Source organism: Planococcus lenghuensis, assembly GCF_001999905.1.
GTDB classification, from domain to species: Bacteria; Bacillota; Bacilli; order Bacillales_A; family Planococcaceae; genus Indiicoccus; species Indiicoccus lenghuensis.
In genome coordinates, this window is sequence record NZ_CP019640.1 from 319,741 (window position 1) to 512,500 (window position 192,760).

The 192,760-nt window shown below is 49.0% G+C and carries 193 protein-coding genes, 3 tRNA genes and 2 pseudogenes (2 of these 198 running past the window's edge); 154 read left to right on the forward strand and 44 right to left on the reverse strand.

Going from position 1 to position 192,760, the window contains the following annotated elements; genetic code table 11:
• From B0X71_RS01785 to B0X71_RS01815, 7 genes are all read left to right on the forward strand, one after another.
• Window positions 1–1,225, forward strand: partial view of a long-chain fatty acid--CoA ligase gene (locus tag B0X71_RS01785; protein WP_077587849.1) — the 3' portion only. It extends 449 nt beyond the left edge of the window; the window shows 1,225 of its 1,674 coding nt (coding positions 450–1,674); its start codon lies beyond the left edge, outside the window; it ends in the stop codon at window positions 1,223–1,225.
• Window positions 1,226–2,221: a phosphotriesterase family protein gene (locus tag B0X71_RS01790; protein WP_077587850.1), complete on the forward strand. Its 996-nt coding sequence runs from the start codon at window positions 1,226–1,228 to the stop codon at window positions 2,219–2,221. It begins immediately after the preceding gene.
• Window positions 2,222–2,390: 169 nt separating this feature from the next.
• The gene (locus tag B0X71_RS01795; protein WP_077587851.1) at window positions 2,391–4,124 is read left to right on the forward strand and encodes a carbon starvation CstA family protein; all 1,734 of its coding nucleotides are present in this window, start codon (window positions 2,391–2,393) and stop codon (window positions 4,122–4,124) included.
• A 58-nt stretch (window positions 4,125–4,182) separates the two neighbouring features.
• Window positions 4,183–4,440 (forward strand): cory-CC-star protein, encoded by a 258-nt coding sequence (locus B0X71_RS01800; protein ID WP_198038667.1) that lies wholly within the window; start codon window positions 4,183–4,185, stop codon window positions 4,438–4,440.
• A gap of 13 nt (window positions 4,441–4,453) precedes the next feature.
• Complete coding sequence (locus tag B0X71_RS01805) at window positions 4,454–5,395, forward strand: ArsA family ATPase (protein WP_077587852.1); 942 nt, start codon at window positions 4,454–4,456, stop codon at window positions 5,393–5,395.
• Entirely contained in the window at window positions 5,392–6,369 is a 978-nt protein-coding gene (locus B0X71_RS01810) for a zinc-binding dehydrogenase (RefSeq protein WP_077587853.1), read from the forward strand. The genes B0X71_RS01805 and B0X71_RS01810 overlap by 4 nt, the downstream gene beginning before the upstream one ends.
• A 67-nt stretch (window positions 6,370–6,436) precedes the next feature.
• Window positions 6,437–6,745 (forward strand): DUF4870 domain-containing protein, encoded by a 309-nt coding sequence (locus B0X71_RS01815; protein WP_077587854.1) that lies wholly within the window; start codon window positions 6,437–6,439, stop codon window positions 6,743–6,745.
• Window positions 6,746–6,886: 141 nt separating this feature from the next.
• Here the strand turns inward: B0X71_RS01815 and B0X71_RS21315 are convergent.
• The 3 genes and pseudogenes from B0X71_RS21315 to B0X71_RS01830 all read right to left on the reverse strand — a co-directional run.
• Window positions 6,887–8,551 (reverse strand): annotated as a pseudogene (locus B0X71_RS21315) (IS1182 family transposase); the annotation flags it as partial.
• A gap of 283 nt (window positions 8,552–8,834) precedes the next feature.
• Window positions 8,835–9,275: a YtoQ family protein gene (locus B0X71_RS01825; protein WP_077587856.1), complete on the reverse strand. Its 441-nt coding sequence runs from the start codon at window positions 9,273–9,275 to the stop codon at window positions 8,835–8,837.
• Window positions 9,276–9,332: 57 nt separating this feature from the next.
• Window positions 9,333–9,563, reverse strand: a complete 231-nt coding sequence (locus B0X71_RS01830; RefSeq protein ID WP_077587857.1) for a transcriptional regulator — start codon at window positions 9,561–9,563, stop codon at window positions 9,333–9,335.
• A gap of 150 nt (window positions 9,564–9,713) precedes the next feature.
• Between B0X71_RS01830 and B0X71_RS01835 the strand changes: the two genes are divergently transcribed.
• The 10 genes from B0X71_RS01835 to B0X71_RS01880 all read left to right on the forward strand — a co-directional run bounded on the left by B0X71_RS01835 (window position 9,714) and on the right by B0X71_RS01880 (window position 20,848).
• Window positions 9,714–10,865 carry an exonuclease SbcCD subunit D gene (locus B0X71_RS01835; RefSeq protein ID WP_077587858.1) on the forward strand — a complete coding sequence of 384 codons (1,152 nt, stop codon included), beginning with the start codon at window positions 9,714–9,716 and terminating at the stop codon, window positions 10,863–10,865.
• The gene (locus tag B0X71_RS01840; protein WP_077587859.1) at window positions 10,862–13,954 is read left to right on the forward strand and encodes an AAA family ATPase; all 3,093 of its coding nucleotides are present in this window, start codon (window positions 10,862–10,864) and stop codon (window positions 13,952–13,954) included. The genes B0X71_RS01835 and B0X71_RS01840 overlap by 4 nt, the downstream gene beginning before the upstream one ends.
• A 97-nt stretch (window positions 13,955–14,051) precedes the next feature.
• A complete protein-coding gene (locus tag B0X71_RS01845) occupies window positions 14,052–14,978 on the forward strand; it encodes a ketopantoate reductase family protein (RefSeq protein ID WP_077587860.1) in 927 nt (308 codons plus the stop codon).
• 93 nt (window positions 14,979–15,071) lie between these two features.
• Window positions 15,072–16,340 (forward strand): acetyl-CoA hydrolase/transferase family protein, encoded by a 1,269-nt coding sequence (locus B0X71_RS01850; protein ID WP_077587861.1) that lies wholly within the window; start codon window positions 15,072–15,074, stop codon window positions 16,338–16,340.
• A 137-nt stretch (window positions 16,341–16,477) separates the two neighbouring features.
• Window positions 16,478–16,774, forward strand: coding sequence for a hypothetical protein (locus tag B0X71_RS01855; protein WP_077587862.1), 297 nt, complete (start codon window positions 16,478–16,480; stop codon window positions 16,772–16,774).
• Window positions 16,775–16,907: 133 nt separating this feature from the next.
• Window positions 16,908–17,339: a MarR family winged helix-turn-helix transcriptional regulator gene (locus tag B0X71_RS01860; RefSeq protein ID WP_077587863.1), complete on the forward strand. Its 432-nt coding sequence runs from the start codon at window positions 16,908–16,910 to the stop codon at window positions 17,337–17,339.
• On the forward strand, window positions 17,332–18,504 hold the full coding sequence (locus B0X71_RS01865; RefSeq protein ID WP_077587864.1) for an MFS transporter: 1,173 nt from the start codon (window positions 17,332–17,334) through the stop codon (window positions 18,502–18,504). The genes B0X71_RS01860 and B0X71_RS01865 overlap by 8 nt, the downstream gene beginning before the upstream one ends.
• A gap of 61 nt (window positions 18,505–18,565) precedes the next feature.
• Window positions 18,566–18,874, forward strand: coding sequence for a hypothetical protein (locus B0X71_RS01870; RefSeq protein WP_077587865.1), 309 nt, complete (start codon window positions 18,566–18,568; stop codon window positions 18,872–18,874).
• Between the two features lie 87 nt (window positions 18,875–18,961).
• On the forward strand, window positions 18,962–20,098 hold the full coding sequence (locus B0X71_RS01875) for an RNA-guided endonuclease TnpB family protein (protein ID WP_077587866.1): 1,137 nt from the start codon (window positions 18,962–18,964) through the stop codon (window positions 20,096–20,098).
• Window positions 20,099–20,416: 318 nt separating this feature from the next.
• Window positions 20,417–20,848, forward strand: coding sequence for an STAS domain-containing protein (locus B0X71_RS01880; RefSeq protein ID WP_077587867.1), 432 nt, complete (start codon window positions 20,417–20,419; stop codon window positions 20,846–20,848).
• 44 nt (window positions 20,849–20,892) lie between these two features.
• On the opposite strand, the gene trhA is transcribed toward B0X71_RS01880, so the two are convergent.
• On the reverse strand, window positions 20,893–21,540 hold the full coding sequence (trhA, locus tag B0X71_RS01885; protein WP_332309459.1) for a PAQR family membrane homeostasis protein TrhA: 648 nt from the start codon (window positions 21,538–21,540) through the stop codon (window positions 20,893–20,895).
• 230 nt (window positions 21,541–21,770) lie between these two features.
• Between trhA and B0X71_RS01890 the strand changes: the two genes are divergently transcribed.
• From B0X71_RS01890 to B0X71_RS01900, 3 genes are read left to right on the forward strand one after another with little or no spacing between them, the layout of a single operon-like run.
• The gene (locus B0X71_RS01890; protein WP_077587868.1) at window positions 21,771–22,958 is read left to right on the forward strand and encodes a cytochrome P450 family protein; all 1,188 of its coding nucleotides are present in this window, start codon (window positions 21,771–21,773) and stop codon (window positions 22,956–22,958) included.
• 22 nt (window positions 22,959–22,980) lie between these two features.
• On the forward strand, window positions 22,981–24,060 hold the full coding sequence (locus B0X71_RS01895; protein ID WP_077587869.1) for a mechanosensitive ion channel family protein: 1,080 nt from the start codon (window positions 22,981–22,983) through the stop codon (window positions 24,058–24,060).
• Window positions 24,057–24,491 carry a YaiI/YqxD family protein gene (locus B0X71_RS01900; RefSeq protein ID WP_077587870.1) on the forward strand — a complete coding sequence of 145 codons (435 nt, stop codon included), beginning with the start codon at window positions 24,057–24,059 and terminating at the stop codon, window positions 24,489–24,491. The genes B0X71_RS01895 and B0X71_RS01900 overlap by 4 nt, the downstream gene beginning before the upstream one ends.
• 41 nt (window positions 24,492–24,532) lie before the next feature.
• Here the strand turns inward: B0X71_RS01900 and B0X71_RS01905 are convergent, their stop codons facing one another.
• Complete coding sequence (locus tag B0X71_RS01905) at window positions 24,533–25,633, reverse strand: S-layer homology domain-containing protein (protein ID WP_077587871.1); 1,101 nt, start codon at window positions 25,631–25,633, stop codon at window positions 24,533–24,535.
• A gap of 162 nt (window positions 25,634–25,795) precedes the next feature.
• Here B0X71_RS01905 and B0X71_RS01910 point away from each other — a divergent pair, with 162 nt between their 5' ends.
• The 10 genes from B0X71_RS01910 (at window position 25,796) to B0X71_RS01955 (ending at window position 34,381) form a co-directional block, all read left to right on the forward strand.
• The gene (locus tag B0X71_RS01910; protein WP_077587872.1) at window positions 25,796–26,512 is read left to right on the forward strand and encodes a type 1 glutamine amidotransferase domain-containing protein; all 717 of its coding nucleotides are present in this window, start codon (window positions 25,796–25,798) and stop codon (window positions 26,510–26,512) included.
• A 51-nt stretch (window positions 26,513–26,563) separates the two neighbouring features.
• On the forward strand, window positions 26,564–27,433 hold the full coding sequence (locus tag B0X71_RS01915) for a general stress protein (RefSeq protein ID WP_077587873.1): 870 nt from the start codon (window positions 26,564–26,566) through the stop codon (window positions 27,431–27,433).
• 128 nt (window positions 27,434–27,561) lie between these two features.
• Window positions 27,562–28,632 carry a type III polyketide synthase gene (locus tag B0X71_RS01920; protein ID WP_077587874.1) on the forward strand — a complete coding sequence of 357 codons (1,071 nt, stop codon included), beginning with the start codon at window positions 27,562–27,564 and terminating at the stop codon, window positions 28,630–28,632.
• On the forward strand, window positions 28,629–29,165 hold the full coding sequence (locus tag B0X71_RS01925) for an isoprenylcysteine carboxyl methyltransferase family protein (protein WP_077587875.1): 537 nt from the start codon (window positions 28,629–28,631) through the stop codon (window positions 29,163–29,165). The genes B0X71_RS01920 and B0X71_RS01925 overlap by 4 nt, the downstream gene beginning before the upstream one ends.
• A 101-nt stretch (window positions 29,166–29,266) precedes the next feature.
• A complete protein-coding gene (locus B0X71_RS01930) occupies window positions 29,267–29,665 on the forward strand; it encodes a DUF2512 family protein (RefSeq protein ID WP_232336827.1) in 399 nt (132 codons plus the stop codon).
• A gap of 197 nt (window positions 29,666–29,862) precedes the next feature.
• On the forward strand, window positions 29,863–30,648 hold the full coding sequence (locus tag B0X71_RS01935) for a transporter substrate-binding domain-containing protein (RefSeq protein ID WP_077590859.1): 786 nt from the start codon (window positions 29,863–29,865) through the stop codon (window positions 30,646–30,648).
• A 55-nt stretch (window positions 30,649–30,703) separates the two neighbouring features.
• Window positions 30,704–31,348 (forward strand): amino acid ABC transporter permease, encoded by a 645-nt coding sequence (locus B0X71_RS01940; RefSeq protein ID WP_077587877.1) that lies wholly within the window; start codon window positions 30,704–30,706, stop codon window positions 31,346–31,348.
• Window positions 31,345–32,073 (forward strand): amino acid ABC transporter ATP-binding protein, encoded by a 729-nt coding sequence (locus B0X71_RS01945; RefSeq protein ID WP_077587878.1) that lies wholly within the window; start codon window positions 31,345–31,347, stop codon window positions 32,071–32,073. Before B0X71_RS01940 ends, B0X71_RS01945 begins: the two co-directional genes overlap by 4 nt.
• Window positions 32,074–32,209: 136 nt before the next feature.
• Complete coding sequence (locus tag B0X71_RS01950; RefSeq protein WP_198038668.1) at window positions 32,210–33,199, forward strand: NAD(P)/FAD-dependent oxidoreductase; 990 nt, start codon at window positions 32,210–32,212, stop codon at window positions 33,197–33,199.
• Between the two features lie 396 nt (window positions 33,200–33,595).
• Complete coding sequence (locus tag B0X71_RS01955) at window positions 33,596–34,381, forward strand: LysM peptidoglycan-binding and 3D domain-containing protein (RefSeq protein ID WP_077587879.1); 786 nt, start codon at window positions 33,596–33,598, stop codon at window positions 34,379–34,381.
• Between the two features lie 105 nt (window positions 34,382–34,486).
• Here B0X71_RS01955 and B0X71_RS01960 read toward each other — a convergent pair whose 3' ends face one another.
• From B0X71_RS01960 to B0X71_RS01970, 3 genes are read right to left on the reverse strand one after another with little or no spacing between them, the layout of a single operon-like run.
• Window positions 34,487–36,049: a polyamine aminopropyltransferase gene (locus tag B0X71_RS01960; RefSeq protein WP_077587880.1), complete on the reverse strand. Its 1,563-nt coding sequence runs from the start codon at window positions 36,047–36,049 to the stop codon at window positions 34,487–34,489.
• A gap of 32 nt (window positions 36,050–36,081) precedes the next feature.
• The gene (locus B0X71_RS01965; protein WP_077587881.1) at window positions 36,082–36,513 is read right to left on the reverse strand and encodes a DUF350 domain-containing protein; all 432 of its coding nucleotides are present in this window, start codon (window positions 36,511–36,513) and stop codon (window positions 36,082–36,084) included.
• A 36-nt stretch (window positions 36,514–36,549) separates the two neighbouring features.
• Window positions 36,550–37,092, reverse strand: a complete 543-nt coding sequence (locus B0X71_RS01970; RefSeq protein ID WP_198038669.1) for a DUF4247 domain-containing protein — start codon at window positions 37,090–37,092, stop codon at window positions 36,550–36,552.
• A 298-nt stretch (window positions 37,093–37,390) separates the two neighbouring features.
• On the opposite strand from B0X71_RS01970, the gene B0X71_RS01975 reads away from it, so the two are divergent.
• From B0X71_RS01975 to B0X71_RS01985, 3 genes are all read left to right on the forward strand, one after another.
• The gene (locus B0X71_RS01975) at window positions 37,391–37,969 is read left to right on the forward strand and encodes a biotin transporter BioY (RefSeq protein WP_077587883.1); all 579 of its coding nucleotides are present in this window, start codon (window positions 37,391–37,393) and stop codon (window positions 37,967–37,969) included.
• Between the two features lie 259 nt (window positions 37,970–38,228).
• Window positions 38,229–38,684 (forward strand): GNAT family N-acetyltransferase, encoded by a 456-nt coding sequence (locus B0X71_RS01980; protein WP_332309460.1) that lies wholly within the window; start codon window positions 38,229–38,231, stop codon window positions 38,682–38,684.
• 31 nt (window positions 38,685–38,715) lie between these two features.
• Window positions 38,716–39,237 (forward strand): GrpB family protein, encoded by a 522-nt coding sequence (locus tag B0X71_RS01985; RefSeq protein WP_332309472.1) that lies wholly within the window; start codon window positions 38,716–38,718, stop codon window positions 39,235–39,237.
• On the opposite strand, the gene B0X71_RS01990 is transcribed toward B0X71_RS01985, so the two are convergent.
• The gene (locus B0X71_RS01990) at window positions 39,227–39,559 is read right to left on the reverse strand and encodes a hypothetical protein (RefSeq protein ID WP_077587886.1); all 333 of its coding nucleotides are present in this window, start codon (window positions 39,557–39,559) and stop codon (window positions 39,227–39,229) included. The two genes, B0X71_RS01985 and B0X71_RS01990, sit on opposite strands and share 11 nt — an antisense overlap.
• A gap of 161 nt (window positions 39,560–39,720) precedes the next feature.
• Here B0X71_RS01990 and B0X71_RS20795 point away from each other — a divergent pair, with 161 nt between their 5' ends.
• Together B0X71_RS20795 and abc-f (B0X71_RS01995) are read left to right on the forward strand one after the other, a co-directional pair.
• The gene (locus tag B0X71_RS20795; protein ID WP_156889773.1) at window positions 39,721–39,858 is read left to right on the forward strand and encodes a hypothetical protein; all 138 of its coding nucleotides are present in this window, start codon (window positions 39,721–39,723) and stop codon (window positions 39,856–39,858) included.
• A gap of 101 nt (window positions 39,859–39,959) precedes the next feature.
• The gene (abc-f, locus tag B0X71_RS01995) at window positions 39,960–41,597 is read left to right on the forward strand and encodes a ribosomal protection-like ABC-F family protein (RefSeq protein WP_077587887.1); all 1,638 of its coding nucleotides are present in this window, start codon (window positions 39,960–39,962) and stop codon (window positions 41,595–41,597) included.
• 130 nt (window positions 41,598–41,727) lie between these two features.
• Here abc-f (B0X71_RS01995) and B0X71_RS02000 read toward each other — a convergent pair whose 3' ends face one another.
• Entirely contained in the window at window positions 41,728–41,925 is a 198-nt protein-coding gene (locus tag B0X71_RS02000) for a hypothetical protein (RefSeq protein ID WP_077587888.1), read from the reverse strand.
• 133 nt (window positions 41,926–42,058) lie between these two features.
• Here B0X71_RS02000 and B0X71_RS02005 point away from each other — a divergent pair, with 133 nt between their 5' ends.
• The 9 genes from B0X71_RS02005 to B0X71_RS02045 all read left to right on the forward strand — a co-directional run bounded on the left by B0X71_RS02005 (window position 42,059) and on the right by B0X71_RS02045 (window position 51,920).
• Window positions 42,059–43,135 carry an NAD(P)H-dependent flavin oxidoreductase gene (locus B0X71_RS02005; RefSeq protein WP_077587889.1) on the forward strand — a complete coding sequence of 359 codons (1,077 nt, stop codon included), beginning with the start codon at window positions 42,059–42,061 and terminating at the stop codon, window positions 43,133–43,135.
• Window positions 43,136–43,173: 38 nt separating this feature from the next.
• Window positions 43,174–44,238 (forward strand): CAP domain-containing protein, encoded by a 1,065-nt coding sequence (locus B0X71_RS02010; RefSeq protein ID WP_077587890.1) that lies wholly within the window; start codon window positions 43,174–43,176, stop codon window positions 44,236–44,238.
• A gap of 153 nt (window positions 44,239–44,391) precedes the next feature.
• The gene (locus tag B0X71_RS02015; RefSeq protein ID WP_077587891.1) at window positions 44,392–45,486 is read left to right on the forward strand and encodes an AI-2E family transporter; all 1,095 of its coding nucleotides are present in this window, start codon (window positions 44,392–44,394) and stop codon (window positions 45,484–45,486) included.
• A gap of 123 nt (window positions 45,487–45,609) precedes the next feature.
• Complete coding sequence (locus tag B0X71_RS02020; RefSeq protein ID WP_077587892.1) at window positions 45,610–46,056, forward strand: MarR family winged helix-turn-helix transcriptional regulator; 447 nt, start codon at window positions 45,610–45,612, stop codon at window positions 46,054–46,056.
• Complete coding sequence (locus B0X71_RS02025) at window positions 46,056–48,680, forward strand: MMPL family transporter (RefSeq protein WP_077590861.1); 2,625 nt, start codon at window positions 46,056–46,058, stop codon at window positions 48,678–48,680. Before B0X71_RS02020 ends, B0X71_RS02025 begins: the two co-directional genes overlap by 1 nt.
• Before the next feature lie 51 nt (window positions 48,681–48,731).
• Window positions 48,732–49,184, forward strand: coding sequence for a hypothetical protein (locus B0X71_RS02030; RefSeq protein ID WP_077587893.1), 453 nt, complete (start codon window positions 48,732–48,734; stop codon window positions 49,182–49,184).
• The gene (locus B0X71_RS02035; RefSeq protein ID WP_077587894.1) at window positions 49,181–49,633 is read left to right on the forward strand and encodes a GNAT family N-acetyltransferase; all 453 of its coding nucleotides are present in this window, start codon (window positions 49,181–49,183) and stop codon (window positions 49,631–49,633) included. The genes B0X71_RS02030 and B0X71_RS02035 overlap by 4 nt, the downstream gene beginning before the upstream one ends.
• A gap of 27 nt (window positions 49,634–49,660) precedes the next feature.
• Window positions 49,661–51,358: a serine hydrolase gene (locus B0X71_RS02040; RefSeq protein WP_232336757.1), complete on the forward strand. Its 1,698-nt coding sequence runs from the start codon at window positions 49,661–49,663 to the stop codon at window positions 51,356–51,358.
• Window positions 51,348–51,920, forward strand: a complete 573-nt coding sequence (locus B0X71_RS02045) for an NUDIX hydrolase (protein ID WP_156889774.1) — start codon at window positions 51,348–51,350, stop codon at window positions 51,918–51,920. The genes B0X71_RS02040 and B0X71_RS02045 overlap by 11 nt, the downstream gene beginning before the upstream one ends.
• Before the next feature lie 138 nt (window positions 51,921–52,058).
• Here the strand turns inward: B0X71_RS02045 and B0X71_RS02050 are convergent.
• The 3 genes and pseudogenes from B0X71_RS02050 to B0X71_RS02060 form a co-directional block, all read right to left on the reverse strand.
• Window positions 52,059–52,732 (reverse strand): annotated as a pseudogene (locus B0X71_RS02050) (class D sortase).
• Between the two features lie 49 nt (window positions 52,733–52,781).
• Window positions 52,782–53,516: an LPXTG cell wall anchor domain-containing protein gene (locus B0X71_RS21320; RefSeq protein ID WP_232336758.1), complete on the reverse strand. Its 735-nt coding sequence runs from the start codon at window positions 53,514–53,516 to the stop codon at window positions 52,782–52,784.
• 200 nt (window positions 53,517–53,716) lie between these two features.
• Window positions 53,717–53,917 (reverse strand): cold-shock protein, encoded by a 201-nt coding sequence (locus B0X71_RS02060; protein ID WP_077587896.1) that lies wholly within the window; start codon window positions 53,915–53,917, stop codon window positions 53,717–53,719.
• Between the two features lie 206 nt (window positions 53,918–54,123).
• Between B0X71_RS02060 and B0X71_RS02065 the strand changes: the two genes are divergently transcribed.
• The 10 genes from B0X71_RS02065 (at window position 54,124) to B0X71_RS02110 (ending at window position 64,152) form a co-directional block, all read left to right on the forward strand.
• Window positions 54,124–54,666, forward strand: a complete 543-nt coding sequence (locus B0X71_RS02065) for a P-loop NTPase family protein (RefSeq protein WP_077587897.1) — start codon at window positions 54,124–54,126, stop codon at window positions 54,664–54,666.
• Window positions 54,659–55,393: a hypothetical protein gene (locus tag B0X71_RS02070; RefSeq protein ID WP_198038670.1), complete on the forward strand. Its 735-nt coding sequence runs from the start codon at window positions 54,659–54,661 to the stop codon at window positions 55,391–55,393. The genes B0X71_RS02065 and B0X71_RS02070 overlap by 8 nt, the downstream gene beginning before the upstream one ends.
• A 90-nt stretch (window positions 55,394–55,483) precedes the next feature.
• Window positions 55,484–57,013, forward strand: coding sequence for a UDP-N-acetylmuramoyl-L-alanyl-D-glutamate--2,6-diaminopimelate ligase (locus B0X71_RS02075; RefSeq protein ID WP_232336759.1), 1,530 nt, complete (start codon window positions 55,484–55,486; stop codon window positions 57,011–57,013).
• Window positions 57,014–57,072: 59 nt separating this feature from the next.
• Window positions 57,073–58,458: a class II fumarate hydratase gene (fumC, locus tag B0X71_RS02080; RefSeq protein ID WP_077587899.1), complete on the forward strand. Its 1,386-nt coding sequence runs from the start codon at window positions 57,073–57,075 to the stop codon at window positions 58,456–58,458.
• 162 nt (window positions 58,459–58,620) lie between these two features.
• Complete coding sequence (hxlA, locus tag B0X71_RS02085; RefSeq protein ID WP_077587900.1) at window positions 58,621–59,262, forward strand: 3-hexulose-6-phosphate synthase; 642 nt, start codon at window positions 58,621–58,623, stop codon at window positions 59,260–59,262.
• 1 nt (window position 59,263) lies between these two features.
• Window positions 59,264–59,818, forward strand: coding sequence for a 6-phospho-3-hexuloisomerase (hxlB, locus tag B0X71_RS02090; protein ID WP_077587901.1), 555 nt, complete (start codon window positions 59,264–59,266; stop codon window positions 59,816–59,818).
• 180 nt (window positions 59,819–59,998) lie between these two features.
• Entirely contained in the window at window positions 59,999–60,661 is a 663-nt protein-coding gene (locus B0X71_RS02095) for a Dph6-related ATP pyrophosphatase (RefSeq protein WP_077587902.1), read from the forward strand.
• A gap of 186 nt (window positions 60,662–60,847) precedes the next feature.
• The gene (locus B0X71_RS02100; protein WP_077587903.1) at window positions 60,848–61,546 is read left to right on the forward strand and encodes an ABC transporter ATP-binding protein; all 699 of its coding nucleotides are present in this window, start codon (window positions 60,848–60,850) and stop codon (window positions 61,544–61,546) included.
• Complete coding sequence (locus B0X71_RS02105) at window positions 61,536–62,828, forward strand: ABC transporter permease (RefSeq protein WP_077587904.1); 1,293 nt, start codon at window positions 61,536–61,538, stop codon at window positions 62,826–62,828. Before B0X71_RS02100 ends, B0X71_RS02105 begins: the two co-directional genes overlap by 11 nt.
• Window positions 62,829–63,123: 295 nt before the next feature.
• Window positions 63,124–64,152: a M14 family zinc carboxypeptidase gene (locus B0X71_RS02110; protein ID WP_077587905.1), complete on the forward strand. Its 1,029-nt coding sequence runs from the start codon at window positions 63,124–63,126 to the stop codon at window positions 64,150–64,152.
• A 35-nt stretch (window positions 64,153–64,187) separates the two neighbouring features.
• Here B0X71_RS02110 and B0X71_RS02115 read toward each other — a convergent pair whose 3' ends face one another.
• Window positions 64,188–64,745 (reverse strand): M15 family metallopeptidase, encoded by a 558-nt coding sequence (locus B0X71_RS02115; protein WP_077587906.1) that lies wholly within the window; start codon window positions 64,743–64,745, stop codon window positions 64,188–64,190.
• 92 nt (window positions 64,746–64,837) lie between these two features.
• Here B0X71_RS02115 and nfsA point away from each other — a divergent pair, with 92 nt between their 5' ends.
• From nfsA to B0X71_RS02130, 3 genes are read left to right on the forward strand one after another with little or no spacing between them, the layout of a single operon-like run.
• Window positions 64,838–65,569, forward strand: a complete 732-nt coding sequence (nfsA, locus tag B0X71_RS02120; protein ID WP_077587907.1) for an oxygen-insensitive NADPH nitroreductase — start codon at window positions 64,838–64,840, stop codon at window positions 65,567–65,569.
• A 53-nt stretch (window positions 65,570–65,622) separates the two neighbouring features.
• The gene (locus B0X71_RS02125; protein WP_077587908.1) at window positions 65,623–66,219 is read left to right on the forward strand and encodes a hypothetical protein; all 597 of its coding nucleotides are present in this window, start codon (window positions 65,623–65,625) and stop codon (window positions 66,217–66,219) included.
• The gene (locus tag B0X71_RS02130) at window positions 66,219–66,830 is read left to right on the forward strand and encodes an NAD(P)-dependent oxidoreductase (protein ID WP_077587909.1); all 612 of its coding nucleotides are present in this window, start codon (window positions 66,219–66,221) and stop codon (window positions 66,828–66,830) included. Before B0X71_RS02125 ends, B0X71_RS02130 begins: the two co-directional genes overlap by 1 nt.
• A 53-nt stretch (window positions 66,831–66,883) precedes the next feature.
• Here the strand turns inward: B0X71_RS02130 and B0X71_RS21325 are convergent, their stop codons facing one another.
• Window positions 66,884–67,099 carry a DUF2705 family protein gene (locus B0X71_RS21325; RefSeq protein ID WP_232336760.1) on the reverse strand — a complete coding sequence of 72 codons (216 nt, stop codon included), beginning with the start codon at window positions 67,097–67,099 and terminating at the stop codon, window positions 66,884–66,886.
• 253 nt (window positions 67,100–67,352) lie between these two features.
• On the opposite strand from B0X71_RS21325, the gene B0X71_RS02140 reads away from it, so the two are divergent.
• From B0X71_RS02140 to B0X71_RS02155, 4 genes are all read left to right on the forward strand, one after another.
• Complete coding sequence (locus B0X71_RS02140) at window positions 67,353–67,772, forward strand: hypothetical protein (RefSeq protein ID WP_156889775.1); 420 nt, start codon at window positions 67,353–67,355, stop codon at window positions 67,770–67,772.
• Window positions 67,773–68,164: 392 nt separating this feature from the next.
• On the forward strand, window positions 68,165–69,802 hold the full coding sequence (locus B0X71_RS02145; protein WP_077587911.1) for an AMP-binding protein: 1,638 nt from the start codon (window positions 68,165–68,167) through the stop codon (window positions 69,800–69,802).
• 185 nt (window positions 69,803–69,987) lie between these two features.
• The gene (gene wrbA / locus B0X71_RS02150; RefSeq protein WP_077587912.1) at window positions 69,988–70,611 is read left to right on the forward strand and encodes an NAD(P)H:quinone oxidoreductase; all 624 of its coding nucleotides are present in this window, start codon (window positions 69,988–69,990) and stop codon (window positions 70,609–70,611) included.
• A gap of 78 nt (window positions 70,612–70,689) precedes the next feature.
• Window positions 70,690–71,424 (forward strand): ZIP family transporter, encoded by a 735-nt coding sequence (locus tag B0X71_RS02155; protein WP_077587913.1) that lies wholly within the window; start codon window positions 70,690–70,692, stop codon window positions 71,422–71,424.
• 34 nt (window positions 71,425–71,458) lie between these two features.
• Here B0X71_RS02155 and B0X71_RS02160 read toward each other — a convergent pair whose 3' ends face one another.
• Window positions 71,459–72,397: a magnesium transporter CorA family protein gene (locus tag B0X71_RS02160; RefSeq protein WP_077587914.1), complete on the reverse strand. Its 939-nt coding sequence runs from the start codon at window positions 72,395–72,397 to the stop codon at window positions 71,459–71,461.
• Between the two features lie 234 nt (window positions 72,398–72,631).
• On the opposite strand from B0X71_RS02160, the gene B0X71_RS02165 reads away from it, so the two are divergent.
• Entirely contained in the window at window positions 72,632–73,756 is a 1,125-nt protein-coding gene (locus B0X71_RS02165; RefSeq protein WP_077587915.1) for a mandelate racemase/muconate lactonizing enzyme family protein, read from the forward strand.
• A gap of 5 nt (window positions 73,757–73,761) precedes the next feature.
• Window positions 73,762–74,859, forward strand: a complete 1,098-nt coding sequence (locus B0X71_RS02170) for an amidohydrolase (RefSeq protein ID WP_077590865.1) — start codon at window positions 73,762–73,764, stop codon at window positions 74,857–74,859.
• A 42-nt stretch (window positions 74,860–74,901) separates the two neighbouring features.
• Here the strand turns inward: B0X71_RS02170 and B0X71_RS02175 are convergent, their stop codons facing one another.
• Window positions 74,902–75,141, reverse strand: coding sequence for a hypothetical protein (locus tag B0X71_RS02175; protein ID WP_156889776.1), 240 nt, complete (start codon window positions 75,139–75,141; stop codon window positions 74,902–74,904).
• A 192-nt stretch (window positions 75,142–75,333) separates the two neighbouring features.
• On the opposite strand from B0X71_RS02175, the gene B0X71_RS02180 reads away from it, so the two are divergent.
• The 5 genes from B0X71_RS02180 (at window position 75,334) to yyaC (ending at window position 79,292) form a co-directional block, all read left to right on the forward strand.
• The gene (locus B0X71_RS02180) at window positions 75,334–76,374 is read left to right on the forward strand and encodes a Delta(5) desaturase DesA (RefSeq protein WP_077587916.1); all 1,041 of its coding nucleotides are present in this window, start codon (window positions 75,334–75,336) and stop codon (window positions 76,372–76,374) included.
• 95 nt (window positions 76,375–76,469) lie between these two features.
• Window positions 76,470–77,609, forward strand: a complete 1,140-nt coding sequence (locus tag B0X71_RS02185; protein WP_077587917.1) for a sensor histidine kinase — start codon at window positions 76,470–76,472, stop codon at window positions 77,607–77,609.
• Entirely contained in the window at window positions 77,606–78,211 is a 606-nt protein-coding gene (locus tag B0X71_RS02190; RefSeq protein WP_077587918.1) for a response regulator transcription factor, read from the forward strand. Before B0X71_RS02185 ends, B0X71_RS02190 begins: the two co-directional genes overlap by 4 nt.
• A 187-nt stretch (window positions 78,212–78,398) precedes the next feature.
• Entirely contained in the window at window positions 78,399–78,692 is a 294-nt protein-coding gene (locus tag B0X71_RS02195) for a hypothetical protein (RefSeq protein WP_077587919.1), read from the forward strand.
• A gap of 39 nt (window positions 78,693–78,731) precedes the next feature.
• Entirely contained in the window at window positions 78,732–79,292 is a 561-nt protein-coding gene (gene yyaC / locus B0X71_RS02200; RefSeq protein ID WP_077587920.1) for a spore protease YyaC, read from the forward strand.
• 33 nt (window positions 79,293–79,325) lie between these two features.
• On the opposite strand, the gene B0X71_RS02205 is transcribed toward yyaC, so the two are convergent.
• From B0X71_RS02205 to B0X71_RS02220, 4 genes are all read right to left on the reverse strand, one after another.
• Complete coding sequence (locus B0X71_RS02205; protein WP_077587921.1) at window positions 79,326–80,075, reverse strand: amino acid ABC transporter ATP-binding protein; 750 nt, start codon at window positions 80,073–80,075, stop codon at window positions 79,326–79,328.
• Between the two features lie 35 nt (window positions 80,076–80,110).
• On the reverse strand, window positions 80,111–80,812 hold the full coding sequence (locus tag B0X71_RS02210; RefSeq protein ID WP_077587922.1) for an amino acid ABC transporter permease: 702 nt from the start codon (window positions 80,810–80,812) through the stop codon (window positions 80,111–80,113).
• Window positions 80,799–81,611: an amino acid ABC transporter substrate-binding protein gene (locus B0X71_RS02215; RefSeq protein WP_077587923.1), complete on the reverse strand. Its 813-nt coding sequence runs from the start codon at window positions 81,609–81,611 to the stop codon at window positions 80,799–80,801. The genes B0X71_RS02210 and B0X71_RS02215 overlap by 14 nt, the downstream gene beginning before the upstream one ends.
• A gap of 119 nt (window positions 81,612–81,730) precedes the next feature.
• Window positions 81,731–82,093, reverse strand: coding sequence for a DUF2188 domain-containing protein (locus B0X71_RS02220; RefSeq protein ID WP_077587924.1), 363 nt, complete (start codon window positions 82,091–82,093; stop codon window positions 81,731–81,733).
• A gap of 110 nt (window positions 82,094–82,203) precedes the next feature.
• Here B0X71_RS02220 and putP point away from each other — a divergent pair, with 110 nt between their 5' ends.
• Both putP and B0X71_RS02230 read left to right on the forward strand, forming a co-directional pair.
• Window positions 82,204–83,694 (forward strand): sodium/proline symporter PutP, encoded by a 1,491-nt coding sequence (putP, locus tag B0X71_RS02225; RefSeq protein ID WP_077587925.1) that lies wholly within the window; start codon window positions 82,204–82,206, stop codon window positions 83,692–83,694.
• Window positions 83,695–84,281: 587 nt separating this feature from the next.
• Complete coding sequence (locus B0X71_RS02230; protein WP_077587926.1) at window positions 84,282–84,800, forward strand: hypothetical protein; 519 nt, start codon at window positions 84,282–84,284, stop codon at window positions 84,798–84,800.
• Between the two features lie 387 nt (window positions 84,801–85,187).
• Here the strand turns inward: B0X71_RS02230 and B0X71_RS02235 are convergent, their stop codons facing one another.
• Together B0X71_RS02235 and B0X71_RS02240 are read right to left on the reverse strand one after the other, a co-directional pair.
• Entirely contained in the window at window positions 85,188–86,789 is a 1,602-nt protein-coding gene (locus B0X71_RS02235) for a diguanylate cyclase (RefSeq protein ID WP_198038671.1), read from the reverse strand.
• Between the two features lie 105 nt (window positions 86,790–86,894).
• The gene (locus tag B0X71_RS02240; RefSeq protein WP_077587928.1) at window positions 86,895–88,478 is read right to left on the reverse strand and encodes a BCCT family transporter; all 1,584 of its coding nucleotides are present in this window, start codon (window positions 88,476–88,478) and stop codon (window positions 86,895–86,897) included.
• A 167-nt stretch (window positions 88,479–88,645) separates the two neighbouring features.
• Between B0X71_RS02240 and B0X71_RS02245 the strand changes: the two genes are divergently transcribed.
• Together B0X71_RS02245 and hflX are read left to right on the forward strand one after the other, a co-directional pair.
• Window positions 88,646–89,350, forward strand: a complete 705-nt coding sequence (locus B0X71_RS02245) for a VOC family protein (protein ID WP_232336828.1) — start codon at window positions 88,646–88,648, stop codon at window positions 89,348–89,350.
• A gap of 354 nt (window positions 89,351–89,704) precedes the next feature.
• Entirely contained in the window at window positions 89,705–90,976 is a 1,272-nt protein-coding gene (gene hflX, locus B0X71_RS02255) for a GTPase HflX (RefSeq protein ID WP_077590868.1), read from the forward strand.
• Between the two features lie 410 nt (window positions 90,977–91,386).
• Here hflX and B0X71_RS02265 read toward each other — a convergent pair whose 3' ends face one another.
• Window positions 91,387–93,054 carry an ABC transporter ATP-binding protein gene (locus B0X71_RS02265; protein ID WP_232336829.1) on the reverse strand — a complete coding sequence of 556 codons (1,668 nt, stop codon included), beginning with the start codon at window positions 93,052–93,054 and terminating at the stop codon, window positions 91,387–91,389.
• Window positions 93,055–93,253: 199 nt separating this feature from the next.
• Here B0X71_RS02265 and B0X71_RS02270 point away from each other — a divergent pair, with 199 nt between their 5' ends.
• From B0X71_RS02270 to B0X71_RS02290, 5 genes are all read left to right on the forward strand, one after another.
• Window positions 93,254–94,066 carry a DUF6612 family protein gene (locus B0X71_RS02270; protein ID WP_077587932.1) on the forward strand — a complete coding sequence of 271 codons (813 nt, stop codon included), beginning with the start codon at window positions 93,254–93,256 and terminating at the stop codon, window positions 94,064–94,066.
• A 286-nt stretch (window positions 94,067–94,352) separates the two neighbouring features.
• Window positions 94,353–95,303, forward strand: a complete 951-nt coding sequence (locus B0X71_RS02275) for an ABC transporter permease (RefSeq protein ID WP_077587933.1) — start codon at window positions 94,353–94,355, stop codon at window positions 95,301–95,303.
• Window positions 95,296–96,246 carry an iron chelate uptake ABC transporter family permease subunit gene (locus B0X71_RS02280; RefSeq protein ID WP_077587934.1) on the forward strand — a complete coding sequence of 317 codons (951 nt, stop codon included), beginning with the start codon at window positions 95,296–95,298 and terminating at the stop codon, window positions 96,244–96,246. The genes B0X71_RS02275 and B0X71_RS02280 overlap by 8 nt, the downstream gene beginning before the upstream one ends.
• Entirely contained in the window at window positions 96,243–97,004 is a 762-nt protein-coding gene (locus tag B0X71_RS02285; RefSeq protein WP_077587935.1) for an iron ABC transporter ATP-binding protein, read from the forward strand. The genes B0X71_RS02280 and B0X71_RS02285 overlap by 4 nt, the downstream gene beginning before the upstream one ends.
• A 35-nt stretch (window positions 97,005–97,039) precedes the next feature.
• Entirely contained in the window at window positions 97,040–97,984 is a 945-nt protein-coding gene (locus B0X71_RS02290) for a siderophore ABC transporter substrate-binding protein (RefSeq protein WP_077587936.1), read from the forward strand.
• A 43-nt stretch (window positions 97,985–98,027) separates the two neighbouring features.
• On the opposite strand, the gene B0X71_RS02295 is transcribed toward B0X71_RS02290, so the two are convergent.
• Window positions 98,028–98,369, reverse strand: coding sequence for a YflT domain-containing protein (locus B0X71_RS02295; RefSeq protein WP_077587937.1), 342 nt, complete (start codon window positions 98,367–98,369; stop codon window positions 98,028–98,030).
• A gap of 166 nt (window positions 98,370–98,535) precedes the next feature.
• Here B0X71_RS02295 and B0X71_RS02300 point away from each other — a divergent pair, with 166 nt between their 5' ends.
• The 22 genes from B0X71_RS02300 to B0X71_RS02405 all read left to right on the forward strand — a co-directional run bounded on the left by B0X71_RS02300 (window position 98,536) and on the right by B0X71_RS02405 (window position 123,386).
• On the forward strand, window positions 98,536–99,177 hold the full coding sequence (locus B0X71_RS02300; RefSeq protein ID WP_077587938.1) for a uracil-DNA glycosylase: 642 nt from the start codon (window positions 98,536–98,538) through the stop codon (window positions 99,175–99,177).
• Between the two features lie 96 nt (window positions 99,178–99,273).
• Window positions 99,274–100,083: a zinc transporter ZupT gene (gene zupT / locus B0X71_RS02305; RefSeq protein WP_077587939.1), complete on the forward strand. Its 810-nt coding sequence runs from the start codon at window positions 99,274–99,276 to the stop codon at window positions 100,081–100,083.
• A 114-nt stretch (window positions 100,084–100,197) separates the two neighbouring features.
• The gene (locus B0X71_RS02310) at window positions 100,198–101,433 is read left to right on the forward strand and encodes an MFS transporter (protein ID WP_077587940.1); all 1,236 of its coding nucleotides are present in this window, start codon (window positions 100,198–100,200) and stop codon (window positions 101,431–101,433) included.
• Window positions 101,434–101,540: 107 nt separating this feature from the next.
• Window positions 101,541–102,389, forward strand: a complete 849-nt coding sequence (locus B0X71_RS02315; protein ID WP_077587941.1) for a GNAT family N-acetyltransferase — start codon at window positions 101,541–101,543, stop codon at window positions 102,387–102,389.
• Between the two features lie 223 nt (window positions 102,390–102,612).
• Window positions 102,613–104,253 carry a ribosomal protection-like ABC-F family protein gene (gene abc-f / locus B0X71_RS02320; protein WP_077587942.1) on the forward strand — a complete coding sequence of 547 codons (1,641 nt, stop codon included), beginning with the start codon at window positions 102,613–102,615 and terminating at the stop codon, window positions 104,251–104,253.
• 636 nt (window positions 104,254–104,889) lie between these two features.
• On the forward strand, window positions 104,890–106,491 hold the full coding sequence (locus B0X71_RS02325; RefSeq protein WP_077587943.1) for a glycoside hydrolase family 13 protein: 1,602 nt from the start codon (window positions 104,890–104,892) through the stop codon (window positions 106,489–106,491).
• Between the two features lie 202 nt (window positions 106,492–106,693).
• Complete coding sequence (locus B0X71_RS02330; RefSeq protein WP_077587944.1) at window positions 106,694–107,998, forward strand: ABC transporter substrate-binding protein; 1,305 nt, start codon at window positions 106,694–106,696, stop codon at window positions 107,996–107,998.
• A 70-nt stretch (window positions 107,999–108,068) separates the two neighbouring features.
• Complete coding sequence (locus B0X71_RS02335) at window positions 108,069–108,929, forward strand: carbohydrate ABC transporter permease (protein ID WP_077587945.1); 861 nt, start codon at window positions 108,069–108,071, stop codon at window positions 108,927–108,929.
• Entirely contained in the window at window positions 108,929–109,744 is an 816-nt protein-coding gene (locus B0X71_RS02340; RefSeq protein ID WP_077587946.1) for a carbohydrate ABC transporter permease, read from the forward strand. Before B0X71_RS02335 ends, B0X71_RS02340 begins: the two co-directional genes overlap by 1 nt.
• A 12-nt stretch (window positions 109,745–109,756) precedes the next feature.
• The gene (locus B0X71_RS02345) at window positions 109,757–110,776 is read left to right on the forward strand and encodes a LacI family DNA-binding transcriptional regulator (RefSeq protein ID WP_077587947.1); all 1,020 of its coding nucleotides are present in this window, start codon (window positions 109,757–109,759) and stop codon (window positions 110,774–110,776) included.
• A 12-nt stretch (window positions 110,777–110,788) separates the two neighbouring features.
• Window positions 110,789–112,408 carry a glycoside hydrolase family 13 protein gene (locus B0X71_RS02350; RefSeq protein ID WP_077587948.1) on the forward strand — a complete coding sequence of 540 codons (1,620 nt, stop codon included), beginning with the start codon at window positions 110,789–110,791 and terminating at the stop codon, window positions 112,406–112,408.
• 264 nt (window positions 112,409–112,672) lie between these two features.
• Window positions 112,673–113,329: a flavodoxin family protein gene (locus B0X71_RS02355; protein WP_077587949.1), complete on the forward strand. Its 657-nt coding sequence runs from the start codon at window positions 112,673–112,675 to the stop codon at window positions 113,327–113,329.
• 90 nt (window positions 113,330–113,419) lie between these two features.
• A complete protein-coding gene (locus B0X71_RS02360) occupies window positions 113,420–114,385 on the forward strand; it encodes an ABC transporter ATP-binding protein (RefSeq protein ID WP_077587950.1) in 966 nt (321 codons plus the stop codon).
• A complete protein-coding gene (locus B0X71_RS02365; protein ID WP_232336761.1) occupies window positions 114,382–115,035 on the forward strand; it encodes an ABC transporter permease in 654 nt (217 codons plus the stop codon). The genes B0X71_RS02360 and B0X71_RS02365 overlap by 4 nt, the downstream gene beginning before the upstream one ends.
• Window positions 115,032–115,931 carry a glycine betaine ABC transporter substrate-binding protein gene (locus tag B0X71_RS02370; protein WP_077587951.1) on the forward strand — a complete coding sequence of 300 codons (900 nt, stop codon included), beginning with the start codon at window positions 115,032–115,034 and terminating at the stop codon, window positions 115,929–115,931. The genes B0X71_RS02365 and B0X71_RS02370 overlap by 4 nt, the downstream gene beginning before the upstream one ends.
• 131 nt (window positions 115,932–116,062) lie before the next feature.
• Entirely contained in the window at window positions 116,063–117,226 is a 1,164-nt protein-coding gene (locus tag B0X71_RS02375) for a thiolase family protein (RefSeq protein WP_077587952.1), read from the forward strand.
• On the forward strand, window positions 117,223–117,990 hold the full coding sequence (locus B0X71_RS02380) for a 3-hydroxyacyl-CoA dehydrogenase (RefSeq protein WP_077587953.1): 768 nt from the start codon (window positions 117,223–117,225) through the stop codon (window positions 117,988–117,990). The genes B0X71_RS02375 and B0X71_RS02380 overlap by 4 nt, the downstream gene beginning before the upstream one ends.
• 11 nt (window positions 117,991–118,001) lie before the next feature.
• The gene (locus B0X71_RS02385; protein WP_077587954.1) at window positions 118,002–119,150 is read left to right on the forward strand and encodes an acyl-CoA dehydrogenase family protein; all 1,149 of its coding nucleotides are present in this window, start codon (window positions 118,002–118,004) and stop codon (window positions 119,148–119,150) included.
• On the forward strand, window positions 119,150–120,112 hold the full coding sequence (locus B0X71_RS02390) for a CaiB/BaiF CoA transferase family protein (RefSeq protein WP_077587955.1): 963 nt from the start codon (window positions 119,150–119,152) through the stop codon (window positions 120,110–120,112). Before B0X71_RS02385 ends, B0X71_RS02390 begins: the two co-directional genes overlap by 1 nt.
• Window positions 120,113–120,127: 15 nt before the next feature.
• Window positions 120,128–121,747: a long-chain fatty acid--CoA ligase gene (locus tag B0X71_RS02395; RefSeq protein WP_077587956.1), complete on the forward strand. Its 1,620-nt coding sequence runs from the start codon at window positions 120,128–120,130 to the stop codon at window positions 121,745–121,747.
• A 391-nt stretch (window positions 121,748–122,138) separates the two neighbouring features.
• On the forward strand, window positions 122,139–122,726 hold the full coding sequence (locus B0X71_RS02400) for a DNA-3-methyladenine glycosylase (RefSeq protein WP_077587957.1): 588 nt from the start codon (window positions 122,139–122,141) through the stop codon (window positions 122,724–122,726).
• Window positions 122,727–122,849: 123 nt separating this feature from the next.
• Window positions 122,850–123,386: a type 1 glutamine amidotransferase domain-containing protein gene (locus B0X71_RS02405; RefSeq protein WP_077587958.1), complete on the forward strand. Its 537-nt coding sequence runs from the start codon at window positions 122,850–122,852 to the stop codon at window positions 123,384–123,386.
• A gap of 109 nt (window positions 123,387–123,495) precedes the next feature.
• Here B0X71_RS02405 and B0X71_RS02410 read toward each other — a convergent pair whose 3' ends face one another.
• Window positions 123,496–124,299 (reverse strand): GNAT family N-acetyltransferase, encoded by an 804-nt coding sequence (locus tag B0X71_RS02410; RefSeq protein WP_077587959.1) that lies wholly within the window; start codon window positions 124,297–124,299, stop codon window positions 123,496–123,498.
• A 192-nt stretch (window positions 124,300–124,491) separates the two neighbouring features.
• On the opposite strand from B0X71_RS02410, the gene B0X71_RS02415 reads away from it, so the two are divergent.
• From B0X71_RS02415 to B0X71_RS02430, 4 genes are all read left to right on the forward strand, one after another.
• Window positions 124,492–125,421, forward strand: a complete 930-nt coding sequence (locus B0X71_RS02415; RefSeq protein WP_077587960.1) for a manganese-dependent inorganic pyrophosphatase — start codon at window positions 124,492–124,494, stop codon at window positions 125,419–125,421.
• A 52-nt stretch (window positions 125,422–125,473) separates the two neighbouring features.
• Complete coding sequence (locus B0X71_RS02420; protein WP_077587961.1) at window positions 125,474–126,181, forward strand: DsbA family oxidoreductase; 708 nt, start codon at window positions 125,474–125,476, stop codon at window positions 126,179–126,181.
• 91 nt (window positions 126,182–126,272) lie between these two features.
• Window positions 126,273–126,905 carry an FMN-dependent NADH-azoreductase gene (locus tag B0X71_RS02425; RefSeq protein ID WP_077587962.1) on the forward strand — a complete coding sequence of 211 codons (633 nt, stop codon included), beginning with the start codon at window positions 126,273–126,275 and terminating at the stop codon, window positions 126,903–126,905.
• 112 nt (window positions 126,906–127,017) lie between these two features.
• Window positions 127,018–128,553 carry an FAD-dependent oxidoreductase gene (locus B0X71_RS02430; RefSeq protein ID WP_156889778.1) on the forward strand — a complete coding sequence of 512 codons (1,536 nt, stop codon included), beginning with the start codon at window positions 127,018–127,020 and terminating at the stop codon, window positions 128,551–128,553.
• 532 nt (window positions 128,554–129,085) lie between these two features.
• On the opposite strand, the gene B0X71_RS02435 is transcribed toward B0X71_RS02430, so the two are convergent.
• Complete coding sequence (locus tag B0X71_RS02435) at window positions 129,086–130,810, reverse strand: ABC transporter ATP-binding protein (RefSeq protein WP_077587963.1); 1,725 nt, start codon at window positions 130,808–130,810, stop codon at window positions 129,086–129,088.
• Between the two features lie 109 nt (window positions 130,811–130,919).
• Window positions 130,920–131,447: a YceI family protein gene (locus B0X71_RS02440; RefSeq protein WP_077587964.1), complete on the reverse strand. Its 528-nt coding sequence runs from the start codon at window positions 131,445–131,447 to the stop codon at window positions 130,920–130,922.
• Between the two features lie 207 nt (window positions 131,448–131,654).
• Between B0X71_RS02440 and murB the strand changes: the two genes are divergently transcribed.
• From murB to B0X71_RS02465, 5 genes are all read left to right on the forward strand, one after another.
• On the forward strand, window positions 131,655–132,575 hold the full coding sequence (gene murB / locus B0X71_RS02445) for a UDP-N-acetylmuramate dehydrogenase (RefSeq protein WP_077587965.1): 921 nt from the start codon (window positions 131,655–131,657) through the stop codon (window positions 132,573–132,575).
• A gap of 113 nt (window positions 132,576–132,688) precedes the next feature.
• Window positions 132,689–134,164 (forward strand): potassium/proton antiporter, encoded by a 1,476-nt coding sequence (locus B0X71_RS02450; protein ID WP_077587966.1) that lies wholly within the window; start codon window positions 132,689–132,691, stop codon window positions 134,162–134,164.
• Window positions 134,165–134,256: 92 nt separating this feature from the next.
• Window positions 134,257–136,611, forward strand: coding sequence for a penicillin acylase family protein (locus tag B0X71_RS02455; RefSeq protein WP_077587967.1), 2,355 nt, complete (start codon window positions 134,257–134,259; stop codon window positions 136,609–136,611).
• A 393-nt stretch (window positions 136,612–137,004) separates the two neighbouring features.
• Window positions 137,005–137,361: a fluoride efflux transporter FluC gene (locus tag B0X71_RS02460; RefSeq protein WP_077587968.1), complete on the forward strand. Its 357-nt coding sequence runs from the start codon at window positions 137,005–137,007 to the stop codon at window positions 137,359–137,361.
• Window positions 137,358–137,681 (forward strand): fluoride efflux transporter FluC, encoded by a 324-nt coding sequence (locus B0X71_RS02465; protein WP_077587969.1) that lies wholly within the window; start codon window positions 137,358–137,360, stop codon window positions 137,679–137,681. The genes B0X71_RS02460 and B0X71_RS02465 overlap by 4 nt, the downstream gene beginning before the upstream one ends.
• A gap of 33 nt (window positions 137,682–137,714) precedes the next feature.
• Here B0X71_RS02465 and B0X71_RS02470 read toward each other — a convergent pair whose 3' ends face one another.
• The gene (locus tag B0X71_RS02470; RefSeq protein WP_077587970.1) at window positions 137,715–138,692 is read right to left on the reverse strand and encodes a P1 family peptidase; all 978 of its coding nucleotides are present in this window, start codon (window positions 138,690–138,692) and stop codon (window positions 137,715–137,717) included.
• 111 nt (window positions 138,693–138,803) lie between these two features.
• Between B0X71_RS02470 and B0X71_RS02475 the strand changes: the two genes are divergently transcribed.
• Complete coding sequence (locus tag B0X71_RS02475; RefSeq protein WP_077587971.1) at window positions 138,804–139,925, forward strand: GNAT family N-acetyltransferase; 1,122 nt, start codon at window positions 138,804–138,806, stop codon at window positions 139,923–139,925.
• Window positions 139,926–139,989: 64 nt separating this feature from the next.
• Here the strand turns inward: B0X71_RS02475 and B0X71_RS20800 are convergent, their stop codons facing one another.
• Window positions 139,990–140,145 carry a lmo0937 family membrane protein gene (locus B0X71_RS20800; RefSeq protein ID WP_156889779.1) on the reverse strand — a complete coding sequence of 52 codons (156 nt, stop codon included), beginning with the start codon at window positions 140,143–140,145 and terminating at the stop codon, window positions 139,990–139,992.
• Window positions 140,146–140,306: 161 nt separating this feature from the next.
• Here B0X71_RS20800 and mntR point away from each other — a divergent pair, with 161 nt between their 5' ends.
• The 6 genes from mntR (at window position 140,307) to B0X71_RS02505 (ending at window position 144,889) form a co-directional block, all read left to right on the forward strand.
• Window positions 140,307–140,732: a transcriptional regulator MntR gene (gene mntR, locus B0X71_RS02480; protein ID WP_077587972.1), complete on the forward strand. Its 426-nt coding sequence runs from the start codon at window positions 140,307–140,309 to the stop codon at window positions 140,730–140,732.
• A gap of 17 nt (window positions 140,733–140,749) precedes the next feature.
• Window positions 140,750–141,607 carry a CvfB family protein gene (locus B0X71_RS02485; RefSeq protein WP_077587973.1) on the forward strand — a complete coding sequence of 286 codons (858 nt, stop codon included), beginning with the start codon at window positions 140,750–140,752 and terminating at the stop codon, window positions 141,605–141,607.
• 58 nt (window positions 141,608–141,665) lie between these two features.
• A complete protein-coding gene (locus B0X71_RS02490; protein WP_077587974.1) occupies window positions 141,666–142,562 on the forward strand; it encodes a DUF1002 domain-containing protein in 897 nt (298 codons plus the stop codon).
• 118 nt (window positions 142,563–142,680) lie between these two features.
• Window positions 142,681–143,649 carry a ring-cleaving dioxygenase gene (locus tag B0X71_RS02495; protein WP_077587975.1) on the forward strand — a complete coding sequence of 323 codons (969 nt, stop codon included), beginning with the start codon at window positions 142,681–142,683 and terminating at the stop codon, window positions 143,647–143,649.
• A 17-nt stretch (window positions 143,650–143,666) separates the two neighbouring features.
• Window positions 143,667–143,948 carry a GNAT family N-acetyltransferase gene (locus B0X71_RS02500; protein WP_077587976.1) on the forward strand — a complete coding sequence of 94 codons (282 nt, stop codon included), beginning with the start codon at window positions 143,667–143,669 and terminating at the stop codon, window positions 143,946–143,948.
• A 422-nt stretch (window positions 143,949–144,370) separates the two neighbouring features.
• Window positions 144,371–144,889, forward strand: coding sequence for a DUF4064 domain-containing protein (locus B0X71_RS02505; RefSeq protein ID WP_077587977.1), 519 nt, complete (start codon window positions 144,371–144,373; stop codon window positions 144,887–144,889).
• Window positions 144,890–145,185: 296 nt separating this feature from the next.
• Here B0X71_RS02505 and B0X71_RS02510 read toward each other — a convergent pair whose 3' ends face one another.
• Window positions 145,186–145,686, reverse strand: coding sequence for a GNAT family N-acetyltransferase (locus tag B0X71_RS02510; protein ID WP_077587978.1), 501 nt, complete (start codon window positions 145,684–145,686; stop codon window positions 145,186–145,188).
• A gap of 124 nt (window positions 145,687–145,810) precedes the next feature.
• Here B0X71_RS02510 and B0X71_RS02515 point away from each other — a divergent pair, with 124 nt between their 5' ends.
• Window positions 145,811–146,257 carry a GNAT family N-acetyltransferase gene (locus tag B0X71_RS02515; protein ID WP_077587979.1) on the forward strand — a complete coding sequence of 149 codons (447 nt, stop codon included), beginning with the start codon at window positions 145,811–145,813 and terminating at the stop codon, window positions 146,255–146,257.
• 62 nt (window positions 146,258–146,319) lie between these two features.
• Entirely contained in the window at window positions 146,320–146,673 is a 354-nt protein-coding gene (locus B0X71_RS02520) for a hypothetical protein (RefSeq protein WP_077587980.1), read from the forward strand.
• Window positions 146,674–146,808: 135 nt separating this feature from the next.
• Here the strand turns inward: B0X71_RS02520 and B0X71_RS02525 are convergent, their stop codons facing one another.
• Both B0X71_RS02525 and B0X71_RS02530 read right to left on the reverse strand, forming a co-directional pair.
• On the reverse strand, window positions 146,809–147,120 hold the full coding sequence (locus tag B0X71_RS02525) for a hypothetical protein (RefSeq protein WP_077587981.1): 312 nt from the start codon (window positions 147,118–147,120) through the stop codon (window positions 146,809–146,811).
• A 186-nt stretch (window positions 147,121–147,306) separates the two neighbouring features.
• Complete coding sequence (locus tag B0X71_RS02530) at window positions 147,307–148,452, reverse strand: MFS transporter (RefSeq protein WP_077587982.1); 1,146 nt, start codon at window positions 148,450–148,452, stop codon at window positions 147,307–147,309.
• Window positions 148,453–148,560: 108 nt separating this feature from the next.
• Between B0X71_RS02530 and B0X71_RS02535 the strand changes: the two genes are divergently transcribed.
• From B0X71_RS02535 to B0X71_RS02550, 4 genes are all read left to right on the forward strand, one after another.
• Window positions 148,561–149,457 carry a diacylglycerol/lipid kinase family protein gene (locus B0X71_RS02535; RefSeq protein ID WP_077587983.1) on the forward strand — a complete coding sequence of 299 codons (897 nt, stop codon included), beginning with the start codon at window positions 148,561–148,563 and terminating at the stop codon, window positions 149,455–149,457.
• A 275-nt stretch (window positions 149,458–149,732) separates the two neighbouring features.
• The gene (locus B0X71_RS02540; RefSeq protein WP_077587984.1) at window positions 149,733–150,518 is read left to right on the forward strand and encodes a helix-turn-helix transcriptional regulator; all 786 of its coding nucleotides are present in this window, start codon (window positions 149,733–149,735) and stop codon (window positions 150,516–150,518) included.
• Window positions 150,519–150,637: 119 nt separating this feature from the next.
• Window positions 150,638–151,408, forward strand: coding sequence for a membrane protein insertase YidC (yidC, locus tag B0X71_RS02545; protein ID WP_077587985.1), 771 nt, complete (start codon window positions 150,638–150,640; stop codon window positions 151,406–151,408).
• A gap of 173 nt (window positions 151,409–151,581) precedes the next feature.
• Window positions 151,582–151,827 (forward strand): hypothetical protein, encoded by a 246-nt coding sequence (locus tag B0X71_RS02550; RefSeq protein ID WP_077587986.1) that lies wholly within the window; start codon window positions 151,582–151,584, stop codon window positions 151,825–151,827.
• 96 nt (window positions 151,828–151,923) lie between these two features.
• On the opposite strand, the gene B0X71_RS02555 is transcribed toward B0X71_RS02550, so the two are convergent.
• Window positions 151,924–153,081 carry a 3-phenylpropionate MFS transporter gene (locus tag B0X71_RS02555; RefSeq protein WP_077587987.1) on the reverse strand — a complete coding sequence of 386 codons (1,158 nt, stop codon included), beginning with the start codon at window positions 153,079–153,081 and terminating at the stop codon, window positions 151,924–151,926.
• Window positions 153,082–153,200: 119 nt separating this feature from the next.
• Between B0X71_RS02555 and B0X71_RS02560 the strand changes: the two genes are divergently transcribed.
• Complete coding sequence (locus tag B0X71_RS02560; protein ID WP_077587988.1) at window positions 153,201–154,073, forward strand: M15 family metallopeptidase; 873 nt, start codon at window positions 153,201–153,203, stop codon at window positions 154,071–154,073.
• A 63-nt stretch (window positions 154,074–154,136) separates the two neighbouring features.
• Here the strand turns inward: B0X71_RS02560 and cls are convergent, their stop codons facing one another.
• From cls to B0X71_RS02580, 4 genes are all read right to left on the reverse strand, one after another.
• Entirely contained in the window at window positions 154,137–155,597 is a 1,461-nt protein-coding gene (gene cls / locus B0X71_RS02565) for a cardiolipin synthase (RefSeq protein ID WP_156889780.1), read from the reverse strand.
• Between the two features lie 106 nt (window positions 155,598–155,703).
• Window positions 155,704–156,528 (reverse strand): squalene/phytoene synthase family protein, encoded by an 825-nt coding sequence (locus tag B0X71_RS02570; RefSeq protein ID WP_077587989.1) that lies wholly within the window; start codon window positions 156,526–156,528, stop codon window positions 155,704–155,706.
• Between the two features lie 81 nt (window positions 156,529–156,609).
• On the reverse strand, window positions 156,610–157,326 hold the full coding sequence (locus tag B0X71_RS02575; protein WP_077587990.1) for an HAD-IIB family hydrolase: 717 nt from the start codon (window positions 157,324–157,326) through the stop codon (window positions 156,610–156,612).
• Entirely contained in the window at window positions 157,265–158,533 is a 1,269-nt protein-coding gene (locus tag B0X71_RS02580; protein ID WP_077587991.1) for a glycosyltransferase, read from the reverse strand. Before B0X71_RS02580 ends, B0X71_RS02575 begins: the two co-directional genes overlap by 62 nt.
• A gap of 179 nt (window positions 158,534–158,712) precedes the next feature.
• Between B0X71_RS02580 and B0X71_RS02585 the strand changes: the two genes are divergently transcribed.
• Entirely contained in the window at window positions 158,713–160,167 is a 1,455-nt protein-coding gene (locus tag B0X71_RS02585; RefSeq protein ID WP_077587992.1) for an aldehyde dehydrogenase family protein, read from the forward strand.
• Between the two features lie 622 nt (window positions 160,168–160,789).
• Here the strand turns inward: B0X71_RS02585 and B0X71_RS02595 are convergent.
• The 3 genes from B0X71_RS02595 to B0X71_RS02605 all read right to left on the reverse strand — a co-directional run bounded on the left by B0X71_RS02595 (window position 160,790) and on the right by B0X71_RS02605 (window position 163,699).
• Window positions 160,790–161,635 (reverse strand): MBL fold metallo-hydrolase, encoded by an 846-nt coding sequence (locus B0X71_RS02595; RefSeq protein ID WP_232336762.1) that lies wholly within the window; start codon window positions 161,633–161,635, stop codon window positions 160,790–160,792.
• 132 nt (window positions 161,636–161,767) lie between these two features.
• A complete protein-coding gene (locus B0X71_RS02600; RefSeq protein ID WP_077590872.1) occupies window positions 161,768–162,613 on the reverse strand; it encodes an MBL fold metallo-hydrolase in 846 nt (281 codons plus the stop codon).
• Between the two features lie 240 nt (window positions 162,614–162,853).
• On the reverse strand, window positions 162,854–163,699 hold the full coding sequence (locus B0X71_RS02605) for an MBL fold metallo-hydrolase (RefSeq protein WP_077587995.1): 846 nt from the start codon (window positions 163,697–163,699) through the stop codon (window positions 162,854–162,856).
• Between the two features lie 165 nt (window positions 163,700–163,864).
• Between B0X71_RS02605 and B0X71_RS02610 the strand changes: the two genes are divergently transcribed.
• Window positions 163,865–164,983: an NAD(P)/FAD-dependent oxidoreductase gene (locus B0X71_RS02610; RefSeq protein ID WP_077587996.1), complete on the forward strand. Its 1,119-nt coding sequence runs from the start codon at window positions 163,865–163,867 to the stop codon at window positions 164,981–164,983.
• Window positions 164,984–165,121: 138 nt separating this feature from the next.
• On the opposite strand, the gene B0X71_RS02615 is transcribed toward B0X71_RS02610, so the two are convergent.
• The gene (locus tag B0X71_RS02615) at window positions 165,122–166,354 is read right to left on the reverse strand and encodes a helix-turn-helix domain-containing protein (RefSeq protein ID WP_077587997.1); all 1,233 of its coding nucleotides are present in this window, start codon (window positions 166,352–166,354) and stop codon (window positions 165,122–165,124) included.
• 162 nt (window positions 166,355–166,516) lie between these two features.
• On the opposite strand from B0X71_RS02615, the gene B0X71_RS02620 reads away from it, so the two are divergent.
• The 5 genes from B0X71_RS02620 (at window position 166,517) to B0X71_RS21200 (ending at window position 171,526) form a co-directional block, all read left to right on the forward strand.
• A complete protein-coding gene (locus tag B0X71_RS02620; RefSeq protein WP_232336763.1) occupies window positions 166,517–167,809 on the forward strand; it encodes an MFS transporter in 1,293 nt (430 codons plus the stop codon).
• Window positions 167,810–167,947: 138 nt separating this feature from the next.
• Window positions 167,948–169,270, forward strand: a complete 1,323-nt coding sequence (locus B0X71_RS02625; protein ID WP_077587999.1) for an ABC transporter substrate-binding protein — start codon at window positions 167,948–167,950, stop codon at window positions 169,268–169,270.
• A 66-nt stretch (window positions 169,271–169,336) separates the two neighbouring features.
• Window positions 169,337–170,251 (forward strand): carbohydrate ABC transporter permease, encoded by a 915-nt coding sequence (locus B0X71_RS02630; RefSeq protein WP_077588000.1) that lies wholly within the window; start codon window positions 169,337–169,339, stop codon window positions 170,249–170,251.
• A gap of 44 nt (window positions 170,252–170,295) precedes the next feature.
• On the forward strand, window positions 170,296–171,138 hold the full coding sequence (locus tag B0X71_RS02635) for a carbohydrate ABC transporter permease (RefSeq protein WP_077590873.1): 843 nt from the start codon (window positions 170,296–170,298) through the stop codon (window positions 171,136–171,138).
• A gap of 250 nt (window positions 171,139–171,388) precedes the next feature.
• Window positions 171,389–171,526, forward strand: coding sequence for an Lmo0850 family protein (locus B0X71_RS21200; RefSeq protein WP_198038673.1), 138 nt, complete (start codon window positions 171,389–171,391; stop codon window positions 171,524–171,526).
• 53 nt (window positions 171,527–171,579) lie between these two features.
• Here the strand turns inward: B0X71_RS21200 and B0X71_RS02645 are convergent, their stop codons facing one another.
• Window positions 171,580–172,767 (reverse strand): FtsW/RodA/SpoVE family cell cycle protein, encoded by a 1,188-nt coding sequence (locus tag B0X71_RS02645; RefSeq protein WP_077588002.1) that lies wholly within the window; start codon window positions 172,765–172,767, stop codon window positions 171,580–171,582.
• 151 nt (window positions 172,768–172,918) lie between these two features.
• Here B0X71_RS02645 and B0X71_RS02650 point away from each other — a divergent pair, with 151 nt between their 5' ends.
• The 8 genes from B0X71_RS02650 to B0X71_RS02685 all read left to right on the forward strand — a co-directional run bounded on the left by B0X71_RS02650 (window position 172,919) and on the right by B0X71_RS02685 (window position 181,425).
• Entirely contained in the window at window positions 172,919–173,692 is a 774-nt protein-coding gene (locus B0X71_RS02650; protein ID WP_077588003.1) for a hypothetical protein, read from the forward strand.
• Window positions 173,689–174,057: a DMT family transporter gene (locus B0X71_RS02655; RefSeq protein ID WP_077588004.1), complete on the forward strand. Its 369-nt coding sequence runs from the start codon at window positions 173,689–173,691 to the stop codon at window positions 174,055–174,057. The genes B0X71_RS02650 and B0X71_RS02655 overlap by 4 nt, the downstream gene beginning before the upstream one ends.
• On the forward strand, window positions 174,039–174,356 hold the full coding sequence (locus tag B0X71_RS02660) for a DMT family transporter (RefSeq protein WP_077588005.1): 318 nt from the start codon (window positions 174,039–174,041) through the stop codon (window positions 174,354–174,356). Before B0X71_RS02655 ends, B0X71_RS02660 begins: the two co-directional genes overlap by 19 nt.
• A 68-nt stretch (window positions 174,357–174,424) precedes the next feature.
• On the forward strand, window positions 174,425–175,495 hold the full coding sequence (locus B0X71_RS02665; RefSeq protein WP_077588006.1) for a D-alanine--D-alanine ligase: 1,071 nt from the start codon (window positions 174,425–174,427) through the stop codon (window positions 175,493–175,495).
• A gap of 13 nt (window positions 175,496–175,508) precedes the next feature.
• A complete protein-coding gene (locus tag B0X71_RS02670) occupies window positions 175,509–176,873 on the forward strand; it encodes a UDP-N-acetylmuramoyl-tripeptide--D-alanyl-D-alanine ligase (protein ID WP_077588007.1) in 1,365 nt (454 codons plus the stop codon).
• 345 nt (window positions 176,874–177,218) lie between these two features.
• Window positions 177,219–178,700 (forward strand): degradosome RNA helicase CshA, encoded by a 1,482-nt coding sequence (locus B0X71_RS02675; protein WP_156889781.1) that lies wholly within the window; start codon window positions 177,219–177,221, stop codon window positions 178,698–178,700.
• 763 nt (window positions 178,701–179,463) lie between these two features.
• Window positions 179,464–179,943: a PH domain-containing protein gene (locus tag B0X71_RS02680; protein ID WP_077588008.1), complete on the forward strand. Its 480-nt coding sequence runs from the start codon at window positions 179,464–179,466 to the stop codon at window positions 179,941–179,943.
• A 114-nt stretch (window positions 179,944–180,057) separates the two neighbouring features.
• Window positions 180,058–181,425, forward strand: a complete 1,368-nt coding sequence (locus B0X71_RS02685) for a PH domain-containing protein (RefSeq protein WP_232336764.1) — start codon at window positions 180,058–180,060, stop codon at window positions 181,423–181,425.
• A 36-nt stretch (window positions 181,426–181,461) separates the two neighbouring features.
• Here B0X71_RS02685 and B0X71_RS02690 read toward each other — a convergent pair whose 3' ends face one another.
• The gene (locus tag B0X71_RS02690; RefSeq protein ID WP_077588009.1) at window positions 181,462–182,085 is read right to left on the reverse strand and encodes a rhomboid family intramembrane serine protease; all 624 of its coding nucleotides are present in this window, start codon (window positions 182,083–182,085) and stop codon (window positions 181,462–181,464) included.
• A 70-nt stretch (window positions 182,086–182,155) separates the two neighbouring features.
• Between B0X71_RS02690 and acpS the strand changes: the two genes are divergently transcribed.
• From acpS to B0X71_RS02775, 17 genes are all read left to right on the forward strand, one after another.
• Window positions 182,156–182,521: a holo-ACP synthase gene (gene acpS / locus B0X71_RS02695; protein WP_077588010.1), complete on the forward strand. Its 366-nt coding sequence runs from the start codon at window positions 182,156–182,158 to the stop codon at window positions 182,519–182,521.
• 1 nt (window position 182,522) lies between these two features.
• Window positions 182,523–183,614: an alanine racemase gene (gene alr, locus B0X71_RS02700; RefSeq protein ID WP_077588011.1), complete on the forward strand. Its 1,092-nt coding sequence runs from the start codon at window positions 182,523–182,525 to the stop codon at window positions 183,612–183,614.
• Window positions 183,615–183,701: 87 nt separating this feature from the next.
• The gene (locus tag B0X71_RS02705) at window positions 183,702–184,004 is read left to right on the forward strand and encodes a transcriptional regulator (RefSeq protein ID WP_232336765.1); all 303 of its coding nucleotides are present in this window, start codon (window positions 183,702–183,704) and stop codon (window positions 184,002–184,004) included.
• 4 nt (window positions 184,005–184,008) lie between these two features.
• Window positions 184,009–184,359, forward strand: a complete 351-nt coding sequence (locus tag B0X71_RS02710) for a type II toxin-antitoxin system PemK/MazF family toxin (protein ID WP_077588013.1) — start codon at window positions 184,009–184,011, stop codon at window positions 184,357–184,359.
• 183 nt (window positions 184,360–184,542) lie between these two features.
• The gene (locus tag B0X71_RS02715; RefSeq protein WP_077588014.1) at window positions 184,543–185,370 is read left to right on the forward strand and encodes an STAS domain-containing protein; all 828 of its coding nucleotides are present in this window, start codon (window positions 184,543–184,545) and stop codon (window positions 185,368–185,370) included.
• Entirely contained in the window at window positions 185,367–185,729 is a 363-nt protein-coding gene (locus tag B0X71_RS02720) for an STAS domain-containing protein (RefSeq protein WP_077588015.1), read from the forward strand. The genes B0X71_RS02715 and B0X71_RS02720 overlap by 4 nt, the downstream gene beginning before the upstream one ends.
• Window positions 185,730–185,732: 3 nt before the next feature.
• Window positions 185,733–186,134 (forward strand): anti-sigma regulatory factor, encoded by a 402-nt coding sequence (locus B0X71_RS02725; RefSeq protein ID WP_077588016.1) that lies wholly within the window; start codon window positions 185,733–185,735, stop codon window positions 186,132–186,134.
• Window positions 186,135–186,146: 12 nt separating this feature from the next.
• Entirely contained in the window at window positions 186,147–187,148 is a 1,002-nt protein-coding gene (locus B0X71_RS02730; RefSeq protein WP_077588017.1) for a PP2C family protein-serine/threonine phosphatase, read from the forward strand.
• Between the two features lie 135 nt (window positions 187,149–187,283).
• Entirely contained in the window at window positions 187,284–187,613 is a 330-nt protein-coding gene (locus B0X71_RS02735; protein ID WP_077588018.1) for an STAS domain-containing protein, read from the forward strand.
• Between the two features lie 2 nt (window positions 187,614–187,615).
• Complete coding sequence (rsbW, locus tag B0X71_RS02740) at window positions 187,616–188,086, forward strand: anti-sigma B factor RsbW (protein WP_077588019.1); 471 nt, start codon at window positions 187,616–187,618, stop codon at window positions 188,084–188,086.
• A complete protein-coding gene (sigB, locus tag B0X71_RS02745; protein WP_077588020.1) occupies window positions 188,064–188,846 on the forward strand; it encodes an RNA polymerase sigma factor SigB in 783 nt (260 codons plus the stop codon). Before rsbW ends, sigB begins: the two co-directional genes overlap by 23 nt.
• Entirely contained in the window at window positions 188,847–189,446 is a 600-nt protein-coding gene (locus tag B0X71_RS02750; protein WP_077588021.1) for a PP2C family serine/threonine-protein phosphatase, read from the forward strand. It abuts the gene before it with no gap.
• 132 nt (window positions 189,447–189,578) lie between these two features.
• Window positions 189,579–191,720 (forward strand): Tex family protein, encoded by a 2,142-nt coding sequence (locus tag B0X71_RS02755; protein ID WP_077588022.1) that lies wholly within the window; start codon window positions 189,579–189,581, stop codon window positions 191,718–191,720.
• Between the two features lie 25 nt (window positions 191,721–191,745).
• Window positions 191,746–192,198 (forward strand): SprT family protein, encoded by a 453-nt coding sequence (locus tag B0X71_RS02760; protein ID WP_077588023.1) that lies wholly within the window; start codon window positions 191,746–191,748, stop codon window positions 192,196–192,198.
• An 89-nt stretch (window positions 192,199–192,287) separates the two neighbouring features.
• Window positions 192,288–192,362: transfer RNA gene (locus B0X71_RS02765), tRNA-Asn, on the forward strand.
• 6 nt (window positions 192,363–192,368) lie between these two features.
• Window positions 192,369–192,443, forward strand: a tRNA-Glu gene (locus B0X71_RS02770).
• A 270-nt stretch (window positions 192,444–192,713) separates the two neighbouring features.
• Window positions 192,714–192,760: transfer RNA gene (locus tag B0X71_RS02775), tRNA-Met, on the forward strand; it runs 30 nt beyond the window's last position.

The window sequence follows — 192,760 nt, forward strand, 5'->3', positions numbered from 1 at the left end:
TTATTCTGACTACGCAGGAAACGGGGATGGACTTGGGGAATTACCGGAAGCTGTCAGGGAGCCGGTGCAAGTGGTTGATAAAGTGATTGAGTGGAAAGAGGCAATCGGAGCAGGATGCAAACCGTTCGAATACAGAGGGGATGCAGAAGACACGGCAATTCTGCCGTATACATCCGGTACGACCGGTCAACCGAAGGGTTGTATCCATACGAACCGGACGGTGCAGGCGAATACGGTCGGAGCTTTCCATTGGATGAATATCACCGCAGATGCGGCCGCATTATTGACGCTTCCGCTTTTTCATGTCACCGGTATGGTGCATAGTATGAACACGCCGATTTATGCAGGCGGGACGATGGTCATGATGACCCGCTGGGACCGCGACTATGCGGCAAGTGCAATCGAGCGGTACGGCTGCACGCATTGGATCAACATCAGCACGATGCTCATCGATTTTCTCGCAAATCCGAAATTGGCGCAATACGATATTTCCTCACTGCAGGCAATCGGCGGTGGAGGAGCCCCGCTTCCGGAAGCGGTCGGAGAAAAGCTGACAGCGATCACCGGACTGGAATATATCGAAGGATACGGGTTATCGGAGACGATTTCACATACGCATTTCAATCCGCCGGACCGGCCGAAACTGCAGTGCCTTGGTATTCCGTCATTCGATGTGGACGCGCGTGTCATCGAACCTTCAACCGGAAAAGAACTCGGTCCCGGTCAGGACGGGGAGCTCATCGTGAACGGGCCGCAAGTATTTAAGGGCTATCACAACCGGCCGGATGAGAATCGGAACTCGTTCATCGAGTTTGACGGCAAAGTTTTTTTCCGGACGGGTGATATTGTGCGAACAGACGAAGAAGGTTACTTTTTCATCGTGGATCGCGTAAAGCGGATGATCAACGCCGCGGGTTTTAAAGTATGGCCGACAGAAGTGGAATCGATGCTTTATAAACATCCAGCCATCCAGCAGGCCTGTGTGGTCGGCATTCCCGATCCGAGAAGAGGCGAAACGGTCAAAGCATTTGTCATTTTGAATGAAGAAGCAAAAGGCGATGTGACGGAAGAGGAAATCATCGAATGGGCGAAGGGGCAAATGGCAGCCTATAAGTATCCGCGGTTCATTGAATTCCGGGAAACATTTCCGACGACAAGCAGCGGGAAAATTTTATGGCGGAAACTGCAGGACGAAGAGCGGGGAAAATCCGGGGAGGTTTTGTAAATGGCAAAACAAGTGGAGACAGTCACAGGACCGATTGCGCCAGAAGACATGGGGAAAACACTGATTCATGAACATTTCATTTTCGGGTATCCCGGATTCCAGGGCGACAGCACACTCGGCCCGTTCAACTTCGAAGAAGCGGTGGGTGCGGGAGTCGCGGCAGCTGAAAAGATGATGAGCCACGGGGTGAAGACGGTTGTTGATCCGACACCGAACGAATGCGGTCGGGACCCTGAGGTGCTTAAAGCGATTTCCGAGCGGTCCGGCCTGCAAATCATCTGCGCGACCGGCTACTATTACGAGGGCGAAGGAGCGACGCCTTATTTTAAATTCAGAGCGTCACTCGGAAGTGCGGAGCAGGAAATCAGTGAAATGTTCATGAAAGAAATCACCGATGGGATCGGGACATCCGGTATTAAACCGGGCATCATTAAACTGGCGTCCAGTAAAGGGGCGATCACGGATTATGAGCAGATGTTCTTCCGGGCGGCGGCACAGGCGCAACGGGAAACGGGCATTACGCTTTTGACGCATACGCAGGAAGGGACAATGGGACCCGAGCAGGCACGGCTGCTGATAGATCTCGGGGCGGATCCGGCGAGTATCGTCCTCGGCCATATGTGCGGCAATACGGATCCGTCCTACCATAAGCAAGCGCTTGAAACAGGAGTGAGTATCGCATTCGACCGGTTCGGCCTGCAGGGGATGGTCGGAGCACCTTTCGATCAGGAGCGGATCAAGACATTGCTGGAACTGTTGGCGGACGGATATGAAGATCAAATCATGCTGTCCCATGATTCCATCACTGTCTGGCTTGGCCGTCCGCCGGTCATCCCGCCGCAAGCGGAAGCAGGTGTCGCCAATTGGCATCCGACTTATCTGTTCGAGGAAGTGGTGCCGCAGCTGAAACAAGCGGGCGTAACAGAGGAGCAGCTGGATAAATTGTTTACGGAGAACCCGAAAAAGCTATTCGCAGGAAAGGCGCTGACCGTTTAAAAAAGCCGGGTAACCGGCTTTTTTCGTGGGCTGACAGCAGAAAAGAGACTGACTTCATAATAGATGAAAGTTAAATTTATGTTGTCAGAAATAGCATTTACTTTATTTTTAGAATAGTCTAAACTGAAAGGGTATTACTGTTTGTATAATGTAGAAGGAGGGAAGATTAATGAATGCAATTGCTGTAGCTTCGATAGGACTTTTTCTCTTTTTTTTAGGTTACCGTTTTTATTCGAAGTATGTAGCGGAAAGAGTATTCAAGCTTGATCCGAATTATGTAACGCCCGCGCATAAATTGGAGGACGGAGTCGACTTCGTCCCGACCAATAAATTCGTCCTCTGGGGCCATCACTTTACGTCAGTGGCAGGAGCTGCGCCGATTCTCGGCCCAGCCATCGCCGTCTATTGGGGCTGGCTGCCGGCTTTCATCTGGGTGGTATTCGGCACGATTTTTGCAGCAGGTGTCCACGATTTCGGTACGCTCGCACTGTCTGTCCGTAACAAAGGGCAGTCCGTCGGTACTCTTGCGAACCGGCTGATCGGCCAGCGCGGAAAAATCTTGTTCTTATTTATTATCTTAATACTGGTCCTTATGGTAAATGCCGTGTTCGCCTGGGTAATCGCCAACTTGTTCATCACCTTCCCGGCGAGTGTACTGCCGGTGTTCATCCAAATTCCGCTTGCCGTCTGGATTGGCTACGCTGTGCATAAACGCAGCAAAAACATGCTGGTGCCGTCACTGGTCGCACTTGCTGTTATGTACTTGACGGCTATACTGGCAGCACAAATCCCGATTCTTCAGATCGATGTGGTTTCATACTTTGGAGGAGAAGAAGGAGCAGGACTGTTCGGGCTTGGCGCGGTTTCAACAGCATTCTTCGTCTGGATTGTCATTTTGATGGTGTATGTCTACATTGCTTCGACACTGCCGGTATGGAAACTGCTGCAGCCGCGCGATTTTATTAATTCCCATCAATTGATCGTCGGGCTGGCGATTTTGTATCTCGGATTGCTGTTCACGAATCCGGAAATCACAGCACCGCTGACAAATGCTACAACGGATGTGTCATGGTTCCCGCTGCTGTTCATCACCATTGCGTGCGGAGCTATTTCCGGATTCCATGGCTTGGTGTCGTCAGGAACATCATCCAAGCAAATAAATAAGGAAACGGATGCCCGCTTTGTCGGTTATGCCGGCGCTGTAGGGGAAGGGGTACTGGCGCTGATCTCGATTCTTGCTGTTGTAACACTATTCCCGACGGCAGGCGCATTCCGTGAAACGTACAGCAGTTTTGCTGCTGCAAGCGGCGGCGGACTCGGCAACTTCATTCTCGGGGCAAGCCAGTTAGCGACAGGTCTATTAATTCCAGCCAACATCGCCTCAACGATCGTTGCGGTTATCGTAGTCAGTTTCGCCGCAACGTCGCTTGATACATCCGTTCGGCTGATGCGCTACATCATTTCTGAGCTCGGTCAGGAGTATAACGTTCCTGCACTGACAAAAGCACATGTGGCGACATCTATCGCAGTCGTATCCAGTGCGGCACTTGTACTGCTGCCGAAAGGGCCGAATGGCTTCGGTTCCGGCGGATTCCTGCTGTGGCCGCTGTTCGGGACGGCGAACCAGCTGCTTGCCGGCATCAGTTTACTGCTGATCTCCATTTGGCTGAAGCGATTGAGCCGGAATTACTGGATTACACTTGTTCCGATGATTTTCATCATCTTCATGACGCTCTATGCAATGATTCAGCAGGTATTCCTGCAATGGTCATTCTGGGGAGACAATACAAACTGGCTGCTCTTCATCTTCGGTTCCATCATCCTGGTATTTGCACTGTGGATCATGGTTACCGCGGTATCCGTCCTGCGGGATAAGACACCAAAAGTACTCGATACGGAATGATGCAGAAAGAGGGGGATCTCACGAGATCCCTTTTCTTCATTGAAGGAGGAGAAAACAAGTGCTCGAACATATGAAGAAGTTGCTTGCTTATTATGAGGAAGTCATCAGCTTGCCGCATAAAAGAGAAATCGCACTCGAGCTCCGGAATGAAGATGATTTGTTTTTTTTGATGCTTTATTCGGAAATGCTCGGCATTCCCAATCCCGTTTATTACTACACATTGGAACTGTATCCGTACATGATTGAACAGTTCCATGATTGGCATTTACGGATGGGAATGGACAAATCACCACTGAGCGGAATCCGGTGCTGCTGAAAGGGAGAGTCATATGGACGTATTAACGAAAACGATCATTTTTGTGGGCGGCAAAGGCGGCGTCGGAAAATCGACATCTGCTGCCGCTCTTGCGCTTATGTCAGCGCGCGAAGGGCACGAAACGCTTCTCGTTTCGACCGATCCGGCACATAATACCGGCGATATTTTCCGGCGGAAGATTGGCGGGGACATTACGCGGATTCAGCGGAATCTCTCAGCGCTTGAAATCGATCCGGAGCGGGAAACGACGAAGTACATTAATAGCGTAAAAGAAAATATCAAAGGGACGGTACACTCCGGCATGATGGAAGAAGTGCACCGGCAGCTTGATACAGCAAAAGCTTCCCCGGGAGCTGATGAAGCGGCGCTTTTTGATAAACTGATCCGCATTATTTTAGAAGAACGGGAGAACTTTGATAAAATCATTTTTGATACCGCTCCAACGGGTCATACGATCCGGCTGCTGTCGCTCCCTGAACTCATGGGTGTCTGGATTGAGGGGCTGCTCGCGAAACGGAAAAAAACGAACGACAATTACAGCCGTCTCCTGAACGACGGGGAACCGCGGGAAGACCCGGTTTACGACGTGCTCAGAGAACGCCAGCAGCGCTTTGCACGCGTGCGCCGAATCTTGCTGAATCAGGAAGAGACCGGATTCATTTTCGTGCTGAATCCCGAACGGCTTCCGATTCTGGAGACAGAGAAAGCGATCCAGCTGCTGGCCAAGTACGAGTTGGACGTCAAGACATTGATCATCAATAAAGTTCTGCCGGAAGAAGCGGATGGCACATTTTTCGCGGAGCGGAAAAAGTATGAAAAGCCTCATCTGGAAGACATCCGGAAACGGTTTGAAAAGCAGGAGAAAATCTATATTCCACTGTTTCCCGGCGATGTTTCCGAGCTCGAACAGCTGGAAAGATACAGCACTTATTTCAAGAAAGGGAGTATGTTATGAAAGCCGCAGTACTGGAATACGGAAAACTGAAAGTCAAAGATATGCCGGAACCGGAAGCGCGTGCGGGAGAAGCGGTCGTGGAACTCCGGACCGCCGGGCTTAATCACCGGGATTTGAATATCCCGAATAGATGGGGAAACGATAAGGAAGCGCTCATCCTCGGATCTGACGGGGCAGGCGTTGTGACTGCCGTCGGGGAAGGAGTTACGAACGTCGCGGTCGGGGATGAAGTGATCATCAATCCGGCGCTTCGCTGGTTCGATAACAGCCCGGCGCCACCACAGGGATTCGATATTCTCGGTATGCCCGATCACGGGACATTCGCTGAAAAAATCGCCATTTCCGCTGAACAGCTTGAAAAGAAACCGGCTCATCTCTCCTGGGACGAAGCAGGTGTCATGGGGCTTGCCATGCTGACAGGTTACCGGGCACTTATCACAAAAGGTGAAGTGAAGGAAGGGGATACCGTTTTCATCCCGGGCGCAGGAAGCGGAGTGGCGACTTATCTCATCCAATTCGCCAAACAGGCAGGTGCGCGGGTGATTGTCACGTCCCGAAGCGAAGAAAAGCAGAAGCACGCACTTGAACTTGGAGCCGATCGGGCCATTGATACGAACAGCGACTGGCAGCAGGAACTGGCGGGTGAAACGGTGGATCTCGTCATTGAAAGCATCGGACGCGCCACGTTCAACCGATCGCTCGATGTGCTGAAAAAAGGCGGCCGGATCGTCGTGTTCGGTGCCACAACAGAAGACACGGTCGATTTTGATTTACGCAAATTCTTTTACGGGCAGTATCAGTTATTCGGTTCAACGATGGGCAGCCGGGACGAGTTCCGGGCAGCGCTGAAACTCATTGCGGATCATGAACTCCATTCGGCTGTGGATCGGACGTTTGCACTGGACGAACTGGAAGAGGCATTCGCTTATCTTAAAGAAGGAAAGCAATTCGGGAAACTAGCATTCAAATTATAGAAATCCTGGAACCATCCGTGAAGTCATCCGTATAACTAGATAGGAACATTAGGAGAGGATGAAAAGGATGGAAAACACCGGATTAAAAGTGCTCGTGCATACAAGTGCGTTTTTCGCTCCGTTTCTGGTGCCGTTTATTGTTTATTTGATTGCGACTGATGAAGAAGTGAAAAAACTGTCGGTCCAGGCGATTCTGTTCCAGATTGCCTTGACGGTGCTGATTATCGTTTCATTCGTACTTGCGTTTTTCCTGGTAGGCATTCCACTGTTGATCGTGTTTGCAGCGATGGGCTTTATCGTGCCGATCATCGGAATTGTTAAAGCGGTGAACCACGAGAAATTCAATTACCCGATCGTTGGCGGTTTGTACCGCTAAATCGGAGAACACAAAAAGGGGCTGTCCAAAAAGCCCCCCTAAATTAAAAACAGGGAGAGAATAACCAATCGGTTGTTCTCTCCCTGTTTTTTTAAAGTTCGCTTTTTCGGAAAGTGACCGGAGGAAACCGGCCACTTTCCGAAAATTATGCGCCATGGCGATGAGTCCGAATTCGATGTGCACTTTCTGAAGCCCCCGGAGATGGAACCGGCGGAACGCCAAATTGCCCTTGATATCGCCGAAACCGGTTTCCACCTCGATTTTTCTTCGGGCGTATACCAGTTTTCGGTCCTCACATTCAAGGGCTTCTTTCGCTTTCATTTTCAATTCCTCGTAGACCGGGTTCCAGTGAACCTGACGGTTCCCTTTCGCCTTGGTACACGATTCTTTCAGCGGACATCCGGTACAGTCTTCACATTCGTAGATTCTATAGGACTGAACAAAGCCCGATGCATTTTTCTTCTCCTGATACTTTTTGAAAACGACGCGGCGGCCGTTTGGACAGATGAATCGGTCATCCGCTTCTTCATACGTCCAGTTTTTCGCGTTCCATTCATTGTTTTTAAACTTCTTCGTCTGCTCTTTCAGATAGGTGCCATACGGGATCAGGAAGCCGGCAAGCGGTTCTTTTTCATCCCCGATCAGGTAGAGGTAGTTCTCTTCGCTTCCATAGCCGGCATCCGCGACGATGGTCTTCGGCATAGGCAGGGCAGATGCCTGCAGCTCTTCCAGATGTGGAATCAGGCAGCGAGCATCTCCTGGGCGCTGATGAATGGTATAGAACAGTACAAATTGATTCTCGGTCGCCATCTGGATATTGTATCCGGGTTTCAGCTGGCCATTCTTCATATGATCTTCCTTCATCCGCATGAATGTGGCGTCCGGGTCCGTCTTCGAGAAGCTGTTGCGCTCTCCACAGACGGCGAGCTGTTCCGCATACGTTTCTTGGCGAGGAATGAAGTTTTCACGAATCAGTTTCACTTTCTTTTTCAGGAGACTGTGCCGTTTGCGGAGTCCTTTTCTGTTTTCCACAATCTCTTCCTCAGCAATGAGATCCGTCAGGATGTCCATTTGGTCTTCCAGCTGGTTCGCAATTGAAGCCAATTCCGCAGCCGCCGGCTCCTCGGCCAGCTGGCCCAGTTCCAATCCCTCCGCCTTGGCAATCTCCTGGATTTCCTGAAGCGTTTCCTGAATTCTGATTTTCAGTTTCGCTTCCCGCCCCGTCACCGCCTTACGGAAGACAAAGCTATACTTATTGGCGTCCGCTTCCATCTTCGTCCCGTCCAGGAAGTAGTTCTCAAACTCGACAAACCCTTGCCGGTGAAGTTCCAAAACAGTGAACTCGAATAACTGATCGATGACCGCTCCCATTCGGACGCTCCGGAAATGGTTGATGGTCCGGAAATCCGGTTTCTGCATCGCCGCCAGCCAGATCGCCGGAAGATCCTCGTGCAGCATCGTGGCGATGCCCCGGCAGGAATAAACTTTTTGGGAATAGGCATAGAGAATAACTTTGAGCATCAGTTTCGGGTGGAAGGGTGGTCGCCCCCCGCCAGGGTAGCAGGCGGTCAACACCTCATCGGGGAAAGCCTCAACCAACTGATCCACCACACGAGCCACATGATGGTCGGGAATCAGGGCGCCAATATCAGGAATGGATAAGGCCTGGGTCGGATCATACGGTTTGAATGCGGGCGCCGGCCGGCGCCCTTGGGTGGAAACTGCGGTTTCGTGTTCAAGTAATTCACCTGACGGAAGAGGTGGTTGCATGGTATAATCGGTAGAAGCAATCGTTGGATTGCGCATAAAAATCGTCCTTTCTGAGTGGTTGTGTGGTAACTCCCATTTTACAGAAACGGACGATTTTTGTATGCATTGATGACTTGACTAGCGGGAAGGCCGGCGGCGACTCCTGCGGGACCAGCACGAGCTGAAGACCCTGGACCGAGTATAGCGAGGGAAGCGTCTGAAGCCGTGCCCGCGGAAAGCGTCCGCCGGGCCGAACCCCAGCTACTTCTTTACGAATAGAAAAAAGGGGCTGCCCCTCGAGGTCATTTTTCATGACCTTTCGGGACAGCCCCTTTTTGATTCAATTGAAAATGTAGGCAAGTGCTTTAACCGCCTGGTCCGGTGTTTCAACCGTGGCATGCGCTTTTCGGGATAATTCCTTCAGTGCATGGTGCAGTTTCTCGGGCCGGACAAGAATCAATGGTTTCCCCGCTGTAATCGCAGCGCTTGCGTCCATCGCGGTATTCCACTGTTTATACTGTTCGCCGAATAACGCAATGACGAGATCCGCCTTCTGCAGCAGAACTTCCGTCCGCAAATTATTGAAGCTGGATGCTGCCATGTCCCGGAAAACCGCAGACGGCTGTTCCCCAAGGATTTCCTCACCGATTCCATCCGAGCGTTCATGATCTTCCATCGGCCCGACGAAATCCACGGGAAGATTCAACGCTTCCGTTTTTTTGCGGATTTCTTCCCGCCACGAGCTGTGAATTTCTCCTGCCAAATAAACTGTCAGTCTCATTATACATCCCTCCGCTCTCCGTTTCCTATCAAGTTTACCATACGGAGAAGGGGAGGACTAAACGACAGCCGGCGTTTTCCGCTCGCGAATGTGTACAGGGAGAAGCGACAGGACATTCTCGAATTTAAAAGTCCGTTTCTCCCGCCGGAGGTAGCAGTATGCCTGAAATGAATTGCCGGATACCTTTATGATCTTAATCCGGCGTTTTGTAATGGAACCGTCTGCGGCCATATACATCATATTGATCGGCTCGCCAATTTTAAAATATTTAAGAACCTGCGTCTGCATGTTTTTCACCTCTTGTTATAGAACGTTTGTTCTTATTTTACTTCGAACAGCCCGAAAATGCAACGAAACGCACCTTTACCGATTGCCGGATTTTCCCTATAATTGAACGAACATATATTCTTTATTCATTATAAGGAAGAAGGGGAACTCATGCGTTTTTTTCATACAGCTGACTGGCATTTGGGTAAGCTTGTGCAAGGTGTTTACATGACAGATGACCAGCGGCACGTGCTGGAGCAGTTCGTGAAGGCTATCGAAGAAGAAAAACCGGATGCTGTCATCATTGCGGGGGATCTGTATGACCGGGCAGTTCCGCCAACGGAGGCGGTCAATCTGCTTGATGAAGTGCTGGCCGATATTGTGATTCGGCTGAAGACGCCGGTCATTGCAGTCGCCGGCAACCATGACAGCCCGGGACGGCTCGACTTTGGCAGCCGTCTCATGAAAGCGAACGGCTTTCATATGGCCGGGCGCTTCCGTCCGGAAGTTGAAAAAGTTATATTATCGGATGATGCCGGAGAAGTCCATTTCCATCTGGTCCCGTACGCTGATCCGTCACAGGTGCGCCATGCGTTTGGAGACACCGGCGTTTCTTCCCATAATGGTGCAATGAAAAAAATCTCCGGGGCGATTGCTGCATCAGCTGATCCTGCTGCACGTCATGTGTTCGTCGGCCATGCGTTTGTGACACCGCATGGTGAGCCCGAGGAAAACACGAGTGACTCGGAGCGGACGCTGTCGGTCGGAGGAGCGGAATATGTCAGTTCAGAGCACTTCAGCCAATTCCAATACACAGCACTCGGACATTTGCATCAGGCACACCCCGTCGGTTCGGACATCATCCGGTATGCCGGATCGCCGTTGAAGTATTCGATTTCAGAAGAGCGCCACGAAAAGGGCTATTACGTCGTGATACTCGATGAAAAGGGGACAGTTACGACCGAACGGCGCCGGTTTGTACCGCGCCGCGATATGCGGACAGTCAGCGGCAAGCTGGAAGACATCCTCAAGCATGAACGGAGCGATGATTATATTTTTGTGAAACTGCTTGATGAAACGCCGGTTTTGTATCCGATGGAAAAAGTGCGTTCCATTTATCCGAATGCGATGCACGTGGAACGGGTCATCGCAGCCGGAACGGGTACACGGACAGCCGGCCGTTCACGTGCGCAGATGGATGAATTATCTCTGTTCCGGGCGTTTTACGAAGAGGTTAAAGGCGAAGCGCCGGCCGAGGAGACAGAGGGTGTATTTACGGAAATTCTTCAGGAAGTATTGCAGGGGGAGGATGAAAAAGGATGAGACCGTTAAAACTGAAACTGACGGCATTCGGTCCTTACAAGAAGACAGAAATCATCGATTTTGCCGAACTGGAGCACAATCGTCTGTTTGCGATCTCCGGGAATACCGGCTCGGGAAAGACGACGATTTTCGATGGAATCTGTTATGTGCTATATGGTTCAGCAAGCGGTGCGGACCGTGGTGAATCGAAAGGGCTCCGAAGTGATTTTGCAGAGGATGGTACGCACACAGCGGTGGAAATGGAGTTTGAAATACATAACCGCAGGTATCGGATTCTCCGGCAGATGGGGCATGTGAAAAAAGGCAATAAAACAGTGACCGGTGACCGCTGTGAATTTTTTGAAATCCATGGAGATGGAGAAAAGCCATGTGTAGAGCGCCAAATCGTATCTGAAATCAACCGGCGCGTGGAAGAAATCCTGGGCCTCACGCAAAACCAGTTCAGCCAGATTGTGATGTTGCCGCAAGGAGAATTCCGCAAGCTTCTTGTCTCTGAAACAGACGACAAGGAAGTGATTCTCCGCAAAATTTTCAAGACAGAGCCGTATAAATGGTTTGTTGAGAAGTTGAAAAAGAAGCGGGATAACGCGAAAGCCGCTTTTGAAGTGGAACAGCAAAGGCTGGATCAGGAAATGAGCAGCATCGATTCTGTTCTTGAGAAACGGGAAAGTGAACTTTTTGCTGTACTTGACCAGGATCATTACAATGTCCAGCAAGTATTGAATGGCCTGGAGGCTGAAGAACGCGATTACGGGATTGCTGCACAGGAAGGGCAAACTGTATACGATGAAAAGCGGCGGCTGCATGAGAATCAGGTACATGTCTTCCATGAAGCGAAACGGGTGAATGGCCAGTTTCAGGAACTTCGCGATAAGGAACAGAAACTGGAAGAACTTAAAGATCAGGAACCGGTGATCCGAAAGAAGGAACAGGAGAAAGAGCAGGCAGACCGGGCCCGGGCCATCTCAGGCATTGAGCAGCAGCTGCAGGAACTGGCCGATGAAAGTAAAAGGAAAGAAGCGGCCCGGATCGCTGCAGCGGAAGCGAAGGACGTCGCTGCCCGGACGCTTGAAAAAGCGGAAGCCGATTTCCAAAAGGAACAAGACCGGGCAACTGACCGTGAAACAGCTGCTGCCGAGCTGACAAAACTGGAACAGCTGCTGCCGATTGTAGAAGATCTGTCCCGGAGACAAAAAGAGAAAGCCGACAGCGAAGCAGCTGCACGTAAGGCCGCTGCACAGCTGGCTGTAAAAAAAGAAGCGGCTGAGCAGCTGAAAACCCAGCTTGTCGGCTGCCGACAGGAAATCGGTGAGCTGGAAAATCGGGTGGATACACTCAGTGATAAATCAGAAGAGCTGAATAATGTAAAAGAAGAATACCGGTTATTGAATGATCTTATTAAATTGGAAGAAAGCCTCGAAGTTCTGGAGCGGAGAGCAGAAAATGACCGGGGAGTGTTTGAGAAAGCAGCTACAGCCTACCGGGAACTTGAATCGGAGTGGTTACGGAATCAGGCGCAGCAGCTGGCGGCACAGCTGCAGGATGGGGATGCCTGCCCGGTGTGCGGAAGCACGGAACATCCGGCAAAAGCGGGCGGCCAGCATGAGACTGGACCATCGAAAGAGGAGCTGGACGCCGAGCGAAAGCAGCTGGATGAAAAAGACCAAGCTTGCCGCACCAGTGAGGCGGCACGGCAGACTGCACGTATCCAGTTCGCTGATAAGTGCAAGGAAACAGCAGAGTCCGGACTTGCGGCGGGTCAACGATTCCAAGAACTGAAGAAGAAAGAGACCTTGCGCGCGCAGCTTATGGCTGAAGTCGAATCACTGAAACAAGAACGGGAAGCCCTCCGGCAAAAGAGACAATCAGCAAACGGGCTGGCTGGAAAGTTGGACGAATTGGAGAATGAAACCCGGCTGCTGGAAACAGAAGTAGCAGATAAACGGGAAGCTGCAGCACAAGTGGCAGCTGTCCTGGAGAATGTCATGCAATCTGTGCCGGAACCAATGCGTGATCTGGTCCGACTGAAACGTTCATTGGCAGATACCGAAGAGCTGAAACGGAAACTTGCCGAAGCATGGAAGCAGGCGAAGGAAGACTACCAGTCTGCAAAGGAACGGCACAGCAATACTTTGATAGAAGCAAAGTTCAAAACGGAAGCGGCGGAAGAAGCGGACCGGAAACGGGCGAAAGCAAACTCTCAATTCGAGGAGGCGCTGGAAAAATCAGCATTTTCTTCACTGGAAACGTATCAGTCAGCGAAACGCACAGAGACAGAAATAGAAAAACTGGCAAAGGAGATTCAGGAGTACCGGCAGACACGGCATACTATGATAAACCAAGTGATGGAACTAAGAACCCAGTTGGAGAATTTGGTGGAATCAGACCTCGATGAACTGCAAAGCGGCCTGGATTTCTTAAAAGCAGAGTGCGACAAAGCATATGAGGCTTGGAACCGTTCAAAAGAATTTGGAGAGAAAGCGGCAGGCCTGGCAGAACGGATCCGTACTTCAGAGGAACGCAGCATGGCAAAAGAAGCCCAATTGAATCACATCGCCGATCTCCATGACGTGCTGCGCGGCCAAAACGGATTGAAGATTTCATTTGAACGCTATTTGCAGATTGAATACCTTGAGCGGATTTTGGAATCAGCGAATGAGCAGCTGCGGCGTCTATCCCATGGCCAGTTTGTTCTGGTCCGGAGCGACCGGCAGGAAATACATGGACGACAGAGCGGGCTTGGACTGGATGTATACGACGCGTATACAGGACAGACGCGGGACGTGAAAACCTTGTCCGGTGGTGAAAAATTCAATGCATCATTATGTCTGGCACTTGGAATGGCGGATGTGATTCAAAGCTTCCAAGGCAATGTGGCAATCGACACAATGTTTATTGATGAAGGGTTTGGCTCACTGGATGAGGAAGCACTGCAGAAATCGATCGAGACGCTCATCGACCTGCAGCGGACCGGCCGGATGATCGGTGTTATCTCTCACGTACAGGAATTGAAAACAGCGATTCCGGCGATTCTGGAAGTGACCAAATCCAAGGATGGCCACAGCCGGACGAAATTTATCGTTAAATAATTCCGATTCCCTTAAAGAAAGGGCTCTGACCTGACACAGGCAGGGTGTTTTTCTGTAAGATATGAGTGAGACTTACCATGACAAGGAGGATGGACGAATGAAGATTTTGGTCGTAGGGGCAGGAGCTGTCGGCGGGTATTTCGGTGGCCGGCTATTGGAAAAAGGAGAGGACGTCACGTTCCTCGTCCGGGAAAGCAGAAAACGGAAATTAGAAGAAAACGGATTTAACATTCGCAGCGTACACGGAGATTTCAACGCGAATCCGAAACTGCTCGTCAGCGGAGAACGGGAAGAAAAGTTTGATGTAGCGATTTTATCTGTGAAAGCTTATCAGCTGGTTCGGGCGATCGAAGATTTGCGTCCACATTTAGCAGAAGATGGAATCGTCCTGCCGCTGCTCAATGGCATTTCGCACATTGATGAACTCGCGCGGACATTTGGCAAAGAACGGGTGATCGGCGGTCTGTGTCTGATCGAATCCACACTGGACAATGATGGAACCATTCTGCAGAAAAGTCCGATGCATCAGATTGTCTATGGTGAACTGTCAGGCGAAAAAACGGAACGCATCAAGCGGCTGGAAGCGTCATTCAGCGGAACCAAAGCCTCGTTTGAGCTGAGTGACCACATTGAGCGGGAAATGTGGCACAAGTACTTGTTCATCACAGCAATGTCCGGCATTACTTCCCTTTTTGAGGCGCCGATTGGCCCGATTCGCGACCTGGACAGCGGGCAGCGCGCAATCAAGGCATTATTGAATGAAATCACAGCCATTATGCAGGCGGTCGACGCACCGATTCGTGAAGATATTGCTGACGTGTTGTTTGAGCGAATAAATGGTCTCGGCCACGCCATGAAATCATCCATGCAGCGCGACGTGGAAAAAGGAGCGCCTACAGAGGCGGATCACCTGCAGGGTTATCTTTTGAAGCAGGCACACGCACAGGGAATCGAGGCACCGCTTCTTGAGACCATCCATACGAAACTGACGCTGTATCAGCAAGCACGGATTGCGGAGTGGTAAGGGGAGCAGCCAGTCTTCATTGCTATTCAAATCAAATCTCTCCTGTGAATTATGGTAAAGTAAAAGGATAGAAAAGAAGCAGGAGTGAAGAAGATGACGAAACGGCTGACGCCAGAACAAGTGATTCAACTAATTGAAAGAGAAGCGGATATCATTGTACCGATTGCGAACGGGGAACCGATTCGTTTACTTGATATTTTGGAAGAACGGGCATCCGCGTTATCAGGAGTAAAGGTTCATCAGATGCTGGCCCTGAAACCGCGGGCTTATATCAATGGAGAACTGGAAAATCTGACACATGTCTCATATTTTCTGAGCGGTGCTACTCGCAAGGTGTATCAGCAGGCGAAGATGGAACTCGTGCCGAATAACTTTCATGAAATGCCCCGGTTGCTCCGGAAAGTGACGAAGATGTCGATGATTATGACGGTTGCAGCACCGATGGATGAACATGGCTATTTCTCATTGGGTACCCAAGCTGACTATATCGCCGAATTTGTCGGCAAAGTGCCGTTCGTCCTTGAAGTGAATACGAATATGCCGCGCACGTTCGGCCAGAATCAGATCCACATCAGCCAGATTGCCGGCTTTGTGGAGCATGAGGCTCCGCTGACAGAAGAAAAGACCGTACCGGTCAGTGAAAAAGACCAGCAAATTGCGGAAAAAGTGGTGGCGGATATTCAGGACGGTGATACGCTCCAAATCGGTATCGGCTCTGTGCCAAACGCCGTCATTTCGATGCTGAAAGACCATCGTCACCTTGGAATTCACACAGAAATGCTCCCATCAGCGATTGCGGATCTCGTTGAAGCCGGGGCAGTTGACGGAACGCGGAAATTCACAAATCCGGGCAAAATCATTGCGACGTTTGCATACGGATCGCAAAAATTATATGACTTCATTGACAATAATCCATCGCTCGAGTTTCTGCCGGTCAGTGTAGTGAATGATCCACGGGAAATTGCGAAAGAGAAGAATATCGTATCGGTCAATGCAACAACGGAAGTTGATTTATATGGCCAATGCGCCTCCGAGACCGTCGGCGGCAAATACTTCTCTTCAAGCGGTGGACAGGTCGATTTTGCGCGGGGTGTCCGATTTGCAGAGAACGGGAAAGGATATATCTGTACATACTCGACTGCGAAGGATGACAGCATTTCCCGTATTAAATTGCATCTTACACCCGGGTCTGTCGTAACGACCGGAAAAAATGATGTGGATAATATCGTGACAGAGTATGGCATCGCCCGGCTGCATGGTGTTTCGCTGTCAGAGCGTGCAAAGCGCCTGATTGCTGTTGCCCATCCGAAGTTCCGGGAAGAGCTGACGCATGATGCCAAAAAACAAGGATTACTTATTTGATGACAAGCTCTTTCCCTCGGCCGGGAAGGAGCTTTTTTGTTGAACGTTAAATCAGAAAAGTGAGATAATAATTATAATAACTCTTTCTTCTCAATTCTTCGTACTTCCTGATCTTATCAACCAAAGGAGGCAGTGCCATGAAAGGAACGACAAGAACCATCACGCTTGCGGGAGCAGCTTTGGCGGGTTTTTATTTGTTGAAGAAAAATCGGGGCAAAGTCACGGACGAAATTAAGGAAGCTGTCGAGAACCCGGAACAGTTCATGGAAGAAGTGATTGAACAAGTCGATACGGTCAAGCGTATTCTGACAGCTGTGTATATGGAGATTTGGGGAGCGCCGCAGGATGAGGAAGATGGCCGGATGGTATCGGAAGGTGCGCTGACAAGTGTGCAGTATTATAACAAGAATCAGGAACCGGACCGAATTGCCTGACTCTCCCAAACACCAAGGACTTTCCCGCTGATCGGGACGGTCCTTTTTTTCTGTTGATTTACATACACAGGCAGATGCGGTATGCTGGTACGGTTGTATTATTACTTAGGTAAATAATGAAAGGGGTATGCTGATGCCGCACCAATTATTCCACGAAATTCATCAGAAAGCCCGGCTGTCTGCCAAGGAAGTAAATGAGGCGTTAAAAGAGTACGGATTATTCAGCTCCCAATGGGGGATTCTTACATTGCTTGATCGACGGGGAGCGATGTCACAGACAGCGATATGGCAGTACTTGAATGTTGAAGCACCGACAGTCACCCGAACATTGGCCCGGCTGGAAGAAACAGGATGGGTCGTGCGAAAAAAAGGACGGGATAAACGGGAACGAATGGCTTATCTGACAGAAAAAGCGAAACAGCTATTACCCGAAATCTCTGTTCAGGTGTCGAAACTGGAGGCTGAGCTGACTGCTGAGCTTACTGAGCAGGAACAGCAGCAATTACTGCTGCTCTTAAAAAAAATAAAATCGGGACAAGAAGAGAAGGAAGGATCAGATGACTGAAAAACAGCCGATTTGGACAAAAAGTTTTATTAATATTTTCATCAGTACTTTTTTTGTGTTTGCGGTATTTTATGCATTGTTGACCCTGTTGCCAATTTATGTGCTGGATACATTTGACGGCACGGCGGCTCAAGCGGGGCTCGTAGTGTCTGTGTTTCTTTTATCTGTCATTTTGCTGCGGCCGTTTACCGGGATGATTTTGGATAAATTCGGGAAGAAACCGATGCTGCTGATCAGTGTGCTGATCTTTGGTTTGACCACATTCATATATGTTTTCACTGACTCGATCGGATTGCTGCTTGCGCTCCGCTTTTTCCATGGCCTGTCATTCAGTATCGCCACAACAGTGGCCGGCGCAATCGCTGCCGATATCATTCCGGCTTCGCGCCGCGGGGAAGGCATCGGCTATTACGGAATGGCGATGAATCTTGCAGTGGTGGCAGGCCCTTTTATCGCACTGACCCTGCAGCCGCTGATCAGTTATGAAGCTATCTTTTTATTGTTTGGTGTTATCATGCTGGCGGGCTTCGTCTGCAGCTTGTTTGTGAAAGATGTAAGCACTGCTCCCGCCGAGAAGACCGGCCGGAAGCTATCGCTTGATAATATGCTGGAAAGAAGATCCTTTCCGATTGCATTCGTTGGTTTCTTTGTAGCTGTTGCGTATTCGAGTATTATTGCGTTCATCTCGATCTATGCAGAGACATTGGGGCTGATTCAGACAGCCGGTTTTTTCTTTGCCATTTATGCGGCAGCCATGCTTCTTGTGCGGCCATTCACAGGCCGGCTGTTTGATATAGCCGGGCCCACAGTCGTGATCATCCCATCATTTATACTGTTTTCGGCCGGTCTCTTTTTGCTCAGCATGACAACCACTTCCTGGCAGCTGTTGCTGTCAGGCGTGCTGGTCGGGCTTGGCTATGGAACGCTGCTCCCCAGTCTGCAGACGCTGGCAATTCAGGCGGCTCCGCATAACCGGAGTGCCTATGCCACCGCAACCTTTTTTATGATGTTCGATGCTGGAATTGCTTCCGGCTCCCTGTTGCTTGGAGCTACTGTCGGTTTTCTGGGCTATGCCGATCTGTACCTCGCACTGGCGGTCGGTGTACTGCTGATTATTCTGCTGTACTTATGGCAGGCAAGCAGGCAAAGGATTCAAAGTAGATAATATGCTTCTCTTTTAGTTAGTATAGAAGAAGGCAACTTTCGGAGAAGGAGAATCAGACATTATGGGGAAAATCAGCAGGCAATTGTACGAATATGTAATCGATAGAAAGCAGGATATGACTGATGCTTGGTTTGCCAGCCGGAGCAGCACAGACGGATCTGTTTATGCAGCTAATGTCGACCCGCGGATTGAAGACCAGTTGCGGAAAGAGAACAGTGCATTCGTCGATGCGATTTCGCTTGTTTTTGTTGAAGAAAAAGAGACATATCGCCGCTATATTGAGGAATGGGCATCAACAATTGCACAGGAGCGGGTGAAAGGTGAAGTGCCGCTTGAGGAGATGACGAGCGCATCCACCTTATTTCAATGAGGCGTAAGTGAGTCGGTTTTCTTTTGATTTCGATAATTCCGAACGGTATACTGAAGATAAGAAAACAGGTGTTCGGGATGCGGTTGGATGAAAAAAGGAGAGCAGTTCGACCATTACGGGGTCAAGGTTCGCCTGCAGTTGAACGAAGACCAGCTGATTCAAGTGAAAAAGACCTTTGTCTGTCGGCGTTTCCTTTACAACCACCTGCTCGACAAGCGAAGCAAGGCGTGGGGTCGGCGCAACGAATCGCTGAATTTGAAGAAGCAGAAAGAATTCTTGAAGAACATGAAACAGGCCTTCCCATGGCTGAAGGAAGTGGACAAATTTGCGCTTGAGAATGCGGTCTTTGATCTCGACCGGGCGTACCAGAACTTCTTCGAAAAACGGGCGAACTACCCGGTGTTCAAGTCGAAGCACAAAAAACAATCGTACAAAACGAACCAGACGAACAACAATATTGTGTTATCCGCAGATTTCAAGCAGGTAAAACTGCCGAAACTCGGCTGGGTGGCCTGTGCAGGCTCGGAAAACGTGCTGCAGCGGGCGAAAAAGCAAAACCACCGCATCAGCAGCGCGACCATTTCAGAGAAAGCAGGCGTCATTACCTGTTCCCTGCTGTTCGAGAAAGCGAAAACGCAAGCGGCACATCCGAAGACCGGGCAGGTCGGCATCGATATGGGGCTGACGTATCTGTTCATCGATTCCAACGGCCATAAGGAGCCGAATCCCCGCTATTACGGGAAGGCCCAGAAACGGCTGGCAAAACTTCAGCGGAAACTCGCCAGCCAGCAGAAAAGCAGCCACCGCTACGGGAAGACGAAACGAAAAATCGCGAAGCTGCACGTGCTCATCGCCAACCAGCGGAAAGACCTGCACCACAAACTTGCCAAGCGCATCACCGACGACAACCAAGTCGTGTGCGTGGAGAACCTGCACATCCGGGGCATGGTGAAGAACAAACGGCTGGCAAAGCACATCCAGGACGCCGCCTGGTATCAGTTCCGCCGTTTCCTGACGTACAAAGCGGAAAGAAAAGGCGGACAGGTCCTGCTCGTCGACCGTTGGACAGCCACGTCCCGCGTCTGTTCGCATTGCGGAAAAAAGAAGACGCTTCTGAACCTGAACGAACGGAAATGGATCTGTGCGGCGTGCCGCACCGAGCATGACCGCGACATTAACGCAGCGGCCAACATTTTACGTGAAGGCTTGAAACAAATCGGGTAACCCCCGCTGCCGCTGGAACAGCGGCCGATGCGCATGGAGGGACGGTAACACCAGGGAACCGAAAGGGGAAGGGGACGACCCGATGAAGTGCAGAAAAGTTCGGAAGGTCCATTATGGTAAACATGACGGAAAGTCATTGCCTTTCGAAGCTCCCCATTTCAATGGGGAGTAGTTCACGAAGTTGTTATGCAGCTCTGAATTTTCCGGCGGATTTACTGGAAATTTGTCCGCGATTTTTTTGAAGAACCGACTTATGCTGCTTCTGCAGAAGATGCGCTCCGCTGGAGTGATTGGGGGAATAGCGCATTCGATTATGTAATGGAGAGCTTTGTCCGCCACTATCAGAAAACCCATAAAAAAATCCTGTTCGCCCAGCAGCAGATGATTAATGAATTGAGCAGCCCTGTCATTCCAATCCGGCCGGGAATCGGGATTTTGCCGCTCGTTGGGGATATTGATACCCATCGGGCAAAAGTCATCCTGGAAACGACGTTGGATCAAAGTGTGAACAAAGGGCTGCATACGTTGTATATCGATTTATCCGCAGTGCCGATCATCGATACAATGGTGGCCCATCAATTGTTTCAACTGATGGAAGCGCTGAAAATCATCGGAGTGACTTCTGTTCTTTCTGGAATTCGTCCTGAAATTGCACAGACGGCAATTTCGCTTGGCCTGGACTTCAGCGGCATCAGAGTCCATGCCAACCTGATGCGCGCCTTAGAAGAATTTGATTTGCAGCAACAGTAAAAAACAGCCCGGCTCCTGATACAAAGGAGCCGGGCTGCCTGCTTTCATAAGAGATAAAAATAGACAACAGCAAAATGAGCGAAACTGCCGAAAAGCGTAAAAATATGAAAGATTTTATGGTAATTTCGGTTATTTAACGCTTTTTCGATACCATAAAGAACGCCGCCGATAGTGTAAAGTACACCACCTGAAATCAGCAGGACAAGCGCTTGCCGGGTAAGATTATCAGCCAGCGGTTCCAATGCAAGGATGATGATCCACCCCATGGCAATATACAAAATGGTTGTCAACTTCCGGTGGGAATTAAAAGAAGTCATAGTCAGCAGTATTCCAGTAATCGCCAACGCACAGGATATGATTAAAATCGTCCAGCCCAGTGTACCGCCCAACGCAATCAGACAGAACGGGGCATATGAGCCGGTGATAAGAACATAGATCATGGAATGGTCGATGCGCCGGAGATAATTGATGGTTTTGGAATCTTCTTTTACCCAGTGATAGGTGGTCGAGGCGCTGTACAAGAAGATAAGCGTAAGACCGAATACTGTCACTGCTGCTGTATGCAACAGGGGAACGTCATGCTCGATTGCTTTTGCGATCATGGCTGCACAGGCAATAAATGCGAGAACAGCTCCGATCAAATGGGATAATGCATTGAATGGTTCACGGATAGAAACTTTCAAATCGGACACTGACCTCTCTCTGTTGGGATGTAATAATATAGATATGGTATGACTATTGTTGCATGACAGTCAAGGAAAGACCTGCCGGATTAATAGAATTCAATACAGTTTGAAAGAAAATGCAGAGGATCAGGAAAGTGGAAAGTTGCAGATTGCCGTAACGCGATGAACTATCCGGTCTTTTAAATTTTTCCGAATAGGGGTATGGCTAACCAAGACCGAATAAGGAGGGTGACGTCATGAATAGACCTGATGCCCACAGTTTGCTTTCTGAAAATTTCACCCGTAACCCCTATCCTGTTTATACCAAGCTCCGAGAAACTGCTGCCATAGCCCGAATGCGTTTTCCGGATGGGCAGCAAGGCTGGCTCGTCACCCGCTATGCGGATGCGGTTGATGTGCTGACAGACCGGCGGTTCATCAAAGATTATGCAAAGTTGATTGGCAGCTCGATGGAGCAGATGCCTGTGTTTACGCAGAATATGCTATTTGCTGATCCGCCTGATCACCGGCGCTTGCGAAACTTGGCTCAAAAGGCCTTTACACCAAAAATGATCAGCAGTATGCGAGAACGTATCCAGGAAATTGCCGATGAATTACTGGATCAGGCAGGAAGAACTTCTGAAATGAACCTGATCGATGATTATGCATTCCCGCTGCCGATCATCGTCATCTGTGAAATACTCGGCATCCCTGCCGAAGACCGGGATAGGTTCCGGCGCTGGTCGAATTCATTGATTGAAGGATCAAGCAGTGAAGCCGGCGCCAGTATATATCAGCATATGCAGGAGTTCATCCAGTATTTGAGCGGGCGATTTGCTTTAGCCCGACAGCACCCGGACAGCGGGCTAATCAGTCAATTGATCGCAGTAGAAGAAGCGGGAGATCGGCTGACTGAAAAAGAGCTGTACGGACTTGTAACACTGCTGATTATTGCAGGACACGAGACGACGGTTAATTTGATTGGCAATTGTGTACTTGCACTTCTCAGTCATCCTGAGCAGAAGCGGCTGCTTCAGAATAACCCGGAACTGATCGGGCAGACGATTGAAGAAGCGCTTCGGTTCAATGGGCCTGTCGAGTTCTCCACTTCCAGATGGGCTGGGGAAGACGTGGAATTCCGCGGCCGGAAAATACGGAAAGGGGAACTCGTGATTGTGTCACTGAATTCGGCTGATCATGATCCTGAAAAATTCAACACCCCTGAATTGTTTGATATTACCCGTGATAAGAGTCCTCATCTGGCTTTTGGGAAAGGCATCCATCAATGTCTCGGCGCTCCTTTGGCGCGGCTTGAGGGGGAAATTGCCATTTCCAGTTTTATGAAGCGGTTCCCTGAAGCGGAATTGAAAGTGAATGAAGAGGAACTGGAGTGGCGGCCTGGCATGATTGTCAGAGGGGTAAGGGAATTGCCATTATTATTATAAGGAAGCGGGAAGGAGGGACAGCGTGGAGAGAATCCGATTGTTTGAGGAATTTGAGTTTTTGAGAGATCTTTCATTGTCAGCGGTGCTTTGGTTTTTTGTGTATCTATTTGTGATTTTTGCTGTAAAAGCAGTCATCCTCCGCCTGCTCAAATTCTCTTTCCGTTCAGAAGACTTCCGGAAGAAGACATTTCCGGTTATAAAAGATGTGGTCAATGCGTTGGCTTTCTATGGTGCAATTCTGCTGTTTCTTTTTTATTTTTCAGAGGAGTATTGGCTCACGGATGCTTTTTATGAGACGGAAGGCGTGCAGATTTCACTGTTTCTGATTGTGATTGCCGTTATGATTGTGACGCTTGCCAATCGGCTTGTTAAGGCGGTGAACCGCTATGTGATGCCATTTGTGTATGAACAATTCAGCGTGGAGTCTGGCATGCGGTATACGATGAATCGCATTATTTATTATACGGTGATGTTTCTGGCGCTTATTATCAGTTTTACAACAGCCGGATTGGATCTCACAGCAGTAGGGGTTATCTTCAGTGTACTTGGAATCGGAATCGGTTTTGGCATGCGCAATATTGCAGCGAATTTCGTATCCGGCATTATCATTCTCTTTGAACGGCCGATGGAAGTGGGAGAATTGGTGGAGATTGATAAAAAAATTGGCCGGATTTCAAAAATCAAACTGCGGTCAACAGTTGTGGAAACATTGAAAGATGGAACACTGGTTGTGCCAAATCAATACTTTATCGAACAGATTGTTAAAAACCGCTCCAGTGCACAGCTGTTTGCGCGGGTGACTGTCAGTGTGGCATATGGCAATGATACAAAAAAAGTTGAACAGCTTCTCATGAAGGCGGCAGAGCAGGAAGTTGAGAAGACATTGGGTGTGCCTGTCGAACAGCCCGAAGTCCAATTCATCGATTTTCGAAATTCCGCACTGGATTTTCAGGTGGAAGTCCGGGTGCTTGATGTTGAAACGAAAGAAAAGATGGAAAGCCTGCTGCGGCATGCAATCGCACACTTATTTATCGATAATGACATAAAACTTGTAGAAAACTGGAACAGACAGAATAGTGATAGAGAAGGTGACAGCAAATGAAAGTATTGATCGATGCAGATGGCTGTCCGGTCATCACGGAAACGATTGAAATGGCAAAAGCCGCCGGACTCCCGGTTTTGCTGATATGTGACACTTCACACATCATGCAGCGGGAGGGGGCCGAGACGATCACCGTATCAAAAGGAGCGGATGCCGTAGATTTTGTGCTGGTTAACCGGGTCCAACCTGGAGACATCGTCGTGACACAGGATTATGGGCTTGCCGCCATGACATTGGCCAAAAGGGGTGTGCCTATTGATCAGAACGGCCGCGTGTATTCTGATGACAATATCGACCAGTTGCTCTATAGCCGGCATACGGCAAAAAAAATCCGGCAATCTGGCGGTCGATTGAAAGGACCGAAAAAACGTCGGCCGGAAGACAACCGGAAATTCCGGGAAAACCTGGAGAATATTCTAACGAAAGCGTGATTAAAAACCCGGACAGCAAATTGTCCGGGTTTTTACTGACTTTACGGCGTCCAGCGGTCATTTACCAATGCGATTAATGTCCATTCTCCGTTCTGTTCTTCCTCAAAGACCATGTTGAGACTCTGCCAATCCATGTAGCCGTACTCTTCTGTTCCAGGATAGTAGAATTCAACGACGGTTCCTTCCGGAAAAGCTTTCCGAACCAATTCACGGGTCGACGGATGTCCCTCCCGTCCATACATTTCCTTCTCTTCGTAAGAAGCATTCATTAAATATTTATCATAGTATCCAGCGGGAGTCAAATTGATTTCAAATCCGCTACCGGCTTCATAGCCCCATAAATAAGTAGTCGTATTGTCCATGAAATCTTCAACTTCTTCTTCTGTCATGGTTACACCGCCATCATCGATGCAGCCGCCGGCGAATGGACAGAACGTCAGGCCTTCATCGTCCACATAATCTTCCACCGCATCAAAATTTTCATTTTCCAGGTATACGAGGATGTCGTTTGCCGTCTCCAAAAGTTCTTGTTTTCCTGGGATGAAAGATGGTTCGATAGACCGGGCCAAAAACGCTGCGAATTGGCCGCGGGTCACTTTGAGATTAGGCCCAAAAGTTCCGTCCGGAAAACCTTGGGCAACTCCGAAATTGGCAAGTTGTGCTATGGCTTCGTATGCTTCCATACTTGGTACTACATCTGAGAAGGGCTCTTGAAAAACATCTGGAAAGTCAAGTGCACGTTCAAGAATCAACGCGACATGTGCCCGACTGATTTTTTCATTCGGCCGAAAAGTACCATCGGGATAGCCGCGAATGATTCCCAGTTCCGTTGCAGCGTCAATATAGCCTGAAAACGGATTGCTTGCTGCTACATCTGAAAAGTCGGTGGCGCGCTGCGTGTCATCGAGTTTGAGTGCTCGCCCAAGCATCGCAACTGCGTGCGCTCGGGTGATTTCATCGTGGGGGCGGAACGTCCCATCCGGATAACCGTTGACAATGCCTTCTGCATGCAAAAAAATCACATCATCGGCGAAGTAGTGATCCATCTCTACATCATCAAAACTGACGACAGCGAAAGCAGGGGAAATGAAAGCACCGACAATCAGGAGCACAGCAGCAATGAGAGAAAGAATCGTTTTCATGATAACCCTCCCCTTTTAGGTTCAGTTTATCACACTTCAACAACGTCAGATATAAAATTATCTATATATTCAGACATCATTTTTATGGCAATTAATTGAATATTATTAGGAAGAATAGGGAACAAAGAAAAAAGGGAATTCATATGAAATGGGGGACTGGGAATGCAGAAGATATTAGCTGTGGTTACCAATGCTGCGGCACTCGGAAAAGACTTTAAAAAAACCGGTCTCTGGTTCGGTGAACTGACTGGTTTCTATGATGTAATGAAGAACCGGTACATGGTAGATGTCATAAGTACTGGACCGGACCGGGTACCGATTGATCCGAGAAGCCTGGCGGCGATGCTGCCTTCAAAAGAAACCCGTTCATATTATTTGAACGAAAGCTTTATGCAACAACTCTGGAACCCGCGAACACCGGATGAAGTGAATCCGGACGAGTATGCAGCTATTTACTTTGCAGGCGGTCATGGAACAATGGAGGATTTCCCGGATAACAAAGCGCTGCACCGGATTATCCGTACAGTGTATGAAAATGGCGGCATCGTTTCAGCCGTTTGCCATGGACCTGCTGCACTTTTGGATGTCCAATTATCAGATGGCCGCTATTTGCTTGATGGCCATGTGGTGACCGGTTTCGCAGACATTGAAGAGAAGGTGATCGGATTATATAACCACCTTCCTTTTTCACTGGAACAGCGGCTGAAAGCAAGAGGGACGATTTTTAGACAATCCACACTGCCGTTCGGAGCTTGTATAACTGAATCCGGCCGGCTCATCACCGGTCAGAATCCAGCTTCGGTAAAAGGTGTGGCAAGACGGGTGGTGCATCAGCTGGATGGGGCGGCTCCGGGTTTACTGCAAAAAAGTGAAGGGTAAACTTATAGGAGAAGCGATGCATTAAAGCATGACTTACAGGAGGGATGCAACATGGCAGACCAGAATCATGCAGTAGTAGGATATTACGAAAATGAACGGGAAGCGATCCGTACAATCGAGGATCTGAAAGAGCAGGGATATCGGGCGGACCAGATCTCAGTCATCAGTAAAGATCGGGCGGAAACAGAGCACATCACGGAAGAGACTGATACAGAAGCGGGTGAAGGTGCGGCGGCTGGTGCTTTGGCCGGTGGAGCTATCGGCGGTATCGGCGGTGTACTTGCAGGCATTGGTGCCTTGGCTATTCCCGGTATCGGACCGGTATTGGCTGCTGGACCGATTGCAGCCGGACTGGCCGGAGCAGCAGCCGGTGCCGGTGTAGGCGGACTGGCAGGCGCGTTGATCGGCATGGGTGTGCCGGAAGACGAAGCGCACGAGTACGAAGAGCATGTGAATCAGGGCAAAATTCTGGTGTTGGTTGAAGAAAGACCGGGTGGTATCCCGGTGCGGGATGAAGCGGATACGAGAGGGATTACCGCAGAACGCCGGGAAACTTTCGCTGAAGACCAAGCGGACACCCGGTATGTCGGCGGCAAAAAAGTGTACCGTGAAGGCGATGATTTGCCGGGGCAGGAAACATTCACCGGGAAGCCGGCGAACGCAGGACGCGGTGCCGGAGGTGGAGCGTACGGAGAAGAACCGGATGCAGTGCTGGGTGATCGGAACCTGATAGCGAGCGACGTAGTCGGAGGAGATGAACGCCATCCGGTTACCGGTGAAGACTTAGCGCCAGGTCGAGTGGATGATGAACGGACGATTGGAACCGGCCGTGATCCGCTTACAGAAAAAGATCTCGGAAGAGGACGTATGGATGATGGCCGAACCGTTGACTTGGATGATGACCGCGGCCGACGAAAATAAAATAGCTCTGTTTATGAAGCTGTTCCCGCCGGGAGCAGCTTTTTTTACACCTGGGTGTAAGAAATCGGTATTAAGGGAAAAACAGTAGCACAAGTACTCGAACATACAGCAGGAAAGGAAGAGGTCAAATGCCATTTATCCGTAATGTCACAACAGAAAACGCTCCGTATAAAGTAGATCAGCAGCGAACAGTGGAAGTGGTACGGAATTTATTCGGTGAACATTTTTCTGATATCGAACGGCTGCTGAAAGTATTTGATAACGGCGAAATTGAAAACCGCTATTTTGCAGCACCGTTGGAATGGTTTGAAAAGGAACGGGGGCTCGAGGAGAAAAACCAGCGCTATATAGACGAGGCATTAGCAATGGGAAGCCGGGCTGTCGAGCGCTGTCTGCAGGATGCAGGGGTTTCACAAGATGATGTTGATGCCTTTATCTTTGTCTCGAGCTCCGGTATGTCCACGCCAACAATTGATGCGCGTATCATGAATCAGTTGAAATTCCCTTCTCATGTAAAACGGATTCCGCTATGGGGACTGGGCTGTGCAGGCGGAGCGGCAGGCATCAGTCGGGCCCATGATTATTGTCTGGCTTACCCTGAAGCGAAAGTGCTGGTTTTATGTATTGAACTTTGCAGCCTCACGTTCCAGCGCAGCGATGTGTCAAAAAGTAATCTGGTCGGCACTTCCCTGTTTGCAGATGGAGCTGCTTGTGCACTTGTTACAGGTGAACAGGCTGACATCGAGGGAGAAGGCTTTTTTACACAAGCGACCCAATCGACCCTGATGGCGGATTCCGAAGAAGTCATGGGATGGGATGTGAAGGATGAAGGACTCCATGTTGTATTTTCACGGGATATTCCAAGTATTATCGAGAATTGGCTGAAGCCGAATGTCGATGAATTTCTGACTGCCATCGGTAAAGTGCCTGGCAACATCAATCACTTTATCGCTCATCCCGGCGGCAAGAAAGTGCTGACAGCGTATGAAAATGCACTGGAGATCGACACGGAAAAGACGGATATATCCCGAAATGTGCTGGCGCGGTACGGAAATATGTCTTCGCCGACTGTGTTATATGTCTTGAAAGAGTTTATGGAACAGCAGCCCAAACACAATTCAGAAGGACTGCTGACTGCGTTGGGACCAGGTTTCAGTTCAGAACTTGTATGGCTGGAATGGGGAGCGATGGATGCATGACATTCTTCTTCATATTAGTTGTGATTGTCATTGCCCAGCGGCTGCTTGAAGTACTGTATGCCCGGGCAAACGAAAAATGGATGAAGGAAAAAGGAGCCATTGAAGCAGGGGCAAGTCATTACAAGTGGATCGTCCTGCTTCATGTGCTGTTTTTTGCCGCCTTGCTTTTGGAAGTCCTGTGGCTTGATACCGAGCGGCTGCCGGTCTGGCAATTTTTTCTTGTGCTGTTTATTATTGCGCAAATTTTGCGGGTTTGGGCACTTGTCTCACTGGGGCGGTTCTGGAATACAAAAATCTTGGTGTTACCCGGTGCTGATCGTGTGCAGCGAGGGCCTTACCGCTGGCTGCCGCATCCCAATTACATAGTAGTAGCATTGGAAATTTTTTCGCTGCCGCTGATTTTTGGCGCTTGGCGGACAGCTGTTACTTTTACAATCGCCAATGCCTTGCTTCTGTTACTCGTTCGTATTCCGGCGGAAGAAAAAGCACTTGAACTTCTGAACGATTCATCAAACAAGGCGACCAAGGTATAGGAAATGCTTCCATTTTTTCTGGTTGAATGCGGTTGATTGGAGCAAAACAGGGTATAAAGCGAATGACAGGAAAAGGAAGGGAGGGAAACGCATTGGTTCATGTGAAGGCTCTTCTGCTGAAGTTTATAATGGTGGCCATTGTATTGTCCGTGGTTCTGACCTGGCTTTTTGAAGTTGAGTGGGATGCCACGCTTTGGCTAAGTGCATTATTGACGCTGCTTGCTTACATCGTGGGAGATCTTATGATTTTCGGGCACGCTGGCGCAAAAGCCGATCATAAAAGACGAAACCTGATTGCGACAGTTTCAGATCTTCTATTTGCATTTGTCTTAATCTGGTGGCTGGGAATCGTTATGGTGGAGCCGGAGGTCGATCTTCTGCTGGCAGCACTTGTCGCCTCTGTCGTACTTGCTATAGGCGAATGGTTTTACCATATGTACATTGACAGAAAAGTTCTGACCGAACGTATCAGTCATGGAAATCCGCAAGGTGAATCCTGAGGAGCGTTTGATCACAGGCAATCTCTTCACTAAAGAGAGGCCTGTGGTCTTTTTTCTATTTTTTGAAAAATCCATCAGAAATGCTGAATGAATGGAAACGGCGGCGATTAGACTGCGGGAAAACCTAGAACACTGATCCGGAGGTATGGTATATTAATAATTGTTCTAACTATTTAAATAAGGGGGAATAAAGCATGATGAAGAAATGGTCTTTATTGGCCTTGCTGGTCAGCGTCCTGCTTGTGCTTGCTGCGTGCGGCGAAGGCGAAGAAGAAGCTGCAGTCGTTGAAGGCGAAGGCGAAGAGGCGGCAGAAGTGTACCGGGTTGGTATTGATACGACGTATCCACCGTTCGAGTATGAAGTTGATGGCGAGTACAAGGGAATTGATATCGATCTCATTAATGCCATTGCAGAAAATCAAGGATTTGAAATTGAACTGGAACCGATGGATTTTGCAGGTATCATTCCAGCCATGCAGGCAGGTCAGCTTGACGTAGCGATCGCAGGAATGAGTATTACAGATGAACGAAAAGAAGTGGTTGACTTTTCCGAGCCGTATTTCGATGCAGGTTTAACGCTGGTTGTAAACGAGGATAACGAAGAGATTACTTCTCTTGAAGACTTGGAAGGCGCAACTGTAGCGGTTAAAAATGGAACGACGGGTGCGCAGTTTGCCCGTGATAACGCAGATGAGTATGGATTTGATGTCGTGCAATTCGAAGACAGCCCATCCATGTTCCAGGAAGTGGCTAACGGCAATGCAGATGTACTGATTGAAGATTATCCGGTTATTGCTTATGCAATTTCTGAAAGTGATCTCCCGCTGAAAACAGTCGGAGAGCGCCTGAACGGGGACCAGTACGGAATCGCCGTGTTAAAGGGTGAAAACCAGGAGCTTCTTGAACAGATCAACGCAGGCCTTGCCGAACTCCGTGAGAGCGGCGAGTATGATGAAATCCTCAACACATATTTAGAAGAGTAAGGTCACAGGCAGCGCGCGAAAGCGCGCTGTATTTTTGTAGAAAGGATGGTCTGCCATGGAGAATATTATGAATGCCCTGCCGTATTTATGGGAAGGGCTGCAATTCACGCTTTACATATTTTTCATTGCCATTGTCATCGGATTTGCTCTTGGGCTTCTCGTCGCACTTTTGCGGCTGGCGCCTTCCAAAATTCTGAACTGGATTGCGAAGATTTATGTGGATGCCATCCGCGGCACGCCATTCATCGTCCAGTTATTCTTTATTTACTTCGGACTGAATATGCTGGAGTTTATATCATTCGGCAGAGTATCGGCCGGTATTTTAACTGTCGCAATTAACGCGGGTGCTTATTATGCGGAGATCATTCGAGCGGGAATTCAGTCGATCGACAAGGGGCAGACAGAGGCGGCGAGATCGCTTGGTCTGAATGCCACTCAAAACATGCGGTATATCATTTTGCCGCAGGCATTCCGGCGGATGCTGCCCGCATTTACAAACCAGGCGATCATTTCACTGAAGGATACGTCACTTCTGTCTGTCATCGGAATTGCCGAATTGACACAGCAGGGCCGGATTGCGGCTAATGCAACGTTTGACTATTTCAGTATTTGGTTTGTTGTCGGTGTCATGTACTTTATCGTGATTTACCTGCTGTCACTCCTCGCGGATTTTGCTGAAAGGAAGTTTGAGATGAGATGACAATGATTCGAGTGGAAAACCTCAAAAAGTCGTTTGGTGATTTAGAAGTGCTGAAGGACATTAATGCTGTCATTGAGCCGCAGGAAGTAGTATGTGTCATCGGCCCTTCGGGTTCCGGCAAAAGTACATTCCTTCGCTGTCTGAACCGGCTGGAGAGCATCACGGGCGGACATGTTTACATTGAAGGGAAAGATATCACAGATCCAAAACTGGATATCAATAAAATCCGGCAGGAAGTCGGCATGGTGTTCCAGCAGTTCAATCTGTTTCCCCATAAGACTGTCCTGGAGAATGTAACATTGGCTCCTATGAAGCTGAAGAAAAAGGATAAAAAAGCGACAGAACAAAAAGCGATGGAACTGCTGGATAAAGTTGGTCTTTCGGAGAAAGCAAAAGCATATCCCGCAGAATTGTCGGGCGGGCAGAAGCAGCGGGTCGCTATTGCGCGGGCGCTTGCCATGGACCCGAAAATCATGCTGTTTGATGAACCGACATCAGCGCTTGATCCGGAAATGGTCGGAGATGTGCTTGAAGTCATGAAGCAGCTGGCGATAGAAGGGATGACGATGGTAGTTGTCACCCATGAAATGGGATTTGCCAGGGAAATGGGCGATCGCGTCATTTTCATGGACGGCGGCTATATCGTAGAGGAAAATGTGCCGGCCGAATTATTCGAACGGCCGCAGGAAGAGCGGACGCAGGCGTTTCTGAGTAAAATCCTGTAGATCTGTCCAAGCGGCGGTGCCTTATGAGACATGGGGCGCCGCCGCTTTTTTGTGTTTCCCGCAACCGGTTAAATTATAGAGTGTATTATTCATTTTGTGGTAGGATAAGACAGAGTATAGAATACAGGGAGTGTTGATGGTGGAAGAGCAGGAAATATTTGATATTACAATTATCGGCGGCGGCCCGACCGGCCTGTTCGCCTCTTTCTATGGCGGGATGCGGAAAATGTCAGTGAAAATTATCGATAGTCTTCCGCAGCTTGGGGGCCAGCTGGTTGAGTTGTATCCGGATAAATATATATATGACGTCGGCGGCTTTCCGAAAATCCTGGCAAAAGATCTCGTAGATAACCTGGTCAGTCAGGCTCAGTACAGTAAACCTGAAGTTGGACTGGAAGAGACCGTATCCGGAGTTGAGCGGACAGGCGATCATTTTACATTGACCACCAACAAAGGCGTCCATTATTCCCGATCCATTTTGATTACAGGAGGAGTAGGTTCTTTTCAACCCCGGAAGCTGCAGGTTGAAGATGCCAAGCAGTTTGAAGGGACTTCACTCCATTACGGGGTAAAGGATTTGAGTATTTTCCATGACAAGAAAGTGGTAGTGCTTGGTGGAGGGGATTCTGCGGTCGACTGGGCAATGATGCTTGAAGGAGTCGCGGCTCACGTAACGCTCAGTCACCGCCGCGAAAAGTTCACTGCACACGAAGCGAATGTTCAGCAGATGCGGGAATCCAAGGTGGAAATGAAAGTGCCATTCGGTGTAAAGGAACTGATCGGAACTGACGGACAAGTGGAAGCAATTGTACTGATCGATAAAGAAGGAAACGAAGAACGGATCGAAGCGGATCATGTTGTTGTAAATTATGGCAACGTTACATCGCTCGGCCCTATCAAAGAATGGGGACTTGAGATGGAGAAAAATTCAATTCTGGTCAATACACAAATGGAAACAAATATTGAAGGCATCTATGCAGCAGGTGATATCTGCACTTATGAAGGGAAAGTAAAGCTGATCGCTGTCGGGCTGGGAGAAGCGCCGATTGCTGTCAATAATGCAAAAACTTACCTTGATCCGAAATCACGTGTTCAGCCGCTCCATAGTACAAACGTCTTCAAGTAAGCGGTGCACGCAGAACAAAATGCATTGTTACGAAAAAATTACTCTTGACTTCATTCCATGGACAGCAGAACTATAAAAAGAGGCAAGTCTGTTCGTGAATTGCCTTTCTGCAGCTAGTCGAATTGGTGCTTATAATAAAATGGATTATGTAAATCCCCTGCTATAGGCATGGGGGATTTTTAGTTTTCAGGCAGTTAATTGCCATATTAGGTCATTTTACCTAATAAATATTACAGAAAGGAGTGGTTTTGTTACAGTACGTAATATTACAGGCAATCGCGTAATGGAATTGTTAACTCCCATCCGACGTCCTGTCATTGTTCTGCAATGTTCAGGTGATATCATTCTCCTTAGTGAACGTTACCTGTACATAATCATGAAGGAGGAATTTATTTTATGAAAAAGCAATTGATTGCCTTAACTGCTGCTGCCGCTTTGAGTGTCGGAGTTGCGAGTCAGGCTTCTGCAGCCAACACTGTTACAGTCGAATGGGGAAATACACTTTGGGGAATTTCCCAAGCAAATGATGTAACAGTGAGCCAGCTGAAGGATTGGAACGATCTTTCCTCAAACCTGATCTATCCAAACCAGAAGCTCGTTGTAGAACCTACTGGAACAGAAAAGGCATCACAGCCGGCGGCAAAGGAGCAATCATCTGCTTCCACATACACAGTCGTTTCCGGTGATACATTGTACCGGATTGCATCGAAACATGGAATCTCTCTTGATAATCTGATGAGCTGGAACGGCCTGACAAGCCACTGGATTTATCCGGGTGATAAACTGACAGTATCAGGCGGTACTGCAGTAAAAGGTGTTTCATCATCTGCACCGCAAAAAGTAGAAGCGGCCCCAGCGCCGGCACCAGCTAAAGAGTCTTCATCTGATGTTGTAAGAGAACTTACAGTGGAAGCGACAGCATACACTGCTTTCTGTACTGGATGTTCCGGAATCACATACACAGGAATTGACTTGCGCTCTAATCCGAACCAAAAAGTAATCGCAGTAGATCCTAGAGTCATCCCGCTCGGTTCAAAGGTCTGGGTTGAAGGATACGGCACTGCTATTGCCGGTGATATCGGCGGCGCGATCAAAGGAAACAGAATCGATGTTTTCATTCCTAACCGCAGCGATGCGCTCGCTTGGGGACGCCAGAACGTAACTGTTAAAATTCTTAACTAAGCAGTAATTGTTAATAGAGTATAAGACATGAACCAGGCACCCGTCAGTTGACGGGTGCCTGGTTTTGTTTTCCTGTTCTGCTTTTTCCGGAATCCTGCCCTCTTATCAATAGTACTGCCAGGCATCACTATAGAGTTTAAGCAAAATCGGCCGGTTCATTGTGTTTGCTTCCAGCACGAAGGTCTGGCCGTTATCCTGAATGTCCTCATCTTCATCTTTTCCGAAATGAAATAAGCTTGGAATGATTTCCTCTTTCAGGTAATCGGTTTCCACCTGCAATTCGAGCTGTGAAATCTGTTCCATTGTAAAGTCTTCCCTTGAGGCGAGGGTGAACCCCCAGTTTCCAAAACTGGGCACGTCCACATGGTAGTTCTCAACCGTCATATCCGAAGCTTCAACGGTTTTGGAAATAGTCCAATACGCTTTTGTTGCAAAAAGAGGACTTGTTGACTGAATGGAAACAAAACCGCCAGGATTCAAGTGATTGCGGATCAGTTTGTAAAATCCGTCTGTATACAATTTATTCAGTGCCTCGTTATTCGGGTCAGGGAGATCTGCGATGATGACATCATACCAGTTCTGGTTTTGCAATAGAAATTGGTAGGCATCTGCGTTATGGACGGTTACTTTATCATGCAGCAAGGATCCTTGATTGATACGGAGAAGTTCCGCATGTTCCGTCGCCAGCCGGGTCATTTCCGGATCGAGGTCCACGACATCAATCGTTTGGATCTCGGGATATTTCAGAAGTTCCCGGACGGCAATCCCGTCTCCACCGCCAAGCAGCAGGATGTTCGACCGCTGTTCCGCCAGGCTCATCGGAACATGCACGAGTGCTTCATGATAGCGGTGTTCATCCGATTCTGCAAACTGCAATTGGCCATCCAGGTACAGACGGATATCACCGGGCTCTTTTGTCATGACGATGCGCTGATAATTCGTGTCAGCTGAATAGACGATCGGATCCGCGTAGAGACGTTCCTCGAATCCGTTCGACCACTTTTCCCCGTAGAGAAAACCTGTCATTAAACCAAGTGCCAGCAGAATGCCGATGAGCTGATAGACAGCCGGTGCCTTGATTTCATCCCGGAAGCGAAATGAAATCCAGATGGCGATGGAAATATTGATGATGGCAATGAAAAAAGCGGTCTGGATGAGTCCGAGCCACGGCCGCAGCACAAGTGCAAAGCCGACAGCCCCGATGAGGCTGAAACCATAATCCGTCAGCAGGACGCGCGCCACACTTTTCCGGGATTCTTCACCGATCGCTTCCGCTTTCCGGATCAGGATCGGCAGTTCCAGTCCTGTTAATGCGCCGGTTAGCGTGATCACCAGGTACATATAGAGCTGAGACGTTTCTGTTCCGTAATGGGCAAGTGTATAAAAGGCACCCAATGTCGACAATCCGCCGATAACGGCGATTGCATATTCAATCTGGATGAATCTGTCCGTCAATCCATTATGAACCCGTTCACTCGAAATGGCCCCGATGCCCATGCCCATCAGAAACAAGCCGATCGTAATGCTGTAAAAAAGAACGCCATCGCCGAATAAATAACTGCCTACTGCGCCATATAAGACCTGATACACAATCCCGCATATGCTGACCAATCCGGATGACAAATAGATGCTATTGACTTTTTTGCGCTGTTCTTTGGTGATCGCCATATTTTCACCTCATTTGCTGCGGCCTGGTCAGATCAGGAAATAATGACGGCAAATGCAACCAATACAGAAGTCGCGATACTCCATCCGCCCAAGTATTGAGCGGCCGCGATATTTCCTTTCGCCAGCTGTTCTTCCATGTCATAAGCTGTTTTCAATTCAACGAATTTATAGACGGCCACTTGAATAATAAAGCCGATGGTTGCCCATATGGCAACACCCAGTGGATTGGTATTCTCATAAAGTGCGGCAGCCATGATGATCACAAGACTGATACGTTTCGCTGTCAGTACTTTTGCCACTGCCTGGTTGCCTTTTGCAACTTCTGCCTGATCGTCCACTTTTGTAAAAAACTTTTCAAACAGCCAGATATAGATGACCATGAGCAAAAAACTCACAGTGAAATAAATGACGGAATTGATCAGTTCCGGAACCCCGAATGCTTCGTTTAACATATCTTGTAACATGCTTTTCCTCCTCGGTAGGTCGGTTGGTTTGCCGATTTACTTTCCTGTACCCGGGCCGCCGCCCCGTATGCCGTCTGTGCCTGGTGAGCCGAAACGGATTGAACCGGTGCCGCCGGCGTTTTTGATATAGCGGCCATTATTAATATATCCGCTGTACAGGTAACTGCCCTGTTTCTTTTTCTTGATATCGAAGAAATCATCCGCAAGGCTGGCCAGTCCATAAATCAGAAAGAAATTCGTTCCGTAATTGTTTTCGACGAATTCCTCAGTGGATACTTCGATTAATGTATCACCGGTGCCGGATACATCTTCCATGACTTGAATGATGCGGTCCTCGTAAATCATGACGACTTTTCCGTCGATTTCTTCACTGATTTGCTCAGCCGGCAGCTGGGAATCGATTTCTGCCACTACAGCTGCAATTGTGCTGTCCGGGGCTCTGTAAACCCGGGATTCTTCACCTTGGGCGTCGGTCACAATATCAACAAGTGCATATTGATCCTCGATAAACGATGCCGCGCCGCATCCGGCAAGTAAAAGAGTCATGATGATCAGTGCAAGCCCCAATTTGTGTCTCATGCGATTCATCCTTTCTTCAGCCGGCAGTCTGCCGCTTCGCCATTCTGCAGATCTGACAGCCTGCTGCGCCTATCGCCGTCTGATTGATATGATATCTTAAGTCTAACAGGAAACCGGAAGCAAGTGACTGCTTCTCCAAAGTAATACGAACAGAAAGAACGCAGGTTCCATGTTTTTCTGTAATTCATTTTTTTCTGTTCTTTTGTGTTAACTAATACGCTGTGTAGTATTGACACATTTTTGGGGGTCGGCTATTCTGAATGCAGTAGCATTTAACCGAACATGCAGGAGGAGAATCATGACGACAACTGTCAGAACTGAAAATTATTCAAGAACGTTGACGCTCGTACATATTGGAATGTTTTCTGCGTTAATGATGATCGGAGCCAATATCACTTCATTTCTTGTTGTTGGCGGTGTGCCGATCACGCTCCAGACCTTTTTTGCCATTTTGGCGGGATTGTTGCTGGGCAGCCGGGTCGGTGCGCTGGCCATGGCGGTATATGCATTCATTGGACTGGCTGGACTCCGTGTATTTGCACAATTCTCCGGCGGACTCGATACGTTGATCAGTCCAACGTTTGGTTTCATTTTGTCGTTTATTCTATTGGCTTATGCCGTCGGGAAAATTGCAGAGCGATTTCCTTCCAGGAAAGGATTTATCGCAGCAGCGCTTGTTGGCTTGGTGATCAATTATGGTTTCGGAACGAATTGGATGTACGCCGCCTATAAATTGTGGTTTGCGGCACCGGAAGCTTTTTCATATAAAATGGCATGGACTTGGATGGCAGCTCCGTTGCCAAAGGATCTGTTACTGACAGTAATGGCTGGAATCTTTGGGTACCGGCTGAAACCGATTGTACAAAAATATAAGTAATTATAGTAAGTGGCTCTTCGCCAAAGTCTGTATTGGACAAAGAGAAATCGCTTCAAGCGGACGCTTTCCACTCTTTCTTTCAGGTGCAACTGCAGTTACTCATCACCTTGAGCGGCTGGAGCGGTTTGTAATTGTTTCGTTCTTTAAATCAACTCAATACAATTCCAGTAAAGAAGTTCGCGGCAATCTGAGCGGATTTCTTTTGTTTTTTCGCTTTATTTCATAAAAGGCGTAAACTAGAAATAAGGAGGGATGTATGATGACAGAATTGAAGCGGATTGACCAGCTGGATATGGCAACGGTGGAAAAACTGGTTGGAGAAAGCGAAGCAGAGGGGTATCGCTTTTTAAGGAGACTTGTGGATGAGTATGAGTCCGGGAAAAATACATTCAAAGCATCCGGAGAAGTCCTGTATGGTGTCTGGAATGAAGAAGGGCAACTGATTGCAGTAGGAGGACTGAACCGGGATCGGTTTTCGGACGACGACCGGACAGGCAGACTGAGAAGGTTTTACGTATCGGAAAATGCCCGGCGTCAAGGCATAGGCAGTCAGTTGTTGAATGCCATCGTCAAACACGCCCGGTCATCGTTTGATGTGCTCGTGCTGCGGACAGATTCTGAGAGTGCGGACGGATTTTACTTTGCAAATGGATTTACACGGGAAGCGGCAAAACCGGAAGTGACGCATCGGCTGGTAATGAAAGAGCAGTCATAGCGTTCAGTTAAGGAGGGATAATTTGCGTAAAGTGGAAGTTCTGCCATATGATCCGCGGTGGAAAAGCCGATTCAGCGAAGAAGCGGAAGCATTAAGGGTCGTGCTGGGCGATCAGTGTCTGGCAGTTCACCATATTGGCAGCACAGCAGTCGAAGGGCTGGCGGCTAAACCGGTTATCGATCTTATGCCCACAGTAAAAGATATCCACGAGATAGATAAGCTGAATCGGCAGTTTGAATCGCTCGGTTATGAGGTGAAAGGGGAAAATGGCATTCCCGGGAGACGCTATTTGCAAAAAGGGGGAGATGCACGTACACATCACGTGCATATCTATGAAGCAGGAAGCCCTGAAATCCGCCGCCATCTCGCTTTTCGCGATTATTTACGGAAGCATCCGGCGGAAGCCGAAGTCTATGGCAATCTGAAACTCCAGCTGGCGGCGGCCTTCCCGTGGAGTATCGAGCAGTATATTGCCGGAAAAGAAGCGGTTGCGACGTCAATTGAAAAAAGAGCTTTGGCTGAATTTGGCGGCGAGAAACATTTCATGGACTGAGCACTTCGTCAAAAACTATTTGTTCATCAGTCAGTGAAGTGATTTGAAGCCGTCCTTCTTCCTTTGTATACGTACTTTTGTACAGCTGCTCACCACTTCCTGAGGAGAAGAAAATGATCCGGTCTTCTTTATCATCCTTTTCGATTTCAGCTGCAAAAGCTTCAAGATCAATTTCTTCAGCCAATGCTGCGTATTCGGGAAGACCTGTTAAATCGGTATTCACTTGTTCGGCTTCCGTCTCTTCTTCTACGATCGCATTTTCACCGGCAGTACAGCCGGTGAGCAACAGAAGGACAGTCAGCAGCAAAGCATATATATTCATCAGTTAATCCTCCAGTTCATGTGAAGTTCTGTACTGCTATACCCGTTTTCTTGTTTTTCTATGCTGAAGGCAAGTCAGTCCGGTTGAATTGTCAGAATTCGTTGACGGATGCTGAAAAACGGGCTATGATAATATGAAATGATAGATCGGAGGTGGGGAAGATGAATCACACTGGAACGCGCATGTCAGAAAGCCAGGAATTTCTGTATGTTCTGCATGCCGTTACGTTCACTGAAATGGAGCAACGGGACCGGTCTGTCCTTTTTTACTCAATTTCAATATGTGAACAAATCCAGTGAGAGACATCTTGCCTGCAAAGAGTTTTACAGTAAAAGGCATGCGGTCTGCGCATGCCTTTTTTTCGTGGGCGTAGTCTCTTCAAAACGGGAGGAAGAGAAAAATGGTCGTCACACAATTCCAGCAAATTACTTGTCACTTGGCTGCACAGAAACTTTTCAATGGCCTTAGAGGTGAGATCGGGGAAGGCCAGCGGATCGGATTGGTCGGCAGAAATGGAGAGGGAAAAACCACGCTGCTGAATGTATTGGCCGGTAAACTGAAACCGGCTGAAGGAACCGTCACTTGGAAGAAAGGGAGCACCGTCGGCTTATTAAAACAGTCCCCGGATGCTCCGGACCATAAATGTATAGAAGAGATTCTTCGGGAAGTGTTTTCAAAACTTACCGCTCTTCAATTAAGGCTGGAAGAAATGGAAAAGCGAATGGCCGCCTCAGACGCTGCAGAAGCTGAGCGTCTCTTAATCAAATACGGCACCCTTCAGGAAGAATTCATGCAAAACGGCGGTTATGAGATTGACATGCGAATTGATCAAGTGCTGAATGGCTTGAAAATCCATGAATTGAAACAAAAAGAGTGGGGAATGCTCAGCGGCGGTGAACGGACAAAAGTCGGGCTGGCGAAACTATTGCTGCAGGCGCCTGATTTATTATTGCTCGATGAGCCGACCAACCATCTCGATCTCATGTCCATTGAATGGCTTGCCAGCTTTATCAGCCATCACAGCGGCGCAGTGCTGATCGTTTCCCACGATCGCTATTTTCTGGATGAAACTGCGCAATTCATATGGGAACTTGATCAAGGGGATCTCATTGTATACAAGGGAAACTATTCCGCTTTTGTAAAGGAGCGGGAGGCCCGGCTGCTCAATGAATTTCGGCAGTATCAGGATCAGCAGAAAAAGATCAAAAAGATGAAAGAATCCATTAAACGGCTGCGGGACTGGGCAAATCGGTCAAATCCGCCTAATGCGGCGCTTTACCGCCGTGCAAAGAGTATGGAAAAAGCACTTGCCCGAATTGAGGTGCTGGACCGGCCAATGATAACGAAAAAACAGATGGCGCTGGAGTTTGATGTACAGGACCGGAGCGGTACAGATGTTCTTCAGCTTCACGATGTCTGGAAAGCGTTTGGAGACCGGGTGTTGTTTTATGATGTCTCCATGCATATCCGCTGTGGGGAACGTGCGGCCATTGTCGGTCCGAATGGGACAGGGAAATCGACTTTGCTTGGACTGCTGATTGGAGCAGAGAAAGCAGATGCTGGGGAAGTGCGTATCGGAAGCGGTTTGTCAGTAGGCTATCTGTCGCAGCATACACTGGAGATGGCTGACAGCCGGTCGGTCATTGAGGAATTCCGCGATGCCGTGCCGGTGGCAGAATACGATGCCCGTCATCTCCTGGCAAAATTTCTATTCTTCGGAAACATGGTGTTCCAGCCTGTACAGTCCCTGAGCGGGGGAGAACGAATGCGACTCCGGCTTGCACAGTTAATGCACCGGAATCATAATCTGCTCATTTTGGATGAGCCGACGAATCATTTGGATCTGGAAGCGAAAGAAGTGATGGAAGAGGCACTGGCTGAATTCCCCGGCACGATCCTGGCTGTCTCACACGATCGGTATTTTCTCGACAAGCTGTTTCCGGTGACGTACTGGCTGGAAAATCAGGAGCTGGAGCGCTTTGAAGGCTCCTACTCAGCTGTCCGGGAGAAGAAGAAAGAGCCGGCAGCGCTGCATTAACTGCTGAATCGCAGGAAATAAAGGACTGACCGGGCGACAGAACGGGTAATAGATATGTAATTGTATATCAGCATGGCGCTGCCTTGGAGACCCACCTGCTTTCTGGTCGGTAAAGCGGCAGGTGGGTAAATCAGTCACAAGGTGGTTCGGAGGTGCTGGCAGTATCCAGCATATGTTCCGGCAGTTCAATTTTCTCAATTTGAACAAAGGCATCCAGCCGTCTTTCGACCTGCATGTGCTCAGGGGATAAGTCGGTGATTGCGGGTAAAGCAGCAGCCAGCAAATAAGCAACGAAGATTGCTGCAATCAGCACAGCCAGTTCTTTCATAAGTGATTCCGCCTTTTCTCATAAAATCCGTGCAGCATTTTTACTGACCCGGCAGTTGAAAGCAGTGCTGCATTCATTAATAAAGAACGGCAGACCAGAGAGAAAGTTCCAGCTCAAAAGGAGTGAAGGATAAGTGATTACACTGAAAACTGACCTTTGTGCATTACTGGATATTAATTATCCGATTATCCAGGCTGGCATGGCCGGCGGATCGACGACCCCTGAACTGGTGGCTGCTGTCAGCAGAGCAGGCGGGCTTGGGACACTTGGAGCGGCTTACATGGAGCCGGATGCCATCCACAAAGCCGTGGACCGAATCCGCGGATTGACGAATAAACCTTTTTCTGTAAATTTTTTCGCTTCGCATCCGGCTGATGATTTCAGTCGGACGGAAGAAGTTCAGGAAGTGCTGAAGCCATTTAGAACAGCATTGGGACTGGGGGAACCGGCAGCTTCCTATTCATCTCCTGACCGCCGGTTTGCCCAATTCAATGCTTGCCTGGATTTAAATATTCCTGTGATCAGTACAGCGTTCGGCCTGTTGGAAGATGACTGGATGGAGCAGGCAAAACGGCAGGGAATAAAGGTAATTGTAATGGTGACGACGGTGGAGGAAGCATTGGCAGCTGAGAGTGCGGGGGCGGATGCGGTTGTGGCTCAAGGCACAGAGGCAGGCGGGCACAGAGGAACATTCTCGCTTGCCGAACATCCAAATGGTGCTCAGATCGGCCTTATGTCGCTGGTGCCACAGACAGCGGATGCGCTTCGTATTCCGGTGATTGCAGCGGGAGGTATTGTGGATGGCCGGGGGTTGGCCGCATCCCTTATATTGGGTGCATCCGGCGTGCAGGCTGGAACTTTGTTTCTGACAGCCACAGAAGCCGGTACCCATCCGGCTCATAAAAACGCTATTTTTGCTGCCACGGAAGAAAGTACAGCGGTCACAACGAGTTTTTCAGGACGGCCCGCCCGTGGCATCCGCAACCGGTTCATTGAAGAATTTGAAAGCACAGGAGTAGCTCCGCTTCCATTCCCCTCTCAGAACACGTTAACAAAAGAGCTGCGGGCTGCTGCAGCTAAAGAGGGGCATGCTGGCATGATGTCGTTATGGGCTGGCCAGTCGGTCCGTGCGCTTAAGTCTGAAGCTTCTGCTGAGGCGATTATTCAGCGGCTTGTCAGGGAAGCGGAAGCTGTCACCGGTAATGTTTGATTAAAGTGGAAGGAAACCAGAAGAGAGAAGGTGTGTGCATGAAGAAGCTGTTTCTGGCTGTGCTGCTGCTTACGGCAGCCATGCTGTCAAAACCGCTGTGGGAAGATGAGGCCAAGCAGCTGACGGCGTTTGAATTTCTCGCTCCGCTTCAGGAAGCGGCAGAAGGAGCTAAAGAATTGACCCGCCGGGTGACTGAGCAGTCAGCGGTGCTGCCTGCGCCTGCCGCTCCTCATGACCTGGATCCGACAGAAGCTGTATTTGCAATTGGCAATGTGACGCTTGGTATGACAAAAGAGGAAGCGCAGGCCGAAGTCGGCTTACCGCTGCGCCTTATGCAAAACGAGTATGGAACACGCTGGCATAGTTATCACCAGGATTATCAGAATTTCATGCTGTTATCATATGATGAGAATGCACGGGTTAATGGCATGTTCACAAACCAGGATATGTTCGTGTCCGCAAAAGGCATTACAATGAACTCGACCCGGGAAGAGGTTCGCGGCCTGCTTGGCGCGCCGCTTGAGTATTTGCAAAAAGGCAATATCCAATACTTATTCGATTCAAAAGATCAGTATGATGTGTTCCGTACAGAAGATGCCTACATTACGATATTTTATGATTTGCATGAGAAGAATACGGTAACGGCTGTCCAGGTCATCTCCGACGATTTGGAAAATCAGCGGCCTGCCATCTATGCAATGCCGGACGAACAGCTGAAAGAAGGCTATGAGATGCTGCTGTTTGAATTGACGAATTCAGCCCGTATTCAGCGGGGGCTCCCGTTGCTGGCATGGGATGAAGACACACGGGCGGTAGGCCGGAAACACAGTGTGGAAATGGCGGAAAACAGCTATTTCAGTCATACGAATCTGGCGGGATTATCACCGTTTGAACGCATGCAGGCAGGTGGTGTTGAGTTTTACTTAGCAGGCGAAAATTTAGCTTACGGGCAGTACAGCAGCATCTTTGCCCATGAAGGCCTGATGAATTCTGCCGGACACCGGGAAAATATCCTGAAACCGGCGTTCCGCTACCTGGGCGTTGGCGTGTCATTCAATAAAGAAGCCCAGCCGTTTTTCACAGCCGATTTTTTTGATAAATAATAAATGGAGGAGGACCGCTGACCTAGCCGGTCCTTTTTCTTTCAAATGACAGAAGTTCATGGTTAAAACAGCCGATGACAGGGGAAACAAAAGATAATACAGGTATGTGACAAAAATATATCAGGAAGTTTTCATGGAAAGGAAATGAAGCTTATGACCAGCAGATTGTGGTTCCAGGCGGGGGTCGGCATAGCGCTCGCACTTCTGATTATCTTTTTAGCCACTCAGGTGGAAATGATTTTCAGTCCGATTATTACCATTATCAGTGCCATTATTATTCCTATAGTTCTTGGAGGGGTATTATTTTATCTGACCTATCCGCTTCAGCGCTTTGTGGAAAGCCGCTTTCGGTTTCCGAGATGGGCTTCGATCGCTACGGTGATTGTCACCATACTCATAGCTATTGCGATTTTCATTACGCTGATCGGACCGGCTATCACTGAACAGGTGACCCGGCTGACAGAAGCGGCACCGCGGATTACCAATCAGATACAGGGCTATATTGACTATCTGCTGAATCAGCGGAACCGGCTTCCAGGGAATACCGAACAATACTTATCCAATTTTACGGATAATATCGGCTCCTGGACCGGAAACATCGGCAATTGGCTCTGGAGTTTCACCGTTAATCTCGCACAAGGGATCTTCTATATCATACTCGCCCCGTTTTTTTTGATTTACATGCTGAAAGATCATGAGAAGTTTGCTCCATTCGTCGCAAAATTCTTTACAGGGGAGCGCCGGGTCTGGATTCGGAAGACATTGCATGATATTGATCGAACATTGAAAGCATATATCCAAGGACAGATTCTTGTCAGTTTTCTTGTTGGTATCCTGCTATTGATCGGTTATTGGATTATCGGTCTTGACTTTGCCCTGATTCTTGCGTTGCTCGGCATGCTGCTGAATCTCATCCCATTCCTCGGGCCGTATCTGGCGGCAGCGCCTGCAATGGGCATCGCGTTTCTGCAAGAGCCGATCATGGCGTTGTATGTCGCGATCATCATGTTTGTCGCCCAGCAGATTGAAGGCGCCCTTATCACACCAAATGTCATGGGAAATGCGCTCAATGTCCATCCGCTCACTGTCATTGCGATCATTCTTGCTGCAGGAAGCCTCTTCGGTTTTTTCGGAATCATCGTAGCAGTACCCGTATATGCAGTGATTAAGGATATCGTCCGGAACCTCTATGCCCAGCGGCAGGAAATTTCTGAAACAGCTGCACGGGATGTGGACGGAGAGCCGTAAAAGAATGCATATGACAGCCTGTGAACATATGTTCACAGGTTTTTTGCGTTCAGCGGCTGACAGTTGACAGTTAAACAGTTCACCCCCTAAACTAAAAATATTAGTTTAGGGGGTGAACTGTTTATGGATCCGCGAGTCAAAGAAGCGGTGAATCTTTTCGAAGAAGTAATGATTTATGGAACCGAACAGGTTTTGAAAAGCATGGATCCGCACTTCTGGCAGGAGTATTCACCGGAACAGCTGCAGCTTCTTAAATTACTCCAAAGAGAAGGGCGGCTCACGTCAGGTCGGCTGGCCGCCCTGCAGGCCGTACATAAAAGTGCGATTTCAGGCAGGACGAAAAAATTGCTCCAGAAAGGGCTGATCCGGATTGTTGAAACACCGGACCGGCGCTCCAGGCTGTTTGAACTGACGCCGGAAGGGCAGCAGCTTGTCGGACAGGCAGAGGAAATGACGCATGAATATGTGCAGCAGCTCTTCATCCGCCATGTAGAGGATGAGGAGATTGAACAATTTCTGCAGATTTTCCGGAAATTAAAAACGATTATAAAAACAGAAGGAGCAGAATGATGCATAGTATATTGAAATTCAAGTGGCTCATAGCGGCTGCACTTATTATCCTGACAGCCGTTCTGTTTGTGCTGGCGCCGAATTTAACACAACAGGCGGAAGAAGCGGGAACATTCCAGTTATCGGATGAAGCCGCTTCTCAGCGGGCTGCTGATATTCTTGAAGAAGCAGGAGCGGCCGATCAAACCATTTCACTTGTCCTTGCCCTTGACGGGGAGTTGGATGAGGAAACGCGAAGCATGATTGAAACATTGGTGAATGATATTGAAGGACTGGAAGAACCGATCACATCCGTACTGAATCCGGTTGAGAGCGCTGACCTGGAAGAACAGCTGGTGTCAGAAGACGGCCGGACGGTGCTGATTCCAGTTACAATAGACGGGACAAACGAAGAAGTGAATGCTATAGCGGATGAGATTCGCAGCCAGCTGATCCCGAGTGATCTGACTGCTTATATCACAGGGCAGGCCATCATCAGCAGTGACGTGAATGCAAGCGCGCAGGAAGGATTGGAACGGACCGAGATCATTACGGTCGTACTGATTTTCGTACTGCTTCTGGCGGTGTTCCGTTCGATTATTACGCCGTTCGTCCCATTGGTTGCGGTGGGGATTACGTATTTGCTGAGTCAGTCGATTGTGGCATTTTTGGTTGACTGGTTCGGTTTCCCGGTATCAAACTATACACAGATCTTCCTGGTGGCGATTTTATTCGGCATCGGTACCGACTATTGTATTTTGCTTCTCAGCCGGTATAAGGAAGAATTGGCCGCAGGTCACTCGGTGGAAGATGCAATTGTAAACACATATAAGACAGCAGGGCGGACGCTGTTGATCAGCGGACTCGCTGTATTCATCGGTTTTACTGCAATCGGGTTTGCGGAATTCCCGATTTTCAAGTCGGCAGTTGCCGTCGCAGTCGGGATTGCCGTCTTGATGCTTGTGCTGTATACCATTGTCCCTTTCCTGATGGCTTTGCTGAAAGAAAAGTTATTCTGGCCATCAAAGAAATCCGCTGCGCATCAAGACAGCAAATTATGGGTGTTGCTCAGCAAATTATCGGTTAACCGACCGCTCCTATCGATGCTGGTCGTCGCCGTCATAACGGTTCCGCTGCTTTTTACATATGGCAATGAGCTGTCGTTCAATACAGTCGATGAAATCGGTTCCGAGTATGAATCGGTACAAGGATTGCGTGCTATTGAAGAAGGATTCGGCCAAGGGGATTCGCTCCCTGTGCAAGTGCTTATTAATGCGGAAGAATCATTGGCCACAGCTGAAACTATTCCTTATGCCGAGACAGTAGCTGAAGAAATTGAGCAGCTGGAAGGTGTTGAGTCTGTCCGGACAGTCACCCGGCCGACAGGTGAATCGATTGAAGACTTTTATGTGACGGATCAAGTCGGATTAGTTTCCGAAGGCATTACAGAAGCGGCTGGCGGCTTGGAAGAAGTGCAGAGCGGCCTGACAGAGATTCAGGACAATCTGACTGCTATCAGTGAGCAGGCCGGCAATACAGACGGACTGAACAATGCGGCGGCTTCCCTTGGCCAGCTGAACACCCAGCTCGGTCAAGTGACGCAGGGGCTGCAGGCCACAAGCAATATCGAACAGACAGCCGGTGCACTGACGCAAATCAGCGGCGGTCTCACTGAGCTGCAGCAGGGACTTGAAGAAGCTGCTGCAGGCAGCGGAGAGCTGGCGGGCGGTCTTACTCAAATCGCTGAAGGTGTCGGTTCTGCAAATAGCGGGTTAACGGAAATTGCAGCCGGCCTGACAGAAGCGGCTGATTTGCTTCAGGCGATCAGCGATAGTGAAAGCGCGCGGGATACCGGTCTGTATATACCGGAAGATGCATTGGAAGGAGAAGATTTTGTGCCAGTGCTAGACCGGTATTACTTCGGAGAAGAGACGGGCCTGATGTTCGAAGTGATTCTATCGGAAAATCCGTATTCACCGGAAGCGATCGATATCACGGAAAACATTAAAGCCGCTGTGGAACGCAGTGTGGCAAATACACCATTTGAAGATGCAGAACTTGCATTCAGCGGGATTTCCAGTATCAACAGTGACCTGCGGGATATTTCATCTGCTGACTTTACACGGACGGTTACCATTATGCTGATCAGTTTATTTGTTGTGCTGGCCATCCTGTTCCGGTCGCTTATCATGCCGCTGTTCATGATCGGATCTCTATTGCTGACTTACTATACGTCTGTATCTATTACAGAACTGATCTTTGTTGAAGGATTCGGTTACGACGGAATCAGCTGGGCAGTTCCGTTCTTCGGATTCGTTATGCTCGTAGCACTCGGCGTCGACTATTCCATTTTTCTGCTGGACCGGTTCCGGGAAGAAGCGGTCCGGGGAGCCGCAGTGGGACAAGCATTGCACATATCCATGGCGAAGATGGGGACAGTTATCATTACGGCCGCTGTCATTCTGGCCGGAACGTTTGGTGCCATGATCCCGTCAGGTGTGCTGAGTCTCGTGCAGATTGCATCGATTGTGGTTACCGGTCTCCTGCTGTATGGGCTCATCGTACTGCCGCTTCTCATACCGGCTATCTCCATATCGTTCGGGGATGGACTCTGGTGGCCGTTCCGCAGAAAACGGAAGGACTGACGAGGGCTGCATGCTATACTAACGAGAGTAAATGAAACGGAGGATTTTAGCATGCTGACATTTGAAGAAAAACAACAGATTATCGAATCATTCCCGGAACTGACAAAACGGGACGTATCCATGAAGCGAGTGAATTACCATTACGAGGACAGCCTGTATGAAAAGACGACTGTCGTTTATCATTTGCATCCGAACGGCAATGGTTACGTATATACAGGCGACTTGCCGGAATATGAAGCGGACAGCCGCGGCTATGTCAATATCCGGGAATTTTCCCCTGAAGAATTGAAGGCGATCATCCGGGATTCGATCAACTATTTATCGACCGAAATTGAATTGTATGACAATGAATGGACGAGCCGGGATGGCGTGAAAGTAACCCTTGTGAACGAAGATCCATTCTGGAATGTCTATGCAGGGCGTAATCTGGAAGAGAGTTTCGGAACGTTTGACGATGCGAAACGCTATTTGAAGGAAGAGGGATTCCGGGAAGATAAAAAATGATCATCAGAGAGTTGAAGCCTGTGGAGAAACTGCCGCTGTCTCTTCTCTTAGAGGCGGACCCTTCAGAAGAGATGATCCGTTCGTATGCCGCTGAAGGCGACGTGTTTATCGCCGAAAAAAACAGCTGCGTGGCAGGAGTCTGTGTTCTCCTGCCGCTTACGGATGAAACCGTCGAAATCAAAAACATTGCAGTTGCAGAACCGGCACGCGGTAAAGGTGTTGCAAAAGCGCTGATTTCACATGCAGTGACAATAGCCGGCCAATGCGGTTTTTCAATTGTGGAAATCGGCACCGGAAATTCAAGTCTGGATCAACTGGCGCTGTACCAGAAATGCGGCTTCCGGATGAAGTCGATTGACCGGGACTTTTTTGTCCGAAACTATCCGGAACCGATTATTGAAAATGGCATTCAGTGCCGGGACATGGTCCGGCTTGAACTGACTTTGTAAAACCTCCTTTTATGGGAGGTTTTTCTTTTGCCTTTTTGGAAGAAAAAATGCCGGACTTCCGGTATGCTGAAAGCAGAGGTGAGCCGAATGTTCAAAAAAGTGACGCTCTATACGAATAAGTTAAAGGAAATGAGAGGGTTTTACGAGTACCACCTTGGTTTCCGGGTGACAGAAAAAGATGAAACCGGCTTTACGCTTGCAGTCGGCGAATCCGAACTTGAATTCCGGGAATCGGACCGCCAGGCGTTTTATCATTATGCCATCAATATTCCGGGCAATCAGTTTTCCCTTGCTAAGTCTTGGGCGGAAGAGCGTGTAACGCTGAACCGTGAATCAGGGGAGGACGAGATTTATTACCGCGGATTCGATGCAGACGCCTTTTATTTTGAGGATCCTGCAGGTAATATCGTGGAATTCATCGGCCGACGCCGTGTCGACCGGTTGGGTGACTTCACGATGGAATCTCTCCTGAATATCAGTGAAATCAATATCACAACACCTTTTATGGAAGAGGTCGGCAGTCTCCTTCAAGCGAGTGGAATCCAGATCTGGGGAAGCAATGGAATTGATCCAAAGTCCCTGAATTTTTTGGGACAGGGAGACGCGTTCATTCTGTTGCTGCCGCCAAAGCGCATCTGGTATTTTTCGAAGGCAAAAGGAGAAGTGCATCCGTTGATGATCGAACTTACGGACAGCCGTCAAATCGAGGTATCAGAAGAAGGTCGGGTGACGGTACATACCGCAGTGAACCCGATCCATGACCGGCTGGAAGAGCTGGATTTTTCAGGCGTCCTGTCATGGATGGAAGAAGGCGAGACGCAAGTGCTAGCAAAAGGCGATGCAAATCGGGCGGACGAATTACCGAATTCGGTGGATACCCGCTTTGGCATCGCATCCGGCTCGAAGATTTTCACGGCGGTTGCCATCTGCCGGCTTGTTGAGGAAGGGAAGCTTGCATTTGATGATCGCCTGCCGGAATTGTTGCCGGATCTTTTCCCGGCTTCCGATGTGACGGTCCACCAGCTACTGACCCATACATCGGGTATTCCGGATTATTTCAGTGAAGAGGAAATGGATGACTACGGAGCATTATGGCGGGAAATACCGATGTATCGGATGGAACAGCCCGCGGATTTCATTCCGCTGTTCCGGGATAAGCAAATGCAGTTCACACCAGGGGAACGGTTCCACTACAATAATGCCGGATATATCGTGCTCGGCCTTATTGCAGAGAAAGTGACAGGACAGCCGTTTACCAGTGTCATTCAAAAACAAGTGTTTGACCCGGCCGGAATGAATCGATCCGGCTATTTCCGCCTTGATGAGCTGCCTGAACATACAGCGCAAGGTTATCTCGACGTAGCAGGGGGCTGGCGGACCAACCAGTATTCCATTCCGGTTCGGGGAGGAGCAGACGGTGGCGCATTCACAACGGCTGAAGACATGGAGAAGTTTTGGAGCAGCCTGCTGGCGTATGAATTGCTGTCAGCTGATATGACCGACCGGCTCCTGACGCCGCATATTCCAACAAAAAATGGCGCGCACGGATATGGTATTCGGATAACGGAAGAGGGTTACTCGATCTCAGGAAAAGACCCGGGTGTCCGGTTCTATTCAATTGTCAGGAAATCGGATCACTCGATTCTGACAATGCTCGCGAACACGGAATGCAATCTGCCGGCAGTTATTGCAGTGATCAAAGGAGAGACGGATAGTGGCGACTGAATGGATCCAGGCGGCGGATGAAGAACGAAGACCAGCGGGCGTGTTTGCCCGGCATCATATACATGAACGGGGTTTGCTCCATGAGACATTTCATTGCTGGCTGGTTCATGGAGAAGAAGTGCTTCTGCAGACGAGAAGCAGCGGGAAGAAAGATTTTCCGGGCTTGCTGGATATTTCAGCGGCTGGCCATCTATTAGCCGGAGAAACAGTACAGGACGGTGTGCGTGAACTTTATGAAGAGTTGGGGGTGCGGGTTGACTTCAATTCGCTTGTGCCGCTTGGCGTGATTAAAGATGAAATCCGGCTGCCTGGCTTTATCGACAAAGAGTGGACCCATGTATACTTATTGGAAATACCGAAGGAAACCCCATTTATACTTCAGGAAGAGGAAGTGGAAAGGGTTGAATGGTTTCATCTGGAAAAGCTGCAGCAGCTCTGGGCGGGACAGGAAATTCAGGCGGGCGGACGAAATCTGAAGAAGACGGATATCGTGCCGCATGAAGACCGGTATATGCTTACGGTATTTGACGGAATTCAGCGCTATATGGCGTTAAAGGAGTGAGGATGCATATGAACGGGAAGAAGTTTGCGATCATTTTGGTGGCATTGACGCTGCTCATGGTTGTGCTGATTTATCTTGTGATGCAATGGTTTATCTCCGCCAATTTATAAAAGCACAGCCCGCGGGCTGTGCTTTTGTCTACTCTGAGATCAATTCCGCCTGGATGATGTATCGGTCGGGTGCATCGCCGAAAAAATTGAACGGATAGCAAGTCGTCAGTGTAAGAGTGGCTTCGTCTTTCTCAACGATGACGGTCCGATCATCTTTATGGGTGATCCAAATTTTATTGATCTGATAGGTGAGTTTCTTCCCTTCATATTCGACAAGCAGCTGATCGGATACTTCCAATTCACCGAGTTGCGCAAAAACAGTATCCCGGTGGCCGCTCATAACCGTATGGCCCGGGCTTCCGGGAACCGTGGTAGTCTCACTGACATACAGACCGACCCCTTGGCTTAAGACATCCTCATCGGTTCCCCAGTATACGGTGTACTTTTGTTCAATATCCGGAATGAGCAGTGTTGCTGCTTCTGCTCCGAGTGTGTGTTCCACATCCGCGGTCAGGACAGGAGCAGCAGCGGCCGGCTCCGGCTCAATTCCAGATTCCGATTCAGGTGCCGGTTCGGATACACTCGGTTGGGCGGATGGGGAGCTGGCTCTGCCTCTGTGACAGTTTCACTTTCCTTGAACGTCTGAACCTCTTCAATACTCAAGTCCTGAGCAGCTGTCTGTCCGCCGTACCATTGCCAAAAATTATACAATCCCATGCCAAGTCCGATCAGTAATAAACAAAGTCCAAGCCAGCGTCTCATCGCCTCATCACCTCACAGGAAAACGGCAGGGAACACCTGCCGTTTTAAACTATGCTTGTGTTTTTCCTTCTTTACGGCGGAGCATCAAGAGTGCGCCTGCTCCCGCAATGGCTGTACCGAACAGCATCATCAATGGGTTACTTGTTGCTGTGTCCGGGAGTGGTTCACCTTCTTCTTCATCTTCGTCAGCAGCTGCTTCGTCTTCATCAGTTGCTTCGTTTTCATCAATTGCTTCTTCTTCCTCATTACCCTCTTCGTCGTCATTCCAATCAGCGACAAAGGCATCATATTCATCAGCCGTCACTTCACATGGAATGCCGTCGTCATCGCCATCGAGGCGGTGCGGATCATTATCAGCGCTGTATCCGTTTGTAAACCAGAAATCCAATGCATCTTCATGTGTGGCAAAGTAGTCGCAGTCTCTGTCGTTTGTGACTGTATCTTCTGTGTCTTCGGAAGCGGCGTCTTCATCAGTCTCTTCTTCATCTGTCGTTCCTTCTACTGGATCTTCAGTGTCAGTTCCGGCTTCCTGCTCTGCCGCATAGGCATCGAAGTCAGCTTGTAGTACTTCACAAGGAAGTCCATCTGCGTCGCCATCCAAATTATGCGGGTCATTCTCTGCATCGAAATCATTCTCATACCAGAGTTCCACGAGACCCTCAGTATCCCCTTCGAAATCACCGCAGTTCAACGTGTCTTCGATGTGATTGTCTGCACTTACCCCAGTTGCGAATCCCAAGGCCAAAAACGAACCGATGAGCCATGCTGTTAACTTATTCTTCATCGTTTTTCTCCTTTCTTTCTGCGTATTTTATGTAGCTCATCCATAACTTAAACGATATGAGACAATTTGTAAAATGAAAACATGGATAATTCGGAATACTTGCAGGGAAACAGGAAAAATTTCGCATGAAAAATACCAATCCATACAAAAATAAGCTCTCTCCCGATTGGGAGAGAGCTTATGAAAGGTTGTTGGTTGAATTACAGTTTAACTACGTTAGAAGCCTGCAGGCCACGCTGACCTTGCTCGATGTCGAAAGATACGTCCTGTCCTTCGTCCAATGTTTTGAAACCTTCGCCTTGGATTGCTGAGAAGTGTACGAATACATCGTCTCCGCCGTCGCGCTCGATAAATCCGAAGCCTTTTTCTGAATTAAACCATTTCACTTTACCTTGTTCCATGTTTGTTTCCTCCTCGTGTACAATTACTCGTACACATTGTGTTACTATCCTTGCTCAAACTCTTCGAAAATTATCCGAACAAAAATAATCCTTTTTAAATATAACACCCTATTTCAGGAATTGCAACCAATAAGGAAAACTTAGAGGAATTCTTTTTTTACAGGGATTGCGTATACTAAAGAAAAAAGGGGAATGGAGAAGAAAACATGAACAAGATTATGGTGATCGGTGTCTCAGCAGGTGCAGGGAAATCAACGTTTGCAAGGGAATTAGGTGTCCGGACCGGCCTGCCGGTCCACCACCTGGATGCTCATTTCTGGAATGCCGGATGGGTGGAATCGACTCCGGAAGAATTCATTGAAAAAACGGCGATTCTCCTGCGGGAAAAGGAATGGATCATCGATGGGAATTACAGCGCAACCTTTGAGATGCGGGCGGCTGAAGCAGATACGATGATTTATCTGGAATTGCCGCTTCGGGTCTGTCTGTACCGGGTGCTGAAGCGCTGGGTCAGCAATCTCGGCCATACGCGTCCGGATATGCCCGAGAGCTGTGAAGAGAAGATGGACAAGGAATTTCTTTCATTCATCATCCGGACGTACGCAACGCGAAAAGTGAAGATGCGGCACCGGCTTCAGCAATTTGAAGAAGCACGACCCGGCAACCGTTCAATCATACTGAGAGGCAAGCGGCAAATCGAAGGATTTTTGGATACGTTTCCTGTAATGAAAGGTGGATTTAGTGAATAAGTTAAAAGAAGGCATGATTATAAATCAACGTACAGGTGAAAGTGAGTCGTTCTATATCCGGTGCCTGGCTGTTGCCGACTTGCCGATTATCGAAGAGATGCAACAGGAAGTGATTCATGCAGTAACGGTGCAGGATCAGTTGCAGCCGCTGACAACGGAAGAGTTTTTATTTATTCTGAATGGCCGGGGACTCATGGTCGGCGCATTCACGGAAGAAAAATTAATCGGATTCCGGGCGCTGCTGATCCCGCCGCTGGACGAAGAGCATCTGGGACGGGATTTTGGACTTCCTGATGAAGAATTACCGCGCGTGCTCTATCAGGAGTTGTCTGCTGTCCTTCCAGCGTATCGCGGAAACCGACTGCAGCAGCAAATGGCCCGCATTGTAATGGAGCAAGTGCCGAACCTGGAAGGGGATTTTCGCTATATAGCCTGCACGGTCGCACCGATGAATATCCCAAGCATGAAAGATAAAATTGCCCAAGGTATGCACATCGCTGCTTTAAAGGAGAAATACAGCAGCATGCTGCGCTATATTTTCGTGAAGGACTTGGAACAGGAACAGGTGGAATATACCGGACACATTGCGGTGCCGGCAGAAGACCTTGAACGGCAGCAGGAACTGCTTACAGATAATTATGTTGGTGTTGGCATAACGCCGGCTAACGGAAGTTTCAGCCTCGATTTTGCAAAAAGGAGTATGGAAGACGGTTCGGCTGAAGAATAGGGAATACAAGATAGAACTGATGGAAAAGGACAGCCGCTTGTCCTCTGTCTCAGTCTGCTGATCTGTTGGCAGATAGTGGAGTAGTCTTTGGTGACAATTAAAAGAAATCGACTGGGAGGCGCCACCGCCATGAATCTATCATTCGATAAGGATTTCCCTATCCGGTCACTCAGCTTTCACGGCCCTATTCAGCAGGAAATTTCATCAGTCATTTATAATTCCGAAAATGTAACAGATGGGGCGGTGTTCGTCTGTATTCCAGGAGAAAACACGGACGGCCATTTCTATATTGAAGAAGCGGTCGCAAAAGGGGCGGCTGTGATCATCGGCTCTGATGCTGTTGTTCTGGATTCATATAAGAACCGGTTTGAAAATGTGACGTTTGCGCTGGTGGAAGATCCCCGTGAGGCTTTGGCACTTTTCTCGATCGCGCTGTCAGAAGTTGTACAGGACCGGTTGGTCAAAGTGGGGATTACCGGAACAAACGGCAAGACGACGGTTGCAGCTTATGTGCGTAATCTGTTCAATCTGGTCGGGATGCCGTGCGGACTTGTCGGCACAAACGGGGTATACACATCTAAGTCAAAGCTGGCATTTAAAAAAACAACGCCTATCAAACCGTTGTCTGCTGATCTGCACCGGATTTTTTCGATCCTTACCGAACATGGAGATGAAGCGGTGTCGATGGAAGTCACATCGATCGCGCTTGATCAGAAACGGACGTACGGCGTGGAATTTGAAGTCGCTGTCCATACGAACCTGTCGGAAGAACATTTGGAATATCATAAGACAATTGCTTGCTACCGGCAGGCCAAGCTGAAACTGTTCAGCCAGACTAAAAAGGCTGTAGTGAATCTGGATGACCGGGGCATGGCTCGGGAAATACTTGAAACTGCCGATTGCCCGATTCTGACATACAGCCAGAAACCAGGCCGGGGCGCGCATTTGACATGGACTAACGTTCGGCATACAGCAGAAGGCATGAGGTTTGATCTGATTTGGCAGGGAGATACCCATTCGGTTACCATGCCGCTGTTCGCTGATTATAATGTGGGAAACATGGCTGCTGCCATCGGAGCGCTGCTGCAGGCCGACATCCCAATGGAGCGTGTCTTGCCTATCCTGCCTGAAGTGGAGCGGGTGGAAGGCCGATTCCAGCTTATCAACGGCCCGGAAGAACGCAGAATCATTATCGATTATGCCCATACACCCGTCGCGCTCAATAAAGTCCTGAAAGCCTCAAATGAGTTGAAACATAACCGGCTGATTGCATTGATTGCAGGCATCGGTATCCGGGATTTTGGAAAAATGCCGAAAATGGCCAGGGCAGCCGAAGGGAAGGCGGACGTGCTGGTCGTCACCGTCGATCATCCGGGTGATCACGAGCCGGAAGTGGTTATCAATGAAGTGATGAAAGGTTTTTCCATCCCGCATAAGCAGCAGGTAATGACGGCGATGACGAGAAAAGCAGCGGTTGAAGCGGCGCTGCAGGAAAGTGGGCCCGGGGATATCATATTGCTGACGAGCGGCTGCATTAACGGCGCACAGATCATCAAAGGCGAATATGTGCCACATTCAGATGAAGAAATCATTGATCAATTCTTTCTGGCGCAAAGGTGAGCGATTTTGTTTATAATAGAGGAGTAGCTTGAATTGAGTGAGTAAATGGAGGGAAAAGAATGGAATTCCGTACGGAAAAAGATACAATTGGTGAAATTCAAGTCCCGGCCGATAAATTATGGGGAGCACAGACGCAGCGCAGCAAACAAAACTTTGCAATCGGCACAGAAAAGATGCCGCATGAGGTTGTCATGGCGTTTGCTCAGCTGAAAAAAGCGACGGCAAAAGCGAATCACAAACTCGGTAAACTGTCCGATGCAAAAATGGAAGCAATCGCGGCAGCGGCTGATGAAGTGATTGCCGGAAAGTGGAACGACCATTTCCCGCTTGTTGTCTGGCAGACAGGCAGCGGCACGCAGTCCAATATGAACATGAACGAAGTGCTGGCAAGACGCGGAAACGAATTGCTGGAAGAACAGGGTTCAGACGAACGGTTGCATCCGAACGATGACGTTAACATGTCTCAGAGCTCGAATGATACATATCCGACGGCTATGCATGTGGCTGGCGTACTGGCAGTGACGGAACAGCTGCTGCCGGCGATTGAGCGGCTGCAGAAAACACTCGCAGAAAAGTCGGAGAATTTCAACGACATCATCAAAATCGGACGGACGCACCTGCAGGATGCAACCCCGCTGACGCTCGGTCAGGAAATCAGCGGCTGGCACCAGATGCTTGTGAAGTCATCACGCATGATCCAGGCAAGTGTCGATGAAATGCGGGAACTGGCAATCGGCGGCACAGCAGTTGGCACAGGGATCAACGCAGACCCGCGCTTTGGCGGACTGGTGGCGGATTTCATTGCCGAGGCAGTCGGTACGGAATTCACATCCGCTGAGAATAAATTCCATGCATTGACGAGTCATGATGAAATGGTCTTCGTTCACGGTGCCATTAAAGCACTGGCGGCAGACGCCATGAAAATCGCCAATGATGTTCGCTGGCTTGCGAGCGGACCACGAAGCGGTATCGGTGAAATCACAATTCCGGCGAATGAACCGGGCAGCTCGATCATGCCGGGTAAAGTGAATCCGACACAAAGCGAAGCATTGACGATGGTTGCGGTTCAAGTTATGGGGAACGATGCAGCGATCGGTTTCGCGGCGAGCCAAGGGAATTTTGAACTGAATGTCTTCAAACCGGTCATTGCCTATAACTTCCTGCAGTCCGTGCGGCTCTTGGCGGACAGCCTGGTCAGCTTTGACGAGAATTGTGCAATTGGCATTGAAGCGAATCTTGAAGTGATTGAAAATCACGTAAAAAATTCTCTCATGCTCGTAACAGCATTAAACCCGCACATCGGCTATGAAAAAGCGGCGAAAATTGCCAAGCAGGCTCATGAAAAAGGCACGACACTGAAAGAGTCGGCAGTGGAATCAGGACACCTGACTGCTGAACAATTCGATGAATGGGTCCGACCGGAAAACATGGTCGGTCAAAAATAAATAGCAGGTAGAAGCGGCTCCGGAGATGGAGCCGCTTCTTTTTAAGTGAACAGAAAAGTGTATCACCTAACCCAAGTCGCTATAAGCGTATTTCTTCACTTTGCTAAAGTGGCGTCTTATACTGATATAGTGACAAATTATAATTTAGAAGGAGAATTATGGATGAAACTACAACTAGCGTTAGACTTAGTGAACATTCCTGAAGCCGTTGAACTCGTAAGAGAAGTAGCGGAACATATTGATATTGTAGAGCTTGGCACGCCGGTTATTAACCGGGAAGGACTTAAAGCGGTAACAGAGTTAAAGAATGCATTTCCTGACTTAACGATCCTGGCCGACGTTAAAATTATGGACGCTGCCGGCTATGAAGTGGCTCAAGCTTCTGCAGCAGGTGCGGATATCGTGACGATTCTGGCACAGGCGGAAGACGCGTCGATCAAAGGTGCTGTTGAAGAAGCAAAAAAACAAGGCAAGAAGATCCTCGTGGATATGATTGCTGTAAAAGATATTAAAACACGCGCTGCTGAAATTGATGCATTGGGTGCTGATTATATCTGTGTTCACACTGGATATGACCTTCAGGCGGAAGGCAAAGATTCATTCGAAGACCTGCGTACGATTAAGGGCGTAGTGAAAAATGCCAAAACAGCAATCGCCGGCGGTATTAAACTGGAAACCTTACCGGAAGTGATTGAAGCGCAGCCTGATCTTGTTATTGTAGGCGGCGGCATTACAAGCAAAGAAAACAAAGAAGAAGCTGCTGCGCAAATCCGCCAGTTGATCAACGAAGGTGCAACTGTCTGATATGCAGACAATAGCTTACACCAATGAAATTCTGTCGGAGCTTACTCGCACGCTGAAGCAAGTCGATGAACAGGAAACCGAGCAATTGACAGAAGCAGTCTGGAATGCCGGGAAGGTCTTTGTCGCTGGCGGCGGCCGCTCAGGTTTCATGGCAAAAGCTTTTGTGATGCGTCTCATGCATATCGGTCTTAATCCATATGTTGTCGGAGAAACGGTAACACCTAATTTGGAACCGGGCGATTTATTTATCATTGGTTCCGGTTCAGGTGAGACGAAAAGTCTCGTTATGATGACTGAAAAGGCGAAAGACATTGGTGCGACAATTGCGGCTGTAACAACAAATCCCGGCTCATCAATCGGTCAGTTGGCTGATATCCACGTTAATGTGCCGGCACAGGCAAAAGGGGAAAATACGAGCGGCAAGTCGGTGCAGCCGATGGGTTCCCTCTTCGAACAAGCTTTATTATTGATCTATGATGCTGTTGTGATGCGGCTTATGGAGAAAAAAGAAACCAGTTCAGGAACGATGTATGGCAGACATGCCAACCTTGAATAGGGTAAAGAAAAAGCAGTGCTTTTCAATAAAGAGAAGCACTGCTTTTTCTGTTCCTTATCGAAATTAGACAAAGAAAGCACGTTGCTTTAGGGTGAGAGTATCAGATAATGATAGAGAGTACAGGAATTTGTCACAAGACGGCGAATTCGGACTTAAGATAATAGAACAGAGGTGGAATGGATGCAAAGAGCGTTTATTGTAAGCTGGAGCGGCGGTAAAGATTCAGCACTTGCCTATTACCGTGCAGTTATGGAAGGTCATGTGCCGCTAGCCCTGCTGACGATGTTTGAAGAAGATGGCGAGCGTTCCCGGTCACACGGCTTGCCACTTGAAGTACTGGAAGCCCAGGCGGCGCACATGGGGCTGCCGCTCGCAGTCGGCAAGGCCAGCTGGAGCAATTACGAAGAAGAATTTAAAAAGAAATTGAAAGCGTTCCGCGAGCAAGGTATCGAGATGGGCGTGTACGGAGACATTGACTTGGAAGACCATAAACAATGGGTGGAGAACGTCAGTGAAGCGGCCGGCATGGAAGCCTATCATCCATTGTGGCAGGAGCCGCGGCTTGCACTCCTTGAGCAATTGCTGGAAGAGGAATTCGAAGCGGTGATCACCGTGGTGGATACAACCCGGATGAGCGAGAAGTACCTCGGCAAAACATTGACGGCTGAGCTCATCAAGGAATTGGAAAGCCTTGGCATTGATGCATGCGGTGAAGAAGGCGAATTTCACACAGTGATTGTGGATGGACCGATTTTTGTGGAACGGGTGCCGCTTATGTTCGGTGATGTGCTGACGGTCGGTAATCATAGGATGCTCGACGTGAAATTGCAGACTGAGGAATGAAGATGTCCATTTGGAAGTATAAGAAAAGCGGCTCGCCTTTTAAGGTGGAGCCGCTTTTCAAGTTAAAGCAATTAAGCATCACCCCGACTGATACTGATAATCTTAAGAATTTCTTCATATTCCCGCTGCCTTTCCCTTAAGAATTAACGGCTACACTGAGTACAGATTCAGAAGGGAGCGATAAGAATGATTGCCATAACAGATCTCCACCACGCATTTACAATCGGCAAGAAAGGGGCAGAGCGCCATATGCCGGTGCTGAAAGGCGTAACGCTCACAGTAGGACAAGGGGAAATCGCGGCGATTCTCGGGAAAAGCGGTTCCGGAAAATCGACGTTGCTCAATGTCGTAGCAGGGTTTATGAAACCCGATTCCGGTTCTGTGCATGTTGCCGGACAGGAAACTACCGGATTGAAAGAAGCGGCATACGCCCGGTTCCGGCTGGCGCATTTCGGGTTCATCTATCAGAACTTTCAGCTTATGCCCGGGCTTACGGCATTTGAGAACATTGCGCTGCCGTTGAAAATCAAAGGGATCGCAAAGGAAGAACGGGAATTGAAGGTGTTGCGCTTATTGCAGGAAGTGGGGCTGCAAGATGTGGCCGATCATTATCCGAATGAGTTATCCGGCGGTCAGCAGCAGCGGGTTTCCATTGCCCGTGCGCTTGTCACGGACCCGCCGATCATTCTGGCGGACGAACCGACGGGCAGCCTCGATTCCGAAACAGAAGCGGATGTGCTGGAGCTGATCCGGTCGCTGAATGAAACCTGGGGCACAACGTTCGTCATCATCACGCATGATGACGAAGTCGCGGCTGTTGCCCACCGGCAGTACCGGCTGCATGACGGCGAACTCATGAAAGGAGAGAAGCGCTATGTTATTTAAAGACCAGGTGGGCTTCATCCGTCAACACATGAAACGCAATAAATTGCGGGTCGCCATGACGGTGCTTGCGGCCACGATGGGATGTGCCTTTCTGATCGTTTTGGCGTCTGTCGGATTCGGCCTGCATAAGACATTGATGAATGAACTGTTGAGCAATCAAACCATTACAGAGGTTCAGATTCACGGGAAAGAAGACAGCGGGGATCCGATCACGCCGGAAGAACAGGAAGCGATCCGGCAATTGCCGGGCGTCGAAGCGGTGGTGGCCCGGTCGTATCTTGAAAGTCCGTCCCGGGTGTTGCTTGATGACCGGTCGAACAGCGCACAAATCGTGCTGACCGACGCTGAGCAGGAAACAGAAGCGGAATTGGATCTGTCTGCCGGTGCGATGCCAACGTCCCGGGATGAAGTCATCGTCGGTTATCATTTTGCTGAAAATCTGCTGACAGAGCAGGGAATCGCCACACCCGAAGAAGGTGAAATGCCGACTGGCTACCAGGGTGAACTGATTGGTGAAACCATCCAATTGGAAGTGACATCGAATGATCCGGAGAATCCGGAAACGAAAACATGGGAATTTACCATTGCCGGTATCGCAGAAGAGCCTGCACAGGACTGGCGGGTCGATAACCAAGTATTGGTCGATGAATCCTTCCGGGAGGAATTCTCCGCGTTCGCAACGCCGGAGGGGGAAGAAGTTGCTCCATATTTCGAAATAAACGCCTATGCCAAAGATCTGGAAGCTGTCCAGGCGGTGACCGAAACGCTGAAAGCAGAAGGGTATTACGTCTATTCGGTAACGGAAGAAATGACCACGATAAACTTGTTTTTTAATGTGCTGAAGGCGGGACTTATTTTTGTCGGGACGATCGCCGTATTGATCGCATCAATCGGCATCTTCAATACGATGACGATGGCCGTCACCGAACGGACGCGTGAAATTGGCGTGATGAAAGCGATCGGTGTGCAGCCAAAACTCATCCAACGGCTGTTTTTGATGGAAAGCGCCTGGATCGGCCTCGTCGGGACAGCGCTGGCAGTCGCAATTTCCTACGCAGTGAGCTCTCTCGTCAATTGGCTCATTCCGAAAATCGTACTCAATATTCTTGCCGAAGACGGAGCGGGAGCAGCGGACATGACCATTATCGTTTCCGCCATTCCGTGGCAACTGGTCGTGATCGCCTCACTTATTTCCATCGGTGTCGCGATGGTTTCTGGCTGGCGGCCGGCACGCAAGGCGACCCGGATTGATGTCATCCAGGCGCTGCGGCAGGAATTGTAGAAACAGCTGGGCCTGTGTCGTCTTCTCTATCAGAAGCGGTACAGGTCTGCCGGTTATTCCGGTAAATTGCGAAGGTCTAACAAAGTTTTGCTTAGGTTCCTTCTTTCTCGATGACTATTCGCTCAGATAAGATTTATGGGGCGAAAAAAGGACGGAATGCTACCTATGGAAAGCATTTCGGGATGCGAATAAAAGCCTGAAAACTTGTCTGAAAATATAGTATTTTAAACACTTGGAACCGCTTTCATTTACCGGCAAAATAAAGCTGTAGTTCAGTTGAAGAGGAGGACGGGAAATGAAAAAGGCAATGCTGACATTATCGGTTGCAGGCGCTCTTATGTTTAGTGTGGTACCCGCTGCATCAGCGGTGGGCAATGGTCCGGGTTACGGTGGAAATGAAACGATCAACACCTCGATTTTGACAACATACGAGGAAATGGCGGATTTTCTGCAGAAGCAGGATGCCAAGCAGGCGCATATGGAACTTGAAGTCATCGGTCAAAGTGTAAAAGGGCGCGATTTGTATCTGGCTAAATACATAAGCGATCCGGACAATCCAACCATCCTTTTTCTGACCCAGCAGCACGGCAATGAGCAGCTGACAACAGAAGGGGCCCTGGAATTCATCAAGCATCTCGGTACAAGTAAGACAAAAGGCATTCTTGATAACGTGAACGTACTGATCGTGCCAATGCTGAATCCGGACGGCGCAATGGGGGATGTGAATTTTTCACTTGATGATTACATTGCCAAAGGAGATCGTCACCTGACACGCTATAACGCAAATGAAGAAGACTTGAACCGGGATCACGTCGCAAAAACACAGCCGGAAATTCAGGCGCTTCACACTAACGTACTGGGCGCTTTCGATATCGATTATATGATCGACCTGCACCATCAGGGGGCTTGGAGTGAACGGGACGGGGAACTTGTCTCGGGATCGATTCTCTACCCGACTACACCGAATGTGGATCCGGATGTCCTCTTGGGATCGAAACAATTAGGAAGCGTTGTGTTTAACGCAGTAGATTCGACTGGCTGGGGACACCTAGGAAAGTACGGAGGCGGAGATGCTGAAACAATCAGCCGCAATGGACTTGCAGTTGAATATGGCATTTCAACACTTCTGTTCGAAATGCGCGGCATGTCAGACCATTATTATGAGCCATACGTCCTTGGCCAGAAAAGCAATGGTTACCTCATCAAGCAGACGGTTACGACATTGGATGCCGCCGTACGGGCAATCTCAGACGGTTCGATCGAACAGGCGGATGTTTCATTTTGGGATACATTGGCAGTACAGCAGTGGCGCGATACAGAATAATAAACAGCAAAAAGAGCGCCTCGGCGCTCTTTTTCTTATTCCATGACGTCTTCCGGCCGCCAGCCATTCTTCAATTCCCGAATGGATAAGCCATATGTCAGTTCAAGATGCGGGTAGTCTTTGAACCGGCGCCAATCACCGCCCCATTCAAAGCCGAGATCTTTGCCGATCGCCGCCACTTCGAACCAGTCAGGTTCCCCGTTGGCATTGGCATCCCGTTCGAGATCCCAGGAAATATCTCCATCTTCCTCCAATAGAGCAAAATCGATTGCCAGGCCGTAATTATGATAAGAGCCGCCGCCTTCAACTTGTGTCACAATCGAGCCTTCAGTGGTGCGGCCCTGTGCGTATAATTCATTTTGCCGTTCAGCAGAACGGAACCCTTCTGTCACGACGGCGTCGATGCCGATCGCCGCTGCCCGCCGGATCAGTTCATCGCTTTTCTCCGCCACTTCCGGGTGCAGCGCTGTCGGGAGTGGCCGGGCGCGCAGTTCTTCACGGAACGCAAGCTCCCGCTGAATCCAGACGGCCAACACAAGTACAATAGCTGCAATGAGGAGCCAGAGGGCTAATTTTTTCCATTTCACGTGCATTCCCCTCCAATGCGTTCAGTGTAGCAGAAACTGCAAAAAGAGCGTAAACAGACGTCTTCGATTATAATGGTGAGCGGAAGGAGCGGATTGGAATGGTATTGGAATTGATGAAAACCCACGCATCCGTGCGTGATTATGAGGATAAGCAATTGACGCGTGAAGAAGTGGCAGAGCTGATTGAAGCGGCCCAGCATGCGGCAAGTTCGCATTTTGTTCAGGCATATTCAGTCGTCTGGGTGACAGACGAGAAGAAGCGCCAGCAGCTTGCGGAGTTATCCAAGAATCCGAAACAAATGCTCGGAGCAGGCGCGGTGTTCCTGATTTGCGTGGATTACAATCGCCTGAAACATGCGGGTGAACTGAACGGGGTCGACATATCGTTCGATTACGCGGAAAATATGCTGGTCGGCGTAACGGATGCCGGCCTGTTTGCACAGAACCTTGCACTGGCCGCCGAGTCACAAGGCTATGGCATCTGCTATATCGGCGGCGTGCGCAATAATATCGAAGCGATCAGTGAACTGACGGAACTGCCGGAAGGTGTATTTCCGGTATACGGGCTCACAGTCGGCGTGCCGGCCACACGCAATGAAGTGAAGCCACGCCTGCCGGTTGAAGCAATTCTCCATGAAAACGCGTACGACGAAGACAAGTACGAAGAGATTCTGCCTGCCTATGATGAAACCATCCAAGCGTATTACGGCAGCAGAAGCGCCAACCAGAAATCGGATACCTGGACTGCCCAGATGGCTTCATTTTTAAGCAAGCCCCGGCGGCCGCATATCCGGGAGTTTCTTGCCAAAAAAGGTTTTTTATTCAAATAAAGAAACGTTTCCCTGCTTTTGTTCGTATAATGGAGTAAAGAGGGGGAATCGGAATGAGGAAACGGATGGGCATGCTGGTGCTGGCCGCCGGACTCGCTGCCTGCAGTAATGAAGAAGCCGCAGGCGGACTGATGATTGAACCGAAGGAACTGGATCAGGACGAACAGGCGCTGGTCGCGTCGATGCCAGTGGATGTCTTCCAGGCTTATGAACTGAATGGACCGCTTCCAGAAGATGCTGTAATTAAGCTAGTACTGGAGCATTACGTGAATGGTGAAGAAATGGACCCTGTTTTAATGGCCCATTTTTCGGGGGCAGAAGAATTGAATGATGCCCTGGTAAGTTTCGCAAAATCTCCGGATATTGAAGGGAACACGGTATTCGTCGGAGGCGGACCGAGCGGGAACGTAATGACGATCATGGAAACTGGAATGAACACCGGCGGCGCAACGTTCGGTGACTTTGTTACAGGGGAAATGGTTCTGCAACTGGAAGAGCCGGCATATACCGGCTATTATGCGATGGAAAGCGGCAACCGGATCGACGCGGGGAGTTTTCTGACAGAGAGCAATGAACTGGCCTTGCCGGCGATTCAACAATTCGAACATTTCTATGCAATGACAGTAACGATTACAGAGGAGGCGCCTTAATGAAAATCGCCCTTTTTGGCGCAACCGGGCGCACCGGCAGTGAAATTCTCCGTCGGGCACTCGCGGACGGCCATGATGTGACGGTATTGGTCCGTCAGCCGGTTGCAGAGCGGGCGCGGCTGACGGTGATTGAAGGCGACGTCCGGACAGAAGCGGATATCAAGAAAACAATAGCCGGTGCAGATGCAGTCATAAGCGCGCTCGGCACGGACAGGAAAACCATGCTGACAGATGCGATGCCATTAATCATTGAAGCGATGAAAGAGCAGGGCATCAAACGGATCATAACGATCGGGACAGCCGGCATTCTGAACAGCCGGCTCACGCCTGGTGTCTTGCGGTATCAGGGAGGCGACTCGAAGCGCCGGTCGACGTTCGCGGCGGAGGAGCACGAAAAAGCGTTCCGGCTACTCGAGGCTTCGGAACTGGATTGGACGGTCATCTGTCCCACTTATCTGCCGGAAGGGGAAGCGTGCGGCAAGTATAGGACAGAACGGGATTTTCTGCCGGAAGGCGGCAAGGAAATCACGACAGGGGATACAGCGCAATTTGCCTACCGTGAGCTGTTCAACCGGAAATTTGTGAAAAGCCGTGCGGGAATCGCCTATTGATGAGATGAACGCAAAAAGGCTGGCCTCCAACGTGGAAGCCAGCCTTTTTACGTTTATGCCGTCACATCCCGGGTTGAGAACGTCCAGTAGCTGACAGCCATGAATACAAGAAAGTAAACAGCCAGCACGATAAGTGACAAAGTGATCGTAATGTCCGGCACAAGCTGTCCCTCTGTGTAAAATTGCGTAAGGTCCGTATGGGTGAACAAATAATACTTCACGATTTCGAACCGGCTCAGCAGGAACACGCCCTGCACACCGACGAACATGAGGAAGATGGACAGTCCGATGGCCAGCGAACTGACCGGAAAACCTTCCTAAGTATAAAGGCGGGCGTGGAAATTACAGAATTGCCTGAGCTGGAAGCCCACTGCTTCAGTGATGGGAGTGTCAGCTGCTTTCCTAAATTCGTTCTTGTCCGACTTAACGGGGCTGCGCCGTGAAAGTTTCACTTAAATTCCCATGAAGAGGCATATCGGCATAAAAATGCGGGAAAATAAGAAAAAGGATGGAGGGATTAAGATGAAAGACTTGAGCAATGAAGAACAGATTCTGATTGCGTATTACGTTCAGTATTACCGTGGTGCCTCTGCAGAAGAGATTGAAAAGCTTCACGAGCAGCTCCGGAATGAAATTGGGGAAGAAACGTATGACAAGGCATTACAGAAACTGAAAGACCGGGGAAGGGTGAGTGGTCTTGAAAAAGTGAAAGAGAACAATGAGAACGGCACACCGATCCCGATGGCGACAAACGACGGCATTCTAGCGATCAATACATTATTTGAAATCACGTCGGATTCAGCTGAGGAAAGCCAGCTGTACTATTTGGAGAACAACCTGAAAACAAGCGGCTTTCAGTTTACACTGAATCCGGTCAAACAGTATGTGGAGGAAGCCTTCCGGAAAGAAGCGGAAAAAGAACCGAATCAGAACCGTCCATGACTGTCGGACCACCATCCGACAGTTTTTTCATGCCATGAATCTTGTGTTCATGGTATTTTTTCTTTTTGGTGGAATGCATTCGGCTGTGATTTGCCTAAAGAAGAGGGACACAGAAGGCTTAAAGAGCGTTCCAGGGATCTTAAAGTGCATTCGGCTATTCTTAACATTCATTCAGTTCCCCTTAAAACGCACTCGACAGCGCTTAAAGTTATTTCAACCGTGTTTAGTCGCCACTCAGTCTTAATTCCAGTACAAGTCCTAAAAAGTTATCATGACGTACCAGCAGTTTCCCTGGAATTTAACGTTTGCATTTTTCTTCCTTGTCCTTCTGTCACTCATACAGAATTATGTGATAATATTAAATGGAAGCGATTTCATCAGGAGGGATGGGAATGACAATTTTGCGTCAAACAGTAGGGGAAGTATTGCGGGCACAGGCAGCGAAACATCCGGATACGGAAGCGTATGTGTATCCGGAACATGGCATCCGGAAAACGTATAAGGAATTCGATGCGGAAACGGACGACCTTGCAAAAGCCTTCATGGGAATCGGCATTGAAAAGGGTGAGCATGTCGCCATCTGGTCCGACAATAAGCGGGAGTGGCTTTTGAGCCAATATGCAACCGGGAAAATGGGCGGTGTACTTGTCACGGTCAATACGAACTATCAGGCGGCCGAACTCGAGTATTTGCTGAAGCAGTCAGATGCCACGACACTTGTGCTCGGGGAGGAGTTTAAAGGGACAAATTACATAGATGTACTGAATGAAGTCGTGCCTGAACTGGCTTCCGCGGAAAAAGGGAGCATCGCCAGCAGCAAGCTCCCGCATTTGAAGCGGGTTATTGTGATGAGTGAAAATTCATATCCGGGCATTTACACGTGGTCTGAATTTGCAGCATTTGCGGATTGGATGACGGATACGCAATTAGAGGAACGGTTCAATTCCATGGATCCGGATGATGTCATCAATATCCAGTACACGTCCGGCACAACCGGTTTTCCGAAAGGAGTCATGCTGACTCATGTGAACGTCGTCAACAACGGTCGGCTCGTCGGCGATTATATGCGGCTCACTGAAAAAGACCGGCTGTGCATCCCTGTCCCGCTTTTCCACTGCTTCGGCTGTGTGCTCGGGACGCTTGCGGCGGTCACTCATTCCACGACAATGGTGCTGATCGAGCAATTCGATCCGAAAAAAGTGCTGCAGATGGTGCAGGATGAAAAATGTACGGGACTTCACGGTGTGCCGACAATGTTCATTGCTGAACTGAATCATCCGGAATACGACACGTTCGATACATCCACACTCCGCACAGGTATCATGGCCGGCTCTCCTTGTCCAATCGAAGTAATGAAGAAAGTGATCGACGATATGGGTGCATCAGAGATTACAATCGCCTATGGACTGACAGAGTCGTCACCTGTCATCACGCAAACCAGTGCGGATGATCCAATCGAAAAACGGGTCGCGACTGTCGGCAAACCCCACCCGGATGTCGAAGTGAAAATCATCGATCCGGCAACCGGTGAACAAGTGAAACAGGGAACGCCGGGCGAGCTGTGCACCCGCGGCTATTTAGTCATGAAAGGCTATTATAAAAATGAAGAAGCGACACGCCAAGCGATCGATCGGGATGGCTGGCTTCACTCCGGGGATATTGCAGTGGAAGATGAAGACGGCTACATCGCGGTCACTGGCCGGATCAAAGACATGGTCATCCGCGGAGGCGAGAATATTTACCCGCGTGAAGTGGAGGAATTCCTGTATCAGCATCCGGCTGTGCAAGATGTGCAGGTGATTGGCGTTCCGGATGAAAAGTATGGGGAAGAATTGATGGCCTGGATCATTCTGAAAGATGGGCAGCAACTGACTGCCGAAGAATTGAAAGGTTATTGCAAGGGGAAAATCTCTCATCATAAAATCCCGAAATATGTGGAGTTCACAGACGCGTATCCAATGACCGCATCTGGAAAGATCCAGAAGTTCAAACTTCGGGAGCAATCCGTTGAACTGAGTGGAAAGATATGAATGGCTGTATTTAAATCAGGTTGTCTGATATTGATACATTTTGGAAGCAGCAGAATATTCTGCAGCTTTTTTATGTTTATGTTTCATTAACTGGGGAAATACTCATAATGTGACTTAAAAACCTTTAATTCAGGACAATTGCTCAGGAAAACGGGAATTTACCTAAAAGAAGGAGAGATTGGATTATGGCAGAAAAAGTGAAATTAGCCGTTATTTATTACAGCTCTACGGGCACGAACTATCAGTTTGCCCAGTGGGCGAAAGAAGCGGGAGAAGCAGCCGGTGCGGAAGTCAAACTTGTAAAAGTGCCGGAACTGGCACCGCTATCTGCAATTGAAGCAAACCCGGCTTGGCATGCGCATTATAAAGCGACTGTTGATGTTCCGACAGCGACAATCGATGATATGGTGGAAGCAGACGGACTTATTTTCAGCGTACCAACCCGGTTCGGCGTCATGGCTTCGCAGATGAAGCAGTATTTTGACACAGCGGGCGGCGCTTGGGGACAAGGAAAATTGGCCAACAAGGTCGTAAGTGCGATGACTTCTGCACAAAACCCGCATGGCGGACAGGAAGCGACAATTCTGTCCCTTTACACAGTCATGCATCACTGGGGAGCAATCATCGCAGCACCTGGCTACACCGACCCTGCACTTTTTGCAGCAGGCGGTAACCCGTACGGCACAAGTGCAAGTATCAGCCAAGATGGTGAGATCATCGGAGCGGACGCAGTGAAGGAAGCTGTAGGCATCCAGGCACGCCGCACAGTAGAAGTGGCCGGCTGGGTGAAAAAGGGTCTGAACGGATAAAAAATTCAATGGGAAAGCAGATGGGGAACTTCTTTCCTCATCTGTTTTTTTATTTAGACACAAAGGAGTGAAACAGGCATGGAGTTCTGGCTGAGTGCGGTATTCGTAATCGGTCTGATGGTGATTCACTTGCTTGCAAAGAACATGAAATTCCTTAGCGTCGAGCCGCGCAGCCGGTTCTTGTCAGTTGCGGGTGGTATCTCGGTGGCATACGTTTTCCTCCATCTGTTGCCGGAACTTGGTGAATTCCAGGAACATTTAAGGGGTACAATAGAAAATGAGTTCTGGCAGTTTTTTGAAGATCACATTTATCTGGTGGCAATGCTGGGGCTGGCTCTTTTTTACGGATTGGAACAAATGGTAAAGAAGTCGAAACGGCAGAACGATGAAGCAGATAAACGAAAAGCAACGGCAGAAGTATTTTGGATACATATCTCCTCATTTGCTCTTTATAATGGACTGATCGGCTATTTGCTGATCCGTGAAGAATTTGCCGATGGATGGGGGAAAACGTTTTTCTTCATCGCGATGGGTGTTCATTTTATCACAAATGATCGGGGACTCCGGGCAACCCACAAAGAAGACTACGATAAATTTGGACGCTGGCTGCTGACAGCGGCTGTCTTTATCGGCTGGTTGATCGGTGTGTTCACAGAAGTGAGCGAGCTGCTGATTTCATTCCTCGTCGCCTTCCTGGCGGGAAGTGTGATACTGAACGTCATGAAAGAAGAACTGCCGGATGAGCGGGCGAGCAGTTTCAGTGCGTTTTTCATGGGCCTTACCGCTTATTCGTTCTTATTGTTTCTGTTCTGAATAGAAAACAGCGATCCGCACAGGGGTCGCTGTTTTAAAATTTCTTGCCTTTTGGATTTCTTAATGTGCTGCCTGTCCAATTTTTCTTTCGCATGTAAGCGTAGAGGGAAACAGTTGTCAGCACAATGACAGCAATGGCGAGCAAATAACCATATTGCCATTTCAACTCCGGCATTATCTCGAAGTTCATGCCCCATAGAGCGCCCCAAGCGGCAAGCGGCGTGAACAGCATCGTAATAATGGTCAGCGTTTTAAAGATTTCATTGCCGCGATAGGAAGAGAGTACATTCTCCAGATCTGTCATCTGCTGGATTTCATCGTCATACTGATTGATGATTTCAAAGCAGCGATCGATTCGACGGTATGTCCGTTTATAATGGATGCCATCGGCGACTGAATCACCAAACGCTTCCTGCAGCGCATCACGTGCTTCCATAATGGGGATCATCAGATTCTTCCAAACAATAATCTCGTGCCGGTTTTGAATGATCCGATCCAGCACACTTTCGTCGTTTTTCTCCTTGAGCTGCCAGAGTAACTGGTGCATCCGGTCTTCGAAAGCATCAATATCCTGAAGAAAGGAAGTGACAGTTTCGCCGAGCAAGACCATAAATCCTTCAATGGCGGTCTCTGCGTGCTGAAGTTTTTTCGTGACTTGTTGTTCAGTGAGCCGGTACAAGAGTGAGAAATCAACCAGATTCGAGACAAGCAGGTCCTGTGTTAAGCAGTAATGAAAGATGGTTTTATCCTGCTGTTCTTCCATGTTCTGATGATAGATTACCGACCCCCAGATGGCTTCCCGCCCTTCTTCTGTCGTCTCCATCCCCAAATTATTGTTTCGGTCCGGCGAAAGCGATGAAAGCCAATCGACGCATGTATCCGGAAGTCCTGAAAGTGAAGAGCCATCTTCTCCTGCTGCCAGGTCGATGTGGACCCATTGCCATTTGCCATTATTAAAAATGTTTTTTTTCATCTGCCAGCCTCCTGTTTCGCTAGCTTTATTCTATAGAACTTCCCGATTTCTATGCAAGCTTAACGAGAACTTACAGTAAAAGACTAGTTGTTTAAGAATGTGAATGCAAATTAAATCGGAACAGAAAGTCGGGAACCGACCGCATTGAAATAAGAAGCTTCCAACTTTCTCTTACCTAGTCGTCTCATACAGCTGAACGCGTATGATAAAATAATCCTTAAAGGAGGGGACGGAATGCGAATCACACGCGCAGTACTATATGCAGTAAAGTATCCGCTTCGGGAACCATTTATCATTTCATACGCGACATATCCTGATATGCCTGCAGTCGTTCTGCAGCTCGAGACCGACAGCGGCCTGACCGGATATGGAGAAGCCGTGCCGGATGAACATGTAACAGGTGAGTATTACTCGGCGGCGTTCACAGTGCTGAGAGAGGTGCTTCTGCCTGGCCTGATGGGCATGAGCCCGTTCGCTATCGAAATGATCCATCATAAAATGGATTCACTGCTTGGAGGCAATCCGGCTGCAAAAGCGGCTATTGATATCGCCTGTTATGACCTGATGGGAAAAGCGACAGGCCAGCCGGTATACAATCTCATTGGCGGAAAAGCGAAAGAAGAGCTCACTTATCCGAAAGTGCTTAGCATTGAAGCACCGGCTGTTATGGCGAAAAAAGCACAGCAGGCACAGGAAGCCGGCTATGCGTCGCTGAAACTTAAAGTGGGACAAGGTAAACCACAGGAGGATGTGGAACGTATTCTGGCGGTCCGGCAGGCAATCGGTCCTGATTTCCCAATCCGGGTGGATGTCAATCAGGGGTGGAAAACAACAGGAGTTGCCGCTGCTGCCATCCGGCAGCTTGAAGCAGCGAATATTGCCTGGGTGGAGCAGCCGATTCGCCAGGGGGATATTCGGGGGCTTGCAGAAATCCGTACAAAAACGTCTGTCCCCATCATGGCGGATGAAACGTTGCAGACCATGCATGATCTCTTGGAAATCATCGGTCAGCGGGCGGCTGATTCTGTGAATATCAAGTTAATGAAATGCGGCGGTATTTTCCCGGCTATGGCCATGTCAAAGACGGCAGAGGCTGCAGGCATCACTTGTCAAATCGGTTCGATGGTCGAGTCATCCATCGGTTCAGCAGCAGGTTATCATGTAGCCATTTCCCGAAAGAACATCGAAAGCACAGAGCTGACAGGCCCGCTCTTGTTTACAGAAGAGATTGGCAATCTGCGTTACGGACTCCCGTTCGTTCATCTGTCGGACCGACCGGGACTGGGCGTGGAAGTGAACGAAAAGCAGCTGAAAAAATTGACTGTCAGTACGGCGGTCTGCGGAGGTGCCGAAGGGTGACAACAATGATAGCGAAACGGATAGATGAATGGTTTGAACATTTCCATGCACACCCCGAGATCAGCTTTAAGGAAACAGAGACGACCAGAAAATTAGCTGAGATCATGGACGAGTTCGGCATTTCTTATAAACTGTTTGGAGATATCCCGGGCCTTGTGGCTGAAATGGGGACAGGAGATGAAGTGATCGCCCTGCGTGCGGATATGGATGCATTATGGCAGGAAGTGGATGGTGTATACCAGGCGAATCATTCCTGTGGTCATGATGCGAATATGGCGATGGTGCTTGGCGCGCTTGCGCTGCTGATGGATGTACCGCTCACGCGCAAGGTCCGGTTCATCTTTCAGCCGGCTGAAGAAAAAGGCAACGGAGCCTTGGCCGCGATTGAGCGGGGAGCGGCGGATGGCGTGACTCATTTATACGGCGTCCATTTGCGTCCGCAGGAAGAACTGCCGCTCGGCAAAGTGGCACCGGCGATCCATCATGGTGCCGGTGTCTTCCTGCGGGGGAAAATCACCGGGGAAGATGCGCACGGCGCGCGGCCGCATCAGGGCGCGAACGCGGTGGATGCACTTTTTGCGATTCACCAATTCATCAAATCGATTTATTTTTCACCGTTCGAACCTTATTCCGCGAAGCTTACCAATCTGCATGCCGGCGGTGACAGCGTGAATATCATTCCGGGCACTGCTTCTTTCGCTGTTGATGCGCGAGCACAGTCCAATGAAGTTCTTGAGAAACTGCGTGACCGCATTGAAGAAGGCCTGCGGGGGATCGGTGCGTTATACGGTGTTGACATCACCGCCGAATGGGATGATTACATACCTGCCGCAGAAGTCAGCAGCGAAGCGGCAGCACTGACGCGTGCAGCTGTTGAGGCGTCTGTCGGGAAAAATATGCTGGCGGAGGAAGTGGTCACACCGGGAGGCGATGATTTCCACTTCTATACCATACGCAATCCCGGAATCAAAGCGGCCATGGTCGGCGTCGGTGCTGATCTTGGTCCGGGATTGCATCATCCGAATATGACATTCAACCGGGAAGCGCTCTATACAGGAGCGCTTGTGCTGGCTGAAACAGTGAAGAGAACGGCAAACCGATAACGATAAAAAGACAGCCCAGAAACGTTGGCTTCTGAGCTGTCTTTATTTGAGGAGCAGGGAATCATGTTTTTTTGAATCTTCAAGTCTCATTTGTTCGAGTTCCAGTCTCAGTTTGTCTGTTTCTGTCACATAATTAATCTGCTTCAGCCGTTCCAGTTCCAATTCATCCTTGAGGCGGTCGTGTTTCATCTTCTCGAGGCTTCTCTGATGTGAAGTAAGGATTGCGACAATAGGTATGGAGAGCGCCATTACTGCAGGAATGATTCCAACCAAGCTATCCATGCAAGAACCTCCTCCTGAATTTTCTGATTTCTATCAGTATACAACGGAAAAAGAAAAAGAAAAAGAAAAGATATGACAAGTGTCATGTATCATAATGACACTTGTGTCTGTTGTGCATTCAATTATTTCTATAGTATAAGGGATACAAGAGATCGGCGGGCAAAAAAACTGCCGGCTAAGGAGGAGAACCAAGTGAGCAAAGAGCAAACAAAGCAGCTCAGAAAGTCCGTTTCCCCTTTTGAAAAATCGGATCTGCGGGCAAGCATCATGCAAATCGTTAATACGGTAGTGCCATTTATTCTGTTGTGGATCTTAGCGTATCAGGCACTGTCCGTGTCCGTCTGGCTGACTGTCGGACTGTCAATCATTGCAGCCGGATTTGTTATCCGGATGTTCATCATTTTCCATGACTGTACACATGGCTCGTTCTTTAAAAACAAAAAAGCGAATGCAGTAGTCGGAACGATTACCGGCATCCTGACGTTATTTCCATATGAAAAATGGAAACGCGAGCATGCGATCCACCATGCGACCAGCAGTAATCTCGATAAACGCGGAGTCGGCGACATCTGGGTCATGACAATCGAGGAATATGTGGAAGCATCAAAAATGGAACGGCTGAAATACCGTTTGTACCGCAATCCGCTCGTCATGTTCGGATTCGGCCCATTATTTCTTGTCTTGATTGCAGGCCGCTTTAACCGCAAAGATGCACGTAAAAAAGAACGGAATAACACATACCTGATCAATGTTTCACTCGTTGTTCTGTATACGCTGATGATTCTGCTGATCGGCTGGCAGGCATTCCTGCTTATCCAAGGTACGGTCATGTTCACAGCAGGCGCACTTGGTATCTGGTTGTTCTACATCCAGCACACATTCGAAGATTCGTATTTTGAAGACGAGAGTGAATGGGATTATGTGAAAGCAGCAGTAGAAGGCAGTTCTTATTATCAGCTGCCGAAAGTACTGCAGTGGGTAACCGGGAATATCGGATTCCACCACGTCCATCACTTAAGCCCGCGTGTTCCGAACTATAACCTTGAAAAAGCCCATTCCAATGTGCCGCCGCTGCAGAAGGCGACGACGATTACAATCAAATCCAGCCTGCAGTCATTGCGTTATAAAGTATATGATGCAAAAAACAAATCATTTGTAACATTCCGTGACATTCAACAGCAGCTGGACGAAGCGAAAACTGCGAAGCGGATGAATTCGGGACTGCAGAAATAAGAGCTACTATGAAAAAGCCATCCCCCCGGATGGTTTTTTCTTTTGGCTGCAACAGGTATACTGAAGAAAAAGAGGCGGCAGAGAGGGAGGTCATCATGCAGAGCTGGTATCATATTTTTCCTAAAAATCCATGGCTGAGCATCTATGCCTGGATCGCTTTTTGTATTTTACCTTTCTTTTTCATTTTCCGAAAAGTTTCAGCTCTGGAAATTGTATATGGCATTAGCATGCTGATTCTGTTTTTTATCGCATATTGGTTGTCATTTGACCGAAGGGGCGGCTGGCGGGTTTATTTTTGGGTAAGCGTGGAAATGGTAATCAATATTGGAATGACGCTTGTTTTCGGTTATGTGTACTTTTCTTTGTTTCTGGCATTTGTTATTGGCAGTATCCGCAGTAATACCGGTTTTTTTATCATGTATGGCATTCATGTCGGCACAACAATAGCAGCTATCATTTTTGGCTTTTTCCTGCACTATGAGTTATTCATATCCCAACTGCCCTTTTTGCTTGTATCAGTGATCGGTGTAATTCTTGTGCCGTTTAATTCTTATACCCGCCAGAAGCGGCAGAAGCTGGAGGGACAATTGGAAGATGCCAATAAACGGATTTCTGAACTGATCATCATGGAAGAACGGCAACGGATTGCCCGCGATCTGCATGATACACTTGGCCAAAAGCTGTCATTGATCGGATTGAAAAGCGATCTGGCGGGAAAGCTGGTGGACCGGAATGCGGAATCTGCCAAAAAAGAGCTGAAGGATATTCAGCAAACTGCCCGCACGGCGCTGAAAGAAGTACGGGAACTCGTATCGGAAATGCGCGGAACGAAACTGCCGGAGGAACTGGCAAGAGTGCAGCAGCTACTTGAAGCGGCGGGCATTAACTTCCTGTTCAAAGGCGATTTAAAGTCGGTCCGGATTCCACTGCTTGTGGAAAACGTCTTGAGCATGTGCCTGAAAGAGGCGGTCACGAACGTAGTAAAACACAGCGGTGCAGAAACATGTATCGTCTTTATCCGGCAGACAAAAAAAGAGCTGCTGCTGACGGTACAGGATGACGGAACGGGCATTCCGGAAAGCACACTTTCATCGACAGGCAATGGACTGGCAGGGATGAGGGAGCGGCTGGAATTCATCAATGGCAGTATGGAGATGGAATCGATTAACGGTACCGTGGTGAAAATCCGTGTGCCGAGCGTTATTTTACATTCGGCAGGGGAGGGGTCGGCATGATCCGGATTGTACTTGCAGAAGACCAGCGCATGATGCTTGGCGCGCTGGGTACACTTTTGAGCATGGAAGATGACATGGAAGTGGTCGGGCAGGCACATAACGGTGAAGAGGCGCTTGCACTCGTAAAGCAGCAAAAACCGGACGTCTGCATTATGGATATAGAAATGCCGATCATGAGCGGATTGGATGCAGCAGAAGCCATGCAGGAACTTCCGGTGCATATTATCATTCTGACGACATTTGCACGTCCGGGATACTTCGAGCGGGCCCGGAAAGCCGGTGTTAAAGGGTATTTACTGAAAGACAGCCCGAGCGAAGAATTGGCAAGTTCAATACGCGGTGTGGTGAATGGCCGGCGCGCTTATGCACCGGAGCTCATCGATCTTGCGTACAGTACGAGCAATAATCCGCTGACTGAGCGGGAAAACCAGGTGCTTGAACTGATTGCGGAAGGGAAGAACACGAAAGAGATCGCCGAAGAGCTATTTCTAACGACCGGCACGGTCCGCAATTACATTTCAACAATCCTGGATAAACTGGATGTCGGCAACCGCATTGAAGCGATTTCACGCTTTAAGGAAAAAGGCTGGTTCAAAAAATAAAATGGCCGCAGGACTTATTGTAAAACCTGTTTTTGCATAGGTGGCTCAGTTAATCTGACTCTGTAAATTTCAAAGTCTGCCTGCGGGCAGGCTTTTTTGAATGCGCTGAAGCCGGCAGTCAGGTTTATCCCCCCAGTGGCGACGGGTATAAAAAAAGAAACTGTTTATGAAAATGGAGGACACCAGAATGGCAATTGAACGGGTGAAAGTCGGCTATGTGGAGCTGACAGAAGAAGAAACACAGCGACTGTTGACAAAAGTCAGCAGCGATCGAAACATAAGCACTGCAGAACAATTGCAGGAGATTATGGATAATTATGATTCACGGCTGTTGGAACCGCAGGAAGGAGATATACCGCCGGAAGAATTGGCTGGCGAAGAAGTGCCGGGAGTGCCTGGCCTGCAGGAAGAAATGATTGAAGTATTCCCTAAGCGGGAAGCGGGTCCGCATTACCGGATTAAAGCATCGAAGAAACAGTAACCCTGTCAGCGGAATTCAAAATAGAGGGCGGGTGAAGACATGCGCGTACATCTGGAGGACGAGCAGGCAACCCATCTCCTGAAAGAACAATTTAAGGAGATGTTCGAGAGCCAGGGAGAGATTGTATTTCTCTGTATCGGCACGGACCGTTCCACAGGTGATGCATTCGGTCCATTCGTTGGGCTCGAATTGAAAAAAATGAAAAAGCTCTGGAAAAGAGAAAGCGTCCATGTGTACGGCTGTCTGCATGACCCGGTACACGCACTCAATTTTCACGGCATACTGAACGACATTCAGACAATGCATCCCGACGCGCTGCTGGTGGCAGTGGATTCCTGTTTGTGCAGCATTGGCAGCCTGGAAACGATCTGTGTGGAAAACAAGCCGCTGAAACCGGGAGCGTTCAATGCAGAACTGCCTGAGACCGGGGACTGGCGGATTTTAGGGAATGTAAATGTGAGTGGCTACATGGAACATATGGTGCTTGGCAGCACTAGACTGTCACTCGTGCTTCGCATGGCGGAAAAGACGGCGCAAGCCATTTCGCTGGCACTCTTTCAATTGGATCAGGAGAAACAGGAGGCAACTGTTTCTACATAAAAAACCCGTTTCGAAAATCGAAACGGGTTTTTATCATATGGCATTCGTATTCTGGATGAGGTTCAGAAATTGCTTTGTTCGTTCCTCGGTGGGATTAGTGAAAATATCATCCGGCCGGCCGCGTTCAATCACGTGACCGCCATCCATGAACAGCACTTCATTTGCCGCTTCCCGGGCAAATCGCATTTCATGGGTGACGACAATCATGGTCATCCCTTCAGCAGCCAAATCCTTCATGACCTGCAGCACTTCGCCGACCAGTTCGGGGTCGAGCGCAGAGGTCGGTTCATCAAATAGCATCACTTTCGGTTCCAGTGCAAGTGCACGGGCAATCCCGACGCGCTGCTGCTGGCCGCCGGATAACTGGAACGGGTATTCATCCAGTTTTGCACCGAGTCCGACTTTCTCAAGCAATTGCACTGCGCGTTCCCGGGCCTGTGCTTTTGGCACTTTCTGAACGGTGGCTGGTCCTTCCATGACATTTTCGAGCGCTGTCATGTGAGGAAACAGGTTGTAATGCTGAAATACCATCGCAGACTGCTTCCGGAATGCGGCAATACTTTTTTTCGAGAGCGGCTTTGAGAAATCGACGGTCTGTTCATCGATGGTGACAGAACCGGCAGAAGGGGTTTCCAGGATATTCAGACACCGGAGAAACGTCGTTTTTCCTGAACCGGAGGGACCGATGACGACCGTTGTGCCGCCTTTCTGCACGTCCAGATCAATCCCTTTCAGCACTTCCAGCTTACCGAATTGTTTATGCAGATTGTGAATCGCTATCATCGCAAACTCCTCGCTTTCCTGATCTGTTCATATCATTAACGGGATACATACCGGTCAAACCGGTTTTCAAGCCGGCCCTGTACCAATGACAGCAAAAAGCAGATTATCCAGTACAGGAGGGCTGCTTCCGTGTATAGGAGCAGAAACTCATATGTCCGTGCCGCAATTTCCTGTGCCCGCCTGAACATTTCTGTCACAAGAATAAGTGAAGCGAGCGAGGTATCCTTCACAAGCGAGATGAAGGTATTTGATAAAGGCGGGACCGAGACCCGTGCTGCCTGCGGAAGAATAACCCGTCGCAGCGCCTGTGTATAAGACATACCGATTGTATCTGCTGCTTCCCATTGTCCTTTCGGTATGGAGAGAATAGCGGCCCGGATGACTTCAGAAGCATACGCGCCGACGTTCAATGAAAATCCGATAACAGCAGCAGGAAATGGATCAATCTCGATATTCAATGTCGGCAGACCATAAAATAGAATGAACAGCTGTACAAGCAATGGCGTCCCGCGAATAGCTGAAACATAAATGCGTGCAATAATCTGAAGCGGTTGTATCGTTGAAATCCGGGCCAATGCGGTAAGTACTGCTAAAATCAGACCGAGCGTAAACGCAATCAGCGTTAATGGAAGTGTATATAAAAGTGCTCCCTCCAGCAAAGGCAGGAGGGAGGATTGGGCGATATCGATCAGGCGCTGATTCCGTTCAGGGTCTGCGAACAGACTACTCAAGAACATTTTCGCCAAACCATTTCTTAGATATTTCTTCATATGTGCCGTCTTCGATCATTGCGGCCAACGCTTCGTTTACAGCTTCTACAAGTTCTTCATTTTCTTCACGGAACATCAGACCGCTTTGTGAAGCATCTTCATGGATAGCGGCAATCTGAATATCAGCATCAGGCCGCTGTTGTAAGTAATCAAGAACAGCGATCCGGTCATTGACGAGTGCATCCACCCGGCCGGAAACAAGCAATTCAGCAGATTGGCTGAATCCTTCAACGCCTTCAATTTCAGCACCGTAAGAAGTGGCGATATCCGCAAAATTACTTGTCAGTGACTGGGCAGTTGTTTTTCCTTCAAGATCTTCAAATGTTGTGAGTTCCGTATCGTCCGCACGTGTCACGAGTACAGCTGCCGAAGTGATATACGGATCGGAAAAGTCATACTGCTCCAAGCGGTCTTCACGGATGCCGACCTGATTGGCGACCATGTCGAAACGCCCGGCATCAAGTCCTGCGAACATGGCATCCCATTGGGTTTCCATAAATTCCGCTTCAACGCCAAGGCGATCAGCGACTTCCCGTGCGATTTCCACGTCAAACCCAGTTAGTTCACCGGACTCATCATGGAATGTGAATGGAGGGTACGTTCCTTCTGTACCGACTCGCAATACACCTTCTTCTTCAATGGCTGTAAGTAAGTTTTCTTCTTCAGCAACGCCTTCAGCGGATTCGCCGGCTTCTTCAGCGCCGCACGCTGCCAGCAACAAGATCATGCCCAGCAGCAAAACGAATAAAATGGATGATTTTTTCATATCGCTGTATCTCCTTTATTTCTTATAGTTTTAGTAGGACTTAGTTATCTTATATCAATCACTTCAGTACGTCAAAAAATAGGCATACTCTCTGTGGTCGAGAGTATGCCTGAACTCCGTCACTCATATAATGTATCTTCAAGTTCACCATTGCCTTTATAAATTTTGAGCTCACCGTCGTGTTCAGTGACGTAATGTTTGGCTTTATCAAGCAGGTCTTCCTTCGTTTTTTCTGACATGATGACATCGTCACTGCCTTTTTTCGTCAGTTGCCAACCGTCATCAGCCGACTTGACTTCATAGACTGGCTGATCTTCGTTTTTGTGTACATAATCTTTTGCTGTGTCCAAGGCAATGGGGATGGCCCGTCCTTCATCGTAGCCTTCCCGCAATAAAGCATTCGCGACTTCAATTGCCTTGTTCCGGACATCTTCATCCAGATTTTTAAAGGAATCCGGATAATCTTCTTTACTCCACGGCATCATAATCGCCTCCTTAAGCACCACTTTCCCGTCAATCATGGGCCTGAAACAGAATTTGTCACCATTCCGCCATAAATGTATGGTAAGCTAGGGAGAAAGGAGGAGAAAATATGTCAGAGTTTACGTACCAGATTATTGCGTTAGCTATTTATTTTGCCGCTATGCTCTACATAGGTTGGTATGCTTACAAGAAAACAACCGATTTATCCGATTACATGCTTGGCGGCCGCGGGCTTGGTCCTGCAGTAGCGGCGCTCAGTGCAGGGGCATCGGATATGTCCGGGTGGCTCCTGCTGGGATTGCCGGGTGCGATTTACCTTGGTGGCCTTGTTGAAGTATGGATTGCGATCGGACTTGTGATCGGTGCTTACTTAAACTGGCTGTTTGTCGCCCCGCGATTGCGTGTCTATTCAAATGTTTCAGAAGACTCCATTACAATTCCGAGCTTTCTCGAAAATCGCCTTCGCGATAAGTCGCGGCTGATCCGGGTGGTATCGGGGATCATCATTCTGATCTTTTTTACGTTCTATGTTTCTTCAGGAATGGTTGCAGGGGGGCTGTTTTTCCTTGAATCGTTTGGCCTCGATTACCATTGGGGACTGGTCCTGACATCCATTGTCGTTGTGGCCTATACACTGTTCGGCGGATTTCTTGCAGTTAGCTATACAGACTTTGTCCAGGGTATGATCATGCTGCTTGCACTGATTCTTGTTCCAATCGTCGGTATAATCGTTACCGGTGGCTTTGGTGAAACAGCTGCCAGCATCCGGGAAGTTGAACCTGGTCTGCTGGATTTCTTGCCGGAAAGCGCCACGGCGATCGGCATCATTTCTGCGGCAGCCTGGGGACTTGGTTATTTCGGTCAGCCGCATATCATTGTGCGCTTCATGGCGATTAAGACGTTGAAAGAAGTCAAGACAGCCCGCTGGATCGGCATGGGCTGGATGATTCTCTGTCTGATCGGTGCAGTCGGCACAGCGCTCGTCGGGATTGCCTTTTTCCGGCAGAATCCAGAGAATACATTGACTGACCCGGAAGCGGTATTTCTTGGAATGGGTCAGCTGTTATTCCATCCGTTCATCGCAGGGATCATGCTGTCAGCGATCCTTGCAGCAATCATGAGTACAATTTCATCTCAGTTGCTTGTATCGTCTTCAGCTCTGGTGGAAGATTTATATAAGATCGTCTTCAAGAAAGAGTCAACGGCCAGTCAGTATGTGAATCTGGGCCGGCTTGGCGTTCTGCTCGTTTCCATCGTTGCAGCCTACCTTGGCTGGGACCGGGATGCCACTATTCTGGATCTCGTTTCATATGCATGGGCAGGATTCGGTGCTGCATTCGGCCCGGTAATTCTACTTGCGCTGTTCTGGCGAAAGCTTACTTCATGGGGCGCGCTGGGCGGTATGATCGTCGGTGCTGTCACTGTGATCGTCTGGGAAGGATTCGATACGGAATTCACGAACAGTATTTATGAAATCATTCCCGGATTCATCTTCTGTCTCTTGGTCGCATGGATTGTCAGTCTTATCACTTACAAACCAGATCCTGAAATCCAAAAAGAATTTGATGAGACAATGCGTCTGTTGAATGTAGAGAAGTAAAAAACCGCAGCCTGTGAAGGTAAGGGGTTCCGTTTCCTATCGCAAAACTTTAAAATACACGCTAAAATGCCCTGTAACTTGTAATCCAAGTTGCAGGGCGTTTTCTGTTAGTGTGTCAAGATTTTCGAAGTGCTACGACTCCTTTTTAAATATTGTTTTGTATACCTATTTGTCTCTATACAACAGCTATTGTAAAAAGACAAAACAAATGCAAATTATGGTGCGAATTCTAGTGCACTTATTTCCTATAAAATGGTATTAGGCATGATTGAGCACATAGAGAATCGAGTAGTAGTTTAATCAACAGTTCGACCGTATTGCTGATCACTAAACAGCACTTAAAGCCTTCCGAAATGGAAGAAACTTTTGAGGTTTGCATTTAAGTCGAAGTACTGAAAAAGCACTACTAAGGGCGGCGCTAAATGATTTGCTTGTCAAACCTTGGGGGTCACCGCTTGAGTTGCCAGTATTTATACAATTATCAGTAAATTTATGGTAGACTAAGGTAACTTTAAAGTTGGATGAGGAATAAAAACAAAGTGGTTTAAAGCAAGTAAAGGGATAAAAAACAAGGAGGGAAAGCACTAATGAAAAGACTAATGGTTGCATTCTCATTGATATTTTTTGTCATCGGCTTATTTGTGGTTTTCAGCTACTACCAGAACAATACCATCGAAAAAGCTGTCAAGAATCAGGAGGATTTAGAAGGTTGGGGGCTTATCGAGAAAGTTCCCTTTGCAGATGGCGTGGTGGCAATCGCAGAAGATCAGGGCTTGCTTGGCTCCGCTTACTTCGAAAAGAGTCTTTTGGGATGGAAACGCGTCGCTTCTTCTCAACATGTGCCGCTCCAGGAAGAAGGAATGAGAAACGATTCATTCGCATTTTTCGTATTAAATGGCCAGACTTTTCTGTGGGGTGATGTGCCGCATGATTCCAACGTTGCTGAAGTCAGTTTTAGTCAAGACGGACGTTCCTATTCCACCACAGCCACTTCTTCTGTATGGCACATCTCGCTTCCTTTTGAAATCAATGGGTTCGATCCTGAACAATTCGCCGTCACCACCTCTTCAGGAGAAGAAGTCTCATACCCATTCAATGGCGAGTAGCTGAAGTAATTCATCGGACTCGCCCTACTCTCTGTACGAGAGGTAATAACTACGAAGCGGTTCCTGGTTACAATAACAGGATATAAGGAAGTATTGAAAGTTTAACGATGCGCCTTCTTACCTGAAGGCGCATTTGTTGTGTGTAGATATTTTTGCTTCAGGAAAATTTTCACTTAAGAGTTCGAGCGTATTATGTATGAGCAGTGCAATAAAACGCCTTCCCAGATGGAAGGCGTTTTCGTCTTATTTCCCATTAATTCACCACAACTTACACTGCATTTTCCTCACAAATTTCAATACATCGCATGATACAATTTGCAATACATTTCGGTTGTTTGCGATAGGAAACGGAACCCGTTACTGTGAAGGCTGCGGTTTTTCTGTATCTTAATGGGTCATAAGCCGACTGATATGCCGTGTCAGATCCTCTGATTTGAATGGCTTAAGCAAATAATCATCCGCTCCATGTTCAAGTGCTGCGGCAACCTGGGCACCGGCGGACCGTTCGAATAGCACAGAAATGAATAGCCGTTCGGCTGGGTAGACTGAGCGAAGTTGCTTGATTGTTTGCAGGCAGTCAATGTTGATAGTGTCTCCGTCGATCAAAAACAAATAACGTCTCTCAGGCCGATATACGCGGGTATCCGAAAATTCGCTCTTGTGCCTGAACGTCCGGGGCCGGATCAGGTAATGACTCAAGGAACATTGCTCAGCTACTTGTTTTATGAGCATAGCACGAATCAGCGGGTTATCAGCCAAGAGTATTATTTCCAGTATTTTTCCATGTGATGAACTCATGATGTCCGGATCATAAATGCAAATGCGATCGCGTCCTTGATCTTTGGCGTAATACAATGCCTGGTCTGCTTCGTCTGTCAGTTTTTCGGCATGGAGGTTAGTCATACAGGTTTCAGTTATCCCTGCAGAAAATGTCACAGAGAATGTGTCAGTGCCGACAGTGAACCGGTAGTTTGCAAATGCCGTGCGGATACGCAATACGATTTCCCGGGCAGCTTCCTTAGTGGTGGAAGGCAGGAGAAGGGCGAACTCTTCACCGCCAAAGCGGAACAATCCATCCTGCTCCCGGATCAAGCTTTTTACACATTTCGCAAATTCCCGGAGTACGGTATCACCTGCAGCATGGCCATATGTATCGTTGACCTGTTTGAAATTATCCAGATCCAGCAGCACAAAAGCAGAAGCAGTCCGTCTGTCCTGATATGCGGTAATGTATTCAGGTACGACGTTTGTCAGATAACGGCGATTATAGGCGCCAGTCAAATCATCCATGATTACCATCCGTTGAATTTCACTTCTGTAAGCCAGACGATTGTAAAGGTATGGAAGGAAAATGGCTGGATCGATCAGCTTTTTGATAAAGTCTGTTGCTCCAAGCTCGTAGGCGCGGATTTTGTCGGTTTTTTGCGGATTGGCGGCCAGGGCAGCGATCGGCGTGAAATTTTTCCGGGAACGGGCGGCTAGTTTTTCCAGAACAATAAAGCCATCCATATCGGGAAGATCCAAACTGAGCATAACAAAATCCGGACGGATCGTATAAAAAAGGTCCAAGCCTTTGCGTGCAGTCAGCGCAACCACCACGTGGATATTTTGTGCTCCCAGTATTTCCTTGATGCTGTTGGCAAATTCAAGGTCCGCATCGATCAGAAGCACAAAAACCTGACCTTCCATCCGCTCGCTTGGATCTGTCCGGACGGGTTCGTAGGCATCCTCAGTCAGCAGCAGCCGGAGCTGACTGATCAGCGCCTGAACCTCTTCATCAGCAAGTCTGTCTGGGACATTGCCTGCATAGAGGCCCATCAGTCTTTCAGCCGTTTCCGCTATCCCTGTCATTCCCAGCGTTCCTGCAGTGCCTTTGAGAGAACGGAAAAAGCGGTGAACAGTCTTTTCCATCGGCGGTTTATTACCGGACCAATCTGAAATCACTTCTTTTATCCGTTCCTTAAGTGTTGTCTGGTAAATATCATACATCTGCACCGCCCCTTTTGCCAGCGTCATTTTACCTGATTATACCAGAACTGTTTTAGGTGTAGAATAGTAAAAAACACGGGAGACAGGGCAGTCTCCCGTGTTTGTTTATGATTCTTTCTGGCTTGCTTCTTTCCGGTTTGCTTCTTTCCGGTTTGCTTCTTTCTCCATCCGCCTGAACCGGCGAAGATCCGTTTTCCGGATCGGCAGCGGTTCATCTCGCAGCATTTTTATGATTGCAACCATAAGCAGCACGAGTATAACAGTGAATGGGAGTGCTGAGACGAGAGATGCTGTCTGGAGAGCTCCTAATCCGCCTGCGCGGAGCAGAACTGCTGCGATTCCTGCTATCAATACACCCCAGACTACTTTAAAGAACGTCGACGGGTTCAGGCTGCCGTATGTTGTCATGCTCGCGAGAATGTAGGTCGCCGAGTCAGCAGAAGTGACCAGAAACGTGAAAATCAGCAGGATGGCCAGAATCGATGTGAGTGTATCAAACGGCAGCTCCTGGAATGTCAGGAACAATGCTGCTGTTAAGTCTTCATTAACTGCTTCTGCAATTCCCGCTGAGAAGTTCAAATCATACCAGATAGCTGTGCCGCCGAATACAGCAATCCACACACAGGCGATTGCCGGCGGGACAATCAGCACACCAACGATGAATTCACGGATGGTCCGGCCTCTGGATACCCGGGCGACGAATGCACCGACGAATGGTGACCAGGCGATTACCCAAGCCCAGTAGAAAATGGTCCAGCCTCTGACCCATGTACCTCCCTGATATGGTGTCAGGCGAAGACTGTACTGAATGAAATTGGCGATATAATCCCCGAGCGCCAATACGAACGTTTCCAGGATGAAAACAGTCGGACCGGCAAAAAATACAAATATCATCAGTAGGAGTACCAGGCCCAGATTCAGGTTACTCAGATAAGCAATCCCTTTATCCAGCCCGGTTGTTGCTGAAAGAGTGTATCCGATAAACATGGCGCCAATGACCGCTAATTGAACGTAAAACGAGTCACCTGTATTGAACACGATATTCAGACCGCCGCTCATCTGCAGGACGCCAAGGCCGATTGAAGTAGCGACCCCCATGACTGTCGCAATAACAGCGAGTGAATCGATGGTACCGCGCACCACTGGATTTTTACCCGTGACAGGTGACAGGGCAGTGGAGACGAGTCCATTCTGTTTTTTGCGGAATTGCAGAAAACCGATAGCAAGACCGACAATCGCAAACACAGACCATTGGCTTATACCCCAGTGGAAAAAGGAGTAAGCCATCGCAAGCCGGGCAGCAGGTTCATCAAGTGTACTGCCGTCAGGGAAGGGAGAGGTGTAGAAGTGGCTCATTGGTTCGGCGATCCCCCAAAAAACGAGACCTGCACCGAACCCGGCGGAGAATAGCATGCCGATCCATGTGAATAATGGGAATTCAGGTCGTTCGTCATCTCCTCCAAGCCGGATGCTTCCATACCTGCTGATTGCCAGGGCAATGAGAAAAATGACTAAAATAAATACTGCCAGCAGGAAGAACCAGCCAAAATTCACAGTTGTGAATTCCAGTGCCTGACCTGCGATTATCCCGAATCCTTCAGGAGCGATGGCGCCCAGTATAACCAGCAGCAAAATGACGGCAGCTGATATCAGAAAGACGGGATTTGAAAAATGATTTTTATTGTCCATAATTTCCTCCTTCTAAAAAGTGGTATGGAACTTGATTTTCTATACCCTTGGACGGATTTAGCATAAACGCTGTGAATGCCAAAATGAGTTTGCGGGAACAGAAAATGGGGTAAAATCATACATTCTATCCGTGGCTTACGGCGGGCAAGGAAGGGTGATAAGTGCTGATGCTGGACCATATTGTTCATCTTACACGAAAAGACCCGGAATATACAGTTAAAATATGGAAAAAAGAAGGGCTGCATGCCGTTGTCGGAGGGAGGCATCGGCAATGGGGTACGCAAAATGCCTTGCTTTATACAGCAACCAGTTATGTTGAATGGCTTTCATTAGAAGAGCAGGAGACAGCAAAACTGGCAAATCATCCCCTGACGGAATTGCTGCTGCATGACGAAGTGGGATTCGGAACGATCTGCCTGCGGACAGATGATATACACGAAACAGATCAGCGGCTGCAAAGAGCGGGCTTTACAACTACCGGCGTGATGCCGGCTGAACGGCAGACTGCGTCAGGCGCTACACGCCGTTGGCAGCTTCTTTTCATTAAAGAGGAAATTTCTGATGAACTTCCGTTTCCATTCTTCATTGAATGGGAAGAAGAGGATGCATCGCGGTATGAAAAACTGCGGAGAGATGGCACAATTCTGCCTGAAAACGAAGCATTGAATATCGAAAAATGCGTATTCGGTGTCAAAGAACCGGCTACAGCAGAAGAAAGGTGGAAAAGATTGCTGGGCGGTTCGCTTCAGCTGCCGAATTGCCGGATGGAATTCCGCGAATCAACCAATCAGCGGGAGCGGCTGGAAGAGGTGGTTTTTAAAAATGGGACCCGGAAAATGATGTTTGAACAAGGGCGGTATTTGGTCCCGTAACCGCACAAAAAAACCAAAAAGAAAATATTTACAACTTACCAGCTTTTTGCTTTTATTTTATCTGCATTCGGAAAAAGAAAGCAGGCCACACAGCCGTCGGTTAAGTTACTTGTTGTCAATCCTCCGGCAGACACCGTGTTTCCCGTATCTGTCACCTCACCTGAACAACCGGTTGTGAATTTCAATGCCATTGAAGAAAGTCCAAAGTTTTGTGAGCTGATCCGTGTGAATACAGGCGGCTTCCGCCAGCTGTAATGCTGGCTTGAATCCATGGATAAAAGAAAAAACCGGAAGAAGGGCGTTTTGCCCTTCTTTTTTCGTGGGTAAACATCAGGAAAGGAGGGCTCGGTTATGATGGAACAATTAATTGAAAAAGCGATTATTGCAGGCGTTCAGCTGCAAAGTGATATACATTTTGATTATGAAATGGAAGAGCTTCGAAATTTAGCGGAAGCATGTGATGTTGATGTAGTCGGGGAAGTCCGCCAAAGCTTGGAGCGGGTGAATCCCGCTTACTTCGTCGGAAAAGGGAAAGCGGAAGAGATCCGGAATTTGTACGAGGAGATGGATGCGAACCTCGTTATCTTTAATGATGAACTGTCACCTTCTCAAATCCGCAACCTGGAAGAGATCCTTGAATGTAAAGTCATTGATCGGACGATGCTTATTCTGGATATTTTCTCGAGGCGGGCAAAGACGAGAGAAGCGCAAGTGCAAGTCGAACTGGCGCAGCTTCAGTACTTGCTGCCCCGGCTGGTCGGCATGCGGGCATCGCTCAGCCGGGTCGGAGGCGGTACGAGCGGCAGCTCTGCCACCAGAGGGGCCGGTGAAACAAAACTGGAACTCGACCGCCGGAAAATTGAAGACCAGATCAGCCGGCTCCGAAAAGAACTGGAACAGATCCGGGACCAGCGTGAGACCCAACGCAAGCGGCGAACCCGGAATGCGGTGCCGGTTGTCTCGCTCGTCGGTTACACGAATGCCGGGAAATCCACTATCATGAACGGGCTGCTGCATGAAACCAGCCATGCAGAGGCAAAGCAGGTATTTGAAAAAGATATGCTGTTTGCTACGCTTGAGACATCTGTACGGCAAATTGCGTTGCCGGACAATAAATCGTTTTTACTGTCGGACACTGTCGGCTTTGTGTCAAAACTCCCGCACCATCTTGTACAGGCTTTCCGATCAACATTGGAAGAAGCACGGAATGCAGATCTACTTTTGCATGTCGTTGATGTATCGGACGAGGAGTACCGCCACATGGTGGATGTAACTGAATCGACACTGCAGTCGGTCGGCGTTGAGAATGTGCCAGTGGTTTACGTCTATAACAAAGCGGACCAGGCACACATCGAGTACCCGAAAGCGAGCGGTGATAGCCTTTGGATTTCTGCGAAGCAAGGAGCGGGGCTTGATCTGCTGCTTAAAACCATTCGGAAACATATCTTTGCTGACTATGTGACATGTCGGCTCATGGTGCCATATGACCGGGGAGATATCGCAGCTTATCTGAATGACCGGGCAGCCGTGCTCGGAAATTCATACGAAGAAGAAGGAACAATTATCAAAGCGGAATTGAGTCCCATTGACTATGACCGGTTTTCCGAATTTGTAATTGGAAAATAAGAAAAGCGCAAGCGCCTTGCAAGCCCCGACAAGCGCTGGAGGGCCAGCTGAAGATGGCGTATTTTGCCATCAGAAGCGGGACCGAAGCAACCTCGAAGGGCTAGGCGCTGAAGACTGGACAAAGAAAAGCGCAAGCGCCTTGCAAGCCCCGACAAGCGCTGGAGGGCCAGCTGAAGATGGCGTATTTTGCCATCAGAAGCGGGACCGAAGCGACCTCGAGGGGCTAGGCGCTGAAGACTGGACAAAGAAAAGCGCCAGTGCTCCATATTTAAGGGAAAAGCGCAACGGCTTTCGTAGGCCGCTGCGCTTTTAAATTGTTGTGGATCTTAATCTATTTTTCATAAGAGTTCTATTTGGCGGAAAGCGAATTCTATTGGCGGAAACTAGTTGTTGTTTGCTAAAGCTTATTTCTATTGCTGGAATTGAATACGGTGCAGGTTCGCAAAGATACCGTCCTGTTCGATCAGCTCGGAATACCCGCCTTCTTCCGCAATGCCTTCCGGCGTGACTACGACGACCCGGTCCGCTTCCCGAATAGTGGCGAGGCGGTGGGCAATGATCAGCGTCGTCCGATTCTCCGCCAACTCAGTCAGCGCCTGCTGAATAATGCGTTCTGTCTCTGTATCCAAAGCGGATGTTGCTTCATCCAGAATCAGGATCGGCGGGTTCTTCAGGAATGTCCGGGCGATGGCGAGCCGCTGTTTTTGGCCGCCGGACAGTTTTAGGCCCCGCTCACCAATCTGGGTTTCATAGCCATGCGGCAGCGCGGAAACGAATTCTTCTAAATGAGCACGGCGGGCAGCCTCGTAAATTTCATCGTCTGTCGCACCGCGTTTGCCGTAAGCGATGTTTTCCTTGATGGAACCGGTGAAGAGAAAGACGTCTTGCTGCACGATACCGATATGGGATCGCAGTGACTTTTTCGTCATATCCCGGATATCAATACCATCAATCGTGATTGCACCTTCATCGACATCGTAGAAACGTGGAATAAGAGAACAAATGGTCGTTTTCCCTGCACCTGACGGACCGACGAACGCAACTGTCTCGTTGGCATTCACATTTAAAGAGATATGATTCAGCACTTGTTTATGCTCATCGTAGCCGAAGGATACATCCCGGAACGCGATATTACCTTCGAGTTTCCCGATATCGACTGCGTCTTTCCGGTCCAGCACTTCGGTTTCCTGGTCGATCAGCTCCCGAAAACGATTGAAACCGGCCATTCCTTTTGGATAAAGTTCCAAGAGTGCAGAAATCTTATCGATCGGCTTGATCAGGACATTCAAGTAAAGGACGAAACTGACAAGTTCTCCATACGACAGCGATCCCTGATAGCTGAGCCAGGCACCGTAGACAAGAACAACAAGCGTCAGCAGCCGGGTCATCATGTAGATGCTTGAATGAGTTGCCGCCATAACGCGGTATGCAACAAGTTTCGCCCGGCGGAACAAGCTGTTGTCGCCTTGGAAGCGTTCAATTTCAAAGTCTTCATTTGTGAATGACTGAACGACGCGCGCACCCGATACACTGTCTTCAACCCGGGCATTGACATCGGCCACTTTGCCATACAGCGCCGTCCATGCCTTATTCATCTTAATATTGCTGAACGTGATGAGCCAGATCAGGAACGGAATGACGATCAGTGTCACAAAGGCAAGCTGTGGGTTGATCCAGAACATGATGCCGAAAGCACCGAAGAATGTCATGATGGCGATGAAGAAATCTTCCGGTCCATGGTGGGCGAGTTCTCCGATATCAAATAAGTCAGTTGTGATTCGGCTCATAATATGACCGGTTTTTGTGTTATCGAAAAACTTGAAGGACTGCCGCTGCACATGGGTGAACAATTCTTCCCGCATATCGGTCTCAATATTGATGCCGAGTTTATGGCCGAGATAGCTTACAACGAATTGCAGGAATGTGGACAATAGGAAGACGATGAGCAGAAGCGCACTGACCGTAACAATCGTATTCCAGTCATCTCCCGGTAGCAGTTCATCGATGAACCACTGGACGGCGATCGGGAATGCAAGCTCCAGAATAGCCACAATGACCGCACTTGAAAAATCGATCATGAATAATCGCTTATGCGGTTTGTAATAGGAAAAGAATTGTTTCAGTCTCAATAAAATCACCTCTATGAAATTGCTGGTCATTGAAAGTATAGTCCAAATCGGAAATAAAACAAATTGCCGGTTCTTTTTCCTGTTTTTTGGAACTTTTTTTGTGCTTATCCGTATTGTAGGATAAGGACTGAAGAGGAGATGAGTGTGATTGAAAAAATGGTTACCGGTAATTGGAACAGGTGCATTGGCAGTCAGCCTTGCAGCTTGCGGAGCACAGACAGAGAACGGGTTGACAGTGGAAGAGGTATTTGCAAAATCAGCAGAGGCATCTGAGGAAGTAAACAGTATGCACGCTGAAATGGCGATTGAGCAAACGATCACATCAGAAGAGATGGATATGTCCACTTCGATGGATATGGCAGTTGATATGGTCGTGGAACCGCTGGCGATGCATCAGGAAGGTACAGTTATAATCAAAGCGCCGGAAATGCCGGAAATGCCGATGGAAATGGAAATGTATATGACCCCAGAAGGTATTTACATGCATGACGGCATGTCCGGTGGCTGGATCAAGATGCCGGGAGATGATGTGGAACAGATGCAGGCGATGATGAATCAGCAGGCAGCAGATCCGGCAGAGCAGCTGGAACAGCTGGAGCCATTCCAGGATGATTTCACATTTGAAGAAACAGAAGAGGCATACGTCCTGTCACTTGATGCATCAGGCGAGGAGTTCCAACAGCTGCTCGACCAGGAAATGGAGAACCTGGCGGATCAGCTTGGAGCGGAAGGAGCGGAAACGCTCGGTGAAGTGGAGATCAAGTCCGTTCAATATAAGATTGATATTAATAAAGAAACGTATATGACAGAATCGCTCGATATGACGATGGATCTTTCCATGACAGCGGAAGGCGAAACAGTCGATGTGATACAAAAAGTTGAATCCGTGTTTTCGCAGTTTGATGAAATTGAAGCGATTTCTGTACCACAGGATATCATCGACCAGGCGCAGGAATTTTAAAAAGGAAATAAACCCGTGTCCGTTTTTGCAGTTAGCCTGCAGAGGGGACATGGGTTTGTTGTTTTTCAGCCTGGAAATAATTATTTGTTTCACTTGATGAAAGAGGGAAATTGTTTTGCGGCGGAATTATGACAAACTAAGTAACTTTCTAATTATTTTCCAGTTCATTGAAAATAATTCTCAATAACCTATTGACTGTAAATAACAGGATGCTATACTAAGTCTGGTAATGATAATCATTATCACCGGTTGATAATCCCAATTTACAGATGAATGAGTGAGAGTAATGAAGAAACGCATTTTAATACCTGCATTAATCATCCTGTCGTTCATCTCTCTGTTTGTAGGTGTCAGTGATATCCGGCCGCTGGATCTTCTGGATCCCGGATCGGAAGAAACACAGATTTTCATGATCAGCCGTTTTCCCCGGCTGGTGGCGATTTTGCTGGCAGGGGCCGGCATGAGTATGGCGGGTCTCATCATGCAACAGCTTAGCCGGAACAAGTTTGTCTCGCCGACAACAGCTGGCACGCTGGATGCAACAAGGCTTGGTATTCTCGTCTCGATGCTGTTGTTTTCCGGAGCATCCATGATGTGGCAGCTGCTGATCGCATTTGCCTTTGCACTGGCCGGAACGTTTTTGTTCATGCAAATCCTGGACCGCATCAAATTCAAAGATGCCATCTTCATCCCGCTCGTTGGGCTAATGTTCGGGAATATCCTGTCATCCATCGCGACATTCTTTGCTTACCGGGCTGACATTATTCAAAATATGTCCGCTTGGCTGCAAGGTGATTTTTCGATGATCATGAAAGGCAGCTATGAACTTCTTTACATAAGTATTCCGGTATTTTTGATTGCTTACTTTTATGCCAACCGCTTTACGGTTGCCGGTATGGGAGAGGATTTTGCCAGGAATCTCGGCATGAATTATCGGACCATTGTCAATATCGGGTTGGTTTTAGTTGCCCTTATCACAGTGACAGTCGTGCTGACAGTCGGCATGATTCCGTTCCTGGGCTTGATCATTCCGAATATCGTTTCGATATTCAAAGGGGACCACCTGCGGAAAACGTTGCCGCATACAGCGATGCTTGGTGCCATCTTCCTGCTGGTCTGCGATATTTTGGGACGATTGCTCATTTATCCGTATGAAATATCGATCAGTCTGATGGTCGGCGTCATTGGCAGCTTTGTCTTCCTCTATTTGCTCTTTAGGAGGCAGGCGTATGCGTGATACATCAAAACTGCTGCTGTTAACCGCCCTTGCGCTGCTGTTCTGTGGAATCTATTTATTCCATGACTTGAATGGGAGTTTCGATTATGCCCTGCCGCGCCGCGGTGTGAAAGTTTTCGCCATGGTGCTGACTGCAGTATCGATCGCCTATGCGACCGTCGTGTTCCAGACCATCACCCATAACCGGATTTTAACGCCGAGCATTATGGGGCTGGATTCACTTTATATGTTGCTGCAGACGGTACTGGTATTCTTCCTTGGCTCCACCCATATCACAATCATCAATAAACAGCTCAATTTTGCGCTTTCAACGGTCGCGATGGTCGTGTTCGCCTTTTTGTTTTACCGGTTTCTATTCCGTAAAGGCAACCGCCCGATCTATTTTCTGCTGCTTGTCGGAATTATCCTTGGCACTTTCTTCGGAAGCATTTCGACGTTCCTGCAGGTGCTGATCGACCCCAATGAATTCCAGGTGATTCAGGACCGGATGTTTGCAAGTTTCAATAATGTGAATGGGGATCTTGTCTGGACGTCCGTTGCTGTTGTCAGCATTTTGCTGATCTTTGCCTGGCGGCAGAACACCTATCTGGATGTACTGTCTCTCGGTCGCGATACCGCGATCAATCTGGGTGTCGATTACGATGCGCTTGTGAAGCGTATGCTGATTCTGGTTGCAGTGCTGATATCCGTTGCTACGGCGCTTGTCGGCCCAATCACTTTCTTCGGGCTGATTGTGGCTAACCTGGCTTATCAGTTTTTCAGTTCTTATAAGCATTCCATCGTCATCGCCGGATCCGTGCTGATCAGTATCATCGCGTTGACCGGCGGCCAGTGGGTGGTGGAGCGGGTATTCACATTCTCAACAACTCTGAGCGTCATCATCAATTTCGTCGGTGGGATTTACTTCATCTATTTGCTGTTAAAGGAGAGTCGATCTGCATGATTCAAGTTCGCGAACTATCAAAGTTTTACGGAAAGAAACCGGTCATCGAGAAAGTATCTGTCAATATCCAGCGCGGTCAGATTACATCGTTCATCGGACCGAACGGAGCAGGGAAATCAACACTCCTGTCAATGGTCAGCCGGCTGATCGATGCCGATACGGGAAGCGTGCTGATTGACCAGACCGATTCGAAAAAACTGAAATCCAATGAGTTTTCGAAACGTGTTTCAATTCTCAAGCAGTCAAATTACATGAATGTAAGGCTTACGATCCGGGAATTGGTTGCTTTCGGCCGCTTTCCGCATTCAAAGGGCAGGCTGACGGCAGAAGACGAAGAGATGATCGACCGGTCCATTGATTACATGAATTTGAAAGACCTGGAAGACCGGTATTTGGATGAGTTGTCCGGCGGGCAGCGCCAGCGTGCATTTGTCGCCATGGTGATCGCCCAGGATACAGAATACATTCTGCTCGATGAACCGTTGAATAACCTGGACATGAAGCATTCGGTCCAGATTATGAAAATCCTCCGCCGGCTGGTGGATGAGCTTGGCAAGACAGTAGTCATTGTCCTGCATGATATCAATTTTGCTTCCGTCTATTCCGATCGCATTGTTGCATTAAAGGACGGCCAGGTCATCAAGGATGGCCCGACGCATGAAATCATTCAATCGGCCGCATTGAAAGAAATTTATGACATGGATATTCCGATTCAGCAGATGGATAATTGCCGGATCTGTGTTTACTTTAACTCGTGATATCAAATTAAAATAAAAACTAGGAGATGCTAATTATGAAAAAATGGCTATTGGCGATTTTCGCTATCACAGTGCTGTTCGTACTGGCAGCGTGCGGAGCGGAAGAAGAGGCGAATGAGGCAAGTGTTGCAGGAGCAGAAACAGAGACTCTAACGATTGAACATAAACTTGGTGAAGCGACATTCGAGCAAAATCCGGAAAAAGTCGTTGTGTTTGATTTCGGTGTGCTGGATACACTGGATGCATTGGAAGTTGAAGTGGCAGGCGTGCCGCAAATGCTGATCCCTGAATACCTCGAGAAATACAACGGGGAAGAGTACACAAATGCCGGCAGTCTGAAAGAGCCGGATTTCGAAGCGATCCATGCACTGGATCCTGATCTGATCATCATTTCTGCCCGCCAGGCAGAATTATACGAGGAATTCACAGACATTGCACCGACTTTATATGTGGAACTCGATACGGCCAATTATATGGAGTCATTCGAATCCAATATGACACTTTTAGGTGAAGTATTCGGCAAAGAAGCGGAAGTGGAAGAGCAACTTGCAGCGATTGACAGCCGGATTGCCGAAGTGCAGGAATTGGCCGCGGCTTCTGAGGAAAAAGCACTTGTTGTTCTGGCGAATGAAGGAAAAGTGAGTGCTTATGGGCCGGCTTCACGTTTCGGCTGGATCCATGACGTACTCGGTGTGGCTGCTGTTGACGAAAGCATTGAAGTATCGACGCACGGTCAGAGCATCACATTTGAATACATCCTGGAACGCAATCCGGATACGTTGTTTGTCATTGACCGGACAGCGGCAGTTGGTGGCGAAATCGGCGCTAAAGAAACAATCGAAAACGAATTGGTGAAAAAGACGAACGCTTATCAGAATGATGGCATTGTTTACCTTGACCCGGACTTCTGGTACCTGTCCGGCGGCGGTCTGCAGTCTGTCAGCCAGATGGTTGAAGACGTTGCTTCTGCCATTCAATAAGGATAAAAGCCCGGGTGCGAATGCACCCGGGCTTTTTCGTGCGCTATAACGTGAACCCGTCAGGCGTGTTTACAGCAACAATGATGATTTTTTCTTCATCCAATTTCTCTTTTAAGTACGTGGCTTCTGTTTCCGTGAATCCGAACTTCCGGAACTGGTTGGTCAATTGGCTGTCAGTGTTCCCGAAAATCCGGGTGATGGCTGAGCCGATCCCGGATCCCGGGCCGGGTGTATTGGCATCCCCCATTTTGGCGATCCGCTTTGAATGCTGGTCCGTCTGGGTGAATACATAAATGTCCTTGGCATCAATTCCGTGGGCCTGCATTTCTTCGATTCCTTGAACGGCTTCTGTATCCGAATGGTACTCCCTGTACAAAGTAGTCATATGTCATACCCTCCGTTTCTGAATCATTCAAGTGGCAAAGGACGTCCAGTTGCTCCTATCTTCCGATTGGTGTGTATAACGCTATGTTTACCACTAATCTTCTGAATGAAAACCGGCTTATGATACGATAACAGCAGAACTAACGGGAGACAGGAGGAGAGTGGGCATGTACCGAATATCCGAAGAACTGGCAGAGCTTGGACGAAAGAGAATAGAGGGATTTCCGGTAGAGGGATTTGTCTATGGATCCGGCCCGTCAAAACCGGTGTTCATGATGGTTGGAGAAGCACCGGGAGAGACAGAAGTCCATTCCAATATTCCGTTCACCGGAAGAGCGGGGAAGGAGCTGATGGCTTCCCTTCAGTCAATTGGCCTTACCCGGGAGGACGTTTATATTACAAGTGCAGTCCGGAGCCGGCCTTACAGATGGGAAGAAAAGAAAGAACGGGATGGAACTGTAACTGAACGGAAATACAATCGGCCGCCGACCAAAAAAGAAATTATTGCACATGCACCGATTTTGGATGCTGAAATACGGGATATCAAACCGCCGCTGATTGTGACGCTTGGCAACGTCGGTCTGCAGCGCCTGACAGGACCGAAATCGAAAGTAACAGAACTGCATGGCACCCTTCTTGAAACGCCTGTCCGCCAGTGGAATGAAGAGGCGGGGAAGTACATAGAAACGGAAGAAAACTATTATGTCTTTCCGACATTTCATCCGGCCAGTGTATTCTACAATCCTCCGGTCCGGGAATGGTTGCAGGAAGACTGGAAGAGGCTTGGCCAATTGCTGGATAGAAAGTGAACAATCTGAAACCTTCCTTTGCATAAAAAAGTTGCGCTAAGGAAACACTAGCGGTAGAATAGCTGTAATCAAGCTTGAACAGAAGGAAGGTTTCTCATGGACTTTACAGTTGTTATTGCTTTTGCACTGACACTTTTTGCGGGATTGGCTACTGGTATCGGCAGTCTGATCGCTTTAATGGCCTCCCGCACGAATACAAAATTTTTATCGCTGGCTCTCGGGTTCTCTGCTGGTGTAATGATCTATGTTTCGATGATTGAAATTTTCGTAAAAGCAAAGGACTCCCTTACTGGTGTATATGGCTCTACTGGCGGTTACTGGGTAACGCTCGCCGGGTTCTTTGGCGGCATGATTTTCATGGCGGCACTTGACCGGGTACTTCCGCAACTGGGCAACCCGCATGAAGTGAAAACAGTTGAAGATATGACGGAAGGGCCGACAAATGCAGAATATGCCCGTCTGCGGAAAATGGGGATTTTCACTGCACTTGCCATCGGTATCCATAACTTTCCGGAGGGCATCGCTACGTTCATATCTGCAATACAAGATCCGGCACTTGGTCTGGCGATCGCAATCGCAGTTGCTATTCATAATATTCCGGAAGGGATTGCGGTCTCCGTGCCGATTTATTATGCAACGGGTGACCGGAAGAAAGCCTTCAAATACAGCTTTCTATCCGGCATTTCAGAACCGATCGGTGCCGTGGCGGCCTGGCTTTTCCTGATGCCTTACATGAGCGACACATTGTTTGGGATTGTATTTGCCGGGGTAGCCGGCATCATGATCTTTATATCGCTGGACGAATTGCTTCCGGCGGCAAAAGAATATGACGAAGCGCATCTGTCCATTTACGGACTGGTCGGAGGAATGGCTGTCATGGCGGCCAGCCTCGTACTCATTGCCTGAAGACATTCCGGAATATTCTTACTTATTTCAAATGCATTGTCAGATGTTCGTTGAACACGTATAGTGTATGTGTAAAGACAGTACATTACATGTGTAAAGACAAGGGGAATGAAAATGGCAGTTACAGCTGAAAAAGGACAGGTACCCATTTCACGCAACCGCCTCCTTGGCGTTGCGGGTCTGGCTTGGATGTTCGATGCCATGGACGTCGGCATCTTATCGTTTGTCATCGCTGCATTGCAGAGCGACTGGAATTTGACTGCGGGACAGATGGGCTGGATCGGCAGTGTGAATTCGATCGGTATGGCGGTCGGCGCATTTGTGTTCGGCATTTACGCCGACCGGGTTGGCCGCAAAAAAGTATTTATTATTACCTTATTACTGTTTTCGATTGCCAGCGGGTTGTCGGCATTTACAGCATCGCTGGCAGCCTTCATGATTCTGCGCTTTTTCGTCGGTATGGGGCTTGGCGGTGAATTGCCTGTGGCTTCAACCCTGGTATCGGAAAGCGTCGAAGCAAAAGAACGGGGTCGGACAGTTGTGCTGCTTGAAAGTTTCTGGGCAGCTGGCTGGCTGGTGGCTGCAGTGATCTCATATTTCGTGATTCCATCGTTCGGCTGGCGGGTGGCATTGCTGCTGACAGCACTGCCGGCATTGTATGCGTTGTATTTGCGCATCAGTCTTCCCGATTCACCGCAATTTACAGCCAGGAAGAACATTGGGCGGTCCGTCGCAGATAATGTCAAAGCCGTCTGGACCAAAGCATATGCACGTCCGACGCTGATGCTCTGGATCGTATGGTTCACCGTCGTTTTCTCGTATTATGGGATGTTTTTATGGCTGCCGAGCGTGATGGTATTAAAAGGATTTACATTGATCAAAAGCTTCCAGTACGTGCTGATCATGACGCTCGCCCAGTTGCCGGGTTATTTTACGGCGGCTTGGCTGGTCGAACGTGCAGGGCGTAAATTCGTTCTTGTGGCTTATCTGCTCGGAACAGCCGCAAGCGCGTTCGCGTTTGGGGAAGCGGAAACGGTCACAGCGCTTCTTGTCTGTGGTGCTTTCCTGTCGTTCTTCAATTTGGGGGCATGGGGAGCGCTGTATGCTTATACACCGGAACAGTACCCGACCGTTATCCGTGGAACGGGAGCAGGCATGGCAGCGGCTGTCGGCCGGATCGGCGGGATATTAGGTCCGCTGCTTGTCGGTTGGATGCTGTCAGCCAATGCTGAAATCAGTATCATCTTCACGATTTTCTGTGTGTCCATTATCATTGGCGCTTTGGCAGTCGCGTTCCTCGGAACAGAAACAAAACAGCAAGAACTTGAAACAGACCTGAGAGAATCCTGAGTCCGGCTTCCCGCTTGAGAGCGGGAAGTTTTTTTATTCAGTTAAAAAGGAGATCCCGTCACTGTCTCGAATAGTACATAAGATATGGAATTGAAGAGGTGAAGGAAATGATGTGGCAGTGGTATCATGACCCGGTCGTGTTTGCACAAAAAACGGAACCGGATCTGTACAAACACGAGGATAAATACAGTTTATTCCTTGGAGTGCTCGGGCAGATCCGGCTGGGCCGCTATAAGGAATATATTATGGGAACACTGGAAGAGGACGGCCGATTGCTTGCCGCCTGCCTGATGACCCCGCCGCATCCGCTGCAGATTGTCCTGTTTGAAGACAGGGAAGGTCTCCAGGAAGTGATCGCTGAACAATTCATTGAAGAAGGTATCTCGATTAATGAAGTTGTGGGCGAACGAGTGGCGGCCGAGGGGTTCGCTGCTGTATGGACAGAAAAAACAGGAAGAGAAGCCGCAGTGCTGATGGATCAAGGGCTGTACCGGCTTGACAGCGTAACGCGGGGACTCGCAAAGAGTCCGGGAACGTGGCAGGTCGCCGGCACGGATGATGCGCCGTTGCTTGAGGATTGGTTTATCCAATTCCACCGGGATGTCGGATTGAAAACACCGGCTTCGGAAGAGGCGGCCGAACGGATAGCGGCCTTCCTGAAAGCAAAAGAAGTTTATCTCTGGGAAGTCGACGGTGTGGCGGTTTCCTGCATGAAGCGGGGACGTCCTTCCAAGCACGGCGTTACCGTCTCATTCGTTTTCACGCCTGAAGAACACCGAAGAAAAGGATACGCCCGGTCACTGGTGGCTGAAGTATCAGAAGAACTGCTGGAGACATATGATTTCTGCATGCTCTATACCGATCTGCTGAATCCGACGTCCAATAAAATCTACCGGGAAATCGGCTATCAGCAAATAGCGAATCCCGTCCATCTAACGTTTACAACAACAGATTAAATTGAATATAATGAAAACAACAAACTTGAAAGGGTGACGGGTGGCCGATGGATAACTGATCCTGTTTCTACGCAACCGAATTTTATGGTTCAGCGGAAATTGGATTCGTCTGCCCTTTTTTCATAAAGGCACCCTGCCGGTACCGGCGGGTAATTTGGGTTTTCGAATTCTTCCGACTTTATGCGGAGGAATTTTTTTGTTTCTCCGGCAAGGGGGAATTTTTATGACGATACTTGGAAAATTGACGAATTTACAGCTTGCCTATGATGAACAGACAATTCTGGAAAACGTACAGGCAATTATTCCAAAGGGAGCGCGAATTGCCGTAATCGGCCGGAATGGAGCCGGGAAAACATCTTTGCTTGAAGCGATTGCTGCTAATGATTCCAGCATACAATGGATGGGCCGTTTACCACAGATAATGTACATGCAGCAGGAGATCAAAGGAATCAGTCAGGCGGGAACAACCATAGCAAGCCGAAAACTGAAGTCCCAATGGCATGTGCCACAAAATCACATTAAATTGAGCGGCGTGGAAAAGATGAAGCTGCGGCTGGCTGATGCGTTTGCCGCGCTGGCGGAACTGCTTCTGCTCGATGAACCGACGAATCATCTGGACGCAGCAAGTGTCGGACTGTTAATTGAGCAAATGAATGCCTATGAAGGTACGGTTCTTTTTGTGTCACATGATCGGTATTTTATTGATGAGACAGCGACACATGTTTGGGAACTGGAAGCCCGGCAGCTGAGAATCTATGAAGGGAATTACAGTGCATCGCGACAGGAAAAAGAACATCGGAGACTGACTCAGCAGCGGAAGTACGACCGTCAGCAGGCGAAGGTCGCGATGGTGGAAAATCAGATTGCAGAACTCCAGTCCTGGTCTGGAAAAGCGCATGCTGAATCGACAAAAAAGGATGGCTATAAAGAGTATTACCGGATGAAGGCAAAGAAGAAGGAGGTACAGATCAGAAGTAAACGCAAGCGGCTCGAGGCCGAACTTGAGGAGGGAAAAATCGAAAAACCATATAAGGAACCTGAAATCTTTTTTGAAATCCGAGGAAATGAAAAGAAAGGAAAACGCGTGCTGGAGCTTAATAATATCAGTAAACGGCTCGGAGACCGGACGCTGTTTTCCGACGTATCATTCACCGTCCAGCACGGGGAACGAATCAGACTTGTTGGACCGAACGGCAGCGGCAAAACAACGCTGTTTGATATGATTAATGGCAGAACAGAATACGAAGGGAAGGTCTGGAAGACATCCGGCATGCAGATCGGCTTTTTAAGTCAGGATGTTTTTGATCTGCCGGAAAACCGGACATCGGCAGAATTATTCGGACGGGAAAATTTCGCTGAAGAGGGCGAGGCCCGGACACTGATGAACCATTTAGGGTTCGGGAAAACCCATTGGCAGCAGCCGGTCCAGCAATTGAGCATGGGGGAGCGGGTCAAATTGAAAATGATGGAATTTATGCTGTCAGGCTGTGATGTGCTGTTGCTTGATGAACCAACAAACCACTTGGACCTTCCGTCCCGGGAACAGCTGGAGAAGACCTTACAATCGTTTCCGGGCACACTGCTCATTGCGACCCACGACCGTTACTTCATGGAAAAGCTGGCGGACAAACTACTGGTATTCGAGGAGGGGCGGCTGCTCAAATATGAAGGCAATTACCGGGACTGGACGACAAAAGACGAGCGTAAGGAAACACCGGATTTGCTTCAACTGGAGACTGAACTCCAGGCGGTTCTGGGCAAATTGAGCTTTTTAAATCCGGGAGATGAAGAGTACCGCAAGCTGGATGAACAATTCAATGAACTGATGAAAAGAATCCGGGCAGCAAAAACAACAGATGAATAGCGATCGGATAAAAAGGGGCTGTCCGAAAAGGTCAAAAGACTCGTTTACGACACCTCCCGGTCCGGGATGGGAAAACCGGACGCTTTCGGGTCCACAGGAAGTGGTTCATGCAGCTGGCGCGACAGGACATCGCGTTGCCAGCTGCCAGGACGGATGTCCGAGCCACCGCCGCTCATGCTTCGCGGCGGGGATCTCGGCCACCCGTTCTTCCGCCGGAGTCGCCGGTTTCTCCACCCCGGCTCAAAAAGCAGCGGCAGAACAGGAAAGCGCGTATCTCACCATTTTAGCGAACGGGATCAGCAACTAATAGATCAAAAACGGCGGGAAGAGGACTGAAACTCTCTTTCCGCCTTTATGCATTCTGTCTGATTGTCTCCTTCAACTGGCCTGGCACGGAACGGCGGAAGCCAGCGAACAGCAGCGGCAAAGCAATTGCCGCTGCTGTTTGCGACGAGCTTGCGCAGGAGCAAGCGAGTGTTTGCGCAGCAGAAGCCGTTCTATTATGGAAGAACATCTGGGCAAGATAAGCCTAAGGGCTTTTTGGACAGCCCCTTTAAAGTTGATTGGATAAGTTATTACCTGATTCTCAAATAGATGTGCTAGACTAACAAAAGATTCTGAGAAAGAAGGGATGTTATGGAGAAGTGGTGGAAACGGGCAGTCGTTTATCAAGTGTATCCCCGCAGTTTTATGGATACGGATGGTGATGGCATCGGGGATTTGAACGGAATCACTGAGAAACTGGACTATATTGCTGAGCTGGGGGCAGACGTAATCTGGTTGTCGCCGGTTTATGATTCACCGAATGACGATAACGGTTATGATATTCGGGATTATCAAAGCATTATGACGGAGTTCGGCACGATGGAAGATTTTGACCGACTGCTGGCAGAAGCGCATGCGCGCGGCTTGAAACTGATCATGGATCTTGTCATCAACCACACATCGGATGAACATGAATGGTTCCGCACAAAACCGGAATACTACATTTGGCGGGACAAACCGAATAATTGGCAGTCTTTTTTCAGCGGAACTGCTTGGGCATACGATGAAGTACAGAAGGGTTATTACCTGCACCTGTTTTCAAAAAAGCAGCCGGACCTGAATTGGGAAAATGAAGAGATGCGGGAAGAACTTTATACCATGATGCGCTGGTGGCTCGATAAGGGAGTCGATGGTTTCCGGATGGATGTAATTAACATGATTTCAAAAGATCCGGCCTTCCCGGAAGCCAAAGATGGAGATGGCAATCCGCATTTTTTGAATGGACCGGAGATTCATCGCTATTTGCGGGAAATGAATGACCGGGTGCTGTCTCATTATGATATCGTAACGGTCGGTGAGATGCCTGGCACTTCACCGGAACACGCCCGGGCCTATACGCGGGAAGAAAATAAAGAACTGAACATGATTTTTACATTTGAGCACATGGAACTTGATCAAACCGCAAGAGAAAAGTGGAATTTAAAGAAGCTGGATCTCAGAGAGTTAAAAGCGAATATGGAAAAATGGCAGCATGCATTGCATGAAGAGGGGTGGAATAGCCTATATTGGAATAACCATGACCAGCCACGAATTGTTTCACGTTTCGGAAATGATGGCGAATATAGAGTGGAATCAGCGAAAATGCTGGGTGCCTGTCTCCATTTCATGCAAGGGACCCCTTATATTTATCAGGGAGAAGAACTGGGAATGACGAACGTAAAATTTGACTCCATAGAAGAATATGAGGATATTGAAACACGGAATATGTACAGTGAAAAACTGGCAAAGGGAATTCCGCCGGAAAAAATCATGCCTGCCATCTGGGCAAAGGGCCGGGACAATGCGCGGACACCGATGCAATGGTCCAATGAACCCAACGCCGGATTTACTAAAGGGACGCCGTGGTTAAAAGTGAATCCCTCTTATCCGAAGATAAATGCCGCCTGCAGAAACGAAGAAGGGTCAATTTTTTCGTTTTATCAGTCACTCATCCGCTTGCGGAAAAAGCTTGAGGTGATAACGAATGGAACGTTTACACTTCTGCATCGTGAACATCCCGCTATCTTTGCATACGAACGGGAAACAAAGGCAGAGAAGATAACGGTCTGCTGTAATTTCTCGAATCAACATCAATTGATTGCGCGTCCGAATGGTAAATTGCTGCTGAGTAATTATAAAGAAGTTGAAGAACAGCCGGATCTTTTCCTCAGACCTTATGAGACAGCTGTTTTTTATAGCGGTCCTGCTGAATGATTCAATCAGAAACGGTGGAAGAAAGGATTGAAATACAGCCAAAAAGGAAAGAAAATTTTTAAAATTTTTATTGTGCAAACGTTTTCACCATGCTATTATACAAATAATCACTTGTTGGAAACGCTCATTCGCACAGGTTTCCAATTTTATTTTACGCAGTTTATGCAAACGATTGCACAAAAAACTAAAGGGGGCTTTTACAATGAAGGATTACGGTTTACGCAAGGGGTTATTGGTTTCAATGATGCTATCCGCCGGGGCACTCGCTGCCTGTGGGGCTGAAGAAGAAACGACAGCAGCGACTGCAGGCGAAGATGAAGTAACAGTCGATGTGTTTCAGTTTAAAGTCGAATTTAAAGAGCAGTTTGAAACATTGGCTGCCCAGTATGAGGAAGAAAACCCTGGTGTAAACATTGAAGTCACAACAGTCGGCGGCGGAGAAGATTACGGTGCTGCTTTGCGTTCCCGTTTTGCTTCAGGAGACGAGCCTTCTATCTTTAATATCGGCGGTCCGCAGGATGTGGCTGATTGGAAAGCGAATTTGACAGACTTAACAGATACGGAAGCGGCAAATGCAGCGCTTGACGGCACACTGGAAGGCGTTACAGTGGAATCGGAAGTATTGGGACTCCCTTACAATCAGGAGGGCTACGGCTTCATTTATAACACGCGTATCCTTGAAGAAGCTGGCGTGGACCCTGCTTCCATCACGGATCTTGCCAGTCTGGAAGCGGCTGTAGAGAAAATCGATTCCCAGAAAGAAGACTTGGGCCTGGATGCAGTATTTGCCCTTCCAGGGAAGGAAACGTGGGTAACCGGACTGCATTTGTCCAATACATTCCTTGCGCCCGAATTTGATAACAATGTATTGACTGCATTTGATGCACCTGAAGTTACGTTTGAATATGGAGAGGCATTCAAGAAAATTCTGGATCTGCAGAATGAGTATTCAGTCCAGCCTACATTAAGCCTCGATTATTCCATGCAGGTTGAAGAATTATTTTCAATGGAACGGGTGGCGATCATTCAGCAGGGCAACTGGGTATACGGATCGATTGCCGGAATTGACCAGGAATTGGCAGACAGCGGCATTGGCATGATTCCGATTCCGGTTGATGGGTATGATGAAGGCGGACTGCCGGTCGGCGTACCGATGTACTGGGCAGTGAATTCAGAAGAGAATCCGGAAGTTGTGGAAGCATCCAAAGCTTTCCTTGACTGGATGTATACATCTGAAGCAGGAAAAACTGCAGTGCTGGAAGATTTCAAATTCATTCCGGCTTATGAAGGATACGACACATCGAAAATCTCGGACCCGATGTCCAAAGCAATCTATGATGCTGCCGAAGCAGGCGAGACGATCGGCTGGGTGTTCATGGGCTATCCGACCGGGTGGGGACAGGATCAGCTTGGTGCAGACATTCAGAAGTACTTGAGCGGTGAAGCAAACTGGGAAGAAGTCACTGAATCTGCAAAAACTGCATGGAGCACGGACCGAAGCAACTAATACAATGCCGCAGACAGAGCAGCTTTCGGGCTGCTTTGTTTCGTCAGTGGCGAAAGGAAGGCGATTTTGAATGCGAACACGTGATTTATCCTATTGGCTGTTTCTGGCTCCGGTTCTGTTGGCATTGACGCTGGTGGTCATCATCCCGATGCTCCTTGGCGTTTATTATTCTTTTACTTCCTGGAATGGCATTGTAACCGGCGGATTTGTCGGCCTGCAAAATTATATTGACCTGCTGAAAGACGAGCGATTCCTGGCTTCCCTCTGGTTCACCACCAAATTTTCAGTGGTGTCGGTTATCCTCATTAATTTCATTGGCCTGTCTTTGGCGCTGATTGTGACATCCCGCATCAAATCCAGTAAATTGCTGCGCACCACTTTTTTTATGCCGAATCTGATCGGCGGCCTGATCCTCGGATTCATCTGGCAATTCATCTTTGTGAAAGTTTTTGCCAATATCGGTCAATTGATGGGCATCGAAAGCCTGCAGGGCTGGCTGGCAACGACTGAAACGGGCTTTTGGGGATTAGTCATTTTGATGAGCTGGCAGATGGCTGGTTATATCATGGTCATTTACATCGCATACCTTGAAGGTCTTCCGCAGGAAGTGCTCGAGGCTGCCCAATTGGATTGCCGGAACGAATATCAGCGGTTCCGCTATGTTGTGTTTCCGCTTGTGGCTCCTGCTTTTACGGTAAGTATGTTCCTGACGCTGTCCAACACATTCAAATTATATGATCAGAATTTATCACTGACGGCAGGCGGACCATATAACTCAACAGAGATGGTAGCCATGGAGATATTCAAGACGGCCTTCACACAGAATGCATTCGCTTATGCTCAGGCCAAAGCGGTAGTTTTCTTCGTAATCGTAGCGCTCGTGGCTCTTGTGCAGGTATACATCAATAAACGCCGGGAGGTGGAGATGTGATGCAGAAAAAATGGAATATCCGGACGGAAGTCCTGGGCGTCCTTCTCGGAATCCTGTGGCTGACTCCATTTTATCTAATGTTCGTCAATTCATTCAAAACAAAGAAAGAAATCTTTACTGATACGACCAGTTTGCCTGAAGGTTGGAATATAGCCAATTACACTGAAGCATTTCGAGAACTGGATTTTCTTCAGACCTTAGCCAATTCGCTGCTGATCACGGTAGCGAGTGTCACCTTGATCATTATCTGTTCATCCATGGCCGCTTATTCATTATCCCGGGCGAAAAGTAAGATCAGCACGGTGCTGTTTCTGGCGTTTGTAGCCGCGATGCTGATTCCATTTCAGTCAGTGATGATTCCGCTGGTCACAGTTTTTGGTAATTTTGAAATGTTGAACCGTCCGGGACTGGTGTTTATGTACCTTGGATTCGGAGCGAGCCTATCGATTTTCCTGTACCACGGTGCGCTGAATAACATCTCCAGATCACTTGACGAGGCGGCGACTGTGGACGGAGCGAATCGTTTTCAAGTGTTTTGGTTCATCATTTTTCCGATGCTGAAGCCGATTACAGTCACAGTGGCCATTCTGAATATTATCTGGATTTGGAACGATTATCTGCTTCCTTCGTTGGTCATCAATTCACCGGGCAGTGAAACGCTGCCATTGAAGATGTTCTTCTTCTTCGGTGAATACACAACGCAGTGGCATCTGGCGCTGGCCGGATTGGCACTCGCTATTCTTCCGGTTATTATCTTTTACTTTTTCGCTCAAAGTGCGATTATTAAGGGAGTATCGGATGGAGCTGTAAAATAAGGGGGACCGGCATTGACTGTCACAATTAAAGATGTCGCAAAACATGCGCAAGTATCGCCGTCAACTGTCTCCAGAGTGATCGCTGATAACCCGCGGATCAGTCCCAAGACAAAGGAAAAAGTGAAAGAAGTCATGGAATCCTTGGGGTATCACCCGAACTTTCAAGCGAGAAATCTCGTTATCCAAAAAAGTCAGACACTGGGGATTATTATGGAAAATTCTGCAGCGCTGGCTTTCCAGAACCCATTCTTTCCTGAGGTGCTCCGTGGAATTTCAGCCGCTGCGCACAAGAGCCAGTTTGGGCTGTACTTATCAACAGGAGCGACAGAAGAGGAAATTTTTGAAGAAGTGGTAGCGATGACGCTCGGAAAACGGGTGGATGGGGTGATTTTGCTATACTCCAAGATCGGTGATCGCGTCATGGAGTACTTAAAGAACAGCGGTGTGCCGTTCTCTGTAGTAGGACGGCCGTATGCTCAGGCAGAAACGATTTCCTATGTCGATAACGATAATGTACAGATTGCAAAAGAAGTGACGGACTATTTGATTGGTCTTGGGCACCGGCATATCGCGTTTGTTGGCGGAACTGCTGATTATGTTGTTTCTTTGGACCGTCTGAAAGGTTACCAGCAGGCGCTAACAGATGCGGGACTGCCATTCATTCAGGAATATATTGCAGAGCGGAATCCTATGCAAAGTGATGAAGAAGGAGCGATTCGCCGGTTGATGGAATTGCCGATACGGCCGACTGCCATCGTCACACATGATGACCTCGTTGCCTATGAAGTCATCAGTTATCTGGAAGATATGAAACTTAGTGTACCGGAGGATGTGTCGGTTATCGGATTCAATAACCATGCGATTTCTGAACATTTAAAGCCGCCGCTCAGTTCAGTGGATATTTCCATCTATGAATTGGGCGTGCAGGCAGCTAATTTAGCACTCGAAAAAATACTGGATGAAACGGCTGCGGTACGGAAGGTTACAGTGCCTGCCCGACTGATTGAACGGGGATCCTGCCAGCAGCTTTGAAAGGAAACAGTCATGGAGAAAAAATGGTGGAAAGAAGCAGTTGCATATCAAGTCTACCCCAGGAGTTTTCAAGACTCGAATGGTGATGGGATCGGTGATATTAATGGAGTGACCAGCCGGCTCGATTACCTGAAGGAGCTCGGCATCGATGTTATCTGGGTCTGTCCGTTCTATAAATCCCCTAATGATGATAACGGGTATGACATCAGTGATTATCGTAATGTACTCGAAGAGTTTGGGACAATGGAGGACTTTGACCGGTTACTGCAGGAAGTACATGCCCGGGACATGAAATTGATTATCGACCTCGTCATTAATCATACAAGCGATGAACATCCATGGTTTACTGAGTCGCGTTCTTCCCGGACCAATCCAAAAAGGGATTGGTATATCTGGCAGGATGAGCCGACAAATTGGGAGAGCATTTTTGGTGGGCCTGCCTGGGAGTATGATCCGCAGACTGACCAGTATTATCTACATCTCTTTTCTAAAAAACAGCCGGATCTGAACTGGGAAAACCCTGAGGTTCGGGAGGCGCTGTACGAAATGGTCAATTGGTGGCTCGATAAAGGAATTGATGGCTTCCGGGTGGATGCCATCAGCCATATCAAAAAAGAGTTGACCGATATGCCGGATGCAGCAGGACGCCCATATGTGCCGGCTTGGGAAAAGATGATGAACGTTGAAGGCATCCAGCCGTTTCTGGCTGAACTGCGGGACCGGACATTTGCCCATTATGATATTATGACGGTCGGGGAAGCGAACGGGGTACTGGCCTCGGATATCGAAGAGTGGGTAAGCGAAGAAAACGGGAAGTTCAACATGATTTTTCAGTTTGAAAGCCTGGAATTATGGAACGCCGAATTCACTAAAGGGATTGATGTGCCTGAATTGAAGCAAGTGCTCAGCCGCTGGCAGCAAGGTGTGGCAGGAACAGGATGGAACGCATTATTCGTTGAAAATCATGACCAGCCACGCATTGTCTCGACATGGGGAGATGATGGCCTGTATTGGCGGGAGAGCGCGACAGCAATCGCCACAATGTACTTCCTGATGCAGGGCACGCCATTCATCTACCAGGGACAGGAAATCGGAATGACAAATGCGCCGTTTGATCGCATTGAACAGTACAATGATGTCCGCACGCAGAATCTGTATCATTACAACCGGGCGGAAGGAATGGCGCATGAAGTTGTTATGACCATGATCCATGCGACCAGCCGGGATCATTCCCGGACGCCGATGCAGTGGGACGACAGTCAAACAGCGGGCTTTACGGACGGGGAGCCGTGGCTGGATGTTAACCCGAATAATACTTGGCTGAATGTTGAAGCACAGCAGCGGGACCCGAAGTCTGTGTTGGCTTATTACAGGCAATTGATCGCGCTCAGAAAGCGCAGTTCGACGCTCATCTATGGCAGCTATCAGCTCTATGAGACCGGCTGTGAACAAATCTATGCGTATGAAAGGGAAGATGACGACGGAACAGTGCTGGTCGTCTCAAACCTGAGTCCGCATGCCTGTCTATGGAAAGAACCGGAAGACAGCGAACTTCTCCTCGGCAATTATGATATCCGAAACTCGGCCGAGCTGAAACCGTACGAAGCACGTGTTTATCAAGTAAGGGGCTGACGGTTGAAGCGGCTGAATTGAAATCTTTGTTGAATTCCGACACCATGAACTTTCCGTTCATGGTGTTTTTTTCGTCCGCGGCAAGCGAGCGGTGATGCCTTGATTGCAGACAACTGAAAAATGCCGGTTTTTTAACTCGACTTATATAGCCGGGAAAAAGCGGTTCTTTGCGAACGAGCCAGAAAGGACCGGAGATAAGGATTATTGCTTACGGGATATATCTGAGGGGTATAGGGAAAATAACTGTAAAAGAGGAGAAAGTAGATGGAAACAGCTGGATTGAAAGCGTTGGTTCTAAATTGTACCTTAAAGAAAAGCCCTGAAACTTCCAACACAGACGCTTTGATCAATGAAGCGATCCGTTATTTTGATCAGGAAGGAGTAAAGACGGAAATAGTGCGCCTGGCCGATTATAATATTGCGCATGCCATGGCAGTGGACGCCGGTGATGGCGATCAATGGCCGGAAATTCACCAGAAGGTGCTGGATTCCGATATTCTGATCATCGGCACGCCTGTCTGGATGGGAGAGAAAAGCAGTATCGCAACCAAAGCCATTGAACGAATCTATGCAGGCAGCAGCGAAACAAACGACAAAGGCCAGTACATTTACTACAACCGGACAGCGGGCGTAATCGTGACAGGCAATGAAGACGGGGCAAAAGACAGTGCCAAGTCCATTCTGTACAGCTTGTCTCATATGGGATTCATTGTACCGCCGAACGTGGATACGTACTGGGTCGGTGAAGCGGGACCGGGTCCTTCATTTATCGAAGCGGAAGGACAGAAAAACAGTTTCACTAAACAACATGCAAAGATCATGGCATATAATCTGATGCATTTTGCTCAAATGTTCAAGCAACATCCGATTCCGACTGAAGGAACAGTTATCGATGAAGACAAACAGAATGTCAGCGACTGAGTTGATCGACTGATCAGAGTCAGGAAGTTCCTGTCGTCACAGAATGGCAGATACGGTAGAATAGAGAAAAGCAGAAATGAGGGGGAAGCCATGATCCGGTTCGAAGGAGTGACGAAGCGATTTGCTGATGGAACTGAAGCGCTCAGCGAATTATCGCTTGAAATTCCAGGCGGCGGACTGACAGTGATCATCGGTCCGAGTGGCTGTGGTAAGACAACGTTGATGAAGATGATCAATAAACTTGAAACACCGACAGCGGGAGATGTGTTCATTGAAGAAAAACGCGTCTCTGCGCTTGATGATGTCTCACTGCGCAGGTCGATTGGTTATGTGATTCAGCGAATCGGCCTGTTTCCGCATATGACCATTAGCCGAAATGCGTCTCTTGTGCCTGATTTATTGAATTGGCCAAAAGAAAAAACAGCAGCACGCGTCAGTGAGCTGATGAAAATGACGGGGCTGGATCCGGATATTTACCTGCAGCGGTACCCGCTCGAACTGTCAGGCGGCCAGCAGCAGCGGATCGGTGTTGTGCGTGCGCTTGCCGGCGATCCCGATATTATGCTGATGGATGAACCGTTTTCCGCACTGGACCCGATCAGCCGGGAACAGCTGCAGGATGAGCTCCGTAATTTGCAGAAGGCGATTCGGAAAACGATTGTTTTCGTGACGCATGATATGGACGAAGCGCTGAAGATTGCAGACTGGATTGTCATCATGAAAGACGGCAAAGTGGAGCAGACGGGAACACCCGAAGAAATTGTCAGCCGGCCAGCAAGCCCATTCGTGGAAGAATTCATCGGGTTTGAGCGGCTGAGCCGCCGGCAGACACCTGGGAAGCAGCAGCTGATCAGATTCTCCGAATTGTTCCAAAGTGAATGGCACGGGGAAGCGGAACCGATTGCTTCATCAGCCACAGTTGAAGAAGCGGCGAGAAAGCTGCGGAAGAGTGCCATGAAGCAATTGGCGGTCATGGAAGGAGAGCGGTTGCTTGGGTATGTGAATGAAAGCGGACTGTTAAAGGCGCTTCTGGCCGAAGAAGGTGAAAGCGCTTGAGTGGATTCATCGATACGGTCATCACCCGACAGGATATGATTCAGACAGCGCTGCTTGAGCATATGTTCCTGTCGTTTATCGCAATCGCAGCGGGTATCGTAATCGCATTGCCGGCAGGTATACTGATTTCCCGGTATGAGACGGCTGCAGAACCGGTTATCGGCGTGACGGCGATTCTTCAGACCATCCCGAGCCTGGCGCTGTTCGGTTTCCTGGTGCCGGTTGTCGGAATTGGGTCACCGACCGCATTGATCGCATTGATCATCTATGCATTGCTGCCGATTTTGCGCAATACATATGCCGGCATTGTGTCGGTTGATGGAGCGATTATCGAAGCGGGGCGGGGCATGGGCATGACAGCTGCTCAGGTACTATGGAAGATTGAACTGCCGCTTGCATTGCCATTCATTATGGCTGGTATCCGGACAGCGACTGTCCTGACTGTCGGTGTCGCGACGTTGGCGACATTCGTCGGTGCCGGCGGGTTAGGGGATATCATTTACCGCGGCTTGCAGTCGTACAATAATTCGCTTGTGTTGGCCGGAGCACTTCCGGTTGCACTGCTTGCGATCGCTTTCGACTGGCTGCTGAAACTGGTGGAGCAGAAAACCACGCCGAAGGGCTTAAAACGACAGGGGGAAAAAAGTTGAGAAAAGCAGGATTAGGATTAATGGCAGCCACTTTGCTTCTCGGAGCATGCAGCGGCGGAGAAGAAGCGGCTGAGCCGATCATCATCGGTGGAAAGCCTTGGACGGAACAATATATCCTGCCTCACATTCTGGGGCAATACATTGAAGCCCATTCCGATTATGAAGTGGAGTATGAGGATGGACTCGGTGAAGTGGCAATTCTGACCCCTGCACTGGAGCAGGGGGATATTGATCTGTACGTGGAATATACAGGGACCGGGCTGAAAGATGTCCTGAAGATGGAATCAGTAGCCGGTCAGACATCCGAAGAAGTGCTGGCTGCGGTACGGGAAGGCTATGAGGAAGAGCTGGGCGCCACATGGCTTGAGCCACTCGGCTTTGAGAACGGCTATACATTGGCTTTTTCAAAGGAAAGCGGTTATGACGCCGAAACGTATTCTGATCTGGCTGAAATTTCCCGAACAGAAGATCTGGTATTCGGCGCGCCGCATCCATTCTATGAGCGGGAAGGAGACGGCTATGACGATCTGGTCGAGACATACGGATTTGAGTTTGCCGAGACGGAAAGTTTTGATCCGGCCATCATGTACGAAGCGGTCCAGAGCGGTGAAGTGGACGTGATTCCAGCCTTTACGACAGACAGCCGGATTGGTCTGTTCGATCTCGGAACAACCACAGACGATCTGAATTTCTTCCCGAAATACGACGCTGCTCCGGTGGTTCGGCTTGAGACACTCGAGGAGTATCCGGAACTGGAAGAAGTGCTGAGCGGCCTCGCCGGTGAAATCAGCGAGGAAGAAATGCTTGCGATGAATGCCCGGGTGGACGTTGACCAGGAACAGCCGCAGGATGTAGCTCACGACTTTCTGGTGGAGCAAGGTTTAATTGAAGAATGATTGACTGTCCTGCAGAAACTTTCTGCAGGATTTTTTGTGGCTTAAAAAAAGGGAATCTTGTACAATATAATTGAATGACTATTCATTTTATTTGAATAAATGAAAACGATTACAAGTTAAGGGGTGGCAGTATGAGAGAAGTTGTAATTGTGGAAGCGGCCCGCACAGCAGTCGGCCGGCGAAAGGGCATGTTCAAGGATGTGCGGCCCGATGAACTGGCTGCAGGTCTGCTGGATGAACTGGTCAGCCGGGCAGGAATTCAAAAAGGGATAGTGGAAGATGTGATTCTCGGCTGTGTGACCCAGTCTGGAGAGCAAGGCGGAAATGTGGCTCGTACTGCTGCGCTGATTGCAGGATTTCCGGATTATGTGCCGGGTGTCACAATTGACCGGCAATGCGGTTCCAGCCAGCAAGCTGTACATTTCGGTGCCCAAGCCATTCTTGCAGGAGATATGGATGTTGTCATTGCGGGGGGTGTGGAAAGCATGACCCGCTCACCGATGTTTTCCAACATGCAGGGGACAGAACCGAGCACCCGATTGACCGAGCAACATGAAATCATCAATCAAGGGCTGTCCGCGGACCGGATTGCCGAACAATGGGGGCTGACCCGGGAAGCGCTGGATGCGTATTCCGTGCAGAGCCACGAACGGGCGCTGAAGGCGATTGGGTCTGGTGTTTATGAAAAGGAAATCGTACCTGTCGCGGTGACTGATGACAGTGGACAGACCCGCGAAGTGGCGACAGACGAAGGCCCGCGCCCGGGTACAACAGCAGAGGTGCTGGCGGGACTGAAACCTGCATTCGACGAAAACGGCAATATCACGGCCGGAAATGCCAGTCAGATGAGCGACGGAGCATCAGCGGTTCTCCTGATGTCACGCGAGAAAGCGGATGAACTCGGGCTTAAGCCCAAAGCGCGGATCGTTGCACGGACAGTCGTCGGGTCCGATCCGACACTTATGCTGACGGGACCGATTGAAGCGACGAAAAAAGTGCTTGCAAAAGCGGGACTGACACTTAATGATATGGATCGCTACGAAGTGAACGAGGCATTTGCGCCAGTACCGCTCGCCTGGCTGAAAGACATGGGAGCGGATCCGGATAAATTGAATGTCAATGGCGGCGCAATTGCACTTGGCCATCCGCTCGGGGCGACAGGAGCGAAGTTGCTCGTTTCACTCGTTCACGAGCTGGAACGCTCCGGCGGCCGTTACGGCTTGCTCGCAATCTGTGAAGGTATGGGGATGGCGAATGCCACTGTCATTGAAAACCTGCAGGAGGTGCATGCATGAAGGGAGCGGACATTAAGGCCATTGTGACAGGCGGTGCTTCCGGTCTCGGAGAAGCGACGGTACGCCAGCTTATTCAGAGTGGGGGGAGAGCGGCTATCTTGGATTTAAATGAAGAGCGGGGTAAGCAGCTGGCAGACGAACTCGGTAATCACGTCATCTACTTGCCGACCGATGTCACCGATGAACTGCAAGTGGCTGAAAGTCTGGCGGCAGCGGCTGAAAAATTCAAGGGCATTAATGTGGCGGTGAATTGTGCAGGCATTGGAACACCAGGGAAAGTGCTATCCAAGAATGGTCCGATGCCGCTCGCGCAATTCGAGAAAGTTGTGCGGATCAACCTGATTGGCACATTCAACGTGACCCGCCTTGCAGCTTCCCACATGCAGCAAAACGAACCGGATTCAGAAGGAGCACGCGGGGTGATCATCAACACGGCTTCTGTAGCCGCGTATGAAGGACAAATCGGCCAGGCAGCATACAGCGCATCAAAAGGCGGTGTTGTCAGCATGACACTCCCGATCGCCCGGGAATTGGCATCGAGCGGCATCCGGGTGATGGCGATTGCTCCGGGACTGATCGATACACCGATGTTCGATGGGCTGCCGGATGCAGCCCGGGAAGCGCTTGCCGGAATGGTGCCGTTTCCAAAACGGCTCGGCAAGCCATCGGAATACGCACAGCTGGTGCAGCATATTATCGAAAACACATTGCTGAACGGGGAAGTCATCCGGCTGGATGGCGGCATCCGCATGCAGCCGAAGTGAGGAGTGGGAAAATGGCAAAGTACCGGTTTGAAGAAGAAGAACATGAACTGTTCCGCAAATCGCTGCGGAAATTCCTTGAAAAAGAAGCAGTGCCAAACTACGAGCAATGGGAGAAAGAGCGTTTAATTCCGAAGTCATTCTGGAAGAAGCTTGGAGATATGGGCTTTTTATGTCCGCAAGTGGAGGAAAAGTATGGCGGGCTGGATGCGGATTTCCGCTATGCCGTCATCATCGGTGAAGAGATGGAGCGCGTCGGGGCAAGCCTGACCGGTGTCGGTTTGCATAATGATATCGTTGCACCGTATATCGAATCCTACGGCACGGATGAGCAGAAAGCGCGCTGGCTGCCGGGCTGTGTAACGGGGGATCACATCATGGCCGTTGCCATGACAGAGCCAGGTGCCGGATCGGACCTCGCCGGCATCCAGACGACTGCGATCCGGGACGGGGATGACTATATCGTCAATGGTCAGAAAACTTTCATCACGAACGGGATCAATGCCGATCTCGTGCTGACCGTGGTGAAAACCGATCCCCAAGCGGAGCCGCGGCATAAAGGAATTTCGCTGTTGATGATTGAAGAGGGGATGCCGGGCTTTTCCCGAGGGCGTAAATTGGATAAAGTCGGTCTGCACGGACAGGATACAGCTGAACTGTATTTCGAAGATTGCCGGGTGCCGGCGTTGAATCTGATCGGCGACGAAGGAAAAGGATTTACATACTTAATGGAAAAACTGCAGCAGGAACGGCTGGTTGTGGCGCTTGCCGCACAAGTGGCTTCTGAAGATATGCTGGAAATGACGCTCGATTATGTGAAAGAACGAAAAGCGTTTGGCAAGCCGATCGGCTCGTTTCAGAATACGCAGTTCAAGCTGGCTGAAGTCGCGACAAAAGTGGAACTCGGCCACGCCTTCATCGAATCACTGGTGGAAGACCATATGGCGGGGAAGGACATCGTATCAAAAGTCTCGATGGCCAAATACTGGCTGACGGATACTGCGAAGAAAATCGCGGGTGAATGCATGCAGCTGCACGGCGGTTACGGCTATATGGAAGAATACAAAATTGCCCGGCGCTACCGGGATATTCCGGTCGCTGCCATTTATGCCGGCTCGAATGAAGTGATGAAGATGATTGTGGCTAAGCGGATGGGCTTATAATGACGGACAGCCTGACTGGAATCCGGGTGCTCGATGTGACTTTTTATCTGCCGGGGCCTTACGCAGCCAAACGGCTGGGGGATATGGGAGCTGAAGTGATCAAAATCGAACCGCCTGGCGGTGATCCGGCAGCTGTTCTGAGCGGGGGGCACGTTTATGGCGCGGTGAATAGCGGGAAAGAAATTATCCGTCTTGATTTGAAGAGCGAAGAGGGGCAGACGCGCATGACGGAGCTCGTCAGGTCAGCTGATGTGTTGATCGAGTCGTTCCGGCCTGGAGTCATGCACAAGTTCGGCTTTCATTATGAAGCGGTAAAGAACATTAAACCTGATCTAGTCTATTGTTCGCTTTCAGGATACGGGCAATCTGGTCCGCTTGCCCATTTGGGGAGTCACGACTTGAACTACCTGGCGATTTCCGGGAGTCTTTTGCAGATGGCCGGCCGCTATCGTTCTCCTGTGCCGCCGGTTAACACGTTTGCTGATTACATTGGTGGACTTGTTGCTTCTGAACAGATTTTAGGAGCACTTGTTAAAAGATTCAAAACTGGTGCGGGCGCTTACGTGGACATCGCGTTAGCAGATGCAGCAGCACAATTCCAAATTGTGCATGATCAATACTCCACAGCCAATGTTTCCGATATTGGCATACCGGAAATTGCCGGAACCGCCGCCTGTTATTCAGTTTATGAGACAGCGGATGGCCGGCACGTCACCTTGGGGGCGCTGGAAGGGAAATTCTGGCGCAACTTCTGTGAATTCGCTGAAGAGCCGGAATGGCAGGAGTATGGATTTGCTTCTGAAGAAAGTCCGGAGTATCAGGAAATTGCCGCATATTTTAAAACGAAAACCTGGCGTGAGTGGTATGACATTTCCATGGAAACGGATTGCTGTCTGGCACCGGTCCTCATGCCGCACGAACGGCACGAACATCCGTTTTATAAACAACTAAATGCGAGATGAAGGAGATGGATGATCATGATGCAGGCACCCTTGCTGTTATCGTCGTTTGTTAAGAGAGCTGAGCAGTACTTTCCCGAAAAACTGATCATTTCAAGAACCGGGGAACAGACCCATCGCATTCCGTACAGGGATTTCGCCAAACGCACCCGTCAGCTTGCGAACGCATTGACCAAACTCGGTATGAGGCGGGGAACAAAAGTCGGCACATTCGGCTGGAATCACCACCGCCATCTGGAAGCCTATTTCGGTGTGCCGGGTGCTGGAGCGGTACTGCACATGATCAACATCCGGCTGTCTCCGGAACATATCCTATACGTCATCAACCATGCAGAAGACGAGATTCTGCTGGTTGATCGTGATCTGCTGCCGCTCATTGAGCGGATTGCGCCGCAATTAAAGACAGTAAAGCATATTGTTGTCATGAAAGACGGTACTGACTTGCCGACCACCGGATTAAAGAATATCCATTCTTATGAGGCGCTGGTGACAGCGGAGCTGGATGATTACGTATTTCCGGAAGACCTGGACGAAAACGCACCTGCCGGCATGTGCTATACATCTGCCACAACCGGCAATCCGAAAGGGGTTGTCTACTCGCATCGCGGCATCGTGCTGCATAGCCTGGCACTCGGAATGGCGGATTCAATGGGGCTGTCTGAGCGGGACATTGCGTTATCGGTTGTGCCGATGTTCCATGCAAATGCCTGGGGACTGCCGTTTGCCGGTGTGCTGTTCGGCACCACACAAGTGCTGCCGGGTCCTGGATTCACACCGGCATTGCTGCTGGATCTGATCGAGCAGGAAAAAGTGACGCTGACCGCAGGTGTACCGACCATCTGGCTGGGCGTACTGAAAGAACTTGAAACGAACCCGCGGGATCTCAGTTCGCTCCGCATGATTATTTGCGGCGGTTCGGCATCACCGAAAGGCCTGATCCGGGCTTTTGAAGAAAAATACAATATCCCATTCCTGACCGGGTATGGTATGACGGAAACGACACCGCTTGTCAGTCTAGCTGTGCTGACATCAGCGAACGAAGAGGCATCCGGCGATGAGCGGATTGATCTCCGGTCCCTGGCAGGGCTGCCGATGCCGGGACTTGAAGTGCGGATCGTCAATGAAAATGGGATAGTTCCGTGGGACGGTCAGACAATGGGTGAGCTGAACGTAAAAGGCCCATGGATTGCCGACGAGTACTACCGGGATGATCGGACAGCGGAAGCTTTCCGGGACGGCTGGCTCTATACAGGGGATATCGCAGTCATGACGCCGGATGGCTACATCAAGTTAATGGACCGGACGAAAGACTTGATCAAAAGCGGTGGGGAATGGATTTCATCAGTTGATCTGGAAAATGCATTGATGACCCATGAAGCGGTATTTGAAGCCGCGGTGGTTGCTGTTCCGCATGAAAAATGGCAGGAGCGGCCGCTTGCCTGCGTTGTACTGAAAGAAGGTTATGAAGAAACTGATGAAATGAAAGCCGAGCTTCTTCAATACCTGGAGAACCAATTTGCCAAATGGTGGGTGCCGGATGACGTCGTGTTCCTGAAAGAAGTGCCAAAGACATCCGTCGGCAAATTCCTTAAAGCCGCGCTCCGGAAAGAACTGGACGGCTACTATCAAGGAGTATGACGAAAAGGGGCTGATGTTTTGGAAAAGGACGCTCCCGCCCTTTGCGACGAGCTTGCGCAGGAGCACCTCTTTTTGACGGAAGCGTTCCCCCTCTTCCCACGTTATTCGGTCCTTTCATTAGCAAGAAGCCGTAAGATTGAAGGATAGCGTCAGTGCGTTCTACAGCAAATAAATGCTGGTTCTAGCAATCAACCATCTCATTCTGTTAGCCACCGAAGGCGATCAGATTCTGCAGTTTCGTAGGAGTTTATCTATAACCTGACACGCCTTCGACTAGAAGGCGTGTTTCTTCGGTATCACTGGACAAAGAAGGGAATATATCAATCTTTCTCTTGTTTTAAGTGAACGGTGAAACGGGAAAACTGCTGGGAGAGGAACAGGAGGGAGACGGATGTTTGAACCAGTACCGGAATCTTTTTTTGAGGCACCGACGCTTGAGCTGTCCCGGGATCTCTTGGGACAGCTGGTCGTCCATGAAACCGAGCAGGGAATAGTAGCCGGCCGGATTGTTGAAACGGAAGCATATATGGGCGTCGAAGACCGGGCGGCGCACAGCTTCGGCGGAAGAAGGACGAGACGTACAGAAATCATGTATGGCCGGCCGGGTCTCGTCTATACGTATCAAATGCACACCCACACGCTTCTTAACGTGGTCGCTGGCCCGGTGGATACACCTCGTGCGATTCTGATCAGGGCGGTTGAACCGGTCGAAGGAACGGAAATCATGGCAGAACGCCGCGGCCATATGCCGATAAAGCAATGGACAAGCGGGCCTGGGAAGCTCACGAAAGCGATGGGGATTACCATGAAATACTATGGCCATCATTTTACAGAGTGTCCGCTCATTATTGCAAAAGGCGAGCCGGTATGGGAAGTGGAGGCCGGACCGCGTGTCGGCATCCAAAATACCGGTGAAGCGGTGCATTATCCGTACCGTTTTTTTGAAAAAGGAAATCCATTTGTTTCCAAATACCGATGAATTCAACGTTTAGTAAAAGCTGAAACGGGAATATTAATAAAGTAGCGGCTGATAGAAGAAAACGTTCTAGTATGGCCGTAAAATCAGACTTAAATTCAAGTGAAATAAAAGGAGTGACGAATAGTGGCTAAAATTGCAACTCTTATAACGGATCTGTTCGAAGATGTGGAATACACGGACCCGGCTAAAGCATTTACAGATGCAGGACATGAAGTGGTTACCATTGAAAAAGAAGCGGGCAAAGAAGTGAAAGGCAAGCAGGGAGATGCCACCGTCGCCATTGATAAAAGTATTGACGATGTAAACCCTGAAGATTTCGATGCACTGTTCATTCCTGGCGGTTTCTCGCCGGACCAGTTGCGCGTGGATGACCGGTTTGTGCAGTTTGCGAAATCATTTATGGACAGCGACAAACCGGTGCTGGCCATCTGTCACGGACCGCAATTGCTGATCACAGCCAAATCCCTGGAAGGACGCACAGCAACCGGATATAAATCCATTCAAGTGGACATGGAATATGCCGGCGCAAAAGTGAAGGACCAGGAAGTTGTCACTTGCTGCAATCAGCTCGTTACAAGCCGGCAGCCCGACGATATTCCGGCGTTCAATAAAGAAGCACTGAACGTGCTTGAAAAAGTTGGAGTGGCTTCAAGTAAATAATGAAACTACGATAGAAAGAATATGAACCCGGCAGCTTGCTGCCGGGTTTTTTGTTCCAGAAAACAAGACGTCAGCAGCATTGTCCGTTGTTTTGCAGGTAACTTTAGTATTAATCCAGCAACTTTGCCATATAAAGCTCATCCTGCAGCTGACCATCAATCAAGAGGGCATGCCGGCGTGTGCCTTCTACCATATATCCGGCCTTTTCATACAAATGGATGGCTGCTTTATTTTCTGCAGCTACGGTCAATTCCAGCCGGCTTACCTGCCTGTGAGAAGCGCTTTCCTCCGCTTTTTTCAGCAATGCCTGTCCAATGCCGCGACCCTGGAATTCCGGAAGGACACCGACGACAATAGCTGCACGATGAGCAGCGCGTTTGGCTGAATTGCCTATAAAGAAGAGGTAACCGGCCTGGCGTCCGTTCAGGATTGCGATCAGCACCAAAGAGGTACCGCTTTTTTTCCATTCCGCCAGCTGCTTTCGCATGTTTTGAGTAGACGTATTGCGTTCGTCGCGGCTGTACAGCATATAGGAAGAGGCAGCTTCTACTCTCCGCTGCAGGTCGATGACCGATCTGGCATCGTCCGGTTCGGCAGAACGAACAAGAACCGTATCCCGTTCAAGTCCACCTGTCTGTCCCGGCTGACGCTGCGAATCATCTGTCCGGACAAAAATAACACGCCCGCCTGGCTCCACGTCTTCGACTGCATATCCGGCACGGGTCCATGCATGAAAATGTTTCGCAGGTGGTTTTGTTTTCTTCCACCAGCTTTTATTTAAATAAGCGGCATTGGGCAATTGGTGTCCGATAATCTGTTCAATTTCCTGAAATGTTAGAATAATTCTGTTATTAACGGCATTTCGGAAATAAGCGGCCAGCGATAGATACTTTTTCTCAGGGTTATTCCCCATTAATCATCACTCCTCTCTGAAGAATCAGTTAATAAGAATAAGTATACTATTGGTCCTACTTAATTGCATATCTTATTTCCTATGTTTTTTTAAAAAGATAATAATTGGAAAGCAGTGTTGCAGGTTTTTTATTTTCATGAGGCAATATGGTAAAATAGGGAGCGGAAAATAAGGTGTACAGGAGGATTAATAATGTCAAAAGTATTAGTGTTGGGTCATAAGAATCCGGATACGGATACCATTGCATCTGCAATTGCATATGCATATCTTAAAGAGAAAATGGGAATGGATACAGAAGCGGTTCGACTTGGGGAAATTAATAATGAAACTGCCTATGCACTTGATAAATTCGGTTACGGGGCACCGCGGCTCGTCAGCCGGGTGTCCGAAGAAGTAAAACAAGTGATCCTGGTTGATCACAATGAGCGCCAGCAAAGTGCAGATGATATTCAGGAAGTGCAGGTCATTGAAGTGGTCGACCACCACCGGATTTCAAATTTTGAAACAGCAGATCCGCTTTATTTCCGCGCTGAGCCTGTTGGCTGCACGGCTACCATTTTACTGAAACTCTATAAGGAGAACAGCGTGGAAATCCCGCAGGAAATTGCAGGTCTCATGCTGTCTGCCATTATTTCCGATTCCCTGCTGTTCAAATCACCGACCTGCACGGACCAGGATATACAGGCTGCAAAAGAACTGGCGGAAATCGCGGGTGTGGATGCGGAAGATTATGGTCTTGCCATGCTGAAAGCGGGAGCCGATCTTAGCAATAAAACGCTGGAAGAGCTCATCTCGCTTGATTCAAAGGAATTTGAGGCAGCCGGCAAGCGATTCGAAGTGGCGCAGGTTAACGCGATCGATACGGATGATGTAATGAATCGTCAGAAAGAGCTTGAACCATTGCTGGAACGTACGATCGCCGATAAGGGGCTTGATCTGTTCGTGTTTGTCGCAACGGATATCCTGAACAGCAATTCCACTGCACTTGTGCTTGGAAAAGAGGCGGACACGGCCGCTCAGGCCTTCCGTACTGAACTTCAAGATAACCGGTTGGAAATGCCGGGTGTTGTTTCCCGTAAAAAGCAAATCATTCCGGTGATCACTGAAGCCTTTAAAGGCTGATTCCCGCCCCATGGTGTGACCTGCTGCTAATTATGCAGAAAGAGGTGTCCATATGAAAATAGATATTTGGTCAGATTACGTATGTCCGTTTTGCTACATTAATAAAAAAAGACTGGAAGAAGCGATCAAGAGAACCGGTTTCGAGAAAAGCACGGATATTGAATACAAGGCCTTTCAACTGGATCCCGATGCACTGCCGGCATCCAGTGAGACCGGAATTGAGCGGCTGGCCAGAAAGCAGGGCGTTTCACAGGAGGAAGCCGGAAAGATCGCAGAAGATCTTAATGCTCAAGCGAAGACGGTGGGTCTTAAATTCAATTTCGATGAAATGACGACGGTTAATACTTTCGATGCTCACCGGCTTGCAAAATGGTCAGCTATCCGGCGCAAACGGAAAGAGTTCGATAATCATGTTTTTGATACTTACTTTTCAGAGGGCCGGAAAATCGGCGTGGAAGAAGTGCTTATTAATATCGCGAAAGAAGTAGATCTGCCCTGGTATGAAGCGGAAAAAGTGCTTCGGTCAGATGAGTTCAAAGAAGACGTTCTGGATGATATCCGGCAGGCGCGTCGTCTTGGCATCACTGGCATCCCTTTTATTGTCCTGAACGGCAAATACTCGGTTTCAGGGGCACAGCCTGCTGAAGTGCTTGAGGATATCATCCGAAAAGTGGCGAAGGAAGAAGGGTTGACACCGGTTCTGCATCCTATCTTGGAAGAAGAGCAGCAAGCGGGTGCTGACCGGAAATGTGGTATGTAAACAGAGTGGTTGACTTCCACTCTGTTTTTCTTTACACTCGTAAAGTCTTTAATTCAAGATAAATATTTAACAAAAGGGAGTTTTCTCGGCAATGAACGTTTTAATCGTGAAAGCAAATAACCGTCCGGCATCTGAAGGAGTTTCCAGCAGAATGTACGACGTGTTCATGGATAATGTAACAACAGACGTGAACGTAAAGACATTCGATGTATATAAAGAGGATATGCCTTACTTCGGCCAAGACTTTTTCAATGCGATGCAAAAGTCTGCACAGGCAGAAGAATTAAGCGATATTGAACAGCGCATCCTGACAGCATCCAACAAAGCTTTGGATCTGTTCATGGAAGCGGATATGGTAGTCTTTGCGTTCCCGCTGTGGAATAAGACGATTCCTGCTCCTCTTCAGACATTCATCGACTACGTCTACCGGGCCGGCGTCACTTTCAAATATACAGAGGAAGGTCCGGAAGGTCTTGTCCCTGAAAAGAAAGTTCTTATTTTGAATGCACGCGGCGGTGTTTATTCGACACCTGAAATGGCACCATTCGAAATGAGCGTCAATTATGTCCGGCAGATCATGGAATTCTTCGGCATTAAGACTATTGAAGAAGTGATCATTGAAGGGCATAACCAGTATCCGGATCGTGCAGATGAAATCGTTGCAGAAGGTATGGAAAAAGTGGCGGAAACAGCGCGTAACCTGACGGCGATAGGAACGAAATAATAGAGCAGGCCTGATTGCAGATACATACTGCATTCAGGCTTTTTTTGTTTGTTCGAATATTTGGGAAGAGAACAGGGTAGAAGATAGGAAAAGGCGATAAGGAGGAAACACATTGGCTGACTACAAAATCCCAGAACATTCTTCTCTTTGGAAACAGTCTGTTGACATTCCAAGTTACCCGGCACTGCAGGAAAACATTTCAACGGAAGTTGCCGTGATCGGCGGCGGTATCACCGGTATTATCACGGCATACTTGCTGACAAAAGCAGGCAAGAAAGTGACGCTGATTGAAGCCAGTAAGCTGCTTGAAGGGGTCACTGGCCATACGACGGCGAAGATCACAGCCCAGCATGGCCCGATTTACGCTGAATTGATCAAGACACATGGCGAGGAAAAAGCAAAACTTTATTATGAAGCGAATATGGATGCGCTGAACTTTTTTCGTTATACCACAGAGGAACTTGGCATCGACTGCAACCTAGCAGGACAGGACGCTTATATTTACTCGGAATCAGAACTGACGAAGCAGTTGCTTGAAAAAGAAGCGGAAGCTTATGAAACACTCGGCATCGACGGCGGGCTGGCTGAAGTGGAAGCTTCTTTCCCGATCGATGTGAAAAATGCATTGGTCATGCGCAATCAGGCGCAGTTTCATCCTGTGAAATTTCTGATTCCGCTCATTAAAGAGATTGAGAATAACGGCGGCAAAATTTATGAGAAAACCCGGGCGATTAAAGTGGTCAATCATAAGGATCCTGTCATCCGGACGGAGAATATGTCGCATATTTCAGCGGATAAAGTCGTTGTGGCAAGTCATTTTCCATTCAATGATTCTGATGGCATGTACTTTGCCCGCATGAACATCCAGCGGTCGTATGTGATTGGTGTCAGAACAGCTGCCACTGTGATTCCGGATGGCATGTATATCAGTGCGGATAAGCCTTCCCGTTCGATCCGATATGCATTGGATGAGAATGGCGAAAAAGTGCTGCTGCTCGGCGGTGATGGTCACCGGGTCGGTATGAGTAAGACGAATACGATGGAGCATTATGAAAATCTGGCTGAGTTTGGTGATAAATATTTCGGTATTGATGATATTCCTTACCGCTGGAGTGCGCAGGATATGACGACACTCGATAAGGTGCCATATATCGGAACGAGCACAACCGGATACGAGAATATTCTTGTGGCGACCGGTTTCCATAAATGGGGCATGAGCTCAGGAGCGCTTGCGGGGCTTTTGCTGACCGATCAGATTATCGGCAGGGAAAATCGCTATGCGCATGTATTTGACCCGACCCGCTCAAAAATGAAAGCGGCGGACGCCATGCGCTTCCTGAAAGACAATGGAACAGTAGCCAAGGAACTTGTCAGCGGAAAACTGCAAAAGCCTTCCAGGACGCCGCAGGACCTGGCGCAAGGCGAAGGGGGCGCTGTAACAGTCAATGGCAAGCGGGCAGGTGCCTATAAGGATGAGTATGGCCAGATACATACGGTCGATACCACCTGCACACATATGGGCTGTGAAACAAACTGGAATCAGGCGGAAAAAACGTGGGATTGCCCGTGCCACGGTTCCCGTTTCAAGTATACAGGCGATGTGGTCCACGGACCTGCAGTAAAACCGCTCAAGAAAATGCTGGACTAAAAAGAACGGACTGCCTACGAAGGGCAGTCCGTTCAGACTGTAGACAAAAGATTTTTTATACAAATAACTGGATATGAACGAGTCTCGTTCAATTAAAAGAAAGTGAAAACAGGAAAAAGGACGCTCCCGTCCTTTGCGACGAGCTTGCGCAGGAGCATCTCTTTTTGACAGGAGCGTTTCCCTTTTTCCTGTCTTATTTTCATTAGGATTCGTTATGCCGCTAAGCGTTCTGAAACAGTAAAGATCACCAAACGAGGCTGGATAACTAGTAAGGATATTCTTTACGGTCATCCCGTAACTGTTCTCACAGCACAGTCGAAGTAAAACTCGCGAGACTCCAGCAGGAGAGCGGACAAGGGAAGACCCTGCAGGCCGCTTGCGGCCGAAGCGGCTTGCCGTCCGCCTGGGCAGTTGGCTGCGCGACGTCCTGTCGCGCCAGCTGCATGACCCGCTTCCTGCGGGCCCGAAAGCGAGCGGGTTTTTGCCGACTGCTGCCGAAGGTAATCCGTTTATGCAATCTGCTCCGTTTTTTCTACTCTAATCCCTGACCGGCCGCAAATGTCCTGTACAGTTCATGGGAAGCCAGCAGTTCTGCATGCGTGCCTGTGCCAGTCACTTGTCCTCTTTCCAGGAACACGAGCCGGCTCGCATTGATGACGGTGGACAGGCGATGGGCAATCACCAGTGTCGTCCGGCCCCGCATGAGCCGCTGCAATGCATCCTGTACAAGAATTTCCGAACTGCTGTCGAGACTGGAAGTCGCCTCGTCAAGGAGCAGGATTTCAGGGTCATGGAGAAGTGCCCGGGCGATTGCAATGCGCTGACGCTGACCACCGGATAATTTAATGCCGCGCTCACCGACAAGTGTATCGAAACCATCTGTGAGCTGTTCAATGAATTCCAGCGCGTTTGCATCCCGTGCGGCGATGATCAGCCGTTCTTCCGGCACGTCACCGGCGATACCGTAACTGATGTTATCCCGGATGGACCCGCTCATCAATGGGCTTTCCTGTGAGACATAGCCGATTTTTCCACGCCATTCACGGAGTGTGAAATCAGTGATGGAGATTCCGCTGGAAGTAATCCGGCCGGCGACAGGGAGATAAAACCGTTCGATAAGCGAAAAGATGGTGGTTTTTCCGCCGCCGGACGGACCGACGAATGCGGTGACTGTTCCCGCTTCGGCCTGGAAACTTACATCTTTCAAGATCGGCTTGCCGGATTCATAGGAAAAACTCACCTTATCGAACGTGACATCCGCCGCTTTTGGTGAGCTGGTTCCACTGTCCTGCTCTGTCTTGGATGACAGGATGCTTTTGATGCGTTCCGTCGCACCGACCGCTTTTTGAAATGCCGTGAAGAAAGCAGCCATCCGCGCGAACGGAACTACAATCTGGAACAAATAAAACAAAACCGCTACAAGTTCACCGGCCGTCAGGTTGCCATTTGCCACCTGGACGCCGCCATAACCAAGAATCACAACAAGAATCCCCATCATGATAAAGGTCATTGCAGGAGAGACGACAGCCTGGATTTTTGCTTCTTTCAGGCCGAACCCGAACAGCCGGCGGATGGCTGCCTGTCCGTTCTCGCTCTCCGGCTGTTCCGCCCGGTAAGCTTTAACGAGCCGGATTTCAGCGAGCACACGCCCGAGCAGGCCTGAAAATGCCGCCATTTCATCCTGCGTCGCCCGAGCCACCCGATGCATCATGCGCCCGAGCGGTATGAGGATCGCCATGGAAACCGGAACACTGACAAGCATGATCAGCGTCATCTTCCAATCGATGAACAGCAGGATTGCGACAGCGCCGACAACGGACAGTAAACCCGTTATGAAAGTGACTGCATGATCTGTCACCAGTTGCTTCAATGTTGTTGTATCCTGGGTGATGCGGCTCATGGTCTGCCCGGTTTCGTGCTGATCAAAATAAGGTACCGGCAGACGAAGCACGTGTCTCCATAGCCGCGTCCGAAGATCAGCAACAATTGTTTCGCCGATATAGGTGAGCATATAATAAGAAACACCGCCGGCTACCGCCTGCAGGAAAAATACCAGGAGCAGCAGGCCGAACAGGCGCCAATCCATTGATTCGACGGAAAGCGTATCAACCAGATCCTGCATGACGAGTGGAATGATAAGCCCGATTCCTGTACTGGCAATCGCAAGAATCAAAGCCGCTGCTGTTACAGCCTTAGGCCAGTTGAGTGAGCGGAGCAGCTGGAGAAATTGCCGCCAGTCTGTATTTTTCTCTTTCATGATGATGACTCCTCGCTTCTTAATACACTTATTGTGCGAGAAAGCCGGTCATTTGTCGACTGAGACGAAAAAAAAGCCAGCGGGGATTTCCCCCTGGCTTATCCTGTATTTACTGAGCTGCTGAGGCCTGGATATCAACAGAAATTTTAATATCTTCACCGACAAGGACGCCGCCGGTTTCCAGTGCCTGATTCCAAGTGAGACCGAAATCTTTTCGGTTGATAGTGGTTTCCGCTGAATAACCGACCACTTCCTGTCCCCATGGGTTCGTGCCGGCTCCTTCGAACTCTGCTTTGAAAGTGACCGGGCGTGTAACGCCTTTGATCGTCAAATCACCGATCAGCTCATAATCATCACCGCTCTGAGGCCGGACTTCTGTTGCGGCAAATGTGATATGCGGGTAAGCTTCCGCATCGAAAAAGTCTGCAGAACGAAGGTGGTTATCCCGGTCCTCACTGCCTGTATCGATGCTCGCCACGTCGATTTTGAATTCGATCGCCGCGTCAGTCAGATCCTTTTCTTTTGTTTCAACAGAAGCTTCATATGAATTGAAGGCACCTCTGACTTTTGAAATCATCATGTGTTTTACTGTGAATCCGATACTTGAATGTGAAGCGTCGACATTTAACTTTACCATTATGAATTCCCCCTTGAAATGAATGAATGTTCTTTAATTACTATAATCGTTAAATTATCTCGAAGTCAATATATTTTAATTAAAGATTATTGAAACACAGATAAAATTGTTTTGTTAATTGCGGTTTTCCGCCCCGGTTTTACTTGTAAAACCGCCCGGAACATCGCATACTTATTTTAGCTTATGTGTAGAAAGGGTTTGCATGAGATGACGAAAGAACTATGGCTGAAAGAATTGCGGCAGCTTTTGCCCGAAGAATGCGTAAAAGCAGACGAGCCGCTGTGCTTGCATACATTAACAAAGATGGGTGGACCTGCAGATGTGTTTGCAGCGCCTTTTACAGAAGACGATGTGGAGACGACCGTGAAGTATGCGGCCGACCGCAATATTCCGCTGCTCATGCTTGGTAACGGATCGAATATGGTCGTGCGGGATGGAGGCGTCCGGGGGATTGTACTGTCTCTTGAAGCGCTGACCGACATCCGTGTCGAGGGACAGCATGTCCACGCCCAGGGCGGGGCGAACATCCGGGATGTTTCCCGGGCGGCGGCTGACTGCTCATTGACCGGCTTTGAGTTTGCCTGCGGTATTCCAGGTTCGGTCGGTGGGGCAATGGCGATGAATGCCGGAGCTTACGGCGGAGAGATTAAGGATATTATCCGCCAGGCGACGGTACTTACACCGGAAGGCAAGAAACTGGTCCTGTCAAAAGCGGAACTTGAACTCGGCTACCGGAAAAGCATCGTGGCGAAGAAGGGCTATTATGTCCTGTCTGCTGATTTTGAGCTGGAAGTCGGTGATCAAACGGTGATCAATGAAAAAATGGCTAATCTTACGTTCCAGCGGGAATCGAAACAGCCACTGGAGTTTCCGTCGGCAGGAAGCGTGTTCAAGCGGCCACCCGGCAATTTCGCCGGAAAGCTGATTCAAGACAGCGGCCTGCAAGGAAAAGGATTTGGCGGAGCTGAAGTCTCCACGAAACATGCCGGATTCATTGTAAACAAAAACAATGCAACGGCCGGGGATTATATCCGGACGATTGAATTGGTGAAAATGACGGTACACGAAAAATTCGGCATCGACCTCGAACTCGAAGTGAAAATTGTCGGAGAAGACCTGATCCGATGAAACTGCGCCGCATCTCCAGAGATGCGGCGTTTTTGCTGTTGCCGGAGCGTGAGGACAGGACGGTTCGGCAGGTATGATATTATGGAGTAAGTACAGCTGGAAGGAGGCGGAAAATGGGTGATTTCACGATAAATGGGATTCTGCTGATGGGTGGGCTGTTTCTGCTGATCGGTGTTTTCATGACGACCGTCTCCGCCCGTTTCGGTGTGCCCTCGCTTGTGCTCTTCCTGATTGTCGGCATGGTGCTCGGCAGTGATATTTCCGGTCTCATTTATTTTACGAATGCTGAAGTGGCTCAGCTTGTCGGGATATTCGCATTGGTTATTATTTTATTTGAGGGCGGTCTTCAATCCAAGTGGCGCGTGATCCGACCTGTGATGGGTACATCGCTCATACTGGCAACGCTGGGTGTCATTATCACAACAACGATTGTGGCTGCCGCTTCTTTTTATGTGCTCGATATTTCTTGGCTGGAAGCGTTCCTGCTTGGTTCAATTGTGGGCTCAACGGATGCGGCTGCTGTGTTTTCTGTGCTGGCCGGTCAGAACGTCAGCTCGAAAATTTCAGCTACACTGGAAGCGGAATCCGGAACGAATGATCCGATGGCCATGTTCCTGACCATTGCGTTCATTCAGCTGATCCAAGTGCCGGACTCGTCCCCTTGGCTAATTGCAGGTGCATTCTTTTTGCAGGTAGGGGTTGGCGCCGCGATGGGAATCGTATTCGGATTGATTGCTTCATACACGATCAACCGGATCCGGCTGGGGGCCTCCGGTCTCTATGCTGTGCTGGCAGCAGCGTTTGCCGTCTTTATCTATAGTATGACATCGGTTTTGGGCGGTAGCGGTTTGCTGGCGGTCTATCTGGCTGCATTAGTGATCGGGACGCGGGAATTGACCCATAGCCATTCAATCATCAGCTTTCATGAGGGGCTCGCCTGGCTGATGCAGATTGTCATGTTCGTGATTTTGGGGCTGCTTGTGTTTCCGAGCGAACTGGCGAATTGGGAACTGATCTGGAAAGGGCTCATTCTGTCGATTGTATTGCTGTTCATTGCAAGACCGGCCGCCGTATTTATTGCAACATTATTCTCCGATTATGATTTGAACGAGCGGCTGTTCATCTCGTGGGCCGGCCTTCGGGGAGCAGTCCCGATTGTTCTGGCGACGTTTCCGATGCTCGCAGGGATTGAAAACGGCTTTGTCTTCTTTAACATCGTCTTCTTCATTGTACTGACATCCGCCTTGTTTCAAGGGTCAACTATCCCGTATGCAGCGCGAAAATTGAACCTTGTCGGTCCTGAACTTCCACAGCGGATCCATACGCTCGAGCTTATTTCAATGGGAAGTGCAAACGCCGAAATGCTGGAAATCGCGTTGGGGAAGACCTCACCTTTTGCCGGCAAGCCGGTTCAAGCGATCGGCTTGCCGGAACAGACACTTATCTCAGCAATCATCCGTTCGGGCAGGCTGGTGATGCCTGCGGGACCCACGAAACTGAAAGCAGGAGATATTTTGTATATCCTGACGGAAAAAAACCAAGCCGTAAATGTCAGAGTGATATTCGGTGACGAGGAATTTATTGACTGACCCGCGCAATGCGGGTTTTTTGTTGGAATTTTTCGTTTCTTTGCATTCCTATTCCTGTATACTATAAAGAAAAAACAAAGGGATTGGGGCAAATGAAAAAGAAGAAATGGCTGAAGATTTCAGTGATCATACTGGGAATCATCCTCAGCCTCGTCGCTGCTGCGCTTATTTTTGTAAACGTTTACATTAATAGATCGAAACCGGTCATTGAAGGAGAGCTGGCTGTTGCTGTATTGGATGATGATGTGATAGTGACCCGTGATGAAATTGGGGTGCCGCACATTGAAGCGATGTCTGATGCGGATCTGTACCGGGCGCAAGGGTACGTACAGGCTCAGGACCGCATGTTTCAGATGGATTTGTCCCGGCGACAGGCGAGCGGTGAACTGTCCGAAGTGATCGGGGAAGCTGCAGTGGAAACGGACAAACTGTTCCGGACGTTCAGCTTGCGGGATGCCGCGGCGAAATCGCTGGAAGGATATGATGACGAAGCAGAGCAAGTGCTTGAATGGTATGCCGAAGGTGTCAACGCATATATGGAAGAAGCGAAAGAGGAAGGCGCATTGCCGTTTGAATTTAAGCTGCTCGGCTATGAGCCGGAACCTTGGTCGCCACTCGACTCACTGACTATCGGCAAGTACATGGCCTACGATCTTGGCGGCCACTGGTCAGCGCTCGCGTTCCGGCACTGGGCGCTGAATGAATTTACCGAAAAGCAGGCACGGGAGCTGTTCATCACCTATCCGGATAACGCCCCGTCAATCATTGAAGCCAATAAAGCAATGGAAGTGAAGGTTGCGGGTGAATTCAACGCAGATCTCGTGCCGCCGGAATTCAACGGCAGCAATAACTGGGTCGTTTCAGGTGAAAAGACGGCGAGCGGCAAACCGCTGCTGGCCGATGATCCGCATCTGGGTCTGTCGACACCATCGATCTGGTACCAGATGCACCTCGAAAGCCCTGAACAGAACGTAAGCGGCGTTATCTTTGCCGGTATTCCGGGCATCATTCTCGGACATAATGAAGAAATTGCATGGGGTGTGACCAACGTCGGACCAGATGTACAGGATCTTTATATTGAGACGCCGAACCCGGATGACCCAACCCAATTCCTGTATGAAGGGGAATGGGAGCAGGCGGAAGTGAGGGAAGAGCGGATCCTTGTGAAAGACGGCGAGCCGATCGATTATGAAGTGCTCACCACACGGCACGGCCCGGTCATTTCCGATGTGATTTATAAAGAGGAGGACCCGGGCGCGGTATTTTCGATGCAGTGGACGGCACTGGAACCGACACTTGAACTGCAGGCCGTGCTCAACATGAACAAGGCATCGAATTGGGACGAATTCGAGTCAGCCCTGGAGGATTTCCAGGCGCCGGCCCAGAATTTCGTTTTCGCTTCAGAAGACGGAACGATTGCCTATAAAGCGAATGGCCGCATTCCGATCCGGACGACCGGCGACGGCCAGTTGCCGGTACCGGGCGATTCTGCTGAATATGGCTGGGAAGGGTACGTGCCGTTTGATGAATTGCCGGTCGTCGTTAATCCGGAAGAAGGATTTATTGCGACGGCAAACAATGAAGTGGTGGGAGAGGAATACCCGTATCACATCACCGATTTTTGGGCGCAGCCTTACCGCTATATGCGTATTGCAGAAGTACTCAGTGCGGGAGAGGATCTGACAGCGGAAGATATGATGGAGCTGCAGATGGACAAGAAAAACCTGTATGCGGAAGAATTTCTGCCATCCATGATCGAAGCGGTGCGGGTGGAAACGGATGAGTTCGATGACTTGCTGGCCATCCTGGAAGAATGGAACATGGTGGATGAAGTGGATCAGGCGGCACCGCTCATTTTCCGCACATGGATCCGGAAGCTGCCGGATACATTATGGGAAGGGAAAATGCCGGAAGATGTCTATGAATTGATGCCGGGGAAAAATCACATTACCGATCAGCTGATGCGCGAAGCATTTGCCGGCAATCCGGGTGAATGGGTTACGGAATTCGGCGGGGTGGAACAATGGCTGGCAGTTTCATTGGCTCAAGCTGAAACGGAAATTGCTGAAGAACTCGGAGAAGATGCAGGTGACTGGGACTGGGGAGATGAACACGAATTGCTGTTTCCTCATCCGGTCAGCGGTGCTTCACCGATTCTTGCAAGATTCATGAACCCGGAAATCCTGCCCGTCGGCGGTTCGAATGTTACCGTCATGGTGGCTGCCTCTGATCCGGACGGCATCGTCGATCACGGAGCATCATGGCGCTTCGTCGCTGATCTTGCGGACTTGTCGGAAGCCTATCACATCGTCGGTCCCGGCCAGAGTGGGCACGTCAAATCCGACTTCTATAGCAACCAGGTGGATGACTGGGTTGAAGGCGATTACCACGTGACACCGATTGAGGGAGACGTAGAAGGCAGCACATTGATACTGCTTGCAGAATAATAGAGGAAACGCATCGGCCTGAGTGCCGGTGCGTTTTTTTGAATAGGAAATAATCAAGTGTGTCATAAATCTTGCATCTATGATGTTTTTTGTTTTTAGAGAAGGACGTGGCCGGCTTAAAGTGAGCTCACCGGGTCTTAAAGTGAACTCACCGGGTCTTAAAGTGAACTCGCGGACGCCTAAAGTTAATTCAACGGATCTTAAAGTGATTTCATAGAGTGTTAATCGCAACTCAGCCTTGTCTTCACTATAAATCATAAAATATTAATAATCGGTATCCAACATCCGCTTTCTTGGCAAGCGGCTATCAGGAATTCCCGTCGACTATCCGCCAAACCGCTGATTCCGCCTTCCCTCTTTAAGCTATAATTAGTAACAGAGGAGGGAGCCGTGATGAAAAAACTATTAGCAGTCGGATTCGGCGGGATGCTCGGAACTGTATTGCGGGCTGCAGTCTATGCAGCCATACCTGGAAATATCAGTTTATGGATCGTCAATTTAACCGGCAGCTTCCTGCTAGGCTGGCTTTCCATCCGGCTCAGTAAGAGTATGAGCCAGGAAGTAAGACTACTGCTGACGACTGGACTCCTCGGATCTTTTACAACTTTCTCCGCTTTTTCCGCCCAGTGGTCTGAAGTCCTCACAGCTACGCCTGCCTATGGATTGATATATGGAATAATAATGACGGCAACAGCGATTGCGATGGCGGCACTTGGTGTCCAATGCGGTATGAAAGGAGTGGAAAGATGATCGGCGTTGCCATCGGCGGCTTTTTTGGCGCTATCGTCCGCTACTTGGTATATTTGGCTATCGAACAGTCTGACCGGCACAAAAAATGGGCGACTTTTTCAGTGAATAGCATCGGATCGTTTCTAACGGGGCTGTCTCTCAGCACCAGTGAGTTCTGGATGACCGGATTTCTCGGCGCATTTACTACGTTTTCAACGTTCGCTTTAGATGCTGTGAAAGAACTTCAAAACGGCAAAATAATCTTAACTGTCTTTTATATCAGTGCTACACTGCTTGCAGGTCTTGGTCTGTTCACTATCGGTTTCATTATTAGCCAATGAAACCGGCCTACGTTTCTGCAGACCGGTCCATCACTAAAATTCTCCTTTTTCCACGACTCTGCCTAACCGGCCTTCTGTCGTTTCCGCATGCCGGATTGATTGATAAACGGCTTCTTCGGTGGCTTCCACGGCAGCTCCGAACAATTCGCTCATGATCGGGTGACTGTCCCGCAGCAGCCAGTCACTGCTGAAGGCGCCTTCTGCCCGGTGACTGATTTTCGCGGCGGTCGAAAAGGCGATCACGATATCGCCGCTGCCGTTATGGACGGTCGTGCCTGTCCGGCCAAGGCCGATGGCAGCCCGTTTGGCGAGCCGCTCCAATTGCCGGCTCTCAAGCGGCGCATCTGTTGCAAGAATCATCATGACCGATCCATCCGGCTTCTTCGGGTCGGCCCCGCTGAAATCCGCTCCCCGGAATTCACCTTTACGGCCAAAATTGGTCAATAAAAGAGCGCCGACCGTATAAGACAGATCGCCATCTTCTGCCAGACGGCTGGCAGAACCGATGCCGCCTTTCACGCCGTAGCAGATCATGCCTTTGCCGGCTCCCACTGCACCTTGGGCAAAGTCGGTATCGGCCTTTTTGATCGCTTCCCGGGCATGCTCCGGCTTCACTGCCATGAGCCGCATGGAATTCAGGTGACTGTCATTGCACTCGCCGACCACGATATTGAGCGAGCTCGTTGAATCGCCGATTTCCGGATTCTCTTCAAGCATCCACTCCATCGTCCCCTGCAGTACTGCTGCCACGCTGAATGTGTTCGTCAGCATGATCGGCGACTCCAGCATGCCCAGCTCGTTTACTTGTACAAGTCCGGCAGTTTTCCCGAACCCGTTCAGCACAAAGCTTGCTGCCCGTACTTTTTCTTCGAATATATTCCCGGTATGCGGCAGAATGGCCGTTACACCGGTACAGACAGTATCCCGGTCGGAGAGCTTGTCATAAAGTGTTACATGCCCGATTTTTACACCGGCCACATCTGTGATCGTATTGCGGCTTCCTTTTTTCATCCATACCACTCCTTAAATCTATTGTAGCATTCGACGCAGGCGGGAATGTTTCTGTATAATAAAAGAAAAATTCTATCTGCATAACAGCAGCAGAAGCAGGGAGCAGCGGGAATGGCGTTAAAACTGACAGAATGGACAATGCAGGAACAGGAGCAGCTGATTGAATTCATGACCGGTAATTCCTGGCCTTATCACGGACTTGAGCATCCGGTCCGCGAATTGATTGAGAAAACAATCACGGAAGGCGGCTATAAATCAGATCGGGTACGGACGTTCTGGTTGGAAAATGAAGAGGGCAAGCAAATCGGCCTTATTAAAATATATGATTTACAGGATGATATCCCATTATTCGATTTACGCATCGCCGGACCGTACCGCGGCAAAGGATATGGCCCGCAGGCACTCCGGCTCATGACGGAGTTTGTGTTTTCGCTGCCAGATAAAAAAGTCCGGCTTGAAGGAAATACCCGGCATGATAATTTTGCCATGCGGAAAGCGTTCGAGCGGGCAGGCTTTGTGAAAGAGGCGCATATCCGCAACGGCTGGTTCTCGCCAAAGGAAAACAAATACTATGATGCAGTGACATATGGCATCACCCGGGAGGACTGGGAAGCCGGCACAACAACACCGGTCCATTGGGAAGATGGCGGCAAGCAGGAAAACCCGTCATTCAATCCGGTGCTCTTTGATTTCCCGGAGCAGTTCGAGTCAGAGCGCCTGCTGATCCGGGCGCCGAAGCGGGAAGATGCAGCACAGACCTATGAAGCGATGCAGCACTCTCAGGAAGCGCTGCGCAATTGGATGCCGTTCGCCCGCCAAAAACCGGTGATGGAGCAGGTGGAAGCGAATCTCGTCCAAGCGGTGGCGGATTTCCAGCTGCGTAAAGATCTCCGTCTCCACTTCTTTCTGAAAGAAACCGGTGAATTCATTGGTTCTTCAGGTCTCCACCGATTTGACTGGACTGTCCGGAAATTCGAAATCGGCTATTGGGTGGACAGCCGGTTTGAAGGCAAAGGATATGTGTCGGAAGCGGTGGACCGGATTACCCGGTTCGCTTTTGAGGAACTCGGAGCGAACCGCGTTGAAATCCGTTGTGATACGGAAAACGTCCGCAGCCGGGCCGTCGCCGAGCGGCTCGGATTCGACTTGGAAGGCGTGCTCCGGAAAGACAGTTTATCCGTCTCGGGAGGAAGTCTCCGGGATACATGCATATATGCAAAAGTGAAGGGATGAGCGGTGTATCCGCCCATCCCTTTTTCCATATCCCGACTCTCAGGCCGCTTGCACTTTTCGGTTCCTACATTCGTTTTCTTCCTGAGAACAGGTTAATAAGGAGTATTACTACTGCGACAATTAGAAGTAGATGAATCAATCCACCTGCGAAGTCCAGCAAAAAGCCGACGAGCCAAATTGCTAAAATTACGATTAAAATAATCCATAAAATACGTGCCATCCTTCTCACCTCTTTTCTGCTACGGATCGTTCTTAGCTAGTCAATAAGTACCCGGGGAATTCAGAAAGCAAACCTGGCATATTTTTCCCAGTAAGGAGCCGAGTTGTCGGGCACGGGGGTGTGTAGTAAACTGAACATAGTTTTGATAGGGAGGGTCCTCTTTGCCTACTCCAAGTATGGAAGACCATATTGAAGTCATCACGACATTAATTGAACAGAAAGGGTATGCCCGGGTTTCGGATATCGCAGAGGCATTGTCGGTACTGCCGTCATCCGTCACGAAAATGGTCCAGAAGCTCGATAAAGATGGCTATCTCATCTATGAACGGTACAGGGGTCTTGTCCTGACACCGAAGGGTGAAAAGCTTGGCAAGCGGCTTGTGCAGCGGCATGATCTTCTTGAGCAGCTGCTTCGGCTGATCGGTGTGGAAGAAGAGCGGATCTATGGGGATGTGGAAGGCATTGAGCATCATTTGAGCTGGAATGCGATCGATCGCATTGCCGACTTGGTTCAAGTGCTGGAAGACAGCCCGGACGTGATCGATAAATTACGCCAGCTGCAGGCGGAACAAAGCAGCGACACTTAAAGGAGGAACAAGGAATTATGCCACTCGAACCAGGAATAACAGCGATTCTCCGTGTGCTTGACCGGTCATCATCAAAATGGGTGCTGACGGACGGGACGGAAGAAGTCGCGATGAATGAATCGGAACTTGAAGAAGGTCAGGAAACGGCTGATGAAATCGAGGTATTTCTCTACCGCAACAGGCAAGGCGGGCTGTCTGCGACACCGCTGATCCCGCATATCGTCAAAGGAACGTTCGGCTGGGCGAAAGTGCTGAAGGCATCCAAGCGGGACGGGGCTATTGTCGATATCGGCACAACCCGGGAAGTTTATGTGCAGCCGGAAGATCTGCCGCGGTTTGAAGAGCTGTGGCCAAAGCCGGGAGACGAAATCTTTATGACACTCCGTACTGATAATAGCGGGGACCTTTTCGGCCGGCTGGCAACGGAAGAACGGGTTTTGGAACTCATTGCAGAAGCGCCGCCGGAAGTGTTCAATAAAGATTTGCGTGCCCGCGCTTACCGGCTGTTGCCGGTCGGCACGTTTATGCTGACGGTGCCGGAATTGTACCGGGTGTTCGTCCATGAAACGGAACGGGAAGCTGAACCGCGGCTCGGCGAAGAAAAGACGGTCCGGATTATCGATGTAAAAGAAGACGGCACATTGAACGGTTCCTTATTGCCGCGGAAGCAAGAGCGGCTGGGCACGGATGCAGAAGCCATTTTGCGCTATCTGGATCAGACCGGCGGTGAAATGCCGTTTACGGACAAGTCCACGCCAGATGAAATCCGGGAAATGTTCAATATGAGCAAGGCTGCGTTCAAGCGGGCGCTCGGGACGCTGATGAAGAACGGACAGATCATTCAGGAGGACGGCTGGACAAAACGAGTCCGCTGATGCAACCTTTTTCGGCTCTGTACGTACTACTTAGAGAAGAGAGGGGTTACCGATAACCATGAAAAAGATTCAATCCATGCTGCTCGTTCTGCTGGCGTTCGCATTACTTGTTCCTGCAGCCGCTTCAGCGAATGTCGGCATCAATGAAAAATTCGGTCCGTCAATCGTCGTATACGGCGGAGATCTTTCGGAAGCAGAGCGTGAGAGTGTCCAGGAAAGCCTTGAAGTGGCGGAAGAACCGGAAGTGGAAGAAATTGAAGTGACAGGTGAAGATCTTGTACAGTACATTACGGATGGTGATCCGCGGGCAAGAATGTATTCATCAGCTAAAATTACCCGCCAGGAAGAAGGCGAAGGCCTGGTGATTGAAATTGTCACACCGGAAAATATCACACAAGTAACCGCGGATATGTATGCTAATGCCATCCTGACAGCGGGCATTGAAGATGCAGTTGTCGAAGTGGCGGCACCAAAACCGGTTACGGGTCATTCAGCGCTTGTCGGAATTTATAAAGCATATGAAGTGAATGGTGAACAGCTGGATCCGGAACGGACAGACGCGGCGAACGATGAACTTGAAGTCGCGACTGAAATTGCCGGCAATGGCATCGATGAAGAACAGGTGAGTGAACTGCTGACCGGCATCAAACAGCAGATTGCAGAACAAAGTCCGGCAACCCGGGAAGAAGTGGAACAGATCGTGGAAGATCAGCTGTCCCGTCTGCAGATCGAGCTGAATCCGGAAGACCGGCAGCTGCTGATTGATCTGATGGACCGGATCCGTCAGCTCGACATCGATTTTTCGCAATGGTCCACGCAACTTGAAGATTTGAGCAAGACGATTGAAGATACACTTGGCAATGTGAGTGACGCTGTAAATGATGAAGGATTTTGGGCCAATGTCCGAAGTTTCTTCCGTCAGCTGGCGGATTCAGTCCGTTCACTATTCAATTAAGCAGTGAGGTTCCTTCGGGAGCCTTATTTTTTTTGCAGACAAGATCGTTGCCTGATGGCAAAAGTCATGCTAAGATGAGTTAAATATCTTGAATTCGAGATAAAAAGGAGAGAGATTTATGAAACTGGAAGGCATCCATCATGTTTCAGCAATTACAGCAGACGCGGATAAGAACCACGATTTTTTCACGCGGATCTTGGGCATGCGGCTCGTGAAGAAAAGTGTCAATCAGGATAATACATCTTCTTATCATTTGTTTTATGCCGACGCAAAAGGAACTCCGGGTACGGATATGACATATTTTGATATCCCTATGGCCGGCCGGACGTATCCCGGTGTATCAAGCATCAGTAATACATCATTCCGGGTGAAAAGTCCGGAAGCGCTCGATTATTGGATCCGCCGATTTGATGAATTCAACGTACCGCATGGTGAGATCAGTGAGCGGTTCGGCCGGCAGGTCCTGTCGTTTCAGGACTTTGAAGGCTCCCGTCTGCTTCTGACAGTTGATGACGGAACGGGCATCCCGTATGGAATTCCTTGGACAAAAGCTGACGTGCCGGAAGAATTTGCGGTTGTCGGTCTTGGCCCTGTCACACTGACCGTCCGAAAAGCGGAATCGACAGCAGCGGTATTAACTGATATTATGAATTTTAAGGAAATTGGTTCTTATGAGGCTTTTGAGTCCGGCATGCCGGATATCCAGGTATTTTCAACTGGTGAAGGCGGTCCGGCCGGAGAAGTGCATCTGGAAACAAGAACTGATCTTCCGCCCGAACGTCCCGGCCGCGGAAGTGTCCACCATGTTGCATTTCGTGTAAAGACGTACGAGGAATATGCCAAATGGAACGGCTACTTGAATGAACATGGTTTTCGGACGTCCGGCGAAGTCGATCGCTATTATTTCAAAGCGATTTATTTCCGGGAGCCAAATGGCATTCTGTTTGAATTATCAACAGACGAACCGGGATTTGCCACGGATGAACCGTTGGAATCACTTGGAGAGGAATTGGCTTTGCCGCCATTTCTGGAACCGCGGCGCAAGCAGATCGAAGCATCACTTCGGCCGCTTACGATCAACACATAACGAAAGAGGGGAACAGCATGGAGTTTAAGTTTACTGAACTGGGGCATGATCATTTTGCATTTCGTAATGAAAAGAGCGGAGATACATTAGCTGAAATTACGTGGACACAGATGGCGGATGTAATGGTGGTGGAGCATACCTTTGTGGATCCGTCGCTGCGGGGACAGGGCATCGCCAAGCAATTGCTTGACCGGACTGCCGATTATGCCCGTGAGAACCAGTACAGAATTGAACCGGTCTGTTCCTACGTCGTGACAGCTTTTGAACGCTCAAATGAATACGATGACCTCAAAGTCTGAGAGATTGACCCGTTGATCATTCCTTCAGACAGAAAGCTTATCAATCAACGCAATCGATTCGGCGTTTTAACTGAAGAAACAATACAGCCCCATGCCAGTCCGTCAGTAACCTGCGGAACGGGCATGGGGCCTTTGTTTCATGCGGTTATAAGTGTACTATATCCGTTCAGAATGATGTAACCAGGAATACCACAGCAGTCAATATGGAAGCGCCGCCGACTCCATACATAAAATCGGCCTGATTGAAAATCAATTTCTTTTCCATGAAGTTTCACCCCATCAGTTGTCAGATGATTAATTAGTACCCTCATTCTTCGTAAGTATAAACACGTTATGATGATTTTTTGAAGAAAAAAAGAAAATATAAAGTATTTTAGAGGAATTATCCGGTGAAATGGGTAACACATTAATAAGAGAGGTGAATGGATATGTATCAAAGCACGTTTTCCAGAACAGGCGAAAAAGTACTGGGGATTATCGGCATTGTATTGAATGTAATTGCCATCATTCTCGTTGTGATGGCAGTTGTTGAAGTTGGGAGCGGCACCTTTGAAGCGGACCTGGAGGAGTTTATCCTTACCGATCCGACGCTGGCACCGGAAGATGCGGAAGCGACGCTTGTCGCCTTGAGCGGTTTGACAGAGGCGATTGAAGTCTTTGGCTGGGTAATCGGCATTTCACTGGTGGTGTCGACGATCTTGGCTATTATTGCTGTCATTAATCTGAATGACAATAAAAAGCCGGTACTGGCGGGTGTCCTATTTGTCATTGCCGGGATTTTATCCGGAATTATCTCACTGACGGCATTAATTTTCTATATCGCTGCAATTATGTGTTTCGTCCGCAAGCCGCCGCTTGAGGATGAACAAATGATCCGGGTGGATGAACCGGTGGAAATTGAGACCCAAGACGAAGACGATTCACCATACCGTCCGCTGTAAACAGCAAAAAAGCACCTGCTTAAAGCGTGGCCACTGAAAAACTATACGGAAAAGCACCAAATTTCTATATTTTAGAGATTTGGTGCTTTTTCCGTTATATACTGATGCCAAGTCCAAGGAGCCATGGCGATCTTTGTGGTGAACCTAAAGCGAATCCTTCGGCTGCTGGATGAGCGGGGGGCAAGCTACTGAATGATAAAAGGGCAGAAAAATAAGACGGAAGATAGGATTCCCTGTCACTCCGTCTCATTTTTTGTCTCCCAAAGATGTAAAGGGAGAGTCGTTCAGTGGCCTCCTTAAAGCGCAGGTGTTTTTTCATGCTGCAAGGAAAGGATATATTCGGCTGTGTAGACAGGATAGCCTTCCAGCAACTCCTCGAATTCCTGAATAAAGACGAATCCGTTCGCTTCATAAAAGCAACGGGCTATTTCATTATCAGCTTCAACAAAGGCGGACAGCTGCCTGCCGCCTGCAAGCTGTTCTATGCCGTACGACATCAGCTGAGTGCCATAACCATTCCGCTGAAATTCTGTTTTTATATGCATGGCGATCAGTTCTGCATCTCCATCTTCATCCACTTTTGTGAAATTGGCGAATCCGATCGGACTGCCTTCATGTTCAGCTATAAGTAGAATTGTTCGTTCAATCCGTTTTTGCATCATCACGCTTGAATAAGACTTATCCAGCGCTATCTGCTGGACCTGGACAGGAAGAATGTCTGCATAGGTGCTGCGCCAGCTCTGCCGGGCAATCTCTTGAACTGCGCCGATGTCCTGTTCCGTTCCCGGACGAATCATGTAACCACCTCGGCTGTTGTTTCCGCTATCATACCAAAAATTCCCGTTATAATCTATATGTATGGAATAATTGAAGAGAGTACAATTCCATACCAAAAAAGGATAAGGACAAGGAGATGAACTTATGGAATGGAAAGCATACCGGTTTAATGAACTGACAATAAATGAATTGCACGATATATTCCGGCTGCGGGTCAATGTATTCGTGGTTGAACAGAATTGTGCGTATCCGGAAGTGGACGGACTTGATCCGCACTGCACGCATCTCGTGGCGAAAACAGGCGGTCGCATTGCAGCGTATGCCCGGCTGGTGCCGGGCGGTTTAAAAGGAGAACTGCCGGCGATCGGTCGGGTCATTGTTGTGCCTGAAGCCCGCGGGACAGGACTGGGCCGGGAACTGGTTCAGCGAAGCAGGGACTTTATCATAAATGAATGGGAGGAAAAGGAGATTTTCCTGCAGGGTCAATCGCATTTGGAAGCATTTTATGCATCACTCGGGTTCGAGTCGGTTTCTGCTGAATATCTTGATGACGGCATCCCGCATATCGATATGAAATTCTCTAAAAACTGACGGATTAAAAATTCCTGCAGAGGGTAAAGAAAAAGTAAATGAATAAACGGGGGATGATGAGGATGGCACGAACAAAAGGCCTTTTGCTGGCAGGGCTTGCTGCCGGTACGTACGCGTATCTGAAGAAACCGGAAAATCGGGAAAAAGCGACAACTGCTTTTAATAATGCGAAAGCGAAGGTGAATTCATACATGGAATCTCAAAACTTGGATAAAACAGGAAATGATGATGAAAATGTAACTCACTCCCGCAGCGGCAAACTGGCAGGAAAGGATGAACAGCCGGATAGAAGTCCGGGTGACTCCGGACTGGATGATGGCAAACAGAAGCTGTCACCAAACGATGTAGGGGATGAAAAAGAAGAAAACACGGAATCGGTAGCTCCGATTAAACGCGTAAATACAGAAAACCTGTAGTGAAAAGAATAGCAGAATGAGGAAGGGATTATTTTCTTTCCGACATAGTAAGAAACGGCCATCAATTCAGCAGTGAATTGATGGCCGTTTTTATGACGTTGTTTTCTGCAGAAGTATTGTGCTGCAGCCCGGGAATTATTGTCGATCTTTATCGTCGTCGCGCGACAGATCTTCAAGACCGCTCCGGTCCTTGTCTTTATAAAAGCCTTCAGGATTTTCCGAGTACCGCTCATCTGCCATACCTGCTGACAGCCAGCTGTCCCGGTCTGTGCGGTCACCTTCTCCATATGTGCCTGTCGGACCGCTTTCTGATCGGGGTTCATCCGGAGCATCTACCGTCCGGGTTTCACGTCGAATCGTCCCGTCTTCTTGCAAATACGCTTTTTCTACTTTCGGAGGTATGTCTTCAGCTGCTCTTTTTTCTTGGTTCGTTCGTTTGTCTTCCATTTTTCTCCTCCTCTTTGTGGCTTCATTATTTCTTCCGTATACATAAAATACCCGATTTCTGCTTTTTCACACCCCGTCCCCCGTGTTTTGCTGATTGCCAAGCTTTTAAACCATCACGTGAAAAAGAACAAGCCGGCTTGGGCTTGTTCTGGATTTGCTGCATTCCGGTGGGGAAAGATAAGCTTATTATTCAGGCAAGGCCACCCGGTTTTTGAAAAGAAACCCGGACAGCGCCAGTGCCAGAAGCAGGCTGCCGCTCAGGATGAAGCCGCTGCCTGCGGTCAATTCAAGTGCCCCGGTAATTCCGGAGCCGGCTACAACGCCGATTGAAAAGCAGGCATAGAATAACCCATATGCTTTGCCGCGGGAAGCGGCAGTGGTCGAATCGATCAGCAGTGAATTGATCGACGGGAACAGAAAAGCAAAGCCGACACCATACGACGCCATGGAACTGTATAAAAAGGGGAGCGTTTCTGCACCGCTCAGCACAAACAGGGAACCTCCCATGATTGCCAGTCCGCCGGTCATCGTATAGACAGGCGGCACCATATCAAAGACACGGTTCACCGGCAGTGCAAACACCGCAATGGCAGCCAGTCCGAATACGCTCAAAAGCAGTCCGCCGGTTTCAGTGCCGAATCCGAGTGCGATTGCCCGGAGCGGCAGCATATAGGCCAGAACCCCTTGAGAGAACATGAGGAAGAACGCACCGGTGTATGAAAGGACGAGCCCTGAAGAAAAGACAGCGCGTGCGGCTGTATCTCCTTCGCTATTCGTGTTCTTTTGTGCGGCACCCGGGAGGCGTTTCAGCAAGAAAGCAGCAGCAACCGCGATGATGAGTAATGCAGTGCCGGTAATGGACATCACGAATGGTACATTTGTGGCTGCAGCTGTTACTGCACTGAATGCCGGTCCTATGATGGCGGCCAGCCCGATGAAGGCTCCGGCAACGGCGCCGTTTCTGCCCCGGGCTTGTGTGCCGGTTTTATTGGCAGCATAAGTAAAAGCTGCAGGGATAATCAGACCGGCTGCCATTCCATGAATAAAGCGGATCAACAGCAGACCGGAAGGACTTGCAGCAAACTGATACAGAAAAAGGGCGATCCCGGTCGTAAAGAGTCCGATAAGCAGTACGGTATAAGGACCGCGCCGATCTGCCAGGATGCCGGAAACCATATTGCCGCCGGTGTTGGCGAACGAGTAAATGCCGACGGCCAGCCCGGTCAGAAAGGGGCTGGCACCAAGGGTTCCGGCGAACGGACTGATGACAGGCAACTGAGCAAATAAATCAAAAAAGGCAAAGAAAATAATAACGTAAATAAAAAAACGCATTCCAGTTCACTCTTTCTGCTGGCTGGTTGTGCAGCGGGCTATTAGATTACATCTGGTGATTTTAGGGAAATAGGAATACATCCATTATTACCTGCGGAGGTTTTGCTAGTGAAAAGAGCTATGTTTATTATAAACCCCTCTTCCGGAAAAGAGGAAGCCCCTGTTTACAAGGAATTGGTAATTGAAGCGCTGTCCAGAATGGGATTCGAAACGGAACTCAGGGAAACGGCAAAAGAAGGGGACGCCACCCGGTTCGCGGCCGATGCCTGCAAAAATGAATTTGACTTTGTTATGGCAATGGGCGGGGATGGCACGATCAATGAATCAGTGGCGGGGCTTGCTGAACAATCACATAAACCGCTGTTTTCATTCATCCCGCTTGGGACGGTGAATGATTTTGCGCGGGCGCTCGGTATTTCACTGGATCCTGAAGAAGCAATCGCTGCACTCGAGACCGGTGTCGTTAAAAAAGTGGATATCGCCAAGGCCGGGGAGCGATATTTTATGAATATACTGGCGCTTGGCGCACTGGCTGAAGCCACATACCATGTCACACCTGAACAAAAAACGAAACTAGGGACGTTCGCTTATCTGCTGGAAGGGCTGAAAGCGCTGACGCATGATGAAGAAACGTATTTTGAAATCGAGCATGATCAGGGAAGGTGGGAAGGTGAAGCGAAACTTGTGCTGGCTGCGTTAACCAATTCAGTCGGGGGATTCGAGCGACTCGCCCCTGATGCGCAGCCGGATGACGGACTGCTGCATCTCTATATTGTGAAAAATGCTGCACTTCCTGCATTTATACGGATGGCCGGGGAGCTGGTAATAGGCAGACTGGAACATGACCCTTCAGTCGACGTGATTCACGCCAAATCCGTATCGGTTAAAACAAAGGAACCGCTGGACTGCAATATCGATGGGGAGGCTGGATTCAAGACACCTTTCACAATTGAAGTGCTGCCCAAGCATATTGAGGTACTGGTTCCGCCGGAAAAAGCTGAATAGCATTCTGATAGCTGCTGTGTTCAACCGGTTGGATACAGCAGCTATTTCTCGTGCATCTACTTATTCAGCGTTTTATAAAAAAATATGGCAAAAAGAGATAAAAGCTGAAACTTTCTTCTTTCCAAAACGTTCTTGTAGAATATGAGCGGTTAATCATACAAAAATACAAAAAAATTTTTAAAGTGCAGGTAAAACTATTCTCTTATTTGGTAATTCGTTATATAGTTAAGGCACTGAGTATATTTGCCTGTATTTCAGAATGTCAGGAGGATTAGATGAATACCATACCCGCACCTACTATTCAAGACACGATTTCAAAGCTGTTCATGATTGAAAACGAAGCACTCGGACGATATGAGGGCCTGGAGAATTTTTTCGAAATTGAAACGCAGCTGATCTATGAAATCCACCACTTGGAAAAAGAGCGAGCAAAGAAGAGCCTGAGACGGATCATTGATCTGATTTCAAACCGGTCAGGCAAGAAAATGATTCATGCAGTACGCAATTACTACATAGTCCTGTCCTCCATCATGGCAAGAAAACTGTATGAAACACAAGTTCCGCCCAAAAAAGCATTCGCGTTCAATGCTGCATGTGTGGAAATCGTTGAAAACCGCATGAATGATTCGGAATTTCTGCTCGTCGCGGATGAGCTGATCGAATTTTTTGTGTCGATTCTCTCTGAACGAAAACAGCCGTCTTTTACGCATCAGACCGTCAATAAAGTGGTCATGTATATCAATGATGAAGTGGAGCGCGATCTATCGGTTGAGGATATTGCGAAACACTTCCACATCAGCACAAGCCACTTGTCCCGGATCTTCAGGGAACATGCAGGCATTACATTGGTCGAGTATTTGAACGTGCGGCGGGTGGAGGAATCCCAGTATTATTTACGCCATTCCAACAAGAGCATCGCAGCCATTTCAAATCAGTTCCATTTCTGCAATCAGAGTTACTTTACACGCATTTTCAAAAAGTATTCCGGCGTGACGCCAAAGCAGTTCCGGGACAGTCAGCAAATCCCGTATTTCCGCTTTACACTGCCAACAGGAAAATGAAGGGGAGCCATTCCCTTCTTTTTTTGTGTCAAAATGAAGGCATTCAGCGTGAGCGTTTGAAATTTAACTCCTGGAACGTTATACTTCTTAATAGTTTGAGAAGGTTGAAGGTGAATTGATTGAATAAAAAAATGGGGTTACTGTTGACGCTGCTCGCTTCATTGCTCGTGTTGAGCGGTTGTTCGGCTATTGAAAACCAGGAAGGGTTCTTCTACAGCTTCTTTGTGCGTCCCTTCGATTGGGCACTGACTTATTTGGGTGATTTGTTTGGCGGGAGTTATGGTCTTGCAATTATCGCCATCACGGTTGTAATCCGGCTTATTTTGATGCCATTCATGCTGAATACGTATAAGCGCCAGCAGGCGATGAAAGTGAAGATGGATGCAATGCGTCCGGAAATGGAAGACATTCAGAAGCGGCTGAAAGAAACGAAAGACCGTGAAGAGCAGATGAAGATCCAGCAGGAAATGATGGGGCTGTATAAGAAATACGAGGTCAACCCGTTGAATATGGGCTGTCTGCCGGCACTTGTCCAAATGCCGATCGTCATGGGGCTGTATTTTGCGATCCTGTATTCACCGGATGTCAGAAGCCATGAATTCCTGTGGTTCAATCTGGGCGAGGCGGATATCATCATGGCTTTGATTGCCGGTGTGGTGTATTACTTCCAGGCGCGTGTATCACTCTGGACCATGCCTGAACAGCAAAAGAAACAAATGGCTATGTTCATTTACTTGTCCCCGGCAATGATTCTGATTATCTCATTCACGTCGCTTGCAGCACTGCCGCTTTACTGGGCAGTCGGCGGTCTGATCCTGATTTTCCAGACCTACATTGGCCGGAAGTTTTATCAACAGCATCCGGAAAAAGCAGTGGAAGACGCAAGTTGATAGTAAAAGCCGGCATTCGATGCCGGCTTTCTTTATTGGAATGCGCTGGTGAACACCTATTTTGGATGCTTTGCAAAAAGCTCCACTCTCTGCTTGTGGTTTTCTATTTTTGCAGTGAAAGAGCCTGTACTGATCTTTAAGGAAGTCGTTGGCAAACAAAGGGAGGGATTCGGATGAACCGCAAATGGCTGCAGGGAATTTTGCTGATTGGCCTCAGTGTCACCTCACTCGCTTTTTTAATTGCCGGCAGACTGGAAGTTGCCGTCTTAGTGATGACACTTTTATTTGTCTGTACCAACGCTTTCCGGTATGTCCGGATGAAAGAGGAAGGATTCGACCGGGGAGCGAAATGGATGGGCGGCATGGCAATTTTGTTTGCTGTTCTGTTCGTTATTGTGCTGTTCACCGTCGTGCTGTAGAAATGGAAGTTCTGATTCAATTCAAGTGTAATAGCTGACCGCTGGTTCTTAACTGAATCAGCGGTCTTCTGTATGCGGCAGCTGGCAAAGCGCGCATCAATCTCCACGGGCATCAAGCTGCGACCGAAAGCACAGAACGATCAGGACCGCAGGAGAAGAAAAGACTGCCATCCCGAGAAAAGCGAGGCCCGGAGACCATTCATATAAATAACCGCCAAGGAAAGTAAGGAGGGCGATGCTCAGACTCATAGCGAATGCTGCATACAGCCCTTGGGCAGCCGGAATATGACGGGCCGGCAGTTCCCGGAAGATGAATCGGATAAAAGCAAAATGCGCAACGCCGAATGATACGGCGTGAAGCGTTTGGGAAAGAATGAACACCCAGACGGAAGGGAACAGGAAAATCATCAGCCAGCGAACAATAGAACCAATGCCTGCCAGCAAAAACATGGAAGAGATGGACCATTTCGCAAACAAGGAATCAGCCTTGGCGAAAAAGAGAATTTCGATCAGGACTGCAATATTCAGGATGACACCGATGTAAATACCACTGACACCCAGGTCCTGCAAGTAGATAAAGCCATAATTATAATAAGAAGCATGAGCGCCCTGCAGTAAGACAGCGGCGCTGAGCGCGATTAAAAAAACAGGCCGCCTGATCAATTCTGCAAGGGCATAATTTCCTGAGCGTTCAAGAGACGGTGAAGTCAGGAGCACAGCCGGAGCCCGCTGAAACTGGACCGCTGCCATCAGTATAAGACCGCCAAACATCAGCCAAAGAATCGCTTCCTCCTGCCAGACAGCGACAGCACCGCCGACCAGCAATAAGGCAATCGTATATCCCAGTGAACCGAACGATCGGCTGTGCCCGTAATTGACCCGCTCGGCCTGCATGAGAATGGATGCACCGCTTTCTGTCGCTGGAAGCAAATTCGGGTAAAATAAATTGAAAACGACTGTAATGACGAATAACGCTGTGTATGTATCAAAAAAGAGATAGAAAATAAAAGAAGCAAGGGACAAGGCAACGAACCAGCGAAGTACATTGCTTAAGGGCAAGTACCGGGTTGCAAGCGGGAACAGCACAAGTGTGGAAACCGCCCGTGCCACCATACCGGCACCCATAATGACACTGGCGTCCACCACGCTCAGTCCTTTGTCATTTGTCAGCCAGCCCGTCCAGTAAGGAAGAAAGACGCCCCACGTAAAGAAGAATGCGAAAAAATTTTGCGATAGCCACTTTTGATTATCCATCCTGCATTTGCCACACCTTTCATCCATCTCTTTTGAGCGTACCAAATTTCTTGAAGATAGGGAAAAAAAGAAAAGATAATGGTAAAATAAACAGGAGTTCAAGGGAAAGAAGGGGAAGCATGGCAACTCGTTACAAAAAAAACAAACGAAAAAATGTTTCCGTCTACATATGGAGCATATTGATTATTCTGCTCACGGCCGGTGCTGCAGGCGCGGGTGCCTGGCTCGGTGTGTATGCTGCACAGCAGTCAGCCAGCCAGCCGGAAGTCACAGAAGAAACTGGAGGGATTGCTGTGACTGAAGAAACGGAACAGCCGGAGGAAGAAGAGAAGCAGCCGGTACCGGAAGAGGGAACGGAGGAAGCGCCGGAGACTGAAGACCCGCTCATAGAAGAGCCGGCAGAGGAAGAACCGGTTACTGAAGAACTGCCGGTCGACCGGACGATATATCCGGAAGAGATTGAACCGCCAGCGGAACCGACGATTATCCAGGGGGTACTGCTTGCCAATAAACAATATCCGTTGCCCGAGGATTATGCGCCAGGTGAAAACGCTGAAGCCCGGGCGGCATTTGAGCAGATGGCTGCCGCTGCCGAGCAGGAGGGCATAGAACTGGTTGCATTCAGCACCTATCGAAGCTTCGCCAGACAAAAGGAATTGTATGAGGGCTATGCTGCCAGAGACGGAGCGGCGGCAGCTGATCGCTACAGTGCCCGTCCTGGTCACTCTGAGCACCAGACTGGACTGGCATTCGATATCGGTGAAGAAGGACAGGAGGAAAACTGGGCTTCCTCTTCATTCGGCGAAACGGCCGGCGGCGAATGGCTTGCCGATAACGCCCATAAATTCGGCTTCATCCTTCGCTATCCGGAAGGGAAGGAAAAAATCACTGGCTATATGTATGAATCCTGGCATTTCCGGTATGTCGGTGAAGAAATTGCAACTGCGATTCATGAGCAGGGACTGACACTTGAGGAATACTTGGATATTTAAATGAATTTCAGGTGAAACAACCCCCGGCACTTATAGCTGCCGGGGGTTGTTTGCTTTGCCTGATCACAGGATAGGGGAAAGAAGAAGTGCAAGTGATTCTTTTGTTTTGATCATTCGGGTTCGGGATTTATAAACTTCATAAGTCAGTTCAGAAGACAATTCCATATCTTGATGGAACATGGCGGCCAGCGTCTTAGCCACGTGGTCGTCATAGATGAATGCGTTGACTTCAAAGTTCAGTTTGAAGCTGCGCACATCGATATTGGCGGTTCCGACCGTAGCCACTTTGCCATCAGCGATAATCATTTTCGTATGCAGGAAGCCATTTTCATAAATATAAACTTTGGCCCCAGCCCGCAGCAATTGCCCTGCGTAAGAGTAAGTCGCCCAGTACACAAGCGGGTGATCCGGCTTATTCGGAATCATAATCCGGACATCGATACCCGACATGGCAGAAATACGGATAGCATCGTAGAAGCTGGGATCCGGAATGAAGTAAGGCGTCTGGATGTAGACATATTCGTCCGCTTCCGTAATCATTTTTAAGTAACCGTCCTTAATTTGTTCCCACTCTGAATCCGGCCCGCTTGATACAATCTGAACAGCAGTATTCCCTTTTTCTGTAATGACGGGAAAGTACGTCTCGGCATACTCGATATCCTGCTGGGCAGAAGCCTGATTCCAATCAAGAATGAAGCGGGTCTGAAGCGGATGGACGGCACTTCCTTCAATCCGGAGGTGGGTGTCCCGCCAGTATCCGAAGCGCTGATTCAGCCCCAGGTATTCATCACCCACGTTAAAACCGCCGACATAACCAATACAGCCATCGATTACAACAATTTTCCGGTGATTCCGGTAATTCAGCCGGGGATTGATGAGCGGCAAGAAAGCCGGAAAAAACGTTTCCACCTCGCCGCCTTCCTGAATCAGCGTTTTAAAATGCCGCTTATGCAATGTTCGGGAACCCATATCATCGTAGAGAACGCGAACTTTGACACCTTGATGGGCTTTAGCAAGCAAGGCATCATAAATTTCCATACCGAGTCCATCCAGCCGGAAAATATAGTATTGGACATGGATATGATGCTTGGCATGCCGGATGTCTTCAAGGAGTGCATCAAACTTCTCGCGCCCGTCATTGAAGACACGGACAGCGTTATCCTGGGTCAACACTGCCCCATTGTTCCGGAGATGGAGATAGATCAGCTCCTGATAGACTTCCGCATCAGGGCTGCGGAATTTAAAGGTATCATTTTTAAGTGCTTCCATCTGGTACTCGATCAGGTTCTCAAGTCCGATCTTTTTTCGGCCTTCCCATCGGAACAGCGTTTTCCTGCGAAGCCGGCGACCGAGTAGAAGGTAGATGAAGAAGCCTAAAATCGGAAGGAAAAAAAGAACGAGAATCCATGCCCACGTGGAAGCGGCATCCCGTCTTTCCAGGAAGACCAGCGTCAGCGCCAGCATGATGTTGATGATGAAGGTGGCCGTTGCCAGTATCGTAGTGATCGCTAACGTCAATTCCATCCAGTTGCTCCTTTGTCTTATGTCTTACAACAGATTATACTGTATTATCTTCGCCTCCTGAAAGAAGCGGCATGCACCCGCCTTTCGACGGGTGCATGCCGGGTCGTCATGTCTCCTGCTGGACTTCCTTGACGACTGCTTCAACTTCACTGCGTGTCATCTTTTCCTTGCCCGCTTCCAGCGATTTAAGTGTACTATGCGCCAGTTTCAGCGGCAATTTGCAGAATAGAACAATACGCCGGTTCTTAATCGAGATCACATATTTGTCCGCTTGTGCCAGATTCTTTCGGGCATACTCAAACAAATCCTGCCGTGACCAGCCATCCGGTATAAAGCTTACGCCCCGTTCGGCATCTTCATCAACATTCCTGAGCACATTGACTGCCTGCAGCCCGCGTCCGAATCCAATGGCAAGCTGACGGTCGGTCTCAGTCCCGTCGTGCCAGCGCCAAATATCGGACAGCATCGAACCGACGAGTCCGGCGACATAATACGTATAATCATCCAGATCTTCTTTCGTTTGAATGTTCCAGCCTTTTTCCGCCCATTTGGCCATGCCTTCCGCCATTTCTGCTGTTGACTGTTTTACTTGCAGTGCAATGCCTTCAGGGCACAAGCGGATCCAGTCTCCGAGCCGGAGAGTGACCGGCGGCAAAAGCTGATCATAAGGTTTGATCAATTGTATGTATGCAGGTTCATCAAACGAGGGAGCTGCAAGGAGCCGGGCCGTCTCCCGCAGCATCCGCTGTTTGGCATCTGACGGTATTTCCGGGTGATCTTCAATCTCATCAATTGCCCGCATGCAGAGATAAGCAGAGGCAACGGTCGACTTCAGTCGGCCGTCGAGAAAACTGATCGGAATGAAAAATGTCCGACTTGTGTCTTTCAGTATAGCGGTCGCTTCTTTCTGAAGCTTGGCATTTTGGCTCATGTTCTTTCCTCCTGTTTCGTTCCGCGTCCTACTACGTAAGTTGATTTCTATTTTAGCAGAAAAACAGGAGGAGCGCCTTGCTTATGAATGAAAGTGCACCCAGGCTTCATGAATCCCGCCGGCGCAGCGACGGGAGGCTCTGAAGAGGCAGGGATGCCTTTCTGCTGCAAGCAGTTCTTCCTGGGCGTTACCGACCATGACAGCCGGATAGCCAAGCGTCAGCATGTCGAGATCGTTCCCGGAATCGCCTGCTATGAGAATGCGGGCATCCTGAACGCCGAACTTCCGGATGGCATAGCGAAGCGCCTGTCCTTTGCCGCTGCCGGCCGGAAGGACATCCACGTCGCGGCCGCTGGAGAAAATGAGCTTATGCGGAATGGAGGCTTGCCGGAGTTCCTGTTCAAATAATTCAACTGGCCGGTCGCTGTTCACTGTATAGGACTGCCGGCAGTTGACCGGAAGCTGCTGGGGCACTAAATCCGGAATTCTTTCCGCGATACGCGAAATATCCTTTGGCATCCAGTCCTGCTGCATCTTTTGTTTCCATTGCCTGTCTTCCTCAAATGCCGGGGCTGTCCGAATTTCCGTGCCGACATCTGTAACGAGGACATCGGGAACGGGCAGCTCTTCAGCTGCTATAAGAGAAAGAGCAGAACGGAAGTGGCGGCCAGTCACATAGACAAGCGCCACTTCATAGGTCTGCTCTTTATAGAAAGTCCATAATTGTTGGAGTGCTTCAGGATCGCCCACTAGCGTCCCGTCCAAATCGGTCGCCAAAATATGTGTTGCTCCGTACATCTGCAATCACCTCATACAAAGAATTTACTTGTTTGGATATGGAAGGCCATTGAAATTCCTGATTGGCAACTTCTTCCGCCCGCCGGCTCATACGCTCGGCAAGAATGGAATTCACAGCCAGTACTTCCATGGCAACTGCAAGGTCATGGGCATTGCCGCCTTCTGTCAGGAGACCGGTGATACCATCGCGGACCACGTTTTTCAGACCGCCGACATTCGATGCAATTACCGGGCTGCCACAAGCTTGTGCTTCCGCCGCTACCATTCCGAATGACTCGTAGTGACTGGGCACCAAGGTTGCCGTCGCAGCATTGAACAGTTCCGCCAGCTGTTCCTGTGTTTGAGGGCCGAGGAACTGCACCTGCCCTTCTGCGCCATTGACTGCAGTGCGCAGTCTCTCGTCATATGGCAGTCCGTTCTCCGGATTGATGGAATCCGGTTCGCCGCCTGCCAACAGAAGAGAAGGGTGGAATTCGCCGCTGTTTCGCTTCATCAGAATCTGGAAGGCTTCCAGTAAAGTGAAAATACCTTTTGTTTCTTCCAAACGCCCGGCGAAGACAAACAAGGGCTCGCTGTGTCCGAGATTTTTACGCAACTGCTTCCGGCTGCCGAATGTGCGGAACGCTGCATCCACGCCGATAGGGATGACTTGAATAGGTGCCGGATTTTCGACGCGTTCCTGGATAAGTAATTTTTCGCTTTTAGTCGTTGCGAGAATATAATCGGCGGTCTGCAGGATCTCTGTTTCTGCCTGTTCCCGCCGCTCGTCGCGGATTCCGGTAGCTTCTGTTTTTGCCCAGCCGAGCGAGTGGGAGGTATGGACAAATGGAATGGCATACTCGTCTCTGACTTTTATGCCGATTAAACCGGATAAGTAGTAGTGGGTGTGGGTGACATCATAAGAGGACAAATCAACAGCTGTTTTCAACTCTCTATAGAATGCGGACAGCATGCCAAACATTTTATCTTTCGGGACGAACCCTTTCTCGCCGGCAGCAATCCGAATGACCCGGCAATTCTGACCGAAATGTTCAATCCGGGGGGCAGAAGTTTCACACCAATGGGTTGCAACATCCACTTGCCAGCCAATGTCTTCAAGTGCAAGTGCCAGCTGTTTCACATAGTTATTTTGTCCGCCAGCCTGTTTCCCGCCAAGCTCTGCGAGTGGATCACCGTGGTCTGAAATGAATAACACTTTTTTTGACATATTCTCATCTCCTTGATTTTTTGCATAAAAATTCCAATAGAAATTACGATGGATAACGATAGTTGTTTTCCCTGCTTTGTTAGTTATTAAACATAATTTTCAGAAAAACATCTAGTTTTTTGAAATTGCGAAAGGGAATACAGATAATGTGAACTTTAAGTGGGAGAGGAGAAATAACAATGGCGAATTACACGGACTTGAATCTGCAATTTATCAATGGCAGCTGGAGAGCAGGGGCCGGCTCAGCGGAAATAGATGTTATGAATCCGTATACACAGCAAAGCGTAACCCGTATTCAATCTGCAAGCCAGCAGGATATAGACGAAGCATATGAGTCAGCCAAAGCGGCTCAGAAGGAATGGGCAGAAGTGAATGCGTTTGAAAAAGCCCGGGTAATGGAAAAAGCAGTGCACATTATGGAAGAACGACGGGAGGAATTGATCCGCATACTTGTTGAAGATGCCGGTTCTACCCGGATCAAAGCAAACGTTGAAGTTGACTTCACCATCGCGATTACCCGTCACTCTGCAGCTTTCCCGATGCGTATGGAAGGCACAATGCCACCGTCGATCATTCCCGGAAAAGAGAATCACGTATACCGCAAACCGCTGGGCGTTGTCGGTATCATCGGCCCCTTCAACTTTCCGATGTATCTGGCGATGCGGTCGGTTGCACCTGCAATTGCAACAGGCAATGCAGTCGTGGTGAAACCGGCATCCCAGACACCGCTGTCAGGCGGAACGCTTCTGGGGAAAATTTTTGAAGAGGCAGGCGTACCTGCGGGAATCATCAATGTGGTAATGCCAAAAACGAGTGAAATCGGCGACGGCTTTGTTGAGCACCCGATTCCACGCATGATTTCGTTCACCGGTTCAACTGGCGTTGGCCAGCATATCGGTGAAATTGCAGGCCGCATGATCAAAAAAACAGTGCTTGAGCTCGGCGGCAATAATCCGCTTGTGGTCCTTGACGATGCGGACATCCCGCTTGCGATTCAAGGTGCAGCATTCGGGAAGTTCATGCACAGCGGGCAAATCTGCATGGCAGTCAACCGAATTATTGTGCATAAGGATGTTTATGATGAATTTGCCAAAGGTTTTGTAGCGCTGGCAAAAGGTTTGAAGCATGGAGATCCGACAAAAGAAGATACGCTGATTGGGCCGCTCATCGACCAGAACTCCGTCCAGCGGCTTCTCGGTGAAGTGGAAAAAGCGAAACAGGAAGGCGCGGAAGTACTGCTTGAAGGGGAAGTCGAAGGCAATGTGATGACGCCGTTCATCCTGAAAGGGACGAATGACATGACAACGGCTAAGAATGAGATGTTCGGTCCTGTTGTCACCATCATTCCGGTGGACAGTGAAGAAGAAGCGTTGCGTGTTGCGAATGATACAGAGTACGGACTCAGCGGCGCGGTTCATGCCGGCACGGACAGTAAAGCGATGGCGTTCGCCCGCAAAATGGAAACCGGTATGGTCCATATTAATGACCAAAGCGTTAATGATGAACCGCTTGTTGCATTCGGCGGTGAAAAGAATTCAGGTATCGGCCGTTTCGGCGGCGACTGGTCGCTGGATGAATTCACGACATTCCAATGGGTATCGGTACAGAACACATCCCGAAAATACCCTTTCTAATAAATAAGTGGAGAGGCTGTCCAAAAAGCCCTTAGGCTTATCTTGCCCAGATGTTCTTCCATAACAGAACGGCTTCTGCTGCGAAAGCTCGTCGCATTAAAACATCTGCTCCTGCGCCGCTTCGCTTGCTCGTCGCAAACAGCAGCGGCAAAGCAGTTGCCGCTGCTGTTCGCTGGCTTCCGCCGTTCCACTCCAGGCAGTTGAAAATGACAACCAGACAGAATGCATAAAGGCGGGAAGAGGGTTCCAGTCCTCTTCCCGCCGTTTTTGATTTATTGTTTACTGATTCCGTTCCCTGAAACGGTGAGATACGCGCTTTCCTGATCTGCCCTTGTTTCTTAAGCCGGGGTGGACAGGAAACCGGCGACTCCGGCGGAAGAACGGGTGGTCGAGACCCTCGCCGCGAAGCATAAGCGGCGTTGGCTCGGACGTCCGTCCGCGGAAAGCGTCCGGTTTCCCCATCCCGGGCCAGTAGGTGCCGTCAACGAGTCTTTTGACTTTTTTGGACAGCTCCTTTTTGATGAATAGAGAAGTAATTAACCCTGTTATGCCATGAATTCCTTATTCAGGGCAGTTTTTGTTTTAGGGGGGAACCTATGCAAGTCTGCCGGCTGCATGTGTTTCATTTGTCATCAACGAACCGGCCGTGATCGGGTTTGGCGATTTCATCAAATTCATTGGAAAGCATTCCAAGGCCTTCAACCAGTTCCGCACCCTTGACCGGTTTGCCATGTCCCGGTGCGGCAATCGACGGCTTGAGCGCTGCCAGCTTTTGTACAGAGTTTTCGGCGGCATCCCAGTCAAGGGTGAAGGAAGGGGGAGGGCCACTGATGTTTGTCTTTTGGGAAAGAACGTTAAACAAGGAATCTTGCTGCACGGTCAGAAACGCATCGCCGACAATGAGAAGACGATCCTGTTCCCGGAAATAAGAAACATGTCCTTGTGTATAGCCAGGCGTATGAATCCACTTCCACTCAGGCAGGCCAGGCACCGAACCATCCGCGGGAAGTGGATGGGCGTGTTTCCCGATGTTGATTCCTTCCACAGGGAATTCCGGGGATATCTTGGCAACCAGGCCGCCTTCGACAGTTGAATCTCCTTTCGGATAATCTTTCTTTCCTGTAATGTAAGGCAGTTCTTCGGGATGCGCATAGACCGGCACCGGATGCTGTTCCAGAATATCAATCAGCCCGCCGACATGGTCAAAATGTCCTTGTGTCAGCAGGATCGCCTGCAGCTGGTGATCTTCACCGAAGCGTTCTGCTGCTGCAGACAGGACCTTGTCTGCCTGGCGCGGCATGCCGGCATCAACCAGTACCCATTTATTGCTTTCCGCCGGATTGCCGATCATGTAAACATTGACAATCTGTGTCGTAAATCCGTAAACATCCGGCGTAATCTGAACGCCATCTCCACTTCTGACAGAAGAAAGCGGCTGGAAGCGGTTTGTTGATGAACTTCTTTCCACGCTGAATCCCTCCTTGAAAATAAATGAGCTATAGAACATTTCCTGTTTCTCTCTGTGGAACAGCTGTGATTTGTCAGGAGCATTCTTTATTGGAATGAAAACGGCCCCTGTCACAGGAGCCGCTTGAATCGTTCATTTTCCTTTAATGTACTTTCCATGATCCGGGCGTGCGACTTCATCAAAACGGGCAGACAGTTTTGTCAGGCCTTCTGCCAAATCTGAACCGATGACGGGTTTTCCGTGTCCCGGCGCGGCAATCGATGGTTCAAGCGCTCTAAGCTGCTGCACGGAATTTTTTGCAGCCGTCCAGTCGGTAGTCAAGTAAACAGGGGGACCGCTGACCTTTTTCCGTTGAAAGAGTACGTCGAAGAGGGAATCCTGTTTTACTGTGAGAAAAGCATCGCCAACGATCAGGAAGCGGTCGCGCTCTCTGAAAAAAGAGATGTGGCCGTCTGAATGACCGGGCGTGTGATACCAGTTCCATTCAGGCAGGCCCGGAACCGCGCCGTCCGCCGGGAGGGGATTCGCGTGCTCGGAGATATCGATCCCTTTTACCGGGAATTCAATGGACAGCTTCGCAAGCATGCCGCCTTCAACAGTCGGATCCGCCTGCGGGTAATCTTTCTGTCCGGTAATGTAGGGCAGTTCTTCTGGGTGGGCATAGACCGGCACAGGATGCTTTTCGAGAATATCAATGAGCCCGCCGATATGATCGAAATGGCCATGTGTCAGCAGGATGGCCTTCAGCCGGTGATCGTCGCCGAAGCGCTCTGCCGCTTTTTCCAGGATGGTATTTGCACGGAGAGGCATCCCCGCATCGACGAGTATCCAATCTTTGCTTTTCGCCGGATTGCCGATCATATAAACATTCACAATCTGAGTTGTAAAACCATAAACATCAGGTGTAATTTCAATGCCATCTTTACTTTTTGTGGATGTCAGCGGCTGAAACCGGTCTGTTGAGGAGCTCCTCTCCATTGAAGTCTCCTGCTCCTCAGGGATAAGTGGCTGGTGTTTTTCTGTAGGGCCTTTTTCCATTTTGAATTCCTCCTTGGTAGTGACGTGCAAGGTTCATGATAAAAACAGTCTACATACTGTTTACCCGGCATGGGCGGTTTGAACCCCGTTTCTTCTGATTGAGATACAGGAGCCCTGACCGTACAGAAGCGAAAAAAAACAGTCCCTGTGAAGGGACTGTTTTTCTGCGAAAAGACTTATTCATTCATTATCAACAAATCGGCCATAATCAGGTTTCGCTTTCTCATCGAAATTTTCCGCGAGATCGGCCAAACCTTCTTTGAGTTCTTTACCCATGGCCGGCAAGCCATGGCCGGGTGCGGCAATCTCCGGTTCGAGTTCTCTTAACTTTTGTACGGATTTTTTGGCTGCTTCCCATTCCGGCGTCAAATAAACAGGCGGTCCCCAGAATCCTCTTTCCTGCATGGTCACATTTGGCAGAGAATCCTGTTTCACGGTCAGGAAGGCATCACCGACGATTAAGGCTTTATCTCTTTCCCGGAACAAGGAAATATGGCCGAATGAATGCCCGGGCGTATGATACCATGTCCATTCCGGTAATTCGGGAATCGTACCATCTTCCGGGAGCGCTTTAACATGCTCGGAAATATCAATGGCTTCTGTCGGGAATTCAGGCGACATTTTCGCGATCAGTCCGCCTTCAACCGTCGGATCGGGCCGTGGGTAATCCATCTTACCGGTCAGATGCGGCAATTCTTCCGGATGGGCATAGACTGGTGCCGGATGCTTTTCCAGAATTCCGATCAGCCCGCCGACATGGTCGAAATGTCCGTGGCTGAGCACGACAGCCTGGAGTTTATGATCTTCACCAAACCGTTCAGCCGCTTCTGCAAGGATGACTTCTGAAGATCCTGGTGTACCTGCATCAAACAGCACCCATTCTTTAGCATTATTTGGATTGCTGATCATATAGACGTTTGCGAATTGAACGGTCAGGCCGTAAATATCCGGTGTAACATCAATCCCTTCACCGCTTTGCACTGAGGATAATGGCTGCAATTTGTCTGTGGATGAACTTCGTTCCATGATGTAATTCCTCCTTTATGGTTTTCACACGGCTCGTAAGGGGACGAGAGTCTATTCACTGTTTACCCGGCGCCTTTATTTTGAATCTATTTTTCATCCATATTTGAGCCGATTCCTTTTCTCTTGTACAATCAATGGGATGAATGACAGGAAAAGGTGTGACTTATGCAATCAATGATTATAATCGGCGGCGGAATCCTTGGTGCGTCCGCCGCGTATCATGCAGCCAGAACCGGTGCGGACGTGACCGTGATCGACCGGAATGAACCCGGGCAGGCGACAGGGGCAGCTGCAGGCATTGTCTGTCCATGGCTATCACAGCGCCGCAATCAGGCGTGGTATACGTTAGTGAAAAATGGGGCGGCTTATTATCCGCAATTGATCCGGATGCTGGAAGAAGACGGGGAAAAAGAGACCGGCTATAAAAAGACGGGATTGATTGTCATGAATGATGATAATAAATTGTCCCAGATCGAAGAGCGGGCGCTGAAGCGAAGGGAAGATGCTCCGCAGATCGGAGAAGTGCGAAAGCAGTCAGCGGCAGAAACGCAGGAGATGTATCCATTTGCCGGCGAAGAATTCAGCTCATTGTTTGTGGAAGGAGCTGCACGAGTGAATGGCCGGGAATTACGCGACGCGCTCATGCGTGCTGCTGCCGCGAAAGGCGTGAAATTTGTGACAGGGAATGCGCAGTTGCTTGTAGAGAACGGACGAGCGGTTGGCGTCCGGACAGAAGCGGGGGAACTGCAGGCGCAGAGCGTGATTGCAACGGCTGGCGCTTGGGCGGCGGAGCTGTTTCGGCCACTGGGGCTTGAACTCAATGTAAAAGCGCAAAAAGCCCAAATCGTCCATTTACAGACTGCGCAGCCAACAGAAGATTTCCCGGTTGTCATGGGGCTCTATGGACAATACGCAGTTCCATACGAAAACGGCCGGGTGGCAGTCGGTGCAACCCATGAAAACGAAGCCGGTTACGATTTAAGGCAGACAGCGGGCGGAATCCACAGTATCCTCGATAAAGCCTTCGCGGTATCACCAGGACTCGCGGAAGCGGAATTCGTGGAAACGCGTGTCGGTTTCCGGCCGCTCCTTCCTGACTCGGTCACTGCTGTTGGAGCGGTGCCGGGTATTCGGAACTTATATGCCGCGAACGGACTTGGCTCATCCGGACTTACCGCCGGGCCATACGTCGGTTCGCAGCTGGCAAAACTTGTGCTCGGTGAAGCGACGGATCTGGACTTTGACTCATATGTTCTCGGGCGTTTCCTGAAGGAAATAAAGTGAAGCGAAAAAGCCGGCCATCATTGGCCGGCTTTTTTCAGTGGATACAACTTAATGGCAGTCGATTCATCATAGAATCGACCAGTGAAAAGCTGACTTAAAGCGTGTAAATCAAGAATAGAACGTACAGGATCTTGATTTTTATTGGTTCATAGTCAGCCGCTTCCATATATCTTCAGCAAATCGCTTGTACGGAGAATCGGGGAGTGGCTTGAAATTCTCATGGGCAATTTCAGCGAGCTCCCGGGCCGACTCAAGCTCATCCGCCTGTTCATGAATGAGCGCCATATATACTTCCCTCTCATAATGAATCGCCAAATCAAACGGGTGATGCAAGTGCTCGTACATTTCGTAGTCTTTAAACCAGCTGAGTGCTTCTTCGGGATGACCGAGTCCATAAAGCGCTTTTCCTTTTTCAAGGAATAGAAATGAGCCGTCCAAGTCGCCGACAGAACCGAGGTGCCGGTCAAGAAGTTCGGCAGCAGCGGCGTACTGTCCGGCAAAGGTGTTCAAGTAATGCGCTTCAATGATATCTGCAAACAGGGCGGTTTCCGCATGATCGGCAAATTCCGCATACTGCCTGAGCTTCCGGATATACAAATCCTTGTCTGTAACTTCCCCCCGCAACATTGCGCTCATACTGGCGAGCCGGTACAGATCTTCAATCCGGTAGAAGATCCGCTTCTCTTTTGCGAAGGCGATCGCTTCGTTCATTTTACTGACCGCCTGTTCAAAGTCATCCACTGCAAAATAAAGAACTGCTTCACAATAAGTGAAATCCAACTGCTTTAACGGATCCAGAACCATGCCCTGTTCCGTTAAAGCCTGCCAGGCCTCCTGAATCATCGTGAGCGCTTGTGCGTATTGCCGGTTATGAAAAAAGCGCATGACGCGGAATAATTGAATATCAGCCACGTGATTAATGAGATGGAGCTCTTCGTACATGGATTCTGCTTGTGCCAGGGACTGTTCCCACGCGTCTGTCTGCAAGTAATACAGTGCCCGGCTATAGAGTTCAAGGAGGCGAGCTGATTCATAGCGGAGCGGCAGACTGCCCAGCAAGGGTTCAATCAGCCTGCGAACTTTCAAATGATTCTCCTGCCGCTGCTCCAGTTCACCAAGCGGCGTCTGATAGAGCCGTTCTGCTTGTTGCAGCAACTCACGCAGCGCGGCAGACGGAATTTCCTCAAGCAATTCATTCACTTCAATTCCTAAACTTTCTACAATATAGGTCAAACTTTCCATAGAAGGCTTGGCTTTTCCATTTTCAATCAGGCTCAGCATGCCTTTGGAAAGTCCTTCTCCTGCCAGTGCCTGCAGCGTCAGGCCTTTTGCTTTCCGGAGTTTCCGGATTCGTCCACCGAGTGTTTCCATATGATCACCTGCTCTGCCAGTCTGTAAGTTGAACAAGGAAATTCTCTCTTCTAACTGAATTTCTTCGCAGTTTAATTATATTAAACTTATTCTTGCTTTTCCAGTAATCATAATGCTATATTTTGTTTAATTAAATTAAACAAAATGAACGGAGTGAGAAATGTGGACATTGCACAGAAACGAAAGCACGCGACTTATCATTTATACACATTCACGGTCAGCAAACTCATCTCGACATTTGGCAGCAGTGTGTATGCGTTTGGCATTAGCCTGTTTGTTCTGTCTTTGACAGGTTCAGCAGCGAGTTTTGCTGTAAATCTTATCTGCAGTATTCTGCCGCGGACGCTATTGGCGCCGGTTGCCGGTTTTGCAGCTGACCGGTATTCCAAAAAGATAATTGTCATACTTGCCCAAGTGGCAAGTATGGCCTCGGTCAGCGGTTTGCTGCTGTACAGCCTGATTGCCGGATTATCCCTTCCGTCCATTTACATTACTACGGCACTGGTGGCGGCAAGCTCCCAATTTGCAAGTGTTACTTTCTCATCTTCAATTGCCAATCTTATCGACCCTGACCGCATTCAGCGGGCGATGGCGTATAACCAGTCGGCGGTTTCACTGGCTTCCATCGGTGGCCCGGTTATCGGCGGCATGTTATTCGGCTTTGTGTCCATGGAGGTGTTCCTGTTGATTCAAGTTACGGCTTATTTAACGGCTGTCCTGCTGGAATCCACGATGAATTTCCGGCTTTTCACGAACCGGGACAGTGAAGTGGCTCCTGAAGATCAGGAGCGGATGCTGAGTTCTCTGAAAAAAGGACGGGTTTATCTCCGGAACAACCGGGTGATCAGTGTTATTGTCAGCTCAGCCATCGGCATTAACTTCTTTTTTTCAGCGCTTCAGGTAGGTCTTGCTTTTATCGTAGTCGAGGAACTGGCAATCCCTTCGGAACATTACGGGTTTATCGAAGCAATGATATTTGTTGGCATGCTGGCTGCGTCGGTTTATTTCTCAATTCGGAAAGAGGTGCAATATCCGCTTTTGTTTTCCAAATGGGGAATTTTGATCCTGGCCGTGCAACTTGGCGGAATTGGGTTGCCACTGGTGTTTGATATGTCCCAATGGGCAGCGACTTCCTACTTTCTGATTCTGATGTTCTGCTTCGGCTTCACGAATGTGTGCATCAACACACCGATTGGCGTCATGCTGCAGAAAGACGTGGATGAAGCCTATCGCGGACGGATTTTTGGCTTGCTGGAATCAATGGCAATGGCGATGATGCCACTTGGCATGTTGATATTCGGCTTGCTGTTTGATGCGGTTCCGGCTCAAAGGGTGACAGGAAGCAGTGCTATCTGTCTGATAGTATTGGTTTGTTATTTAATGCGTCCTTCTGTGATACGGGAAGCTTATCCTGAGAAGAAGGTAGGTCTTAGGAAGGAAGTAGGTGTTCGGTGAAGAGAAGAAGCTAGGAAAAAGGGTATAAGTGCTCATTTTTTGGATAACGGGTTAAAAAGAAGAGGGAAATGAGTTATAAAGAAGAAGTAGCAGTATAATCAGATTACAACCATTGACAAAAAAGGGGTGTCGGTATTTATGAAAGCATGGCAAAAAACAGGCCTGACCATGACCAGTGCATTGCTCGTTCTGTCCGGATGCGGCGGATTCAGCACATCAAATGAATCAGAAGAGGAAGTTGCGCTGGAAGAAGAAGGCGTCGAAATCGTCGATTTTTGGACGTTCTGGGGTTCAGAAACGCGCCGGCCGATTATTGACAAGATCGTAGCGGATTTCAACGAATCACAGGACGAGATTGAAGTTGTTCACTCTTACTATCCTTGGGGAGACATCTGGACAAAAGAACTTGCGGCGATTGGTGCAGGGGACCCGCCGGATGTAGTTATCAATAACATCAACTCAACCCGTCTCCGGGCACAAGAGGAGCAAGCGGAAAATCTGACGGAAATCATGGGCGATAATGACATCGCTGATCGTTTCTATCCGGAACTGTGGGAATCAGTGCTTTATGAAGGCGAGGCGTATGCGTTGCCGTTCAACACAGATACACAGATTTTATTCTATAACAAAGATGCTTTTGAAGAAGCAGGCCTTGATCCTGAAGCGCCGCCTGCAACATGGGCAGAACTTGAAGAATATGCACTGACGCTGGATGAAAAATCTGGGGATGAGTATGAGCAGATCGGTTTCTACCCGCTATGGGGCATGGGATATGATGTCTGGCTGCTGAACGCAAACGGTGAAAACTACATTGACCAGGAAGGGAACGTCAGCCTGAACACAGAAACCAACGTGGACGTCCTAAACTGGCTCTCAGCATGGCGCGACCGACTCGGCGCTGATACGGTCGATTCATTCCAGGCGAAGTTTGAAAGCAACCAAGGCCATCCGTTCCTGTCTGGCGAATTGGCAATGATGGCAGCAAACATGAACTTTTATACACAGATCCGTGATTACGCACCTGACTTGAATTTCGGTGTAGCACCACTTCCGGCATATGAAGCCGGTGCTCCTAACACAAGCTGGGGCGGTGGATTCGTTGCTGAAATTCCAAAAGGCTCAGATAGCCCGGAAGCAGCACTTGAATTCATGAAGTACCTGACCGATGTGGAAGCACAGACCTACTGGGCAGTAAAGAACTTTGATATCGTGGCAAATATTGAAGCGGCAGAATTGGCTGCAGAATCAGAAGAATTGAGTGAAGACGGTCAAATGGTCTATGAAACGGGAACAGAAAATATGGAGTATACACTCCAGACGCCGGTTCCGACCATGGCACCTGATTTTTATACACTGGTGAATCCGGAAGTCGATGAGTTCTTCCTGGGTGAACAATCTGCTGAAGAAGCGCTGCAAAACGCACAGGATGCTGTGGAAAACTTGGTTGAACAAAATCAATAATGAAAGAGTGAAGAATGAGGGGCTTTCGGGCCTCTTTTCTTTCGATTGCAGGACGGAGGTGAGTCTGTGAACAAAAGATTCCTGACATATAGGCAAAAAGAGGGCTTAGCCGGTTATATCTTTGTGCTTCCATTCATTATTGGGTTTATCGTTTTGACAGGAGGACCGCTGGCATTTTCTTTCATTGCCAGTTTTACTGATTATAATGTGGCGAGTGACATGGAATTCGTCGGAATTAATAATTATAGACAGTTATTCACAGCAGATCAGCTCTTTATGACAGCACTTTGGAATACTACTTATTTTGTATTATTTTCCGTTCCGCTCACAACACTTGGTGCGCTGTTTCTGGCGGCTCTCCTGAATCAGGATGTCCCAGGAATGCGTTTTTTCCGGACAATCTATTATTTGCCGGCAGTTTTGTCGGGGGTCGGTGTTTATCTGTTGTGGATGCAGCTCCTTGACCCGACGACGGGCCTCATTAACGTAGCACTGGGCTGGATCGGTATCGACGGACCGAACTGGCTGTTTGATCCTGATTGGACAAAGCCATCACTTATTCTGATGAAAATGTGGAGTGTCGGTGGCTCCATGCTGCTTTATTTGGCCAGCATGCAGGGGATTTCAAAATCACTGTATGAAGCGGCGGAAATTGATGGGGCAAGTGGCTGGAAGAAATTCTTTTATATCACGGTGCCAATGGTAACGCCGATTATTTTCTTTGATCTTGTAACAAGTACAATCGGTGCTTTTCAAATCTTCCAGGAAGCTTATGTCATGACATCGAATGGTGAGGGCGGCGTAGCTAACTCGCTGCTGTTCTATAACCTGTATTTATGGAATAAGGCATTTGAGGCGTTTGACATGGGCTATGCAATGGCGATGTCCTGGGTGCTGTTTGTTATTGTATTCATTATCACGATTTTCAATTTAAAGCTTGCTCCCCGCTGGGTACATTATGAAGGAGGGGATGATAAGTGATCGATCAACGTGTTGCAGAAAAAGAGCGTCCTCAGGAACGCTATATGGATAATGAAAATAATCGGAAACAGCTGCTGAGGTGGTTCAATTTCATCCTCCTCACTGCAGGAAGCTTACTATTCCTGTCGCCACTCTGGTGGATGATCTCCACTTCCCTTAAATCCATGGTGGAAATCATGACGCCTCCGACATCTTTGCTGCCGCAAGACTGGCTCTGGAGCAATTATGCGCGGACATTAGAGGCGGCGCCTTTCGTGCGTTATGCATTCAATACGCTTGTCATTACACTGATTGTTGTTGCCGGCAATGTGCTGGCAAACTCGTTCATTGCCTATGGCTTTGCAAAGATCAGGTTCAAAGGTAAGAGCATTTTATTCGCTATTGTACTATCGACAATGATGATTCCGGGATTTGTTACACTCGTTCCGCAATATATCCTGTATGCGAAGCTTGGATGGCTCAATACGTACTATCCGCTGATCATACCTGCGTTCTTTGGGAGTGCATTTTTCATCTTCCTGCTGCGGCAATTTTATATGACCATTCCGAACGAATTGATCGAAGCAGCGAAGATGGAAGGGGCAAGTCATTTTTATATTTGGCGTAAAATCGGGATCCCGCTGACAAAACCTGCATTGGCGACCGTTGCAATTTTCTCATTCAACGGGGCTTGGAATGACTTCCTCGGACCACTCCTCTATTTGAATGATTCGGAACTGTATACGCTGCAGATTGGACTGCAGGTATTCAAAGGACAGGTCAGCACCCAATGGAATTACCTGATGGCAGGTTCATTGCTAGTCCTGCTGCCGGTTATTATCCTGTTCTTCATTTTCCAGAAGTACTTTATTCAGGGAATGAACATTCAATCAGGAAGCAAAGAATGAGTAAACGCAGGTCCAGGAATCTCCCCGGGCCTGCGTTCTTTATTTTTTCGTGTTCGCTCTGTTTTCTGTTGGCCTTACTCTTTTGTCAAAATCAATCCGCCGTAGGACTCAGTTTTTTGAAACTGTCACAGAAATGAAACGTTTATTTTTGAGGATTAGATGGTATTATATACTTAAGTCTTAAACTTGGAAAATGAAATTTGCGTTTATCTGCTTGCATATACATATTTCAAAAAATGAGGTGAATGATTTGGCGAAAGAGAAGGAAATCCGCAATATTGCATCCAATCTGGCGAAGTTGGGAATCCCTGTGAAACTCACAAAATCGCGTGTGGATATATTGAAAGCTCTTGTACCGCCTGCCCAAGTGCCGCCTGTACATTCCTGACAACAGTAAAGCTCCGGACCGGTTTATTCCCGGCCGGAGCTTTTTTTAGTGGATCAGCTTGAAAAGTCTGTGTCTTTAAGTCTGTTTCTCTGCTGGTGAAACCGCAGGCTGAACACGACACCGATTGCCAGCATATTCCCCATTAGTGAACTGCCGCCATAGCTGATGAATGGAAGCGGAATGCCGGTGATCGGCACGAGCTGGATCGTCATGCCGATATTCTGGAACACATGGAACGTGATCATGGAGATGATGCCGGCGCAGACATACGTGCTGAATACATCCTTCATATCAAGTGCGATCCATGCGAGCCGGTAGATCAGCATAAAAAACAGAATGATCACAGCACTTGCTCCGATGAATCCGAATTCTTCAGCAATGACCGTGAAAATGAAGTCGGTATGGTTTTCCGGCACATAAACCTCACGATCCATGAATCCTTTTCCGAATAACTCCCCAGAACCGATAGCTTTTAGCGCGTTAACCAAGTTATAGCCTTCGTTATCGGCATATGCATACGGGTCAAGCCATGTATAGACGCGTGCAAACATATAGGGCTGAAGACCAAGAAAGTCAGAAAGGAATTTTTGCATATTGACAGCCATCCACAGAAGTGCGGCACCAATTAAAGCCGTCCCGCCGAAGATCGGAACAATCAGTCGCCAAGAAACACCGGCCACGATGACAATCCCGACCGTGATGGCGATAAAGACAAGGGCTGTGCCTAAATCCGGCTGCTGCAGAATCAATGCGAGCGGCACGAGCAGCAGCAGACCAATCTTGCCAAGCAGCCGTGCATCTGTACGGATGGTCGGCAGAGGCTGGGCTGCATGATGGAGAGTGATTAGCCGGGCGAGTGCCAGAATATAGACGGTTTTCATCAATTCAGCCGGCTGCAAATTCGCAACAGGTGTCCGGAACCACGCTTGCGCTCCGTTAACCGGAGCTGCAATTTGTCCCGGGCCGTTCGGTGCAATCATTAGCAGAAACAGCAGTAAAATACCAACGCCATACAGATAATAGGCTGCTTTCTTATAGAACGCGGCACTGATCACCATCACAGTAGCAGCAATGCCAAGGCCGATGAGATACCAGGCTGCCTGATATGGAACAAAATTCCGGACATACTGCCCGGAGGTCTGCGCGGAAGCGATAGCTGTCAGGCTGACAGCCAAAAACAGGACAAGAAGGAATGCGAGCGGCCAGTCGATCCGCTCTGTAAAACTTTTATTTGATTGCATAAGGTTCCACCTGTACTTTAATCTGGATTTTTAAACCGTTCTCCATTATAACGGATATTGGAGAACATTGCTTAAGTATAAAGAAGCAGACGAAAATTAGCGGCCGTGGTTCCGGATAACCGGTCGGCAGTATGGAAATGGGGTGTCAGGAATGGTGAAAAAAACACTGAAAGCAGAAGATTATCTGCAGCATCTATACGTATATGTAAATGAAAGTGAACGGTTTGCGCTGTTCAGCGGACTGACATTTCGTCAGTTTACTTCGGCGGTCAGAATGCCGGAAAACTTGCTGTTACTTAAACATGGGTTTGAGGATGCGGCTTTCAATATGCATACCCGGCTGGAATTCGTTCCATACGAGGATTACGGCCGACTGCAGAAGTCGGTTGCTGCTGTGCAGCATGAGTTGTGCTGGATCGATTTTGTTTCGGAGAAAGGTGTGCAGCAATTATCACCGGCGGAGCAGGCGGAACTATTATATATTGGCCATAAAAAAGAAGCGATCCGACCGCCGTTTTATGCAGCGCTTCAAAACGAATTTGTTTATCTGGCGGCGGAAGATGGCCAGACAGTGAAAATCTACTTCCGGAACTTGAGCCGGATTTCCGAACTTATCGGCTCGCTGTTCATCCAGCTGATTCGTAAAGAAGAAAACGGCCAGAGCTTTTTCAGACGAAAGCCGAAAGATCTTATCCCTGATATGCCGGCGGATATCCTGGTTGCCATCAGCAATCAGCTTAAAGACGGTGTGCTGCTGTCGCTGGCAAATCCGGAAAAAACGAAAAATGTGATTGAGCTCCATGTGCGGCAAGCGGAAGAAATCTCGTTTCTGGATGAGTTCGGAGCGGAGATCAGCGAAATCGTTCAGCAGCAGCCGGACTTGAAAGCGGTGTTTGACCGTCGGCTGAAGCAGTGGAAAGAATGAACGGATTAGCTTGGATTTATCTGGTGCTTGCGGGATGTACAGAAATTGTATGGGCGCTTGGGTTGAAGTACGCTGAAGGCTTCACCAATCCCATCCCGTCTATCATTACCGTTATCTTCATCATTATCAGTTTTTTTCTGTTTGCGAAAGCGGCGATGCACGTGCCGATCGGCACAGCGTATGCCGTCTTCACCGGAATCGGAGCAGCGGGGACTGCTGTTGCAGGAATAATCCTGTTTAATGAAGAGGCGGGTGTCATTAAAATCGGTTTCCTGGTACTTTTGATCACAGGTCTTGTCGGATTGAAGCTGACAGACGCGGAAAAGCCGGAGGAGGGGGAAGAACCATGGCGTGGATCATCCTGATTGTGGCCGGCTTGTTTGAAGTGGCGTTTGTGGTCACGATGAAGCTGTCGGACGGCTTTACTTCGCTGCGTTATTCAATTTTGACTGTGCTGACAGGGGGAGCGAGCTTCTACTTGCTTTCACTTGCCCTTATTTCGCTTCCGGTCGGCACAGGATATGCCGTCTGGACCGGGATTGGGGCGGCAGGCAGTGTCCTGGCTGGAATGCTGTGGTTTGGAGAGAGCCGAAGTGCGAAGAAGCTGTTCTTTTTAACATGTATAGTTACTGGCGTTGCAGGACTGCGGGTTTTTAGCGGCTGATGAGAAATGATTTTTCGCTGTCAGTTGTTCGTGATAAACTGAACGTACTGAACTGGAGGGTTTAATAGATGAAAAAACGAATTGGATTGCTCTATGGCGGCAAGTCTGCAGAACATGAAGTCTCGCTCGCTACGGCGCTTGCTGTTTCAAAAGCTCTTAATTATAAAGAATACGATGTATATCCTGTTTACATAACAAGTGAAGGTGAGTGGAAACGGGGCCCGCTGCTCGAAGGGCCGGCTGACAATACGGCTCAATTGCAGCTTGGCGATGGGCCGGGCCAGGCAAATGACATCTCTGAATTTCTGCCGACTGAGGCGGATGGGCAGCTTGATGTGATTGTTCCGCTGCTTCACGGGCCAAATGGAGAAGACGGGACGGTCCAGGGCCTGCTCGAAGTGCTGAACCTGCCGTATGTTGGCAATGGCGTGCTGGCATCCGCTGCCGGTATGGATAAAGTGATCATGAAGCAGCTGTTTTCTGTGGCAGGCCTGAAGCAGACCCCTTATGTATACTTTCTTCGCAGCGATTGGCAGAAAAACCGGGAGCAGCTGCTTGATCAGGTGGAAACCGAATTGACGTGGCCGGTATTTGTTAAACCGGCGAATCTCGGATCGAGCGTCGGCATCAGCAAAGCGCAGAATCGGGATGAGCTGAATGCCGCTGTCCTGGAGGCACTGAAGTTTGACAGGAAAGTAATTGTGGAACAGGGAGTTAATGGGCGTGAAATTGAGATCGCTGTATTGGGCAACGATGAGCCGGAATGCTCGGTGGCCGGAGAGATAAAGCCGCTGAAGGGGTTCTATGATTATGAAGCCAAGTACAAAGATGGCGACACAGCCCTGGTCGTGCCTGCAGAGCTGGACAATGCAGTCTATGAGCAGCTGGCAGATCAGGCAAAACGGGCATTTAAGATTCTGGATTGCTCCGGACTTGTGCGTGCCGATTTCTTTGTCACTGAAGAAAATGATGTGCTTATCAATGAAGTGAACACAATGCCGGGCTTTACACCATATAGCATGTTCCCGCTCATGTGGCAGCAGTCCGGCCTGTCATATCCGGATCTTATCGAACAGCTGATCAACCTGGCGATCGAGAGGCACCGGGAAAAACAGCAGCTGCAATCCAAAAGGGATTAAATTAGGAGGGCCTATGAATAAATCAGTTCAGCAAGTGGCCGACTGGCTTGGTATTGAAACACAGCAATGGAAAGATATCCGGATCAAGGGTGTTTCGATCAATACTCGGACACTGAAACCAGGTGAGCTGTTCATCCCGTTCCGCGGAGAACACGTGAACGGACACCGGTTCGTCCGGCAGGCGATCGAGCTTGGAGCTGGCGCATCACTTTGGCAGCGGGATGAACCGGATCCGCCGCAAGGCCTGCCGTTACTGTTCGTGGATGACTGTGAAAAAGCATTGCAGCAAATGGCACGGGCTTACCGGCAGGAGCTTAAAGGGACGATCGTTGGTATTACCGGGTCGAACGGCAAGACATCAACAAAAGATTTAGTGGCAAGCGTATTGGCGCCTTATTTCAAAGTGGAGAAAACACAGGGAAACCTGAACAATCAGCTTGGTCTGCCGCTGACGATCCTGTCTTTGGATGAAGAAGTGGAATTTGCGATTCTGGAAATGGGAATGAGCGCATTCGGTGAAATTGAATTCCTGTCCGAATTGGCACGTCCCGATTATGCGATCATCACTAATATCGGAGAAGCGCACATGCAGGATCTCGGATCCCGTGAAGGAATCGCGCGGGCTAAATTCGAAATTACTGCGGGGCTGTCCCGGCAGGGGAAACTGTTTTATGACGGAGATGAGCCGCTGCTGCAGCCTTATGTTGAAAATTGGACCCAGGCTGTTTCATTCGGATTTGGCGATGACAACGAACTGACCATCACCTCTGTGGAGGCGACGGAAAACGGCAGTGAATTTTCCGTGAGCGGAGTAATTGACGCAGCTTTCACAATCCCGGTTCTTGGGCGTCATCAGATCAAAAATGCCCTTCCCGCGATTCTGCTGGCACTGGATACGGGACTTGAAGAAGAAGATATCCGCCGTGCACTGAAGAAGGCGACCCTCACGGACATGCGCATGCAGCCGGTCCGTGCAGAAAACGGTACCGTGTTTATCAATGATGCATATAATGCGGCACCGACTTCCATGAAAGCGGCACTGCAGTTTTTAGGGGAAATCAAGATGAAGCCGGAGAAATGGGTGGTGCTCGGCGATATGCTTGAACTTGGCGAACAGGAACGGGCATATCACGAAGAGCTGGCCAGCCAGCTGCCGGAAGGTCTTCGGGGGGTACTGCTGTACGGCCCGCGGATGAAATGGCTCCATGATGAACTGAAGGAGACATTCAACGGGGAATTAATGTGGAGTGAAGAGGACCTTGAGCCGCTGATAGGTAAACTGGAGTCTGATTTATCGCCGGATTCACTTGTGCTTGTCAAAGGGTCACGGGGAATGGAACTTGAGCGGATTATTGAACCGCTCACAGCAAGTAAGTAAACCGAAACGAAATCGGGGCTTTCAACATTGGGGCGTATTCATTGCATATCCCGCTGATGCATGGTAAACTGTTTGAAGCAATGGATACATTTGAGACGACTCTTCCTTTGAGAAGAGTACTTTTTTTGAGTAAAACGGTTTGCTTAAACCGGGTCTGTCTGATCCGATGAAATCAAACCGCTCGGCAAAGACCGGGCTTTTCCTATTCACATATCCCCTCTGAAGTAAGTTTCAGAGCATGATTTTCGACGTGAAATTTCCTCGTTAAAGGCTCGAACTTGCCGCTATTTCATCTAAAATGTACACCATTCCTAAATAGATGAAGGCAAAGGAGATTGAAAAAATTTGGTAAAATTTTCAGATTTAAATATCAGTGAGGCAACTTTGAAATCCATTCGACGCATGGGGTTTGAAGAAGCAACACCAATTCAGGAAGGGACAATCCGTCTCGGTCTTGAAGGGAACGATATCATCGGACAGGCACAGACAGGGACAGGCAAGACAGCTGCTTTCGGTATTCCGATGATTGAAAAAATCGATACTAAGAGTTCGGATATCCAGGGGCTTATCATTGCGCCGACGCGTGAGCTAGCAATCCAGGTATCTGAAGAGCTGTACAAGCTGGGACGCGACCGCAATGTCCGCATCCTGTCTGTATACGGCGGCCAGGAAATCGGCCGGCAGATCCGTGCACTGAAAAACCGTCCGCATATCATCGTTGGTACACCAGGCCGTATTCAGGATCATATCAACCGCCGTACGCTTAAGCTCGATAACGTTAACACGCTCGTGCTGGATGAAGCGGATGAAATGCTGAACATGGGCTTTATCGACGATATCAAAGCGATTCTGACAAGTGTCCCGGCAGAACGCCAGACACTGCTGTTCTCTGCAACAATGCCGGATGCAATCCGCCGCATTGCAGAACAATTCATGAAGAGTCCGGAAGTCGTTAAAATCAAATCAAAAGAGATGACAGTTGAAAACATCGAGCAGTTCTTTGTCAAAGCACCGGAGCGCGAAAAATTCGATGTGCTTTCCCGCTTGCTGAACATTCAGCAGCCGGAATTGGCAATCGTTTTTGGACGCACAAAGCGCCGGGTGGATGAACTGTCACAAGCGCTGTCACTTCGTGGATACCTTGCTGAAGGAATTCACGGTGACTTGAGCCAGGCAAAACGTTTATCTGTACTGAAGCAATTTAAATCAAACAAAATCGATGTGCTGGTTGCTACTGACGTAGCAGCACGCGGACTTGATATTTCAGGCGTAACACATGTGTATAACTTTGATATCCCGCAGGATCCAGAGAGCTATGTACACCGGATCGGCCGTACCGGCCGTGCAGGTAAAAAAGGTGTAGCGGTCACATTGGTGACACCGCGTGAAATGGGTTACCTCCGCATCGTTGAAGATACGACGAAAAAGCGCATGTTGCCACTTCGTCCACCTTCATCCGATGAAGCGCTTCTCGGTCAGCAGAAACTTGCTGTCGGAACGCTGGAGGAAATGGTCGCAAAAAATAGCCTGGATGATTACCGGGCATTTGCAGAGAATCTGCTTGAAAACCACGAAGCAGTGGACCTGATTGCAGCTGCATTAAAAACAATGACAAGAGAACCGGATGACACGCCAGTCTCCATCTCTGAAGAACGCCCGCTTCCACAGCGCGGCGGAAAAGGCGGCCGCAGCGGTGGCGGCGGCTATAAAGGCAATAAAGGCGGCGGCGGTTACAAAGGCAATAAAGGCGGTCGCAGCGGCGGCTATAAAGGCGGCGGACGTTCCTCTTCTGACAGAGGCGGCAGCCGACCACGCCGTTCTGAATAAGACTGATTGATTTGAAAAGAGTTGGGCGCTTCGGCGCTCAGCTCTTTTCTTTTTGTTTGACTTTGTAATGAACCAATTTGTAATGAACCAAGTTGTAATGAACCAAGTTGTTTTTTTTACCACAAAAAACAGGGATACCAGCAGGAAAGCAGGAGTCAAAGATTTCAGGCTGAGTGAAGGTGCTGGAAGGGTTGAAGCCTCATGCCTTGATAGCTTGGCAACCGCTACATTCTGTTATATTAGCTGAGTGATCTGCTTCCTGTAGGTCTGAGTGCATCCGCCGGATAAATAGCAGCCGGGCTGTCTGAACAGTTCCGTTCATGACCTTTCGGGACTTACCATGGAGGGTGCCTTTGCGCATGATTATTCAATTGGTGCTGCTTTACCCGCGGTGCTTAAAGTGGGCGCGGCGGAATTAAAAGCAGCTCTGCAGAAATGTGTACACGATTTCATTTTTTATCACTATGGAACACAAAAAAACACCATTATATTAAGATGAAATAATGATGTTAACTGATCGACATTCCGCAAAACAGCCGCGCTTTCGGGCCCGCAGGAAAGGCGGAAGCCAAAAGTTCTTTGGCTTCTCTAAGCGTTCGAAGCGGCTTGTAAGGGTTCGTTTTTTAGTTCATCTTATATAGTTTTCGGTGTAAACTTTCTTGTTGTCCGCAATTCAAGTCTTGATTCCGTTAGAATAGAAGAAGGTGAAACTGGTGCCGAGGATGGAACGTATAGACAAGAGACAGCAGGATGGGGGGATAACATGGATAATCAGCCAAAAAACCGGATTTCTCCGGAAGGACTAAAAGTGTGGCGGCTCTATGGGGTGTTTCAGACTGCCCTCGTTGCGCTTATAGCAGCAGGCGCTGCAGTGGGCGTTTATTTCTTTGATGGGCCGCTTTGGGTCTATGCTGTTTGTGCCGCTGTACTGCTGCTTTTTGGTTTTTTCGCGGTATTTCTATTCCCGAAGATCCGCTGGGAACGTTGGCGCTATGAAGTGCGTGAGCAGGAGATTGAATTGCAGCACGGTTTATTTGTCGTTAAACGGACGCTCGTGCCGATGGTGCGTGTGCAACACGTGGATACAGAACAAGGGCCGATTCTCCGCAAGTATGGCTTGGCGGCTATTTCAATTTCCACGGCTGCCACTGTCCACACAGTACCTGCGCTTATAACAGCGGAGGCAGATGAATTACGAAACAAGATCTCAGTTCTAGCAAGGGTGGCGGAAGATGATGTCTGAGACGCGCTATCGCCTTCATCCGATATCAGCGTTCCTGAACTTCCTGAAGGGGTTAAAGGATCTGCTGCTGCCGTTCCTGATTTTATTTGGGGCCAACTTCCTTCAGGGGAAGGGATGCCTGGCGGAGATACCGAGTCGCTGATCACGTATGGAATCGGCGTTCTTGTGCTGATCTTTTTGCTTGTTGCAGGGATTGTTAAATGGAAACGATTTGTTTACTGGTTCGAGGAAGGGGAACTCCGTATTGAATACGGGCTGTTCGTAAAAAAGAAACGTTATATTCCATTCGAACGAATTCAGAGTCTGGACTATACAGAAGGACTGTTTCATCGGCCGCTTGGATTGGTCCGTGTAAAGGTCGAAACAGCCGGAGGAGGCCAGATTGAAGGGGCAGAAGCGGAACTGACGGCTATATCCCGCCGCGATGCTGAGCGGATTGAAGAGGAAATGGAAAGGGTGAAAGCCTATGGCCATTTGTCTGCGGATGAAGCAAAACAGGCGAATGACCCGGCAATTGGACAATCAGAAGAAGTTCGACAGATCTACCGGATTTCCGGACAGGAGCTATTGGTGCTGGCTGCGACATCCGGAGGTATCGGCGTAATACTGTCCGGGATTGCGATTTTCCTGTCCCAATTTTCCGAAGTCATTCCGTACGAGTCCATATACAGTGAAATAATGATCTTCCTTCGCTTTGGCATCCTGATTGTTGCATTGGCTCTATTCGTGGGGTTGTTGCTGATTTGGTTTGTCTCACTCATCTTGACCGTGATGTCCAATTACCGTTTTACCGTGATGGCGAATGAGGAAAACATCATCATTACCCGGGGGCTGCTTGAGAAAAAGCGGGTGACGATTCCATTCAAACGCATTCAAGCAATCCATGTGACTCAAAATCCATTAAGGGAAATTCTCGGCTACACTGCAGTGACAGTTGAAAGCGCCGGCGGAACTGTTTCAGAAATGGGCAATGATAAAATCCGGCTGCTGCCGCTTGTTAAAAAACACGATATGCTGCAGGTGTTGGAGACGTTGTTTCCTGAAATGGAATGGGCACCTGAACTGATGAAAGCGCCGGTGAGGAGTGTTCATTTCTTCTACCGATTCGATTTCATCTGGCTGCTGCCGGCAGCCGGTGTGCTCAGTTACTTCTTTTTTCCGTATGGATTGCTGGCGCTGCTGGCACTTCCGGTCAGTGTGGCGCTTGGTATTTGGCAGCACCGGACAGCGGGCTGGATGACTTCGGATAAACAATTGACACTTCAATTCCGCGCATTCGGGAAGCATACTTTTTACATGCTGAAAAAACGGGTGCAGGCAATCGAAATTAAACAGAGCTGGTTTCAGCGGCGGAAAAATGTTGCTTCCGTCCAGGCGACTGTTAAATCCGGCGCATTCGGTGCAGCGGCACGGGCAGAACACTTGGAACAGCAGGACGCCCATGTAATTCTCCAATGGTTCCGGCCGAAAAAACGAATTTGAGTGCAAAAAAATCAGCCGGAAGATCTCCGGCTGATTTTACTTTACTCTTCTGATTCTGTTTTTCTTCCAGCTGGTAATCCGCTTCGGGTGAAAAAAGCTGAGACCGATCAGGAATCCGGCAATCATTCCTGCGATATGCGCAGTTGCATTCACGTTTGGCGTCAGGAATGTCATAATGACACTGATAACCAGGATCGGCAGCAAAATCTGCCGGAGTTCCGGCAATGCCCGGCCGCCGTAATAAAGAAGTGCGCCATACGCTCCGAATATGCCGAAAATTGCTCCGCTGGCTCCCACATGGGAATAGGCAAGCGGCTGTAAAAAGAACGTGGCTAGCGAGCCGAAAATACCTGCAACCAGATAAATGGTCAAAAACCGGGTTTTTCCGGTCAGCCGTTCCAACTCTGGCCCGAACAGAAACAGTGAGAAGGCGTTGAATAGCAAGTGCATAAAGCCGGCATGCAGGAAGATCGGTGTGATCAGCCGCCACCATTGGCCATCTGCAATGCCCGCATTGTAGCCGATGCCATAGAGAACGATCCAGGAGCCGATACCCGGCAGGTAGCCAAGCAGGAAAACGAGCACATTCAGTGCAATAAGCGTGGATACGACCGGGTACAAGCGGATATACTGGGAAAAACTTTCACGACGAATAAACATACTTGTCACCTCAATTAGTCCATAATCCGTATTATACTGGAACAATCAGCAAATGAAAGGAGAAGATGCTGTGGTTACCGGGATTGGTCTTGATATTGTCGAACTTAAACGCATCCGAGAGCTGAATGGGCGGTCCGCCAAACTGCGGGAACGGGTGCTCACGCCAAGGGAACTGGAAGAATATGCTGCAGTTCCTGTCATCAGACAGGCGGAATTCCTTGCAGGTCGGTTTGCTGCAAAAGAAGCGTTCGCCAAAGCACTTGGGACCGGAATTGGCAGAAGCTGCTCATTTCAGGATATTGAAATTCGGAAAAACACGGAAGGAAAGCCGCATGTCGTGTTCAAACAGCAGGCAATCGGACTCCTTTCCATTACACATACACATGACTATGCAGCAGCTCAGGTGCTGCTGCAGTCTTCGGAAGGCTGGGAATGACATGGGAAAACTGTACAGGCCGACACGGGCAATTATTGAACTTGATGCCATCGCGCACAATCTGGCTATCATTAAAAAAGCGGCCGGTGATGTCCGGATGATTGCAGTTGTGAAAGCGAATGGCTACGGACACGGGGCAGAAGCTGTTGCCAGGCAGGCACTGAAGAGTGGTGCGGCATTGCTGGCTGTCGCAACGCCGGACGAAGCACTTGAATTGCGGGGACAGGGGATTGATGCGGACATCTTAGTGATGGGGGCATCTCCTGTATCGTTCATCCCGGTCGCTGTGGAACATAACGTTATTTTAACAGCTTATTCAGCTGACTGGGTGCGGCAGGCCCGGAATGCTGCATCCGGGGATGTGCGCATCCATTTAAAGGTGGATACCGGCATGGGGCGTCTTGGAATTCAGCCGGAAGAAACGGAAGAAGTGCTTGCTATGCTGAGGCGATCGCCGTTTCATCTTGAAGGAGTGTTCACTCATTTTGCAACAGCAGACGAAGCGGACAGCGATTTACTGAATCGACAGGGAGAACGGTTTACCGCAGTGTTGAAGCATACAGGGACAGGTCTGCTGATCCATGCAGCTAACAGTGCTGCAGCGCTTCTGCACCCGGAATTTGCGTTCAATGCAGTGCGGGCCGGGATTGCCATGTATGGCATTGCGCCCTCGGCCTATGTGGAAAGTGAACTGAAGTCACCGCTTAAACCCGCTATGAGTTTATCTACAGAACTCGTTCATGTGAAAAAATTACCGGCCGGCAGTACGGTAAGCTATGGAGCGACGTATGTGACCGAAAAAGATGAATGGATTGGTACGTTGCCTATAGGCTATGCGGATGGACTGTTGCGGGGGCTGCAGGGGCAGGAAGTGCTGATCCGCGGAAAGCGGGTCCCGATTATCGGGCGAATCTGCATGGACCAATGCATGGTGCGACTGCAGCAGGAGATGCCTGCAGGGGAGCCTGTGCAGCTGCTGGGCGTGCAGGGGGGAGAGCAAATCCGGGCAGAAGAGTGGGCCCGGTGCCTTGAAACAATTCCTTATGAAATTCCATGCATGCTGACTGCCAGAGTGCCCCGATTCCTGCGCTAAAGGGAGCATTTTACCAATTCGTCCTTTTCAAGCACTGTTTCTGATGTTAAGATGAATGCATAGGTTCGATGAATGGGGTTCCGGGAGGTGTCAGCTGTGTACGAGAACGAAAGTGCGAAGACAAAAGAAGTGATTGTGAAGCTGCCAAAAACCATGGTGTCAGAACTGACAGCATGCACATATGAACATGTGGAAGAAGCTGGCGACTACGTTTACGTGTCGACACAACGGGTAAAGAGAACTACTTATGGTTCAAATCACATTCGGGAAGCGATGATCAAGGGCTACGTGGAGATGTCACAGATCAATCTTTCGATTGCCTGTGAGTGTTCTCACGCGGAATACGAAGCGGAGCATAACCTGTCAGTGCGACTCGTAAGCGGAGGGTGACAGCTTGATTGTAAAACGCGGAGACGTTTTTTTTGCAGAGTTATCACCAGTAGTCGGTTCCGAGCAGGGCGGGACCCGGCCTGTTCTGGTTATTCAAAACGATATTGGAAACCGCTTCAGCCCGACAGTCATTGTAGCGGCGATCACAGCACAGATTCAGAAAGCGAAATTGCCGACTCATGTTGAAATCAGCGCGAAAGCGAATGGGTTTGAACGTGACTCGGTCGTTTTGCTTGAACAGATCCGGACCATTGACAAGTCACGGCTGACGGATAAAATTACCCATCTTGATGATGGACTCATGGAAAAAGTGGACGAAGCGCTGGAAGTCAGCGTTGGACTTGTGAAATTTTAGTCTATACATAACTTAAAAATCACCGGGAAACGCACTTTTTCCGGTGATTTTTTCTATGTTTTTAGCATTGCCGGCAAGGAAACCGCAAAAAACGTGAGAAACCGTCAGTTTTCCGATACAATAGAAATATATATAAAGTTTCTTAATCTTATACATACTTACCTGAGGAGGATTTTCAACTAGATGAACGAAAAATTAGCACTGTTTATTAACAGGCATTTAAATGATATTTTGCCCGCATGGCAGGAAGTACTGGAAGCGGATGACCGGGAAGGATCATTTCAGATGCTGGCATCTGAAATGCGCGACCAGACAAGCCGTGAGTTTGCAGAACTGATGCTGACGAACTTATCGGAGAGCCATCAGGCATATGAGCACCGGCTCAATGATTTCTCTGAAAAGGTTGTGCGGCTTGGCTGGTCTATCGTATTTGTCACCCGGGCGATTGATGCGTTTTCCCGAACCGTTTACGCGAAAATGGAAGAAGAGAACTTTATCGGAGAAGATGATATTCGCGATTATATCAATGTCTTCCAAAATTGGATTGGGCCGATGCGCAATAGCATTATCGCAGCATATTCAAAGACATGGGAACGTACCGTGAGTCTACAGAAAATTGCACTGCAGGAACTGTCAGCTTCTCTTATTCCGGTATTTGATAAAATCTCTGTAATGCCGCTCGTCGGTACTATTGACACGGAGCGTGCAAAACTGATTATGGAAAACCTGCTGCAGGGTGTTGTTAAGCACCGTGCGGAAGTGGTACTGTTGGATATTACTGGTGTGCCGGTCGTCGATACGATGGTCGCTCATCACATCATCCAGGCAGCAGACGCAGTTCGTCTCGTCGGTGCAAAATGTATGCTGGTCGGCATCCGGCCGGAAATTGCACAAACGATTGTGACTCTCGGCATCAACCTGAATGATTTCACGACGACGAGCACATTGCAGCGCGGCGTGGAACAGGCGCTCGCGCTTACAGACCGGAAAATCGTGGAGGTGGAAGAATGAATGTACGCATACCGATTTTAAAACTGCGGGATTGTCTGATTGTATCCATTCAATGGGAACTTGATGATCAGACTGCGATTCAGTTTCAGGAAGATTTGCTGACAAAATTGCATGAGACAAGCGCCCGCGGTGTCGTGATTGATCTGACGTCGATTGACTTCATCGATTCATTTATCGCAAAGGTGCTGGGAGATGTAATCAGTATGTCAAGCCTGATGGGAGCGCGTGTAGTAATTACTGGCATCCAGCCGGCTGTTGCAATCACACTGATCGAGCTTGGCATCCGTCTTGAAGATGTCATGACTGCCCTCGATTTAGAAAACGGTCTGGACAAACTTCAACTGGAATTGGAGGGCTAATGCATGAACAATCAGTCCTCAGTGGAAATTTTGACAGAATGGGATATCGTCGCAGCCCGGCAGCTCGGACGTAACGTCGCAAAAGAGCTCGGCTTCGGAACGGTAGATCAGGCGAGAATCACGACAGCCATCAGTGAATTGGCACGCAATATTTATCTTTATGCCGGACAAGGAAAGATCGAAATCCAGCGGGTCACTGAAAAAGGGCTTAATGGGATTATGATCGTTGCAACAGATACAGGACCCGGCATCCCGGACATCCGTAAAGTGATGGAAGACGGATTTTCTACATCCGGCGGATTGGGAGCGGGACTGCCGGGTGTGAAACGCCTGATGGATGATTTTAAAATCGAAACCATTTTGGGGGAAGGAACAGATATCCGAGCAACCAAATGGCTTCGGTAAGGGGGAAGCTGAGTGGTTCAGATCATTGAAAGCCAGTATAAAGAAATTTTAGCCCAATATATTCGGGAACAATCGGAGCAGAATTTATATGCAGGGCAAATCCTGAGCCGCCAGTTCTTGCAGGAAAACGTGCAGCCTGAAGAAGTCATCAGCATGCATAAAGCGGCGCTTGCAGGATTACATGGTGAGTTGCCTGATGAAGTATGGCACTCATTTGACTTGCTTATCGAAATGATGATCAGCTATGGCATGGCTAACCGTGAACGGCAGAGTCTGGTTCAAAAACAGGAAGAGCTCAGAGTCGAAATGGATCTGGCATCACATGTACAGGAAACACTCCTGAAGACGCAGCGTCCGGAAATCGCGGGACTGGATGTCGGGGTGATTTCTGTGCCATCACGTGCGATGAATGGCGATTACATATACTTTGTGTATGATGAGTCAGGATCAGCAGGAGTGGCGGTTGCCGACGTTATTGGAAAAGGCATACCTGCCGCCCTTTGCATGTCCATGATTAAATTCGGACTGGACAGTCTGAATGATGCCGCGGCACATCCAAGTGACGTGCTGGGTGTCATTAATCGGATCGTGGAAAAAAGCATCGATGATTCCATGTTCATCTCAATGTTCTACGGACAGTATAATGCAGAAGATGGAAGGCTGACGTACGGATCAGCCGGTCACGAACCGGCACTCCTGTACCGGGCAGAGACAGACACATTCGAAGAACTGCGGGCAAGAGGACTGTTGCTCGGTGTATCGCCGAAAGCGAAATACGAAGACCGGTCCGTACAATTGCATACAGGCGACCTTGTGATTGCGATGACCGATGGCGTGACAGAAGGGCGGACAGAAGTAGGCTTCATTGACCATGAAGTCATTTTTGATATGGTCCGGCACAAAAAAGACGCCTCGGCACAGGAAATTGCAGAGTACTTGTATGAAGAGCTCAGCCGCATGCAGCAAGCGGAATTGCGGGATGATTTTACCTTGGTCATCTATAAAAAAAGCTGACCTGGTGTTTAGCTTGGCGAGTAGACGGGTATTGTGGTCAACAGTGGATTTTTTCAATGCTATCAGGAAAACCGAAGAACAATGTTGAAGAAATAACCAACCAATATGACTAGTGAAAACAGGGGTGTCGATTAGATGAATATCCAAGTGGAATTGCATGAAGAAAGCGGAAACCTGACAGGAGCAGTGCGCGGAGAAATTGATGCACACACTGCACCTGTTCTGCGGGAACGACTGGAAGCGCACCAAAACCAGAATGGACTGAACGCAGTCATCGATCTTTCAGGAGTGAATTACATGGACAGTACCGGACTCGGTGTGTTCGTGGCATTTTTTAAAGCGTTGAATGCAAAGGACGGTCACGTAAAGCTGGTCGGTCTTTCTGCACGTTTGAAACGTCTGTTTGATATTACCGGCCTTGGGGACATCATGGATATTGAATCAGAAAATAAAGGTGGTAAGTGATTATGCGTCCTTTCGATTATATTGAAATGAGGGTTCCTGCCAAGCCGCAATATGTTGGGGTGGCACGGTTAGCCATTTCCGGACTGGCCAGCCGCATCGGTTTTTCATATGACGATATCGAAGATCTGAAAATCGCATCAAGTGAAGCGGTGACAAACGCTGTACAGCATGCCTATAAGGATGGAGAAGATGGGGAAGTTGTCATCGGATGTGCATTGTATGGCGATAAAATTGAAATCATGGTAGCCGATCATGGCAAGAGTTTCGATTTTGAAGAGACAAAAGCGAAAGTAGGGCCATACCATGACCAGGAAGAAGTATCGTTCCTGCGCGAAGGTGGGTTAGGCCTTTATTTAATAGAGACACTTATGGATGAAGTGAAAGTACACCATCAGGAAGGTGTAACAGTTTTCATGACAAAGCATGTCAAGCGAGAGCAGGTGGAAGAGGATGTCGAAACAATCTCATCCTAATCAGCCGACAAAAGAACAGGTATTGGAATGGATTGAAGCGTATCAGAAAAATGAAGATGAAGAAGCACAGACAAATCTCGTACTGCATTACGAGCGGCTTGTCGAATCGATTGCCCGGAAATATTCCAACGGGAAATCGTATCACGAAGATATCGCCCAGGTAGGCATGCTTGGACTGCTCGGTGCCATTCGCCGGTACGATCCGTCGTTCGGCAGGAGCTTTGAAGCATTCGCAGTGCCAACGATCATCGGGGAAATTAAGCGGTTTCTCCGGGACAAGACATGGGCTATTCACGTGCCGCGGCGAATTAAAGAGCTTGGCCCCCGGATCAAATCCACAGTTGAGCAGCTGACGATTGAATTGCAGCGTTCGCCGCAAGTGTGGGAGATCGCTGAATACCTCGGTGTTGACGAAGATGATGTTTTAGAAGCGATGGAGATGGGCAAGAGCTATCAGGCATTATCAATGGATCACTCGCTTGAAGCGGATTCTGATGGCAGTACTGTGACTTTGTTTGATGTGGTCGGACAGGAAGACAATGGTTATGAAAAAGCAGACCAGCGCATGCTTGTTGCCAACGCGATGAGCATTCTGTCGGAGCGGGAAAAACAGATTATCCAGTACACGTACATTGAGCAGTTGAGCCAGAAAGAAGCGGGTGACCGGCTGGGCATTTCCCAGATGCACGTATCCCGCCTCCAGCGCAAAGCGATCAAAAAACTGCAGGAAGCCATTCTGGCGGCCGGTGGGGTTACATAAGTGGAAGTACTCCGCCACCCATTTGTAGACGTTTGTATCTATAACGCGGCCAAAAAAGGGAATTACGAATCAGGCGATAGTTATTTTACGATTGTCACAGACGATTATTTCGTCTGTTCAGTGGCAGACGGTCTTGGAAATGGACCGGTTGCCCGGCTGGCATCGCAAGTGATTCCGACGATCCTGAAAGAATACCACCATGAAACCGTCGACGACCTGATGTTCCGCTTTAATGAGCAGATGTTTCAAAAACGGGGAGCAGCCGTTGCCGTTTTCAAGGTCTATTTCAAAGAGAAGTACTTTGACTATAGCTGTGTCGGAAATATCCGTTTTTATCTGTACAGACGAAAGACGGATGAACTCGTCTATCCGCTCCCGGTAATGGGTTATCTTTCGGGTCGGCCGCAAAAATTGCGTACCCAGCGATTCCCGTATTCACCGGGTGATCTGTTCCTTGCCCACTCGGATGGAGTGGATTTACGGAGTCCGAAAACGATGATGCGGCGGGCAGGTACACCTGAGCGGCTGTATTATGATATTCATGCGGCAATTGAAACGGGCGATGATGCTACATTCATTACAGGAGGTCTTCTTCAATAGAAGAAGGCTTCTTTTTTTATGGAAAAAAATGGTGCATAGGCTGCTATCGCCATTGAAAGACACTGATTTCCTGTTCATCCGCTTTATTAAACAGGACCTGTGGTAAAATTAAGCCCGAAAGGACGTGGAAATATGGATTCGAAACAGCTACAAGAGGCAGTGGCAAAGGAAACCGGCATTAGTGGTAAGCAAGTCGGACAAGTTATTGCGCTCCTCGCAGACGGCAATACGGTGCCGTTCATTGCCCGATACCGGAAAGAAGCAACCGGGTCGCTTGACGAAGTGCAGATCAAAGCCATCAGTGACCGATATACATATAGACAGAATCTCGAAGCGCGAAAGGACGAAGTGATTCGGCTGATTGAGGAACAGAATCAGCTGACAACTGAACTCCGAAAGGACATTTTAAATGCGGATGTCCTTCAGCGGGTGGAAGACTTATACCGGCCATTCAAGCAGAAACGGCGGACGCGGGCTTCTGCTGCAAAAGAAAAAGGATTGGAACCGCTGGCGGACTGGTTGATGAAAAATCGCGGAGATGCGAACGGCAAAGCGGCTGCATTCATTGGTCCGAAACAGGCGGCAGACGTAGAAGAGGCACTGCAGGGAGCCCGTGACATTCTGGCTGAACGGTTCGCGGATGACGCGGATATTCGGGAGAAGATCCGGGAAGTGACCCGGCGTAATGGGTTGATTCGGAGTGCTTTGAAAAAAGGAAAAGAAGACGAAAAACAGGTTTTTGAAATGTATTATGAGTACGAGGAACGCGTCGCTCGAATCGTTCCGCACCGGGTACTGGCGATGAACCGCGGAGAGAAAGAGGATATTCTGAAAGTGACAATCGAACCGCCGGCAGACACGGTCTTAAAAGTGATGAAAACGAAATGGCTGAAAGGGAACACCCATCCTGAAGTGGAAGCGGCAATTAATGACAGCTATAAGCGGCTTATCCAGCCTGCAGTGGAGCGTGAAATGCGCGGGGAGCTCAGCGAAAAAGCGGAAGAACAGGCAATCCATATCTTTTCTGAGAACCTGCGGAGCTTATTGCTGCAACCGCCGATGAAAAATAAAATGGTGCTGGGGGTCGATCCCGCTTACCGGACCGGCTGTAAGCTGGCCGTAGTGGATGAAACCGGGAAGCTGTTGGAAGTGGCAGTCATTTACCCCCATCCGCCAAAAGCGAACCCGGAAGCTGCCAAAAAGAAACTGACCGAATTGATAAAGAAATATCCGATTGAAATCATGGCGATCGGAAACGGCACCGCTTCCCGCGAGACCGAGCAATTTATCGCTGATTTTATTGGTGAACGGGCGGTTGCTGCATCGTATGTCATCGTCAGCGAAGCGGGCGCAAGTGTATATTCGGCATCTGACGTGGCACGCGGAGAATTCCCGGAATTGCAAGTGGAAGAGCGGAGTGCCGTATCCATTGCCCGCAGGTTGCAGGATCCGCTGGCAGAACTCGTGAAAATCGATCCGAAAGCGGTCGGCGTCGGGCAGTATCAGCATGATGTCTCGCAGAAGAAGTTAGCGGATCAGCTGACGTTTGTTGTGGAAACAGCCGTCAACCAAGTGGGCGTTAATGTAAATTCAGCTTCTTCTTCTTTATTACAATATGTAGCAGGGTTAAATAAAACCGTCGCAGATAATATTATTCACATGCGGAACGAAAACGGCCGCTTCACCTCAAGGCCTCAATTAAAAAAGATTCCTCGTCTGGGCGCCAAGACATATGAACAGGCGATTGGCTTCCTTCGCATTCCGGAAGCGAAGAACCTGTTGGACTCAACAGGTATTCACCCGGAAAGCTACGAACTGGCAGAAACGCTTTTAAAAGAAGCAGGAGCCGACAAAAAAGAAATCGGCACTGAAGGATTGACTGCTAAATTGGCTGCAATCGATTTCCGTGCCGTCAGTGAGAAAACAGGGGCAGGTGCAGTGACGTTGCGCGACATCGTGGAAACACTGAAGCGCCCGGCACGTGATCCGCGAGATAATTTCCCACAACCCCTTCTGAAAAAGGATGTATTAAAAATGGAAGACTTGCTGCCGGGAATGGAATTACAGGGAACTGTGCGTAATGTAGTTGACTTTGGTGCCTTTGTTGATATCGGCGTGAAGCAGGACGGGCTTGTTCATATTTCCAAGCTGAAAAAAGGATTTGTTAAACATCCGCTTGAGGTTGTCTCGACTGGAGACGTGGTAACTGTGTGGGTAGAGAAAGCCGAAAAAGAAAAAGGACGCATTGCGCTGACCATGCTTCAACCCGAATAGCAAACGTAAGAAAGGAAGAAGTAAGGTGACAAACGAAGAACTCACCGCAGTCGTGCAGGGAATTTCAGCCGGGGTTTTTTCCCGGCCGTTTCGGCACGCGGCTTACTTTAATAAGAGACTCAGGACAACAGGCGGCCGGTATATGCTCAGCACTCACGCTATTGAGATCAACCCGGCATCTTATGAGCGATACGGATACAGGGAACTTGAAGGTATTATCAAGCATGAACTGTGCCATTATCATCTTCACCTGGAAGGGAAGGGGTACAAGCACAGAGATGCTGATTTTAAAAAACTATTGAAAGAAACAGATTCACCCCGTTTCTGTCAGCTTCCCACAGAAAGAAAGGGACGCACAGCTGACCGTCAGTATAGATACCAATGCCTCAGTTGCCGAACGAACTATGCGCGGAAAATTCGGATGAGTACAGAAAAATACCGATGCGGCAAGTGTCGCGGAAAACTTCAATTGCTTTAAAAAACTTTTAAAAGAAAATGGCATTTATCTATTGACGATTCCTTTTATGGTCTCTATAATAGAAAAAGTCGATTAGTAATCGATCTTGTTCCGAAGTAGCTCAGTGGTAGAGCAATCGGCTGTTAACCGATCGGTCGTAGGTTCGAATCCTACCTTCGGAGCCATTATCCGGCCCCTTGGTCAAGCGGTTAAGACACCGCCCTTTCACGGCGGTAACACGGGTTCGAATCCCGTAGGGGTCACCATTACTATTTCTGTGTTATACTGAATAAGGTACATAGAATACGCTTGCACTTATAATTAGTGACGCAGCATATCACTACTAATATTATCGCGGGGTGGAGCAAATCGCTGTACGAAGACAGCGATTAACATCGACGGAGGCGGAGCCGAGGAAGATGTAACACGAGTCGTACAAAGACGACGAGTTACACCGAATCAGCAGAGCTGATGCAGGTGTCTATTACTGCAGAGTAACATGCGTAAGTGACGCAACATATCACTACTAATATTATCGCGGGGTGGAGCAGTTCGGTAGCTCGTTGGGCTCATAACCCAAAGG

Bases quoted from the DNA above. Each gene is read 5' to 3' on its own strand.
- B0X71_RS02235 (WP_198038671.1), bottom strand. From the start codon at position 86,789: ATGTATGATATTTACCAGACAACACTTAAGGAACGGATAAAAGAAGTG.
- B0X71_RS02220 (WP_077587924.1), bottom strand. From the start codon at position 82,093: ATGCCGTGGAGTAAAGAAGATTATCCGGATTCCTTTAAAAATCTGGAT.
- hflX (WP_077590868.1), top strand. From the start codon at position 89,705: ATGGAACAATTAATTGAAAAAGCGATTATTGCAGGCGTTCAGCTGCAA.
- B0X71_RS02450 (WP_077587966.1), top strand. From the start codon at position 132,689: ATGGGTGATTTCACGATAAATGGGATTCTGCTGATGGGTGGGCTGTTT.
- B0X71_RS02725 (WP_077588016.1), top strand. From the start codon at position 185,733: ATGAACAATCAGTCCTCAGTGGAAATTTTGACAGAATGGGATATCGTC.
- B0X71_RS02285 (WP_077587935.1), top strand. From the start codon at position 96,243: ATGATTCAAGTTCGCGAACTATCAAAGTTTTACGGAAAGAAACCGGTC.
- B0X71_RS02230 (WP_077587926.1), top strand. From the start codon at position 84,282: ATGAAAAGACTAATGGTTGCATTCTCATTGATATTTTTTGTCATCGGC.
- B0X71_RS02185 (WP_077587917.1), top strand. From the start codon at position 76,470: ATGCAGAGCTGGTATCATATTTTTCCTAAAAATCCATGGCTGAGCATC.
- B0X71_RS02280 (WP_077587934.1), top strand. From the start codon at position 95,296: ATGCGTGATACATCAAAACTGCTGCTGTTAACCGCCCTTGCGCTGCTG.
- B0X71_RS02015 (WP_077587891.1), top strand. From the start codon at position 44,392: ATGACCAGCAGATTGTGGTTCCAGGCGGGGGTCGGCATAGCGCTCGCA.
- B0X71_RS01945 (WP_077587878.1), top strand. From the start codon at position 31,345: ATGACAATGATTCGAGTGGAAAACCTCAAAAAGTCGTTTGGTGATTTA.
- B0X71_RS02010 (WP_077587890.1), top strand. From the start codon at position 43,174: ATGAAGAAGCTGTTTCTGGCTGTGCTGCTGCTTACGGCAGCCATGCTG.
- B0X71_RS01905 (WP_077587871.1), bottom strand. From the start codon at position 25,633: ATGAAAACGATTCTTTCTCTCATTGCTGCTGTGCTCCTGATTGTCGGT.
- B0X71_RS01975 (WP_077587883.1), top strand. From the start codon at position 37,391: ATGACGACAACTGTCAGAACTGAAAATTATTCAAGAACGTTGACGCTC.
- B0X71_RS02335 (WP_077587945.1), top strand. From the start codon at position 108,069: ATGCGAACACGTGATTTATCCTATTGGCTGTTTCTGGCTCCGGTTCTG.
- B0X71_RS02170 (WP_077590865.1), top strand. From the start codon at position 73,762: ATGATAGCGAAACGGATAGATGAATGGTTTGAACATTTCCATGCACAC.
- B0X71_RS01870 (WP_077587865.1), top strand. From the start codon at position 18,566: ATGGGGAAAATCAGCAGGCAATTGTACGAATATGTAATCGATAGAAAG.
- B0X71_RS02035 (WP_077587894.1), top strand. From the start codon at position 49,181: ATGATCATCAGAGAGTTGAAGCCTGTGGAGAAACTGCCGCTGTCTCTT.
- wrbA (WP_077587912.1), top strand. From the start codon at position 69,988: ATGGCAGAAAAAGTGAAATTAGCCGTTATTTATTACAGCTCTACGGGC.
- B0X71_RS02515 (WP_077587979.1), top strand. From the start codon at position 145,811: ATGGAATGGAAAGCATACCGGTTTAATGAACTGACAATAAATGAATTG.
- B0X71_RS02155 (WP_077587913.1), top strand. From the start codon at position 70,690: ATGGAGTTCTGGCTGAGTGCGGTATTCGTAATCGGTCTGATGGTGATT.
- B0X71_RS02060 (WP_077587896.1), bottom strand. From the start codon at position 53,917: ATGGAACAAGGTAAAGTGAAATGGTTTAATTCAGAAAAAGGCTTCGGA.
- B0X71_RS02145 (WP_077587911.1), top strand. From the start codon at position 68,165: ATGACAATTTTGCGTCAAACAGTAGGGGAAGTATTGCGGGCACAGGCA.
- B0X71_RS02440 (WP_077587964.1), bottom strand. From the start codon at position 131,447: ATGGTAAAGTTAAATGTCGACGCTTCACATTCAAGTATCGGATTCACA.
- B0X71_RS01950 (WP_198038668.1), top strand. From the start codon at position 32,210: ATGGTGGAAGAGCAGGAAATATTTGATATTACAATTATCGGCGGCGGC.
- B0X71_RS02330 (WP_077587944.1), top strand. From the start codon at position 106,694: ATGAAGGATTACGGTTTACGCAAGGGGTTATTGGTTTCAATGATGCTA.
- yyaC (WP_077587920.1), top strand. From the start codon at position 78,732: ATGCGCGTACATCTGGAGGACGAGCAGGCAACCCATCTCCTGAAAGAA.
- B0X71_RS02425 (WP_077587962.1), top strand. From the start codon at position 126,273: ATGAACGTTTTAATCGTGAAAGCAAATAACCGTCCGGCATCTGAAGGA.
- B0X71_RS02380 (WP_077587953.1), top strand. From the start codon at position 117,223: ATGAAGGGAGCGGACATTAAGGCCATTGTGACAGGCGGTGCTTCCGGT.
- B0X71_RS02360 (WP_077587950.1), top strand. From the start codon at position 113,420: ATGATCCGGTTCGAAGGAGTGACGAAGCGATTTGCTGATGGAACTGAA.
- B0X71_RS02720 (WP_077588015.1), top strand. From the start codon at position 185,367: ATGAATGTACGCATACCGATTTTAAAACTGCGGGATTGTCTGATTGTA.
- B0X71_RS02400 (WP_077587957.1), top strand. From the start codon at position 122,139: ATGTTTGAACCAGTACCGGAATCTTTTTTTGAGGCACCGACGCTTGAG.
- B0X71_RS02420 (WP_077587961.1), top strand. From the start codon at position 125,474: ATGAAAATAGATATTTGGTCAGATTACGTATGTCCGTTTTGCTACATT.
- B0X71_RS02550 (WP_077587986.1), top strand. From the start codon at position 151,582: ATGAACCGCAAATGGCTGCAGGGAATTTTGCTGATTGGCCTCAGTGTC.
- B0X71_RS01840 (WP_077587859.1), top strand. From the start codon at position 10,862: ATGAGACCGTTAAAACTGAAACTGACGGCATTCGGTCCTTACAAGAAG.
- B0X71_RS02310 (WP_077587940.1), top strand. From the start codon at position 100,198: ATGGCAGTTACAGCTGAAAAAGGACAGGTACCCATTTCACGCAACCGC.
- B0X71_RS02570 (WP_077587989.1), bottom strand. From the start codon at position 156,528: ATGAGCCAAAATGCCAAGCTTCAGAAAGAAGCGACCGCTATACTGAAA.
- B0X71_RS02455 (WP_077587967.1), top strand. From the start codon at position 134,257: ATGAAAAAGAAGAAATGGCTGAAGATTTCAGTGATCATACTGGGAATC.
- B0X71_RS02395 (WP_077587956.1), top strand. From the start codon at position 120,128: ATGATGCAGGCACCCTTGCTGTTATCGTCGTTTGTTAAGAGAGCTGAG.
- B0X71_RS02290 (WP_077587936.1), top strand. From the start codon at position 97,040: ATGAAAAAATGGCTATTGGCGATTTTCGCTATCACAGTGCTGTTCGTA.
- B0X71_RS02485 (WP_077587973.1), top strand. From the start codon at position 140,750: ATGCCACTCGAACCAGGAATAACAGCGATTCTCCGTGTGCTTGACCGG.
- B0X71_RS02580 (WP_077587991.1), bottom strand. From the start codon at position 158,533: ATGTCAAAAAAAGTGTTATTCATTTCAGACCACGGTGATCCACTCGCA.
- B0X71_RS01865 (WP_077587864.1), top strand. From the start codon at position 17,332: ATGACTGAAAAACAGCCGATTTGGACAAAAAGTTTTATTAATATTTTC.
- B0X71_RS02030 (WP_077587893.1), top strand. From the start codon at position 48,732: ATGCTGACATTTGAAGAAAAACAACAGATTATCGAATCATTCCCGGAA.
- B0X71_RS02460 (WP_077587968.1), top strand. From the start codon at position 137,005: ATGAAAAAACTATTAGCAGTCGGATTCGGCGGGATGCTCGGAACTGTA.
- B0X71_RS02100 (WP_077587903.1), top strand. From the start codon at position 60,848: ATGATTGCCATAACAGATCTCCACCACGCATTTACAATCGGCAAGAAA.
- B0X71_RS02495 (WP_077587975.1), top strand. From the start codon at position 142,681: ATGAAACTGGAAGGCATCCATCATGTTTCAGCAATTACAGCAGACGCG.
- B0X71_RS02390 (WP_077587955.1), top strand. From the start codon at position 119,150: ATGACGGACAGCCTGACTGGAATCCGGGTGCTCGATGTGACTTTTTAT.
- fumC (WP_077587899.1), top strand. From the start codon at position 57,073: ATGGAATTCCGTACGGAAAAAGATACAATTGGTGAAATTCAAGTCCCG.
- B0X71_RS01815 (WP_077587854.1), top strand. From the start codon at position 6,437: ATGGAAAACACCGGATTAAAAGTGCTCGTGCATACAAGTGCGTTTTTC.
- B0X71_RS01940 (WP_077587877.1), top strand. From the start codon at position 30,704: ATGGAGAATATTATGAATGCCCTGCCGTATTTATGGGAAGGGCTGCAA.
- B0X71_RS01970 (WP_198038669.1), bottom strand. From the start codon at position 37,092: ATGAGACACAAATTGGGGCTTGCACTGATCATCATGACTCTTTTACTT.
- B0X71_RS01830 (WP_077587857.1), bottom strand. From the start codon at position 9,563: ATGCAGACGCAGGTTCTTAAATATTTTAAAATTGGCGAGCCGATCAAT.
- B0X71_RS01890 (WP_077587868.1), top strand. From the start codon at position 21,771: ATGAATAGACCTGATGCCCACAGTTTGCTTTCTGAAAATTTCACCCGT.
- B0X71_RS02000 (WP_077587888.1), bottom strand. From the start codon at position 41,925: ATGAAAGAACTGGCTGTGCTGATTGCAGCAATCTTCGTTGCTTATTTG.
- B0X71_RS02690 (WP_077588009.1), bottom strand. From the start codon at position 182,085: ATGTTTATTCGTCGTGAAAGTTTTTCCCAGTATATCCGCTTGTACCCG.
- B0X71_RS02160 (WP_077587914.1), bottom strand. From the start codon at position 72,397: ATGAAAAAAAACATTTTTAATAATGGCAAATGGCAATGGGTCCACATC.
- B0X71_RS01900 (WP_077587870.1), top strand. From the start codon at position 24,057: ATGAAAGTATTGATCGATGCAGATGGCTGTCCGGTCATCACGGAAACG.
- B0X71_RS02240 (WP_077587928.1), bottom strand. From the start codon at position 88,478: ATGGACAATAAAAATCATTTTTCAAATCCCGTCTTTCTGATATCAGCT.
- B0X71_RS02650 (WP_077588003.1), top strand. From the start codon at position 172,919: ATGGTGAAAAAAACACTGAAAGCAGAAGATTATCTGCAGCATCTATAC.
- B0X71_RS02635 (WP_077590873.1), top strand. From the start codon at position 170,296: ATGGATAATGAAAATAATCGGAAACAGCTGCTGAGGTGGTTCAATTTC.
- abc-f (WP_077587887.1), top strand. From the start codon at position 39,960: ATGGTCGTCACACAATTCCAGCAAATTACTTGTCACTTGGCTGCACAG.
- B0X71_RS02755 (WP_077588022.1), top strand. From the start codon at position 189,579: ATGGATTCGAAACAGCTACAAGAGGCAGTGGCAAAGGAAACCGGCATT.
- B0X71_RS01855 (WP_077587862.1), top strand. From the start codon at position 16,478: ATGAAAGGAACGACAAGAACCATCACGCTTGCGGGAGCAGCTTTGGCG.
- B0X71_RS02175 (WP_156889776.1), bottom strand. From the start codon at position 75,141: ATGGATAGCTTGGTTGGAATCATTCCTGCAGTAATGGCGCTCTCCATA.
- B0X71_RS02115 (WP_077587906.1), bottom strand. From the start codon at position 64,745: ATGCACGTGAAATGGAAAAAATTAGCCCTCTGGCTCCTCATTGCAGCT.
- B0X71_RS02325 (WP_077587943.1), top strand. From the start codon at position 104,890: ATGGAGAAGTGGTGGAAACGGGCAGTCGTTTATCAAGTGTATCCCCGC.
- B0X71_RS01960 (WP_077587880.1), bottom strand. From the start codon at position 36,049: ATGGCGATCACCAAAGAACAGCGCAAAAAAGTCAATAGCATCTATTTG.
- zupT (WP_077587939.1), top strand. From the start codon at position 99,274: ATGGACTTTACAGTTGTTATTGCTTTTGCACTGACACTTTTTGCGGGA.
- B0X71_RS02525 (WP_077587981.1), bottom strand. From the start codon at position 147,120: ATGGAAGACAAACGAACGAACCAAGAAAAAAGAGCAGCTGAAGACATA.
- B0X71_RS02475 (WP_077587971.1), top strand. From the start codon at position 138,804: ATGGCGTTAAAACTGACAGAATGGACAATGCAGGAACAGGAGCAGCTG.
- B0X71_RS01795 (WP_077587851.1), top strand. From the start codon at position 2,391: ATGAATGCAATTGCTGTAGCTTCGATAGGACTTTTTCTCTTTTTTTTA.
- B0X71_RS02265 (WP_232336829.1), bottom strand. From the start codon at position 93,054: ATGATCGATTTTTCAAGTGCGGTCATTGTGGCTATTCTGGAGCTTGCA.
- alr (WP_077588011.1), top strand. From the start codon at position 182,523: ATGGGAAAACTGTACAGGCCGACACGGGCAATTATTGAACTTGATGCC.
- B0X71_RS02195 (WP_077587919.1), top strand. From the start codon at position 78,399: ATGGCAATTGAACGGGTGAAAGTCGGCTATGTGGAGCTGACAGAAGAA.
- B0X71_RS02500 (WP_077587976.1), top strand. From the start codon at position 143,667: ATGGAGTTTAAGTTTACTGAACTGGGGCATGATCATTTTGCATTTCGT.
- B0X71_RS02110 (WP_077587905.1), top strand. From the start codon at position 63,124: ATGAAAAAGGCAATGCTGACATTATCGGTTGCAGGCGCTCTTATGTTT.
- B0X71_RS02125 (WP_077587908.1), top strand. From the start codon at position 65,623: ATGAGGAAACGGATGGGCATGCTGGTGCTGGCCGCCGGACTCGCTGCC.
- B0X71_RS02685 (WP_232336764.1), top strand. From the start codon at position 180,058: ATGCCTGGCGGAGATACCGAGTCGCTGATCACGTATGGAATCGGCGTT.
- abc-f (WP_077587942.1), top strand. From the start codon at position 102,613: ATGACGATACTTGGAAAATTGACGAATTTACAGCTTGCCTATGATGAA.
- B0X71_RS02130 (WP_077587909.1), top strand. From the start codon at position 66,219: ATGAAAATCGCCCTTTTTGGCGCAACCGGGCGCACCGGCAGTGAAATT.
- B0X71_RS02610 (WP_077587996.1), top strand. From the start codon at position 163,865: ATGCAATCAATGATTATAATCGGCGGCGGAATCCTTGGTGCGTCCGCC.
- B0X71_RS02165 (WP_077587915.1), top strand. From the start codon at position 72,632: ATGCGAATCACACGCGCAGTACTATATGCAGTAAAGTATCCGCTTCGG.
- B0X71_RS01810 (WP_077587853.1), top strand. From the start codon at position 5,392: ATGAAAGCCGCAGTACTGGAATACGGAAAACTGAAAGTCAAAGATATG.
- B0X71_RS02095 (WP_077587902.1), top strand. From the start codon at position 59,999: ATGCAAAGAGCGTTTATTGTAAGCTGGAGCGGCGGTAAAGATTCAGCA.
- B0X71_RS01915 (WP_077587873.1), top strand. From the start codon at position 26,564: ATGGCAGACCAGAATCATGCAGTAGTAGGATATTACGAAAATGAACGG.
- B0X71_RS02560 (WP_077587988.1), top strand. From the start codon at position 153,201: ATGGCAACTCGTTACAAAAAAAACAAACGAAAAAATGTTTCCGTCTAC.
- B0X71_RS02355 (WP_077587949.1), top strand. From the start codon at position 112,673: ATGGAAACAGCTGGATTGAAAGCGTTGGTTCTAAATTGTACCTTAAAG.
- B0X71_RS02665 (WP_077588006.1), top strand. From the start codon at position 174,425: ATGAAAAAACGAATTGGATTGCTCTATGGCGGCAAGTCTGCAGAACAT.
- B0X71_RS01965 (WP_077587881.1), bottom strand. From the start codon at position 36,513: ATGTTACAAGATATGTTAAACGAAGCATTCGGGGTTCCGGAACTGATC.
- B0X71_RS02715 (WP_077588014.1), top strand. From the start codon at position 184,543: ATGAACGAAAAATTAGCACTGTTTATTAACAGGCATTTAAATGATATT.
- B0X71_RS02295 (WP_077587937.1), bottom strand. From the start codon at position 98,369: ATGACTACTTTGTACAGGGAGTACCATTCGGATACAGAAGCCGTTCAA.
- B0X71_RS02410 (WP_077587959.1), bottom strand. From the start codon at position 124,299: ATGGGGAATAACCCTGAGAAAAAGTATCTATCGCTGGCCGCTTATTTC.
- hxlB (WP_077587901.1), top strand. From the start codon at position 59,264: ATGCAGACAATAGCTTACACCAATGAAATTCTGTCGGAGCTTACTCGC.
- putP (WP_077587925.1), top strand. From the start codon at position 82,204: ATGTCAGAGTTTACGTACCAGATTATTGCGTTAGCTATTTATTTTGCC.
- B0X71_RS02735 (WP_077588018.1), top strand. From the start codon at position 187,284: ATGAATATCCAAGTGGAATTGCATGAAGAAAGCGGAAACCTGACAGGA.
- B0X71_RS02340 (WP_077587946.1), top strand. From the start codon at position 108,929: ATGCAGAAAAAATGGAATATCCGGACGGAAGTCCTGGGCGTCCTTCTC.
- B0X71_RS02555 (WP_077587987.1), bottom strand. From the start codon at position 153,081: ATGGATAATCAAAAGTGGCTATCGCAAAATTTTTTCGCATTCTTCTTT.
- B0X71_RS02275 (WP_077587933.1), top strand. From the start codon at position 94,353: ATGAAGAAACGCATTTTAATACCTGCATTAATCATCCTGTCGTTCATC.
- B0X71_RS02315 (WP_077587941.1), top strand. From the start codon at position 101,541: ATGATGTGGCAGTGGTATCATGACCCGGTCGTGTTTGCACAAAAAACG.
- B0X71_RS02655 (WP_077588004.1), top strand. From the start codon at position 173,689: ATGAACGGATTAGCTTGGATTTATCTGGTGCTTGCGGGATGTACAGAA.
- B0X71_RS02210 (WP_077587922.1), bottom strand. From the start codon at position 80,812: ATGTTCTTGAGTAGTCTGTTCGCAGACCCTGAACGGAATCAGCGCCTG.
- B0X71_RS02585 (WP_077587992.1), top strand. From the start codon at position 158,713: ATGGCGAATTACACGGACTTGAATCTGCAATTTATCAATGGCAGCTGG.
- B0X71_RS02625 (WP_077587999.1), top strand. From the start codon at position 167,948: ATGAAAGCATGGCAAAAAACAGGCCTGACCATGACCAGTGCATTGCTC.
- B0X71_RS02245 (WP_232336828.1), top strand. From the start codon at position 88,646: ATGCTGGACCATATTGTTCATCTTACACGAAAAGACCCGGAATATACA.
- B0X71_RS02680 (WP_077588008.1), top strand. From the start codon at position 179,464: ATGGATAATCAGCCAAAAAACCGGATTTCTCCGGAAGGACTAAAAGTG.
- B0X71_RS02660 (WP_077588005.1), top strand. From the start codon at position 174,039: ATGGCGTGGATCATCCTGATTGTGGCCGGCTTGTTTGAAGTGGCGTTT.
- cls (WP_156889780.1), bottom strand. From the start codon at position 155,597: ATGGAATTGACGTTAGCGATCACTACGATACTGGCAACGGCCACCTTC.
- B0X71_RS01805 (WP_077587852.1), top strand. From the start codon at position 4,454: ATGGACGTATTAACGAAAACGATCATTTTTGTGGGCGGCAAAGGCGGC.
- B0X71_RS01875 (WP_077587866.1), top strand. From the start codon at position 18,962: ATGAAAAAAGGAGAGCAGTTCGACCATTACGGGGTCAAGGTTCGCCTG.
- B0X71_RS01825 (WP_077587856.1), bottom strand. From the start codon at position 9,275: ATGAGACTGACAGTTTATTTGGCAGGAGAAATTCACAGCTCGTGGCGG.
- B0X71_RS01850 (WP_077587861.1), top strand. From the start codon at position 15,072: ATGACGAAACGGCTGACGCCAGAACAAGTGATTCAACTAATTGAAAGA.
- B0X71_RS02520 (WP_077587980.1), top strand. From the start codon at position 146,320: ATGGCACGAACAAAAGGCCTTTTGCTGGCAGGGCTTGCTGCCGGTACG.
- B0X71_RS21325 (WP_232336760.1), bottom strand. From the start codon at position 67,099: ATGTTCGTCGGTGTGCAGGGCGTGTTCCTGCTGAGCCGGTTCGAAATC.
- B0X71_RS01860 (WP_077587863.1), top strand. From the start codon at position 16,908: ATGCCGCACCAATTATTCCACGAAATTCATCAGAAAGCCCGGCTGTCT.
- B0X71_RS02600 (WP_077590872.1), bottom strand. From the start codon at position 162,613: ATGGAGAGGAGCTCCTCAACAGACCGGTTTCAGCCGCTGACATCCACA.
- B0X71_RS20795 (WP_156889773.1), top strand. From the start codon at position 39,721: ATGAATCACACTGGAACGCGCATGTCAGAAAGCCAGGAATTTCTGTAT.
- B0X71_RS02415 (WP_077587960.1), top strand. From the start codon at position 124,492: ATGTCAAAAGTATTAGTGTTGGGTCATAAGAATCCGGATACGGATACC.
- B0X71_RS02105 (WP_077587904.1), top strand. From the start codon at position 61,536: ATGTTATTTAAAGACCAGGTGGGCTTCATCCGTCAACACATGAAACGC.
- sigB (WP_077588020.1), top strand. From the start codon at position 188,064: ATGTCGAAACAATCTCATCCTAATCAGCCGACAAAAGAACAGGTATTG.
- B0X71_RS02215 (WP_077587923.1), bottom strand. From the start codon at position 81,611: ATGAAAAAATCATCCATTTTATTCGTTTTGCTGCTGGGCATGATCTTG.
- B0X71_RS02470 (WP_077587970.1), bottom strand. From the start codon at position 138,692: ATGAAAAAAGGAAGCCGCAATACGATCACAGATGTGGCCGGTGTAAAA.
- B0X71_RS21320 (WP_232336758.1), bottom strand. From the start codon at position 53,516: ATGAAGAATAAGTTAACAGCATGGCTCATCGGTTCGTTTTTGGCCTTG.
- nfsA (WP_077587907.1), top strand. From the start codon at position 64,838: ATGGTATTGGAATTGATGAAAACCCACGCATCCGTGCGTGATTATGAG.
- B0X71_RS01990 (WP_077587886.1), bottom strand. From the start codon at position 39,559: ATGAATATATATGCTTTGCTGCTGACTGTCCTTCTGTTGCTCACCGGC.
- B0X71_RS02540 (WP_077587984.1), top strand. From the start codon at position 149,733: ATGAATACCATACCCGCACCTACTATTCAAGACACGATTTCAAAGCTG.
- B0X71_RS01955 (WP_077587879.1), top strand. From the start codon at position 33,596: ATGAAAAAGCAATTGATTGCCTTAACTGCTGCTGCCGCTTTGAGTGTC.
- B0X71_RS02190 (WP_077587918.1), top strand. From the start codon at position 77,606: ATGATCCGGATTGTACTTGCAGAAGACCAGCGCATGATGCTTGGCGCG.
- B0X71_RS01880 (WP_077587867.1), top strand. From the start codon at position 20,417: ATGGAGAGCTTTGTCCGCCACTATCAGAAAACCCATAAAAAAATCCTG.
- rsbW (WP_077588019.1), top strand. From the start codon at position 187,616: ATGCGTCCTTTCGATTATATTGAAATGAGGGTTCCTGCCAAGCCGCAA.
- B0X71_RS01925 (WP_077587875.1), top strand. From the start codon at position 28,629: ATGACATTCTTCTTCATATTAGTTGTGATTGTCATTGCCCAGCGGCTG.
- B0X71_RS02505 (WP_077587977.1), top strand. From the start codon at position 144,371: ATGGATATGTATCAAAGCACGTTTTCCAGAACAGGCGAAAAAGTACTG.
- B0X71_RS02510 (WP_077587978.1), bottom strand. From the start codon at position 145,686: ATGATTCGTCCGGGAACGGAACAGGACATCGGCGCAGTTCAAGAGATT.
- B0X71_RS20800 (WP_156889779.1), bottom strand. From the start codon at position 140,145: ATGGCACGTATTTTATGGATTATTTTAATCGTAATTTTAGCAATTTGG.
- B0X71_RS02465 (WP_077587969.1), top strand. From the start codon at position 137,358: ATGATCGGCGTTGCCATCGGCGGCTTTTTTGGCGCTATCGTCCGCTAC.
- B0X71_RS02205 (WP_077587921.1), bottom strand. From the start codon at position 80,075: ATGATAGCGATTCACAATCTGCATAAACAATTCGGTAAGCTGGAAGTG.
- B0X71_RS01935 (WP_077590859.1), top strand. From the start codon at position 29,863: ATGAAGAAATGGTCTTTATTGGCCTTGCTGGTCAGCGTCCTGCTTGTG.
- B0X71_RS01910 (WP_077587872.1), top strand. From the start codon at position 25,796: ATGCAGAAGATATTAGCTGTGGTTACCAATGCTGCGGCACTCGGAAAA.
- B0X71_RS02575 (WP_077587990.1), bottom strand. From the start codon at position 157,326: ATGTACGGAGCAACACATATTTTGGCGACCGATTTGGACGGGACGCTA.
- hxlA (WP_077587900.1), top strand. From the start codon at position 58,621: ATGAAACTACAACTAGCGTTAGACTTAGTGAACATTCCTGAAGCCGTT.
- B0X71_RS01920 (WP_077587874.1), top strand. From the start codon at position 27,562: ATGCCATTTATCCGTAATGTCACAACAGAAAACGCTCCGTATAAAGTA.
- B0X71_RS02530 (WP_077587982.1), bottom strand. From the start codon at position 148,452: ATGCGTTTTTTTATTTACGTTATTATTTTCTTTGCCTTTTTTGATTTA.
- B0X71_RS02065 (WP_077587897.1), top strand. From the start codon at position 54,124: ATGAACAAGATTATGGTGATCGGTGTCTCAGCAGGTGCAGGGAAATCA.
- B0X71_RS01835 (WP_077587858.1), top strand. From the start codon at position 9,714: ATGCGTTTTTTTCATACAGCTGACTGGCATTTGGGTAAGCTTGTGCAA.
- B0X71_RS02615 (WP_077587997.1), bottom strand. From the start codon at position 166,354: ATGGAAACACTCGGTGGACGAATCCGGAAACTCCGGAAAGCAAAAGGC.
- B0X71_RS02490 (WP_077587974.1), top strand. From the start codon at position 141,666: ATGAAAAAGATTCAATCCATGCTGCTCGTTCTGCTGGCGTTCGCATTA.
- B0X71_RS02670 (WP_077588007.1), top strand. From the start codon at position 175,509: ATGAATAAATCAGTTCAGCAAGTGGCCGACTGGCTTGGTATTGAAACA.
- B0X71_RS01790 (WP_077587850.1), top strand. From the start codon at position 1,226: ATGGCAAAACAAGTGGAGACAGTCACAGGACCGATTGCGCCAGAAGAC.
- B0X71_RS02020 (WP_077587892.1), top strand. From the start codon at position 45,610: ATGGATCCGCGAGTCAAAGAAGCGGTGAATCTTTTCGAAGAAGTAATG.
- B0X71_RS02605 (WP_077587995.1), bottom strand. From the start codon at position 163,699: ATGGAACGAAGTTCATCCACAGACAAATTGCAGCCATTATCCTCAGTG.
- B0X71_RS02435 (WP_077587963.1), bottom strand. From the start codon at position 130,810: ATGAAAGAGAAAAATACAGACTGGCGGCAATTTCTCCAGCTGCTCCGC.
- B0X71_RS02645 (WP_077588002.1), bottom strand. From the start codon at position 172,767: ATGCAATCAAATAAAAGTTTTACAGAGCGGATCGACTGGCCGCTCGCA.
- B0X71_RS01845 (WP_077587860.1), top strand. From the start codon at position 14,052: ATGAAGATTTTGGTCGTAGGGGCAGGAGCTGTCGGCGGGTATTTCGGT.
- B0X71_RS02350 (WP_077587948.1), top strand. From the start codon at position 110,789: ATGGAGAAAAAATGGTGGAAAGAAGCAGTTGCATATCAAGTCTACCCC.
- B0X71_RS01980 (WP_332309460.1), top strand. From the start codon at position 38,229: ATGACAGAATTGAAGCGGATTGACCAGCTGGATATGGCAACGGTGGAA.
- B0X71_RS02140 (WP_156889775.1), top strand. From the start codon at position 67,353: ATGAAAGACTTGAGCAATGAAGAACAGATTCTGATTGCGTATTACGTT.
- B0X71_RS02300 (WP_077587938.1), top strand. From the start codon at position 98,536: ATGTACCGAATATCCGAAGAACTGGCAGAGCTTGGACGAAAGAGAATA.
- murB (WP_077587965.1), top strand. From the start codon at position 131,655: ATGACGAAAGAACTATGGCTGAAAGAATTGCGGCAGCTTTTGCCCGAA.
- B0X71_RS02375 (WP_077587952.1), top strand. From the start codon at position 116,063: ATGAGAGAAGTTGTAATTGTGGAAGCGGCCCGCACAGCAGTCGGCCGG.
- B0X71_RS02385 (WP_077587954.1), top strand. From the start codon at position 118,002: ATGGCAAAGTACCGGTTTGAAGAAGAAGAACATGAACTGTTCCGCAAA.
- B0X71_RS02025 (WP_077590861.1), top strand. From the start codon at position 46,056: ATGCATAGTATATTGAAATTCAAGTGGCTCATAGCGGCTGCACTTATT.